The sequence below is a fragment of the Streptomyces sp. NPDC051913 genome (assembly GCF_044593635.1).
In the GTDB taxonomy this organism is placed as follows: domain Bacteria; phylum Actinomycetota; class Actinomycetes; order Streptomycetales; family Streptomycetaceae; genus Streptomyces.
In genome coordinates this window covers 1-229,875 of sequence record NZ_JBIUCI010000002.1, presented here as the reverse complement: position 1 = coordinate 229,875, position 229,875 = coordinate 1, and the positions used below count along the sequence as shown (strand labels likewise).

Here is a 229,875-nt window from a genome sequence, read left to right as displayed (position 1 = left end):
GACGCCGACCTGGTACGGCTGCTCGCCGGCCCGGAAGGACGGCGGGGCGGCGTCGGCCGCGGCGCCCCAGGCGGGGTCGGGCGTGCCGGAGAGCGTGTAGGTGAGGCGACCGCCGTCCCGCACGAAGGAGGCGGGCAGCCAGGGCCGGTCACTCACCCGTCCGTCGACCCGCAGGGTACGGACGTACGGCGTGCCCGCGGCGGCTCCCTCCGCGCTGATGGAGATGTCGTCGCCGTCCGGCCGGCTGATCTCGACGCGCGGGAACAGCGGTGCGGCGAGGACGAGTTCGGCCCGGGAGGGAACCTGCGGATACATGCCGAGTGCGGCGAAGACGTACCAGGAGGACATCGCCCCGAGGTCGTCGTTGCCCGGGATGCCACCCGGCCGGGTCGACCACAGCTGCCGCATGGCGGCGCGGACGGTCTCCTGCGTCTTGTGGGGGGCGCCGGCGTAGTCGTACAGGTAGGGCACGTTGATCGACGGCTCGTTGTCCAGCTCGGACTTCTCGCCGCCGCTCCCGGTGAAGGCCCAACTGCCGTCATCCGTGTGGAAGAAGGAGTCGAGCCGGTCGAGCGCCTTGTCCTTCCCGCCCATCGCGGCGAAGAGCCCGGCCGGATTGTGCGGGACCATCCAGGTGTACTGCGCCGCCGTCCCCTCCACGAAGCCGTTGCCGGTGGCCGGGGTGAACCCGGTGACCCAACTCCCGTCGGCCTTGCGGTTGGCGATGTGTCCGCCGGTCGGGTCGGCGGCGATGTTGAAGTTGTTCTGCCACCACTGCGCGCGCCGGGCGAAGTCGGCGGCGATGCCGTTCTCCCCGGCAGCCGAGGCCAGCTGCGAGAGGGCGAAGTCGGCGCCGGACATCTCCAGCGTCTCGGCGGCACCGCCCCAGGCGTTGGAGACGGACGGCATGTAGTGATGCTTCAAGTACAGGTCCAGGGATGGCCGTTGACCGGCGGAGAGGACAGGACGCCCGGCGGCGGACAGATCCTTCGCGGTCGGTACGGTCGCCGCCCGGACGAGCGAGTTCAGCGCTCCGGGCAGATCGAAGTCCGTACCGCCGAAGGCGTGGATGCCGGCCAGGGCGACGGCGGAGGGGTCGCCGTTCATGACGTGCGTCCCACTGGCGCCGTGCAGCCAGCGGTCCCAGAGCCCGCCGTTCTGCTCGGCGAGTTCGTACAGCGACTGGGCGATGTCCGAGCCGGTGCGCGGCTGGAGGAGGGTGAGCAGCTGGATCTGGTCGCGGTAGACGTCCCAGCCGGAGAAGGTGCCGTACTGGGCCCGCCGACCGGTCCTGTGCACCTCGCCGTCCGGGCCGCGATACCTGCCGTCGGCGTCGCTGATGACGTTGGGGTGGAGGAGGGAGTGGTACAACGCCGTGTAGAAGGTGGTGCGTTCGGCGTGCGTGCCGCCGCCCACCCGGATGGCGGCGAGGTCGTCGCGCCAGGCACCGCGCGCCGCCTGACGCACCTCGTCGAAGGTGCGGTACGGCGGGTTCTCCGCCGCCAGGTTCGCCTCGGCGCCGGCCCGGCTGACGTACGAGATGCCGACCTTGACGTTCACCGGCCCGGCCCCCCGCGCGAACTCGACGTATCCCCCCGCCCCCTTGCCCGCGACGGGCCGCCCCCTGTCGGCGAAGCCACCGGTGCCGCCGCTCGCCCGCAGGGACCCGGGGTCGAGCCGGTCGTCCCGCCAGGTGCCGACAGCCTTGAAGGCGCGGTCGAAGCGAGCGGTGAAGTGCAGGGTGTAGTAGGCGCGTTGGCCTTCGGGATCGAGGTGGCCGCAGAAGTTGCCGGAGGTGACGGAGCCGGAGACGGTACGGGTGCCGGGATCGATCTCGACCGTCGAATCGGTGGAGCCGACCTCGGAGTTGGCGGTACGGATCAGCAACGAGGCGGGGCGGTCGGCCGGGTAGGTGAAGCGGGCCGCGCCGGTGCGGGCGGTGGCCGTGAGGTCGGCGGTGACGCCGGAGGCGAGGGCGACCTTGTAGTGGCCGGGCTCGGCGGTCTCGTCGGCGTGCCGGAAGTCGGCGGCGTACACCGTGTCCCCGGTGTCGCTCGCGGGCGAGGAGGTGACCTGCCCGGCGTACGGGAAGAACGGGATGTCGCCACTGCCGCCCGCGCACCCCGTCCCGGACATGTGGGTGAGGCTGAAGCCCCGGATGCGGGGGGCGTCGTAGTGGTAGCCGCCGGGGGCCGCCGCGCGGGTGGCGTCGCCCCGGGTGTTCTCGGGGCTCCAGGAGAGCATGCCGAACGGGGTGACCGCGCCGGGAAAGACATTGCCGCCGTTCCTGGTGCCGATCAGAGGGTCCACGTAGGGGGTGGGGTCGTCGACGAGATCGGGAGGTGCGAGGGGGACGGCGGGCGCGGGGGCGACACCGGCGAACGCCAGGGCCAGAGCGGCGGCGAGCATCAGGGACTTCACACGCGCCAGCCGTACCACGGGGTGTCCCGGGCGCCTGTCCGACGGCACCGAGGAGCCACTCGGACGGGTCAAGCCAACTCGGTTGACGTCGCGGTTCATTGACGGGGTAGGCTGAGGTTCAGACCACTCGACAACGTTGTCCGAACGACACGTCGTCGCCGTCTTCAGCCACTCCACACCCGGGCAGGGACTCCCCCTCACCTGCCCGGCTCGCGGACCCGGTGGGGGTGTCCACCGGGTCCGCACCGGAGTACTCGCCGGACCTCAACCCTGCTCGGCGACGACCTCGGCGACCACCCGCTCCGCCCGCTCCACCGGCACGCCGACGGCGATCAGGCTCGCGACCGCCGCCTGCCGCGCGTCCCCCGACCAGAAGCCGGCGTTGACGCCCTCCAGGAGGCCGAGGGTGTACGCCTCCATGGCGGCGCTGAGCGCGGGGGCCGGGAGCCGGTCGTGGAAGACCCCCGCTTGCTGACCGCGCTCCAGGATCGCCCGGGCCGCCGCACGGGCCGGCGCCAGCGCCTCGGCCACCCGCTCCTGCCCCAGGTCCTGTGTCGCCAGCGACAGCAGCAGCCGGTATCGGTCGCCCTCGGGCCACACCGCCAGCACGAACCCGGCGAAGGCCCGCTCCGGGCTCTCCGTCACGTCCGGCCACCGCTCGGACACGGCTCGCAGAGCCGCCGACGCCTCCGCCGCGAGGGCCTCAAGGAGCGCCGCCCGCCCCGGGAAATGCCCGTGCACCGTACGCCGGACGACCCCGGCCGCCTGCGCGATCTCCTCCAGGGTGGCGTCCGGGTTCTGCCCGAGGAGCTCACGCGCGGCGGCCAGGATCTTCGCCCGGTTGGACCGCGCGTTGCGGCGGATCGGCTCACGGGGCTCGGACTTGGACATGGCGGCGACCTCGACTGGCAGAACGGGGCAGGGACGTACGGTCATCCTCACACGGCCGGGGACGGGGCTACTGGAACAGGGGGCTCGGCGTCACCACCGGTCGGGCACGGTGGTGACGGCGGGCGGTGCGTTCCTGAGGACCGGTGCGACCGCGGGGCGCGGGCCTGCCGGACCTCGCCGGTGCGGGTCGTCTGTGCCAGGCCGCGCCCACGAGGCGGCAGCCGCACATCGATACGCCCCCGCGCCCCTCAGGCGTCGCAGCTCTCACATCACTCGCATTCCGTGCCGCCCTTCCTCGTCGGGTGGCGTCACCGCCGGCCGGCGGGCAACGGCGGCTCGGCGTGGCGTGGGTGGCTCCGGCCCTTCACACAGGTGCGCCACACCGGCACGTCACATCGACCCACCCTGCGATGCTTCGCGCCCGCGTGACGGTGGCTGTCCCGGGTCCGGGCGCGGCTCCTCGCGGCCGCCCGCCAGTCGGCGCCGCCACCACAGGTCGGCCTGCCACTGGCGCTCGGCGGCGAAGGGGTCGGGGAGGGTGCGGCGCAGATACGTGGCGTCCAAGTCGGCGATCACGCGAGCGAGTTCGGCGCGGGGACGGGGCGGCAGCCGGGACAGGGTCTCGTCCAGTACGTCGCGGGCGTGCCGGACGTCGTCGAAGGAGCAGCCACGGCACGAACACTCCGAGTCCTGCGGATAGCGGGGGCGTCGGCCCTCGGGGCGCAGGAACTGCCGATAGCGCCGCAGGGCCCGGTCGGTGGCGCCGGAGTAGACGTAGTAGTCGTCCGGGAGCCCTTCAACGCGGGCTATGGCCAGGCTGGTTCGGGCGGAGAGGCCGTGGACACGGGCCGGGGGAAGGTCCCATCGCGGTGCGCGTGGGGGTCGAGCGGCGCGCAGCGCGCCGGGGCGCCTACGCGGCATCGCCCTTTCGGGACGCGGCGAGGGAGGTGATGTGGGTCATGAACGTCATGCGCGCCATCATGTCATCGCCAACGGGCCCGGCGGGCGGCGTTTCGCCGTCCACCGGGCCCGCCCGCCCGTCAGCCGGGGTCAGCCGACCCGGCAGGGCAACGTGGTCGCCGTGTCACCGCCGGTGCCGGTCACGACGTACCCGAACGTCGCGCTCTGTCCTGGGCTCAAGGACCCGTTCCAGTCGGCGTTGTGGACCATCACGTCCTGACCGGTGTAGGTCGCGTTGCCGCTCCAGAGGCTGTCGACCTTCTGGCCGCTCGGGAGCGTCCAGTCGACCATCCAGCCGAGCATCGGGACGTCGCCGGAGTTGGTGACGGTCACCTCGGACTGGTAGCCGCCGGGCCAACTGCCGGTCGTCCTGCGGGTGGCGCTGCACGTGCCGGGGACCGGGTCGGTCGGGTTGCCCGGTTCGTGGATGCCCGTCACCTCGCCGTTGCCGCCGTCGAAGACGACGTCGGAGCAGGAGTAGAAGGTCTCCGCGCTGTCCGAGCGCTGCCAGACCATGTAAATGATGTGGCGGCCCGACTTGTTCGCCGGAAGCTGCCCGGTCCAGGAGTAGTTGGCCTCGACCGTGCCCGGGGTGCCGTTGAGCGGCGGGTGGTCGACGGAGAGGAAGGGCTGGTCCTCCATGTCGTTCCAGGTGAGGGTCTTGGTCGGGTCGAAGCCGTCCTTGGTGACGTAGACGTAGAACCAACCCGGGTGCGCGGCCCAGGCGTTGTAGGAGAAGTCGACGGTCTTGCCCGAGGTGAGGTGGGTCAACGGCCAGTCGCTGCGGGCGGCGTTGAAGCCGGTGAAGTTGGTGTTGCCGCCGCTGCACAGCTCGCCGTCCGGGACGAAGCCGCGGGTGCGGCCCGCGCCGTCCGAGCGGAGCACCGAGAACCAGTTGTAGAAGGGGGTGGTGCCGCTGACCGCCTGCGCGTTCTTGCAGGCCGGGTTGACCGGCTTGATCTCGCCGGTGTCGGTCAGAGCGTCCTGCCAGCACAGGAAGGTGCGGCTGGCGGGCTTCATCGGGGTGCCGTGGGCCTCCGCCGGTCCGCCGGTCGTCATGACCAGGGCGACGGCGGGGACGGTGGCGAGCAGGGAGACCAGGACGAGGAAGAGGGCTCTGGCCCGGGTGGGGAGCGCTAATCGGCGACCTGGGGACGCCGCTGATTTTGTCAGGATCATGACAGTCCAGTCCGTTCCTTGAGGTACGGGCCGTGCGGATGCGTGTGCGGATGAGCGGGGCGGGTGGCTCCCTTCGGGCAGGTTCCGGTCCACCCGCATGGGAGCGCTCCCACCCCGCCTGTGGCGGAAGGTAGCGCGAACGGGGGCAGGTGTAAACGGTTGGCGCGCGAGGGTTGGCCGTCCGTCAACGGCGGGTCATGGCCTCGCCGGTTCGAGTGGCGGTACCTTCGTACGTACGATCACGCCGCGTGTCGGCGTCCACACTGGCGTCCATGGGAGCAGTGATGACGACACCCCAGCGGGGACCGGCCACCGAGGAGACCTGGATGTTCCCGCCGGCCGACGGCTGGACCTTCGACCAGGTCAAAGCCTTGGAGCTGCCCTTCGACTGGGAACTCGTGGACGGACAGATCGTGGTTCGAGGACAGACCAAGTTTTGGCACAACCGTGTGCGCGACAGGCTGCTCAGGGCCCTTGAAGACGCATGCATCGAGCCGTACGACGCCGTGGCCGAGCAGTGCGTCATGGTCGACGACCAGAACACCAACAAGCCCGACGTGATCGTCTTCGACCCGAGGAAGCTGGGCGTGCTGGAACTCGAGTGCATTCCGGTGGAGAGACTCGCACTGGTCGTCGAGGTCGTGTCCCCCGGCTCTCGCCAGGACGACCGGGTCCGGAAACCCGCACTCTTCGCAGCGAACAAGGTCCCGTACTACTGGCGCGTAGAACTGGACCGAGACGGGAACCTCGCAGTGCACGAGTACTGGCTCAACGCGGACACACGCTCGTACTTCCCAGCGCCGTCACACCCCGTGCACCGCGCCAAGCTCGCCACCGAGTTGCCGTTCCCCGTCGAAATCGATCTCGACCCCATCATCAGCTTCCGATTTCAGCAGTAGCGCCTCACACGGGATACGCCCCCTGAAAGGCGAGCCGCTCCTCCGCCCCCTCCCCCACGTCCGTCAGCAGGTCGTCGAGGTCGAGGAACTCCTCCCACGCCGTCCGTCCGCTCGCCTCGGCCAGCGCGCCGACCACCAGGTCCTCCAGCTCCGCCACCCGCTTGTTCTTCCACGCCTTGTCGGCGAGGCTGACCAGCAGATCCTCGATGGTCACGTCCGGGGCGGTCCAGCTCGCGTGGGTGGCGGCGAAGCGGGCCAGGTGCGGGGCGACGCCGTGGGCCAGCAGCAGCTCCCGACCCGCTGCCTCGTGCGCCGAACCGGGACCGGACAACTCGGCGGTGTGCACGGTCTTGCCGATGTCGTGCGTGGCCGCGCCGAACAGCACGGCCTCACGATCCACTGGGAGTTGCGGATGCCGTCGCGCCAGCCACTCCACCAGCCCGTACGCCACCTCGTGCACCGCCCTCAGGTGCGCGGCCAGTCGGGGTGGCGCGTCGAGTACGCGCAGCAGCTCCGCCGCCCGGTCCGGCAGGGGGCGCAGAGGTGGGTCACCGGGGTCGTGCAGGGCGCGGTGGAGGACGTCGGGGGAGGTCACGCGGAAAGGGTACGGTGCGGGGCAGTGAACTGCGGCTCGGCGGCGACCGGTTGAGCCGGGGCGCCGAGCACGGCGGACCGGAGGCTGAGGCGGCCGGTCTCAACCGCCGCCCAACCCGCCCAGCCAACCCGCCCAGCCACGGTCCCCACCCACCCACAGCCGCCCCCTCAAACCCCCTGCCCAGCCCGCACCCCCTCCCCCCGGGGCACCGCCGGTGCCGGCTCCTCCTTCGCCAGCGGCAGTCGTACCGTGAACTCCGTGCGTCCCGGCGCGCTCTCGACGTCGATGCGGCCGCCATGCGCTGCCGTGATCGCCGCGGCGATGGCGAGGCCGAGGCCGGAGCCTCCTGACTTGGGGTTCGCGCGGGTGCGGGAGGCGTCGGCGCGGGTGAAGCGTTCGAAGACCGTCGGGAGGAGGGCGGGTGGGATGCCGGGGCCGTTGTCGTGGACGCGCACGAGGCAGTGGGCGGCCCCCGTCTCCACGATCGCGACGACCCTCGTGCCCGGGGGTGTGTGCACGCGTGCGTTGGCCAGCAGGTTGGCCACCACCTGGTGCAGGCGGGCCTCGTCGCCGGAGACCAACGGGGGCGCGTCGATACGGAGTTCGAGCTGCCAGTCATGGCTGTCCCCGGCGGCCCGCGCGTCCCAGACCGCCTCGGCGACCAGCGCGGCGACATCGACCTCGGCGGAGTGCAGCGGGCGGCCCTCGTCGAGACGGGCCAGCAGGAGCAGGTCCTCGACGAGGCCGGTCATGCGCGCCGACTCGGCGGAGACGCGGCGCCAGGCCGTGCCCGGTTCGATGCGGTCGGTGCCGCGGTTCATGAGTTCCGCGTAGCCCGCGATCGAGGCGAGAGGGGTGCGCAGCTCATGGCTGGCGTCGGAGAGGAAGCGGCGCATCCGTTCCTCCGTGCGCTGGCGTTCCGTGAGGGACGACTCCACGTGGTCGATCATCCGGTTCAGCGCGGCGCCGACCTGGCCCGCCTCGCTGTCGGGGTCGGTGTCGCGTTCGGGCACGCGAGTCAGCCCGCCCACCTCGCCGCTGCCGAGCGGGGCGCGGGAGACCTCGACGGCGGTGCCGGCGACCCGGCCGAGGGGCCGCAGCTGACGTCGGATGACGACCGCGCACACACAGCCGGCGGCGGTGAGCCCGACGCCCGCGATGGCCACCTCCGCGACGAGCAGGCCGCGGATCATCCGCTGTACGTCGTCCATCGGGATGCCGGCGAGGACCCGTACGCCGTCCTTGTCGACCGCGGTGATCCGGTACGTGCCGAGCCCGGGGATCGTGCGGGTGTGCATCGAACCGTCGGCCTCGATGCCCGCGAGGGCGGCGCGCTGGTCGGCGGTGAGCTGCTGGGTCGTGTACGCGCGGGCCACGACCGCGGCGCTGAGGATGTCGCCGTCGTCGTCGAGCCGGGCGGCCACCATGCCGGTCGGGTGGCCCTGTTCGTGCAGGAAGCCGAGGTCGTCGGCGAGTTGGGGCTGCAACGCGGCGCCGCCCAGGCAGCGTGCGACGGAGTTCTCGACACGGTCGTCCAAGTTGCCGTACAGATAGGCGCGTTGGACGAACGCGGTGGTCAGCGCCATGGCGGCGCAGACGGCGACCAGGGCGAGGGAGATGAACAGGAGCAGGCGCGAGCGCATCGAGCGCAGGCGCCGTCGGGCGGTCATCTGCCGTCCTCCGCCGGCCTGATGGCGTAGCCGAGACCGCGCACGGTGTGGATCATCGGCGCCCGGCCGCGGTCGATCTTGCGGCGGAGGCTGGAGATGTAGACCTCGACGAGGTTGCCGCCGCCGTCGAAGGAGGTGCTCCAGACATGGTCGATGATCTGCGCCTTGCTCAGTACCTGGCGCGGGTGGTCCATCATCAGGCTGAGCAGGTCGAACTCCTTGGCGGTGAGCTGGATGAGCCGGCCCGCGCGGTGCACCTCGCGGGTCTCCTCGGTCAGGACCAGGTCGCCGAGGACGCGTACGGATTCGTCGGGCCGCGCGTGTTCGGCGCCCGCCCGGCGCAGCAGCCCGCGCAGCCGCAGCACGACCTCCTCCAGGGAGAAGGGCTTGGTGACGTAGTCGTCGGCGCCGGCGCCCAGTCCGTCGAGCCGGTGCTCCAGGGCGTCGCGCGCGGTGAGCATGAGGACGGGCAGCTTCGGGTTCTCGTAGCGCAGCCGGCGCAGCACCTGGAGGCCGTCGAGGTCGGGCAGCATCCCGTCGAGGACGACGGCGTGCGGGGCGCAGCCGCGGGCGACCTTCAGCGCGCTCCGGCCGTCCAGCGCCGGGTAGGCCCGCCAGCCCGCCTCCTCGACGGCCACGGAGAGCACGTCGGTGAGCGCGGGCTCGTCGTCGACGATGAGCACGCGGACGCGGCCGTTTCGGTACCGAGCGCTGCCAGTCATGTCCCGATCGTGTCCCGGTCCACTGAGGGAATCCTGTGTTCCACCTGAGGATGGGTGATGACCTGGTGTTTTCAGGAGCGGGTACGGCGAAGGGCCGTGCCCCCGTCACCGGGAACACGGCCCTCACGAACCTCGCGCAAGCCCTGGGAACTAGCCGCGGATCAGGCTGCGCAGCACGTACTGCATGATGCCGCCGTTGCGGTAGTAGTCGGCCTCACCGGGGGTGTCGATGCGGACGACCGCGTCGAACTCGACGCCCGTGTCGGTGGTGACCTTGACCGTGCTCGGGGTGGTGCCGTTGTTCAGCTCGGTCACGCCGGTGATGGAGAAGGTCTCCTCGCCGGTCAGGCCGAGCGTGTCGGCGGACTGGCCGGCCGGGAACTGGAGCGGCAGGACGCCCATGCCAATGAGGTTCGAGCGGTGGATGCGCTCGTACGACTCGGTGATGACGGCCTTGACGCCGAGGAGCGCGGTGCCCTTGGCGGCCCAGTCGCGGGACGAGCCGGAGCCGTACTCCTTGCCGCCCAGGATGACCAGCGGGGTGCCGGCGGCCTGGTAGTTCTGCGAGGCGTCGTAGATGAACGACACCGGCGCGTCGGCCTGAGTGAAGTCGCGGGTGTAGCCGCCCTCGGTGCCCGGCGCGATCTGGTTGCGCAGGCGGATGTTGGCGAACGTACCGCGGATCATGACCTCGTGGTTGCCTCGGCGGGAGCCGTAGGAGTTGAAGTCACGACGCTCCACACCGTGCTCGGTGAGGTACTTGCCGGCCGGGGTGTCGGCCTTGATGGCACCGGCGGGCGAGATGTGGTCGGTGGTGACCGAGTCGCCGAGCTTGGCCAGGACGCGGGCGCCCGTGATGTCGGAGACCGGGGTGGTCTCCATCTTCATGCCCTCGAAGTACGGGGGCTTCCTGACGTACGTCGACTCGGCGTCCCACTCGAAGGTGTCGCCGGTCGGGATCGACAGGGCCTGCCACTGGGCGTCGCCCGCGAAGACGTCCTGGTAGGACTTGGAGAACATGTCCTCGCCGATGGCGTTGGCGACGACGTCGTTGACCTCGGCCTCCGAGGGCCAGATGTCGGCCAGGTAGACCGGCTTGCCGTCCTGGTCGACGCCGAGGGCGTCCTTGGTGATGTCCACCTTCATGGAGCCCGCGAGGGCGTACGCGACGACCAGCGGCGGGGAGGCCAGGTAGTTCATCTTGACGTCGGGGTTGATCCGGCCCTCGAAGTTCCGGTTGCCGGAGAGGACCGAGGTGACCGCGAGGTCGTGGTCGTTGACGGCCTTGGAGACCTCCTCCGGCAGCGGGCCGGAGTTGCCGATGCAGGTGGTGCAGCCGTAGCCGACGAGGTTGAAGCCGACCTTGTCCAGGTACGGCGTCAGACCGGCCTTGTCGAAGTAGTCGGTGACGACCTTCGAGCCCGGGGCGAGGGTGGTCTTGACCCAGGGCTTGCGGGTCAGGCCCTTCTCCACGGCCTTCTTCGCGACGAGCGCGGCGGCGACCATGACGTACGGGTTCGAGGTGTTGGTGCAGGAGGTGATGGCCGCGACCGTCACCGCGCCGTGGTCGATCTCGTACGTCGAACCGTCGGGGGCGGTCACGGTGACCGGGTTGGACGGGGCGCCGTTCGGGGCGACGGCCGGGGCGTCGGAGGCCGGGAAGGACTCCTGGCCGGCCTCGTCCACGCTGTCGACGTAGTTGCGCACGTCGACCTTGAACTGCTCGGCGGCGTTGGCGAGGACGATGCGGTCCTGCGGGCGCTTCGGGCCGGCGATGGACGGGACGACCGTGGAGAGGTCCAGCTCGAGCTTCTCGGAGAAGTCGGGCTCGGCGGCCGGGTCCAGCCAGAGGCCCTGCTCCTTGGCGTACGCCTCGACGAGCGCGACCTGCTCCGCGGAGCGGCCGGTGAGCTTGAGGTAGTTCAGGGTCTCGTCGTCGATCGGGAAGATCGCGGCGGTGGAACCGAACTCCGGCGACATGTTGCCGATGGTGGCGCGGTTGGCCAGCGAGGTGGCGGCGACGCCCTCGCCGTAGAACTCGACGAACTTGCCGACGACGCCGTGCTTGCGCAGCATCTCGGTGATGGTGAGGACGAGGTCCGTGGCGGTGGTGCCCGGGGTCAGCTCACCGGTCAGCTTGAAGCCGACGACGCGCGGGATGAGCATGGAGACGGGCTGGCCGAGCATCGCGGCCTCGGCCTCGATGCCGCCGACGCCCCAGCCGAGCACACCGAGGCCGTTGACCATGGTGGTGTGCGAGTCGGTGCCGACGAGGGTGTCGGGGTACGCCTGGCCGTTGCGGGTCATGACGGTGCGGGCCAGGTGCTCGATGTTGACCTGGTGGACGATACCGGTGCCCGGGGGGACGACCTTGAAGTCGTCGAAGGCGGTCTGGCCCCAGCGCAGGAACTGGTAGCGCTCCTTGTTGCGGCCGTACTCCAGGTCGACGTTCTGCTTGAAGGCGTCGTTGGTGCCGAACTTGTCGGCGATGACGGAGTGGTCGATGACCATCTCGGCCGGGGAGAGCGGGTTGACCTTGGCCGGGTCGCCGCCGAGGGCCTTGACGGCCTCACGCATGGTGGCGAGGTCGACGACACAGGGCACGCCGGTGAAGTCCTGCATGATCACACGGGCGGGCGTGAACTGGATCTCCTGGGACGGCTGGGCCTGGGAGTCCCAGTTGCCGAGGGCACGGATGTGGTCGGCGGTGATGTTCGCGCCGTCCTCGGTGCGCAGGAGGTTCTCCAGCAGCACCTTCAGGCTGTACGGAAGGCGAGCCGAGCCTTCCACCTTGTCCAGCCGGAAGATCTCGTACGACGCGTCGCCCACGTTCAGCGTGGCACGGGCGTCGAAGCTGTTCGCCGACACGACAGTCTCCTTCATTGATGTGCGCGTACTCACCACGATCCTGCCGCCACGGCAACTTGGCCGATCCGCTAAGGTAAGGCTAAGTTAGGTAACCCTTACCGTCGGAGTGACGATGCGGGCGGCTGCGGTGCGCCTGGGCAGATATCTCGATGTCGAGATAACTCTAGTACACGGGGGCTGGATGGTCATGCCCGGCCTCCGTTTGTGACGTCCCACACGACTGGACCACGCCGCGAACCCACCCTCACCGATATGCCATCAGTGCGCCATGTCGGGGTAACCGACAGACACGTTCCGCACCTTCGACACCCGACGGGAGACACAGATGCCGCTCACGTTCCGCAAGAGTTTCCGGATCCTTCCGGGCGTGCGGTTGAACATCAACCGGCGCTCCTGGTCCATCACCACCGGTGGCGGCAGCCACGGGCCGAAGCACACCCACAGCAGCACCGGACGTCGTACGACATCGGTTGATTTGCCTGGACCTTTCGGATGGCGCCGCACCCGTAACGCCAGGCGGCATTGACGCACCATCAGCACCATCACCCGAACAGCCCCCTCGGAAGGCGCCATCTCATATCTGAGATAGCCTCAACCCCATGGCAGACGATTACCTCGTACGCATCGGCAAGCTCATCCGTGACGCCCGGCAACACCGTGGCTGGACACAGTCGCAACTCGCAGAGGCTCTCGGCACCAGCCAGAGCGCTGTGAACCGCATCGAGCGCGGCAACCAGAACATCAGCCTTGAGATGATCGCTCGAATCGGTGAAGCCCTGGAGAGCGAGATCGTCTCTCTGGGCTACGCGGGCCCGATGCATCTGCGAGTCGTCGGCGGGCGCCGGCTCTCCGGCGCCATCGACGTCAAGACCAGCAAGAACGCGTGCGTGGCACTGCTGTGCGCCTCACTGCTCAACAAGGGGCGCACGGTGCTGCGCCGGGTCGCCCGCATCGAGGAGGTCTACCGCCTGCTGGAGGTGCTCAACTCCATCGGCGTACGCACCCGCTGGATCAACGAGGGCGTCGACCTGGAGATCGTGCCGCCGGCGGCGCTGGACATGGACGCGATCGACGCGGACGCGGCCCGCCGCACCCGGTCGATCATCATGTTCCTCGGCCCACTGCTGCACCGCATGGACGGCTTCAAACTGCCGTACGCCGGTGGCTGCGACCTCGGCACGCGGACCATCGAGCCGCACATGATCGCCCTGCGCCGCTTCGGCCTGGACATCGCGGCGACCGAGGGGCTCTACCACGCGCGGGTGGACCGCGCGATCTCCCCCGACCGCCCGATCGTGCTGACCGAGCGCGGCGACACGGTGACCGAGAACGCGCTGCTGGCCGCCGCGCGCCACGACGGCGTCACGGTCATCCGCAACGCGTCCTCCAACTACATGGTCCAGGACCTCTGCTTCTTCCTGGAGGCGCTCGGCGTCAAGGTGGAGGGCATCGGCACCACGACCCTCACCGTGCACGGCGTGCCGACCATCGACGTCGACGTCGACTACTCCCCCTCCGAGGACCCGGTCGAGGCGATGAGCCTGCTGGCCGCCGCGGTGGTCACGGAGTCGGAGCTGACGGTCCGCCGGGTGCCCATCGAGTTCCTGGAGATCGAGCTCGCGGTCCTGGAGGAGATGGGCCTCGACCACGACCGTACGCCGGAGTACTTCGCCGACAACGGCCGCACCCGCCTGGTGGACCTCACCGTCCGCCCGAGCAAGCTCGAAGCCCCGATCGACAAGATCCACCCGATGCCGTTCCCGGGCCTCAACATCGACAACGTCCCGTTCTTCGCGGCCATCGCGGCCTCCGCGCAGGGCCAGACGCTGATCCACGACTGGGTCTACGACAACCGCGCGATCTATCTGACGGACCTCAACCGCCTCGGCGGCCGCCTCCAACTCCTCGACCCCCACCGGGTGTTGGTCGAGGGCCCGACCCGCTGGCGCGCCGCCGAGATGATGTGCCCGCCGGCCCTACGCCCCGCGGTGGTCGTCCTGCTGGCGATGATGGCGGCGGAGGGCACGTCCGTGCTGCGCAACGTCTACGTCATCAACCGCGGCTACGAGGACCTCGCCGAGCGTCTCAACACGATCGGGGCGCAGATCGAGATCTTCCGGGACATCTGACCCCCACGGCTCGACTGTGGGGGACGGTGCCGGGAGCACCCCCGGCACCGTCCCCCACACCCACCACCACGAGCGCCCACCCGCCTCTTTCGCCGGACTTCAGCGCGTAGCGACCTCGTGCTCGGTCCGCTTCTCCGCCTCGGGTGTCGCCCGCGCGGGCAGCTTCGCGCCCTCGATGTCGACGTCCGGTGTGACGCGGTCCAGCCAGGCAGGCAGTCCCCAGGCGCGGCGGCCGAGCAGGGCCATGACCGCCGGTACGAGGGTCATGCGGACCACGAACGCGTCGACGAACACGCCGAAGGCCAGGGCGAAGCCGATGGACTTGATGATCGGGTCGTGGTTGAAGACGAACCCTCCGAAGACCGCGACCATGATGAGCGCGGCGGCGCTGACGACCCGCCCACTGCGGGCGAAGCCCTGGGTGACGGCCTCGGCGGCGTCGCCCGTGTGCTCGTGGTGTTCGCGCATCCGGCTGACGAGGAACACCTCGTAGTCCATGGCCAGTCCGAACAGGACGCCGATGAGCAGCACCGGAAGGAAGCTGGTCACCGGGCCCGCGGACGGGATGTCGAGGACGCCGCTCAGGTGGCCGTCCTGGAAGACCCAGACCGTGGCGCCGAGGGAAGCGGCGACGGACAGCAGGAAGCCGAGGGCCGCCTTGACCGGGACGAGCAGGGACCGGAAGGCGAGGGTGAGCAGGATCAGGGCGAGGATCACGATGATCGCGATGAACAGCGGCAGCGCGTCGGACAGTTTCCCGGCCACGTCGATCGCCGCGGCCGTCTGGCCGGCGATGTAGAGGGTGCCGCCCGCCTTCTCGACCGTGGTCGCGTTCTCCCGCAGCCGGTGCACGAGGTCGGTGGTGGCCTGGGCGTCGGGGCCGGTCCTGGGGACGACGGCGATGACGGCGAGGGTGGAGTCCGCGTTGGCCACCGGCGCGGCGGCGACGGCCACGCCTCGGTCGCCCGCGAGGGCGGTACGGAGCTGAGTCACGGTCGCCGTGCGGTCGGCGGCGGGCACGCGGTCGAGGTCGACCACGGCCGTGAGGGTGGCGTTGAAGCCGGGGCCGAAGCCGTCCGTCAGCAGGTCGTAGCTCTTGTGCTGGGTGCTGTCGACCGGCTGTGAGGCGTTGCTGGGCAGGCCGAGGCGCAGGTCGCGGGCCGGGAGGGCCAGCGCGAGCAGCCCGATGACACCGGCGAGGAGGACCAGCAGGGGCTTGCGGGTCACCGCACGCGCCCAGGCCAACCCCCAGGAGCCGGGGGCGCGTCGAGTCGTACGGCCGCCGCGGTCGCGTGGGCGCAGCCGCTCGCCGAAGAAGCCCAGGGCGGCCGGTACGAGGCTGACGGCGATCAGCACCGCGAGGGCCACGGTGGCCGCGGCGGCCAGGCCCATCACCGTCAGGAAGGGGATGCCGGTGACCGCGAGCGCGGCGAGCGCGATGATGACGGTCGCCCCGGCGAACACGACCGCGCTTCCGGCGGTGGCCACCGCGCGGGCGATCGAGTCCGCCACGTCCTGTTCGGGGTCGGCGAGTTGCTCGCGGTGGCGGGAGATGATGAAGAGGGCGTAGTCGATGCCCACGGCCAGCCCGATCATCAGGGCGAGCACGGTGGCGGTGGACGTCATCTCGACGTACCGGCTGACGAACTCGACGCCCAGGACGCCGATCGCCACCCCGACCAGGGCGGTGAGCAGCGGCAGTCCGGCGGCCACGAGGGAGCCGAGGGCGAGGGCCAGGACGGCGAAGGCGACGACCACGCCGACGATCTCGGCGGGTCCGCCGACCTCGGTCTTGGGTTCCATCGCTGAGCCGCCGAACTCGACCTCCAGACCGGCGTCGCGGGCCTGGTCCATCGCCTTCGACAGGGCGTCCTTGGCCTCCTGCGAGACATCGCTGGCCTGCTGTCCGAAGCGGACGTCCGCGTAGCCGATCCGCTGGTCCGCGGAGACGGTCCTGGCCTTCAGCGGGTCGGAGACATCCACGACGCCGGGGACTTGCGCGGCCTTCTTGAGGCTCGCCTCCAGGGCCGCCGAGGTCTTCGGCGCGCTGAGTTTCTCGCCCTCGGGCGCCGCGAGGACGACCCGCGCGACGCCGCCCGCCGCCTCCGGGAACTTCTCCTTGAGCAGGTCCTGCGCCTGCTGCGACTCGATCCCCGGCACCGAGAACTCGGTCGTCACCTTGCCGTGCAGTGTGATCCCGAGGCCGCCGACGACGGTGAGCAGCAGCAACCAGACCGCGACGACCCGGCCGCGTCGGCGCACGGCCCAGCGCGCCCAGTCGTACAGGCGTGACGCCATGTTCGTTCTCCCTCTCGCTCGCTTCACACCGCCTTCGTTACACCGTACGGCATTTTTACAGTGGACTGTAAAATCACCGTCGATGGTAAAGTACGGGTCATGATGAGCGAGGGTCTGCGGGAACGTTCCAAGGCGCGGCGCAGAGAAGCGATCCTCCGGGCGGCCTACGAACTGTTCGCCGACCACGGCTTCGAGGCGACGACGATCGCCGACATCGCGGCGGCGGCGGAGGTCTCCCCGCGTACCGTCACGCTCTACTTCCCGTCGAAGCTGGAGCTGGCGACCTCCCACGTCGACGCCGCCGCGGACCGGCTGGCGACCGCGTTGCGCGAACGGCCGGACGGGCGGACGACGGTGGACGCGCTGGAGGGGTGGCTGCGCGCGGAGGCCGCCGACCCCGACCCCCTCGAAGACCTCCACGACCGGATGCTCGACCTGAACCCGCAGCTCAGGGCCGTCACCAATCTCCGTCTCACCGAGGTCATCCAGGAGGGCGCCCGCATCCTCGCCGAGGAACGCGGCGACGACCCGGACGACTTCGGGCCCCGGATGGCGGCGGCAGCGGCGGCGGCCGTCGTCAGCGAGGTCTGCCACCACGCCGAGGAGGCCGAGATCGACCGCGCGATGGCCTTCCTGCGCGCGGGCCTCGCGACGCTGGACGCGGAGCCCGGACGCGGTTGACACAGCGAGCGGGGCCGACGCGGGCATCACGCGCACGCACGGCGGCTGCGACGGGCCGGCGAGGGGCAAGGCAACGGGGGACCGACACCATCGAGTCCACCGGCCGGCGCGTCCTACGGGCCCGCGATCCACGCGGCGACCTCATGGCCGAGGGACACCGCCTCGACACCCGGCGGCGGGTTCACGGCCCAGGGACACCACCTCGACACCCGACGGCAGCCGCGTGGACAACTCACCAGTACTGGCGAACGGCCGGTTGTTCTCGTCACCGAGGGTCTCCAGCCCCCTCCGGCGCCGGAGGGGGCTGCCCGTGCCGCTCCCTGGACGCCGTACCGCTCGCGGACGAGGAGTGCCCGCCCTTTACGCGCGCCGGGTAGCGACCCGCCCGCCCGCCGCGGATCGCGAGGTCGGCGCCGTCCCGGCTCAGGCCGTCGCCGCTGCCGCCGCCCTTCCCGCCTGGCGGCCCGAGAACAGGCAGCCGCCGAGGAAGGTGCCCTCCAGGGAGCGGTAGCCGTGGACTCCGCCGCCGCCGAATCCTGCGACCTCCCCGGCCGCGTACAGGCCCGGTATGGGGTTACCGGACCCGTGGTGGAGTACGCGGCCGGAGAGGTCTGTCTGGAGGCCGCCGAGGGTCTTGCGGGTGAGGATGTTGAGGCGTACGGCGATCAGCGGACCGGCGCCGGGATCAAGGATCTTGTGGATGGACGCCGTACGACTCAGCGTGTCGCCCGGGTAGTTGAGGGCGTTGCGGATGCCCATGACCTGGGCGTCCTTGGTGTACGGGTTGTCGATCTCACGGTCACGGGCCTCGATCTGCCGTTTGAGGCCGGCGAGGTCGATGAGCCCGTCGCCGGTCAACTCGTTCATTCCGGCGACGAGTTCCCCCAGGGAGTCGGCCACCACGAAATCGGCACCCTTCTCCTTGAACCGCTCGATCGGCTCCGGGGTCTGCCAGATGCGGGACAGCAGCATCCAGATGTTCTTCTCGGTCAGGTCGGGGTTCTGCTCCGAGCCCGACAGCGCGAACTCCTTGGCGATGATCTTCTGCGTGGTGACGAACCAGGAGTAGTCGTAGCCCGTGTCGCGGATCGACTTGAGGGTGTGGAGCGTGTCGTAGCCCGGGATGTCGGGGGCCGAGAAGCGCTTGCCGGTGGCGTCGAACCACATCGAGGACGGACCCGGCAGGATACGGATGCCGTGGTCCGGCCAGATCGGGTCGTAGTTCTGGAGACCCTCGGTGTAGTGCCACATGCGGTCGGGGTTGACGATCCGGCCGCCCGCCTGCTCGGTGATCGCCAGCATCCGTCCGTCGACATGCGCGGGGACACCGGTGATCATCGACTTGGGGGGTGTGCCGAGACGGGCCGGCCAATTGGCGCGTACGAGATCGTGGTTGGCGCCGATACCGCCCGAGGTGACGACCACGACCGGGGCGCGCAGCTCGAACTCGCCGACGACCGTGCGGGAGCTGGGCTTGCCGCGGGCGGCCCCGCTGGGCTCCAGGATCGCGCCGCGTACGCCGGTGACGGCGCCGCCGGTGGTCATCAACTCGTCCACGCGGTGCCGGAACCGGAAGGTGACCCTGCCGGCGTCGACCGCCGCGCGGACCTTCTTCTCGAAGGGTTCCACCACCGCCGGTCCGGTGCCCCAGGTGACATGGAAGCGGGGCACCGAGTTGCCGTGTCCGTCCGCGAGCCCGCCGCCGCGCTCGGCCCAGCCGACGATCGGGAACCACTGCATGCCGAGCCCGGCGAGCCAGGACCGCTTCTCGCCGGACGCGAAGTCCACATACGCCTCGGCCCACTTGTAGGCCCAGTGGTCAGGTCCGGAGGGGTCGTCGACGCCCCGGTCGAAGCCGGCCGTGCCGAGCCAGTCCTGCCAGGCCAGGTCGTGGGAGTCCTTGACGCCCATGAGCCGCTGCTCGGCGGAGTCGACGAAGAACAGCCCGCCGAACGACCAGAAGGCCTGCCCGCCGAGGCTCGCCTCCGGCTCCTGGTCGAGGAGCAGCACCTTGCGCCCCGCGGCGGCGAGTTCGGCGGTGGCGACCAGTCCGGCGAGCCCGTGCCCGACGACGATCGCGTCCGCGTCCTGCGCCTGGGCCGCGAAGGCGGGGAACGCCGCCTGGGCGAGGGCGGCGCCGGCGAGGACCCCGCCGGCGACGGTGAGGGCGCGGCGGCGGGTGAGGGTGACGGGGTCCGAGTTCTCCATCCGGGCGTTCCTCCAGTGTTACCGTCGGTAGCCCACTAGGTAAACAGCTCACCAAGACAGTGCGGTAGTCGCCGGACGCCAACACCGCCGCGGCTTCTTTGTGGCCCGGCCACACAGCCGGCCACACAGAGGGGGCCCATGACCGTCGTCCACGACCCCGAGCCCGTCGTCGAGATCCTGCGTGCCATGGCCGCCGACACCGACGTCCGCGGCGAACTCGTCCGCGCGGCCCGCAGCCGCTCCCCCGAACTGGCCCGGCTCTCCGAGGCCGAGACCCGCGCGCACGTCACCGCGCTCATCCGCGCGGCCGGCGCCTGGTTCGCCGCCCTCGACCAGGTGGAGGCCCTGCCCGACCAGGACTTCGCCGCCGCGCTGCTGCTCGGCGCCGACCGGGCCGCCCAGGGCGTTCCGATCACCGCCGTGCTGCGCGGCGTGCAGGCCGCACTCACCCGCGCCGTCGAGATCACCGTGGAGCGCTGCCGGTCGGCCGGCGTCCCCGACGGAGTCCTGCTGTCCGTGGTCCTGCGGATGCAGGAGTACGGCGACGCGGTCGAGCGGCATGTCGTCGGCGGTTACCGCGCCGCCGAGCAGCAGCCGCCGCGCGAGACCGGCGCTCTGCGCACCCGGCTCCTGGGCCGCCTCCTGCTCGACGGACTCGTACCGCCGGAGGGCGAGTTGACGCGGGCGGGGCTGCGCCCCGGCCCCGGCGGTCTGCGCCACTGCCTGGCCGCCGACCCGGCGGACCCGGCCGCGCTGCCCGCGCTGCGCGCGGCGACCGCGGTGGTCGAGGGACGGCTGGCCGGGCTGTGCCCGCGGCCGCCCGCGCCGGAGGAGATCGGCCCCGGCACGCTGGTGGTGCTCGCGCCGGCCGCTCCCCCGGCGGAACTGCGCGCCCTGTACCGGCTGTGCGTCAAGGCGTTGGACGTCGGGCGGCACCAGGGCCGGGAGGGGCTGTACGACCTCACGGACCTCGCCGCCGAGATCGCCCTGGCCGAACAGCCGCTCCTCGGTACGCTGGTGAGCCGACGCCTGCTGGCGGGCCTCGACCCGGCGGACGGCTTCCACCGGCAGCTCGCGGTGACCGCGCTGACGTATCTGGACAGCGGGCGCCGCCTGGACCAGACGGCGTCGGCCCTGTTCACCCACCCCAACACCGTCCGCTACCGGCTGGGCCGGCTCCAGCAGCTCACCGCCGGGGCGCTCACCGACCTGCCGCCGGTCGAGACGCTGCACTGGCGGTGGGCGCTCACCACCTGGCTGGAGGTCAGCCCTCGGGCGTCAACGTGACGTCCTGCTGCTGCGCCGCGTGGAACCGGGGCAGGGGCAGACCGCCGCCCCGCAGTTCCATGACGGTCGCCTCGACGTGCGCCGCGCCGGGCTCCAGCGCGCCGGTGTCGACCTTCCCGGTGTTCTCCCAGCGGTGCTCGGCGCCGTCGCACACGGCGCTGGTGCCGCCGATGCCGTGGCGGACGGACGGCGACTTCTGTCCCACGGAGGAACTCACGAAGACGGGGCCGCTGTTGCCGAGGCAGCGGTAGGTGCCGGAGAGGGTGACGGTGCCGTCCGCGGCGAGGGTGCCGGTCGGGTCGACGGTCACGGTCTCATAAGGGTCGGCGGTGGCGACGGGGGCTGCGGCCAGGAGGAGGAGCGTGGCGGCGGCGAGGGCGGGGCGGAGGAACATGACACGGTCTCCCGGGTGGGTGGAGTAGGGGACTCCACTGGTACCGGTCGGGCGCGTCGAGGAGCGTGATCGTCACTCCTTCGGTGGCGAGTCCGCAGCGGTCTTCTGGGATCGGTCCGGGTGTTGTCCGCGTGTTGTCACGGTTGGCGTCCGGCTGTTCCGATGCGTTCGCGGCGGGAGCATGGTCTGTCCATAGGGACGGCCCGTACGGCTCGTCCTCCCGATGTGGAGGTGCGTCATGTGTTCTCGTCAGCCTTCGTGCTCTGCCTCCGACGCCCACGTTGTCGCCGCGCATCCTGAGCAGGGGTGGAGCTTGCTGTGTGACGGGTCGATCGTGTTCGACGACTCGGGTGAGTTGTTGGCGGACGGGCGTGTTGTTGCGCCTCATCGGGTGGGGGTCGAGCTGGCTGTCGCGGCTTGAGGCCGGTGGGGGCTGGTCGCGCAGTTCCCCGCGCCCCTAAGGCATTACCGCGAAGCCGTCCAGTTCTACCAGCGCCTGCTTGTCCCAGAGTCGGACTACCTCCACCACCGCCATCGCTGGATAGTCCCTCCCCGCCAACGTCCGCCAAATGCGGCCCAGTTCGGGCGCCTTCTCCCGGTACTCGGCGACATCCGTGGCGTAGACCGTGACCCTGGCCAGGTCCGCCGGAGTGCCGCCCGCCGCTCGTAGGGCCGTCAGCAGGTTCGTCAGAGCCCTCTCGAACTGCTCGGGGAGCGTTTCCCCGACCACCTTCCCCTCCGCGTCGAGCGCCGTCTGGCCCGCCAGGAACACCACCCGCGACCCCGTCGCCACCACCGCGTGCGAGAAGCCGGTGGGTGGAGACAGCTCGGGCGGGTTGATGCGCTCGGTGCTCACCGGGACGCCTCCCTCTCCGCGTGGAAATCCCTGTACAACTCCTTCGCGATGATGCCCCGTTGCACCTCGCTGGCCCCCTCGTAGATCCGTGGCGCCCGCACCTCCCGGTACAGGTGCTCCAGCAGATGCCCGCGCCGCAGCGCCCGCGCGCCGTGGAGTTGGACGGCCTTGTCGACGACGTGCTGCGCGGTCTCGGTGGCGAGCAGCTTCGCCATCGCCGCGCGCTTGGGGACGTCCGGGGCGCCCTGGTCGTACGCCGTCGCCGCCGCGTACACCATGAGGCGGGCCGCGTCGGTGCGCAGGGCGAGTTCGGCGACCTCGTGGGCGACGGACTGGAGGTCCTTCAACTTGACGCCGAACGCGTCCCGTTGCGCCGTGTGGGCGAGCGTCGCGTCCAGGGCCGCCTGCGCCATGCCCACCGCGAACGCGCCGACGCTCGGCCGGAACAGGTTCAGCGTGCCCATCGCGACCCGGAAGCCCCGGTCCACCTCGCCGAGCACGTCGTCCGCGGTGACGGGTACGGCGTCGAAGGCCAGGGTGCCGATGGGGTGCGGGGAGAGCATGTCGAGGGCGGCGCCGGTGAGCCCGGGACGGTCGGCGGGGACGAGGAAGGCGGTCACACCGCGGGCGCCGGCCGCGCCGCCGGTCCGGGCGAAGACGGTGTAGAAGTCGGCCTCGGGGGCGTTGGAGATCCAGCACTTCTCACCCGTGAGCCGCCAGCCGTCGATGCCGTCCGGCTCAGCCCTCAGCGACAGCGCCGCCGCGTCCGACCCCGCCCCCGGCTCGCTCAGTGCGAACGCCGCCACCGCGCTTCCCTCGCTCACCCGTGGCAGCCAGCGGGCCCGCTGGGCCGGGGTGCCGTGCGCGTGGACCGGGTGGGCGCCGAGACCTTGCAGGGCGAGGGACGTCTCCGCCTCGGTGCAGGCGTAGGCGAGGGACTCCCGCATCAGGCACAGGTCGAGCGCGCCGGAGCGGAACAGGCGCTCCAGCAGACCGAGCCGGCCGAGTTCGGCGACCAGGGGCCGGTTGACGTGCCCCGGCTCGCCCTTCTCCGCGAGCGGACGCAGCCGTTCCGCCGCCATCGCACGCAGCTCCGCACACCAGGCGTTCTGTACCGGATCGAGCGAGAATGCGGGCATTGCCGGTCCCCTCTCTCCACTGGACCCCTCGACGATATCGCGTCCCATTGACTGTCGTCACCAACGCGATACGCTCCTTCAGCGAGCCCACCCACGACGCCCACAAGGCAGGCCACCAGGCAAGGGGGCACCCGCCATGAACGTCTCGGCGCACGTCGACACCTTCGCGCGCGACCATCTCCCGCCGCCCGACCAGTGGCCCGAGCTCCAGTTCGAACTCCCCGAGCTGCGGTACCCCGATCGGCTGAACTGCGCGGCCGAGCTGCTGACAGGCCCGCCCGACGACCGCCCGGTGTTCCACACCCCGTCCGGCGACACCTGGACGTACGGCACCCTGCGCGCCCGCGTCGACCGGCTCGCGCATCTCCTCACCGGCGACCTCGGCGTCGTACCCGGCAACCGTGTCCTTCTGCGGGGGCCCACCACCCCGTGGCTCGCGGCCTGCTGGCTGGCCGTGCTGAAGGCGGGGGCGGTGGCCGTGACCGTGCTGGCGCAGCAGCGGCCGCACGAGCTGGCCACGATGTGCGAGATCGCCCGGATCAGCCACGCCCTGTGCGACATCCGCGCCGTGGACGACCTCGCCAAGGCCGAGATACCGGGGCTGCGGATCACGACGTACGGCGGTGACGCCCCCGACGACCTGCTGAACCGTACGGCGCCGGACGCCCCGTACCCGGCCGTGGCGACCGCGGCCGACGACGTGGCGCTGATCGCCTTCACCTCCGGCACCACCGGGCGCCCCAAGGGGTGCATGCACTTCCACCGGGACGTGCTCGCCACAGCCGACACGTTCTCGCGGCATGTACTGCGGCCCGGCGCGGACGACGTCTTCGCCGGCAGTCCGCCGCTCGGGTTCACCTTCGGGCTCGGTGGGCTCGTGATCTTTCCGATGCGGGCCGGCGCCAGTGCCCTGCTCCTCGAACAGGCCGGACCCAAGCAGCTGCTGCCCGCGATCGCGGAGCACCGGGTCTCGGTGCTCTTCACCGCGCCGACGGCGTACCGCGCGATGCTCGACGAGCTGGCCGCGTACGACACCTCCTCGCTGCGCCGCTGTGTCTCCGCCGGTGAGAACCTGCCCGCCGCCACCTGGGAGGCGTGGCACGAGCGGACCGGGCTGCGGATCATCAACGGCATCGGCGCGACCGAGCTGCTGCACATCTTCGTCTCGGCCGCCGACGAGCGGATCCGGCCGGGGACGACCGGGGTGCCGGTGCCCGGCTGGCACGCGCGCGTGGTCGACGAGGAGGGCCGGGACCGCCCCGACGGGGAGCCGGGGCTGCTCGCCGTACGGGGGCCGGTCGGGTGCCGCTATCTCGCCGATCCGCGGCAGGGCGAGTACGTCCGCTTCGGCTGGAACATCACCGGTGACACCTACGTCCGCGAGAGCGACGGCTACTTCCGGTACGTCGCCCGCGCGGACGACATGATCATCTCGGCCGGGTACAACATCGCGGGCCCGGAGGTCGAGGACGCCCTGCTGCGGCACCCGGACGTGGTGGAGGCCGCGGTCGTGGGGCGGGCCGACGAGGCACGCGGACAGGTCGTGGTGGCGTACGCCGTCGTCAAGGAAGGTGCCGAGCGGGACACCGAGGCGCTGCGGGCGTTTCTGAAGTCGGAGCTGGCGCCGTACAAGTGTCCGCGCGAGATCGTCCTCCTGGACGCGCTGCCGCGCACGGCCACCGGCAAACTCCAGCGGTTCAGACTGCGTACCGAGGGTGACCAGCAGTGATACCGACGACCTAAGATGATCAACGTGTCCGACCAGCATGCACCACGGTCTCTCATCGTCACGCTCTACGGCGCCTACGGCCGCTTCGTGCCCGGCCCGGTACCGGTCGCCGAGCTGATCCGGCTGCTCGCCGCGGTCGGCGTGGACGCGCCCTCCGTCAGATCCTCCGTGTCCCGGCTCAAACGCCGCGGACTGCTCGTGCCGGCCCGTACCGCACAGGGCGCGGCCGGGTACGAACTCTCCCCCGACGCCCGTCAGTTGCTGGACGACGGCGACCGGCGCATCTACGCCGTCGCACCGCCCGAGGACGAGGGCTGGGTGCTCGCCGTGTTCTCCGTCCCGGAGTCGGAGCGGCAGAAGCGGCACGTACTGCGCTCGCGTCTTGCCGGGCTGGGGTTCGGGACCGCGGCACCGGGTGTGTGGCTCGCGCCCGCGCGGCTGTACGAGGAGGCCCGGCACACCCTGGAGCGGCTGCGCCTCGATGCGTACGTCGACCTCTTCCGCGGCGACCACCTCGGCTTCGCCGCCACCGCCGACGCGGTAGCCCGATGGTGGGACCTGGCGGCGATCGCCAAGGAGCACGACGCCTTCCTCGACCGGCACGCGCGCGTGCTGCACGCCTGGGAGGGCCGCGAGGACACCCCGCCCGAGGAGGCCTACCGGGACTACCTCCTCGCCCTGGACTCCTGGCGCCACCTGCCCTACACCGACCCCGGTCTGCCCGCCCGGCTGCTCCCCGAGGACTGGCCGGGCAGCCGCTCGGCGGAGGTGTTCCGGGGGCTGCACGCGCGACTGCGGGACGCGGGCGCCGCTTTCGTCGGCGTGTGAGTCGGATGAACCCGTGTGACCTCACGCACAACACAGGTAGCTAAGGGAACCCTCAGGTTCCTCTGTCCCTCTTCTCAAGTTTCTTACCTACCGTCCCTCGGGTCGTCTATAGGTAAGTGAAGAGGACTGTTGCGCATGACCACCACGGCAAGGGCCTGTCGTCCGGCTCGGGGAGCCACCGTCTGGCTCACGGGGCTGCCGAGCGCGGGCAAGACCACGATCGCCCGGCACCTCGGTGAGCGGCTGAAGGCCGAGGGACATCGCGTGGAGGTCCTCGACGGCGACGAGATACGCCGCTTCCTCTCCGCGGGCCTCGGCTTCTCCCGCGAGGACCGCAACACCAACGTGCAGCGCATCGGCCTGGTCTCCGAGGTCCTCGCCCGCAACGGAGTCCTGTCCGTGGTCCCCGTCATCGCCCCCTACGCCGACAGCCGCGAGGCGGTCCGCAAGCGGCACGAGGCGAGCGGTACGCCGTACATCGAGGTGCACGTCGCCACTCCGGTCGAGGTGTGCAGCGAGCGGGACGTGAAGGGCCTGTACGCGAAGCAGGCCGCGGGCGAGCTGTCGGGCCTGACGGGCATCGACGACCCGTACGAGACGCCGGTGGACGCGGCGCTGGTCCTGGAGACCCAGTCGCAGACCCCGAAGGAGTCGGCCGACGCGGTGTACGCCGTGCTGGCGGAGCGGGGGATCGTATGAGCGACTTCGCTCTCTCGCACCTGGACGCGCTGGAGTCCGAGGCCGTGCACATCTTCCGTGAGGTGGCGGGTGAGTTCGAGCGGCCGGTGATCCTGTTCTCCGGCGGCAAGGACTCCATCGTCATGCTGCACCTGGCGCTGAAGGCGTTCGCCCCGGCGGCGGTCCCCTTCTCACTGCTGCACGTGGACACCGGGCACAACTTCCCCGAGGTACTTGAGTACCGGGACCGTACGGTGGCTCAGCACGGGCTGCGGCTGCATGTCGCGTCCGTGCAGGACTACATCGACCGGGGGGTGCTCAAGGAGCGCCCGGACGGGACCCGTAACCCGCTCCAGACGCTGCCGCTGACGGAGAAGATCCAGGCGGAGAAGTTCGACGCGGTCTTCGGCGGTGGTCGCCGGGACGAGGAGAAGGCCCGCGCGAAAGAGCGGGTGTTCTCGCTGCGCGACGAGTTCTCGCAGTGGGACCCGCGCCGCCAGCGCCCCGAACTGTGGAACCTCTACAACGGACGGCACGCTCCCGGCGAGCACGTCCGCGTGTTCCCGCTCTCCAACTGGACCGAGCTGGACGTCTGGCAGTACATCGCCCGCGAGCGGATCGAGCTGCCGGAGATCTACTACGCGCACCAGCGTGAGGTCTTCCGGCGCGGCGGGATGTGGCTGACCGCCGGTGAGTGGGGCGGGCCCAAGGCCGACGAGACCGTCGAGAAACGGCAGGTCCGCTATCGCACGGTCGGCGACATGTCCTGCACCGGCGCGGTGGACTCCGACGCCGACACCATCGAGAAGGTGATCGCCGAGATCGCCGCGTCCCGGCTCACCGAGCGCGGCGCGACCCGCGCCGACGACAAGATGTCCGAGGCCGCGATGGAAGACCGCAAGCGCGAAGGGTATTTCTAGACATGACCGTCAACACGACCGTTGACACGCTTCGGTTCGCCACCGCCGGTTCCGTCGACGACGGCAAGTCCACCCTCGTCGGCCGGCTGCTGCACGACTCCAAGTCGGTCCTCACCGACCAACTGGAGGCCGTGGAACGCGCCTCCGCGTCGCGCGGCCAGGAAGGCCCCGACCTCGCGCTCCTCACGGACGGCCTGCGCGCCGAGCGCGAGCAGGGCATCACCATCGACGTGGCCTACCGCTACTTCGCCACCGCCAAGCGCCGGTTCATCCTCGCCGACACCCCCGGCCACGTGCAGTACACCCGCAACATGGTCACCGGCGCCTCCACCGCCGAACTGACGATCGTCCTGGTCGACGCCCGCAACGGCGTGGTCGAGCAGACCCTCCGCCACGCGGCCATCGCCGCACTGCTGCGCGTCCCGCACGTGGTCCTCGCCGTCAACAAGATGGACCTCGTCGGGTACGAGGAGAAGGAGTTCGAGCGGATCGTCGAGGACTTCGCCGGTCACGCCGCCGAGTTGGGGCTGCCCTCCTTCACGCCGATCCCCGTCTCCGCGCTCGTCGGCGACAACGTGGTGGACCGCTCGACGCACATGGACTGGTACGAGGGACCGGCGTTGCTGGAGTTCCTGGAGAACGTGCCGGTGGGCGTCGAGGCCGTGGACGCGCCCGCCCGCTTCCCTGTCCAGTACGTCATCCGGGACGGCGAAGTCCGCCACTACGCGGGCCAGTTGGCGTCGGGCGCGCTGCGCGTCGGCGACCGGGTGACCGTCCACCCGTCCGGCGAGACCTCCGAGATCACCGGCATCGACGTGCTCGGCGTCCCCACGGAGGTGGCTTACGCGCCGCAGTCCGTCGGGGTGCGCCTCGCCGATCAGCGGGACGTGTCGCGCGGCGACATGATCACGGCCGGGGTCGACGTCCCGGCGCTCACCCGGGACGTCCGGGCGGCGGTCTGCCATCTGGCCGACCGTCCGCTGCGGGTCGGCGACCGCGTCCTGGTCCGGCACACCACGCGGACGGTCAAGGCGATCGTCCAGGACCTGGGCGAGGCGGCCGAGTTGACCGCGAACGACCTCGGTCGCGTGGTGCTGCGCACGGCCGAGCCGCTGGCCCTGGACGACTACGCGGTCTCCCGGCGCACCGGCGCGTTCCTCCTGATCGACCCGGCGGACGGGGCGACGCTGACGGCCGGAATGGTCGAGCTTCCCTGATCCCTCTCTGTGAACGCCCTCAAGTCCCCAGCGTCAGGCGGGGCTTGGGGGCGTCCGTGCGTCCGGTCCGGGGCGGCCGACTGCCCGCCCGGTACGGGGCCGGCCAGGTGACGCCGGGTCCGTCGTAGCCCTGCTCGGCTGCGGCGTGCAGGGTCCAGTGCGGGTCGTAGAGGTGAGGGCGGGCGAGGGCGCACAGGTCGGTGCGCCCCGCCAGGATCAGGGAGTTGACGTCGTCCCAGGAGGAGATCGCGCCGACCGCGATCACCGGGATGCCGGTCTCGTGGCGGATCCGGTCCGCGAAGGGCGTCTGGTACGACCGCCCGAACTCCGGCCGCTCCTCGGCCACGACCTGCCCGGTCGACACGTCGATCGCGTCGGCGCCGTGCGCGGCGAAGGCGCGGGCGATCTCGACGGCTTCCTCGGCCGAGGTGCCACCGTCGGCCCAGTCGGTGGCGGAGATCCGGACGGTCATGGGCCGCTCGTCCGGCCAGACGCCCCGGATGGCGTCGAAGACCTCCAGGGGGAAGCGGAGCCGTTTCGCGAGCGTGCCGCCGTAGGCGTCGGTGCGGTGGTTGGTGAGCGGGGAGAGGAAGCCGGAGAGCAGATAGCCGTGCGCGCAGTGGAGTTCGAGGAGGTCGAAGCCGGCGCGGGCGGCCCGCCAGGCGGCCGCGGTGAACTGCTCGCGAATGTCGGTGAGTTGGGCGCGGGTGAGTTCGCGCGGGGTCTGGTTGGCGGGCGCGTACGGGAGCGCGGACGCGGCCACGAGGGGCCAGTTGCCGTCGGGCAGCGGCTCGTCCATGCCTTCCCACATCAGCTTGGTCGAGCCCTTGCGGCCGGAGTGGCCGAGCTGCACGCCGATCGCGGTGCCCGGCGTCCGTGCGTGCACGAAGTCGGTGATCCGCTTCCATGCCTCGGCCTGCTTGCCGTTGTAGAGGCCGGTGCAGCCGGGGGTGATCCTGCCCTCCTCGCTCACGCACACCATCTCGGTCATCACCAGCGCCGCACCGCCGAGCGCCCGCGCGCCCAGGTGGACGAGGTGGAAGTCGCCGGGGAGGCCGTCGGTGGCGGAGTACATGTCCATGGGCGACACCACGACCCGGTTGCGCAGGGTCAGTCCGCGCAGCCGGAACGGGGTGAACATCGGGGGCGTACCGGGTGGGCAGCCGAACTCGCGCTCCACCGCGCCGGTGAAGTGGGCGTCGCGCAGGCGCAGGTTGTCGTGGGTGACGCGGCGGCTGCGGGTGAGGAGGTTGAACGCGAACTGGTGCGGCGGCTGGTCGAGATAGCGGCCGAGGTTCTCGAACCACTCCAGGCTGGCGCGGGCGGCGCGCTGGGTGGAGGCGACGACGGGTTTGCGTTCGTCCTCGTACGCCTGGAGTGCCGTGGGCAAATCCGGTTGCTCCTCCAGGCAGGCGGCGAGGGCGAGGGCGTCCTCGACGGCGAGCTTGGTGCCGGAGCCGATGGAGAAGTGGGCGGTGTGGGCGGCGTCGCCGAGCAGGACGGTGTTGTCGTGGGACCAGTGTTCGTTGACGACCGTGCGGAAGGTGGTCCAGGCCGAGTTGTTGGAGCGCAGCGGCCTGCCGCCGAGGGCGTCCGTGAAGAACTTGGCGCAGCGGTCGAGGGACTCCTGGGCGTCGAGTTCCGCGAAACCGGCGGCCTGCCAGACGTCTTCGCGCATCTCGACGATCACGGTGGAGGCGTCGGGCGCGTACGGGTAGCCGTGCAGTTGCATCACGCCGTGTTCGGTCTCGGCGATCTCGAAACGGAAGGCGTCGAAGGCGAAGTCGGCGGCGAGCCAGATGTAGCGGCAGCGGTGGGTGGTGACGTGGGGACGGAACAGCTGCCTTCGGGACTCGCGGGTGGCGCTGTTGACTCCGTCGGCGGCGATGACGAGGTCGTGGGTGCCGGCGAGGTCGGGTGGGGCCTCGGTGCGGAAGCGGAGGTCCACGCCGAGGTCGCGGCAGCGGGTGTGGAGGATCTCCAGGAGGCGTTTGCGCCCTAGGGCGGCGAAACCGTGTCCTCCGGAGGTGTGGCGGGTTCCCCGGTGGACGATGTCGATGTCGTCCCAGCGGACGAAGTCCTGCTGGAGGGCGGCGTAGACCACGGGGTCGGCGTGTTCTATGCCGCCGAGGGTTTCGTCGGAGAGGACGACTCCGAAGCCGAAGGTGTTGTCGGGGGCGTTGCGTTCCCAGACGGTGACTTCGCGGGAGGGGTCCAGGCGTTTCAGCAACGCTGCCGCGTAGAGGCCGCCGGGGCCTCCGCCGATGATCGCCACATGTAGGGGGTGGCTTGTGTGGATGCGCGACTGCGGGCTCGTCGTGGCTGGTCGCGCCCGCGCGGCGGTAGCCGCAAATTCAACACAGCCCCGCGCCCCTGGGGGCGTCATGGTCACCGGCCTTGCCATTTCGGGGTCCGCTTCTCCTTGAAGGCCTGGTGGAACTCCGCGTAGTCCTCGCCGTTCATCAGCAGCGCCTGTGTCGACGCGTCCAGTTCCACCGACGCCGCCAGGGGCATGTCCAGCTCTGCTGTGAGCAGGGCCTTCGTCTGGGCGTGGGCCAGGGCGGGGCCGTCGGCCAGGCGGCGGGCCAGGGACTGGGCTGCCTCGTCCACCGCGCCCTCGTCCGCGAGTGCGCTGATCAGGCCGATGCGTTCGGCCTCCGGTGCGCGGACCGGCTCGCCCAGCATCAGCAGGCGGGTCGCGTGGCCCAGGCCGACCACCCGTGGGAGCAGGTAGGCCGCGCCCATGTCGCCGCCGGACAGGCCCACGCGGGTGAAGAGGAAGGCGAAGCGGGCCGTGGGGTCGGCCACCCGGAAGTCCGCGGCGAGAGCGAGGACCGCCCCCGCGCCGGCCGCCACTCCGTGCACCGCGGCGATCACCGGGAACGGGCACTCCCGTACCGCCCGCACGACCTGCCCCGTCATCCGGTTGAAGTCGAGGAGCTGGGCCGTGTCCATCGACAGGGTCGCGCCGATGATCTCGTCGACGTCGCCGCCGGAGCAGAAGCCGCGTCCCTCGCCGGCCAGGACCAGGGCCCGTACCGAGCGCTCCCGGGAGAGCTCGGCGAGGAGGTCGCGCAGGTCGGCGTAGGCGCCGAAGGTGAGCGCGTTGAGCTTGTCGGGGCGGGCGAGGGTGACGGTGGCGACGCCCGCGGTCAGCTCCACCCGCAGATGCTCCCAGTGGGCGGTTCGGGCGGCGGAGCCGGTGAAGGGACTCATGCGTGCGGCCTCCCCAGGTGAGGTGCGCTCTGTCCTTCGAAGTTATCACTCATCTTTGACCGTCGTCACGAGTGCGCGATAGCACGACTCCGGTCTGACCTGAACACGTCCCGTCCGTCACGAGTCGTCGACAGCGCCGTAACGGCGGGAGCAGCCGTGCGAGGCGGGGCGTTGTGAGGGGTAAGCCGCCCGGTAGCGGGGCCGAAGGTCCCGCACGGTGCCCGTCGGACGCCTCTGCCGGGTGGCGCCGTACCATTCATAAGGTTGAAAGCAGGACAGCCTGCTCATGAACGGAACCGCCTTGCAAGAACGCCCCCCAGCCTCCGCCTCCTGGCGCATCGCGCTGCCGCACTCCGCCGCTGCGGTGCCTGTGGCGCGTGCCCTGGTGCGGACGGCGCTCGCCGATCTGGAGCACGGGGCCGACTGTGACACCGCTGAGCTGCTGACGGCCGAGCTGGTCGCGAACGCCGTCGAGCACACCGCCGGGGACTCCCCGATAGAGCTGGTCGTCGAGCTGCTGCCGAGCTGCTGTCAGGTGGAGGTGCACGATCCGGACCCGGCGCCGCCGGGTGATCTGACCCGCCCGCACGGCGGGGAGCCCGACCCCTGGCAGGAGCACGGGCGTGGCCTGCTGCTGATCCGCGCGCTCAGCTCGTCCTGCGGGCACCGCCCCACCGAGTCCGGCAAGGCGGTGTGGTTCAGGCTGCCGGTGGTGCCGGCGCAGTGGCGTCCGGCGTGATCCGCCCGGCCTGACCGCGGGGACAGGGCCCGTTCAGGCCAGCGTCGCCACCAGGACCGCCTTGATGGTGTGCAGCCGGTTCTCCGCCTCGTCGAAGACGACCGAGTGCGCGGACTCGAAGACCTCGTCGGTCACCTCCAGCGAGTCCAGGCCATGGCTGTCGTAGATCTCCTGCCCGACCTTGGTGCCCAGGTCGTGGAAGGCCGGCAGACAGTGGAGGAACTTCACGTCCGGGTTGCCGGTGGCACGCAGCACGTCCATCGTCACGGCGTACGGCTTCAGCGCGGCGATCCGGTCGTCCCAGACCGCCTTGGGCTCACCCATGGAGACCCAGACGTCGGTGGCGACGAAGTCGGCGCCGCGCACACCCTCCTCGACGGACTCGGTGAGCATGATGGCGGCCCCGCTGTCCACGGCGAGCTGACGCGCCCGCTCCACGACGTCCTGGTCGGGCCAGTAGGACTTCGGGGCGACGATCCGGACGTCCATGCCGAGCAGGGCGCCGGTGATCAGGTAGGAGTTGCCCATGTTGAAGCGGGCGTCGCCCAGGTAGGCGAGGACGAACCCGTCGTTGACCAGGTCCTTGCTGCTGTGCTCGGTCATCGTCAGCACGTCGGCGAGCATCTGGGTGGGGTGCCAGTCGTCGGTGAGACCGTTGTAGACGGGGACACCGGCGTACGCGGCCAGCTCCTCGACCTTCTGCTGGCTGTCCCCGCGGTACTCGATGCCGTCGTACATCCGGCCGAGCACGCGCGCGGTGTCCCGTACGGACTCCTTGTGGCCGATCTGCGAGCCGGAGGGGTCGAGGTACGTCGTCGAGGCGCCCTGGTCGGCGGCGGCGACCTCGAACGCGCAGCGGGTGCGCGTCGAGGTCTTCTCGAAGATCAGCGCGATGTTCTTGCCCTGGAGGTACCGCGTCTCGGTCCCGGCCTTCTTGGCGGCCTTCAGCTCCGCGGCCAGCTCGACCAGCCCGAGGAACTCCTCCTCGGTGAAGTCGAGCTCCTTGAGGAAGTGACGCCCGGCGAGGGCAGTGGGGACGATCGCCATGGGGGCGCTCCAGAGATACGGGGGACACGAACTCCTGGAAGTCTATACGACGCCCAGCATTTATATACAGCCCTCTGTACGACTATACGGTCGGCTATACGGCCGACCGTTCGACCGGACAGCTCATACAGCGCGGCCCGCCCCTCCCCCGCCCCAGCTCGCTGCCCGGGATCTCGATGACCTCGATGCCCTGCTTGCGGAGGTGGGTGTTGGTGGTGGCGTTGCGTTCATAGGCGACCACGACGCCCGGTTCGACGGCCAGCACGTTGCAGCCGTCGTCCCACTGCTCCCGCTCGGCCGCGTGCACGTCCTGCGTGGCGGTCAGCACCCGGATCTCGTTCAGCCCGAGCGCGGCGGCGATCGCGCGGTGCATGTGCTCCGGCGGATGGTCGGTGACCTTCAACTCCTTGTCGCCGACGCCCGGTTCGATGGTGTACGAGCGGAGCATGCCGAGCCCGGCGTACTGGGTGAAGGTGTCGCCGTCGACCATGGTCATCACGGTGTCGAGATGCATGAAGGCACGCCGCTTGGGCATGTCGAGGGCCACGATCGTCTGCGCCGAGCCGGCCGCGAACAGCTTGTGCGCGAGCATCTCGACGGCCTGCGGGGTGGTGCGCTCGCTCATGCCGATGAGGACGGCACCGTTGCCGATGACCAGGACGTCCCCGCCCTCGATGGTGGACGGGTAGTCGGCCTGCCCCTCGCTCCAGATACGGAACGTCTCGTCGCGGAAGAGGGGGTGATGGCGGTAGATCGCCTCGAAGTGGACCGTCTCGCGCTGCCGGGCGGGCCAGCGCATGGCGTTGACGGAGACACCGTCATAGATCCAGGCGGAGGTGTCACGGGTGAAGAGGTGGTTGGGCAGGGGGGCGAGCAGGAAGTCGTCGAGGTCCATGACATGGAAGCGGACGGAGACCGGTTCCTCGTGCGCGTCGAGGAACTCCCGTTTCGTCATGCCGCCGACCAGAGCCTCGGCCAGCTCGGGCGCGGGGAGGGTCTCGAAGGCGGCGCGGAGATGGTCGGTGGCGAGGACGCCGTACTCCTTCTCGTCGAAGACCCGGTCCAGGACGAGAGTGCGGGCCGCCGGGATCGCCAGGGCCTCGGTGAGCAGGTCGCCGAACAGGTGGACGGTGACGCCCCGGTCGCGGAGCACGTCCGCGAACCCGTCATGCTCGGCGCGCGCCCGGCGCACCCAGAGCACGTCGTCGAAGAGGAGGGCGTCCTTGTTGCTGGGGGTGAGCCTTTTGAGCTCGAGATCCGGCCGGTGCAGGATGACGCGGCGCAGCCGCCCGGCCTCGGAGTCGACATGGAATCCCATGACTCCATCCTGACCACCGACGACCGTATTCACCCCCTGCTTGACCACTTCCCTTTCTCGTCCTCTTGACGATAAACGGGCCCCCGGTTTATCGTCGTCCGGACGACAAGGGGGCTCTCGTGGCCGACATCACCCGGCGCCTGGGCTGGCGCCATCTCCGTGGCGCACCGACCGCGCACATCCGGCACCACCGCGGCGGAAAGCTGCTGCACGACGGGCCCGGGCTGAGCTTCTGGTTCCGCGCGCTGACCGCCGCGCTCTCCGAGGTCCCGGTCGACGACCGCGAGTTGGCGATGACCTTCCATGCCCGGACGTCCGACTTCCAGGACGTGACGGTCCAGGCGACGGTCACCTACCGGATCAGCGACCCGGCCCTCGCCGCCGGCCGCCTGGACTTCTCGGTCGACCCGGACACGGGCGCGTGGCGCGGCACCCCGCTGGAACAGCTCGGCACCCTGCTCACCGAGACCGCTCAGCAGCACGCCCTTGACGTCCTCGCCCGTACGTCGCTGTCGGCGGCACTGGTGGACGGGGTGACGGCGGTACGGGAACGGGTCGCGGCGGGGCTCGCGGCGGAGCCGCGCCTGCCGGCCACCGGCATCGAGGTGGTCGCGGTGCGCGTGGTGGCCCTGCGCCCCGAGCCGGAGGTGGAGCGGGCCCTGCGCACCCCCGCCCGGGAGCAGATCCAGCAGGAGGCCGACCGGGCGACGTACGAACGGCGGGCGGTGGCGGTCGAGCGGGAGCGGACGATCGCCGAGAACGAACTGGCCAGCCAGATCGAACTCGCCCGGCGCGAGGAACAGTTGGTCGAACAGCGCGGCACGAACGCCCGCCGAGAGGCCGAGGAGCACGCGGCGGCCGACGCGGTACGGGCCGGGGCGGAGGCGGCCCGCTCGGTGAAGCTTGCGGAGGCCGAGGCTGCGCGGTCGGTGAAGCTGGGCGAGGCGGAAGCGGCGCGGTCGGTGAAGCTCGCGGAGGCCGAGGCGGCACGGTCGCTCAAGCTGGGCGAGGCGGAGGCCGCCCGGTCGCTCAAGCTGGCGGAGGCCGAGGCGGCGCGGTCGGTGCGGTTGGCTCGCGCCGAGGCCGAAGGTCTGCGTGAGGTGGGCGAGGCGCGGGCCCAGGCGCAGGCGGCGTGGCTGCGGGTGCACGCCGACGTCGACGTGGCGACCCTGCACGCCCTCACCGGCACCCGGCTGGCGGAGAACCTGCCGCAGATCGACAGCGTCACCATCTCGCCGGACGTCCTGACCGGTCTGCTCGCCCGGCTCGGCGCCCCGAGGGACCCGGCGTGAGCCTCGCGCCCCGGGTCGTGCTGGTCCACCGCACCACGGAGTACGAGGAGTTGGTGGCCCACCACGGCACCCACGGCCAGGCCGCGTTCTTCCTCTCCTCCCGCGGCCGGGACATCGGGGAACTGGCGGACCGCCACCGCCGGACCCGCGCCGCGCTGGCGGAGGTGACGGCGGCGATCCCGCTGACCTGGCGTCAGAGCCGGGTGGAGCGGCGGGACCTGGACCGCTTCCTGTTCGCGCCGGAGGACGTCGTGGTCGTGGTCGGCCAGGACGGGCTGGTCGCGAACGTCGCCAAGTACCTCGCCGGACAACCGGTGCTGGGCGTGGACACCGACCCCGGCCGCAACCCCGGGGTGCTGGTGCGGCACCGGCCGTCGGAGGCGGCCCGGCTGCTCCCGGTCGCGGACCGGGAGGTCGTCGAGCTGACGATGGTGGAGGCCGTGGCCGACGACACCGAGCGGCTGCTCGCCCTCAACGAGATCTACCTGGGCGCCGCCGGCCACCAGACCGCCCGCTACCGCCTGGGCCTCGACGGCGACGGGGGTGTCGCCGAGGCCCAGGCCTCCTCCGGCGTGCTGGTGGGCACGGGGACGGGCGCGACCGGCTGGCTGCGGTCGGTGTGGCGGGAGCGGGGCGCGGAGCTGCGGCTCCCGGGCCCCGCGGAGGAGCGCCTGCTGTGGTTCGTCCGCGAGGCATGGCCCTCGCCCGCCACCGGTACCTCCCTGGTGGCGGGCGAGTTGACGGCCTCCGCCCGGCTGCGGCTCACGGTCGAGTCCGAGCGGCTGATCGCGTTCGGGGACGGCATGGAGGCCGACGCGCTGGAGCTGACGTGGGGGCAGTCGGTACGGGTGGGGGTGTGCCGGGAACGGCTGCGGCTGGTGGGGTGACCGGGCCCCGAGGGCCCGGTCGCGTCACAGCCACGGGGCGGGCCCGGCGCCGCCCCGCCCGTCACAGCCGCGGGTCGACCGGCTCCGACTCCAGGGCCAGCACCCCGAACACCGCCTCGTGCACCCGCCACAGCGGCTCGCCCTCGGCCAGCCTGTCAAGGGCCTCCAGGCCGAGCGCGTACTCGCGGATCGCGAGCGAGCGCTTGTGGTTCAGGAAGCGTCCCCGCAGCCGGGCGAGGTTCTCCGGCCGGGTGTACTCCGGGCCGTAGATGATCCGCAGGTACTCCCGGCCCCGGCACTTGATGCCGGGCTGCACCAGCCGCCCCTCCTCGCTGCGCACCACGGCACCCAGCGGCTTGACGACCATGCCCTCGCCGCCGCGGCCGGTCATCTCCAGCCACCAGTCGACGCCCGCCCGGACCGACTCGGGGTCGGCCGTGTCGACGTACAGGCGTCGGGTGGTCTGGAGCAGACCCGTGCCGTCGTGCTCCACCAGCCGGTCCAGCAGGGCGAGCTGCTCGTCGTGCGGGAGGCCGGTGAGGCTGCGGCCCTGGACCGCGAGGATCTGGAACGGTGCCAGGCGGACGCCGTCCAGGCCGTCCGTGGTCCAGCAGTAGCGGCGGTACGCCTCCGTGAACGCGGCCGCGTCCGAGGCCCTCGCGCGCTGCCGGTCCAGCAGTTCGCCGACCTCGACGCCCCGGGCCGCAGCGCCCTCAAGGGCGGCGACCACACCCGGGAACACCGCCCCGGAGGCGGCGCCGACCGCGGCGTACTGCGAGCGCAGCAGCCCCGACGCCTTCAGCGACCACGGCATCAGCTCGGCGTCCAACAGAAGCCAGTCGGTGTCGAGTTCGGACCACAGACCGGCCTCGTCGACTGCCGCCCGCACCCGCCCGAGGATCTCCTCGGTCACCGACTCGTCGTCGAAGAACGGACGCCCGGTGCGGGTGTACAGCGAGCCCGTCGGGCCGTCCACGCCGAAGCGCTTGCGCGCCGCCTCCGCGTCCCGGCACACCAGCGCCACCGCCCGCGACCCCATGTGCTTCTCCTCGCACACGACCCGCGCGACGCCGTCCTCGGCGTACTGCCTGAACGCCTCGGCCGGGTGCTCCAGATAGCCGTCGAGGTGGCTGGTCGCCGTCGGGGCCATGGTCGGCGGGAGGTACGGAAGCAGCCGCGGGTCCACCGCGAACCGGCTCATGACCTCAAGCGCCGCCGCCCCGTTCTCCTCGCGGATCGCGACCCGCCCCTGGTGCCGGGTCTCGACGACCCGCCGTCCGTGCACGTCCGCCAGGTCCAGCGGCCGTCCGTCGTGCCCACCCGGCGCCTCCGACCTCAGCGGCTTGGTCGGCTCGTACCAGACCTTCTCCGCCGGTACGTCGACCAGCTCGCGCTCCGGCCAGCGCAGCGCGGTCAGCTTGCCGCCGAAGACGGCGCCGGTGTCCAGGCAGATGGTGTTGTTGAGCCAGCCGGCCTCCGGCACCGGGGTGTGGCCGTAGACGACCGCGGCCCGGCCCCGGTAGTCCTCCGCCCACGGGTAGCGCACCGGCAGCCCGAACTCGTCGGTCTCCCCGGTGGTGTCGCCGTACAGGGCGTGCGAACGCACCCGTCCCGACGTACGGCCGTGGTACTTCTCCGGCAGACCGGCGTGGCAGACCACCAGCCGGCCGCCGTCGAGGACGTAGTGGCTGACGAGGCCGTCGATGAACTCCCGTACCTCGGCACGGAACTCGTCCGACTCGCTCTCCATCTGGCCGATGGTCTCGGCGAGTCCGTGGGTGTGCTGGACGTTGCGGCCCTTCAGATAACGCCCGTACTTGTTCTCGTGGTTGCCGGGCACGCACAGGGCGTTGCCCGACTTCACCATCGACATCACCCGGCGCAGCACACCCGGGCTGTCCGGGCCGCGGTCGACGAGGTCGCCGACGAAGACCGCGGTGCGGCCCTGCGGGTGCACTCCGTCGGCGTAGCCCAACTTGCCGAGCAGCGACTCCAGTTCGCTCGCGCAGCCATGGATGTCGCCGACGATGTCGAAGGGGCCGGTGAGGTGGGTCAGGTCGTTGAACCGCTTCTCGGTGACGACGGTGGCGTGCTCGATGTCCTCGACGCCGCGCAGGACGTGCACCTTGCGGAAGCCCTCGCGCTCCAAGTGCCGCAGAGAGCGCCGGAGTTCGCGGATGTGTCGCTTGATGACCCGCACCGGCATGTCGGCCCGGTCGGTGCGGCCCGCGTTGCGCTCGGCGCACACCTCCTCCGGCACGTCCAGCACGATGGCGATGGGCAGCACGTCGTGCCGCTTGGCCAGGTCGATCAGCTGCTTGCGGGCGTCCGACTGCACGCTGGTGGCATCCACGACCGTACGGCGGCCGGCGGCGAGCCGCTTGCCGGCGATGTAGTGGAGCACGTCGAAGGCGTCCTTCGTCGCGCTCTGGTCGTTCTCGTCGTCGGAGACCAGGCCGCGGCAGAAGTCGGAGGAGATCACCTCGGTGGGCTTGAAGTGCCTGCGGGCGAAGGTCGACTTGCCGGAGCCGGACGCACCGACGAGGACGACGAGGGAGAGATCGGTGACGGGCAGGACCCGTCCCTGGGTCTGGGCCTCGGTCATGCGGCCTTCGCCTCCTTCTCCTTGCGTACGGTGAACGCAGCCATCTGGGTGGGCGGGCCCACCTCGGGGTCGTCCGGCCCGACCGGCACGAACTCCACCTCGTACCCGTGCCGTTCGGCCACCGCCGCGGCCCAGGCCCGGAACTCCTCCCGCGTCCACTCGAAGCGGTGGTCGCCGTGCCGGACATGGCCGGCCGGGAGGGACTCCCAGCGGACGTTGTACTCGACGTTCGGGGTCGTCACGAGGACGGTCTTCGGGCGCGCGGCGCCGAACACGGCGTACTCCAGGGCGGGCAGCCGCGGCAGGTCGAGGTGCTCGATGACCTCGCTGAGCACGGCGGCGTCGTAGCCCTTGAGCCGCTTGTCGGTGTAGGCCAGCGAACCCTGGACGAGCTGGACGCGCGAGGCCTGCCGCTCCCCCACGCGGTCCAGCTTCAGCCGCCGGGAGGCGATGGTGAGCGCGCGCACCGACACGTCGACTCCGACGATCTCGGTGAACCGCGGGTCCTTGAGCAGCGCCTGCACCAACTGCCCCTGTCCGCACCCGAGATCGAGCACCCGCGCGGCACCGGACGCCTGGAGCGCGGCGATGATCGCGTCCCGTCGCTGCACGGCGAGCGGCGTCGGCTTCGCCTCCTCCTCGGTCTCGGCCTCGACGGCGTTGTCGATCTCCTCGACCTCGCTGTCGTCGGCCTCGGCGAGGCGCACCAGTTCCAGCCGCTCCATGGCCTGGCGGGTCAGCGACCAGCGCCGCGAGAGGTAGCGGCTGGTGATGAGCTTCTGCTCCGGGTGCTCGGACAGCCAGCCCTCACCGGCGCGCAACAGCTTGTCGACCTCGTCCTCGGAGACCCAGTAGTGCTTGGCGTCGTCGAGGACGGGGAGAAGGACGTACAGATGCCGCAGCGCCTGCGCGAGGGTCAGCGTGCCGGACTCCAGTTCGAGCCGCACATACCGCGAGTCGCCCCACTCGGGGAACTGGGCGTCCAGCGCGACGGGTTCGACGGTGACCGTCCAGCCGAGCGGTTCGAAGAGCTGTCGTACGAGCCCCGGACCGCCTCTGGCCGGCAGCGCGGGTACCTCGACGCGCAGCGGCAGCGGCAGCGCGGCCCGCTCGGGACGGGCGTTGCACACACCGCGCATGGCGCTGGAGAAGACACCGCTGAGCGCCACGGCGAGCAGCGAAGAGGCCGCGTACGGACGGTCGTTGACGTACTGCGCGAGCGCGGCGTCGGGCGCGCCGCCGCGGCCCTTGCTCTTTCCCTTCCGGACCAGCGCCACCGCGTCGACCTCCAGCAGCAGGGCCGCCGTGCAGCGTTCGGGCCGCGCCTCGGGGTAGAGGACATGGGCCCTGCCGTAGGAGGTGGAGAACGCCTGCGCCTTCCCGGGATGCTTGTGGAGCAGGTAGCCGAGGTCGGTGGCGGGGCGTTCCGGGGTGCCGGTGGTGGTGATCGAAAGGAACACGGGCGTGCCTCAAGTAGGGTCTGAACTGCTGATATGCACACCGTACAGACCGGACATCGGCAGCACTCGGGAATTATTCGCCTGGAGGCCCCACGTGACGGACACCGGATCGGGCGCTCACCCCATCGACACGAGCAGGCCCCACTCGGCGCGTATGTACGACCACTTCCTCGGCGGCAAGGACAACTATCCCGTCGACGTGGCCGCGGCCGAGCAGGTGACCTCCCTCTTCCCCGCCGTCAGCGCGATGGCGCAGACCAACCGCGCGTTCATGCACCGCGCGTCCCGGCTGCTCGCCGAGCGGGGTGTGCGCCAGTTCCTCGACATCGGCACCGGCATCCCGACCCGCCCGAACCTCCACCAGATCGTCCAGGGGATCGCTCCCGAGGCCCGGGTGGTGTACGCGGACAACGACCCGATCGTCCTGCGGCACGCGGAGGCGCTGCTGCACAGCACGCCGGAGGGGCGGACGGCGTACGTCCAGGGCGATGTGAGGGAGCCTGGGAAGATCATCGCCGCCGCGCGGGAGACGCTGGACTTCACTCAGCCGATCGCGCTGTCGCTGGTGGCGCTGCTGCACCTGGTGGGGGACGAGGACACACCGGCGATGATCCTGCGCCGGCTGCTGCGCCCGCTGCCGCCGGGCAGTTACGTGACGCTCTCCCACGCGACCGGTGACTTCGATCCGGAGACCTGGGAGCGGGTGGTGGAGGTGTACCGCAAGGGCGGCACCGCGGCCCAGGTGCGCTCCCGCGCCGAGTTCTCCGCCTTCTTCACGGGCCTCGAACTGCTCGACCCCGGCGTGGTACTGGCCGCCGAGTGGCATCCCGAACTCGGGGAACGGCAGGGCGGTACGGAGATTCCGCTGTACGTGGGGACAGGCCGCAAGCCGTGACGCGGGACCGTCCGGTGGAGGGCCTGTTCCACCGGACGGTCCTGCGGCGGCTCAGCCCAGCTGCGACTGCACCTGCGAGGAGATGAGCTCCAGGTGCTCCAGGTCGTCGAGGTCCAGGAGCTGGAGGTAGAGGCGCTGCGAGCCGACCTCCTGGTACCGGCCGATCTTGTCGACGACCTCGCTCGGGGTGCCCGCCAGGCCGTTGGCCTTCAGCTCGGGCACCTCGCGGCCGATCGCGGCGGCGCGGCGGGCGACCTCCTGGTCGTCCTTGCCGACGCAGACGACGAGGGCGTTGGAGTAGACGAGGCTGTCGGCGCCGCGGCCCGCTTCCTCGACGGCGGCGCGGACGCGGCCGAACTGGCGCTCGCTGTCCTCGACGGAGGCGAACGGCATGTTGAACTCGTCGGCGTACTGCGCGGCGAGGCGGGGGGTGCGGGTCGGGCCGTGGCCGCCGACGAGGACCGGGATCCTGGCCTGGGCGGGCTTGGGCAGGGCCGGGGAGCCGGTCAGGTCGTAGTACGTACCGTGGAAGTCGAAGGTGTCGCCGAGCTTCGTCTCCCACAGGCCGGTGACGATGGCCAGCTGCTCCTCCAGGCGGCCGAACTTCTCCTTCGGGAACGGGATGCCGTACGCCTGGTGCTCCTCCTCGAACCAGCCCGCGCCGAGGCCGAGTTCGACCCGGCCGCCGGACATCTGGTCGACCTGCGCGACCTGGATGGCGAGAACGCCGGGGAGCCGGAAGGTGCCGGCGGTCATCAGGGTGCCGAGGCGGATGCGCTTGGTCTCGCGGGCGAGCCCGGCGAGGGTGATCCAGGCGTCGGTGGGCCCGGGAAGCCCGTCGCCGGACCCCATCTTCAGATAGTGGTCACTGCGGAAGAAGGCGTCGAAGCCGAGATCCTCGGTGGCCTTGGCAACGGTGAGAAGGGTGTCGTAGGTCGCCCCCTGCTGGGGCTCGGTGAAAATGCGAAGATCCATACCTCCATCCTGCACGCTCCGGCCCCGGTCAACCCCACTGGTCCCACCGGCCCCGCGCCGCCCCGGTCGGGTGAAAATCCGTCAACGCGGCACACGGGGGCTGCCCGGGCCAGTGACCCGGCGAAGGTGATGATCGTTGCTGGGGCGGAGCCGGACCGACCGGCGCCCGCGCCGGCCGGTCAGCGCCGGGCGTCAAGGTGTCGGCCTCCCGTGGGGGCCTGGGCCGAGGAGGCCGTCATGTCCGAAGAATCCGTCCCGCAGCAAGGTGGCGAAGCCGGCCGGCCGAAGGGCTTGTTGCAGCAGATGGAGGAGCTGATGGCGGCCCTCAACGCGGACCTCTCCGCCCTGGACGCCGACCTCCAGTCGGCGGGACGGGGGGCGGAGGAGACGGAGGCCAAGTAGCGCCGCGGCGGGGGCTGAGGGGCGTGATCGCGGGCGCAGGGAGCGCCCCCACGCACGGTTGATTCGAAAACACAGCGCCCTCACCGCCGCCCGGCTCCACCCCGCGTCGCCGCCCCGGGCCCAACGCCCCTCACCCCGCCTCCCGCTGCGGTATCGCCGGATCGCTCTCCGCCAGCTTGCGCAGCATGTCGCGGACGCGGTCCCTGGATTCGTCCGCCGCGTCGATGGCCTCCATGCACTGCCAGTACGTGCCCTCGTCGTCCGCCGAGCAGGCGAGGCCCACCAGGGCGATGCCCACCTCGCCGAGGAGGCCGCCCAGGTAGAGCAGGGCCTGGCGGGCGTCGCCGAGTTCGGTGAGCTGAGCGGCGCGCAGATCGGCGGTGTCGAGGTCGGGGCGGTCCAGGACCCCGCAGCCCCGGCCCGCCAGCTCCGTCAACCCCAGTGCCTCACCGCGCAGTTGGGGCGGTCCGTAGACCGCGAGTCTGCTTCCTATGGCCTGCGCCAGCGCTTGGGCCTGCCAGACCTCGGTCATGACCTGTGGCGCGTCTCCGCTCCCCGCGAGGGCACGCCTGCTCGTCACGATGAGCCGCACCGCGTCCATGGCTGCCCCGTCCACCCGAACTCCGTTGTCCACTACCCAGAGTGAAGGGCCACGGGACGAAAAGCCAGAGGAAGGCGGAAATCTGCGGACAACGAATCGATTTCAGACCGGATTTCGACTGCGGAGAGTGAAAACGGATCGTACGGCTCCCCGGAGTCGTACCGCTCCCCGCGGACAAGGGGGTGCTACGGCGCCGGAAACCTCCGCTCGTTCCGGTCGATCTTCGCGTCCAGCGCCGCCAGCGGGTCGATCCCCAACACCTCGCACAGCTGGAGCAGATACGCGAGCACATCGGCGACCTCGTCCGTGACCCGGTGCGCGGAGTCGGCGTCGTCCATGACCCGCGCCGACTCCTCCGGCGTCAACCACTGGAAGATCTCCACCAGTTCGGAGGCCTCCACGCTGAGCGCGGCGACCAGGTTCTTGGGCGTGTGGTACGGCTGCCAGTTCCGCGCCGCCGCGAACTCGGCCAGCCTGCGCTGAAGCCCCGCCACATCGAGATGCTCTGTCACGGCTCCAGGTGTACCACCGTGATCCCGTCCGTCCCCGCGGCCCAGGACGCGTCGGTGGTCGTACCCAGCAACCGGATGTGCCCCCGGTCGCACATCCGGGCCGCGAGCCGCAGCAGTTCGCCGCGCTGGCGCGGGTCCAGTCGGCGGTCGACGTCATCGGAGAGGACCGTCAGCGCCTGCATCGCCGCCGGCACCTCACCTGCGGGGTCGACCTCCAGCACCCCCGGCCCGGTGAACAGCACCAGGGCGAGCGCGATGTACCGCAACTCGCCGTCGCCCAGCCGCCCGAGCGCCGTCCGCGGACCGGCACCGCGGTCGAGCACCGCCCGGACCGTCCCGTCGCCGAGGGACTCGGCCAGCACGTCCGCCACCGGCCCCGCGCACCCGGCGCGCACGGCCGCGACGAACTGCGCGTGCCGTCGGCCGCATTCCGCGCGGGTCCGCCCCAGTACGTCGGCGAGGTTGTCGCAGCCGCCGAGCAGCCGCCCGGAGCCGACGGGAACGGGCAGCCGCATCCGGTCGGGGCACGGATCGCAGGCGAACACCGACCGCAGGGCGACCACCATCTGTTCGGCGGCGGCGAGCACCCGACGCTGTCCGTCGGTCTTGCCCGCCACGCGTAAGGGGAGCAGCGCGGTACCGAGCCGGTCGTCCGGCAGCGGAGCACGGGTCACCGGCGTGGCCCCGGCGGTGTGCCAGGCGGCCTGCACGGCGCGGCGCGCGGGGTCGCGCAGGGCGGTCTCCAGCAGGACCAGGCCGCCGGACGTCAGCCGCTCCCCCACGATCCGCAGGTCGGGCTCGGCCTGGACGGCGACGTCGAGCCGGACCGGACCCTCGGGCCCCTCGGCCGTGCAGCCGATCCGGAAGCCGCGCCGCCGCTGGGCGTCGGGCCGGGCCCGCTCCGGCACGCACGCGTGCGGGTCGACGAACACCTCCCCGAGCTCGGCGCCGCCCCCGAGCCGGGCCAGCGCCTCGTACGCCCGCAGCGCGCTCGTCTTGCCGCAGCCGCTGGGCCCGGAGAACAGAGTGAACGGCCCGAGCGGGAACGCCGCACCTCGGTGCGAGGCGAACGCGGACAGCCGCAGTTCGGTGAGGTGGGGGCGGAGAGAACGGTGATCGGCGGGGGCGGGAGGCGCCGAAGCTGCTTCCGCGGCCCGGGGCCGCCCTTGCGACGGCACCACGGGCTCGGCGGAGACCGCCGACGTCGACAACACTGAGGACACAGCCATATCCGGACCGTAGGACTCCGCCACCGGCCGAACCGTTCCTCCGGGACAGCCTTCCTACGATCGAGGGACCGCACGCCCCCTGGCGACCCCCGCACGCTCCCCGCTCACACCCCCGAAGCCCCCGCGGCCCCCTCCATCAACCCGCTCACCTCGGTCCCGGGCGGCGTCAGCAGGAACACATTGCGGTCGACCCGGTGCATCCCGCTGTTCAGTCCGAAGACCACGCCCGTGCTGAAGTCGAGGACCCGCTTGGCGACGTCTCCCTCCGCGCCGGTCAGATCCAGCAGCACCGGTATGCCCGCCATCAGCGTCTCGGCGACCTCGCGGGCGTCCCCGAACACATTGACGCGGAGGACGACGAACCGGCGCCTGCGCTCCGTGACCGCTTCCGGCATCGCCCGATGGCCCACCGAGGACGGCCAGGCGTCCCGGCCACGCAAGGGAACGACCTGGGCGAGCCCCTCCCACTGTTCATCGGTGACGTCGTGGCTGTTCACCGGCTCCCCCCGAAATCGCTCGCCTTCATTGCCTGCACCAGCCAATTCTTACGCCAAGTCACCCGTTCGGCCCAACAGCGACACGGACCGCCACCGTCACACCCCCTCACATCGGGCCACCGAGCGCTGTGTGGCCGACGTAACTCCTCATGATCAAGCCATGTGACATCGACGTAATGGGCGATTCGTACGCTCTCGACCATGAGCCGGCCGTCAGGAAAGAGCAGCGTGTGACCCCCACCACCCCCACGTCCCAGGTGCGCTCGGTCTGCTCCTACTGCGGAGTGGGCTGCGGGATCGTGCTGGACATCGGGAGGGGATCCGACGGCCGCCGTACCGTCCTGAGGGCCACCGGCGACAAGGCGCACCCGGCGAACGCGGGGCGGCTGTGCACCAAGGGCGCCACCACGGCCGAGATGCTCGCCGCGCCCGGCCGGCTGACCACCGCGCTGGTCAGGGACGACCGCGGCGAGGAGCCGGTGCCCGCGCCGATGGCGGACGCGGTCGCCGAGACGGCCCGCAGGCTGCGGCGGATCATCGACACGCACGGCCCGGACGCCGTCGCCTTCTATGTCTCCGGGCAGATGAGCCTGGAGGCCCAGTACCTGGCGAACAAGCTCGCCAAGGGGTTCGTCCGCACGAACCAGATCGAGTCGAACTCCCGGCTGTGCATGGCGAGCGCCGGGGCCGGTTACAAGACGTCGCTCGGCGCGGACGGGCCCCCGGGGTCGTACGACGACTTCGAAGGGGCCGATGTGTTCTTCGTCATCGGCTCGAACATGGCCGACTGCCACCCGATCCTCTTCCTGCGGATGATGGAGCGGGTCAAGGCGGGCGCCCGGCTGATCGTCGTCGATCCGAGGCGTACCGCGACGGCCGCCAAGGCCGACCTGTTCCTCCAGATCAAGCCGGGCACCGATCTCGCCCTCCTCAACGGCCTGCTCCACCTCCTCCTCGCGAACGGCCACACCGACCCCGACTTCATCGCGGCGCACACCGAGGGCTGGGAGGCGATGCCCGAGTTCCTCGCCGACTACACGCCGGCGGCCGTCGCGGAGCTCACGGGGCTGGCCGAGGAGGATCTGCGCACGGCGGCGCGGCTGATCGGCGAGGCCGGTGAGTGGATGAGCCTGTGGACCATGGGCCTCAACCAGTCCACGCACGGCACCTGGAACACCAATGCCCTGGTCAACCTGCACCTCGCGACCGGCGCCATCTGCCGCCCCGGCTCCGGCCCGTTCTCCCTCACCGGCCAGCCGAACGCCATGGGCGGCCGGGAGATGGGCTACATGGGCCCGGGCCTGCCCGGCCAGCGGTCGGTCCTGGTCGACGCCGAACGCGCGTTCGTCGAGGACCTCTGGGAGCTGCCTGCGGGCACCGTCCGCAAGGACGGCGTCGGCAAGGGCACGATCGAGATGTTCCAGAAGATGGCCGACGGCGAGATCAAGGCCTGCTGGATCATCTGCACCAACCCGGTCGCCTCGGTCGCCAACCGCCGTACCGTCATCGAGGGCCTGGAGGCCGCCGAGTTCGTCGTCGCGCAGGACGTGTTCAGCGACACGGAGACCAACGCCTACGCCGATGTCGTGCTGCCCGGCGCGATGTGGACCGAGGGCGAGGGCGTCTTCGTCAACAGCGAGCGCAACCTCACCCTCACCGCCCCCGTCGCCGACCCACCCGGCGAGGCGACGGCGGACTGGCGGATCATCGCGGCCGTCGCCCGCGCGATGGGGTACGAGAAGGGCTTCTCGTACGACAGCGCCGAGGACGTCTTCGAGGAGATCCGCCGCGCCTGGAACCCCGTCACGGGCTGGGACCTGCGCGGGGTGACGTACGAGCGGCTGCGCTCCACCCCCGTGCAGTGGCCGGCCGCCGCCGCGGACGGTCCCGCCCGCAATCCGATCCGGTACGTCGAGGGCGGCACCCTGCGCTTCCCGACGCCGACCGGCCGGGCCGTCTTCCACGCCCGGCCGCATCTGCCGCCCGCCGAGCTGCCGGACGACGACTTTCCCTTCGTGCTGAACACCGGGCGGGTGCAGCACCAGTGGCACACGCTCACCAAGACCGGGAAGGTCGCCAAGCTCAACAAGCTGAACCCAGGCCCGTTCGTGGAGCTGCACCCCGAGGACGCGCGGGCGCTCGGGATCGTCGACGGCGACGGGGTGGAGGTGGCCTCGCGGCGCGGCCGGGCGGTGCTGCCGGCGGTGGTCACCGACCGGGTCCGGCCGGGGTGTGTGTTCGCGCCGTTCCACTGGAACGACCTGTTCGGCGAGTATCTGAGCGTCAACGCGGTGACCAGCGACGCCGTCGACCCGATCTCCTTCCAGCCCGAGTTCAAGGTGTGCGCGGTCTCGCTGGCGAAGGTCCACGAGCCGACGGTCGCGGTTCCCGCGGAGGTCATCGTCCCGACCGCAGTCACCCCGGGCACCGACCCCTTCGGCCTCGCCCCCGCTCCGCCGCCCGTCCTCAGCGCGCAGGAGCGGCTCTACCTGACCGGCTTCCTCGCGGGCATCGACTCCGGCGCCCCGGGCGTCCCCGTGCTCCCGCCGAACGCGCCCTTCAGTCCGGAGCACGCGCTGTGGGTGAACGGCGTCCTCGCCGGCATGTACTCGCGTTCCGCCACGGTGTCTCAGCAGCGCCCCGGCCGCGAGATCGTCGTGCTGTGGGCCTCCCAGACCGGCAACGCGGAGGACTTCGCCGGCGCGGTCGCCGACCGGTTGTCCGAGAGCGGCCATCGAGCGAGCCTGCTCGGCATGGACGCCACCGCCCCCGGCGCCCTCCCCAAGGGCGCCGACCTGCTGCTGGTCACCAGCACCTTCGGCGACGGGGACGCCCCGGACAACGGCTCCGGCTTCTGGGAGCTGCTGGCCGCCGAGCAGGCCCCGCGCCTGGACGGGGTCCGGTACTCGGTGCTGGCGTTCGGCGACTCGTCGTACGACGACTTCTGCGGCCACGGCCGCCGCCTGGACGCCCGCCTCGACGAGCTGGGCGCGGTCCGGCTCGCCCCGCGCACGGACTGCGAACCGGACTACGAGCCGACCGCGGACGCCTGGCTGGACCAGGTGCTGTCCGCGCTGGGCGACACCGAGGCACCGCTACAGGCGCCGCCGAAGCCGAAGGCGCGCGCCCCCAAGCCCGCTGCCACCACCGCCCGGCTCGTCGGCAACCGGCTGCTGAGCCGGCCCGGCGCGGGCAAGGAGGTGCGGCGGTTCACCTTCGACACGAGCGGCACGCCCCTGACCTACGAGGCGGGCGACGCGCTCGGCGTCCGCCCGGTCAACTCGCCCTCCCTGGTGGAGGAATGGCTGGCGGCGACCGGCGTGGACGGCTCAACGGCCGTGTCCGTGGCGGGAGTCGACGAGGTGCCCTTCACCGAGGCCCTGCACCGCCACCTCGACATCACCCGCATCACCCCCGACTTCCTTCGTTTCGTCGCCGAACACACCCGCGACGACCGGGAGTTGCGACGACTGCTCCGTCCCGACAACAAGGACGGCCTGGCCAAGTGGAGTTGGGGGCGGCAGGCGGTCGACGTCCTCGCCGAGCACCCGGTCCGCGCGAGCGCGGCCGACTGGGCGACCGCCCTCAAGAAACTCCAACCCCGCCTGTACTCCATATCGTCGAGTCCGCTGGCCGACCCGCACCTGGTCTCGTTGACCGTCTCCGTGGTCCGGTACGAGAACCTGCACGGCAGGCCGCGCGGCGGGGTCTGCTCGCCGTTCCTCGCGGACGCGGACCCCGGCACCGAGGTGCCGGTGTTCGTGCAGTCCTCCCCGCACTTCCGCCCGCCCGCCGACGCGACCACCCCCATGGTCATGGTGGGTCCCGGCACCGGAGTCGCCCCGTTCGTGGGCTTCCTCCAGGAGCGGCGCGCACTCGGCCACCGGGCACCGAACTGGCTGTTCTTCGGCGAGCAGCACCGCGCCAGCGACTTCTACTACGAGGACGAGCTGACCGAACTCCTCACGGAGGGCACCCTCGCCCGCCTCGACACCGCCTTCTCCCGCGACCAGCGCCAGAAGGTCTACGTCCAGGACCGGATGCGCGAACACGGCCCCGAGCTGTGGCGCTGGCTCCAGGACGGCGCACATTTCTACGTCTGCGGCGACGCCTCCCGCATGGCGAAGGACGTGGACCGGGCGCTCAGGGACATCGCGGTCACGCACGGCGGTCTGAGCGAGGACGAGGCGGCGGCGTATGTGAAGCAGCTGGCGACGGCGAAGCGATATGTACGGGATGTGTACTGACCGTACTTTTTTACCGGTCTCACACCGGACTCTTCACCTCCGTCACCCACCCCGCTCACCGGGCCCGACTACGGTTTTGTGCCGTGCACTTGGCAGACATGACGCCGTTGGCACCCGGCCGGCGGACGCAGTCGGCGGTGTCCGCCGCCCCGGAACCCCCGGCCCAGGGGCCGCCCGCGCAGTGGCATCGCGTCCTGACCCTGCTGGCCGACGTCAGCCTCTTCATCGGCACCCGCGCGGTCTGGACCCAGGCGGCCTCGCACCGGGTGGCGGTGGCCGCGGTCATCTCCGTCTGTTACGCCTCGATCCTCGGGTGCGGCGTCCTGGCCCTGACGGTCCGCCGCCACCGCTCCCTGGCCCGCCTCGACCTGCTGATCCTGCTGACGGCCGTGACGCTGACGGTGTGCGCCTGGGCGCTGCTCCACCAGGGCGGCGACGAGGCCCAGCTGACGACACAGGCGGCCAAGGAGCTGGCCGCGGGCCATCCGATGTACGGCAGGCCATGGCCCTGGCTGTTCGGCCGGACGGTCGCCCTCACCCCCACGGTCACCGGCACCTACGACCTCACCTACGGCTATCCCCCGCTGGCCCCGCTCCTGACCGTGCCCTTCCTCGGGCTGGGCCACGGGGCCGCCCCGGCGACGGCGGTGAGCACGGCCGCACTGATCGTCGGCGCGGTACTGCTGTGGCGGATGCTGCCCGCCCCCTGGCGCCCGACGGCGACCATGGTCTTCCTGGGCTTCGGCATGCTGCCCCAGTACGCCCGGCTCGGCTACCCGGCGATCGTGGGCCTGGCCCTGCTGGTCCCCGTGGTCGTCGGCTGGCCGCGCATCGGAAAGGGCGGCCGACTGGGCGCGTCCGGCCTGGCCCGCGCCGCGTGTCTCGGCGCGGCCTGCGCCGCACAGCAACTCCCGTGGTTCCTGGCCCCGTTCCTGCTGGCCGGCCTCTACGCCGTACGCAGGGGCGAACTGGGGGCCCGCCCGGCGGCCCTGCTCCTGCTCCGCTTCACCGGGACCGCGGCCACCGTATGGCTCCTGCTCAACACGTACTTCGTCGTGAGCGAGCCGAAGGCCTGGCTGGAGGGCATCGCCCTGCCGCTCACCCAGGGGGCGGTGCTGCACGGCCAGGGCCTGGTGGACGTGTCCCTGTACCTCACGGACGGCAGCGACCGCCTCGACTGGTACTCCCACGCGAGCCTGCTGCTGGCGGCGGGCCTGTTCCTGGTCTTCGTGCTCTTCGTACGCCGGCTCGGCCCCGCGGCGACGGTCCTGCCCTGGTGCGCGTTCTTTCTGGCGACGCGCTCGCAGGACGGCTACTACCTGATGATGACGCCCCTGTGGCTGGCCGCGGCGGTCACGGCACCGGCGTCGGAGTTCGCGGGGGCGTGGCAGCCACGCCTGGGCACCCGTCGCATCCGTGTCGCCGCGGCCGCGCTGGCCCTCACCCCGGCCCTCCTGGCGGCCACCCTCGCCGCGACGGGTGAACCACCCCTCCACCTGACGATCACCGCGCTGCACCGCTCCCATCCGGTCAAGGCGTCCCGCCTCGCCCTCACGGTCACCAACACGTCCGGCACCCCGCTCACGCCCCACTTCATGCTGACCGCGGGCCAGGGCATGAGCCGGTACTGGCGGATCGTGCGCGGCCCGAAGTCCCTCCCGGCCCACACCACGGCGAGCTACGAACTCGGGCCGCCCGCCGAGTCGTACGGCGGGCGGTACGTCATCCCCAGGGCCGGCGCGCAGCTGCGTCTTCGGGTCTTCACGGCCGTACCGCAGACCCTGTCGACCACCTACGTCAGGCTGCCGTCCGGGTGAACCGGAGCGTCGCGGTGACCGTGGTCAGGCCGCGGATCATGCCCAGCTGGTTCCAGCCCATGCCGAAGTGCTCCCGGTCCACGGAGAACTCGGCGTCCAGGGTGACCGCGTCGGCGTCGGCGCCGACGAGCCGGGCGGTGAAGGACTGCGGGCGGCTGATGCCGCGCACGGTCAGCTGACCGATCACGTGCACCTTGTCGCCGTCCCGCAGCTCGGCGCTGCGCACCGCGAAGGTGATCTCGGGGTGGTTGTCGGCGTCGAAGAAGTCCGCCGACTTCAGGTGCGTGTCCCGCTTGGCGTTCTTGGTGTCCAGGGAGGCCACGTCCAGGGTCAGGGTGCCCACGGCCGACCCGTCGGTCCGTACCTCGCCCTGACCGTTGACGGCGCCGAAGGTGCCCTTCACGGTGACCAGGTTCCACATGGTCCTGTGCTTGATCCCGACGGTCGTGGCGGCGGTGTCGAGCTGCCAGGTCCCGGTTTCGACGGCGACGGTCATGGTTCTCACTCCTGCGAAGCTGTAGTCCAAATTTGGATGATGGGTTCACCGTAGCCGCTAATCCAAAATTGAACAACGGATACACTGGAACCCATGGCCGACCACTCCGCATGCCCCTCTTCCGCAGGTGACGGGCTGCTCCCCGCCGAACTGCACGCCTGGATGCTGATGCTGGCCGCGACCGGGGCCGTCGAGCAGGAGCTGCGCTCCGTGGTCAAGGAACGGCTGGACGTCTCTCACGACGAGTTCCTGATCCTGTGCCTGCTGGCCGGGCACCCCGGCGAGGCGCTGCGCATGACCCGGGTCGCCGAACTCCTGGGCCGCCCCAAGACCCGCCTCACCTACCAGATCGCCTGCCTCCAGCACGCGGGCCTGGTCACCCGCCAGTCCGTCTGCGGCGACAAACGAGGCGTCGAGGTGGCCCTCACCGAAAAGGCCAGAGGCCTCCTGAAGGACGCCTCCACCACCCTCGCCGAGACGGTCAAGGAGGGCCTGTCCCGCGTCATGGGCCCGGCCCAGTGCGAAGCGATGCGCGCGCTGATCCCGGAGACGACGACAGAACCGGTCACGCCGGAGGCGTAGAGACGCCTTCCGCGCCGAACCGCAGGGGCCGTAACCGACCGCCCCATCCTGGGTACCCGGCGTCCATGCCCACCCTGGAATCAGCTCTCCGTCACCGCGTGGACGGCGAGGTCCGCTTCGATGCCGGGTCCCGTGCCGCCTACTCCACCGATGCCTCCAACTTCCGGCAGACGCCGATCGGCGTGGTCGTGCCGCGTACCCCCGAGGCCGCGGCCGAGGCCGTGGCGGTCGCCCGGGAGTACGACGCCCCCGTCCTCTCCCGGGGCGGCGGCACCAGCCTCGCCGGTCAGTGCACCAACACCGCGGTGGTGATCGACTGGTCGAAGTACTGCGGCCGGCTCGAATCCGTGGATCCCGACGCCCGTACCTGCGTCGTCCAGCCCGGCATCGTCCTGGACGACCTCAACCGCCGACTCGCCCCCACGGGGCTGCGGTTCGGCCCGGAACCGGCCACCCACGCCAACTGCACGCTCGGCGGCATGATCGGCAACAACTCCTGCGGCGCCACCGCCCAGGCGTACGGCAAGGTCGTGGACAACATCGCCCGCCTGGAGGTGCTCCTCTACGACGGCACCCGGTTCTGGTGCGGGCCGACCAGCGACGAGGAGTACGCCACCATCGAGCGGCAGGGCGACCTGCGCGCCACCCTCTACCGGCACCTGCGCACCCTCCGTGACACCCACGCCGACGAGATCCGCCACCGCTTCCCGGACATCCCCCGCCGTGTCTCCGGCTACAACCTCGACTCTCTCCTGCCCGAGCACGGCTTCGACGTCGCCGGCCTGCTCGTCGGCAGCGAGTCGACCCTGGTGACCGTCCTGCGTGCCGAGCTGAGGCTGGTGCCGGTGGTGAAGGAACAGACGCTGGTCGTCCTCGGCTTCCCGGACATCGACACGGCCGCGGACGCCGTGCCGGCGATCCTGCCGTACGAGCCCATCGCACTCGAAGGCGTCGACTCACGGCTGATCCGGGACGAGCGGATCAAGCGTCTCAACCCCAAGGCGCGCGCCCAACTCCCCGACGGAAAAGCCTATTTGATGGTGCAGTTCGGCGGTGACACGGTCGATGAGTCCGACGAACACGCGCACCGGATGCTGGACGGGCTGCACGAGTCCGAGCACGACGCCACGGTCGCCTTCCTCGACGACCCGTCCCACGAGGCGGAGTTGTGGCAGGTCCGCGAGGCCGGCCTCGGCGCCACCGCGCACATCCCGGGCCGGCCCGACACCTTCGAGGGCTGGGAGGACTCGGCGGTGCCGCCTGAGCGGCTCGGCGACTATCTGCGCCGACTGCGGCACCTGTACGACGAGTTCGGGTATCTCAGCGACACCGGGCCCAGCCTGTACGGCCACTTCGGGCAGGGGTGCGTGCACACCCGGATCCCCTTCGACCTGTACTCGGCCGACGGGGTGGCCGCGTACCGGCGGTTCATGGAGCGGGCGGCCGATCTGGTCGTCGAGTTCGGCGGCTCGTTCTCCGGTGAGCACGGCGACGGGCAGAGCCGGGGCGAGCTGCTGCCGCGCATGTTCGGGGAGCGACTGGTCGCCGCGTTCGAGGAGTTGAAGGGCGCCTTCGACCCGCTCGACCGGATGAACCCCGGGAAGGTCGTGGCACCGTACCGCCTCGACGAGAACCTCAGGCTCGGCGCCGACTGGGCCCCGTACGCCCCGAAGGACCTGCATTTCCGGTTCCCGGACGACGGCGGCTCCTTCGCCCAGGCCGCCAACCGCTGTGTGGGCGTGGGCAAATGCCGTCAGCTGAACAGCGAGGGTTCGGTGATGTGCCCGTCGTACCAGGTCACGCGGGAGGAGGAGCACTCCACGCGGGGCCGGGCCCGGCTGCTGTTCGAGATGCTCGACGGTCATGGCGACAGCGCGATCCAGGACGGGTGGCGTTCGCGGGCGGTGCACGACGCGCTCGATCTGTGTCTGGCCTGCAAGGGCTGCAAGAGTGACTGTCCGGCCGACGTCGACATGGCGACGTACAAGGCGGAGTTCCTCTCCCATCACTACGAGGGCCGCTGGTGGCGCAGGCCACGCGCGCACCTCTCGATGGGGTGGCTGCCGCTGGTGGCGCAGGCCGTGGGCCGCTCCCGGCTCGGTCCGGCCGTCAACGCGCTCACCCACACCCCGGTCCTGTCGAAGGCGGCCGTGGCCGCCGCCGGGGTGGAGAACCGGGAGATCCCCCTGTTCGCCGGGGAGACGCTCCAGCAGTGGTTCGCCCGCCATGAGCCGTACGGCGACGGTGCGCGCGGGAGCGTCCTGCTGTGGCCCGACACCTTCACCAACCACTTCCATCCGCATGTCGGCCGGGCCGCCGTGGCCCTGCTGGAGCACGCGGGCTGGCGGGTGGAGCTGCCCACCGAGCCGCTGTGCTGCGGGCTGACCTGGATCTCCACCGGGCAACTCGGCGTCGCCGAGAGGGTGTTGGGCCGTACCGTACGACGTCTCGCGCCGCATGTGCGGGACGGCGGGCTGGTGGTCGCGCTGGAGCCGAGCTGTTCGGCGGTGTTCCGCTCCGACGCGGGCGACCTGTTCCCCGGCGACCGGGACGTACGGCGGCTGCGCGAGAAGACGGTGACGTTGGCGGAGCTGCTCACCGAGCACTCCCCCGGCTACGCGCCGCCGCAGGTCCCGGAGCGGTCCGCGCACGCCCTGGCCCAGGTGCACTGCCATCAGCACGCGGTCCTCGGCTGGGACGCCGACGCCGAGCTCCTGCACCGCGCCGGTGTCGACGCCGAGCGGCTGGACTCCGGCTGCTGCGGGCTGGCCGGAAACTTCGGCTTCGAGCCGGGCCACCTGGACGTCAGCGAGGCCTGCGCGGAGCGCGTCCTGCTGCCGAGGCTGCGGGGGGCCACCCCGGAGACGGTGATCCTCGCCGACGGTTTCAGCTGCCGCACCCAGATCGCCGAGTTCGACAGCGGCGGCCACGAGGCGGTGCACCTCGCGGAGCTGCTGGCGGTGGGGCTGCCGGACGGCAGCGCTCACGGCAGTGCGTACGGGGTGGCCCCGGGCGCCCGCCCCACGCCTCCGGGCCGCCGGGCCCAGGCGCTCGCGCTGGCGGGGAGCGGCGCGGCGGTGGCCGGTGCGGCGATCGGGGCGGCGCGGTTGCTGCGGCGGTGATCCCCCGCGCCCCTGTACCCCCAGGGGTTCTCTTCCGGTCAACGTGAGCGCCATCAAACTGGGAGCATTCCTTTTCTTGAACTATTCGTGTTTAGCGCGGTAGGTTGTCCGCATGACCGCACCCCGGACCCCGACCCCCGCCGATGAGCTGCGCGGTGCCGGCCTGCGGGTGACAGCCGCCCGGGTCGCCCTGCTGGAGACCGTCCGCGCCGGGGACCACCTCGGCGTCGAGATGATCGCCGAGGGTGTGCGCGACCGGGTCGGTCACATATCGCTTCAGGCCGTGTACGACGCCCTCCACGCGCTGACCACGGCCGGGCTGGTGCGCCGTATCGAGCCGCCGGGCAGCCCCGCTCGCTTCGAGGGTCGTGTCGGCGACAACCACCATCACCTGGTGTGCCGGTCGTGCGGTGTCGTCGTCGACGTCGACTGCGCGGTCGGTCATGCCCCCTGTCTGACCGCAGCGGACGACCGCGGCTTCACCGTCGACGAGGCCGAGGTCATCTACTGGGGCCTGTGCCCCGCCTGCTCGTCCACCAGCAGTTCCTGAGCTCTTGAGTTTTCCTGAGCTCCCAGTTCCTGAGCTCCAACGATCCGCCCCGTCCGGAAGGATTCCCCCATGTCCGAGAGCAACGCCGCCCCCGAGGGCAAGTGCCCCGTGGCGCACGACCGCGCCCTGCACCCCACCCAGGGCGGTGGCAACCGCCAGTGGTGGCCGGAGCGACTCAACCTGAAGATCCTGGCCAAGAACCCCGCCGTGGCGAACCCGCTCGGCGAGGAGTTCGACTACGCGGCGGCGTTCCAGGCCCTGGACCTGGCTGCCGTGAAACAGGACATCGCCGAGGTCCTGACGGACTCCAAGGACTGGTGGCCGGCCGACTTCGGTCACTACGGCCCCTTCATGATCCGGATGGCCTGGCACAGCGCGGGCACCTACCGCATCAGCGACGGCCGTGGCGGCGCCGGCGCCGGCCAGCAGCGCTTCGCCCCGCTGAACAGCTGGCCGGACAACGGCAACCTGGACAAGGCCCGCCGACTGCTGTGGCCGGTGAAGAAGAAGTACGGCCAGAGCCTGTCCTGGGCCGACCTGATGATCCTCGCCGGCAACGTGGCCCTGGAGTCCATGGGCTTCGAGACCTTCGGCTTCGGCGGCGGCCGCGAGGACGTCTGGGAGTCGGAGGAGGACGTCTACTGGGGTCCCGAGAAGGTCTGGCTCGACGACCAGCGCTACACGGGCGACCGCGAGCTGGAGAGCCCGCTCGGCGCCGTCCAGATGGGCCTCATCTACGTCAACCCCGAGGGCCCCAACGGCAACCCGGACCCGATCGCCGCGGCGCGCGACATCCGTGAGACCTTCCGCCGGATGGCGATGAACGACGAGGAGACCGTCGCCCTCATCGCCGGTGGCCACACCTTCGGCAAGACCCACGGCGCCGGCCCGGCCGACAACGTGGGCGCCGACCCCGAGGCCGCCCCGATCGAGGCGCAGGGCCTCGGCTGGGCCAGCACCTACGGCACCGGCAAGGGCGGCGACGCGATCACCTCCGGCCTGGAGGTCACCTGGACCGCCACGCCGACCCAGTGGAGCAACGGGTTCTTCAAGAACCTCTTCGAGTACGAGTACGAGCTGTCGGCGAGCCCGGCCGGCGCCCACCAGTGGGTCGCCAAGAACGCCGAGGCGATCATCCCCGACGCCCACGACGCGTCGAAGAAGAAGCTCCCGACGATGCTCACCACCGACCTGTCGCTGCGCTTCGACCCGGTCTACGAGCAGATCTCGCGTCGCTTCTACGAGAACCCCGACCAGTTCGCGGACGCCTTCGCCCGCGCCTGGTTCAAGCTGACCCACCGTGACATGGGCCCGAAGTCGCTGTACCTCGGCTCCGAGGTCCCGGCGGAGACCCTGCTGTGGCAGGACCCGCTGCCGGAGGCCGAGGGCGAGGCCATCGACGCCGCCGACGTCGCGGCGCTCAAGGCCAAGCTGCTCGAGTCCGGTCTGTCGGTCGCGCAGCTGGTGTCCACCGCGTGGGCGTCGGCCTCGACGTACCGCAACAGCGACAAGCGCGGCGGTGCCAACGGCGCCCGTATCCGCCTCCAGCCGCAGGCCGGCTGGGAGGTCAACGAGCCCGACGAGCTGGCCCAGGTGCTGCGCGTCCTCGAAGGGATCCAGGCCGGGTTCAACACCGGCGCCAAGAAGGTCTCGATCGCCGACCTGATCGTCCTCGGCGGTGCCGCCGGTGTCGAGAAGGCCGCCAAGGACGCCGGTCACGACATCGAGGTGCCCTTCACCCCGGGTCGCGTGGACGCCACGGACGAGCACACGGACGCGGAGTCCTTCGCCGCGCTCGAGCCCACCGCCGACGGCTTCCGCAACTACCTCGGCAAGGGCAACCGGCTGCCGGCCGAGTTCCTGCTGCTGGACAGGGCGAACCTGCTGGGCCTGAGCGCTCCCGAGCTGACCGTCCTCGTCGGCGGTCTGCGCGTCCTGGGCGCCAACCACCAGAAGACCGCGCACGGCGTCCTCACGAAGACCCCGGGCAAGCTGACGAACGACTTCTTCGTCAACCTGCTCGACCTGGGCCAGACCTGGACCGCCGTCTCCGAGGACCAGACGGTCTTCGAGTCCCGCGACGACGCCACCGGCGAGGTCAAGTGGACCGGCACCCGTGCCGACCTGGTCTTCGGCTCGAACTCCGAGCTGCGGGCGCTGGCCGAGGTGTACGCGGCCGACGACGCGAAGGAGAAGTTCGTGAAGGACTTCGTCGCGGCGTGGGTCAAGGTCTCGAACGCGGACCGCTTCGACCTGGTCTGATGACCTGATCGCTTGACGTGGGGCGGCCCTGAGGGGTCGCCCCACAGCCATACCCGGGCCGAATTACCTATGTTGACATAGGTATCTCGACATACTTATCCTCGCCTCATGCGCCAGGACATCGACCGCGTGGCCGCAGGCCTCGCGGCATGCCTGCCCGCTCTCCACCGCGCCCTGGACCGCCAGGTCGGCCAGGACTTCCCGCACCCCAAGCCGCCCGAGGCCCAGCTGGCCCTGCTGCGCCATGTCGAGGCGCACGAGGGCGTGACCGTACGCGAGACCGCGGACGCCCTGCTGATGAAGCCGAACAACGTGAGCGCGCTCGTCACGCAGATGACCGAGCTGGGGCTTCTGGAGCGCCGTCAGGACCCCGCCGACAAGCGGGTCGCGCACCTCCATCTCACGCCGACCTCCCGGCAGCGCCTCACCGAGGTCAACCAGCTCAAGGGCGCCCATCTCGCGCGCGCCCTGCGTGCCCTCACCGACGGCGAACTGGACGCCCTCGGCTCGGCGTTGGGCGCACTCGAGTCGCTCAGCGGACGTCTCCACACCCACGCCCGCTGATCACTCACGCCCTCACGAAGGACAGGCACAGCCATGCCCTCCGCCACCCTGACCACCCCTGCGGACCCCACCGCGACACCCCGCGGCCCGCGTGCCAACCCCTGGCTGACCCTCATAGCCGTCGCCTTCGGCCTCTTCATGGTCGGCCTGGACGGCTCGGTCGTCTCGATCGCCAACCCGGAGATCGGCCGGGACCTTAACGCCTCCACCGCCGACCTCCAGTGGGTCACCAACTCCTATCTGCTGGCGCTTGCCGCCGCACTGATCCTCGGCGGCAAGCTCGGTGACCGCTTCGGCCGCCGCACCTTCTATCTGATCGGTGTCGCGGGCTTCACCGCCGCGTCCGTCGCCATCGGCCTGTCCGGCTCGATCACCGGCGTCATCGTCTTCCGCGCGTTCCAGGGCTTCTTCGGCGCGCTGCTGATGCCGAACACCCTGGGCATGCTGCGCGCGGTGTTCCCGCCGAGGAAGTTCGGGATGGCGGTCGGCATCTGGGCGATGGTCTCCTCGGTGTCGACGGCCCTCGGCCCCATAGTCGGCGGCCTGTTGGTGCAGCACGTCGACTGGGAGTCGGTCTTCTACATCAACGCGCCGATCGGGGTCGTGGCGATCGTCTTCAGCGCGGCGGTCCTGCCGCAGAGCCGCAACACGGCCGCCGCGGACGAGAAGTTCGACCTCGCCGGCGTCGTTCTCCTCGCCGTCGGCCTGCTCTCCGTCGTGTTCGGCGTCGTCAAGGGCGAGACGTGGGGCTGGACTTCGGGCGGCACCCTGGGCGCCATCGCGGCGGGCGTGCTGATCCTGGTGCTCTTCGGCCGGTACGAGACCCGGGTGACCTCCCCGCTCCTGCCGATGCGGCTGTTCCGCAACCCGGCGCTGACGATCGGCGCGGTCATCACCGCACTGAACTTCTTCGTGCTGCTCGGCGTGATCTTCTTCGTCATGCTCTACCTCCAGAACGTGCGCGGCTTCTCCCCCGTCGAGGCCGGTGTCCGCACCCTGCCGCTGAGCCTGGCCTCGGTCGTGGCCTCCCCGCTGGGCGCCGCGCTCACGGACCGCTTCGGCCCGCGCCTGACGATGCCGCTCGGCATGGCGCTCCAGGCCATCGCCTGCTTCACCATGCTGAGTTGGAGCGCGGACTCCTCGTACACCACCATGTGGCCGCCGTTCATCGCCCTCGGCCTGGGCGTCGGCATGGTGATGGCGTCCTCCTCCGACGCGATCGTCGGCAACGCACCCGTGAAGGACGGTGGAGTGGCGGGCGGTCTACAGGCGACCGCCCTCCAGATCGGCGGCGCGCTCGGTACGTCCGTGCTGGTCTCCCTCATCACGAGCCGCGTCGGCGCCACCCTCACCGATGAGTTGACCTCCGCCGGCGTCCCCACGGGCACGGCGGCCGGTCTGGCCGAGGCGAAGGACGCGGTGGCCATGGGTGCCGCGCCCGTCTCCGCGGAGATGCCGGCGCGGCTGAAGTCGGCGGTCGCCGAGGGCAGCCACCAGGCCTTCATGAACGGCGTACACACGTCGGTGCTGGTCGCGGGCGCGCTGTGCGTGCTGGGTGCGGTGGTGGCGGCGACGGGCGTACGGCGGGCGCCGGGACGCTAGACCAGGGTGCGCACCGGGCTTCCGTCCAGGAACGCGGCGATGTCCTCCACCGCCTCCCGGTAATACGTGCGGTAGTTGTGCTCGGTGACATAGCCGAGGTGCGGGGTGGCCAGCACGTTCGGCAGGGTGCGCAGGGGGTCGTCGGCGGGCAGGGGCTCGGTGTCGAAGACGTCGAGACCGGCGCCGGCGATCCAGCCCTCACGCAGGGCACGCAGTAGCGCCGCCCGGTCGACGATCGCGGAGCGGGAGGTGTTGACCAGGAAGGCGTGCGGGCGCATGGCACGCAGTTCCGGCTCGCCGAGGAGGCCGCGGGTGCGGTCGGACAGGACGAGGTGGACCGAGACGAAGTCGCTGCGGCGTAGCAAGTCCTCCTTGCTGTGGGCGAGTTGGACCCCCTCCGCCGTGGCCCGCTCGGCCGTGAGGTGCCGGCTCCATGCCAGGACCTCCATGCCGAAGGCGTCGGCGACACGGGCGACCCGGGTGCCGATCTTGCCGAGTCCGAGCAGCCCCAGGGTCCGCCCGGCGAGATCCTGCCCGACCGTCGACTGCCACGGCCCGCCTTCCCGCATCCCCCGGCTCTCCACGGTGATCCGCCGGGCGAGACCGAGCAGCAGCGCCCAGGTCAGCTCGACGGGCGGGGTCGAGCTGCTCGCCGTACCGCACACGGTCACCCCCTGGGCCGCCGCCGCGCCGAGGTCGATGGAGGCGTTGCGCATCCCGGTGGTCACCAGCAGCCGCAACCGGGGCAGCCGGCTCAACAGGTCGGCGTCGAAGGGGGTACGCTCCCGCATCGCGACGACGATCTCGCAGTCGGCGAGCTCGGCGGCCAACTTGTCCCGATCGGCGAGGTGTTCACGGAGCGAGCGGACCTCGACCCGGCCGTCGAGGCCACTCCAGTCCGCCAGGCCGAGGGCGGCGCCCTGGTAGTCGTCCAGCACAGCGCAGTAAACGGTCATACGGACATTCTGCCGCCCCCCGACCGGCCCGCGTCCGCACCGGCCACCCCACTCACTGCCGCATCCCGCCCATCTCCGCGGCGAAGAGCACGGGATCGCTGTCGTATCCCCGGACCATCCCGTGGAAGCGCCACGCCCCGGACGCGTCCCGGGTGAACTCCGCGACGGTCGCGGCCGTGGCCTCGGCGACGCCCGCGAAGTCGTCGGACAGCAGCGGCCGGTATCCGTCGAGGACGACCACGCCGGCGTTGAATATCTCGCCGAACGGACGAGGCCCGGTGTCCTGGTGGATGGCCACCCCGACCACCACCCGCCCGTAGGCGGGCGACACCCGGTCGAACTCCAGCACCATGGCCTCGACGAACCCGTACCCCATGCCGGTCTCGCTGTGCCGGGTCATGTTGATCGTGCCGTCCGGCGACCGGCTCTCGTAGTGCACGACATACACCGGCCGCCCGTACGGGTCGTCGACCGAGTAGGTCGCGGCGATGATGTCGAGATGCCGAGGCGGCTCCCCGTACGGGCTCGGATCCCATCGAAGCTTCACCTCGACCTTGCCCAGCCCGTCCCCGACCCCACTCACGCCGCCACTCCCCCTCACACCGGGGCGAGACGCCCCCGCACCGTGAAGTATGCGTCGTGGCCAGGACTTTGATGCCCCGCCAACGGTCCCACGGTTGGTCAAGATTTCTCCGGACCGGTGCGCGCCGTTCCTCATCCACCCCTGTGTCAGCGGGACTCGGCCAGCTCCAGCGCCACGTCCACGATCATGTCCTCCTGGCCGCCGACGAGCCCGCGCCTGCCGACCTCCACGAGGATGGTGCGCACATCGAGGCCATGGCGCTCGGCCGCCGTCTCCGCATGGCGCAGGAAGGAGCCGTAGACCCCGGCGTAACCGAGGGTGAGGCTCTCGCGGTCGACGCGCACCGGGCGGTCCTGGAGCGGTCGTACGAGATCGTCGGCGGCGTCCTGGAGCGCGAACAGGTCGCAGCCGTGGGCCCATCCGTTGAGGTCGGCCACGGCGACGAACGCCTCCAGCGGGGTGTTGCCGGCGCCGGCGCCCTGCCCCGCCAGCGAGGCGTCGACCCGGGTGACGCCCTCCTCCACCGCGGTCATCGAGTTGGCGACCGAGAGGGAGAGGTTCTCGTGGGCGTGGACGCCGATCTCGGTCGCCGGGTCGAGGACGTCCCGGTAGGCGCGGACGCGGTCGCGGACGCCGTCCATCGTCAGCCGGCCGCCGGAGTCGGTGACATAGACGCAGTGCGCGCCGTACGACTCCATCAGCCCGGCCTGTCCGGCGAGCGTCACGGCGTCGGTCATGTGGCTCATCATCAGGAAGCCGGACACGTCCATGCCCAGCTCACGGGCGGTGGCGATGTGCTGCGCGGAGACGTCGGCCTCGGTGCAGTGGGTGGCCACCCGCACCGACCGGACCCCGAGCGCGTACGCCCTCCTGAGGTCCTCGACGGTGCCGATGCCGGGCAGCAGCAGCGTGGTGAGACGGGCGTTCTCGACATGGGCGGCGGCGGTCTCGATCCACTCCCGGTCGGTGTGGCTGCCGGGACCGTAGGTGAGGGAGCCGCCGGCGAGGCCGTCGCCGTGGGAGACCTCGATGGCGTCTACACCGGCGGCGTCCAGCGCGGCCACGATCCGGCCGAGCCGCTCCGGTGCGAGGCGATGGCGGATGGCGTGCATGCCGTCCCGCAGGGTGACGTCCTGGATGAAGAGCCTGTCGACGACGGTCATGCGCCCGCTCCCTGGAGTTCGCTGCCGCGGGCGGCCATGGCCTCGGCCATGCGCAGGGCCGCGCTGGTCATGATGTCGAGGTTGCCGGCGTAGGCCGGGAGGTAGTGGGCGGCGCCCTCGACCTCCAGGAAGACGGACACCTGGTGGGTGACCCGCTGAGGGGTGAGGGTGTGCACGGGCTGGTCGACGGGGACCGGGGCGATCTGCACCCGCCGCTTGAGCCGGTAGCCGGGCACGTACGCCGCCACCCGCTCGACCATGGCGGCGACGGAGGCACGGATCGCCTCGCGCGTCCCCTCCTCCGGCGCGTCCACCAGGGCGAGCACGGTGTCCCGCATGATCAGTGGCGGCTCGGCCGGGTTGAGCACGATGACGGCCTTGCCGCGCCCGGCGCCGCCGACGCTCTCGATGGCGTGGCTCGTCGTCTCGGTGAACTCGTCGATGTTGGCGCGGGTACCGGGGCCCGCGCTCTTCGACGCGATGGACGCGACGATCTCCGCGTACGGCACCGGCGCCACCCGGGAGATCGCGGCGACGACCGGGATCGTGGCCTGACCGCCGCAGGTGACCATGTTGACGTTGTCCGCGGCGACATGATCGGCGAGGTTGACCGCGGGGACCACCATCGGGCCGATCGCGGCCGGCGTCAGATCGACGAGCTGCTTGCCGTACGGGGCGAGGGCGGCGGCGTTGGCGACATGGGCCTTGGCGGAGGTGGCGTCGAAGACGATCCGGATGCCCTCGAAGCCGTCCATGCGGACCAGCCCCTCGACGCCCTCGGCCGTGACCGGGACACCGAGCCGGCGGGCACGGGCGAGCCCGTCGGAGGCGGGGTCGATGCCGACCATCGCGCCCACCTCCAGGGTGTCGGACAGCCGCAGCACCTTGATCATCAGGTCGGTGCCGATGTTGCCGGAGCCGATGATGGCGACCTTGGTCCTCATACGGGGGTTCCTTCGTCGGCGGAGGCGGAGAAGCGGACGGACACCGGTCCGAGGCCACTGATCTCGGCGGCGAACACGTCACCGGGCCCGGCGACGACCATCGGCCCGAGGGCGCCGGAGAGCACCACCTGGCCCGCCCGCAACGGGTCGCCGACCTCCCGCGCGGTGCGCGCCAGCCAGGCGAGCGCGATCAGCGGGTCACCGAGGCAGGCCGCCCCGTCCCCGCGGGAGACGGTCGCGCCGCCCCGGGCGAGCGTCATCACGGCGCTCACCGGTTCGAACTCGGAGAGGGGCTTCATCGCCGCCCCGAGGACGTACAGGCCGCTGGAGCCGTTGTCGGCGACGGTGTCACCGAAGGTGATGTCCCAGCCGGCGACACGGCTGTCGACGATCTCCAGGGCGGGCAGGGCGTAGGCCACGGCACCGCGGACCTGATCCGCGTCCAGGGGCCCCTCGGCGAGGTCCGCGCCGAGCACGAACGCGATCTCGGCCTCCACCTTCGGCTGGAGGAGCCGCCCGCTCGGCACGAGGCCGCCGTCGGCGACCCGCATGTCGTCGAAGAGGACACCGAAGTCGGGCTGGTCCACACCGAGTTGGGCCTGGACGGCGGGCGAGGTGAGGCCGATCTTGCGTCCCGTGACGCGGGCGCCGGTCGTCAGACGGTGGGCGGTGAGCAGTTTTTGAACGGCGTACGCGGCCTTCACGTCGTCGCTGCCGATCAGGTCGCGCACCGGGGAACAGGGCACATGGTCGGCGGCGGCCGCGAGCAGGCGCCGGGCCGCCGCTGCCACGGCGTCGTCGTCGCCACGGGGGTCTTGGTTCATGCCTTCAGCTTGCGGAGCCCGGGCACGCGACGCCCAGCAAAAAGTTCCGCGAGCCGGAACTCGGAGAGTGACGTCTCAGTGCCGCAGCATTTCCTCGCGTCGCCCGAGAGTCGCGGTGATGCCGGCCGCCGCCGCCCGGACGCTGTTGGCGTGCCGGGCGGGCTGGAAGCGGTGCACGGGGCCGGTCACACTGATCGCGCCCAGGATCTCGTCCGCCGGTCCGAAGATCCCGGACGCGACGCAGACGATGCCGACCGCCGACTCCTCGTACTCGAAGGCGACGCCCTTCGCCACGACGTCGGAGAGCTGGCGGGTGAGGACGTCGACGTGGGTGAGGGTCCTGGGGGCCCGGCGTTCCAGCGGTCCGCGCAGCACCGACTCACGGACGTCGGCGGGCGCGTGGGCGAGGAGGACCTTGCCGAGGGCGGTGGAGTGCAGCGGCATGCGCCCACCGAGCCGGCTGGGCGAATCGGCCTGCTGATGCCCACCCATCTTCGCCACGTAGACCACCTCGACGCCCTCCCGGATGCCGAGGTGGACCAGTTCGTGCGTGCGCTCGTACAGGTCCTCCAGGAACGGGGTCGCCACCTCCAGCAGGCCGCGCTCGACGGAGGCGCGCATCCCCAGTTCGAAGACGAGGCTGGACAGCCGGTAACGGCCCTCCACCCGGTCGAGCAGCCGCCCGGCCACCAGATCGCCGAGCGTGCGGTGCAAAGTGGCCTTGGCCAGCCCGGTACGCCGCTGCAACTCGGCGAACCCGAGCGTGGTGTCCTCGACGGTGAACGCCTGCAACACGGCGAGCGCCTTGCTCAGCACACCACTCGGCGCACCCTCACCCACACCAGCCGCCCTTCACCACCGCCCGGATCAGGAGCCCTTCGCCACCGGCTCCAGAACCGCCACGCACTCCACATGATGGGTCATCGGAAACAGGTCGAACACCCGAAGCGACCGCACCCGGTACCCCCCGTCCCGGAAGTACCCCAGATCCCGGGCGAGCGCCGCCGGATCGCAGGCCACGTACGCGATCCTCCGTGCCCCCAGCCCGGCAAGATGCTCCACCGTCTTGCGCCCGGCCCCCGCCCGCGGCGGATCCAGGACGATCAGGTCGACCTCCGTGATCCCGGTGCGCGGCAGGACCGACTCCACCTTGCCCTGCTCGATGCGGACGCGGTCGAAGTCGGCGAGGTTGTGCCGGGCGTCCTCGACGGCCCGCTTGCCGGACTCGATGCCGAGGACCGCGCCCTTGTCGCCGAGCCGGTCGGCGAGCGCGCCCGCGAAGAGGCCGACCCCGCAGTACAGGTCGAGCGCCATCTCGCCCTTGCGCGGCAGCAGCCCCTGCATGACCGCCTTCACCAGGGTGTCGGCCGCCATCGGGTGGACCTGCCAGAAGCCGCCGCTGCCCACGCGGTGCGTGCGCCCGTCGGCCCGCTCGCGCACGAACGCGCGGCCGTGGACGCGGTGGATGCCGCCGTCCTTCTCGTCGACGCGCATGACGGAGACGGGCTTGTCGAGCTCGACGAGGGGGAGGCGGGCGCCCGGGCGGGGTTCCAGGATGACCATGCGGTCCTGCGACCCCGTCGCCGCGATCGCGTCCACCGACGCCATCCCGGACCAGTCCCGCGCTTCGATGCCCAGCTCGCTGACGCCCGGCGCCGCGATCATGCAGTGGTCGATCGGCTCGACCTCGTGCGAGCGGTGCCGGCGCAGACCGGCGTTGCCGTCCGCGTCCACCGCGTACTGCACGCGCGTCCGCCACGCGGGCACCTCACCGGCCGGCAGCTTGTCGCCCTCGGCCGGCATCACCGTGCCGTCCCAGCCGACGTCCTCCGGCGTGAGCCCGGCGAGGCGCTGCAACTGCTCGGCGACGACCTCGCCCTTGAGCCGCCGCTGCGCACCCGGCTTGGCGTGCTGCCAGTCGCAGCCGCCGCAGCGGCCGGGACCGGCGAAGGGGCAGGGGGCATCGATACGGTCCTTGGACGCGTCCAGGATCTCCACGGCGTCCGCCCGCAGGAACCGCGCCCCCTCCTCGCCCTCGGTCACCCGTGCCACGACCCGCTCGCCGGGCAGCGCGTGCCGGACGAACAGGACCTGGCCGTCGGCGGTCCGGGCGATGCAGTGCCCGCCATGGGCCACCGGGCCGACCTCGACCTCGAAGTCCACCCCCACCAGCGATTTCTTCGGTTCTGCCTGCATGGCGGGGTGACTCCACAACGTCGTCAAGGGAAAAGGGAAAGGGGCATGGACGGGGGCCGGACAGCGTCCGGGAAAACTCCCGGCCCGGACAACAGCCCACCAGTCTACGGCTGCGAGGACGTCTCCTTCGCCCGCTCGTGCGCCGGCCCACGCCGCACCGCACCCGGCGCGTTCCACTCCTGCCGCTTGCGGGCCCGGTTCTTCGCGGCCTCGGAGGACTGGAGCTGGTAGGGCACCGAGGTCACCATGACGCCCGCGGTGAACAGCAGCCGGCCCTTCAGCCGCAGCGCGCTCTGGTTGTGCAGCAGGTGCTCGTACCAGTGGCCGACCACGTACTCGGGGATGATCACGGACACCGCGTCGCGCGGCGACTCCTTGCGCAGGCTCTTCACGTACTCGATGACCGGCCGGGTGATCTCGCGGTACGGAGAGTCGAGGACCTTCAGCGGTACGTCGATCCCGCGCCGCTCCCACTCCTCGCGCAGCGCCTTGGTCTCGGCCGGGTCGACGTTGACGCTGAGCGCCTCCAGGGTGTCCGAGCGCAGCAGCTTGGCGTACGCCAGCGCCCTGAGCGTCGGCCGGTGGATCTTGGAGATCAGCACCACGGAATGCACCCGGGACGGGCGGACGCTGTCGTCGCTCGGTCCCTCGGGAGCCGCGATCTCGTCGGCGACGCGGTCGTAGTGCTTACGGATGGCGGACATCGTCGCGTAGAAGATCACCATGCCGAGCAGCGCGACCCAGGCGCCGTGCGTGAACTTGGTGACGAGGACGACCACCAGCACCAGGCCGGTGAAGAAGGCGCCGAAGGCGTTGATCGCCCGCGAGCGGACCATGTGGCGGCGCTTGGCCTCGTCCTTCTCGGCCGCCAGATGGCGGTTCCAGTGCCGGACCATGCCGGTCTGGCTGAGCGTGAAGGACACGAACACGCCGACGATGTAGAGCTGGATCAGGCGGGTGGAGTCGGCGCCGTAGATCCAGACCAGCAGGCCGGCCGCGCCCGCCAGGAGCACGATGCCGTTGGAGAAGGCGAGGCGGTCGCCGCGCGTGTGCAACTGGCGCGGGAGGTAGCGGTCCTGGGCGAGGATCGAGCCGAGCAGCGGGAAGCCGTTGTACGCCGTGTTCGCGGCGAGGAACAGCACCAGCGCGGTCGCCGCGGCCAGCACGATGAACAGGAAGCTGCCCTTGCCGAAGACGGCCTCCGCGACCTGTGAGATCACCGGGTTCTGGACGTAGCCGGAGCCGATCGCGACCCCGTCCTTCAGCAGGTCCTCGGCCGGGTTCTCGGCCATGCGGACCTTGGTCGTCATGGCGAGCGCGATGATGCCGCAGAACATCGTCACGGCCAGCAGGCCCATCGCCGCGAGCGTGGTCGCCGCGTTCTTGGACTTCGGCTTGCGAAACGCCGGAACACCGTTGGAGATCGCCTCGACACCGGTCAGCGCGGCACAGCCGGAGGAGAACGCCCGCAGCAGCAGGAAGACCAGGGCGAAACCGGCCAGTCCCTGGTGCTCCGCCTTGATCTCATAGCCGGCCGTCGGCGCCCGCATGGTCTCGTCGAGGACCAGCCCGCGGAACGCGCCCCACGCGATCATGATGAAGACGCCCGCGACGAAGACGTACGTCGGGATCGCGAACAGCGAGCCGGACTCCTTCACCCCGCGCAGGTTCATCAGCGTGAGCAGCACGATCACCGCGATCGCGCAGAGCACCTTGTGCTCGACCACGAACGGCACGGCGGAGCCGAGGTTCTCGATGCCGGAGGCGATGGACACGGCGACGGTGAGGACGTAGTCGACGAGCAGGGCGCTGGCGACCGTGAGCCCGGCCTTCGGGCCGAGGTTGGTGTTGGCCACCTCGTAGTCGCCGCCGCCGCTCGGATACGCGTGCACGTTCTGCCGGTAGGAGGCGACCACGGTGAACATCAGCACGACGACCGCGACGGCGATCCAGGGGCTGAAGTGGTACGCCGACACGCCCGCGATGGACAGGACCAGCAGCACCTCGCCGGGCGCGTACGCCACGGAGGAGAGGGGGTCGGAGGCGAACACGGGGAGGGCGATGCGCTTCGGCAGGAGCGTTTCCCCGAGCCGGTCACTGCGCAGTGCGCGCCCGATCAGGATCCGTTTGGGCACGTCGGTCAGTTTGGACACAACAGAGAAGCCTAAGCGTTCGAACGGGTGCGCAACCACCCGCCACCCCACATCGGCCCCGATCTGCCCTCCGAGTGAAATCGGCCAACCGCCCGGCAACGGATTCCGCAGCCGTTCGCGTCCTCATGCCTATATGACAAGACCCCCCGCCCGCACCGCCCCCGGAGGTCCCATGCATGCCAGCGCAGAGCTGATCGGCGCCGCCGCCGCGCTTCTCGGCCTCGGAATCCTGACTCTTGTGAGCCTGCGCAGCATCAGCCGCCGCTGATCGCCCCGGGCCCTGCACAGGGGTGCCCCGCACGGACCGCGCGTGTGTAGCTTGGTGGCCGGTCTGAGACCCTGTTAAGGCCAAGTCAACGACTCTTGACACTTGTCATTCGGAAGGACGGTCGTGCACATCGTCATCATGGGCTGCGGGCGAGTGGGTTCCGCTCTCGCCCAGACCCTGGAGCAACAGGGGCACACGGTCGCCGTGATCGACCAGGACCCCACCGCCTTCCGTCGACTGGGCTCGGGATTCGGCGGCCGCCGGGTCACCGGCGTCGGCTTCGACCAGGACACCCTGCGCGAGGCCGGCATCGAGGAGGCGGGCGCGTTCGCCGCCGTCTCCAGCGGCGACAACTCGAACATCATCGCCGCCCGGGTGGCCCGCGAGATGTTCGGCATCGAGAACGTCGCGGCCCGTATCTACGACCCGCGCCGCGCCGAGGTCTACCAGCGCCTGGGCATCCCGACGGTCGCCACGGTCCGCTGGACCGCCGACCAGATGCTCCGCCGGCTGCTCCCCTCGGGCGCCGAGCCGCTGTGGCGCGACCCCACCGGGGGCGTCCAGCTCGCCGAGGTGCACGCCTCCGCCGCCTGGGTCGGCCACAAGATCAGCCGGCTTCAGGAGGAGACGGGCGTGCGCGTGGCGTTCCTGACCCGCCTCGGTGAGGCGATCCTGCCCAGCTCGCAGACGGTGCTTCAGGAGGGCGACCTGGTGCACGTGATGATGCGCACCGACGAGGTCGACAAGGTCGAGGCGTCCTTCGCCAAGGGTCCCGAAGAGGAGGGCGGTCACTGATGAGGGTCGCCATTGCCGGTGCCGGCGCGGTCGGCCGCTCGATCGCGGGCGAACTGCTGGAGAACGGCCACGAGGTCCTTCTCATCGACAAGGCGCCGACCGCCATCTCGGTCGAGCGCGTGCCCCAGGCGGAGTGGCTGCTGGCCGACGCCTGTGAGATCACGTCCCTGGACGAGGCGGCGCTCCAGCGCTGCAACGTCGTGATCGCCGCGACCGGCGACGACAAGGTGAACCTGGTCGTCTCGCTCCTGGCCAAGACGGAGTACGGCGTCCCGCGCGTCGTGGCCCGGGTGAACAACCCGAAGAACGAGTGGATCTTCAACGAGTCCTGGGGCGTGGACGTCGCCGTCTCGACGCCCCGTCTGATGTCTGCCCTGGTCGAGGAGGCGGTCTCGGTCGGTGACCTGGTCCGTCTGCTCCGCTTCAGCCACGGCGACGCGAACCTGGTCGAGCTGACCCTGCCGGAGGAGTCGGCCCTGGCCGGCACGCAGGTGGGCGACGTGGAGTGGCCGGAGGACACCTCCCTGGTCACGATCATCCGCGGCACCCGCGTCCTGACTCCGACCCGCGAGGACTCCCTGGAGGCGGGCGACGAACTCCTGTTCGTGGCCGCGCAGGCCCGCGAGGAACAGCTGGAGGACCTGCTGTCGGTGCGTCGCGAGGACGCGTCCTAGACGGTACGACGACGAAGGGGCGCCCTGAGAGTTCAGGGCGCCCCTTCGTCGTCGTACCGAGAACTAGGCCTCGCGCCGGTGTCGTGCCCCGGTCGACTCGCCGCGCTCGGCGGCCAGGGCGGCCTTCCGCTCCTCCTCCGCCTTCTCGGCGGCTTCCATCTCCGCGAAGACGTCGATCGGCGCCGGTGCCTTCGCCAGGAAGACCCACGTCAGCCATACGGCGAGCAGGAAGGGCGGGATCTTCAGCGCGACCAGCACCCAGCCCAGCTGAGCCGTGTTGGCCCACCAGTACAGCGGGAAGAGGATCGCGCACTTGGCCAGCAGGATCGCGCCCCAGGCGTAACTCGCCTTGGCGTACGCCTTCTTGCGGCCGGGGTTGCGGGTGCGCCAGGAGAGGTTCTCCTTGAACACCGGCCCGAGGATGAGGCCGATCAGCGGGACGCCGCACAGCGTCGTGATGATGTAGGCGAGCCCCAGCCCGAGCGTGTACAGCATGCCCGGCAGATAGAAGTCCTTCGCGTTGCCGGTCATCATCGCGAAGACCACACCGAAGGCCACGCCGAAGACACCGCTGAAGGCGTGCTTGACGGTGTCCCGCTTCACCAGCCGGACCACGACCAGGACCAGCGACACCGCGAGCGCGGCGATCGCGGACATGTGCAGGTCCTTGTTGATCGTGTAGATCGTGACGAAGAGCAGGCCGGGCAGCACCGTCTCGACCATGCCCCGCAGGCCTCCGAAGGCCTCGAACAGCGCGGCCTCGGTCACCGCCCGGGCGTCGTGCTGATCGGTCTCTTCGGTCGGCTTGTCGAGCGACGTCACCGGCTACTCCCTACCGAGGGGTCTCAGTTCGTACTTCGGGTTGAACAGCACCCGGCGGCCCCGGCTCATCGAGATCCGGCCCGATGCGATCAGCTTGCGCCCCGGCTCGATCCCCACGATGGAGCGCCGGCCGAGCCACACCACGTCCAGCGCGGCGGAGCCGTCGAACAGCTCGGCCTCCAGCGCCGGGACACCGGCTCTGGGACGCAGCGTGACCGTGCGCAAGGTACCAGTAACCGTCACGATCTGTCGGTCGTGGCAGTCGCCGATACGGACACAGCCTGCGGTCTCGGCATCCTCCCGCAGCTCCTCCGACTCCAGGTCCTCCTGGGACGAGGAAAGCCGGTCGAGCATGCGCCGGAACCGGCCCACCGGCTTCTCGGAACGCGGAACAGCACTCATATGTGAAGCGTACCGGGGTGCGCTGACACCTTCGTACCCGCGGTGCTAGCCCTCGAACCGGTAGCCCATACCGGGCTCGGTGACGAAGTGCTTGGGGTGCGAGGGGTCCGCCTCCAGCTTCCGCCGCAGTTGCGCCATGTAGACCCGCAGATAGTTGGTCTCCGTCCCGTACGACGGCCCCCACACCTCCTGGAGCAGCTGCTTCTGGCTGACCAGACGGCCGGTGTTGCGCACCAGCACCTCCAGCAGATGCCACTCCGTGGGGGTCAGGCGTACGTCCTTGCCGCCCCGGTTGACCTTCTTCGCGGCGAGGTCGACGGTGAACTCCGCGGTCTCCACGGTCGTCACGTCGCTCTCTCCGGGGCCGACCGGCTCCGCCCGGCGCACGGCGGCCCGCAACCGGGCCAGCAGCTCGTCCATGCCGAAGGGCTTGGTGACGTAGTCGTCGGCGCCCGCGTCCAGGGCCTCGACCTTCTCGTCGGAGGAGTGCCGGGCGGACAGCACCAGGATCGGTACCCGGGTCCAGCCGCGCAGTCCGCGGATCACCTCGACGCCGTCCATGTCGGGCAGGCCCAGGTCGAGGACGACCACGTCGGGGTGGCGGGCGGCGGCGAGCCGGAGGGCGGTGGCACCGTCGTGGGCCGCGTCGACCTCGTACTTGCGGGCCCTGAGGTTGATCACGAGGGCGCGCACGATCTGCGGCTCGTCCTCGATCACGAGCACCCGGGTCATGTGGTCCGCCTTTCGGGTTGTACGGCCATGAGGGGTTCACGGCCCGGCTCCGCCGCCCTGAGCGTCAGCACCATCGTGAGGCCGCCGCCCGGCGTGTCCTCGGCGTCGAGGGTGCCGCCCATGGCCTCGGCGAAGCCGCGGGCGACGGCGAGCCCGAGTCCGACACCCGCCCCGCGCGGGGCGTCGCCGTAGCGCTGGAAGGGCGCGAAGATGCGCTCCTTGGCCTCGTCGGGGACGCCGGGGCCCCGGTCGACCACCCGGACCTCGACCCGGTCGGCGAGGGCGCTGGCGGACACCAGCACCGGCTCGTCCCGCCGGCTGTACTTGACGGCGTTCTCCACCAGGTTGGCCACCGACCGCTCCAGCAGCCCGGCGTCCACGGCGACCATGGGCAGCGTCTCCGGGATGTCCAGCTCCACGCTGTCCTCGGGCACCCCGCCGAGCGCCATCGGCACCACCTCGTCGAGGTCGATCTCCCGGATCAGCGGCGTGACCGTGCCGGTCTGGAGCCTGGACATGTCCAGCAGGTTGCCCACCAGGTGATCGAGCCGGTCGGCGCCCTCCTCGATGCCCTCCAGCAGCTCGGCCCGGTCCTCCTCGGACCACGCCACGTCGTCGGAGCGCAGAGACGACACCGCGGCCTTGATCCCGGCCAGCGGGGTGCGCAGATCGTGGCTCACGGCGGCCAGCAGGGCGGTGCGGATCCGGTTGCCCTCGGCCAGGGTGCGGGCCTGGTCGGCCTCCTCCCGCAGGCGCCGCCGGTCCAGGGCGACCGCGGCCTGCGCGGCGAACGCGGCGAGCACCCGACGGTCCTCGGCGGGCAGCACCCGGCCGGTCAGGGCCAGGGCCATGTGGTCGCCGACCGGCATGTCGACGTCGGCGTCCTCCGGCCGTTCCACGGGCCGGCCGAGTCCGGCGCGGCCCGCGCAGGTCCATGGCTCGACGTCGCTCGCCCGTTCGAGCAGGGCCGCCGACTCCATGCCGAAGGTCTCACGGACCCGCTCCAGGAGTTCCTCCAGGCCGGTCTCGCCGCGCAGCACGTTCCCGGCGAGGAAGGACAGGATCTCCGACTCGGCCCGCAGCCGGGCCGCCTGATGGGTGCGCCGGGCGGCCAGGTCGACGACCGAGGCCACCGAGACACCGACCCCGACGAAGATCACGATGGCGACGATGTTCTTCGGGTCGGCGATGGTCCAGTGGTGCAGGGGCGGTGTGTAGAAGTAGTTCAGGAGCAGGGAGCCGACCGCGGCCGAGGCCAGCGCGGGCAGCAGTCCGCCGAGCAGCGCGGCGGCCACCGTCAGCGTCAGGAACAGCAGCATGTCGTTGGCGAGGCCGAGGTGGACGGTGTTGAGCAGCACGGCCAGAACGGCGGGGCCGGCCACGCCGACCGCCCAGCCCCAGATGATCCGCGCTCTCCCGAGCCGTGCGCCGCGGGCGACCGGCAGTCCGCGTCCCTTGGCGACCTCGTCGTGGGTGACGATGTGGACGTCGAGGTCGGGACCGGACTCCCGGGCGACCGTCGCGCCGACGCCGGGTCCGAAGACGTACTGCCAGGTCTTGCGGCGCGAGGAGCCGAGCACGACCTGGGTGGCGTTGACGCCCCGGGCGAAGTCGAGCAGCGCGGCGGGTATGTCGTCGCCGATCACGTGGTGGAAGGTGCCGCCGAGATCCTCCACGAGGGTCCGCTGGACCGCGAGTTCCTTGGGCGAGGCCGAGGTCAGGCCGTCGCTGCGGGCTATGTAGACGGCGAGCACCTCGCCGCCCGCGCCCTTCTCGGCGAGCCGCGCGGCCCGGCGGATCAGGGTCCGCCCCTCGGGTCCGCCGGTCAGCCCGACGACGATCCGCTCGCGCGAGCCCCAGATCTTCGAGACCCGGTGGTCGCTGCGGTACTGCTTCAGATACTCGTCGACCCGGTCCGCCACCCACAGCAGCGCGAGTTCCCGCAGGGCCGTGAGGTTGCCGGGCCGGAAGTAGTTGGAGAGCGCCGCGTCGACCTTGTCCGGCCGGTAGATGTTGCCGTGCGCCATCCGGCGGCGCAGCGCCTGGGGCGACATGTCGACCAGCTCGATCTGGTCGGCCCGCCGGACCACCTCGTCGGGCACGGTCTCCCGCTGCCGCACGCCGGTGATGGACTCCACGACGTCGCCGAGGGACTCCAGGTGCTGGATGTTGACCGTCGACACGACGTCGATCCCGGCCGCGAGCAGCTCCTCCACGTCCTGCCAGCGTTTGGCGTTGCGGGAGCCCGGGATGTTGGTGTGGGCGAGTTCGTCCACCAGGGCGACGGCGGGGGCGCGCCGCAGCACCGCGTCGACGTCCATCTCCTGGAAGACGGTTCCGCGGTACTCCAGGTCCCGGCCGGCGATCCGCTCCAGGCCGTGGAGCATCACCTCGGTACGCGCCCGGCCGTGGTGCTCGACGTGGGCCACGACGCAGTCGGTACCGCGCTCGACGCGCCGGTGCGCCTCGGAGAGCATCGCGTACGTCTTGCCGACGCCCGGTGCCGCACCGAGGTAGATCCGAAGCCTGCCGCGTCCCATGGGTCCCATTGTCTTCCGGTCACTGCTGCCTACGCAGCGTCGACCTTACGGCCGTGCAGGGTGGCGAACGGGGTCCGGAGCCCCTGGGAGGCCGGTCCTTGACGCAACCCTGACGGCACGCGCGGCACCCGAGGACCCGCTCAGCCCTGGACTATCTCCCCGTCGCCCAGTTCCAGGACCCGGTCGGCCAGGTCCAGCAGGGTCGCGTCGTGCGTGGCGACGAGGGCGGTGACGTTCTCGCTGCGCACGACGGCGCGCAGCAGTTCCATCACGGCGTGCCCGGTCTCCGCGTCGAGCTGGCCCGTGGGCTCGTCGGCGATGAGCAGCGAGGGGCTGTTGGCGAGGGCGCGGGCGATGGCGACCCGCTGCTGCTGGCCGCCGGAGAGCTCGGTCGGCCGCTGGGCGGCGTGGTCGGCGAGGCCGACGAGGGACAGCAGCAGCTCGACGCGCTCCTCACGCGCGCGTGCGTCGGCCCGGCGCAGTCGCAGGGGGACGCCGACGTTCTCGGCGGCGGTGAGGATCGGGATGAGCCCGAAGGACTGGAAGACGAATCCGACGTGATCCCGGCGCAGGGCGAGCAGCCCGTCCTCGTCCAGTGCGGCGAGGTCGCGCCCGCCGACCTCGACCCGCCCCTGGTCCGGTGCGTCGAGCCCGCCGACGATGTTGAGGAGCGTGGTCTTCCCGGATCCCGAGCGCCCCTTGAGGGCGACGAGCTCCCCGCGCGGCACCTCCAGGGAGACGCCGCGCAGGGCGTGGACGACGCCGGCGCCTCGACCGTAGGACTTGTGGACGTTCTCGACCCGGACCATGGTCTCGGTGACCACCTGGCTCATGTGCCCTCCCCCGTGCGGACCGGGCGCCAGTATCCCCACCGGGCGCCCGGCTGTTCAACGGTCGGTCAGCTCGGATTGTCCCCGTGGGTGAGGGTCTCCCAGGCCACGAAGAGGTTGTTGGAGCCGGCCGGGCGGTTCCGCTCGGTCAGGGTCTGGGTGTTGGTCATGGCGATGCCGAGGCGGTTGTGCAGGGCGTTGTAGCCGACCTCCGTGACGGGCCCGAGCCCGAGCTTCAGCGAGCCGCCGCACAGCCAGCTGGGCACGGCGGTCCCCAGCTCGTACTTCGCCTGGAAGCCGAGCGCCTGCCGCAGCCGCTCGCCCACGTCGGTGCCGTACAGGTCCTGCCCCTGGACACGGCTGGTCTCGGCGATGTGCGCGATGGCCGAGATGCCGTAGCCGGTGTGCGTGAGGTCGCGGCAGGTCTCCTGGGTGAGGCCGGTGACGAAGGTGGACTGTCCCTGCCAGTACGCGACGATCTTCGCCGTGGTGTCGAGGTTCTGGCTCGGCACGGTCTTCGGCACGGAGCCGTCGGAGGCGAGGTACACATAGGCGGCCGTGCGCGTGCGGAACTTCGCCATGGCCTTGTCGTACGACGCCTTGTCCTCCAGGAAGACGGAGATGCCGACGGCGGCCTCCATCATCGACAACTCCCAGTTGCCGTTGGAGTTGGAGCCGTTGATGATCTCGGGGAGGTAGACGTTACGGAGCATGGTCGCGAAGCGCCCGGAGTTGGCCCAGCCACCGGTGTACGTGTACTTGATGATCTCGGCGGCCTTGGGCCAGGAGGAGCCGGCCCAGCCGGTCTGGAGGGGCGCGTTGCTGTTGGTGTGGTCCGTGAGGGTCGCGGACCAGGCGTCCATCAGCTGAATGGCCTTCTTGGCGTACCGGTCGTCGCGGGTGATGTACCAGGCGAGGGCGTCGGTGTACGCGGCGATCGCGTCCTCGCGCTCGTCGGTGCAGCCGTAGTTGGGGTTGGAGTAGGAGCCGCATTCGACGACCGCGCGGGGCTTGGGCGTGCGGTTCAGATCGGCGTACTTGCTCGCCAGCATCTGATCGAAGGCGCCTTTCCAGGGCTGGGCGCCGGCGTTGACCTTGGTGCGGGCGAAGTCCAACTGGCCCTGGGAGACGGTGACTCCGGGGTGGACGAAGGTGGCGGGGGCGGCCGGGGCGGCGGTGGGCCAGGCCAGAGCGCCGGCGACGAGGGCGGCCACGGTCGTGAGGAGAGCGGTTCTGCGCATACGTGGGGGGCCTTCCGTTCTCGTATATGAACGTAAAGCGCCTTTGTGAACAGACGCGTTGGGCCGAGACGGTAGGTACAGACCAATGCGCCGTCAAGAGTCCGCGCAGGACCTCGTGCATGACAAAGGGCCGTACCCCGCGACGGGGTACGGCCCTTGACGCCTACTTGCCTACCGGACCTCGGTGATCTCCGGGCCGCGCTGGAGCTGGCCCATGCCGCCGGAGAACCGGGAGCCCTCCTGGTCCTGCTGCTGGACACCCTCGGGGACCATCTGCGCGTCGTTCGGCAGTTTGAGGACGATCGGGTCGCGGGGCGCCATGGGGCCCTCGCCGCGGACCACGACCGTGTCCCGGAAGATCTGCTCCAGCAGACCGGCCGCCTGCGGCTGCACCGCGCCCTGCCCCGAGATCACACCGCGCAGGAACCAGCGCGGACCGTCCACCCCGACGAACCGCACGACCTGGAAACCGCCCGTGCCGTCCGGCAGCTGCACCGGCACCTGGGCCCGCAGCTCCCAGCCCAGCGGACCCTCGACCTCGTCGACGATGCCGCCCTGCTGGGTGATGCCGGTCGCGATCTCCTCGCGCACCTCACCCCAGATGCCCTCACGCTTGGGAGCGGCGAAGGCCTGCAGCTGGACCGCGCTGTCGCGCAGCACCACGGTCGCCGCGACGATCGCGTCACCCGCGACCTCGACCCGCAGCTCCATGCCGTCGACGCCGGGCACGAAGATGCCACCCAGGTCCACCCGGCCCTCGCCCGGTTCGCTCACCTCGGAGTCGTCCCAGGGCCCGTCGGGCCGCGGCTCGGGCTCGAGCCTCACCCGCTCGCGCTCGCCGTCTTCGTCGTCCGCCTCAGTGTCGACACTGTCGACGACCTGCTCGGCCTCGCCGGCCGCGCCCTCGGCGGCATCCTTCTTCTTGCGACGTCCGAACACGTCACTGTCCTTCCCGGTCGGATACGACCGATGCGTATCGATTCCCACCCGTTGCGCCGCCGACGGCGGCCTGACCGCTTGTGCTGTTCGTACCGGCCACCGCGGCATGGCCTCCGGTGGACCCGAAGCCCCCTTCGGCCCGCACCGAGTCGGGCAGCTCCGCGACCTCCTGGAAGCTGACCCGCTCGACCTGCTGGACGACCAGTTGGGCGATCCGGTCGAAGCGCTCGAACCGCACCGCCTCGCGCGGGTCGAGATTCACCACGATCACCTTGATCTCCCCACGGTACCCGGCATCAACCGTCCCCGGGGCATTCACGAGAGCGACACCGCAGCGGGCGGCGAGACCGGATCGGGGGTGCACGAAGGCCGCGTACCCCTCCGGCAGCGCGACAGACACCCCGGTGGGCAGCACGACCCGCTCGCCCGGTCGCAGTTCACAGCTCTCGGTGGTGCGCAGATCGGCTCCCGCGTCACCGGGGTGCGCGTACGACGGAAGCGGTACGTCGGGGTCGACGCGCCGGATCAGCACGCTCACGGGCTCACGGGTCACGGGTTCACCTCGAAGGCACGGGCACGCCGGACCTGGTCCGGGTCGTCCATGGCGGCCCGGATCTCCTCGGGGCGGCCGTTGTCGATGAAGTGGTCGACCTTCACCTCGACGAAGAGCGCGTCCGCGCGGACGGCGACGGGCCCCTCGGGGCCGCCGATCCGGCCGGTCGCGGTCGAGTAGATCTTGCGCCCGGCGACGGCCGTGACACGGGCCTCCAGATACAGCACCGTGCCCACGGGAACGGGCCGCGCGAAGTCGGTCTCCAGGCGTCCCGTCACCGCGATCGTGCGCAGGAGCCAGTTCAGGGAGCCGAGCGTCTCGTCGAGGGCGGTCGCCAGCACACCGCCATGCGCGAGTCCGGGAGCGCCCTGGTGGGCGGGGCGCACGGTGAACTCGGCGGTGACCGAGACGCCTTCGCCCGCGCGGGCCGCCAGATGCAGGCCGTGGGCCTGGCCGTCACCGCAGCCGAAGCACTCGCCGTAGTGCGCGCCGAGGAGCTCGCCGGGCGCGGGCGCGTCGGGATGACGCACCGGCGGCGCGGCGTCGGCCGGAGGCTGAAGAGCTGCGGAAGTACCACTCACAGCCGCAGACCTTACCCGCGCGTCGGCCGTGTTCTCACACCGTGCCAAGCTTGGATTCATGCAGCTCTCCGCGACCCCGTACGAAGAACGTCTCACCGCCCCCCGTTCCTGGTGGCTGATCTCGTTCCTGGTGGGGGTCTCCTTCGCCCTCATCCTGCTGCCGTTCGGCACCCTGCCGCTGCTCGGCGGCCTGGTCGGCGGCACCGCCGCGGCCGCGGTCGTCGCCAGCTCCTACGGCTCGCAGCGCATCCGGATCGTGGGCGACTCCCTGATCGCCGGAGAGGCGAAGATCCCGGTCACGGCGCTGGGCGAGACGGAGATCCTGGATGCCGAGGAGGCGCGCGCCTGGCGCACGTACAAGGCCGACACCCGCGCCTTCCTGCTGCTGCGCGCCTACATCCCCACCGCGCTGCGCGTGATGGTCACCGACCCCGAGGACCCGACGCCGTACCTGTATCTGTCGACGCGCGAGCCGGAGCGGCTGGCGGAGGCGATCCGGCAGGCGCGCGAAGCCGCGTAGAACATTCGCGCCAGTGGTCACCCGGCGGCCCGGCCACGGGTACTTCCGGGACTCTCACGGAACTCTTACCGGCCGCGTCGGCCCTCGCCGTGCCCGCGCCCGAGTTCCTTCGCGACGTCCCCCACCGTCAGGGGATCCGCCGGCGCCTCCAGCGGCGGAAGCTCGGGGAGCGCGTCCCAGGGCACCTGGATCCTCCGCAGGTCCGCGCGGATACGGGTCGCGAGCTTTCTGGTGTCCCTGCGGTTCATGACCGCGCCCACGGCGGCGCCGACCATGAACGGCATCAGGTTCGGCAGGTCGCGGACCATGCGCTTCATGATCTGCTGCCGCAACTGGTTCTTCATCGGGCCGCTGAGTGCGGAGTTGATCGTCGACGGCTTGGTCACGTCGATGCCGCGCTCACCCGACCAGGAGTTCAGGTACGCCGTGCTGCGGTCCTTGAGGCCGCCAGGCGGTCGCACACCGTAGACCTCGTGGAGCTCGGCGATCAGCTTGAGTTCGATCGCCGCGACCCCGGTGATCTCGGCGGCCAGCTCCGTGGGCATCGCGGGTGGCACAGGGAGCATCGCCGCCGCTCCGACACCCGCGCCGACCGTCGCGGTGGCCGCCGCGGCGCCCGCCACGAGCTTGTCGGCGAGCTGCTCGGGCCCGAGGCCCGGGAACTGCCTGCGCAGCGCCTGGAGGTCGCGTACGGGGATTCTGGGGGCGTTGTCGATGATCCGGTCGGCGAGGTACGCCAGGCCCGCCCTGGCCCGGCTGCCGCCCTTGCGGACGCCTTCCCCGACCTTTTCCCGGATCACCGCGACCCGTCGCTTGGCGACGGGCGCGGGGTACCGCTCCGCGGGGGCCGGGAGGTCAGCCCGGCCGGCCGCGGGTTCGAGCGAGGCCGATCCCGTACCGGAGATTCCTGTGTCGGAAGCTCCCGTACCGGATGAGCCCCGCTCGTCGTCACGCGCGCCGTGAGGGCCGTCGGACGGCCCTTGGTCCGCTCCCGGCAGGTGGGGGCGGCGCTTCCAGGGAGGGGTCGAGCCAGTCACGGCCGACCCGTCCTCAGTCGCAGTCGCGGCAGATCGGCTGACCGTTCTTCTCGCGGGCCAGCTGGCTGCGGTGGTGCACCAGGAAGCAGCTCATGCAGGTGAACTCGTCCTGCTGCTTGGGCAGCACCCGGACGGCCAACTCCTCGTTCGAGAGGTCCGCGCCGGGCAGTTCCAGGCCTTCGGCGGCCTCGAACTCGTCGACGTCCACTGCGGACGTCGACTTGTCGTTCCGCCTGGCCTTCAGCTCTTCAAGGCTGTCCGAGTCGACGTCGTCGTCGGTCTTGCGTGGGGTGTCGTAATCCGTTGCCATGTCGCTCTCCCCCTCTGGGTGTCTGCGGTGTCTCCAGCGCACGTAACGCGTGAGAGGCCGGACTTGTGCCCGACCCGAGGCGGAGATTTTGCCTCACATCAAGGTCTGTTACTCAATCGACACCCAACCGGACCCCTCATGAGTGATCGGCTGGGATGGCGATGGGGACCGTACACGGTCCGAATGCCGCACTTCAAAGGCGTCTCACCGTGTACTTCCCGTGATCAAGGCCCCCGAAAACCCGGACTTTCCCGGCTTTCCGACTGCCTTCTTGATCACTGTCAGTAGATGGCCGGAAATTCGCCCTTGTGATCGATCACACACGGGGCGGCTCGACGAGTGCCCAGAAAATTCCGCGCAAAGCGAACATCCCCGTGTGTCGGCGACATGGTCTCAGATCGGAAGGGTGACCCGCATCACGAGGCCTCCCCCCTCGCGCGGCTGTGCGTAGATGTGCCCGCCGTGCGCCCGGGCGACCGAGCGGACGATGGACAGGCCGAGCCCGACGCCCTTGTCGCTGCCGGTCCGGTCGGCCCCTCTCAGCCGCTTGAACGGCTCGAAGAGATTGTCGATCTCGTACGCGGGCACGACCGGCCCCGTGTTCGACACGACCAGCAGCGCCTGGCCGTGCTGGACCTCGGTGGTGACCTCGACCCAGCCGCCCTCCGGCACGTTGTACCGCACGGCGTTCTGCACCAGGTTCAGCGCGATCCGCTCCAGCAGTACGCCGTTGCCCTGGACGACCGCGGGCTTCTGCTCCCCGCGGATCGTCACGCCCTTGGCCTCGGCCTCCGCGTGCACCTGGTCGACGGCCTGCTCGGCGACCTCGGCGAGGTCCACGGGCTTGCGCTCGACGATCTGGTTGTCGCTGCGGGCGAGCAGCAGCAGTCCCTCCACGAGCTGCTCACTGCGTTCGTTGGTGGCCAGGAGGGTCTTGCCCAGCTGCTGGAGCTCCACGGGCGCGCCGGGGTCCGAGAGATGAACCTCCAGCAGCGTGCGATTGATCGCCAGCGGGGTTCTCAGTTCGTGCGAGGCGTTGCCGACGAAGCGCTGCTGGGCCGTGAAGGCCCGCTGGAGGCGCTCCAGCATGTCGTCGAAGGTGTCGGCCAGCTCCTTCAGCTCGTCGTCCGGGCCGTCCAGCTCGATCCGTCGCGACAGGTCCGAGCCCGCCACCGCGCGGGCGGTCCGGGTGATCCGGCCCAGCGGGGACAGCACACGGCCGGCCATGGCGTAGCCGAAGGCGAAGGCGATGATCGCGAGGCCGAGGAGGGCGAGGAGGGAGCGGCTGAGGAGGTTGTCGAGGGCGTGCTGACGTTGTTCGTTGACGCACTCGTTGAGGGCGTGATTGAGGTCGGCGGCGGGCAGCTGGGTCGAGGTGATGTTGCAGCTCTCGCTGGACACCGTGCCGGTGACGACCTTGAAGGGCAGGTCGCTCCCGACGTTCAGCGCGTTCGCCGCCAGCAGGTAGATGATCGACAGCAGCAGGATGCCGGCGATCAGGAACATCCCGCCGTAGAGCAGGGTCAGCCTTATCCGGATGGTGGGACGCAGCCAGGGGAACGGAAGCTCCGGCCTGCGGGGATCCCAGGTGGGTTTCGGGGGCGCCTCGGGCGGCGCGGGAGTGGCGGCCACGATGCGTCTCAGATCCGGTAGCCGGAACCGGGGACGGTGACGATGACGGGCGGCTCGCCCAGCTTGCGGCGCAGGGTCATGACGGTCACGCGCACGACGTTGGTGAACGGGTCCGTGTTCTCGTCCCAGGCCTTCTCCAGGAGCTGCTCCGCGGAGACGACCGCGCCCTCGGAGCGCATCAGCACCTCCAGGACGGCGAACTCCTTGGGCGCGAGCTGGACTTCCTTGCCGTCGCGGAAGACCTCGCGGCGGTTCGGGTCGAGCTTGATGCCGGCGCGCTCCAGGACGGGCGGCAGCGGCATGCTGGTGCGCCGGCCGAGGGCACGCACGCGTGCGGTGAGCTCACTGAAGGCGAAGGGCTTGGGCAGATAGTCGTCGGCGCCGATCTCCAGGCCCTCGACCCGGTCGCTGACGTCGCCGGACGCGGTGAGCATCAGCACGCGCGTGGGCATGCCGAGCTCGACGATCTTGCGGCAGACGTCGTCCCCGTGGACGAGGGGGAGGTCGCGGTCGAGGACGACCACGTCGTAGTCGTTGACGCCGATGCGCTCCAGGGCGGCCGCACCGTCGTACACGACGTCGACGGCCATGGCCTCCCGGCGCAGTCCGGTGGCCACCGCATCGGCGAGCAGCTGCTCGTCCTCGACGACGAGTACGCGCACGTCGCTTGTCCTTCCTGTGTCCACCCGTGTCCACTCGCGTAGCGCTTCTCGGGCACACGGGCAGGGGTGTCGGTGAGAGTGTTGACCTCCATCCTGCCCTTTTCGGCCATAAGTCGGCTGTAAGGCGGGTGAGCACCGTCTGAACGACAGGTATGAAGCCCGGGAATGCGAGATTTTCTCGTTCGGTTGAGGTTTCCGTGGAGGGGAGCGGGGGGAGGACGGCTTTACACCCCGCGATCACGCTCTGCATGTGCCGCAGCACCATGCGGTACACCGCAATCCGCTTTCCGCAGAGTGGGCGTGGGTGTCCGGCGCCGTCGCCGCCCAGCAGGGCAGCGCTGGGCATCTGCAGGAGACGTGATCGCCCCTTCCGAACGGCACACCCCCGTGCCACCGACCCACGACCCAGGACGAGGGGGCGCAGCATGGACGCATTCACCGCAGGACTTCTGCAGCGCATAAGGACGACCGAGTCCGACCTGACGCGGGCTCGCGACGAGGGCGACGACTTCCTCGTCGAGGTGGAACAGGCCGAGCTCGACGACCTGCGCCGCCTGGCCTTCGAGCACGGTGTGGAGGTCAGCGCGTAGCGTCTGATCGATACATCAGTACGACGGCGGGGCCCCGGTGAATCCAGCACCGGGGCCCTTGTCGTGCGTGGCGTCGCAGGACGTCAGTCGTGCCAGGCGCCGAAGTCCTCCAGGAGGCGCTGGAGGGGCTCGAAGACGCCCGGGGTGGCAGCGATCGCCAGATGGTGTGCGGGGCGCTCTCCGGGGCGTCCACCGGTCAGGGCGCCCGCTTCCCGGGCGATGAGGTCGCCCGCGGCCAGGTCCCAGGGGTGAAGGCCACGTTCGTAGTAGCCGTCCAGGCGTCCTGCCGCCACGTCGCAGAGGTCCACCGCGGCCGACCCGCTGCGGCGGATGTCGCGGAGGAGCGGGATCAGGCGGTGGGCCACCTCGGCCTGGTGGGTGCGGACCTCCAGGACGTAGTTGAAGCCCGTCGAGACCAGGGCCTGGTCGAGAGGCGGAGCGGGACGGCAGTTGAGCGCGCGGTCGCCGGACCAGGTGGGGCCCGTCGCCCACGCGCCCTCGCCCCGCACCGCGTGGTACGTCTCGCCCCGCATGGGGGCGGCCACCACGCCGACGACCGTCTCCCCGTCCTGCTCGGCGGCGATGGAGACCGCCCAAGTGGGGAGCCCGTAGAGGTAGTTGACCGTGCCGTCGAGGGGGTCGATCACCCATCGGACGCCGGTCATGCCCTCGTTGGACGCGCCCTCCTCGCCCAGGAAACCGTCGTCCGGGCGGTGCGCGGAGATCAGGTCCGTGATCAGCTTCTCCGCCGCGATGTCCATCTCGGTGACCACGTCGATGGGGCTCGACTTGGTCCTGGCGACCTCCAGGTCGGCCGGGCGGCCGTCCCGGAGGAGTTCGCCGGCGCGGCGGGCCGCCTCCTGGGCGAGCTTGAGCAGTTCGGTGTGGAAGGGGTCGGTCACCGGGGTCCTCACGCGTAGGGGCTGTCGGCGCCCGCGGCGGCCGGGCGGGGGGCTCTGGCGGGGCAGCAGCCCACCGGGCAGAGGTTGTGGCTCGCGCCGAGCGCGCCCAGCGCGCACGGGGTGACCTCCTGGCCGCGTTCCGTCGCCGCCCGCTCCAGGACCAGGTCCCGGACGGCCGCCGCGAAGCGCGGGTCGGCGCCGACGGTGGCCGAGCGCCGCATCGGCAGCCCCAGCTCCTCCGCCTTCGCCCTGGCCTCCGTGTCGAGGTCGTAGAGGACCTCCATGTGGTCGGAGACGAAGCCGATGGGGGCGATCACGACGGCCGGGACGCCGGCCTCGTGGCGCTCCTCCAGGTGGTCGCAGATGTCGGGCTCCAGCCACGGGATGTGCGGGGCTCCGGAGCGGGACTGGTAGACGAGCTGCCAGGGGTGGTCGATGCCCGTGCGGTCCCGGACCGCTTCGGCGATCAGCCGCGCGACCTCCAGGTGCTGTTTCACGTACGCACCACCCTCGCCGTGCTCCTCCACCGGGCCCGAGGTGTCCGCCGAGGCGTCCGGGACGGAGTGGGTCGAGAAGGCGAGGTGAGCGCCGTCGCGGACCTCGTCGGGGAGGTCGGCGAGTGAGGCGAGCACGCCCTCGATCATGGGCTCCAGGAAGCCCTCGTGGTTGTAGTAGTGGCGGAGTTTGTCGACCTTCGGCAGCTCCACGCCCTCGGCCTCCAGGGCCGCGAGGGAGTCCGCGAGGTTCTCGCGGTACTGACGGCAGCCCGAGTACGACGCGTAGGCGCTGGTGGCGAGGACCAGGACGCGGCGGCGGCCGTCGGCGACCATCTCGCGCAGGGTGTCCGTCAGGTACGGGGCCCAGTTGCGGTTGCCCCAGTAGATCGGCAGGTCCAGGCCGTGCTCGGCGAAGTCCTTGCGCAGGGCGTCGAGCAGGGCGCGGTTCTGGTCGTTGATGGGGCTGACGCCGCCGAACAGGAAGTAGTGCTGCCCGACTTCCTTGAGACGTTCCGTGGGGATGCCTCGCCCACGCGTCACGTTCTCCAGGAACGGGACCACGTCGTCCGGGCCCTCGGGGCCGCCGAACGAGAGCAGGAGCAGGGCGTCGTAGGGGGTGGCATCGCGCGCGTCTGGCATGGATCGATCCTGTCATCCGGTACTGACAGCCGGGAAACGGTGGGGTGGCGAACGGGGTTCCCGGGCCGTCCGGGCGGGTGCGTTAGGGTCGCCTTACTCGTAAGCTGTATCAGCTGCGTTCGCGCCTTACTGGGCCGTTGACCGCCGACTTCGCTGAGCCGCTTCACTTCCCTTGACCGGAGACCCCCGTGCCGAGCCCGTACCGCGCCCTGTTCGCCGCCCCCGGCTCCAAGGGCTTCTCCGCCGCGGGGTTCCTCGGCCGGATGCCGCTGTCGATGATGGGCATCGGCGTGGTGACCATGGTGTCCCAGCTGACGGGGCGCTACGGCCTCGCCGGGGCGCTGTCGGCCACCATGGCGCTGGCCGCGGCGGTGGCGGGGCCGCAGGTGTCGCGGCTGGTCGACCAGTACGGGCAGCGGCGGGTGCTGCGTCCGGCGACGCTCATCGCGCTCGTCGCCGCGGCCGGGCTGCTGTTCGCGGCGCACTACAGGTGGGCCGACTGGACGCTGTACGTGTTCAGCGCCGGCATCGGCTGTGTGCCGAGCATCGGCGCGATGATCCGCGCGCGGTGGGCCGCCCTCTACCGCGACACCCCGCAGTTGCACACGGCGTACTCCTTCGAGTCGGTCGTCGACGAGGTGTGCTTCATCTTCGGGCCGATCATCTCCATCGGGCTGTCCACGGCCTGGTTCCCCGAGGCCGGACCGCTGCTGGCCGCCTGCTTCCTCGCGGTCGGTGTCTTCTGGCTGACCTCGCAGCGGGCCACCGAGCCCGCGCCGCACCCGCGCGAGCACGACGGGCACGGTGGCAGCGCCCTGCGCTCCCCCGGCCTCCAGGTGCTGGTGGCCACCTTCGTGGCGACCGGGGCGATCTTCGGGGCAGTGGACGTGGTCACCGTGGCGTTCGCCGACGAACAGGGCCACAAGGGGGCCGCGAGCGTGGTGCTCGCCCTGTACGCGGCGGGATCGTGCGTGGCGGGCCTGGTGTTCGGTCTGCTGCGCTTCAAGGGAGCCCCGGAACCTCGCTGGCTGCTGGGCATATGCGCGATGGCCGTGAGTATGATCCCCCTCCTACTGGTCGGAAACTTGCCGTTTCTGGCCGTGGCGCTGTTCGTGGCGGGACTGTCCATCGCACCGACGATGATCACGACGATGTCCCTCATCGAGCAGCACGTACCACGCGCGCAACTGACCGAGGGCATGACCTGGATCAGCACAGGGCTCGCGGTCGGGGTCGCGCTCGGCTCCTCCGTGGCCGGCTGGGTCATCGACGCGGCCGGGGCGCAGGCCGGGTACGGGGTTCCGGCGGTGTCCGGAGCCGTCGCGGTCGCGGTCGGTTTCCTGGGGTATCGCCGGCTCAAGCGGCCGGTTCCGCGTCGGGGAGGCACCGTTGAGCACCACAGTGAGCGGGAAGAACGGCACGTGGCGTAACTGGGGCGGCAATGTCGCCGCCCGTCCCGCGCGGGAGGTCACTCCGGCCTCCGTGGAGGAGCTGGCGGACGCCGTCCGGAAGGCCGCCGAGGACGGGCTGAAGGTCAAGCCCGTCGGCACCGGGCACTCCTTCACCTCCATTGCGGCGACCGACGGTGTCTTGATCCGCCCTCAACTGTTGAGCGGCATACGCGACATCGACCGGGACGACATGACCGTCACGGTCGGGGCGGGCACGCAGCTCAAGAGGCTCAACCTGGCGCTCGCGCGCGAGGGGCTCTCGCTGCGGAACATGGGCGACATCATGGAGCAGACCGTCTCCGGCGCCATCAGCACCGGTACGCACGGCACCGGGCGGGAGTCGGGCTCGATCGCCGCCCAGATCAAGGGGCTTGAGCTGGTCACCGCCGACGGGACGGTGCTCACCTGTTCCGAGAAGGAGAACCCCGAGGTCTTCGCGGCGGCCCGGATCGGGCTGGGCGCGCTCGGCATCGTCACCGCCATCACGTTCGCGGTGGAGCCGGTCTTCCTGCTCACCGCGCGCGAGGAACCGATGCCGTTCGACCGGGTGCTCGCCGACTTCGACGAGCTGTGGGCCGAGAACGAGCACTTCGAGTTCTACTGGTTCCCGCACACCGGCAACACCAACACCAAGCGCAACAACCGCAGCGCGGGCCCGGAGAAGCCGGTGCCGCAGCTCCAGGGCTGGATCGAGGACGAGTTCCTCTCCAACGGCGTCTTCCAGGTGGCCCAGTGGGTCGGCCGCGCGGCGCCCGGCACGATCCCCACGATCGCCCGGATATCCAGCAAGGCCCTGTCCGCGCGGACCTACACCGACGTCCCGTACAAGGTCTTCACATCGCCGCGCCGGGTGCGGTTCGTGGAGATGGAGTACGCCGTGCCGCGCGAGGCGGCGGTGACGGTGCTGCGTGAACTGCGCACCATGGTCGACCGCTCCGGGATGAAGGTCAGCTTCCCCGTGGAGGTCCGCACCGCGCCCGCAGACGACATCACGCTGTCCACGGCGTCGGGGCGCGACAGCGCCTACATCGCCGTCCACATGGTCAAGGGCACGCCGTACCAGGCGTACTTCACCGCCGCGGAGCGCATCTTCACCGCGCACGAGGGGCGGCCGCACTGGGGCAAGGTGCACACGCGCGACGCCGAGTACTTCTCCGGGGTGTACCCGCGCTTCGGCGAGTTCACCGCGCTGCGGGATCGACTTGATCCTGATCGCCGGTTCCAGAACGACTACTTGCGGCGGGTGCTGGGGGCGTAGTCGCTTGGTTCCGTTTCTGGTGATTCCGTGAAATACGCCACGTTCAAGATCCCCAAATTCCTTGCCAGGAACGGCCAAGTCCCATCCCCCGCAGGAAGTTGGGCGGCGCGCCAATCCACGCACGTGGTCCGAATGGAGTACTGTTGCGAGCCCTGGGTCCGGTCTCCCGCCTGGGCGTCCGTGGCCTTCAAGGACCGCCGGGAGGGGGCTGGTTGCACAGGGTGACGGAGTTGGTCACTTAGCGTTGCGAATAGGTAACCGTGCCATAACGGCGACTCAGGGCCCGTGCCCGACACGCCGGGCAACTCGGCAAGGTTGTGGCAGGCTGCACCCGGGCAGGCCACACTCGACTAGCGGAAGCAGCGACGCACGTGACGTCGGCAGGCACCACCCGGGAGGTCCCCATGCCCGAACTGCGTGTCGTGGCCGTCTCGAATGACGGCACACGGCTGGTGCTGAAGGCTGCGGACAGCACGGAGTACACGCTTCCGATTGACGAGCGTCTGCGCGCCGCCGTACGCGGCGACCGTCCCCGCCTCGGCCAGATCGAGATCGAGGTGGAGAGTCATCTCCGCCCCCGCGACATTCAGGCACGTATACGCGCCGGCGCGACGGCCGAAGAGGTCGCGCAGATGGCCGGCATCCCCGTCGACCGGGTCCGTCGCTTCGAGGGCCCCGTGCTCGCGGAGCGCGCCTTCATGGCCGAGCGGGCCCGCAAGACGCCCGTCCGCCGGCCCGGCGAGAACGCCGGACCGCAGCTCGGCGAGGCCGTCCAGGAGCGACTGCTGCTGCGTGGCGCCGACAAGGACACCGTCCAGTGGGACTCCTGGCGCCGCGACGACGGCACCTGGGAGGTCTTGCTGGTCTACCTGGTCGCGGGCGAACCGCACTCGGCGAGCTGGACGTACGACCCGCCCCGGCGGCTCGTCCAGGCCGTCGACGACGAGGCGCGCTCGCTGATCGGTGAGTCCGACGACCTCGCGGCCTCGCCGGAGCCCAGCTTTCCCTTCGTACCGCGCATCGCCCGGCTGCCCCGCGACCGGCCGCTGGACCGTTCCCTCGACCGGGAGCGTCTTGGCCTGCCCGCGCCGGCGCCCGAGCCGGTCGAGGAGGAGAGCGCGAGCGAACGCGACTCGCTGACAAGCCTGTTGGAGGCCGTGCCCAGCTTCCGGGGCGACCTCGTGGTCCCGGAGCGCCCGTCCGAGACACCCGCCCCGGAGGAGGAGCCCGCCGACGAACCCGCGGCGGAGGAACCCCCGGCGCCCGCCGCCTCGGCCGGTTCCGCCTACGCGGACGTCCTCATGCCCCGCTCGGTCGGCGCCCACCGCGACCGTCTCGTCGGCGCCACCGACCGTCAGGCCGAGGCGGACGGCGTCCGCCCGGGCCGCCGGGCGGCGGTCCCGAGCTGGGACGAGATCGTGTTCGGGACCCGACGGAAGAAACAGGACTAGTCGGTCGTACGACGTCCATGAGGGCCCGCGCCGGGTGGCGCGGGCCCTCATGCCGCTGTGACCGGCTACTGCGGGTCCGGCCCCACGGCGACCGGCCGCGACGGGTCCGAGGACCACTCCGACCAGGACCCCACGTACAGCGCCGCGGGGATGCCCGCGACCGCCAGCGCCAGCACCTCGTGCGCGCCGGAGACGCCGGAACCGCAGTACACGCCGACGGGAGAGTCGTCCGAGACGCCGAGGGCCTTGAAGCGGGCGTGCAGCTCCTCGGCGGGCAGGAAGCGTCCGTCCCCCGCGACGTTCTCGTTGGTGGGCGCGGACACAGCGCCCGGGATGTGCCCGCCGACCCGGTCGATCGGCTCCACCTCACCCCGGTACCTCTCCCCCGCGCGGGCGTCGAACAGCACTCCGGAGCGGGCCAGAGCCGCGGCCGCGTCGGCGTCGAGGAGTTCCGTCGCGCGGGGCGCCGGCACGAAGTCGCCCTCCGCCGGGGTCGGCGCGGACGTCTCCAGCGGCCCCTCCCAGGACGGCAACCCGCCGTCGAGGACCCGCACGTCCGGGTGACCCGTCCAGCGCAGCATCCACCACGCGCGGGCGGCCGCCCAGCCCTGTCCGCCGTCGTAGACGATCACCGGCGTCCCGGCCGAGACGCCCGCCCGGCGCATCGCGGCGCCGAAGTCGGCGACGTCGGGCAGCGGGTGCCGGCCGCCCGCGCCGGGGGCCGCGGCGAGCTCCCGGTCCAGGTCAACGAAGACCGCGCCCGGAATGTGTCCGGCCGCGTACGCGGCGTGACCGTCGAAGGGCGGCTCCCCGGCCGCCTTGGCCATGCTCAGCTGCCAGCGGACGTCGAGGACGACTGGCGGGTTCTGACCGGCCAGGTCGCTCGCGAGTTCGGATGCGGAGATGATGGCGTTCATGGCCACCATCCTCGCGTACGGGGTGGCCGCATCGTCCATGTCCGGCTACTCTGCTCCGCCGGGCAGGCCCGATCACGAGGCGTACGGGATCGGGCACATGCTGTACAGCCGATCGACATCCGTCAGCAATCGCGCAGCAACGGGCGAGGAACCGCACGCCGGGCATTCTGCGGGAAGGGTACGGAGCAGCGGCGCGCCCGGGCGCGCGGCACCACGGGTGGTGCGAGCATCGGCACGGGGTTCCGGAGCACGGCGGCGACACGGCCGCCGCAAGGGGTCGAGGAGAGAGTGACGATGACCGAGGCACATGGGTCGGCCGGCCCGAACGGCACGCCCTGCTGGGTGAGTCTGATGGTGCACGGGCTGACCACGACCCAGGAGTTCTACGGCGAGCTGTTCGGTTGGGAATTCCAACCCGGCCCGCAGCAGCTGGGCCCGTACGTGCGCGCCCTGTTGGACGGCCAGGAAGTCGCCGGCATCGGCCAGCTACCGCCCGACCGCCATCTCCCCGTCGCCTGGACGCCGTACCTCGCCTCGGACGACGTGGACCTGACGGCGGAGACGGTGCGCCTGTGCGGCGGCACCGTGGGCGTGGGGCCGCTGGACGCGGGAGACGCCGGGCGCCTGGCGATCGGCTCCGACCCCTCCGGTGCGGTGTTCGGCGTGTGGCAGGCGGGAGCGCACCGCGGCACGGGCATCGCGGGTGTGGCGGGCACCCCGGCCTGGCACGAGCTGCTGACCTTCGAGACGGCGAGCGTCGCCAAGTTCTACGAGACGGTCTTCGGCTACGACGAGGAGCCGGTCGTCTCCGCCGACTTCGACTACGTCACCCTCCGCCTCGCCGATCGCCCGGTCGCCGGGATCCACGGCGTCGGCAACTCCCTCCCCCGCGACCGGGGCCCCCACTGGATGACGTACTTCCAAGTGGCCGACGCGGACGCGACCCTGCACCACCTCACCACCCTGGGCGGCCACGTCCTCAAACGTCCCCATGACACCCCCCACGGCCGCATCGCCACGGTCTCCGACCCGGAGGGGGCACGTTTCTCGCTGGTGGAGGCGGCGCGGTGAGGCCGCTCAGACCGAGTTGACCGGCAGCACGTCCGGGGACAGCGCCGCCGCTCTCGCCGTCGCCGCGGTCATACGGCGGCGGTGGTGACGGCGGCACAGGACCTCGTACCCGATGGCTTCCGCCTGGTTGACGTCGCCCACCACGACCTGAGCGCCTTCCACCACCATCTCGCCTCCTATGGTGCGGGCGTTGTGGGTGGCTCGGGCGCCGCACCAGCAGAGTGCCTCGACCTGGAGGACCTCCACGCGGTCGGCGAGCTCCACGAGGCGTTGGGAGCCCGGGAAGAGCTTGGAGCGGAAGTCCGTGGTGATGCCGAAGGCGTAGACGTCCAGGCCCAGGTCGTCGACCACGCGGGCGAGTTGGTCGATCTGTCCCGGCGCCAGGAACTGGGCCTCGTCGGCGATGACGTAGTCCGCGCGGCCGCCCTGGGAGAGGTGGTCGACGAGGTAGGCGTACAGGTCCTGGCCGTCCTCGACCTCCACCGCGTCCGTGACGAGACCGAGGCGGGAGGAGAGCTTGCCCTCGCCCGCGCGGTCGTCCCGCGTGAAGATCATGCCCTGCAGGCCGCGGGCCGAGCGGTTGTGCTCGATCTGGAGAGCCAGGGTCGACTTCCCGCAGTCCATCGTTCCGGAGAAGAACACCAGCTCGGGCATGGGAAGTCGAGGACCTTTCGGCAGGGAGGGCGCTACGGGGGTGAGGAGGGCTTCAGGAGCGTACTTCGAGCAGCGGGACGAACTGCTCGGCAGGGGTCATCGAACCGTGGTTGCCGACCATCGCCGACTCCTTCGGCTCCCGCTCGGACGCGATGATCAGGACGTCGTCCCGCGCGGCCGCGACCACGTCACCGAGGCGCGCGTACACGCGCTCGTCGATGTGCGGGCCGAACCAGCCCGCCGCGATCGCCTCGTCGCGCGAGGCCACCCAGAACTGCTCGCCGAGCACCTCGCGCCAGCAGGTCAGAACGTCGTTGGCGGCGCCCGGGACGGCGTAGACATGGCGGGCGCGACCCTCGCCACCGAGCAGGGCGACCCCGGCCCGCAGCTCCCAGTCCTCGTCGAAGTCGATGCGGTGCTGCTCGTCGAACGGGATGTCGACCATGCCGTGGTCGGCGGTGACGTAGAGCGCGCTGTTCGGCGGGAGTTGTTCCGCCAGCCGCTGGACCAGGCGGTCCACGTGCATGAGCTGGCCGCGCCAGGTGTCGGAGTCCACGCCGAAGCGGTGGCCCGCGCCGTCGAGTTCGGCGTAGTACGTGTAGACCAGCGCGCGGTCGGCGGCGGCCAGCTGCCCGGCCGCGAGGTCCATACGGTCCTCGCCGGACAGGCGGCCCAGGAACGTGCCGCCGCTCAACGCCACCTTGGTCAGCGGGGTGTTCTCGAACGTGGGCGACGACACCTGGGCGGCGTGCACCCCCGCGTCGTGGGCCAGCTGGAAGATCGTGGGGTACGGCTGCCACGCGCGCGGCTGGGTCCACGGCTGCCAGCGCAGCTGGTTCATCAGCTCACCGGTGTCCGGATTGCGCACGGTGTAGCCGGGCAGCCCGTGCGCGCCCGGCGGCAGTCCTGTGCCGACGGAGGCGAGGGAGGTCGCGGTCGTCGCCGGGTAGCCGGCGGTGAGCGGGCGGCCGGTGCCGCCGCGGGAGCTGTCGAGGAGTGCGGTCATGAAGGGCGCGTCCTCGGGGTGCGCCCGCAGCTGCTCCCAGCCGAGGCCGTCGATCAGGAACACGCAGTTCCGGTCGGCGGGGGCCAGTTCCGTGATCGTCGCGGTCGTCCCGGGCACGCCCATGCCCGCGGCCAGCGTGGGCAGGAGGTCGGCGAGGGAGCCGCTGCCGTACTGCGGCAGGGGCGCGGAGTCCACGGCGAGCGGTTCCGGGTGCGGGTCCCAGGCGGTGGGCTGTGCCATCAGCGGGTGATGTCCGCGGTCGCCTCGGAGAGGGACTGCGCGAAGGCGAGGGCCTGGCGCACCGTCTCCGGGCCGTCCCCGGCCTCGCTGACGCGCAGGCTGAGGTCGTCCGCCGTCGAGTTGCCCGTGTAGCCGTGGTCCGCCTCGCAGTTGGGGTCGCCGCAGGCGGCGGGCTCCAGGTCGATGCGGGAGACGGCGCCCCAGCCGATGGTCAGGACGACCTCGCGGGGCAGGGTGCCCGGCTGGTACTGCTCCGGGTTGGCGACGACGCGGCTGAGCACGACCGACGAGATCCGGCCGAGCTTGACCGACTCGGTGGAGGTGGTCGCGTACGGCGTCGGGGACGTGGTGTCGGCGGCCTGCTCGTCGGTGTGGCTGACGATGAAGCGGTGCTCGGTGAGGACGAGCACGGTCACGTGCCGCCGCACCTCGTTCTGGTCGAACGTCGTCTCCTGGTGGACCAGGTACGACCGGATGGGCTCGCCGCCCACGGCGGCCTCCACCGCCTCGGCCACGAGGGCCGGGTAGTAGCCGCTGCGCTCGATCGCCGCGCGCAGCCCCTGGGTCGTCGTACTGGTCTTGGCCATGACGTCCATCCTACGGGGGTGCACTGACTGCGAGGCACCGCTCACGAAGGTCTCAGTAGGCCGGCAGCGTCCGTGGGCCCAGGTCGTCGCGGGCGGGCGGCGGCGCCAGCCGGACGGACGCGCCGAGCACGCTCAGGCCGTGCGGGGCGACGACGACCGGTTCCAGGGTGACCGCGACGACCTCGGGGTGGTCGTCGACGAGGCGGGACACCCGCAGCAGCAGTTCCTCCAGGGCGGCCGTGTCGACCGGCGCCGAGCCGCGCCAGCCGAACAGGAGCGGTGCCGTCCGGATGGACCGGACCAGGGTGGCGGCCTCACGGTCGGTGACCGGGATCAGCCGGTGCGCGGTGTCGCCGAGCAGCTGCGAGGCGGCTCCGGCGAGCCCGAAGGAGAGCACGGCGCCGGCCGCCGGGTCGATGACGGCCCGTACGACGGTGTCCACGCCGCGCGGGGCCATCCCCTGCACGACCGGGCGCAGCTCCTCGGGCGCGCCGAACAGCTCGGTCAACTCGGTGTACGCGCGCCGCAGTTGTTCCTCGTCGGCGAGGTCGAGCCGGACGCCGCCCAGGTCAGCGCGGTGGCGCAGGTGGGGGGCGGTGGCCTTGAGGGCGACGGGGTAGCCGAGGGTGCGCGCGGCGGCGGCCGCGTCGTCGGGGGTGGGGGCGGCGAGGGCTCGGTGGACGGGGATGCCGTACTTGCCGAGGAGGTCGCAGGTCTCGTCGGCGCCGAGCGTGAGGCCCTGTCCGCGCGCGAGGAGGCCGTCGATGAGCCGGGCGGCGCCCTTCTCGTCGATGGCGGCGTCGATGGACTCCGGGACCTTGCCGGGGTCGGCCGCCTCGCGCCGCCACTGGGCGTACTTCACTGCTTCGCCGAGGGCGCGGACCGCGCGTTCGGCGGCGGGGTAGGCGGGGATGAGGCGGGGGCCGGCCTTGGAAGTCTCCTCGGGGTCCTTGGCGGCGAGGCGGTCCAGGGCACGGAAGGGGTGGGACGCGCTCGGTGTCGCGGCCTGCGGTGCCGTGCTGGTCGCGGCGGAGAGAGCCTCGGCCAGCCCGCCCAGCTCCACGTGGACGACGAGGACGGGCTTGCCGGGCACCCGCTCGGCCGCCGAGCGCAGCGCCTCCGCGAGCGCGGCGTCGCCGGCGGCGCCCTCCCCGACCGCCGGTATCGCGGTCACCACGACCGCGTCGCACGTGTCGTCCGCCAACGCGCGCGAGAGCGCGGCGTGGAAGTCCTTCGCCGAGGCGGCCGTCGTCAGGTCCAGCGGGGGCAGCGGCCTGAGCCCCTCGGAGAGGCAGGCGTCGTAGGTGAGCAGTCCGAGCGACTCGGAGTTGCCGAGGATCGCCACGCGCGGGCCGCGCGGCAGGGGCTGACGGGCGAGGAGCAGGCCGGTGTCGACCAGCTCGGTGATGGTGTTCACGCGGATGACGCCGGCCTGCCGCAGCAGCGCGGACACGGTGGCGTGCGGCAGCCGCGTGGCCCGTACGGCGTGCCCTTGAGGGGCGGAACCGGCGCCCTGGACCACGACCAGCGGCTTCGCCGCCGCGGTACGGCGGGCGAGGCGGGTGAACTTGCGGGGGTTGCCGATGGACTCCAGGTACATGAGGACGACGTCGGTGTCCGGGTCGTCGTACCAGTACTGGAGGACGTCGTTGCCGGACACGTCGGCGCGGTTGCCCGAGGAGACGAACGTGGAGACGCCGGTGACCCCGGTGACGCCGCCGCCGCGTCGGTGCAGTCGGGACAGCAGGGCGATGCCGATGGCGCCGGACTGGGCGAACAGCCCGATGCGGCCGGGCCGTGGGGTCTCGTTGGCGAGGGAGGCGTTGAGCCGGACGTCCGGGTTGGTGTTGATGACGCCGAAGGCGTTGGGGCCGATGATCCGCATGCCGTACGCGCGCGCGTGCCGGACGAGTTCGCGCTGGCGCTCGCGTCCCTCGGGGCCGCTCTCGGCGTATCCGGCGGAGATCACGACGAGGCCCTGCACTCCGTGTTCGCCGCACTCGGTGACGACCTCGGGGACGTGCTCGGCGGGCACGGCGACGACCGCGAGGTCGACGGGGCCCTCGATGTCGCGCACCGAGCGGTGCGCGGGGATCCCGTCGAGCTCCTTGTCGGTGAAGGCCTTGTTCACGGCGTACAGGCGGCCGGTGAAACCGGCCTCGCGGATGTTGTCGAGGATGCTGCGGCCCACCCCGCCGGGGGTGCGGCCGACGCCGACGACGGCGACCGAGCCGGGCTTGAGCAGCCGCTCCACGGACCGGCCCTCCGCTCGCTGTTCGCGTGCGTACTGCACGGCCATCGAGCGGTCGGTGGGTTCGAGGTCGAACTCCAGGCGCACGACGCCGTCCTCGAAGCTGCGCTTCTGGGTGTACCCGGCGTCCATGAACACCTTGATCATCTTGGTGTTGGCGGGCAGCACCTCGGCGGCGAAGCGGCGGATGCCGCGCTCGCGGGCGACGGCGCCGATGTGTTCGAGGAGGGCGGAGGCGACACCGCGTCCCTGGTGGGCGTCCTGGACCAGGAAGGCGACCTCGGCCTCGTCGGAGGGCGCGGTCGCGGGCATTCCGTCGGCGCCGATGCGGTCGTAGCGTACGGTGGCGATGAACTCGCCTCCGACTGTGGCGGCGAGTCCCACCCGGTCCACAAAGTCGTGGTGCGTGAAGCGGTGGACGTCCTTTGCGGACAGGCGCGGGTAGGGCGCGAAGAAGCGGTAGTACTTCGACTCGTCCGAGACCTGCTCGTAGAAGCTGACCAGGCGCTCGGCGTCATCAACGGTGATGGGGCGGATGCGCGCGGTGCCGCCGTCGCGCAGCACCACGTCGGCCTCCCAGTGGGAGGGGTACTCGTGCCGGTCCGACGAGGTCTGCATGGGCCCCAGAGTACGGCTCGCGTACGACAACGGCGCGAGGCAGTCTGTGGAGAGCGCGACAGGATCGCAAGAGGACGGAAGCCGGACCGAGGCCGCGGTCCGACGACTCACCCCGGAGGGGACGAAGGTCCGCTCCGGAGACACTTCACGTGTGGGAAACTGGTCTAGACAACCCTGAACACCGAAGGGCAGCATCACATGGCTGAGCGCCGCGTCAACGTCGGCTGGGCCGAGGGCCTCCACGCCCGCCCCGCTTCCATCTTCGTCCGGGCCACCACGGCCTCCGGTATCCCCGTGACGATCGCCAAGGCCGACGGCAACCCCGTCAACGCGGCCTCCATGCTGGCGGTCCTGGGCCTGGGCGCCCAGGGCGGCGAGGAGATCGTCCTCGCCTCGGACGCCGAGGGCGCGGACGCCGCCCTCGACCGTCTGGCGAAGCTGGTCTCCGAGGGGCTCGAGGAGCTTCCCGAGACCGTCTGATTTATCGGGGCCGGTTGAATCACGGCACCACTGAAGGGCTCGTCCGAGTTTATCGGGCGAGCCCTTTCCAATTCCCTCGCACGGGCAGCAGAAATTCTCCCCCGCGAATTACTTCCCTCTTTGTATACGGCTCTCGTGTTAATGCCGCAGGCTCGTCATGTTTACGGGAGGTTGCGAGTTCCTCACACGGTCGGCCCGATCTCCCGCGGCGCGGAATCGGAGCCGGTGCGCGGCGGTCGAGCGCTCGGTGTGCAGCGCGGTGACCGTACGCGCGCGTTCCCCGTCGCCGCGCGCCACGGCGTCGACGATCGCGCCGTGCTCGGCCCAGGACTCGGCGGGGTTGGCGGGCGCCTCGACGGTGTACATCCAGGAGATCTTGTGGCGCAGCTGGGTCAGCATCGAGGTCAGCGCGGGGCTGCCGGAGGCCTGCGCGAGCGTCTCGTGGAACCAGCCGCCCAGGGAGCGCAGATCCTCGCTGTTGCCCCGCCTGGCCCGCTCCTGCCCCAGCCTGACCAGGCCGCGCAGGACCTTGAGGTGTGCCTCGGTGCGGCGCTGGGCGGCCCGGGAGGCGCCCAGCGGCTCCAGGAGCATCCGCATCTCCAGCAGGTCGGCGGCCTCCTGCTCGGTCGGTTCGGCGACGCACGCGCCCGCGTGCCGCCGCGTCACCACGAAGCCCTCGGCCTCCAGCGTGCGCAGGGCCTCCCGGACGGGGACACGGGAGACGCCGTAGCGGCGGGCGAGGAGTTCCTCGGTGAGGCGGCTGCCGCGCTCGTGGACACCGGAGACGATGTCGTCCCTGATCGCGGTGCATACCGAGTGCGCCGGAATACGCATGACCGACCTCCGTCTTAATCCCCGTGAAACGTCGATGATTGACGTGTGTTCAGTGACTCTATTGCAAAGAACGGGAATTTCCGATGGCGGACCGGAATCCATGGATATTTTTTGGACAGCCGGGTACCGAAAACGGCGAAACCCCGGCTCGGGTGAGCCGGGGTTCCGGGAGATCCTGCGATCCGTCGTCAGACGTTCACACCGGGCGTCAGACGTTCACACCGTGCGAGCGCAGGTAGGCGACGGGGTCGATGTCCGAGCCGTACTCGGCGGTCGTCCTGGCCTCGAAGTGCAGGTGCGGGCCGGTGACGTTGCCGGTCGCGCCGGACAGGCCGATCTGCTGGCCCGGGGTGACCGTCTGGCCGACCGAGACCCCGATGGACGACAGATGGCCGTACTGGGTGTACGTGCCGTCGTTCATCTTGATCACGATGTTGTTGCCGTACGAGCCGCCCCAGCCGGCCTCGACGACGGTGCCCGAGCCGACCGCGTGGACGGAGGTGCCGCTGGCGGCGTGGAAGTCGACCCCGGTGTGGCTGCCGGAGGACCAGACGGCGCCGCCGGCCTTGTAGCCGGTGGAGATGTACGAGCCCGAGATCGGGGCGACGAAGGAGTTGAGGCGCTTGCGCTCGGCGGCGGCGCGGGCGGCGCGCTCCTTGGCCTCGCGCTCCTTCTTGGCCTTGGCGGCGGCCTTCTTGCGGGCCAGCTCCTCGGCCTTCTTCTGCGCGGCCTCCTCGGCGGCCTGTTCCTGGGCCTCGGCCTGGGCGTCGATCTGGTCGGCGACCGAGTCGCCGATGGTGACGACCGGGATGAGGCCGGTCTGCTCGGCCGCGGGCTCCGCGGCGAGGGCCGGGGCGGCGAGGGTGCCGATGACGCCGGTGGTGGTGAGCGCCGCGATCCCGGCCGCGCGGGCGGTGGAGCGCTTCATCCGGCTCGGGGCACGATGCTTCCCGGTGGGGCGCGTGAACGCCATGTAGTGGCTGGTCCTTTCCTTCCCTCTCGCCTACCGGGTTAGCTGACGGGTTCGGAGCAGGAAGGTCTCCTACGGACCCCCTCGCTGACGCGCGGGCGTCCGATTCACCCCAGGGACTGCATGGGTCCCCGGCTCCCCTGGCTCGCGCCGTACGGGGACTCGGCGATGGCTGTCCGGTGCCGCGGGCGCGGCGCACTGCGTGACGAACAGCCCGGACGACGCTAAGGGGGGCCACTTTCAATCCCCAAACAGATCAGGCAGTTTGTAGCGCATCCCACAGGGCAAACAGGCAACCAGCCTGCAATTCATTCATTATTCGGACATTAAGGGGCCCTGGTGACGCTTCCGTCACCAGAGCCCCTTCACGCGCGTGTGCTTCTACTCGGCCGACACCACGGTCACTTCACCGATGCCGAGAGCCTCCACGGGCTCCTTGATGGCCGCCGCGTCGCCGACCAGGATCGTCACCAGACGGTCCACCGGGAAGGCGTTGACGGCCGCCGCGGTGGCCTCGACCGTGCCGGTCGCGGCGAGCTGCCGGTACAGCGTGGCCTGGTAGTCGTCGGGCAGATGCTGCTCGACCTGGTCGGCCAGCGTGCTCGCCACGGCCGCCGCGGTCTCGTACTTGAGCGGTGCCACACCGACGAGGTTCTGCACGGCGACGTCGCGCTCGGCGTCGGTGAGTCCCTCCGCGGCGAGGGTGCGCAGCACCGTCCACAGGTCGTCGAGGGCGGGGCCGGTGTTCGGGGTGTCGACGGAACCGCTGATGGCCAGCATCGCGGCACCGGTGCCGTCCGGGGCGGACCTGAGGACCTGCCCGAACGAACGCACGCCGTAGGTGTAGCCCTTCTCCTCGCGCAGGACGCGGTCCAGGCGGGAGGTGAGGGTGCCGCCGAGGCAGTAGGTGCCGAGCACCTGCGCGGGCCACACGCGGTCGTGCCGGTCGGCGCCGATACGGCCGATCAGCAGCTGCGTCTGGACGGCGCCGGGGCGGTCCACGATGACGACCCGGCCGGTGTCGTCGGCGGTGATGGCCGGCACCGGGCGCGGCTCGGCCGCGGAGCCGGTCCACGAGCCGAGGGTGTCGCCGAGCAGCGCGTCCAGGTCGAGGTCGGTGAGATCGCCGACGACCACGACAGTGCCGGTGGCCGGGCGGACGTGCTTCTCGTAGAAGGCGCGTACCGCCGCCGAGTCGATGTTCTGGACGGTCTCCTCGGTGCCCTGGCGGGGGCGGGACATGCGCAGGTCCGCCGGGAACAGGGTCCGGGAGAGCTCCTTGGCTGCCCGGCGCGAGGGGTTGGCCAGCTCGTGCGGGATCTCGTCCAGGCGGTTGGTGACCAGGCGCTCGACCTCGTCGTCCGCGAACGCGGGCGCCCTGAGGGCGTCGGCGAGCAGCCCGAGCGCCTTGGGCAGCCGGGAGACCGGGACTTCGAGGCTCAGCCGGACGCCGGGGTGGTCGGCGTGCGCGTCGAGGGTGGCGCCGCAGCGCTCCAGCTCGGCGGCGAACTCCTCGGCGGAGTGCTTGTCGGTGCCCTCGGAGAAGGCACGCGCCATGATCGTGGCGACGCCGTCCAGGCCCGCCGGTTCGGCGTCCAGGGGGGCGTCGAGGAGGACCTCGACGGCGACGACCTGCTGGCCGGGGCGGTGGCAGCGCAGCACGGTGAGGCCGTTGTGGAGCGTCCCGCGCGTGGGGGCCGGGAACGCCCAGGGCTTGGCCTCGCCCGCCTGGGGCTGGGGGTGGAACTCCATCGTGGCGAGCTCGGTCACTTGGCCGCCTCCTCGTTCTTGTCGCCGGCCTCGACGGTGGCCTCGGCCTCGGGGTCCTCGGGCGGGTCCGCGTCCTCGGCGGTCTCCCCGGAGACGGGTTCGTAGACGAGCACCGCGCGGTTGTCGGGGCGCAGGCGGGCCTTGGCGACCTCCTGGACCTCCGCCGCGGTCACCTCCAGGACGCGGTTGACCGCGGTGAGGGCGAGCTGCGGGTCGCCGAACAGGACCGCGTAGCGGCACAGTTCGTCGGCGCGGCCCGCGACGGTGCCGAGGCGGTCCAGCCACTCGCGCTCCAACTGGGCCTGGGCGCGCTCCATTTCCTCCTCCGTGGGGCCCTCCGCGGCGAACCGCGCGAGCTCCTCGTCGATGGCCGTCTCGATGACCGGCACCTCGACGTCACCGGACGTCTTCACGTCCAGCCAGCCCAGGGAGGGCGCTCCGGCCAGCCGCAGCAGACCGAATCCGGCGGCGACGGCCGTACGGTCGCGGCGGACGAGCCGGTTGTAGAGGCGGGAGGACTCGCCGCCGCCGAGGACGGTGAGGGCCAGGTCGGCCGCGTCGGCCTCGCGCGTGCCGTCGTGCGGCAGGCGGTAGGCGGCCATCAACGCGCGCGCGGGGACCTCCTCCTCGACGACCTCGCGCAGCTGCTCGCCGATGACCTCGGGCAGCGAGCCGTCGCGCGGAGCGGGCTTGCCGTCGTGGGACGCGATGGAGCCGAAGTACCTCTCGACCCAGGCGAGCGTCTGCTCGGGGTCGATGTCGCCGACGATCGACAGCACCGCGTTGTTGGGCGCGTAGTACGTCCGGAAGAACGCGCGGGCGTCCTCCAGGGTGGCCGCGTCCAGGTCGGCCATGGAGCCGATCGGGGTGTGGTGGTAGGGGTGGCCCTCGGGGTAGGCGAGGGCGGTGAGCTTCTCGAACGCCGTGCCGTAGGGGACGTTGTCGTAGCGCTGGCGGCGCTCGTTCTTCACGACGTCGCGCTGGTTCTCCATCGACTCGTCGTCGAGGGCGGCGAGCAGGGAGCCCATGCGGTCGGCCTCCAGCCAGAGCGCGAGCTCCAGCTGGTGGGCGGGCATGGTCTCGAAGTAGTTGGTGCGCTCGAAGCTGGTGGTGCCGTTGAGCGAGCCGCCGGCGCCCTGGACGAGCTCGAAGTGACCGTTGCCCTTGACCTGGCCCGAGCCCTGGAACATCAGATGCTCGAAGAGGTGAGCCAGACCGGTACGTCCCTTGACCTCGTGGCGCGAGCCGACGTCGTACCAGAGGCACACCGCCGCGACCGGGGTCAGGTGGTCCTCGGAGAGCACCACGCGCAGCCCGTTGGCCAGGCGGTGCTCGGTCGCTGTCAGGCCCCCGGTGCCTGCCTGGTCTGTGGCCGTGTGACCCATGGGCATGTACGTCCCTTCGATCGCGGTGCGGTTGCCGTAACCGCGTTTTCCTGCCGGTCCTGCCACTGTATGCAAGCGTGTGGACCCCCGGTGAAGTTCCCGGTGGTCGTACGCCGACAGCGAGATCCCGTAGCCTGCGGACGGGCCGCCGTGCGGCGCGGGTGAACTTCCGGCGGGAGAGCTGACGTCGGGTCGTCGTCCGCGTTGTCAGTGCCGGGGTCCACAATGGTCCGCGTCAGATCCCGTTCACGCTTGAGCAAGAGTGAGCCGAAGGGGCGCGAGCGACCCATAGGCGAGCGACCAGAAAAGAGGAGCCGGCAGCGATGGCCCGCCGCAGCACGAAGACCCCGCCGCCCGACGACTCGTACGAGGAGAAGATCCTCGACATCGACGTCGTCGACGAGATGCAGGGCTCCTTCCTCGAGTACGCGTACTCGGTCATCTACTCCCGAGCCCTGCCGGACGCCCGCGACGGCCTCAAGCCGGTGCACCGGCGCATCGTCTACCAGATGAACGAGATGGGGCTGCGTCCCGACCGCGGCTATGTGAAGTGCGCGCGCGTGGTCGGCGAAGTGATGGGTAAGTTGCACCCGCACGGCGACTCGTCGATCTACGACGCCCTGGTGCGCATGGCCCAGCCCTTCTCGATGCGCGTGCCGCTGGTCGACGGCCACGGCAACTTCGGCTCGCTGGGCAACGACGACCCGCCGGCCGCCATGCGGTACACCGAGTGCCGGCAGGCGCAGGCGACGAGCCTGATGACCGAGTCGATCGACGAGGACACGGTCGACTTCGCGCCGAACTACGACGGCCAGGAGCAGGAGCCGGTGGCCCTGCCCGCCGCGTTCCCGAACCTGCTGGTGAACGGCTCATCGGGCATCGCGGTCGGCATGGCCACCAACATGCCGCCGCACAACCTCTCCGAGGTCATCGCCGCCGCCCGCCATCTGATCCGCTATCCCAACGCGGATCTGGACACCCTGATGAAGTACGTGCCGGGCCCCGACCTGCCCACGGGCGGCCGGATCGTCGGCCTGGCCGGCATCCGGGACGCGTACGAGACGGGCCGCGGCACCTTCAAGATCCGCGCCACGGTGTCGGTGGAGACGGTGACGGCCCGCCGCAAGGGCCTGGTCATCACCGAGCTGCCCTTCGCGGTCGGCCCGGAGAAGGTCATCGCCAAGATCAAGGACATGGTCGGCTCGAAGAAGATCCAGGGCATCGCCGACGTCAAGGACCTCACCGACCGTGCGCACGGCCTGCGTCTGGTCATCGAGATCAAGAACGGCTTCGTGCCCGAGGCGGTCCTGGAGCAGCTCTACAAGCTGACGCCGATGGAGGAGTCCTTCGGCATCAACAACGTCGCGCTGGTCGACGGCCAGCCCCTGACGCTGGGGCTGAAGGAGCTCCTGGAGGTCTACCTCGACCACCGCTTCGAGGTCGTCCGCCGCCGCAGCGAGTTCCGCCGCACCAAGCGACGCGACCGACTGCACCTGGTCGAGGGCCTGCTGACGGCCCTGATCGACATCGACGAGGTCATCCGCCTCATCCGGCAGAGCGAGAACTCGGCACAGGCGAAGCAGCGCCTGATGGAGCGCTTCTCCCTGTCGGAGATCCAGACCCAGTACATCCTGGACACCCCCCTCCGCCGTCTCACCAAGTTCGACCGCATCGAACTGGAGACGGAGAAGGAGCGGCTCAACACGGAGATCGAGCAGCTGACCGCGATCCTCGACTCGGACGCGGAGCTGCGCAAGCTGGTCTCCACCGAACTCGCCGCGGTGGCCAAGCAGTTCGGCACCGACCGGCGTACGGTCCTGCTGGAGTCGGCGGGCGCCCCCACAGCCGCCGTGCCGCTCCAGGTGGCCGACGACCCGTGCCGGGTGCTGCTGTCCTCGACGGGCCTGCTGGCGCGTACGGCCAACGGCGAGCCGTTCCCGGCCGACGCCGACGGCAAGCGCGTCAAGCACGACGTGATCGTCTCGGCGGTCCCGGCGACCGCGCGCGGTGAGATCGGCGCGGTGACCTCGGAAGGCCGCCTGCTGCGGATCAACGTCGTCGACCTGCCGCAACTGCCCGAGACGGCCTCCGCTCCGAACCTCTCCGGCGGAGCCCCCCTGACGGAGTTCGTCTCCCTGACCGACGGCGAGACGGTGGTCTGCCTGATCACCCTCGACGAGTCGTCGCCGGGCCTGGCGCTCGGCACGGAGCAGGGCGTCGTGAAGCGTGTCGTCCCCGACTACCCCTCGAACAAGGAGGAGTTGGAGGTCATCACGCTCAAGGACGGCGACCGGATCGTCGGCGCGGTCGAGCTGCGCACCGGCGACGAGGACCTGGTCTTCGTCACCGACGACGCGCAGCTGCTGCGCTACCAGGCCGCGCAGGTCCGCCCCCAGGGCCGCCCCGCCGGCGGCATGGCGGGCATCAAGCTCACGGACGGCGCGAAGGTCATCTCCTTCACGGCGGTGGACCCGGCGGTGGACGCGGTGGTCTTCACGGTCGCGGGCTCGCGCGGCACGCTGGACGACTCCGTCCAGACGACGGCCAAGCTGACCCCGTTCGACCAGTACCCGCGCAAGGGCCGCGCCACCGGTGGCGTCCGCTGCCAGCGCTTCCTGAAGGGCGAGGACTGCCTGTCCTTCGCCTGGGCGGGCGCCGTACCGGCGAAGGCGGCCCAGAAGAACGGCACCCCGGCCGACCTCCCGGAGATCGACCCGCGCCGCGACGGTTCGGGCGTGTCGCTGGCGAAGACGGTGTCGGTGGTGGCGGGGCCGGTCTAAGCCTCTTCGAGGAGCTCGGGGATTTCGTCCCCCGGGCCCTGTACGTAACGCAGGACGCCCCACATACCGTGCTCGTCGGCGGTGTGCGGGGCGTCTGTCCTGCACGCCTCCAGTTCCTTGCCGAGCGCGGGGGTGTCGAGGCCGGAACCGATGAGGACGAGCTGGGTGAGGCGCCGGCCGTCGGCGGGCCAGGGCTCGGGATAGAACCGCAGGAACCGCCCGACGGCGTGCACGGCATACCGGTTGTGGACGTCGTACGGCCCGAAGTCGACGTACCCCTTGATCCGGTACAGCCCCGCGGACCGCCCGTCGAGGAACTGCATCAGCCGGCGCGGGTCGAGCGGCGCTTCGGAGACGAAGGAGAGGCTGTCGTAGCCGGTGTGCAGATGCCCGGGGTGGTCCTCGGTGCCCTCGGTGTCGTGCCCGCGGTGGAGGTCGTCGAACGACAGCTGCCCGACGCGCTCCTCGCCGGGCCGGCAGTCGAAAAGGAACTCGGGGTCGATACGGCCGTAGGTGGCGGGGGCGACGGCGGCACGCTCGGTCAGCTCGCGGACCAGCCCAACGACACGGTCCCCGTCGGCGGCGCGGTCGAGCTTGTTGACGACGACGAGGTCGGCGAGGGCGAGATGCCGGTCGATCTCGGGGTGCTTCGCACGCGTGTCGTCGAACTCGGCGGCGTCGACGACTTCGACGAGCCCGCCGTAGACGATTCCAGGATGCTCGCTGGCGAGCACCATACGCACGAGTTCCTGCGGTTCGGCGAGCCCGCTGGCCTCGATGACGATGACGTCGATGCCGGTGTCGGGCCGGGCAAGCCGCTCCAGGTAGACATCCAGCTCGCCGGCGTCCACGGCACAGCACAGACAGCCGTTGCCGAGCGAGACGGTGGAGTCGCCGAGGGCGCCGGCGACGGCCATGGCGTCGATCTCGATGGCACCGAAGTCGTTGACGATCGCGCCGATGCGACTGCCGCCGCTGCGGTGGAGGAGGTGGTTGAGGAGGGTGGTCTTGCCGGAACCCAGGAATCCGGCGAGAACGACGACCGGGATCTGCCGCTGACCGGGGCTCGGCTGACGCAACGTACGACCTCTTTCACGCTGGTGCGCGCACCGGATCGCGGTTCCGGCGCACGTACGAGGTTTGAATGCCGGACCAGGATACGAGCCGGAAGAATCACCGCGAAGTGAACGATTGTTAGCAGCACTTGCGGGGCAGACGTTGGGCATGGCGCCGGTTCGTGCGACCCTCACTTCCCTCCGTGCGCCTCCTCTCCGCCTCCCCCGCCGATCAGAGCCGCTCGGCACCCTGGGAGACGGCAAGCGCCGCCCTCCGCTCGCCGGTCCCCAACAGTCGACCCGCAACCCGACGACCGGCGGACGGCCGCCTGACTCGGGGGTTGACATGGCCACACGGAACTATGGGATACGCGGGCTGATGATGGCTGGGCTCGGTGCGGCCGCCGGTGCCCTCGCGACGACGGCCGCACAGCACAACACCATCCAGGGGTTACGCATCCGCCTCGAGCACTTGGAGCAGGCAGCACACTCGCAACGCCAGACCAATTTCGCTCATCAGCAGCGCCTTCACTGGGAGTTGCTGAGCAAGGCCATGGACGACCCTGATCTCGCCGAGGTGCTGGACGCCTACAACGGGACCGTCCCACCTCGGAAACAGCGGCAGTTCCTCTTCGCCAACGCCCTCTACACCAACGCGCTCTGCTACTACCGGATGGGCAACCTGACCCGCGAGGAGTTCTTCGGACATGCGCGGAGCATGCTCCAGATCCCCGTCTTTCGTGAGTACTGGTACGCGACGCGACCGCATCGGGCGACGTTGATCGACTCGTCCGACGAGGCCAAGATCGGGCGCATGGTCGATGATCTTCTGGTGCAGTTGGAGGAGACGGACGCCGACGAGTGGTGGGTCATCGGGTACCCACCGAGCGAGTAGGGCTCCTCGGCCCGGCGCGAAATCCGGTCCGGGCGCCACCTTCCCCGGCACTTCACACGGTTGGGCGGTAACAAAGCAGTAAACGGTGGCGTTTCCCCAGAGGCCAACAAGGTTGACTACTGCGCATCTCTCGGAATGGGCCTATCCCTGCCACACCACCGTCCACGCTGCTGGTTGTCGAGGCTGTGACCCCACCCGGGCCGCATCACAACGCGCAGCATCAAATGCGCACCTGACTCGACACCAGAAGGAACGCCAGAACAGTGAGCCGGATCATCCGTCGGATCGGTACCCCACCCATCGCCAGGGGGAGCACCACCGGTGCCAATTGCCCTGACATCTTCGAACTCTCCGACGGAAGGTTCGCGGTCATCGGCACGGACATCACCGACGAACTCGAGGCAGAGCTTCCTGCCGACGCGTCCAGAGCCGACTACGAACGCATCGTCGTGGTCACCCGGGAGACTCTCATCCATGCCAAGGCTGACATCCCTGACGCATAGTCGGCCGGAGTAGTCCCCTCCCCCGGCGCATTCACCTGCTCCGTCCGCCTCCGCAGGTTTACCTTCGGCAGGCCCGGCGCCCTGCGGTTCCCTCCGCAGGGCGCCTCGGCGGGGCAGCACCCTGCAAGGTCCCACAAGGGGCCGGCATCCATGCGAACGATCATCGTTCCTCGAATCGGCACCTAGACCACGGAAGCCCTCGACCGCTGCCTATGCCGATGCCGATGCCGATGCCGGCGGAACGGCAGATTCGGCACCGACCGTCACGCCGAAGCCGGTCATCAGGTCACGCCGGCACCGCCACCGGCGCCCCCGGCCCCACATACCGCGCCACCGGCCGAATGATCTTCGAGTCCTCCGCCTGCTCCAGGATGTTGGCGCTCCACCCCACCACCCGCCCCGCAGCGAACGTCGGCGTGAACATCTCGCGGGGCAGGCCGCACAGTTCCATGACCACGCCCGCGTAGAACTCGACGTTGGTGTGGAGTTCACGGCCGGGCTTCAACTCGGCCAGGATCGCCTCGACTTGACGTTCGACCTCGACGGCGAAGGCGACGCGCGGGCCGCCGAAGCCTTCAGCGATCTCACGGAGCATGCGCGAGCGCGGGTCTTCCGTGCGGTAGATCGCGTGACCGAATCCCATGATCCGCTCCCCGGCGAGAACGCGTTCGCGAATCCACGGGTCGATACGGTCCGGCGTGCCGATGGCGTCGAGGGTGTCCAGCGCCCGGCTGGGCGCCCCACCGTGCAGGGGCCCCGACAGGGCTCCGACGGCGCCGACCAGGCAGGCGGCGACATCCGCACCCGTCGAGGTGATGACACGGGCCGTGAAGGTTGATGCATTGAATCCGTGGTCAACGGTTGAGATCAAGTATTGCTCGATCGCCCTCGCCTGACGCGGCTCCGGCTCCGAACCCGTCAGCATGTAGAGGTAGTTGGCCGCATACGACAGATCCTCGCGCGGCTCGACCGGCTCCAGCCCCCGACCCAACCGGTGCAGTGCCGTGAGCAGCGTCGGCACGGCCGCCGTCGCCACGATCGTGTCCTGGCGCCGCCGGTCCGCGTCGATGTCGTACACCGGCCGAAGGCCGTTCGCCGCTCCCAGCAGCGACAACGCCGTACGCATCCCTGCCAACGGGCCGGAGGCCGTGCCCGCCGACGCGATGGCCGGCAGCGCGGCGCGAACGCCCTCCGGCAACCGGCGCAACGCCGCGGTCTCGGCGGCGAAGGCGGCGCTGCGGGCGGCGTCCGGCAGCGTGCCGTGGACCAGGAGATGCCAGACGTCCTCGAAGCTGCGGGTCCGCGCGAGCTCGACGGCCGAGTACTGGCGGTAGTGGTAGAAGCCCTCGACCCCTCGGACGTCACCGATCTCGGTGTCGGTGACGACGACGCCCGCGAGTCCTCGCGGTACGTCGACAAGGGTGGCTGAGGTCCTGTTGACGGACATGTTTCCTCCCTGGACTTGATTCGACTGTCTATGATTGACTCAATCGCTGTCAATATTGATTGAATCAATATGTAGTCCATGCGGATACGGTGAGGCCCATGCGCGATCACGAACCCGCCCCCACCCCTCACGGCGACCGGCGGCTGAGCACCAAAGAGGCAGCCGAACTGCTGGGCGTGAAGCCCGAGACCGTGTACGCCTACGTGAGCCGCGGTCAGCTCAGCAGCCGACGCGTGCCCGGCGGCCGCGGCAGCACCTTCGACGCCCGAGAGGTGGAGACCCTCGCCGGCCGCAACAGGCGTGAGGGCGGCGGGAGTTCGGGCGCCGTCGGAGAACTGGCAGTACGGACCCGGATCACGCTCATCGACGCGGACAGGTACTACTTCCGTGGTGTGGACGCGACCGAGCTGGCCGCACGCCACTCCTACGAGGAGATCACGGAGTGGCTCTGGACCGGGCGGATGCGGCCCGGCACCACGTTCACCGCACCCGACGCCTCCGTCACCGTCGCCCGCCGCGCCGTCGACGCCCTGCCCGAACACGCCTCGCCCACCGACCGGTTGCGGGTCGCGGCCATCGCCGCCGCGGCCTCGGACCCGCTGCGCTTCGACCTGTCCGAGGACGCCGTCCTGGGCACCGCGCGGGTCCTCATCCCCACCCTCGTCGCCGCCCTGCCTCCGGTGCGGGCCGGCCACCGCGACGAGGGCTCGCTGGCACGGCGCCTGTGGGCGCGCCTCAGCGGGCGCGCCGCCGACGAGGCGTCCCTGCGCGTGCTGGACACCGCTCTGGGCCTGCTGGTCGACCACGACCTGGCCGCCTCCACACTCGCGGTGCGCGTGGCGGCCTCGGCCCGGGCACACGCCTACGCGGCCGTCTCCGCCGGCCTCGGCGTGCTGGAAGGCCCGCTGCACGGAGCAGCCAGCGGCCTCGCCCACAGGCTGCTGAACGACGTACTGGAACAGGGCGACGCAGGCCCCGTGATCGCGGACGAACTGCGCGCCGGACGCCGTATCCCCGGGCTCGGCCATCGCCTCTACCGCGGCGAGGACCCACGCGCACGTGCCCTGTTCGAGCTTCTGGAGGAGATCCCCCGGGCCGAACCCGCCCTCCTCGCGGCCCGCGACGTCGTGGCCACCACGGCCCGCCACACCCCGCTGCACGCCAACGTCGACCTGGCGCTCGCGGTCCTCACCTCCTCCGCCGGGATGCCCGCCACCGCCGGCGAGACGATCTTCGCCGTCGCCCGGACGGCGGGCTGGATCGCCCACGCCCTGGAGGAGTACGGGGAGCGCCCGCTGCGCATGCGGCCGAGCGGCTTCTACGTAGGCGCCAAGCCACCTCAGCCCCTCCCCGAGTAGCTCACCAGCGCGCCCGGAAGTCGCCATCGGGCAAGTCAGGTTAGGCTCACCTCTGTGAGTACGTGTTCAACCGTCTCCCGGGACCTCGACGAGCCCATCGCGGGCACCGCGGCCACCGCCAGGACCTGGCTGCTCCTGGAACAGCCCGGCCCCTGGGGCGCCCACGCGCTCACGTCGAGCCATCTGGACCCCGTGCTGGGCCGTGCCCTGGAGCGGGCGGCGAAGGGCACGGGCGTCCGCGTCGCGCTCATCCGCCGCCCCGGACGGCACGCGGACTGCGGGACCCCGTCCGCACGCCGCGTGTACGTGTCCCACACCGCCCCCGGAAACGTCTGGCTGCGCAGCGCCACGATCCGTGATCCGCGGCGCCTTCTCGACCTGGACCTCACCGCGCTCGGCTCCGGCGACCACCGCAGCTTCGACGCGGCACTGGACGGACGGGCCCACACCGGTGCCCCGCTCGCCCTTGTCTGCACCAACGGCAAGCGCGACCGCTGCTGCGCCCTTCTGGGGCGGCCGCTCGCGGCCGAGCTGTTCGCCTCCGGGGGCGAGGGCGTCTGGGAGGTCACCCATCTGGGTGGACATCGCTTCTCGCCGACGCTCCTCGTGCTGCCGTACGGCTACGCGTACGGCCGGGTCGGGGCACCCGCCGTCAAGGAGATCCTCCACGGCGTCCAGGACGGCCGGATCGTTCTGGAGGGATGTCGCGGGAGCTCGGCCTGGGAGCGACCCGGGCAGGCGGCCGAGCTGGCCGTGCGGGCGGCGGTGGACGAGTACGCGGCGGACGCCCTGGTCGTCGTGCGAACGGAGGGCGCTGCACCGCGGTGGGAGGTGACCGTCGCGCACGTGGACGGCCGTCACTGGCGGGTCGTGGTGGCCCAGGGCGCGTCTCTGCCGCCCCGCGCGGAGAGCTGCGGGACGTCGGTGCTCGGTTCGCCGGCGCGGATGGACGTGGTGGCGGTGCGGGAGTTGACGCCCCCTTCGGCCCTGGCGAGCTGAACAAGCCGAACAAGGTGGTCAAGGGGTTCATCCACTGATCAAGCAGGCCATCCGCTGATCAACTGGGTTGATCAAGAGATCCACGCCACACCCCTACGGCAGCCCGTACCCCTCCGCGTACCGTCATGGGTATGAGCCGCCCCACTCCCCCCGTACGACGCCTCCGCCTCGGGCTGCCGCGGCGGATGTTCTCGCAGGTGCTGCTGATGCAGCTCGCGATCGCCGCGGGAGTCACGGTGCTCGCGACCGGGCTGTTCCTCGCACCGCTCAGCAACCAGCTGGACGACCAGGCGATGCGCCGCGCCCTCGCCATCGCGCAGACGACCGCGCAGCAGCCGCAGATCGCGGAGGACCTGCAGACCACGCCCTACTCGGTCGACGGACCGGTGCAGAAGGAGGCCGAGCGGATCCGCAAGGCCACCCAGGCCGAGTACGTCGTGATCATGAACAACCAGGGCATCCGCTGGTCCCACACCGACCCGAAGGAGATCGGCGGAAAGGTCTCGACCGACCCCGCGCGGGCGCTCGCGGGCGAGGAGGTCATGGAGATCGACGAGGGCACCCTGGGGCGCTCGGCCCGCGGCAAGGTGCCCCTGCGCGACAGCGACGGGACCATCATCGGGGCGGTCTCGGTCGGCATCGCGTACGACAGCGTCCGGGCCAGGCTGATCCACGCCATCCCGGGACTGCTCGCCTACGCCGGCGGCGCCCTCGCCGTCGGCGCGCTGGCCGCCTGGCTGATCTCCCGGCGGGTCCAACGGCAGACCCGGGACCTTGCCTTCTCCGACATCTCGGCGCTGCTCGCGGAGCGCGAGGCGATGCTGCACGGCATCAGGGAGGGCGTCGTGGCCCTGGACCGGGCCGGCCGGGTCCGCCTCCTCAACGACGAGGCGCAGCGGCTGCTGGGCATCGGCGACGAGTCCGTGGGCCGCTCCCCCGACCAGGCGCTCGGCGAGGGCCGCACGGCCGACGTGCTGGCCGGGCGCGTCACCGGCACCGACCTGCTCACCGTCCGCGGCCAGCGGGTCCTGATCGCCAACCGCATGCCCACGGACGACGGCGGCGCCGTCGCGACCCTGCGCGACCGTACGGAGCTGGAGCAGCTGGGCCGCGAGCTCGACTCCACGCGCGGGCTGATCGACGCCCTGCGCGCCCAGGACCACGAGCACGCCAACCGCATGCACACACTGCTCGGACTGCTCGAACTGGAGATGTACGACGACGCCGTGGAGTTCGTCGGAGAGGTGGTCGGCGACCACCGTGCCACCGCGGAACAGGTCACCGAGAAGATCAAGGATCCGTTGCTCGCCGCCCTGCTGGTCGGCAAGGCGACCGTCGCCGCGGAGCGCGGGGTCGCACTGTGGATCTCGGACCGGACCAGGCTCCCCGACCGGCTGATCGACCCCCGGGGGATCGTCACGGTGGTCGGCAACCTGGTCGACAACGCGCTGGACGCCGTAGGAGGAAAGCCGCACGCGCGCGTGGAGGTCGAATTGCGCTCGGAGGGCCGTACCGCCGTCCTCAGGGTGCGGGACACAGGGCCTGGCATTCCGGCGGAGCATCGCGACCTGGTCTTCACCGAGGGGTGGTCCACGAAGCAGCCGCCCGCGCACGGAAAGCGCGGCATCGGTCTCTCGCTGGTCCGCCGGCTGGCCGAACGGCAAGGTGGCAGCGCCGCGGTGACCGAGGCCGACGGAGGGGGCGCGGAGTTCACCGTCGTCCTGCCCGAGGCGCTGACCGGTGACGACCTGGAGCCGGCGCTGACCGTTCCCGCCGCCCCCGAGGAGGAGTCGTGATGATCGAGGTGCTGGTCGTGGACGACGACACGCGGGTCGCGCGGGTCAACGCCGCCTACGTCGAGAAGGTGCCGGGCTTCCATGTGGCGGGCGAGGCCCACAGCGCGGCCGAGGCGCTGCGTCAGGTGGAGCTGCTGCCCCGCGTCGACCTGGTCCTCATGGACCATTACCTGCCCGACGAGACGGGTCTTTCGGTGGTCCAGGAGATGCGTCGCCGGGGTCACCAGACCGACGTGATCATGGTGACGGCCGCGCGGGACGTCACGACCGTGCAGGCCGCGATGCGGCACGGGGCGCTCCAGTACCTGGTCAAGCCGTTCGCCTTCGCGGGTCTGCGCGCCAAGCTGGAGGCGTACGCCGAGCTGCGCCGTACGCTCGACGGCGGCGGCGAGGCCGAACAGGCCGAGGTGGACCGTATCTTCGGCGCCCTGTCCGCGTCGTCGGAGCCGGATCTGCCCAAGGGGCACTCCCCCACGACCGCGGAGCTCGTACGGCAGTCCCTGATGAACGCGGAGGGGCCGCTGTCGGCCCAGGAGATCGCCGACCGGACGGGGGTGAGCCGGCAGACCGCCCAGCGCTATCTGAAGCTTCTGGAGCGCACCGGACGGGCCCGGCTCACGCTCAAGTACGGCGACGCGGGCCGCCCGGAACACCGTTACGTGTGGGCGACCCGCGCCTGAGGGCACGGCCCGTGGGGGCGGGGGAAGGAACCGTGCCCTCCCCCTATACGGATGCCGTCGTCACAGGCGTCAGTCCGTGACCTTGTCGACGAACTCGGTCGTGTACGTCTTGTCGAGGTCGACGTCGGCCTTCTGGACGGCAGGGTTGAACGCCTTGAGCACCTTCTCGACGGTCTCGGGGCCGTTCTTCGGCATCACGCCGTCGTCGGTGAACATCGGCAGGGTGCTTTCGATGGCTGCCGCGTAGAGGATCTTGTTGCCCTGGGAGTAGTCGGCGGGCATCTTCTCGGCGATCTCCAGGGCGCTGTGTGTGGACATCCACTTGAGCGTCTTGACGAATGCATTGACCATCTTCTGGACGGTGTCCTTGTGTCCATTCACCCAGTCCGTCTGCATGTACAGACTTGACGACGGATACGGACCGCCGAGCGCCGCCTGGGATCCCGCGGGCGTGCGCATGTCGAGGAGGACTTTGCCCGCCTTCTTGTCCAGGATCGTCGCGACGGTCGGGTCGGTCGTCATGCCCCCGTCGATCGCGCCCTGCTGGAGCGCGGAGATGAAGGTCGGTCCGGCGCCGACGGCGACCGGCGTGAACTCGCTGACCTTCACGCCGTTCTTGACGGCGAGGTACTTGGTGAGGAAGTCGGTCGACGAGCCGAGACCCGTGACGCCCAGCTTCTTCCCCTTGAAGTCCTTGGGTGAGGTGATGTCGTCCGCCTTCTTGGTGGACACGATCTCCACCTCACCGGGCGCGTGCGAGAACTGCACCACGGACTCGACGTGCTTGCCCTTCACCTGGAGGTCGAGCGTGTGGTCGTAGAAGCCGACGGCGCCCTGGACCTGACCGGAGACGAGCGCGGTCTCGGCCTGGACTCCGGCCGGTTCGCTCAGCAGCTCCACGTCGAGGCCCTCGGCGTCGAAGTAGCCGAGCCGCTGGGTGAGCATCGCGGGCAGGTAGATGACCTTGTCGAGGCCGCCGACCATGATCTTGACCTTCGTGCCCTTGCCGTCGCCCTTGCTGCCGGAGGAGGCGGTACTGGCCGCGTCGTTGGCGCAGGCGGTGAGCGAGGAGAGGGCGAGCAGGCCGGCGGCGGCCAGGGCGGAGTATCTGGCGGTCTTGCGCATGAGGGTTCACGTCCTTGTGAAGGGAAGCAGGCGGAGGGGAGCCGGGGAGGTCTCGGGTCAGCTGTCGGAACCCGACGGCTTCCAGCGGAAGATGCGGCGCTCGGCGAAGGTGAGCAGTCCTTCGGCGACGAGCGCGACGACGGCGAGGATGACCATCGCGGCGTACACACCGGCCGCGTTGAAGGTGCCCTGCGACTGCGCGACGAGCAGGCCGATCCCCTTCGTCGCGCCGATGTACTCGCCGACGATCGCGCCGATGAGAGCGAAGCCGAAGCTCACGTGGAGGCTGGTGAAGATCCACGAGGTCGCGGACGGGATGACCACCTGGAGCGTCACCCGGCGGTCGCTCGCCCCGAGGATGCGGGCGTTGGCGACCAGGTTGCGGTCGACCTCGCGGGCGCCCTGGAAGGCGTTGAAGAACACCGGGAAGAAGACGAGCACGACCGCGGACGCGACCTTGGAGGCAGGCCCGAGGCCGAACCAGATCACGAAGATGGGTGCGAGGACGATCCTGGGTATGGAGTTGAGCACCTTGATGTATGGACCAAGGACATCGGCGAGAAAGGTGATCCGCCCCAGAGCGATGCCGAACACCACACCGGCGGCCACGCCGAAGACCCAGCCGAGCAGCGCCTCGTGGAGCGTGGCCCAGATCTGTTCGCCCAACGACCCGAGCGCGGTCCCGTGCGTGACCCACGTCCAGATCTGGTCCCAGATCTTCGTGGGCATCGAGAAGTTGAACGGGTCGATGACCTCGGCACGGGCGAGGACCTCCCACAGTCCGAGCACCACCACTAGGAGCAGCGCCCGGGAGGCGGCGACAACGATCCGGCGTCGCCGGGCGGCACGCGCGCGTGAATGAGCGCGGTCCGGCGGTGTCTTGGCCGTGTCGACGACCGGTGTGCTGATGACCTCAGGCGACATGGGCGGCACCTCTCTGGCGCGTGATGCGGACCTCTTCGCCGAGGGACTCCCAGATCTCGCGGTAGATCTCGATGAACCGCGGTTCCAGACGCACCGACTCGACCTTGCGCGGGCGGGGCAGGTCGATGTCGAAGACGTGTTTGACGGTGGCCGGCCCGGCCGTCATCACGACGACCCGGTCGGCAAGGGCGATGGACTCCTCCAGGTCGTGGGTGACGAACACGACGGAGGCGCCGGAGCCCTCCCACAGCTCCAACAGTTCGTCCGACATCAGGGCCCGGGTCTGCACGTCGAGCGCCGAGAACGGCTCGTCCATCAGCAGGATCTCGGGGTCGTTGACGAAGGTCGCGGCGAGCGCCACGCGCTTGCGCTGTCCGCCGGACAGCTGGTGCGGATAGCGGTCCTCGAAGGCGGAGAGCCCGACCCGGGCCAGCCACTCACGCGCCTTCCGCTTCGCCTCCGCCTTCGGCACACCGCGAAAACGCGGGCCGGCCATGACATTGGACAGGACCGTGCGCCAGGGGAAGGTGGCGTCCTGCTGAAAGACGAACCCGACCTTGTCGCCCACGCCGCGAACCGGCTCCCCGGCGACCACGACCTCGCCCTCGGAGGGTTCTTCGAGGCCGCTGACCAGGGTCAGCGTGGTCGACTTACCGCAGCCGGTGGGCCCGACGACGGCCACGAACTCCCCACGCCGGACCGTGAGATCAAGTCCCCGGACCGCCGTGTGCAGGCCCCCTGACGGGGTCCTGAACGTCTTGCTCGCGCCCCGCAGCTCGATGACGGGGCTGGTGTCTGCGCTCATGGCCGGGGACGGTAGGCGCGACCTGGGCGACGGCAGCAGCCTTCTGAGCGCATGCCGTTCTTTTGCTTGCAACAGCCTGTTGTGCTCGTTTTGCGCGCGCTACAACAACGGAGCCGAAGCACGGGCACACCGCTCGCCCGGCCGCCACGGAGAGAGGCCCGATGATTGACGTCCTGGTCGTGGACGACGACTTCCGTGTCGCCGAGATCAACGCCAAGTACGTGGGAAAGGTTCCCGGTTTCCGGGTCGCCGCCCGCGCCCACACCGCCGCGCAGGCCCTGGCGACCGTCCAGCGCGGCACCATCGACCTGGTCCTGCTCGACCACTACCTGCCCGACCAGACGGGCCTCGATCTCATCCATCGGATGCGGGAGCAGGGCCACGGCACCGACGTCATCATGATCACGGCCGCCGGCGACGTCACGACCGTCCAGACCGCGATGCGCCTGGGCGCCCTGCACTACCTCGTCAAGCCGTTCACCTTCGCCGCCCTGCGCTCCCGCCTCGACTCCTACGCCGCCCTGCGCCGCACCGTCGACCGCGTCGGCGGCCGTGGCATCGCAGGCCAGGAACAGGTCGACCGCATCTTCGGCGCCCTGCGCACCACCCCGGCGCCGCCGTCACCGGGCCTGCCGAGCGGCCACTCGGAGCCGACGACCGACCTCATCTGCCGCGTCCTGCACCACGCCGACCACCCCCTGTCGGCCCACGAGGTCGCCGCCGAGACCGGCCTGAGCCGCTCCACCGCCCAGCGCTACCTCCGCCACCTGGAACAGGCCGGCCGCCTCCGCCTCTCCCTCAAGTACGGCGACACGGGCCGTCCCGAGCACCGCTACGCGTGGGTGGCGCCCTGACGGCAGGGCTGCGGCTGCGGCTCTGCCAGCCGTACGACAATGAAGGCTCCGTACGACGAAGAAGGCACTGCCGGCGAAGGCAGCATCCGGCATGGCAAGCGCCGTACGCCGGTGAGGGCGCCGCTTCCTACGCGGCCCCCGCCCCCGTCAGCGACCGCACCTCGGTCTCCGCGTGCTTGGCCTCGTCGGCCACCTCCGCCGAGGTGACCGTGCCGAGCCAGCCGGCGACGAAGCCCAACGGGATCGAGACGAGCCCCGGGTTCTGGAGCGGGAAGTACTGGAAGTCGACGCCCGGGAAGAGCGATTCGGGACTGCCCGACACCACGGGAGACAGCAGCACGAGCGCCATCGCCGGGATCAGCCCGCCGTACACCGCCCACACCGCGCCACGGGTCGTGAAGCCGCGCCAGAACAGCGAGTAGAGCAGCACCGGCAGATTGGCGGACGCGGCGACCGCGAAGGCGAGACCCACCAGGAAGGCCACGTTGAGATCCCGGGCCAGCAGGCCCAGGGCGATCGCGACCACGCCGATGCCCACGGCGGCGACACGTGCCACGGCGACCTCGCTGCGGGGCTTGCTGTTCCGGCGCCGCAGGGACGCGTACAGGTCGTGGGCCACGGACGCCGAGGAGGCCAGGGTGATGCCGGCGACCACGGCCAGGATGGTGGCGAAGGCTACGGCGGCGACGATCGCGAACAGAACCGTTCCGCCGGTCGAGTCGGCGCCGCCGCCCAGGTCCAGGGCCAGCAGCGGAACCGCCGTGTTCCCGGCCGCGTTGGATCCCCGCACCGCTTGCGGTCCCACGATCGCGGCCGCCCCGAAACCGAGGACGATCGTCATCAGATAGAAGCCGCCGATGAGCCCGATCGACCAGACCACGGAACGGCGCGCCGCCCGCGCCGTCGGCACGGTGTAGAAGCGCGACAGGATGTGCGGCAGTCCCGCGGTGCCCAGCACGAGTGCCAGCCCCAGGCTGATGAAGTCGAAGCGCGCGGTCCAGTCCCCGCCGTACTTCAACCCGGGCGCCAGGAACTTCTGACCGTGTCCACTGCGTTCGGCCGCGCTGAGCAGCAGTTGGTCGAAGTCGCCGTGAAAGCGCACCAGGACGAGCACGGTCAGGGTGATGGTCCCGCCGAGAAGCATGACCGCCTTCACGATCTGAATCCATGTGGTGGCCCGCATCCCTCCCAACGACACATAGATCACCATCAGCGCGCCGACCCCGATGACGGTCCAGGTCTGCGCCGCCTCACCGGTGCCCCCGAGCAGTAGCGCCACCAGGCTCCCGGCACCCACCATCTGCGCCACCAGATACAGAACGGACACGGTGACCGAGGAGGTTCCCGCCGCGATCCGCACCGGCCGCTCACTCATCCGCGCGGCCACCACGTCGGCCAGCGTGAACCGCCCGCAGTTGCGCACCAGTTCGGCGACGAGGAACAGCACCACCAGCCAAGCCACCAGGAAACCCACCGAGTACAGCATCCCGTCGTACCCGAAGAGCGCGATGAGCCCGGAGATCCCGAGGAACGACGCCGCCGACATGTAGTCGCCCGCGATGGCAAAACCATTCTCCATCGGCGAGAACAACCGCCCGCCCGCGTAGAACTCCTCCGCGGAGCCATGACGGTTGCGGCTCACCCACGTCGTGATCGCCAGAGTGACCGCGACGAATGCGCTGAACAGCAGCAACGCCAGCGTCTGATGATCGCCCGTCACGACGCACCACCCCGGATCCCGCGCGTCAGCTCCTGGGTGTCCCAGCGCAGCTCCAACGCCGCCCGATCCCTACGCAGTCGCGCATGCCGGGCATACGCCCAGGTCAGCAGGAAGGTGGTGAGGAACTGGCCCAGCCCCGCGACCATCGCCACGTTCACCGCGCCCGCCACCGGCCGGGCCATCAGCCCCGGCGCGGTCGTCGCGGTCACGACGTACCCCACGTACCAGCCGAAGAACCCGATGAACGCCGGCACCACAAACCGTCGGTACCGACTGCGCACCTCCTGGAACGCCGCGCTGCGCTGTACCTGGAGGTACACCTCCGCGGCCGCGTCCTCACGCCGCGTTCGCCCGGTCTCGGCGACGGACAGCGGCACCGCCGCGCCGGCGTCGTTCAACTCCCCCCAGCCGGACGCGAGTGCGTCGTACCAGGGGTCGTCGTACCTCACGGCTGCGGGCGCCTCGGAGAAAGCCGGGTCGAACCCGTTGTGGCTCTCGGTCGCACTTTCGGGATCACCCCCGCCGCCGCGGGGACGACCGTTGCTTGACTGCATGCCCAAGGATGGACAGAACGGGAAGATCCCCGACTCTTCTTCTCCTCACGCTTCACCCCATCAGGTGATTCAACCCGCGGGAGGCCGCACAAGTCCCTTCGCATAGGCGTAACGCACCGCCTGCGCCCGGTCCTTGAGCCCGGTCTTGGAGAACATGTTGTTGATGTGAGTCTTCACGGTCGCCGTGGAGACATGCAGCCTGCGGGCGATCTCCTGGTTGCTGAGGCCCTCGGCGATCAGCAGCAGCACCTCCGTCTCCCGTCCGGTGAGCCCGTCCGGCGGCTCCGCCGGCTCGGTCGTCCGGGGTTCCGGTTCCGACAGCCGCTCCAGGAGTCGCCGTTGGACGCTCGGTGACAAGCCAGCGTCCCCGGACAGCACACTGTGCACCGCCCGCACGATCTCGTCGCCGCCCGCGTCCTTGGTGAGATAGCCACGCGCTCCCGCCTTCAGGGCCGGGAACAGCGACTCGTCGTCCCCGAACGTCGTGAGCACCACCACCTGCGTCCCCGGATGCTCGGCGCGGATCCGCCGGGTCGCCTCCACTCCGTCGCAGCGAGGCATGCGCAGGTCCATCAACACCACGTCCGGTGCGAGTTCGGCGACGAGCCGCACCGCCTCGTCCCCGTCTCCGGCGGCTCCGACGACCTCGACCCCCGGCAACAGCCCGAGCAGCATCACGATGCCCTCCCGGACGACGGTCTGATCGTCCGCGACCACCACCCGAGCGACCTTGCCGCCGGCCTCCTCCGTCATACGGGCACCTTCAGCGTCACCGCGAATCCCTCCTCCTCCGGCCCTGCGTCCAGCGATCCGCCGAGCAGCTCGGCACGCTCCCGCATGCCCAGCAGACCGTACCCGCCTCCCTCGGCCGTGAGTTCGCCCGGCGAGCCTCCCGAGTCCCGTACATCCAGAATCACTTGATGCAGCCCGTAGTCCAGCCGGAGCCGCACCTTGGCGCCCGGCGCGTGCTTGCGGACGTTGGTCAGAGCCTCCTGCGCGACCCTTCGCACGGCCTGCGAAGCCTCGGCCGGCAGCGCTCTGCGCTCACCCGTAATGGTGACCTCGGCCCCCCCGGTGGTGCTCACGAGCTGGGCCAGGAAGTCCTCCAACGGGGTCAGCTCACCGCGCAGGGCCGAGAGTGCCTGTCGCGTCTCGGTGAGGCCGTCCCGCGCCATCCCCCGCGCCGCCACGACCCGTTCGAGGATCTGGTCGCGGTCCGCTCCCCTCTCGATCAGCAGCCGGGCGGCCTCCAGGTGCACGAGCTGCGCCGATAGGCTGTGGGCCAGCACGTCATGGATCTCCCGGGCGATACGAGCCCGCTCGGCGAGCGCCGCCGACTCCGCCTCGGCCGCCCGCGCGACCCGCTCCTGGGCGAGCAGCCGCTGGGCACCGCCCCGGGCCTCGGCGTCGAGGCGCAGCGTGTACCCGGCGAGGGCCAGCCCCAGACAGGTGACCACGGTCGTCAGCACATCGTCGTCGTTGAGGGCCCCGTAGGCACCGAGCGCCACTGCCGATACCGGCACGGCGGCGGTCAGGGGCAGCCGTTCCAGAGCGGCGACAGCGGACGCGCACCAGATGACGAGGGCCGGCACCGGCAGCCCGGATGCGTGGGCCACGATCGCGACGCCCTGGAGGAGACCCCACGACACCAGCGAGAGCCAGAGCCGGTGCTGAAGGGTGGCGCGGTAGAAGGCCCAGGCCAGCAAGGCGGCCAGGGCGAATCCCCCGGCACCTGCGGCGATTCTCCAGCCGTGGGCGGAGCTGCTTGTCAGGGCACCCCACAACAGCAGGGAGACGAGCAGCAGCCTCACCGCCCAGGCGAGCACGCGTCGGGGCCGTGAGATCCCCGCACGCCCGAGCGCCTCCCGGGACGGCCAGCGTGTCCAGGCGTTCTCCTTCACACACGCTCCTTCCAGGCACGCCGGGGCATGTCGTCACCGTACGCCGCGCCTCGGACGGGAGCCGTGCGGGAGGACGAGGACTGAGCGCGCCAGGCAAGGATTCCCGAGCGGACGAGCAGTGTGGCAGCCAGGGCGAGGAGCAGAGCGGACGAGTCCTGGTGGATGCCGAGCGCGGCGCCGAAGGCGTAGAGGCCGGCGCGCAGGGCTATGCCGATGAGCCAGACCAGCCCGCTCGCCTTGGTGCTCCTGCTCCACACGGCGCCGTCGGCCTCCGTCCAGATGCGTGAGGTCCAGGCCCAGGCCGCTCCGATGGCGAGACCGATGAGCAGCTCGGCCGTGAGCAGGGCGACCGACGCGGTGTGGTGGTGGGTGTCTATGAGGCCGGGTTCCCTCAGCGCGACGAAACCGAGCACGACCGGCAGCAGCCACCAGCGCCGTTCCGTGTCGATCCGCTGCGCGCGGAACTGGCGTGCGACCACCACGACGACAACGGCCGCGATCAGGAATCCGTCGACCAGCCCGGCCATCAGAGCCTCCGTGAGCGAAGAGGGACGCTGCCGACAGCGAGCGCTGCCGACGCCTTCGACGCTACGGAAGTTCGCTGGTCAGGGGATCGGAGCAGGGGTGGATCGTGGGTGGAGGCACCACCGCGGTCGGGCTCCACCCACGGGTGGAGAGCCTTGAGGCACGGCTGGTTCGAGCAGGCCTCGCGGTGGCGCAGTCCTCTGGGCGCGCCGAAGCGCTGGACTGGTGCGGGGCCCGGGACGTGGGCCCGGAATTGAGCCCAAGGTGAGAGGGGCCATTACCCGCCTCAGGTCCGAGACCGGCTCGGACCTGAGCCCAGCCCAGATCCAAGCCATGCCCAGGACCAACCCGAGCCCAGAACCCACCCGGGCCAAGAACCCACCCCATCCAAGCGCAGCGCTACGCGTCGATACGCGACCGATCCAACGTCGCGGCCGAGCTGGAGATGAACTCCTTGCGCGGCGCCACGTCGTTGCCCATCAGCAGGTCGAAGACCTGCTCGGCGGCCTCCAGGTCGGAGAGGTTCACCCGGCGGAGGGTGCGGTGGCGCGGGTCCATGGTCGTCTCCGCCAGCTGGTCGGCGTCCATCTCGCCGAGACCCTTGTAGCGCTGGATGGAGTCCTTGTACCGGACGCCCTTGCTCTGGAACTCCATGAGCTTGTCGCGCAGCTCACGGTCCGAGTACGTGTAGACGTACTTGTCCTGCCCCTTCTTGGGCTGGACCAGCTCGATGCGGTGCAACGGCGGCACCGCCGCGAAGACCCGCCCCGCCTCGATCATCGGCCGCATGTAGCGCTGGAACAGCGTCAGCAGCAGCGTCCGGATGTGGGAGCCGTCCACATCGGCATCGGTCATCATGATGATCTTGCCGTAGCGGGCCGCGTCGATGTCGAAGGTCCGGCCCGACCCCGCTCCTATGACCTGGATGATCGCGCCGCACTCGGCATTCTTCAGCATGTCGGTCACGGACGACTTCTGGACGTTGAGGATCTTGCCGCGGATCGGCAGCAGCGCCTGGAACTCGGAGTTCCGGGCCAGCTTCGCCGTACCGAGCGCGGAGTCTCCCTCGACGATGAACAACTCGCTGCGGTCGACGTCGTCACTGCGGCAGTCCGCCAGCTTGGCAGGCAGCGACGAGGACTCCAGGGCCGTCTTCCGGCGCTGCGCGTCCTTGTGCTGACGGGCCGCGATACGCGTCCGGGCGGCGGCGACGACCTTCTCCATGACGACCCGGGCCTGCGCCGCGGCGTCGCGCTTGGTGGAGGTCAGGAACGCCTTGAGCTCCTTGGAGATCACGGTGTTCACGATGCGCCGGGCCGCCGACGTACCGAGGACTTCCTTGGTCTGGCCCTCGAACTGCGGCTCGGCCAGGCGGACCGTCACGACCGCCGTGAGGCCTTCCAGGGCGTCGTCCTTGGCGATGTCGTCCTCGGCGACACGCAGCAGCTTCTTGGCGCGCAGCACCTCGAGCATGGTGCTGGTCACCGCGGTCTCGAAGCCCGCGACATGGGTGCCGCCCTTGGGCGTGGCGATGATGTTCACGAACGACTTCAGGGTCGTGTCGTATCCCGTGCCCCAGCGCAGCGCGACATCGACGTCGAGTTCCCGGGTGACCTGGGTCGGCGTCATCTGGCCGTGCTCGTCAAGGACGGGGACGGTCTCCCTGAACGTGCCCTGGCCGGAGAAGCGGAGGATGTCGCAGACCGGCTTGTCGGTCGCCAGGTACTCGCAGAACTCGCTGATACCGCCGTCGAAGCGGAAGGACTCCTCACCCTTGCTGCCACCCTCGCCGAGGCCGAACTCGTCGCGTACGACGATGGTGAGGCCCGGGACGAGGAACGCGGTCTGACGGGCGCGCTGGTGGAGGTGGTCCAGGGAGAGCTTGGCGTCCTTGAGGAAGATCTGCCGGTCGGCCCAGTACCGCACGCGTGTGCCGGTGCGGGTCTTGGGGATCTTCTTGGCCTTGCGCAGGCCACTCGTGGCGTCGAACTTCGCGTCCGGCCCGGCGCCGGCGAAAGCGCCGGGGACACCGCGCCGGAAGCTGACCGCGTGGGTGTGCCCACTGCGGTCGACCTCGACGTCCAGTCGCGCGGACAGGGCGTTCACCACGGAGGCGCCCACGCCGTGCAGACCGCCGGAGGCCGCATAGGAGCCGCCTCCGAACTTGCCGCCGGCGTGCAGCTTGGTCATGACGACCTCGACGCCGGACAGGCCGGTCTTGGGTTCGACGTCGACCGGGATGCCACGGCCGTTGTCCCTGACCTCCACCGACCCGTCGTCGTGGAGGATGACCTCGATGTGGTCGCAGTAGCCCCCGAGGGCCTCGTCCACGGAGTTGTCGATGATCTCCCACAGGCAGTGCATCAGGCCACGACTGTCGGTCGAGCCGATGTACATGCCCGGGCGCTTGCGCACGGCCTCGAGCCCCTCAAGGACGAGCAGGTGCCGCGCGGTGTAGTTGGAACCGTCCCGGTCTGCTCCTGCCAGCAGCGCTGTGGACGGCACGGACGTCTCGGCGGTCACGCGGTTCGCTCCTCGCTGAATTTCAGGTGTGGCCCTTGTGGGTAAGGGCGCGGCTTCGGCCGCCGCCAAGAGGGTACCGAGGCCTGGTAGAGCCGTTGTAACGCCACCCTCGTCTGAACTCACACTAGTCCAGAGTCGTATGCATGTTCGATCCCTCGTTGGAGTGAAGTACATATCACGTTCCCTTCGGGGCATGAACCATTTAGGCTCCGGGCACGTCCTCATGAACAACCGGCAACCCAGCCGGGAGGACAGACATCGACAGACAGCGCGAACCCGTAAGACACATAGACACGCAATACGGCACATTCGCCGCCAACCGGCAGCAGACGGCCGGCCTCGAAAGATTTTTTCGAGGAGAAGCCCCGAGCGGGAACGTTTTCGGGCTGGTTGGATGTTGACCCTGGTACGACAGCTCGTCGAGCTAGAGAAGAGGCGACGTGACTACTGTTCTGACCCCCGCGAGCCCGTTGACGGCCGCCGATCGCTGCGACCGCTGCGGCGCCCAGGCATACCTGCGCGTCGTCCTGCTCAGCGGCGGTGAACTGCTCTTCTGCGCCCACCACGGTCGCAAGTTCGAGCCGGAACTCAAGAAGATCGCCGCTGAGATACAGGACGAGACGGAGCGGCTGACGACCGTTCCTGCAACGGCTTCCGAAGACGAGCGCTGACACCTCGCATCCACTACGAGCCGGTATCGGCACAGGCCGACAGGCGGACGGCCGCCCCTGAAAGCAGGGGCGGCCGTCCGTGCTCATACCGACGATCGCCGCCGGAGTCTCCACAGGATCCGAGCGGCCATCGCTCTCAAAACCTCACAAGGCCCGACCCGTCCGCCCGCAGAAGCTCCGCAAGACAGGCGCTCTCAGGGCTCCGAACTTGCCATCGGGCCCAAGGCGCCCAAGGGAGCCGCGTGGGACCCGCTGGGCCCGTCGGGTAAGCGTTCACGGCCCTGTCAGGGCCCCGTGCTCGCTTCCCCGTCCCTGCTGACGCCCCAACCGAGCGTCCGTACGACGTCGGACACGCGCGTGTACACGCCAGGACTGCCCTGCAGCCCACAGCCGCTCCCCCAGGACACGAGACCGACGAGTCTGCCCTGCGCGACCAGCGGCCCCCCGCTGTCGCCCTGACAGGCGTCGCGACCGCCCTGCTCCTCCCCGGCGCACAGCATCGAGTCGGCGCGATAGGTGCCGTCCGCGTTCCCCGGGTAGGCCTGCTCGCAGAGGCCGTCGGAGAGGACGTGGACGCGCGCGGCCCGCAGGCTGTGCGCATAGTCGCCGCTGCCCGAGATATCGCCCCACCCGTACACCGTCGCGTCCGTGCCCGGCTCGTACGCCGCGTCGCCGTCGGCCGCCATCGTGATGACGGAGTCGCGCGGCAGCGGCTCTGCGAGACTGAGCACCGCGAAATCCCCGGCGTTGGTGGCGGGGTCGTAGCCCGGGTTCACCCACGTGGCACGTACGCGGATCTCCTGTCCCTGATCCGAGAGCAGATCCGTACGCCCCGTGATGGCCTTGAGGTCGCGCACCCGGTTCGGCGGGGCCCCCAGGACCTCCTCACCCACACAGTGGGCCGCGGTGAGCACAGTGGTCCGGCCGACGGCCACGCCGCCGCAGAACTGCCCCGCGCGCGTACCCCCGAACCGGTCACGACTGGACAGCGCCACGGTCCACGGGCCGTCAGAGATGTCGACGGGAAAACCGCCCACGACGATGCTGTCGGCGGCCACAGGGGCCGCTGACGCCAGCGGTATGGCACCCGCCACGGCCGCCAGGACCAGCGACCGGTTCAGCGCCCGGGAAAGGGGACGACGCATGCGCGTTCCTCACTCTGGGGTGGACTTGGAAAACCCAGAGTGATTCACCACGCCGCCGCGCGCACCCGCGCCCACGACGCCACGGCCGCCCCCGACCCGCGCCCGCCCAACACAAGGCCCAGCACGAGGGCCCAGCACGAAGGCCCGGCTTCCTCGCGGAAAACCGGGCCTTCGACGTCGTACGACCGCGTCCTAGTCGAGGTAGTCGCGCAGCACCTGCGAACGCGACGGGTGGCGCAGCTTCGACATGGTCTTGGACTCGATCTGGCGGATGCGCTCACGCGTCACGCCGTACACCTTGCCGATCTCGTCGAGGGTCTTCGGCTGACCGTCGGTGAGACCGAAGCGCATCGAGACGACGCCCGCCTCGCGCTCGGACAGGGTGTCGAGGACGGAGTGCAGCTGCTCCTGCAGGAGCGTGAAGCTGACCGCGTCGGCCGGGACGACGGCCTCGGAGTCCTCGATGAGGTCACCGAACTCGCTGTCGCCGTCCTCGCCCAGCGGGGTGTGCAGGGAGATGGGCTCGCGGCCGTACTTCTGGACCTCGATGACCTTCTCGGGGGTCATGTCGAGTTCCTTGGCCAGCTCCTCCGGGGTGGGCTCGCGGCCCAGGTCCTGGAGCATCTGACGCTGCACGCGCGCGAGCTTGTTGATGACCTCGACCATGTGCACCGGGATGCGGATGGTGCGGGCCTGGTCGGCCATGGCGCGGGTGATCGCCTGACGGATCCACCAGGTGGCGTACGTGGAGAACTTGTAGCCCTTGGTGTAGTCGAACTTCTCGACCGCGCGGATCAGACCGAGGTTGCCCTCCTGGATGAGGTCCAGGAAGAGCATGCCGCGACCGGTGTAGCGCTTGGCCAGGGAGACCACCAGACGGAGGTTGGCCTCCAGGAGGTGGTTCTTGGCGCGGCGGCCGTCCTCGGCGATGATCTCCAGCTCGCGCTTGAGCTTGGGGGCGAGCTTGTCGGCGTTGGCCAGCTTGTCCTCGGCGAACAGGCCGGCCTCGATGCGCTTGGCGAGCTCGACCTCCTGCTCGGCGTTGAGCAGCGGGACCTTGCCGATCTGCTTCAGGTAGTCCTTGACGGGGTCGGCGGTGGCACCGGCCACGGCCACCTGCTGGGCAGGCGCGTCGTCCTCGTCGTCGTCGGAGAGGACGAAGCCCTTGCTCTCGCCGCCCTCCTCTTCCTCTTCGCCGGGCTTGATGTCCTCGAGGACCTCGTCCTCGACGACCTCGGCGTCGTCCTTGCCGCCGGCGGTCTTCTTCGCCGCCGTCTTCTTGGCGACGGTCTTCTTCGCGACCGCCTTCTTGGCGGTCGTCGCCTTCTTGGCGGCGGCCTTCTTCGCGGGCGCCTCGTCCTCGGCGGAGGCTTCGGCAGCGGGCGCCGCGGGGGTGGCGGTGGCGGTGGCCTTCTTGGTGGTCACCGTCTTCGCAGCGACCGTCTTGGTGGCGGTGCGCTTGACCGGACTCTTCGCTGCGACGCTCTTTCGGGTGCGCTTGGGCTCCGCGGCACTGACCATCAGCGTCACACCCTCTTCCTCGAGGATCTGGTTGAGGCTGCGCAGTACGTTCTTCCACTGAGTGGCCGGAATCTGGTCAGCTTCGAAGGCCCGACGCACGTCGTCGCCGGCGATCTGCCCCTCAGCCTTTCCCCGCTCAATCAGAGCCATGACAGAGACGGACTCGGCGATCTCCGGCGGGAGCGTACGGGATGTGCTGGCCGACACGAACAACCTCTCGGAACGTTGGAAAACGGCTTCCGGCCCCGTCCGGGATGGACAGGAACCGACCACCGGCCGTGGAGATGGGCCGACGGTGCGGGCGGGGGGCCGGGAAGATGCACAGCGCCATACATGGCGTCCGTATTCCCTCCGCGGCTGTCACCTCTTAGGTCATCGCGTTGTTTCCACAAGCGTTACGCCCAATCTGCGTGGCCCGAGTCACACCCCGTAAGCGCTCAAAAAAGGTCAGACACGGACAGAAGAGGTCACCTATGGGCGCCAGGGGAAAGAAAACACCTTGCGAACCACCTCGCGAACCACCCTGCCCGCACCGTCGGACCCCGCAGGATTCCGAAGGATCCTGCGGGGTCCGACGGTGGGCGGCCCGTCGGCCGAACGGTACCCAGGAGGGGGAGGCACCCTCCGGCCGCGCCGCCCGCGGTGCGTGGTCAGTGCTCGCGCGGCGCCGGCACCACGCGCTCCACCTCCGGGTGGACGGTCAGCAGCTGGCGCATCGCCGCCTCGGCCGCCGTGCCGTCGCCGGCGGCGAGGGCGTCGGCGATCCTCCCGTGCTGCGCCAGCGAGGCCTCGTTCGGCCGGTCACATCCGGTGACCGGGCCGCCGGACACCTGGAGCGCGGCCGACACGATCCCCGAAAGGTGCTCCAGCATCCGGTTGCCCGCGAGCTGGATCAGCAGGGAGTGGAACTCGGCATCCGCGCGGGAGAACGTCAGCGCGTCACCCTGCGCCATGGCGTGCCCCATGATCTCCACCATGTCGGTGAGCCGCTGCTGCACCTCCTCGCGCCCATGACCGGCGGCGAGGCGCGCGGCGAGCGGCTCGATCGTCCAGCGCAGCTCGCTCAGCTCACGACGCTGGTCGTCGCGCTGCGGCCCGAAGGCGCGCCATTCGATGATGTCCGGGTCGAGGAGGTTCCAGTCGCTGACGGGGCGCACGCGCGTGCCGACGTTCGGCCGGGCGCTGACCAGGCCCTTGGCCTCCAGGACGCGGAGGGACTCGCGGACGACGGTGCGGGAGACCTCGAATCGCTGGCCGATCTCCTCGGGCACCAGGGGCCGGTCGGCGCCCAGGTCGCCGGAGACGATCATCTGGCCGAGTTGCTGGACGAGTTGGCCGTGCAGTCCGCGTCCACGGCTGCCCGCCGTGCGTCGGCCCACGCGGCCCAGCTCGGGTTCCGCGGTGTCCCAGGCGGAGGTCCCGAGGCGGTCTGCGGCGGGCGCATCCGCGTAGGGGTAGCGGTCGAGTTCGCCCGGGCCGGCGAGACCGGAGTCTGCGGAGCGGGCGGCGGTCATCATGGTGTGCGCAAGGGTACTCACGGATCCTTTGTCGGCGCCGTCCCCAACTCCCTTGAGGTCTTTGGTGAAAAGCACACGAAAGGGTGATCGCTCACCCCGTCGCAATTGACGCCTTATCGGAAAGAAATGGGCTTTCCGTGGGGAGTTGCGCGCAGAGCGGGACCGGGAGGTCGCAGACGGTCGTCATTGGACCCTGCTACGCAGGCTCGTGAGCAGATATGCGCAGAGCAGAGCCATCAACGACAACGCCAGCGCCCCACCCACCGGTTGGGCGATCACACGCGCCACGGCGGACAGATAGCGCTCTCCACCAAAGGGCCACTGCAAGAGAAACGTCTCGCGAAACCGCAGCGGAAACCCCGCGGCCGTCCGCACAGCCGGTCCTTCCAAGGCTTTTTGTACGAGGGGTACGACGACGACCGGTACGGCGACCACGGCGGCCAGCCCGGCCGTGGTGGACCGGAAGATGCCCGCGGCCAGCACGCCCGCCCAGGCACAGCCCACCACGAGCCCCATCCAACTCGCGCTCAGTGAAAGCCAGTCGGCGGGAACTCGCGCGAGCTCCCGTCCGTACACGAGATAGAGCACTTCGGCGTCGCAGCCCACCGTGAGGAACGCCAGCAGCAGCGCGGTGGCGGCGGAGACGACGAGCTTGGCCGTGAGCAGCCCCAGCCGCCGGGGCACGGTGCCGCGGTCCGCCGCCAGGGCGGGGTGGCGGAACTCGTCACCGAAGGCGAACGCCCCGAGCAGCCCCGCACCGAGCGCCGCGGGCGGCAGCGGCAGCTCCTGCGGCCATGCGGCCAACAGTCGGTGCTGCGGGGTGTGGCCGATACGGGCGAGCAGCAGGGCGGTGAGGGCGGACACGACGAGCACGGCGGCCGCGGTGAGGAACCCGGTGCCGACTCCCGCGGCACGGCGCAGCTCGTACCGGAGCGGGCGCAGGGGGCTGGGGGCGGGGCGGACCGAGATGGGGGGTGGGAGTTCGGAGGAGGCGTCGAGCGTGGCGACCGTCGAGGGACGGGGGCCCCGAGCGAAGGCCGACGTCGCGCCGGGCGTGGCGGGATGCGGGGCGTCCCGGGCGGGATGTGCGGCGTCTCGGGCGGGATGCGGTGACGGTGGGTCCGTCAGCGGTTGCGATCGTGGCCGCGACTCCGACTGCGGTACGTCGTCGGCTCGCTGAGTTGGGTTGGTGGCCGTCGGTTCAGGCGCGGTGCTGCTGGAGCCGTGGGGCATGTCGGTTTCGCCTGGTGGGGCGATGTCGGCCAGGGGTGCGCCGGTCTTCTCCGCTGTAGCCGCTTCCCTCAGCAGGGTGGTGGCGAGCGGGTCGGCTGACGGTGTGCCGCACTGCCCCGAGGCATCCGACTCACCGGGCAGGGTCGTCGTACCCGAGTCGGCGGATGCGTCGCCGCAGGTCATCGGGGTTTCGGCAGCGAGGCCATCGCGCCTCGGAGCCGTTCCCGCACCCGGTCCCATGTCGCCGATCTCGTCCGCGAGTTGGTGGACGAGGACGCCGTGGCGGAAGGCGGCCTCACCGACGTCGGCGCAGGTGCTGCCGTACACGGAGAGACGGTTGCCGCCCTCGCGGACGACCTCGACGGAACGGTGCCTGGTGCGTGCTTCCTTGGCGAGGAGGGCCGCGAGGCGGGCGGCGTGCGGGGTGCGGACGGCGACGCGGGGCCGCAGCCGGGTGCGGGCGAACTCATCGGCCTCCTGATCGGCGACGAGTCTGCCTTCGTCGAGTGTGACGACCCGGTCGGCGGTGCGGGCGGCCTCCTTGGGATCGGCGGTGGTGATCAGCACCGTGCCGCCCTGGCTCGCGTGGGCGCGCAGCAAGCCGTACAGCCAGCGGCTCTCGCGAGCGGAGAGTCCGTCGGCGGCGTCGTCCAGCACGAGCGTGTGCGGGTCGGACAGGAGGGCGCAGGCCAGGCCGAGGCGTCGGTCCATGCCGCGCGAGAGCGTGCCGAGGCGCTCCTCGCGCAGGCTGACGAGCCCGACGACCTCCAGGACCTCGTCGGCACGCCGCACCGGAACCCCCGCGGCGGCGCACAGCATGCGCAGATGCCCGCGGACGGTTCGGGACGGATGGCCCGGCACATCGCCGAGGAGCACGCCGACCTCGCGTGACGGGTGCGCGATCCGGTGCATTGGGCGGCCTCTGAAGTAGGTGACACCGCGGCCCTGTTGGAGTTCGAGCATGAGCCTGAGCGCCGTCGTCTTGCCCGCCCCCGGCGCGCCGAGCAGCGCGGTCACGCGGCCTGCCCGAGCTTCGAAGGAGACGTCGTCGACGGCGGGCGGAAGCTCCTTGCGGGGGTTGCTGGTCAGTCCGAAGGCCTGGATCACCCGAAGCAAGATAGCGCGCTATGTCCGCTTTTTCCGTCACCGCACGGCCCGCTCCGCAGGCGGTAGTCAGGCCTCTCGTACCGGTGTTCGCCGCCGGGCCGTCCCTGTCCGTATCGCCAGACACCCCAGCACTCGCCGCGGCGACGGAGGTTGGGGCGACCTCACACTTCGGGGCGCAGCATCGGCGGGTTGAGCAGAGTGGCGCCGCCGGCCCGGAAAAGCTGGGCGGGGCGGCCACCTTGGCGCGTGGTCGTCCCACCGGTGGGCACGAGGAAGCCCGGCGTACCGGTCACCTTGCGATGGAAATTACGCGGGTCCAGGGCCACCCCCCACACCGCTTCGTAGACCCGACGCAGCTCTCCCACGGTGAACTCGGTGGGGCAGAACGCCGTGGCCAGTGACGAGTACTCGATCTTGGAGCGGGCTCGCTCCACACCGTCGGACAGAATCTGCGCATGGTCGAAGGCGAGCGGAGCCACCGCTTCGCCGTCGCGCCCGTACCCGCCTTGCTGAAGCAGTTCCTCGACCGGCGCCCAGCGTGCGTTGCTGGCGTCACCGCCCGCCCGGGGTGCGGGCAGGTCGGGGGCGAGCGCGAGGTGCGCGACACTCACGACCCGCATGCGAGGGTCCCGCTTGGGGTCGCCATAGGTCGCGAGCTGCTCCAGGTGAGCGCCGTTGTCCTGCGCCGGGGCCGCCGGTTCATGGGCGCGCAGCCCGGTCTCCTCGGCGAGTTCACGGGCCGCCGCCTGCGACAGGTCCTCGTCGGCCCGTACGAAACCGCCGGGAAGCGCCCAGCGCCCCTGGAAGGGCGGTTCGCCCCTGCGCACCGCCAGCGCGCACAGAGCATGGCGGCGCACGGTCAGCACGACCAGATCCACGGTGACGGCGAAGGGCGGAAAGGCTGACGGGTCGTAGGGCATGCCGCGATCATAGTCGTCTGCCTGACGATAAACACTCCCTTCGTCGGCCGCATCGGTGGCTGATCCACTTCGGTCCGGTACCTGCCCACCACCCGCTCACGGCTTCGCGAGGCGACGCGTCGTGCGAGGTCACGTTCCCAGTTGCAGTCCGTCGGCCGCCTCCTCGACCATGGCCAGGCCGAGCCGGCCGACCCGCACGGAGAACGCGCCGCCCGCGATCCGCAGCCCGGTCAGCACGATCTCGCCCAGCGGCGCACTGCGCACGGGACGCAGTGTGACCGTCCCGGCGGGGGCGTCGGGACGGATCCCCGCGAGCGTGGTCAACAGCAGCACCCCGGCGGCCGCCGCGGTGGCCGCCGGTCGGCACGCCGCCGGGTGGGGGACGGGAGCGCTGCCGTCCGTGCGCTGCTCCCCCGCGAACATCTCGGGCAACCGGTGGCCGAACGTCTCGGCCGCCGCCAGGACGCCCCGGAGCAGTGACGTCGCCTCCTTCTCGTACCCGGCGGCGGCCAGGCCCGCGACGGCGACCGCCGTCTCCTGCGTTCTGACGGCGCCCCCACGGTGCCCGAAGGGGTTGTAGCCCACCTCCTTCGCGCCCAGCCCCCTCAGTCCCCAGCCCGAGTCCATGGCGGGGCCGCCGAGCAGCCGGGCGAGCTGTTCGGTCTGCACTTTGTCGAGCAGCCCGGGCGCCAGTTCGCCTGCGCCCAGCAGACCGGTGTCGAGGAGGTGGACGGTCGCCGCACCCAGGTGCGGGACAGGCCGGCCGTCCGGGGCCCGGGCCAGCACGGGTCGGCCGCCCCCCAGGTCGTCGATCCAGAAGTCCTCCCGGAAGGTGGCCCGCATTTGCTTGGCCCATTGCCTCAGCCCGGCGCCGCCCGGTCTGCCGCAGGTGTCGAGCAGGTCGGCGCCGAGCAAGGCCGCGCGATGGGCATGGGCCTGTGTCTCACAGCGAAGCGGGCCCCCGGGTTGCGGGTCGCACAGATAGGGAGCGTCGCCGGCTGTGGTCCGCAGCCAGGTCAGGCAGCGCTCGGCGGCGGGAAGGAGCTCCTCCGTTTCGGCGTCGGGCAGCCCCCAGCGACGGGCTTCGGCGAGCAGCACCGGGAAGAGCAGGGTGGCCTCCGTGCCGGTGCAACTCGGTGGCAGGTGGGGGCCCGCGTCGCGTCTGGGAGCGGGGATCATGCCGGACTGCGGTCCAGGGCCCTGGAGTTGGGTGCGGGCGAGGGTGCGCAGGGTGCCTGCGGCGAGGCGGGTGCCGAGGGACAGGGTCATGCGGGCCGCGGTGAGTGCGTCGACCGGGGCCAGACCGCAGCGCCAGGGCGCCCCGGCGGCCAGGTGGATGTCGGTGGGGTGGGCGGGGTCGCGCAGGAGCAGGGCCTGGAGGTCCTCGATGCTCGTCCGCAGCAGATGCTGCGCCCTGGGGTCGTCCCCCATCGCCCGGGCGGGAGCGAGAGGGCTCGTCGCGGCCCGGCCCACGGCCCGGACGGGTCCCGCACCGTCCGGTCGCACTCGCAGCTCCACGCTCGCGCTGCCGCCCGGCGGCAGGACGAACTCCCAGCGCAGCAGCCCTGCCGAGGCCAGCGCGTCGGCGGGTGGCGGGTCGGCCGTGACCGACACGTTCCCGGTAGGGGACGCCCAGCGCAGGCCGGAGTCGTGGACGCTCGCTGGCAGTTCCGGTGCCGGGCCACCGCCCGCGATGGCCCCCAGGTCTGCCAGATCGGTACCGAGAGCCACCTCGACCGGCAGCCTCAGTGGACGAACCGCCGCGCTGGACAAGGTGATCCGCTCCGTACCGTCCGCGTACCGGATGCGCTCGACGACCACGTCCGGGTCCGGACCCACATGCGGTGAGGTTCGGACGGTACCCAGGAACCGGACGCTGTCCGCCGCGGTCATCCGCGCCTGGATCGCGAGCGGTTCACGCCCTGCCACCCGGAGCAGGCAGCGGGAGAGCACACGCCGGCCGGACCGGTAGAACCCCTCCAGTCCTTGACCGGTCAGCTGCCCGTGTTCCGTGGAGATGGCGAGGCCGGGGAGGGCGAGACAGATCAAGGCGGTGTGGGTGGGTGGCAGGTCGGCGGAGCGGCGGGGCGGTGGGAGCCGGCCGGCCTGAGCAGGTGAGGCCGAGGGGCGGCCTGCCTTCCCGACGGCCTGCGGTGGTGTCGAGGCGTGAGGCCTGGGCCGGACTGTCGCCGACTGGCTCGAGAGACGTGACCGGTCTGCCGCTGTTACGGAGCGCGGCCCGTAGCCCTCGAACGCGTCCAGGTCCGGGTCCGGGCCCTCTGAGTTCAGCGGAACTTGACCTCTCGTCCGACTGAGACGTTCCGCAGGGTCGACCTCCCAGGAAGAGGAAGGGGGTGAGGGGGAGAGTCCGGGAGAGCCGCTCCGTTCGCCCGGGTCGTCGCGCCGTCCGGTGCCGTCGGTGAAAGGGGGCAGGTCAAGGCGTTGCTCCGAGGTCAAGGCGGCGGAGCGGTTGTCGTCGGCGGTGGAGTGCGGAGTCGGCTGATTCATGGGCGGCTTCTTCTGCGCTCGGTGCGCCTCGGGCGGGTACGACGTCGGCGGGACGGGACTCTGGACCGTGGCGGAACTGTGTACGGGGGCACGGCGGCACGCCCGTCCAGCCGCTGCGCCACTCAGGTGAACGGAGCAGGGCTCCCCTGGGTCACGCCTCTGGCCGCCCAAGCCGACCGGATGGCGGCGGGGCCGTGCCGATACGGCCCTATTGGCGCCACACCCGACCCATGCAAGACACCCGACCCAGGCAAGACACCCGCCCCGCCAAAGCATCCGCCCCGTCCAAGCCGTCCAAGCCGTCCAAGCCGTCCAAGCCGTCCAAGCCGTCCAAGCCGTCCAAGCCGTCCAAGCCGTCGAGTCGGCCATATCCGCCCTGGGCGCCGTCATGCGGTCCCCGTATCCCCCGCGTCCCCGGCTCGCGCACCACCCTCGCGAGCTCCCGGGCCGCTGCCCTCGACGCCCTTGCGCGTGCGCCCCGTCCGCACGGAGCCGGGACGTGTACCTCCCGCCACTGAAGCGCGAGCACGTGGCGCACTCGCCCCCGACCCGCGCCCCTCCCCCTTCCCGGAACGGGTGCCGCTCGCAGCCGCATCGCCGGACCGCGTCCGGCGTCGTCGGCCGGAACCCGTCGCCGCCGCCGGACACGGCACGGACTCGGCGGACTGGCCACGTCCCGCGGCCCCACCCCGCCTGGCGGACGCACCGAGCCCTGTGGAGTCGCAGGACCCCGCCACCCCGTCGGGCGTTACTGCGTCACCGCATCCCGCCGCCTCGGCGTCCGCGTCGCCTCCGAAACTTCCCGACCCCGGCCAATCCGTCTCCCCACCGGCCACAGAGTCGCCGGCTTCTGACGCTTCCGGCCGCCCCCTGTCGCCCCGTTCCGCCCGCAGGCAGCGGCGGATCGACTCCGGGTCCAGGCCCTCGTTGCAGGCCTGATGGAGCAGGCGCGCGAAGAGGTAGTCGGGGTCGGCGCCCAACGCCATGGCCAGGGCTTCCCTGGCCTCCAGCTGGTCGCCGGTCGACCAGGCGACCCAGCCGGCGAGGGTGAGCGGCGCCGCTGCATGTTCGCCGTACGGCCCGACGCAGCGCCGGGCCAGCGCGCGCCAGAGTCGGAGGGCCGGCCCTGCCACGTCTCCTTCCATCCACTCGGCCGCGCGGTCGCGGGTCGTCCGGTCCTGGAGGCCGAGGATCAGCGACGCCGCCTCGTCGTGCCCCAGCAGCTGATCGTCACGGAGATCCGCGGTGAGAATGCCGGAGACCGCTGGGGCCTGCGCGAAGCGCCGCATGACCACCTCGGCCAGCTCCAGGGTCTCGGCAGCCACACCACTGCGACCGGCCCCGTCGAGAATCCTCGGGACGATCGCCATGCCCGCCGTGTCCAGCGCGATCTCCTGGGCCAGTACGGCGGCGTTCTCCCAGGGCATCAGCCTGGCCCGCAACTCCTTCAGAGTGCCGCGCACTTGGAGACCGGCGTAGGTGGCGGCCGCCGCCAGCACCGAGGTGCCCGGCAGACCCATGGACTGCCCCTCGGGCGGACAGCACACCTCGCTCACACAGCAGTACGACCAGAAGCGACCGTCGGAGATGCACAGCGCCTCGATCACCGGGACGTCGCGGGAGCCGCACTCGATCCGCAGTTGCTGGGCAAGCGGTCGCAGCCGTTCCATCACCTGTCGGCCGGATTCGCCCGGCCCGGGTTCCTGGCAGAGGTAGGCGACCATCTGGTCCGGACGCGCTCCCCTGCGCTCGCTGCCGGTGACCAGCCCATGGGCCAACTGCCGTGCCACGGCGGACCAGTCGTCGGAGCTCGCGGGGATGCCGAGCCTGGCCCGGCCTCCGAACCGGCCTCGTCCGTCCTTGTCGCGGAGGGCGACCAGGACGATGCTGTCCTCCGGCCGGTAACCGAGCAGATAGGGCAGGGCGTCGGCCAGTTCGGCCGGGGTGCGCAGTGTCACCTGGTCGTCGCCGTGGCCGTCGTACGCGATGGAGCCGTCGCGTACCGCCTGTCCCGGATGCTCCTCCCCCGCGCCGACGGCCTCGCGTGCGCCGCTCCCTTTCGCCTCGCCGCTCCCTTTCGCCTCGTGGCCTCCCTCTGCCTGGCCGCTTCCCTGCGCCTGGCCGCTCTCCTGCGCCTCACCGCTGCCCTGCGCCTCGCCGCTGCCCTGCGCCTCACCGCTTTCGAAAGCCATGAGGCTTTCCTCAGCAGATGCTGCACTTTCGGCAGATCCAGAGCGTTCGGGGGATCCAGTCGTTTCGCTGTGATTCGTCATGCCCTGACGATCTCGCGCATCGCGAAATCCCGCTCCGGCCTGTGGATAACTCCGGCCGCGGACACGTCAATTCAGTTCCCGCCACGCGCCGCACCGCTCAGCCCGCCGCCGCAAGCACCAGCGGGAGCACCTGCTCGCTCCCCGCCCGCAGCAGCAGACGCGCAGCGACGGCCAGCGTCCAGCCGGAGTCGGTGTAGTCGTCCACGAGCAGGACAGGGCCGGGAGTGCGAGCCAGCGCTTCGGCGAGCTCGTCGGAGACTCCGAAGCTGCCGGACAGCGCCCTGAGCCGCTGGGCGGAGTTGCTGCGACGCGCCGCGTGCGCGCCGCCCGGGCCCGTGTACGTCAGGGTGCCCAGCAGCGGGAGCCGGCCAATGCCGGCGATGCCCTCGGCGAGGGAACCCACGAGCTGGGGACGGGCGAGGGACGGTACGGCGACGACGCCCACCGGCCGGGGCGCCGCATCCGGCGTGTTCGATGCCCAACCGCCCGGCGAGCGCGCCCAGTCGGCGAGGACCGACACCGCCGCCCGTAGCACGTCGTCGGGGACCGGACCGTCGGGAGCACCCTCGGCCAGCAGCGGACGCAGGCGGTTGCCCCAGCCGATGTCGGAGAGTCTCCCCAGCGCGCGCCCGGTGGAGCACTGCTCCTTGGTCGGGATACGGCCCTTGAGGTCGATACCCAGCGCGGGCATTCCCGTCGGCCACATCCGGCGTGGTTCGACCTCGACGCCCGGGCGGTCCAGTTCCTTCGTCGCTGCGGTCAGCGTCTCCGCCGAGACGGAGGTGTCGGCCCAGGGCCCCGCGCAGTTGTCGCAACGGCCGCACGGGGCCGCTCCCTCGTCGTCGAGCTGGCGGCGCAGGAACTCCATCCGGCATCCGGTCGTGCTCACGTAGTCGCGCATGGCCTGCTGCTCGGCCGCGCGCTGCCGTGCCACCCAGGCGTACCGCTCGGCGTCGTAGACCCATTCCTGGCCGGTGGCGATCCAGCCGCCCTTGACCCGCTTGACGGCCCCGTCCACGTCGAGGACCTTGAGCATGGTCTCCAGGCGGGTGCGCCTGAGGTCCACGACAGCCTCCAGGGCGGGCACGGAGAGCGGCCGGCCCGCGTCGGCCAGTGCCGCGAGGGTCTGGCGGACCTGAGCCTCGGGCGGGAAGGCGGTGTCCGCGAAGTAGCGCCAGATGGCCTCGTCCTCCTTGCCCGGCAGCAGCAGCACATCCGCGTGTGCCACGCCCCGTCCCGCGCGGCCGACCTGCTGGTAGTAGGCGATGGGCGAGGACGGTGAGCCGAGATGGATGACGAAGCCCAGGTCAGGCTTGTCGAAACCCATGCCGAGTGCCGAGGTCGCGACCAGTGCCTTGACCCGGTTCGCGAGCAGGTCGGTCTCGGCCTGGAGGCGGTCGGCGTTCTCTGTGCGCCCCGTGTAGGAGGCGACCTGGTGACCGCGCTGCCGCAGATGGGCGGTGGCCTCCTCTGCGGCGGCGACCGTCAGCGTGTAGATGATTCCGGAGCCCGGCAGCTCGTCCAGATGCTCGGCGAGCCAGGCGAGTCGGTGTGCGGCGTCAGGCAATTGGACGACGCCGAGGCGCAGGCTCTCGCGCTCCAGCGGGCCGCGCAGCACCAGCGCTTCTCCGGCGCCGGTGCCGAGCTGTTCGGCCACGTCCGCCGTGACCCGCGCGTTGGCGGTCGCGGTGGTCGCCAGGACCGGAACTCCGGGAGCGAGCTCGGTGAGCATCGCCCGCAGGCGTCGGTAGTCCGGTCGGAAGTCGTGCCCCCAGTCGGAGATGCAGTGCGCCTCGTCGACCACGAGCAGACCGGTCGTGGCCGCCAGCTTGGGCAGCAACTGGTCGCGGAAGTCGACGGAGTTGAGACGTTCGGGACTGACCAGGAGCACGTCGGTCTCTCCCCGCTCCACCTCCTCGTGGCTGGTGTCCCACTCCTCGGGGTTGGCCGAGTTGATGGTGCGCGCCCGAATGCCGGCCCGCGCCGCCGACTCGACCTGGTTGCGCATCAGCGCCAGGAGCGGCGAGACGATCACCGTCGGACCGGCTCCCCGTCGGCGCAGCAGCGCGGTGGCCACGAAGTACACCGCGGACTTGCCCCAGCCCGTGCGCTGCACGACCAGCGCGCGTCGGCGGTCCTCCACCAGCGCCGCCACCGCCTGCCACTGGTCCTCGCGCAATCGCGCGGAGCCCTCCGGGGCCCCGACCAGCTCGGCGAGAACGGCATCGGCTTCGGCGCGGAGCTCCAGGTTGTCCATGTCTCCATGCAACCCGATGGCACTGACAATCGGCCACTTCACACGGCGTGACACCAGGCATCCTGTCCGTCAGGCCCGCGCGCGTATCTGGCGTCGCACGGCTAAACAGCGGGTAGGGATATAAACCACACACCGCCATATACCGGTCGGTGGCCCCAATTGCTCGTTGCCGCATCCAAGTTCGACAGGAAGAATTGAACTCCGCTCCCCGCACGGCTCGTCCGTGGTCCGGTAGGGCTCTGCTGCGGTGTGCGCTCCCCCGAATCCGACCCCGCCCGCAGTGTGGGCGCGTAGCCGAAGGGAGGACCGTGACCTTCGGATTCGCTCCGTCCTCGGCGGCATCCACGTCGACGTCTGCCGACCTGTCCGCCGCATCCAACCCGCTGACCCGTCTGCTCGAACCCGCGGAGTGGGCCGCAGCCGGGATTCCCCTGCTGCGCAATCCCCGCGAGGTCGTCAGCGGACTGCACTCCCGGCACCGTCCGACGACCGCGACGGCGATCGTGGCCGTCCTCGATCCGGACGAACGGCTCAGCGCGAGCGCGTCGTTCACCCGCCGCCCGGCACCGGCCGACGGGTGGATGTTCCGCAACGCGCTGCTCTCGCAACTGCGCCGGGTCATCCCGCACGACCTGCGCCGCCGCACACCGGTACGCACGGCGGTGCTGCTGTACTGCCGTGACGGCGACGCGCGTTGGACGGAGGAGGACGGCGCGTGGATGTGGGGACTGCGCGACGCGTGCACGCTGCACGGACTGCGTTGCGGCGCCTACATCACGCTGACCCGTGACGGCTGGCAGGTCCTCGGCGAGGGTCGCGGCGGTCGCCGCCCCAACTCCACGTCGGCACCGGAACCCTTCGCCCTGTCCGAGGCACCGCCCCCGCTGCCCCGCACCGGCGGTGCTGCGTCAGAGGTACTGCGCCGCGCGGCGGCCCGCTGAGACTCCGGAGGGTGCCTCAAGGCGCCTTCCGGGACACCGGCCGGACCGAGCCGGGCCAACACTGCTGCCGAAGCCCCCGCGTCCGCCGTACGGCGAAGTCGTACGGCGTGGGCGACGGGGCGTGCGGTTCTACGACGTGAAAGTCGGGCGGCACGCAAGAGAACTCACGCTCGCCGAGCAGGCATCCGGCCACCGTGCTCACGGCGGGACTCCCCCGGCCCACGGCGGGACTACCCTGGCCCGCAGCCCATCACGGCAGCAGAGGGCGGGCCGGAGCACACCTGGGCGAGGGCACGCGCACGGACCGCCGCCAGCGTCCGCGCACGACAAACCCCCCACCGTGCTGGAGCCGCCGCGGCGGCTCCTTCGTCACCCCGGTGTCCCCCCGGACGTACCGGAACGGGCTCAGACGCCCGCGCCCAGCACCGCGTTGATCTGCTGCGGGTCGCCGCAGACGATCAGCAGGGCGCCGGCCCGGCTGTGAGCCAGGGGCAGAACGGTGGCGGCGACGGCGTCGGAACCGCCGTTGACGGCCACCACGACGACCGGGCGCGTGACGGCTCGGCCCGCGGCGTCGGCATGCACGTAGAAGACGTCGTCACCCGCGTCGTGCTGAGCCCAGTAGGAGGCTTCGCCGAAGGACAGCTCGTGGGTGGCCCACGGGTGCTGCTCGCCGGTGGTGACCACCAGCACGTCGCCAGGGGCACGGCCCGACTCCAGGAGCAGGTCCACGGCTTCCTCGGCGGCGTCGAGCGCGCCGTCGGCGGAGGCCGGGATCAGCTGGAGCTGCGGGGTCGCCGGAGCCGGGGCGGCGGCGCTGGGCGCCGGGCCCGAAGGTCCGGGCTTGGCGGCCACGTCGTGCGGTGCGCGCTGCACCGGAGGCGTGGGCCGCAGGGGGCCGGGGCGGCCGGGACGCGGGTGCGCCGCGGGCCTGGGGCCGGGTACGGGACGGGGGGTCGGCGCGGTGCGGCCAGTGGCCGAAGTGGCGCGGGGACCCTGGGCACTCTCGTGAATCTGAGGCTCCTCGGGAAGGAGAGGCATGAGCTGACTTTTATCAAACATTGGTGCGGCTCGCGTCGGCGGGTGGCACATAAGTGCGAGCGGAACGGTCAGAAGTCGAAGCCGAGCTGGCCCTCGATCTCCGGAACGCGTCCGTCCGCCCAGTTGCGGACCTTCTTGAGGTGCCGCCACTGGGGCAGCGCATCAAGATACGCCCACGACAGCCGGTGGTGCGGGGTGGGTCCCCGCTCCTCCAGCGCGGCCTTGTGCACGGGTGACGGATACCCGGCATTGGCCGCAAAACCGAAGTCTGCATGGTCGATGCCCAGTTCGGCCATCATTTTGTCGCGGTGGACCTTGGCGATCACCGAGGCAGCCGCGACCGCCACGCACGACTGGTCGCCCTTGATCACCGTACGGACCCTCCACGGCACGCCGAGATAGTCGTGCTTGCCGTCGAGGATCACCGCCTCGGGACGCACCGGCAAGGCCTCCAGAGCGCGGACCGCCGCCAGTCGCAGGGCGGCGGTCATGCCCAGTTCGTCGATCTCCTCCGGGGAGGCGTGCCCCAGGGCGTACGACGTCACCCACTTCCGGAGTTCCTCGTCCAGTACGGCGCGCCGTTTGACGGTGAGCAGCTTGGAGTCGGTGAGGCCTTCGGGGGGTCGGCGCAGTCCGGTGATCGCCGCGCAGACGGTGACGGGGCCGGCCCACGCACCGCGCCCCACCTCGTCGACACCGGCAATGACCTTCGCTCCGGTCGTGGCGCGGAGGGAGCGCTCGACGGTGTGTGCGGGTGGTTCGTACGGCATGGCGCCCTTAGCCTACGCCGCCTGGATCACCCGGCGACACCCCGGCTTCCCGAGTGGCGTCACGGCCGGGGCGAAGCCCTCTCAGTCGCCGCTCGGCCGCAGTAGGGGGACCATGAACTGGTCGATCATCTCCTGCAGCTCCTGATCGCTCCATTCGCTTCCGCTTATCTTGGAGCGGTACATCATCATGGCCGGCATGGCGTCGAAGACATAGCTGTTCGCGGCGTCGTCACGGACCTCTCCCCGCTCGATTCCACGGGTGATGACCTCGCCGAGCAGTCTGAGCGTCGGCTCGACAACCCCTCCGAAGATCACGCCATGAAAGCGCTCCACCTGTGCGTCATCGCATTCGTGAATCACTGCGCGAAGGGCGAAGCCCGGGCGGGAGTACATCGCGTCGCGCGCCTGCCGGCAGAGTGCGAGAAGGTCCTCGCGCAGCCCGCCCAGGTCGGGCGCCTCGTCGATCAGGGGCAGTCCCGCCTTGAGCGCGTCCGCGACGAGATCCTCCTTGGAGGGCCACCGCCGGTACACCGCGGCCTTGCCGGTCTGTGCGCCCGCGGCGACGCCCTCCATCGTGAGGCCCTTCCAGCCGACGGTACTGAGCTGGTCCAGTGCGGCGTCGAGGATCGCGCGTTCGAGCACGGCGCCGCGCCGACGGAGGGAGGACGCCTGAGCGGGGGCGGCCGTCCAGCGCGAGGTAACCATCTGAGTTTCTCCAGCGAGCAGGGGGAGCGGGGGGTTCGAGGCGAGCGGGAAGGCGCGCGGCGACATCGGGGGAACACGCCACACGACCACAATCTAAGTGAACGCTTGCGTTCACTATGGAGGACTCACTACCGTGGACGCGACAGTGAACGCGAGCGTTCACTAACGCACTTGTGGGGGACCCATAGTGACAACCTCTCAGTTGATCAAGGATCAGAAGCCAGGTGCGGCCCGCCGGGAGGGACGTCCCGGCCTCGCGCTCACCGTCATCGCGGCCTGCCAACTCATGGTGGTACTCGACGCGACAATTGTGAACATCGCGCTCCCGCACATTCAAGACGCTCTGAAGTTCAGCACCACCGACCTCACCTGGGTCGTCAGCAGTTACACGCTCACCTTCGGCGGACTGCTGCTCCTGGGCGGCCGCGCAGGTGACATCCTCGGTCGGCGGCGGGTGTTCACCGCCGGCATCCTGCTGTTCACCCTCGCCTCGCTGCTCGGCGGACTCGCCCAGGAACCCTGGCAGTTGCTCGCGGCGCGCGTCCTGCAGGGAGTGGGAGGCGCGATCGCGTCGCCCACCTCGCTGGCCCTCATCACCACCACCTTCCCCGAAGGCCCGGAGCGGAACCGGGCCTTCGGAGTCTTCGCCGCGGTCTCGGCGGGCGGCGGCGCCATCGGCCTGCTCGCGGGCGGCATGCTCACCGAATGGTTGGACTGGCGGTGGGTGCTCTTCGTCAACGTGCCGATCGGTGTCCTGATCGCCGTCCTCACCCCGTTGTACATCAGCGAGTCCGAACGGCACACCGGCCGCTTCGACATAGCGGGGGCGCTGACCTCGACGGCGGGCATGGCCTCCCTCGTCTACGGCTTCATCCGGGCGGCGGACGAGGGCTGGCGGGACAGTCTGACGATCGGGTCCTTCGCCGCCGCGGTCGTCCTGCTGTTGTCCTTCGCGTTCATCGAGAGCCGCGCGAAGGAGCCGATCACCCCGCTGAGGATGTTCGCCGACCGCAACCGCTCGGGCACGTACGTGATCATGCTGAGTCTGGCCGCCGCGATGTTCGGCATGTTCTTCTACATCGTGCTGTTCGTGCAGAACGTGCTGGACTACACCCCGATCGAGGCGGGCCTCGCCTTCCTGCCCGTGACGGTGGTGATCGCCCTCGGGGCGGGGCTGTCGCAGCGGTTCCTGCCGGTGCTCGGCCCCAAGCCCTTCATGCTCGCGGGCTCGGCTCTCGCAGTGCTCGGTCTGTTCTGGCAGACCCTGCTCAGCTCCGACAGTTCGTACGTCGGCGGCATCCTCGGTCCGATGCTGGTCTTCGGCTTCGGCATGGGCCTGAACTTCGTGACGCTGACGATCACCGCGGTCTCCGGTGTCGCCCAGCACGAGGCGGGCGCGGCGTCCGGACTGCTCAACGCCACGCAGCAGGTGGGCGGGTCGCTGGGCCTGTCCATCCTGACGACCGTGTTCGGCTCGGCCAGCAAGGACGAGGCGGAGAAGCAACTGCCGCAGTTCATGGCCGACGGCACGGCGGAACAGAAGGCCGAGTTCGCCAAGACCCATCAGTTGCCGGCGCCTTGGGGGCACGAGGTGCTCGCCCAGGGCATCTCCACCGGATTCGTCGCGGCGGCCTCGATGGCGGTACTCGCCCTGATCACCGCCTGGCTGGTCATCCGGGTCCGCAAGAGCGACCTGGAGGCGCTCGCGGGCACGGCGGGCCCCGGCCTCGGCTGACCGGAGCGGGCTCACGCAGAGCCGTGGATGGCCGGACGGGAACCTCGCCCCCGGGACGGACGGCGAGGACACCGGTCCGGTCATCCACGCTGCGAGGGCCGACAGACCCAGCAGAACCCACACCCCGTACATGGCACCCCCTCCGCCGCTTGTACGTCATCTGGCCGCACCTGTCGCGGTCCCCATGGATCACACAGCGGACACCACGACAACGCCTGGATGATTACGCAGAGTTCCCGTCCGACACGGAGAGTTTCACGTGCAGGAGGCGATCACGCAGCTGATCACCCAGCCGCCTGAGGCTGGGGACCGGAAGCCGCTGAGGCGCCGGTTCAGCCGACCGTCGTCAGCCACTCCGGAAGCGCCTCGGTCCGTCTCGCCCACTCCGCAGGAGGCGTGCCCGCCTTTCCGGAGGCGATGATGCCGCCCACGATGGCGCAGTTCGTGTCCACATCGCCGCCCACCTGAGCGGTCGACCAGAACGCCTCCTCGTAGTCACCGAGGGACCGGGCGGCCGACCAGATCGCGAACGGCACCGTGTCATGAGCCGTCGTACGCCGTCCGCAGCCCAGCACGGCCGCGACGGTGCTCGCGTCGCCGTAGTCGAGCATGTCCCTGGCCCTGCGCAGGCCCGCTCCGACGGCGCTCTTCGGGACGAGCGCGATGACACCGTCGAGGAGTTCCTCGGCGCTCGGCGGGCCGCCGGGAGCCGCGACCAGTGAGGCCGCAGCGGCGACCGCCATGGCCCCGACCACGGCCTCACGGTGCTGGTGTGTGGGGTAGGCGGAGATCTCCGCCTGATGCGTCGCCTGCTCCGGGTCGTCCGCGTACCAGGCACCTAGCGGGGCGATCCGCATCGCGGCGCCGTTGCCCCAGGACCCCTGTCCGTTGAACAGTCCGGCGGCGAGTTCGCGCCAGTCGCCGCCCTCGCGGACCAGCCGCAGCAGGCGGTTGACCGCAGGACCGTAGCCGCGGTCGAAGTCGTGATGGTGAGCGAAGGACTGGGCCAGCGCGTCCTGGTCGATGCGATGGTGGGCGGCCAGCACGGCCACCACGGAGCACGCCATCTCGGTGTCGTCCGTCCACTGCCAGGGCTCGGACGGCAGCTCGCGGCGCTTGAGCAGCGGGTAGTTCACCGGCACGAAGAACTGGGAACCGAGCGCGTCCCCCACCGCGAGTCCGCGCAGGCTGGACAGGGCGCGGTCCAGGCGCCCGTCGGGAGAGGAATCAGCGGTCATCGCTCTGCCACTCTATCCGGTGATCCCGTACGGTTCCGGATCTCGCCAGCGGTCGAAGGGCCGGTCAAGGGCGTACCGGCCGTCGTCACCGAGAACGAGCATCCGCATCTCCGCGTTCCCGGGATTCGACAGCGACTCGAATTCCGCGACGCTCCAGTGGAACCAGCGCATGCAGAACAGCCGCATGGCGAGCCCGTGAGTCACCAGCAGCACGTTGGGCGGGTGGTCGGGCGCCTCGAAACTGCGGAACAGGCTCTCCAGGAAGCCACCGACCCGGTCGTAGACATCGGCACCGGACTCACCCTGGGCGAAGCGGTAGAAGAAGTGGCCGTACGCGTCCCGGTAGGCCTTCTGCAGCCGTACGTCGTCGCGGTCCTGCCAGTTCCCCCAGTCCTGCTCGCGCAGCCGAGGCTCCTCGCGCACGCGTACCTGCTCGGGGTCGAGATGGAAGGCGCGGAAGGTCTCGTGGGTGCGGCGGTACGGCGACACGTAGACGCTGACGCGCTCGCGGCCGAAGACCTCGCGCAGCCGTTTGCCCGTCTCCTCCGCCTGCTGCCAGCCCTGCTCGGTCAGCGCCAGGGCGTGGTCCGGCTCGCGCTCGTACACGGTGTCATCAACATTGCCCGTTGACTCGCCGTGCCGGACAAGGACGATGCGCCGTGGTCGTGCCATGCCAAGACCCTAGATCGGGTGACGGCCCGTCGAGCACCCGTACGGCCTCCATACGGCGTAGGTCACACATTTTCTGCACCACAGGCCTCACGAACAGCACCTGTACGGATGTCAAACCGTCCAGGTCGGCTCGAGCTCCACGATGTCCCCCGTGAGTGCGGCCACGTCCGCCTCGATCTGGGCCCGCAGGGCGAGTCGCTCGACCCGTTCCGTGCGGTACTTGCCGTGCTCGGCGGCCGACTGCCACATCGACAGGACGAGGAACTCATGCCCCGGCGCCTCGCCGAACAGACCGCGGATCATGCCGGGCGAGCCGGCCATCGCCGGGTTCCAGACCTTCTCCTGCATCAGCGTGAAGTGCTCGGCACGTTCCTCGTGGACCCGGCAGTGCGCGACGCGCACCAGGTCGGCGTCGGTGAAGCGCGGCTCGAAGCCGGTCTTCACGTCGAAGCGATAGTCGAACAGCCTGACCTGCGCGTCCTTGAACGTGCCCGACTGCGCGGACGCCAGACGATCATGGGAACGGGCCATGAAGGAGTCGTAGAACGAACGGCTCTCCCAGAAGGAGAAGATGTGCGCCACTCCGGTCCGCCCCCGGCTCCAGCCTCCGCCCTGTCCCCGAAACCCCGGCTCACCGAGTAGCCCCGCCCACTTTCGCTGCCCCCGCTCGAAGCCGCGGCGGTCCACCACGGTGCAGCGAATCCACTTGACCAGCACCGCGCCATCGTAAGGCCACGCAGCGTGGCGTCGGTCACGCTCCGGCAGAGATCTCTTCCCCGGAGGACACCGCGCGCGTGGCAGGATGGACAACCGGCCCTGACCTCATGGCAGTTCGGGCCGTGGACCACGGGGAAGGGGAAGCCTGGTGAACGGCCTCAACAAGGGGATCCGCAAGGTCGAAGTCGCGCTGAAGTGGGATCCGAGTCCCGTGAACCAGGCGGCCACCGATCTCGACATCGTGGCCGCGCCCTACCTGGCCGGCGAACCCTACGGCGATCCCGCCTACGTCGTGCACTTCGACAGCCGCTCCCCCGACGGCACCATGTATCTCAACCGGGACAGCAAGGACGGCAAGGGCTTCGGCTGGGACGAGGTCATGACGCTGGAACTCGACCGGCTCGACAGCCGCTACGCGCGCGTGGTCGTCGGTATCGTCATCCAGCAGCGCTCCGAGGAGCGCACGTTCGTCGGCGTGGCCAATCCGGCGCTGCGCATACGCGAGGGCTACACGGTCCTGACCGAGGACGACTTCGGCAGCGTCCTCGGGTCCACGGCGGCGACCGTCGCGGAGTTCGTCCGGGACGACGACGGCACCTGGGAGTTCCGTCCCGGCATCCACGGCTTCGAGGACGACCCGGCGGAGTTCACCCGAGTCATGGGGACGGCGCACCGGTCCTGACCGCGCTCGGCGCACAAGGGCAAGCAAGAGGCGGTGGAGCCGGAACGGCCCCACCGCCTCACAGATCACTCAGACGCGCGGTCAGCTGCAACCGCTGGTCGAACCGCAACCCTCGCAGATGTAGCAGGAACCGGCCCGCTGCATCTTCGTACCGCAGGAGAAGCAGAGCGGGGCGTCGGCCTGGATGCCCAGCTGCATCTCCACCAGCTCGGCGCTGGTGTGGGCCTGCTTCGGAGCGGGCTTGGCCGCCTCGACCTCGGCCTTGGGGGTGACGACGGCCTTGAGCTCCTGGGCGCGCGGCGCCGACTGGGCCAGCCCCTCGACGTCGACCTCGTCCTCCGAAGGCTCGTACGAGCCGGTCTCCAGGTGGCGCTGACGCTCGTCCGCGGAGTGGATACCGAGCGCGGAACGCGTCTCGAAGGGCAGGAAGTCGAGCGCCAGACGACGGAAGATGTAGTCGACGATCGACTGCGCCATCCGGACATCGGGGTCGTCCGTCATGCCCGCCGGCTCGAAGCGCATGTTCGTGAACTTCGAGACGTACGTCTCCAGCGGCACGCCGTACTGGAGGCCGACCGAGACGGCGATGGAGAAGGCATCCATCATGCCCGCGAGGGTGGAGCCCTGCTTGGACATCTTCAGGAAGACCTCGCCGAGACCGTCGTCCGGGTAGGAGTTGGCGGTCATGTAGCCCTCGGCGCCGCCCACCGTGAAGGAGGTCGTGATACCGGGGCGGCCCTTGGGGAGGCGCTTGCGGACCGGACGGTACTCGACGACCTTCTCGACGGCCTTGCGGATCTCCGCCTCGGCCTTCTCGGTGACCTCGGTCTTCTCCTTCTCCTTGGTCTTGGCGGAGAGGGGCTGACCGACCTTGCAGTTGTCGCGGTAGATGGCGAGCGCCTTGACGCCCATCTTCCAGGCCTCGAAGTAGACCTCTTCGACGTCCTCGACGGTCGCCGTCTCCGGCAGGTTGACCGTCTTGGAGAGCGCGCCGGAGATCCAGGGCTGGATCGCGGCCATCATGCGGACGTGGCCCATCGCGGAGATGGAGCGCTCGCCCATGGCGCAGTCGAAGACCTCGTAGTGCTCGTGCTTGAGGCCGGGGGCGTCGACGACATTGCCGTTCTCGGCGATGTGGGCGACGATCGCCTCGATCTGCTCCTCCTGGTAGCCCAGGCGGCGCAGGGCCTGCGGGACGGTGCCGTTGACGATCTGCATCGAGCCGCCGCCGACCAGCTTCTTGAACTTGACCAGCGCGAGGTCGGGCTCAAGGCCGGTGGTGTCGCAGGACATCGCGAGACCGATGGTGCCGGTCGGGGCGATGACCGACGCCTGGGCGTTACGGAAACCGTTCTTCTCACCGAGACGCAGCACGTCCTGCCAGGCCTCCGTGGCGGCGGCCCAGATCGGCGTGTCCAGGTCGTCCATGCGGACGGCCTTGGTGTTCTCGTCCGCGTGCTGCTTCATGACCCGCAGGTGCGGCTGTGCGTTGCGGGCGTAGCCGTCGTACGCGCCGACGACCGAGGCGAGTTCGGCGGAACGCTTGTACGACGTGCCGGTCATCAGGGAGGTGATGGAGCCGGCGAGGGCGCGGCCGCCGTCCGAGTCGTACGCGTGGCCGGTCGCCATCAGCAGGGCGCCGAGGTTGGCGTAGCCGATGCCGAGCTGGCGGAACGCGCGCGTGTTCTCGCCGATCTTCTGCGTCGGGAAGTCCGCGAAGCAGATGGAGATGTCCATCGCGGTGATGACGAGCTCGACGACCTGGGCGAAGCGCTCGACCTCGAAGGACTGGCGGCCCTTGCCGTCGTCCTTGAGGAACTTCATCAGGTTCAGCGAGGCGAGGTTGCAGGACGTGTTGTCCAGGTGCATGTACTCGCTGCACGGGTTCGAGCCGTTGATACGGCCGGACTCCGGGCACGTGTGCCAGTGGTTGATGGTGTCGTCGTACTGGATGCCCGGGTCGGCGCACGCCCACGCGGCCTCGGCCATCTTGCGGAACAGGGACTTGGCGTCGACCTCTTCGATGACCTCACCGGTCATCCGCGCGCGGAGGCCGAACTTGCCACCCTGCTCGACGGCCTTCATGAACTCGTCGTTCACACGGACCGAGTTGTTGGCGTTCTGGTACTGGACGGACGTGATGTCGTCGCCGCCCAGGTCCATGTCGAAGCCCGCGTCACGCAGGGCGCGGATCTTCTCCTCTTCCTTCACCTTGGTCTCGATGAAGTCCTCGATGTCGGGGTGGTCGACGTCGAGGATGACCATCTTGGCCGCGCGGCGGGTGGCGCCACCGGACTTGATGGTGCCCGCGGAGGCGTCGGCGCCGCGCATGAAGGAGACGGGACCCGAGGCGTTGCCGCCGGAGGACAGCAGTTCCTTGGAGGAGCGGATCCGGGAGAGGTTCAGGCCGGCACCGGAGCCGCCCTTGAAGATCATGCCCTCTTCCTTGTACCAGTCGAGGATCGACTCCATGGAGTCGTCGACGGCCAGGATGAAGCAGGCGGACACCTGCTGCGGCTGGGGCGTACCGACGTTGAACCAGACGGGGCTGTTGAAGCTGAAGATCTGGTGCAGGAGGGCGTACGCCAGCTCGTGCTCGAAGATCTCGGCGTCGGCGGGCGAGGCGAAGTACTTGTAGTCCTCGCCGGCCTTCCGGTACGTCTTCACGATGCGGTCGATCAGCTGCCTGAGGCCGGTCTCGCGCTGCGGGGTGCCGACGGCACCCCGGAAGTACTTGCTGGTGACGATGTTGACCGCGTTCACCGACCAGAAGTCGGGGAACTCGACGCCACGCTGCTCGAAGTTGACCGAGCCGTCGCGCCAGTTGGTCATGACGACGTCACGACGCTCCCACTGGACCTCGTCGTACGGGTGCACGCCGGGGGTGGTGTGGATGCGCTCGATACGCAGTCCCTTGGTGGCCTTGGCACCCTTGGCTCGGGAACCTCGTGCCGGACCGCTCGCCGTCTCTGTCATGCCGCCTCCCTGTACGGGCGAAAACGCCCTGAAGTGCCCCGATGTTCCCGTGGCACGGTGTTCTGTCTGGTATTGCGGGCACCCACTCACTACCGCCCGCAACAGGTCCTCATCGCCGCCGTGCGGCCGCCCCGGTGTCTCCGACCGGGCCGGGCCGCGGATCAGTCGGCGGCACCCGCGGGCTCGGGGACCGATACGGTCTCTCCCGCCCCGCGGTCGTCTTCCTGGCTCCCCACGTCCGCGTCCACGTCGGGACGCCCCGTCGCCTCCCTCAGCTCCGCGATCGCGGCCTCGAAGTCGTCGAGCGAGTCGAACGCCCGGTAGACGGAGGCGAATCGCAGATAGGCGACCAGATCGAGCTCTTGCAACGGGCCGAGTATGGCCAGCCCCACGTCATGGGTGGTCAGCTCGGCGCTTCCGGTAGCTCGCACCGCCTCCTCGACCCGCTGGCCGAGCTGGGCGAGTGCGTCCTCGGTGACAGGCCGCCCCTGGCATGCCTTGCGCACACCGTTGATGACCTTGGTACGACTGAAAGGCTCGGTGACTCCGGATCGCTTGACCACCATGAGCGAACACGTCTCCACGGTCGTGAAACGACGGGAGCAGTCCGGACACTGGCGGCGCCTGCGGATCGACGTGCCGTCGTCGGTCGTACGACTGTCGACGACGCGGCTGTCGGGGTGCCTGCAGAAGGGGCAGTGCATGAACTCCCAACCCTCCTCACAGCAGACTCAATAGCCTCGCTGAGCCCCATGGGCCCCTCGAAGCAGCCCCAAGCATAGGCGATCGCAGAGGCTCCGAAGACCCGGGGGACCACAACTTCTGGGCTGCTGTAGCAATCCAAGCACTAGATGTAGGGATCGTCACCGGAAACACGCCGTACGCGCGTGTCGCGCCCGTATTGGCATGTGCCCCATGACAGCGCCGCCACGCGGGACATGGCCGTGCACAGGCGTACCGCTGCGACACATGCGGAGATACCGTGGTCGCCACACGGAGGGCGCGTGGGACTCCCGCGTAGATGGGGGCCGGATCCCGGTTGCCGGGACGCCGGATGGCAGACTGGGTCAACAGCCCGCAAGGTCGTCACCGGCGGTGAACAGTACAACAAAGGGCCCTTTTGTCCGCCAGGCGCCGCGTTAGCCATACACCCAGACACATGATCACGTCCGGTGAATCAGACTTTTTCACTCGAACGTGTGTTTGGCGCAACCTTTCGAAAGCAACTACCGTTGTCCAGCAGGGAGACCATCGAGAGGGGCCGACGTGACCACCACCGCAGACAGTGCCACCATCACTGCCCAGGACCGCTCCCAGGGCCGACTCGAGCCGGTGCATGCGATGAACGAAGCCGTGAATCCCGAGGGGCACAAGCGCTCCCTACCGGGCCGACCTCCAGGCATCCGGGCCGACAGCTCTGGGCTCACCGATCGGCAGCGCCGGGTGATCGAGGTCATCAGGGACTCCGTGCAGCGGCGCGGCTACCCGCCGTCCATGCGGGAGATCGGACAGGCGGTCGGCCTCTCCAGCACGTCCTCCGTCGCACACCAGCTCATGGCACTGGAGCGAAAGGGCTTCCTGCGCCGCGACCCGCACCGCCCGCGCGCGTACGAGGTACGCGGCTCCGACCAGGCCGCCTCAGTGCAGCCCACGGACACCGCGGGCAAGCCCGCCGCGTCGTACGTCCCGCTCGTCGGCCGTATCGCCGCCGGTGGCCCGATCCTCGCGGAGGAGTCCGTCGAGGACGTCTTCCCGCTCCCGCGCCAGCTCGTGGGCGACGGTGAGCTGTTCGTCCTCAAGGTGGTCGGTGACTCGATGATCGAGGCCGCGATCTGCGACGGCGACTGGGTCACGGTCCGCCGCCAGCCGGTCGCCGAGAACGGCGACATCGTCGCCGCCATGCTCGACGGCGAGGCCACCGTCAAGCGCTTCAAGCGCGAGGACGGCCATGTCTGGCTCCTCCCGCACAACGCCGCGTACGAGCCGATCCCGGGCGACGACGCGACGATCCTCGGCAAGGTGGTGGCGGTGCTGCGCCGCGTGTGACGGTGCGGCGGGCGGACCCACCGAGGTCCGCCCTCTGACCGGGCCCCGGGACCCCTGCGCCGGTTCCGGGGCCCAGTGCTGTCCGGGTGCTCGCGGGCGCCCTGGGCGTGGGGTGGGCTGGCCTGTGCAGGTCAGTCCACCCCGCACCCCACACCGTTCACTCCTCCGACTGCTTCGCCACCGTGTCGATCGCGGCCAGTGACTTGCGGACCTGGTTGCGGTCCGTCGTGAACCAGAAGTCCGGCAGGGACGCCTTCAGATAGCTCCCGTACCGCGCGGTCGCGAGCCGCTGATCGAGTACGGCCACCACACCACGGTCCCCCGACGCCCGTACAAGACGGCCGGCGCCCTGAGCCATGAGCAGCGCCGCGTGCGTGGCGGCGACTGCCATGAAGCCGTTGCCGCCGGCGTCCTCCACCGCCTTCTGGCGGGCGCTCATCAGCGGGTCGTCGGGGCGTGGGAACGGAATCTTGTCCATGACGACCAGCTGGCAGCTGGGGCCGGGGACATCCACGCCCTGCCAGAGCGAGAGCGTGCCGAAGAGGCACGTCTTCGGGTCGGCCGCGAAGTTCTTGATCAGCTCACCGAGAGTCTCCTCGCCCTGGAGGAGTATCGGGAACTCGGGGATACGGGAGCGCAGTTCCTCCGCGGCGAGCTGCGCGGCCCGCATCGAGGAGAACAGACCCAGAGTGCGGCCACCGGCTGCCTGGATCAGTTCGGTCAGCTCGTCCAGCATGTCCGCGCGGTCGCCGTCGCGCGCGGGCCGCGCGAGGTGCTTGGCGACATAGAGGATGCCCTGCTTCGGATAGTCGAAGGGCGAGCCGACGTCGACGCCCTTCCATTGCGGGATGTCATCGCCTTCGGTGCCCTCCGGGGCAAGGCCCAGGGATGCGCCGACTCCGTTGAAGTCACCGCCCAGCTTCAGGGTCGCCGAGGTCAGGACCACGGAACGGTCCGCGAAGAGCTTCTCCCGCAGCAGGCCCGACACGGACATGGGAGCCACCCGCAGGGACGCCCCGAAACGGTCATGGCGCTCGTACCAGACGACGTCCCACTCTGAGCCGTTGGTGATCCGCTCCGCCACGTCGTGCACGGTCTCCACCGAGGCCAGCGCCTGCTTGCGGACAGCGTCTTCGTCCTGGACGGACTTGTCGCGGGTGGCACCGATCGCGGAGATGACGGTCCGAGCCGCGTCGCGCAGGGCCATGAGGGCGTAGGCGAGATCCTCCGGGATCTCCTCCAGACGGCCCGGAAGGGCGAGCTCCATCAGCCGCTCGAAGCCCTCGGCGGCGGTCTGGAGCTGATCGGCGGCCTTCTCGTTGACGAGTTTCGCCGCCCGCCGCACCGCCCGGTTGACCTGTCCGGGCGTGAGCTCGCCGGTGGCGACTCCGGTGACCCGGGACACCAGTTCGTGCGCCTCGTCGACGATCAGCACCTCGTGCTGCGGGAGGACCGGGGCGCCTTCGATGGCGTCGATGGCGAGCAGCGCGTGGTTGGTGACGACGACCTCGGCGAGCTTGGCCCGCTCGCGGGCGTTCTCGGCGAAGCACTCGGCACCGTAGGCGCACTTCGTGGCCCCCAGGCACTCTCGCGAGGAGACCGACACCTGGGCCCAGGCCCGGTCGGAGACACCAGGGGTCAGATTGTCGCGGTCGCCGGTCTCCGTCTCGTCCGACCAGTCACGCAGTCGCAGCAGGTCCTGACCCAGCTTGCTGGTGGGGGCGGCCGCCTCGAACTGGTCGAAGAGGCCCTCCTCCTCGTCCTGGGGCACGCCTTCGTGCAGGCGGTGCAGACACAAGTAGTTCGATCTGCCCTTGAGCATTGCGAACTCCGGACGGCGGCGCAGCAGCGGATGCAACGAGTCCACCGTGCGCGGCAGGTCCCGCTCCACCAGCTGGCGCTGGAGGGCCAGGGTGGCGGTCGCGACGACGACTCTCTCCCCGTGCGCGAGCGCGGGCACGAGATAGCCGAGCGACTTTCCGGTGCCGGTGCCGGCCTGGACCAGCAGATGGGAGCCGTCGTCGATCGCCTCGGCGACGGCTTCGGCCATGGTCACCTGACCGGGGCGCTCCGTGCCGCCGACGGCAGTGACGGCAGCATGCAGGAGTTCGGGGAGTGAGGGCTTCGTCATAGCGCGACAACCCTACGGCCCAGCACTGACAAACGAGTGGTCACGGGGGAGACGAGGGGTTGGATCAAGACCCGACGGGTTCGGTACGGCGATCGGATGAGGTCGCTCAGGGGCGGCGGGGGTCGGGATCGGTCGGCAGCGGTCAACACCGGGCGACTGTGTCGGTGCATGCCTGGTTTCGGCGAAATCCACTCGGCTGGAAATGAGTGTGGCGGGAGTGGGAACCGGTTCGGCCCGAGCGGTGTACCAAAAGTGATGACGATGTGACGCGACGTGACAGGACATGAGGTGACACGACATGAGCCGCTGCGGCGTAGTCGGCGTGGGACGTGATGCGGCGCTGGATTGCCCGTGGAATGAGCTGACACGGCCTGGCATGGCATCGCGTCACATCAGAGTGCGCAGGGACCGGTCGCGGATCATGAGGGCCGCCCGTTTGTCCGGCAGATCGATCTCGGCGGAGAAGCGGAAACCGGCGCTCAGAAATGCGGAGACGGAAGGAGTGTTGCGAAGGTCGGGTTCGGCAATGACACGCGCGCAGGCCGGCCGCTTGTCGAGCGCGAGGTCGGCGACACTTCTGAGCAACGCGCTGCCGAGCCCTCGCCCACGGTCGGCGGCGGCGCCGATGAGGAGGTGGATTCCGGTGTCATGAGGTCGAGCGGGATAGTGGCGGGCCACGGGATCGAGGTCGGCCCGGTAGATCTCCCAGTAGCTCATCGGCACGCCGTCCAGCACTCCGAGACACGGCACGCATCGCCCGTCTCCGGCCAGCTGGGTCCGCACATGGTCCTCTGCCCGGTTCTGGGGCCCGTCCAGCTCCCAGTACTTCGCGACAGCGGGGTCGTTCATCCAGCCGCCGATGAGCGGAAGATCCTGCTCTGGCCGCACAGGTACGAGGTGGAACAGACCGACAGGTGTGGCCACCGGCCCCCATTCGGCGACTGAGTCCAGGAGGTCCTCGCGGGCGGAGCCGACCCCATCGGCCTGGAGTGGGTTGCCGACGCCGGCCTGAGTCCTGCTCGCTGCGTCGCTCTGCTGCGCAGCGGCGCCGAGGCTCTCGTTGGCGATGAGCGCGAGGAATTCGTCGGGCAGGCGGAGGTCAAGGGTGTCCTCACAGTCCGTGCCGGGCACCTCGGCAGGGACACGGGCGGTACAGCCATCGGCATCGGCATCGGTGGTAGTGGCGGCGTTGGCACTCGCGTCGGTGGGAGGCACGGCGACGCTCCTCTCAGAAGACGGGTCGGGGCATGTTCCTCGGGACTGAACGGACAGAAATGACAGAAATGACGAGACTGACCGGACTGAACGGACTGATGGGTACGGCCCGAGTGGCCAGGTGGCCGGTATGAGCAATCAGCTGCGAAGGGGGTTGGTGATGGTGGTGTAGACGGACTGGGTGTCGACGGGGCCGACGAGTTCATCGAGACCGTGCAGCCGGGTCAGCAGGTTGGCCTTGCAACGCAGGACGGGTGAGTCCAGCAGGCGGGCGGGCAGCGAGGTGCGCAGACGAGCGGGTCCGGAAGCGAGGTCGCTCAGGAAGCGTCGGAAGGCGGCCAGCAACAGCCGTTCGTCGGCGAGGCGTTGGGAACCGAAGGCACCGATGAGTCCGAGCACGTTGTTGATGGCGAGGTAGTACGCGAAGCGTTCGTCGGTGACCTCGTCGGAGACGAACGTGTCGCTGTGCTCGCCGATGCCGGGAAGGCGGGCGTCCAGGTCCGCACGCCGGGATTCACGGAAGTAGTAGCCCTGGTTGTCCCGGTAACGGCCGCCGACGGGCCAGCCGTCACCGTCCAGCAGGACCAGCGTGTTCTGCTGATGTGCCTCCAGGGCGATACCCGCCTCCGCGTCGAACCACAGCACCGGTCGGACGACCTGCTCCAGATAGCGCAGGAACCACTCGGCGGCTACGGCGCCCAGCGGACGACCGGTCCGGCCGGCCAAGCGGGTGACGACCTCGGCCAATCGAGACCGCATGGCCGACCGCATGGCCGACCGCGCGGCCGACTGGTCCTCAGTTGGGCCGCAGGCGCCGGTCGGCCGCGGGGAGGGCCTCGGCGCGACGAGTCCGGCGACGCAGGAAACGTCGTCCGCGGCGGTGAACGGGTTGTGCCGGATCATCACGTCGAGCCCTGGCACGGCCTTGCCGTCCGGCCCGTCGACGGCCAGCCAGGCCGGATCGCGGACGATGTCGAAGCCGGGGTGCGCCGCCCGCCACTGCTCGGCCAGTCCGCTGCGCAGCAGGCGGTGGACCTCGACACCGCGGTGGAGTTCTTTGCGGAGGTTCTGACGACGGGAGTTGGTGATGCGCAGGCCGAGCGACAGCTTGAGCATGGCAGGCGCGCCGGACCGGTGGACGGTGCGTACGGAGGAGGTGGGGTGCCAAGGGGCGCCGTGCGCTCCGAGGTCGCGGAGCAGGCCGACGTCGAAGAGAGCTGCGGTCGCGGGGTCGTGCCGGACCTCTCGCAACTGCCAAGGGTGCAAGGGCAGGGCCGTGTGCTCTTCGGGGAGCGGGAGGCCGGATCCGGCGAGGCGGGCGGTGAGTTGAGCCGCGGGAATGAGCCGCCCGCGCTCGGTCCAGGCCGAGTCGGTGGCGAGGAGGGAGGGAGCGACGGCGATCCAGTGCAGAGGGAAGGAGCCGTGCAACTCGGGTGAGTACAAACGCGCTTCGGCGTCGGTCAGACCCTCCCGGCTCTTCGGTGTGGGGTGCAGAGGATGGCCGAGCACAAGAGCCTGTTCGGCGCCGAGGAACAGGTCGGGCTCGTCCGAATGCCGTTCCCTGCGCTCACGGATGAAGGTGGCGGTGCGGCGTACGGTGTCGGCGACGCGGGCGACGAGGTCGGTTCCGTCTGTGGCGGGGGCCGAGGGCGAGGCTGTGGCGTCGGGATCCTCGGGCCCTTGGGGGGCGCTGTCCCCTGAGGGCTCTCTGGCCAGGAGTGCCGCGAGAGTGACGGCGTCGAGGGGCGGGGACGGTTCAGGGACGTCGGCCAGATACACGGGGCCGAAGCGGTGCCAGCCGGTCGGGGACCAGTAGTGGACGGCGGCCAGCAGCGCGGTGCCGCTGGCGGGGAGCGGGATGCGGAGGGTTTCGTGAACGGGGGCGAGGAGGCCGGCCTCGCGTACCCAGCAGCGGAGGAGGTTCTCGACGGCTGCGGACTCGGCGGCGATGTGCGCGTCGGGATGTTCCAGAGGGTCGACCGTGTCGCCGCGCAGCCAGGCGGCGTTCGGGCGGGGTGCCGAGGGACCCTGTTCCCTTTCCCTTTCCCACTCGCCGCCTCGATCCCGCCCTCGCCCCTGCTCCGGAACCCGCTCTAGCGAACGGCCACCGGATTCCCCCGTCGGTCCGGAACCCGGCACCGACTGTGACTGCCGGGGAGCTTCCGTCGTGCCGTGGGTTGATGACGGCGAGTGGCTGGGGGCGCCGGGGGTCGGGGTGGTGTTCAAGGCTGTTCCTTGTGAGCGGGTCAGGAAGGGGTGCGGAGAGGTACGTGAGTGCGGCGATCTGTGATGCGGGGTTCGGGTTCCTGGAGGTGGGGGTTCTTGAAAGGGCTGGTTCTTACGGCGGTAGGGATGCCATGCGGGACACGCGGCGCGAGGGTGGGCGCTGTGGTGCCTCCGTCCGCTGGGCTCAACCCGCGCGTGCGGCGTGGTCGCCGTGCCGTTGGGGGGCGGGCTCCACGCGGGCCGTCGGGCCCGGATGGGTCGGATGGTTCGGCTGATGCTCTTGGTCTGGCTGATGCTGTTGGTCTGGCTGATGCTGCTGAGGCCGTTCTCGGTCCGGTCCGCTCCGCTGCGATTGCTGTCTCTCGCCGCGCGCGGCGTGGTCGCGGGCTGCGATCTCCACCGCGTCGGCCAGACGGTCGAGCACCGCCTCCGCCTGCTCGTCGCTGATGGTCAGGGCCGGAAGGAGGCGGATGACGTTCGCCCGTGAGCCGCCGAGTTCGACGATCAGGCCGCGTCGCAGGCACTCCCGTTGGACAGCGCCGGCAAGTTCGGGCGCGGCGGCGGAAGGAGCTGCGGTCGGGGATGGTGCCTCGGCGAAACGGGCCGCTGTGACTACCCGGTCGGCGCCGGGCAGCGCCCAAGTGGCCGCGCCCTCTCCTCCTCCGCCACCTACACCGCCACTCGCACCCATCCCACCCTCGCCGCCACTCGCACCGATCCCACCCTCGACCTCCGGGTCCACCAGCTCCACCCCCAGCATCAGCCCTCGCCCCCGGATATCCCCGACGCAGTCGAACTGCCCTTGCAGGGAGCGGAGACGAGCGAGCATCCGGGCGCCCAGGACCGAGGCCCGTTCCGCGAGGCGGTGTCGGCGGACGTGGGCGAGGGTGGCCGTTCCCGCGGCCATGGCGAGTTGGTTGCCGCGGAACGCACCTGCGGGGGCGCCGGGTTCGGCGATGTCGAGGGTGTCCCCGTAGACCACGACGGAGAGCGGCAGACTGCCGCCGATGGCCTTGGACAGCACCATCACGTCGGGAGTGATCCCGCTGTGCTCCACGGCCCAGAAGGTGCCGGTGCGGCCCACTCCGGTCTCGGTCTCGTCGACGATGAGTGGGAGGGACCGGTCGGCAGAGAGCTGCCGCATGTGCCACAGCCAGGCATCCGGTGCCGGGACCACACCCCCCTCGCCCTGGACGACCTCGAGAATCACCCCGGCGACGTCGCCTTCACCCGGCTCGGTGAAGGCCGCGTGGGACAGCCCGTCGCAGGCATCCGCAAAGGCAAGCCCCCCGGCCCGCCCCGTCGCCTCCCGCACAAGCCCGAGCGCCGCTTCCACCGCATCCGTGTCGCCCGGGCCGCAGAACCGCACGCGTGCGTGGTCGGCCAGACCGGGCGGCAGGCCACGAAACAGCTCGGCGAGGAAAGCGTCCTCGACAGGGGTCGCGAGGCCCAGGGTATGAAGGGGGGCACCGGAGTCGAGGACCTCGCGGATCGCCTCCAGCACCACGGGGTGGTTGTGACCGAGGGCCAGAGTCCCGGCGCCGGAGAGGCAGTCCAGGTAGCGGCGCCCGTCCGCCCCTTCGACGGTCAGCCCACGGGCCCGCACGGGCACGATCGGCAGGGCACCCGCGTAGGTGCGGGCCGCTGTCGGCTCCCTTGTCGACTGGCGTCGTGGGTTCCCCTCGGACGCACATCCGCCGTACGAAGCCTCGGCCACGTCTGTCTGCCCTCCCGCTGTGGTCCGACGCCCCGGCCGAGCCGAACTCGCGCCAGGGGCACAGGGGACCGCACCCGGACAGCAGGCCCCCCACCGCTACCAACCCCGGACGCCGCACCGGGTTACGGGTTGCCTCAAGATCCTTGCCGTGACGGAACCGTTGCCGTTCCGTGGGAAGTCCCCCACAGCGAGCGCATAGTGTGTGATGCCGTTCCAACAGGCCGTGGGAACACCGGGATCAGCGCGGGATCGACGCGGGACAAACGCGGGATCAGGCGCGGGATCAGATGCAACCGGCGTGCGATCACGCCGCGTTCGACGTGGGCTCATGGCCACCGCACCTAGTTCGTTCACCTCAGGGGGAGTCAGATCATGCGATCCACAAGGCCGTCGTTCACCGCCCGCCGGGAAAGGGGCGCGCGCCGCAGAACCTCCCCCGTGCTGGCCGCCGTGGCCCTGGCGTCGGCGCTCGCGCTCACCGCCACCGCGTGCGATTCGGGCGACGACCAGGCCGGTGGCAGCGCCTCGGCCTCGGCTTCCTCGGACGGGAAGATCACGATCCCGGACGACATCAAGGACCGGCTCAAGGAGCACGGGATCGATGTCGACAAGTGGAAGGACGGCGCCTGGAAGGACTGGAGCAAGGACGACTGGCTGCGCGAGGCCCAGGACTTCGTCAACCCGATCATCGAGGGTCTGTGGGATCCGGACCGGATGCGGGACGCCGAGGACCCCGAGCAGGGCAAGGGGGTCGACGACAGTGACATCTCCGGGGACCAGGGCGTGACCGACCCGGAACCGGCGCCGGTGGACGCCAAGGCCGTGTCGGCTACGTACCACGACAGTGTTCCCGAAGCGGGCAAGGTGTTCTTCGACTCCCCCGAAGGCACGATGGTCTGCTCGGCGACGGTCGTGCAGGACCCGGCCCACCCCGGGAAGTCCAACATGGTGTGGACGGCGGGCCATTGTGTGCACGCGGGCAAGAAGGGCGGCTGGTACCGCAACATCGCGTTCGTGCCGTCGTACAACAACGACGCCCTGTCGACGGCGGAGTTGGAGAAGGCTTCCCGGGAGGAGGTCGCTCCGTACGGTGTCTGGTGGGGTGACTGGGCGCAGACCTCGGACCAGTGGATCGAGCAGGGCGGTGCGACGGGCGGTGACGGTGCCTCGTACGACTTCGCGGTCATTCATGTGACCCCGGAGAAGGGCGGGTCCGGCAAGTCCCTGGAGGAGATCGTCGGTTCGGCGCTGCCGGTGAACTTCAAGGCCCCGGCGGCGGCGAAGATCCAGAGCATGACGGCGACGGGCTATCCGGCGGCGGCGCCGTTCGACGGCGAGACGATGTACCAGTGCCAGGACAAGCCGGGGCGGCTGTCGCTCAACGCGTCGGACCCGACGATGTACCGCATCGGCTGCACGATGACGGGCGGTTCGTCGGGTGGTGGCTGGGTCGCGACCGGTTCCGACGGCAAGCCGGCGCTGGTGTCCAACACCTCCATCGGCCCGGTGACGGCCGGCTGGCTGGCCGGACCGCGCCTCGGTGACGTGGCCAAGGGTGTGTACGACTCGGTCAGCGAGAAGTTCGCCGGCCAGTGATGTGATCGGCGGCGGGGCGGGCCCAAGAAATCTTCACCGCCCCGCCGCCGTTCGCCCTCAACTGCACGGGCATAGTGGGGTGTCGCGCGCCCGAGGACCTCAGCAGCCCGCCCTCGCCATGACGCGCGCATGACACAGCAGTACCAGAACAGCTTCACGACGACAGTTCCAACGGGGGTCACCGCACCATGCGTTCCACACGTACGTCCAGTACGTCTTCCCAGCGGCGCCGCACCGCACTCGCCGCCACCGGCCTGGTCGCCGCCCTGGCGCTGACCGCGACGGCCTGCAACGGCTCGGACGAGGCCAGCGACAAGCCCGGGGCCACCACCTCCCAGGCGGCCGACAGCGGCAACGACAAGATCCAGATCCCGGCCGACATCGCCGACAAGCTCAAGAAGCACGGCATCGACGTCGACGACTGGAAGGACGGAGGCTGGAAGAACTGGGACAAGGACAAGTGGCTCAGTGAGGCCAAGGACTTCGTCAACCCGGTCATCGACGGTCTGTGGAAGCCGGAGCGGATGAAGTCCGCGAAGGAGGCCAACAAGACGTACTCGACGAAGGACGCGGCGGCCGACACGGGCGTTACCGACCCGGACCCGCTGCCCGTCGAGGCGTCCGCGGAGAAGACGCCGTACCACGAGAACGCGGCCCCGGTGGGCAAGATCTTCTTCGACACCCCCGAGGGTCATGCCGTCTGTTCGGGCACGGTCGTCAAGGACGCGAACCACCCGGGCAAGTCCAACCTGGTGTGGACAGCGGGTCACTGCGTGCACGCCGGCAGCGGCGGCGGCTGGTACCGCAACATCATGTTCGTCCCGGCCTACAACGACTACGGCAAGTCCGAGGCGCAGCTGACCAACTCCGACGCCACGCAGATCGCCCCGTACGGACAGTGGTGGGCGGACTGGGCCTCCACGTCGAACGAGTGGATCGCGGGCGGCTCGGAGACCGGCGGCGACGGTGCAGCGTACGACTACTCGGTGCTGCATGTGAAGCCGGAGTCCGGCGCCAAGTCGCTTGAGGAGACGGTCGGCGCCGCGCTGGACATCGACTTCTCCGCCCCGTCCGCGACCGAGGTCGCCAAGATGGGCGCCTGGGGCTACCCGCAGGCGGCGCCGTACAACGGGCTGAAGATGTTCAAGTGCATCGACCAGCCGGGCCGCCTCTCGCTCAGCACGACGCTGCCGACGATGTACCGCATCGGCTGCACCATGACCGGCGGTTCGTCCGGCGGCGGCTGGTTCCGCGTGGTGGACGGTGAGACCAAGCTGGTCTCGAACACGTCGATCGGCCCGGCCGACAACACCTGGCTGGCGGGCCCGCAGCTGGGCCGGACCGCCGAGGCGATCTACCAGAACATGAGCAAGACGTACGGCGGCAAGTAGCGCCGGTAAGCACGGGAAGGCCCGCCCCTCGCATCGAGGGGCGGGCCTTCCCGCGTACGTGGTTACGCCACCGGCGCCGGAACGTACGGCGCGAGATCCGCCGCCAGTTCCTCGTGCACCCGCACCTTGAGCAGGGTGCCCTCCGGGGTGTGCTCCTCGGAGATCACCTCGCCCTCGGAGTGGGCACGCGCGACCAGCTTGCCGAGCGTGTACGGCACGAGCGCCTCGACCTCGACCGAGGGCCGCGGCAGCTCGTTGTCGATGAGGGCGAGCAGTTCCTCGATGCCCTGGCCGGTACGGGCCGAGACCGCGATGGAGCGCTTCTCGATCCGCATCAGCCGCTGGAGCGTCAGCGGGTCCGCCGCGTCGGCCTTGTTGATCACGACGATCTCGGGCACGCGCGTGGCGCCCACGTCCGTGATCACCTCACGTACGGCGGCCAGCTGCTCCTCCGGGTTCGGGTGCGAGCCGTCCACCACGTGGAGGATCAGGTCGGACTCGCCGACCTCCTCCATGGTGGAGCGGAACGCCTCGACCAGGTGGTGCGGCAGATGCCGCACGAAGCCGACGGTGTCCGCCAGCGTGTACAGGCGCCCGCTGGGCGTCTCGGCCCGCCGGACGGTCGGGTCCAGGGTCGCGAACAGGGCGTTCTCGACCAGGACGCCGGCACCGGTCAGACGGTTGAGCAGCGAGGACTTTCCGGCGTTGGTGTAGCCCGCGATGGCGACGGACGGCACCTTGTTGCGCTTGCGCTCCTGGCGCTTGATCTCGCGGCCGGTCTTCATCTCCGCGATCTCCCGGCGCATCTTCGCCATCTTCTCGCGGATCCGACGCCGGTCCGTCTCGATCTTGGTCTCACCGGGACCACGGGTGGCGAGACCGCCGCCCTTGCCGCCGCCCATCTGACGGGACAGCGACTGACCCCAGCCGCGGAGCCTCGGCAGCATGTACTGCATCTGCGCGAGCGCGACCTGCGCCTTGCCCTCTCGGGACTTGGCGTGCTGGGCGAAGATGTCGAGGATCAGGGCCGTACGGTCGATGACCTTGACCTTGACGACGTCTTCGAGATGGATGAGCTGGCCGGGGCTGAGCTCACCGTCGCAGATGACAGTGTCAGCGCCCGTCTCTAGGACGATGTCCCGCAGTTCGGTGGCCTTGCCGGAGCCGATGTAGGTGGCCGCGTCGGGCTTGTCGCGGCGCTGGATGACGCCGTCGAGCACCAGTGCGCCCGCGGTCTCCGCGAGGGCGGCGAGCTCCGCGAGGGAGTTGTCCGCGTCCTGCGCGGTCCCCGTGGTCCAGACGCCGACGAGTACGACCCGCTCCAGGCGGAGCTGGCGGTACTCGACCTCGGTGACGTCCTCGAGTTCGGTGGAGAGGCCCGCCACGCGGCGCAGAGCCGCGCGCTCGGAGCGGTCGAACTGGTCGCCGTCCCGCTCTCCGTCGATCTCGTGGCTCCAGGCGACGTCCTCTTCCATCAGGGCATCGGCCCGAAGACCGTCGGGGTATGTGTGCGCGAAGCGCTGTGTGTCCTGGGAAGGGGATGAAGAGGAGGTCATTGGGTCCTTACGTCGTTGGGGATGCCGATTCGGCGGTGGTGACTGCGTCACCCTTCACAACGCACGAGTACCCCGGGAGATTCCCGTGTCCCGTGCCGCGCCGACCGGAAGATGGTCGCACGGGACGAGGCGTCTCGTCATCGCCTTATTTGCCCGGTGCGACGGACTTCCACTCGGGGTGCCCCGGCATCGGCGGGGTCTTCTCGCCGTACAGCCACTCCTGGAAGAAGCCGCCGAGGTCGCGTCCGGACAGTTGCGAGGCCAGGCGCACGAAATCCTCCGTCGTGGCCGTGCCGTCGGCATGCCGGCTCACCCAGACCCGTTCCAGACGCTCGAAGGTCTCGCGGCCGATCTCCTGGCGCAGGGCGTACAGGGCGAGCGCGGCGCCGTCGTAGACGTTCGGCCGGAAGATGCTGATCTTCTGGCCGGGGTCGGGAGCCTTGGGCGCGGCGGGCGGGCCGCCTGCCGCGCGCCACCGGTCGGAGGCGCCGTACGCCGCCTTCATCCGGGCCTCCATGGTCCTGCCGGCCTTCTCCTCGGCGTACAGGGCCTCGTACCAGGTGGCGTGCCCCTCGTTGAGCCAGAGGTCGGACCACGCGGCCGGGGCGACGCTGTCGCCGAACCACTGGTGGGCCAGCTCATGCACCATGATCGACTCGACGTACCACTTGGGGTACGCGGGCTCGGTGAAGAGCTCTCTCTCGAAGAGAGAGAGCGTCTGCGTCTCGAGTTCGAAGCCGGTGTCGGCGTCGGCCATGAGCAGGCCGTACGTCTCGAAGGGGTAGCGGCCGACCTTGCTCTCCATCCAGGCGATCTGGTCCGGGGTCTTCTCCAGCCACGGTTCGAGCGCCTCGCGATGCTTGGTGGGCACGACGTCGCGGACCGGCAGTCCGTGCGGGCCCGTGCGGTGCAGCACCGTGGAGCGGCCGATGGACACCTGGGCGAGTTCGGTGGCCATCGGGTGCTGGGTGCGGTACGTCCAGGTGGTCGCCCCGGCGGCCCGGTCCACGCCGGTCGGCAGGCCGTTGGCGACGGCGGTGTAGCCGTCGGGCGCGGTGACCCGGATGGTGAACATCGCCTTGTCGGAGGGGTGGTCGTTGCAGGGGAAGACCAGGTGGGCGGCGTCGGCCTGGTTGGCCATGGCGAGCCCGTCCGTGGTGCGCACCCAGCCGCCGTCGCGGTCGTCGGACGACACGGGGTCGCTGGTGTGCTTCACGGTGATCCGCATCCAGCTGCCGCGGGGCAGCTCGTCCTCGGGCGTGACCACCAGGTCCTCGTCGGCGCCGGCGAACGTGGCGGGCTTCCCGTCGACCTCCACCGACTCGACCTTGCCGTGCGCGAAGTCGAGGTTGATGCGGTCGAGGGAGGTGGTCGTCCAGGCGTCGATGGTCGTGACGGCCTGGAGCGGCTCGCTGTTGGAGCCGGGATAGGTGAAGGAGAGGTCGTACGACGCCACGTCGTATCCGGGGTTGCCGAGGTGCGGGAAGAGGCGGTCGCCGACCCCCAGCGGGGCGGCGGGGGCGCTCGCGGCGACGAGGCAGACGGCGGAGGCGAGCAGCGCGGCCGCCTTCAGCCGACGGGGTGTCCTGGCGTGGGGGGAGAGCAGCATGCACCACCGCTACCAGCGCGCGCGTGCCGTGCGGCGACGACTCGCACCCGGCCCACCCGAACGAGTAACGACCTGGTTGGATGCGGACGTGGACGCGCATGCGGAGTCGGGGGTGGAGAAGGGCGTCTGGAGCGACGCGGACTTCGAGCGGATGGGGTGGCACGACGTCAGGATCCACGGGCTCTTCGTGGAGCGAACGGACGCGGTGCTGCCCCGCCTGCTGTTCGACCTGGACTATGTCGTCCGCTGGGTCCGTCCCACCCCGCCGGAGACGCACTTCAGCTTCTGGGTGGCTCCCGCGACGCTCGTCTTCGAGGACGTCTGGGACCTCGAAGGGGATCTCGACTTCTCGGGTCTGTTCCTGGACCTGGAGATCGACGCGTTGCACCGGCTGCCGCCGAAGGACGACAGGCCCACGTGGAGCGAGGTGCCGCTCTGGCACATCGAGGGCCACGCGTTCGACCTCAGGTTCCGTGCCGACGGCTTCCGCCAGTTCATCCGGCAGCCGCCTCGGCATACGCGCCGCCTGGTCCTGGGGCACGCCGAGCGCGGTGGCGCCTCCTTCGCGGAGACGGCCTTCGTGTGACCCACCGGGCCCGCCCGGCGCATCGGGGCCTCAGGCGCTCGTCGTCTGCGCCCGGCCCACGTCGTACACCCCGGGAACGTTGCGCATGGCCCGCATGAGCGCGGGCAGCAGGGCCGCGTCCGGCAGCTCGACCGTGTAGCTGTGGCGGACCCGCTGCTGGCTTGGGGGTTCGACGGTCGCCGAGACGATCTCGGCGCCTTCGAGGGCCATGGCCTCGGTGAGGTCGGCGAGCAGATGGGGGCGGCCGAACGATTCGGCGAACAGCGTGACGCGGCACCCGGCGGTCTCGCCCCAGCCCACTCCGACCTCCGTGCGCCCCGCCTGCGTCATGCGCGCCACCGCCGCACACTCGATCCGGTGCACGGTGACCACTCCCCCGCGCACCGCGAAGCCGGTGATGTCATCGGGCGGTACGGGCGTACAGCAGCCCGCCAGCCGGACTGTCGCGCCCGGCTGGTCGACGAGGACCTCGGCGCCACCGGGGCGCAGGGCCGGACCGTCGGCGACCGGGGCCTCGGCCGCGCGCGGCGCGACCTCGCGCTCCGCGGTCTCGTCGGCCTCCAGCGACTCCTCGTGCGAGGGATGTGTCGCGATCCACCGCTGGATGGCGATCCGCGCGGCGGGTGTGTGCGCGTGCTCCAGCCACTCCCTGGAGGGCTCGGAGGCCGGGTCCTGTCCCATGAGGAGCTGGACGGTGTCGCCGTCCCGCAGAACGGTGCTCAGGGTCGCCAGCCTGCCGTTGACGCGGGCGCCGATGCACGCGTGCGCGTCCTCGCCGTACTGCGCGTACGCGGCGTCCACACAGGTCGCCCCGTCGGGCAGGCCCAGGGTGCCGCCGTCGGGGCGGAAGACGGTGATCTCGCGGTCCTGGGCGAGGTCCTCGCGCAGCGTCGACCAGAACGTGTCGGGGTCGGGCGCGGCCTCCTGCCAGTCGAGGAGCCGGGAGAGCCAGCCGGGGCGGGTCGGGTCCTCGCGCTCGCCGTCGACGGGCTCCTCCGAAGGAGGAGCGTAGGGATTACCGAGGGCGATGACGCCGGCCTCGGCGACCTTGTGCATCTGGTGGGTGCGGATGAGGACTTCGGCGACCTGGCCGTCGGGACGGGCGACGGCGGTGTGCAGCGACTGGTACAGGTTGAACTTCGGTACGGCGATGAAGTCCTTGAACTCCGAGACGACGGGCGTCAGACAGGTGTGGAGCTCGCCGAGCACGCCGTAACAGTCCGCGTCCTCGTTCACGAGCACCAGCAGCCGGCCGAAGTCCGCGCCGCGCAACTGGCCGCGTTTGCGGGCCACTCGGTGCACGGAGACGAAGTGCCGTGGCCGGATGACGACTTCGGCCGGGATGTCGGCGTCGCGCAGGACACCGCGCACCTCGTCGGCGATCTCGGCGAGGGGGTCGTCCGCGCGGGAGGCGTTGTCGACGATCAACTCCCGCGTGTGCTCGTACTCCTCGGGATGCAGGATCGCGAAGACCAGGTCTTCCAGTTCGGTCTTGAGCGCCTGCACACCGAGCCGTTCGGCGAGCGGGATGAGGACGTCGCGGGTGACCTTGGCGATGCGGGCCTGCTTCTCCGGGCGCATGACGCCGAGGGTGCGCATGTTGTGCAGCCGGTCGGCGAGTTTGATCGACATCACGCGGACGTCGCTGCCGGTGGCCTTCAGCATCTTGCGGAAGGTCTCCGGCTCGGCGGCGGCGCCGTAGTCGACCTTCTCCAACTTCGTGACGCCGTCGACGATGTAGCGCACCTCGGCGCCGAACTCCTCGCCGACCTGATCGAGCGTCACATCGGTGTCCTCGACGGTGTCGTGCAGCAGCGAGGCGGTCAAGGTCGTGGTCTCGGCGCCGAGTTCGGCGAGGATCAGGGTGACCGCGAGCGGGTGCGTGATGTACGGCTCGCCGCTCTTGCGCATCTGGCCGCGGTGCGAGGACTCGGCCAGCACCCAGGCACGGCGCAGGGGTTCGAGGTCGGCGTCGGGGTGGTGGGCGCGGTGGGCCTCGGCGACATGGCCGATGGCGTCGGGCAGCCGGTCGCGGGCGGCCGGGCCGAGCAGGGCGGCGCGGCCCAGACGGCGCAGATCGATCCGCGCCCGCCAGCGCGCCGCAGGTCCTGTTACCGGACCTGGGGTCACGGGGTTCGTGGCCTCCGCACTCATGCGCACCTCCGGCTGCATTGACCGGCGGACGGGGTGCCCCAGGGCGGACACGGCTCGGGGGATGGCATCGGTCCCCCGTCCGGGCCGGTGCTTGATGCTACCGAGCCCATCACGCGCGGCTGACCGCCTCTCGTCGAGCGTGAAACGGATCACCCATTCGAGCGACGGTTTTCAGGTTTACGGTTTCGCGCCACCCGACCTGCGGTTCTCCGTCGTTTTGTAGCACCGGGGCCGGGTGAGGCCGCGGATCCCAGCGTTCCAAGCCGTCGGAACCCGCGTTTCACTCGGTCAACGCGCTGCGGTTTCCAGCCATTCCCGATCGATCTCGCCCTCGGCGACGATCACGGCCGGACCGGTCATCTCGATCTCTCCGTCGGGCCGCTCGGTGATCACGAGGGTGCCGCCGGGCACGTCGACGGTGTACGTCGCCGGGGTTCCGGTCACGGCCGGGTCGACGCCGTCCCGGCGGGCGGTGGCCACGGCGACCGCGCACGCGCCCGTGCCGCACGAGCGGGTCTCGCCGGAACCGCGCTCGTGCACGCGCAGGGCCACGTGCCGCGGACCGCGGTCGACGACGAACTCCACGTTGACCCCGTCCGGGTAGGCGGCGGCGGGGCTGAAGGGCGGCGCGTCGTACAGGGTGCCCGCGTGGGCGAGGTCCTCCACGAAGGCGACGGCGTGCGGGTTGCCCATGTTCACGTTCCGCGCGGGCCAGCTGCGCTCGCCGACGCTCACCTCGACGTCTCCTTCGGGGAGACGGGCCCTGCCCATGCCGACGGTGACGTCACCGTCCTTGGCGAGGTGCACGGTCTTCACACCGCCGCGGGTGGCCACGGCCAGGTCGCCCTCGGTGACATGCCCCGCGTGCTGGAGGTAGCGGGCGAAGACGCGGACGCCGTTGCCGCACATCTCGGCGATCGAGCCGTCGCCGTTGCGGTAGTCCATGAACCACTCCGCCTCGCCCGCCATGCCCTTGGCCTCGGGGTGCGCGGCGGATCGCACGACGTGGAGCAGGCCGTCACCGCCGATGCCGGCCCGACGGTCGCACAGCGCGGCGACGGCGGCCGGGGGCAGGTCGATGACGTTCTCGGGGTCCGGGACGATCACGAAGTCGTTCTCCGTGCCGTGACCCTTGAGGAAGGCGATCCGCGTGCTCATTCCTCGATCGTACGGGGTGGGTACGACAGCAGGTCACCGGCGGCCGTACGGCCCCGCACGCGCGCGTACAGGTCAGCGCAGCCGCGCCACGCGGAGCACCGCCAGCGCGACCACCGCGGCCACGAGCACGACGTACAACAGCACCACACGCCAGTCCGCACGCCGACCGGAACCCCGCTGCGGCAGCCCCGGCCAGGTGTAACCGACCCGGCGGGCGGCCATCATGCCCCAGCCCGCCGCGCACGAGCAGATCAGCAGGCCCAGCATGGCGATCACGGCCCCGCTGTCGCCGAAGTCGAAGGCGAGCGGGAAGGCGAACATCAGGGAGCCGAGCGCGGCCAGCGACACGATGGGCGCGAGCTGCCAGATGCGCATCCGGCGCTGGGGACGCAGCTCGACCTCGACCTCGGGGCCGTCGGCGAACATCTCCTCGGGCTCGGGGCCGTCGGCGATCACACCGCCCTGCGTCTCGTCGGGCCCGTCGGGGCTCAGACGGTCGCCGTCCTGCTCCGGTTCACCGCCGTCTGCGGTGCGGGGCTCGGTGCTTCGTGCGGTGTCGCGAGGGCCGGCCTCCATCGCCACGCGCCCTCCCAACTCGGACTCCACTTGGTCGATCGAAGCTCGATGATGGCACGGCGCCGACGGGCCGGATGACGGCCTGAGCGTCCCGATGCCAGGACGTGATCAGGCTGTAACCGGTCGTTCGACCAACGCCAGTGCGAGCTTTGGAAGTTCTGTGAGATCCGCCGCAGCCCCACTGAGCCAGTGCACCCGCGGGTCGCGCCTGAACCATGAATCCTGACGGCGCGCGAAGCGCTTGGTGGCACGTACGGTCTCGGCCCGCGCCTCCTCCTGCGTGCACTCCCCGGAGAGCGCCGCGAGCACCTGCTGGTACCCGAGCGCGCGCGACGCCGTGCGCCCCTCGCGCAGGCCCTGCGCCTCCAGGGAGGCCACTTCGTCCACCAGTCCGGCGTCCCACATCCGGTCGACGCGGCGCGCGATGCGTTCGTCGAGTTCGGGGCGCGCCACGTCGACGCCGATCTGGACGGTGTCGTAGACCGAGTCGTGGCCGGGGAGGTTGGCGGTGAAGGGCCGGCCGGTGATCTCGATGACCTCCAGGGCGCGGACGATACGGCGGCCGTTGCTGGGCAGGATCGCCTGCGCTGCCTCGGGGTCGGCGGCGGCCAGACGGGCGTGCAGCGCGCCGGAGCCGCGGAGCGTGAGCTCCTCCTCCAGACGCGCCCTGACCTCGGGGTCGGTGCCGGGGAACTCGAGGTTGTCGACGGCGCCACGGACGTAGAGGCCGGAGCCGCCGACCAGGATCGGCCAGCGTCCGTCGGCGAGCAGGGCGTCGATCCGCTCGCGGGCGAGGCGCTGGTACTCCGCGACGGACGCCGTGACGGTCACGTCCCAGATGTCGAGAAGGTGGTGCGGAACGCCGCCGCGCTCCTCGGGCGTCAGTTTGGCGGTGCCGATGTCCATCCCTCGGTAGAGCTGCATGGAGTCGGCGTTGACGACCTCGCCGCCGAGACGCTGGGCCAAGAAGACGCCCAGATCGGACTTTCCGGCCGCGGTCGGTCCGACGACGGCGATGACTCGGGGGGCGGGGGGTGCGCTGCTCACCGCCCCAGTCTCGCAAACGTCGCGGTGTGGCCTCGAACGAGTTACGTGACGGCACGGGCCGGGGGTCGTTGCCTGTTGCGAGGTTTTCGCCGCCGGTTCGCGGAGGCGGCACCCCGGCCGACGCAAATGGGCGCACCGGGCAACGCGGGATTTCGCCCGCACGAGTACCGTATGGAGCGTATATGGGTGTTTTCGCACGACTTCTCCGGAGGTCGAAGGCTGCGGAGGAGACGTCAACCGTCGAGGCGGCGGCCGCCACACTGACGGCCGACCCCGAGACGGAAGAGGCGGCGGATACGGCGGCGGCGAAGGAGTCGGCCGAGGCACAGACCGAGGCCGGGGCCGGAACCGAGGAAGCGGCCGCGTCGACGGAGACAGCGACGGCCACGGAGCCCGGCGACGCCGGTTCCGCCGAGAGCGCCGACGGTGTCGACATTCCCAAGCAGCAGTCCGCCGAGCAGCAGTCCGCGGAAGAGGCGGCCGGCAGTGCGGCCGGCGAGAGCGCCCGCACGTAACTGCCCCCGCGCGGGAAGGTGAACGATGGGTCTCCTGGACAATTTGAAGGCCAAGCTCAACCCGGCCAAGGACAAGGTCTCCGGTCTGGCACAGCAGCACGGCGACAAGATCCAGCACGGTCTCGACAAGGCCGCGAAGGTCGTCGACGAGAAGACCAAGGGCAAGTACAGCGACAAGATCCAGACGGGCACGGGCAAGGCCAAGGGCGCCATGGACCGACTCGCGCACAAGGACGACGGCGGCACGGGCGGCCCGACCACGCCCCCGTCCTCACCACCGCCGGCTTCCTGAACGGCACATCGACGGACGGCCGTGGAGCAACCGCTCCCGGCCGTCCGCCGTTTCACGGGGGCGGCGCAGGGGCCGGTCCGGGCACGCGCGCGTCAGGACCAGGCCGCGACCACGTACCCCACGCCGTACGGCGCGTCCTCGTACAGCAGCTCCCCGCCGAGCCCCGCCCCCTCGGCCGCGCCCGCGAGGACCTGCCAGGGGGCCCGCCCCGACGCCTTGAGTTCGTACGCCAGGTCGCTGTCCAGCGCTTCCAGGGCCGCCACGTCCGCCGCGCCCAGCGCCCGCGCGACCTCCGCGTCGAAGGGTGCCGCCCGCTCGTCCAGGTAGCCGGGTGCCTTGAGGGTGCGGCAGGCGCTGGCGTCGCCCATCACCAGCAGCGCCACGCGCTCGTCCCGCGCGGCGATGCCCCTTCCGACTTCAATACACCGCTCGGCCGCGAGTGGTTCCCCCACACCGAGTCCCTCGATCGGGGCGTCCGACCACGCGGTCCTCGCCAGCAGCCACGCGGCCACGGCCAATGAGGTGGGCAGTGTGTGCTCAGCAGCGACACCGGTGTCCCGCCCCAGCCGTACGTCGACCTCCACGCCGAAGCCCCGGAACGAACCCCGCGCGCCCTCCGCGTGCATGCCCCGCCCGCTCTGCTCGGCGGGCCCGATCACCACGAGTCGGTCAGGCCGGGCGGCGGCGAGCACGCCGAGCGCGTCCGTGCAGGCGGCACGCGCGGCCTCCAGCTCAGGCGCGGCACCCGCGGCGACCTCGGGCACAAGGAGGGGCGGACAGGGGCAGACAGCGGCGGCGACAAGCATGATCGGCAGCGTAACGCCGTCCGGCACCGACGCGGCACTCCGCCGACGCCGTCCGACGCCGACATGTCACTCCGCCGACGCCACCCGACGCCGAACCCCGGCCCTCAGTGCGCCGCGCACCCACCCGTGGCCGCCGGCAGCGGCTCCGGTACGCCGATCTTCGGCAGGCCCAGCAGCACGCCCGCCGGCTTGGCCGCCTCGGCGGCGTTGCGCTTCTCCCAGGCGTCCCCCGCGCGCGTGCGGCGCACGTTCAGGACGTCGCCCTCGGCGAGGAGGTGGTGCGGGGCGGCGTAGGTGATCTCGACCGTCACGACGTCACCGGGGCGGACTTCCTCGTCCGGCTTGGTGAAGTGGACCAGGCGGTTGTCGGGGGCGCGGCCGGAGAGGCGGTGGGTGGTGCCGTCCTTGCGGCCCTCGCCCTCGGCGACCATCAGCTCCAGCGTGCGGCCGACCTGCTTCTTGTTCTCGTCCCAGGAGATCTCCTCCTGGAGGGCGACGAGACGCTCGTAGCGCGCCTGGACGACCTCCTTGGGGATCTGGCCCTCCATGGTCGCGGCCGGGGTTCCGGGGCGCTTGGAGTACTGGAAGGTGAAGGCGTTGGTGAAGCGCGCCTCGCGGACCGTGTGCATGGTCTGCTCGAAGTCCTCCTCGGTCTCGCCGGGGAAGCCCACGATGATGTCCGTCGAGATCGCGGCGTCCGGCATCGCGGCGCGCACCTTCTCGATGATCCCGAGGAAACGCTCCTGCCGGTACGAGCGGCGCATCGCCTTCAGGACCGTGTCCGAGCCGGACTGGAGCGGCATGTGCAGCTGCGGCATCACGTTCGGGGTTTCCGCCATCGCCGCGATCACGTCGTCCGTGAAGTCGCGCGGGTGCGGAGAGGTGAAGCGGACCCGCTCCAGGCCCTCGATCTTCCCGCAGGCCCGCAGCAGCTTGCTGAAGGCCTCGCGGTCGCCGATGTCGGAGCCGTACGCGTTGACGTTCTGGCCGAGCAGCGTGATCTCGGAGACGCCCTCGGACACCAGGGCCTCGATCTCGGCGAGGATGTCACCGGTGCGGCGGTCCTTCTCCTTGCCGCGCAGCGCCGGGACGATGCAGAAGGTGCAGGTGTTGTTGCAGCCGACGGAGATCGACACCCAGGCCGCGTACGCGCTCTCGCGCCGGGTCGGCAGGGTCGACGGGAACGCCTCCAGGCTCTCGGCGATCTCGACCTGTGCCTCCTCCTGCACGCGCGCGCGTTCCAGCAGGACCGGCAGCTTGCCGATGTTGTGCGTGCCGAAGACGACGTCCACCCAGGGCGCCTTCTTCACGATGGTGTCCTGGTCCTTCTGCGCCAGGCATCCACCGACCGCGATCTGCATGCCGGGCCGCGAGGTCTTCTTGGGCGCGAGGCGGCCGAGGTTGCCGTACAGCCGGTTGTCGGCGTTCTCGCGGACCGCGCAGGTGTTGAAGACCACCACGTCGGCGTCGCCGTCGGAGCCCTCGGGCGCGCGCACGTACCCGGCCTCCTCCAGCAGTCCGGACAATCGCTCGGAGTCGTGGACGTTCATCTGGCACCCGTAGGTACGGACTTCGTAGGTCTTGGGCACTGAGACGTCCACTGCCGGGCTCCGGTCGCTGCTGATGGTCATCCCTCAAGAGTAGGCGGTCCCGGGAACGCCTCGCGCAGCCCCGTAGGGGGCCGGGGAGCGGCCGGGGTGCGGCATCCGCGGGGCGAGATCACCATGAGGAGCAGGTGGTCCATGGAACCCGTGACCTCGCGCAGGGTGCTGCGCGTCCTCGCCTTCGCCGCGGCCGTGCTCTGCACGCTGATCGTCGCCGTGGCGGCCACCGCGCGCGCCACCATCGTGTCGGAGGGGTTCTACCGGTCGGTGCTGGACGAGGAGTCCGCGTACGACCGGCTCTACGACCAGGTCCTGGTCGATCCGCAGGCGGCGGCCGTGGCCCGGAACCTGCTGGCCGGGCTGCCGGTGCCGGAGGCCGTGGTGACCTCCAACATCAAGTTGGTGCTGCCTCCGGAGACGGTACGGGACCTCACGCACGAGCAGATCGGCAACGTCGTCGGGTACCTCCGCGGCGACCGGGACCCTCTCGATCTGTCCGTCGATCTGCGCCCGGTGCTGGACAACGTCAACGACCTGGCGCAGATCTACTTCGGCGATCTCGTCGCCTCCGCGCAGAACCGGGCCGAGCCGGACTTCGGCGCGTTCTCGGCGGACCTGTCGACGGCCCTGGAGGACGTCGTCGCCGGGCGCGCCCCCGCCTCGCTGCCCGCCCTCCCCCTCAGCGAGGAGCAGGCCGCCAGGGCCGCCGAGCAGGTCCTCGCCGCCCTGCCCGCGGAGCGGCGCGAGGCGTTGCGGGCGGACGTCGAAGTGGCTCTGGGCGACGGGGACATCGGCACCGTGCTCGCGACGGTGGCGCCCGCGCTGGTGTCCGAGCGCACCCACGCCTCGGTCGCCCGGCTGCGGACGCTCGCCGGGGGCGAGGACTGGAACCTCGACCGGTCCCTCGACCTCACGGGCCTGCACCGGATCCATCCCTACACGGCGGTCGGGCTCGGGATCGTGGAGGCCGTCGCCGCCGCGCTGCTCGTCGCCGCCCTGGTGGTGCTGTGGCTCACCGGGTCCCCCGCGCCCGGCCGCAGACCGATGCTGCTGGGCTGGGCGCTGGCCGCCGGTGGCCTGCTCACCGCGCTGTTCGTCGTTCTCGTCCGCCTCGTCGGCGGCGGCCGGCTCGTCGATCCGCCGGCGAGCTGGCCCCCCGGCCTCGCCCGCCTCGTCGACGACCTCCAGGACACGGCCCTCGACGACATCACGGTCGCCGCCCTGGGCAGCGCCCTGGTCCCGCTGGCGGCAGGGGCGCTGCTCGCCGGGTTCGGGTGGGCGGTGCAGGTACGGCCCCGGCTGCGGACGGCGACGGCGTACGTCCGTCCGCTGGCGACCGGCGCGAGCGCCCTCGCGCTCGCCGGTCTCGTGCTGGTGCCGCTCGCGGCGCCCTCCGCGCCCCGCCGGTGCGAGGGCAGCGTGCGGCTGTGCGACCGGCCGTACGACGAGGTGGCCTTTCTGACCTCGCACAACGCCATGTCGACCACCGTCGACCGGTTCATCGGCCCGCTCCAGGACCCGTCCATCACCACACAGCTGGACGACGGCGTGCGGGGCCTCCAGATAGACACCTACCGGTGGGAGCGGCCCGACGAGATCACCGCGCGGTTGAACGACTCCGACTTCTCGGCCGAGCAGCGGGCGCTGATCGCCAACGTCGTCAACCGGGTCAACCCGCCCCGGGAGGGGCTGTGGCTGTGTCATGCCGTGTGCCGGGCCGGGGCGATCGAACTGGTGCCGGAGCTGCGCGAGATCGGTGACTGGACGCGCGACCATCCGACCGAGGTGCTGACCCTGATCGTGCAGGACGCGATCTCGGGCGAGGACACCGCGGAGGCGTTCGCGCGGGCCGGGCTGACCGACCTCGTCCTCACACCGGACGAGGATCCGGCGGCGCCCTGGCCGACGCTGGGCGAGATGATCGACAGCGGCCGGCGGCTGGTCGTCTTCGCCGAGGAGGCCGACGGGCCGGCCGCGTGGTATCGCAACTTCTACCGCTACGGCATGGAGACGCCGTTCTCCTTCCAGCGCCCCGACCAGATGAGCTGTGTGCCCCATCGGGGCGGCACCGGCAAACGCCTGTTCCTGCTCAACCACTTCATCACCGCGGGCGGCGGCAGCCGGCTGGACGCGGGCGAGGTCAACGCCCGTGACTTCGTCCTCGACCGGGTCGAGAAGTGCGAGCGGGCGCGGGGCCGGCCGGTGAACTTCGTCGCCGTCGACTACACGACGATCGGCGACGCGCGCGGAGCCGTGGACGCGCTGAACGCCAACCGGTAGCGCCAGTCGACCCGTAGCGCCTTCCGACCGGTGGTGCGATCCATTAGGGCCCGCCGAAGTGGCCGGGCCGTCCGCTCGCCCGCAGGATGGGAACGAATCGTGACAACTGCCGCCGAGAGGACCTCATGTCACATCCCACGCAACGGCGTCGGACCGCGACCGCGATCGCCGGCGTCGTCCTGGCCGCGCTGAGCGCGGCGTCGCTCGTCTCGTGCAGTTCGGACAGCGACGACGGCTCCACGTCCAGCGCTTCAGCGGCCGACACGGCGTCGTTCTCCGGGTCCGCCCCGTCCGCTCTCGCCTCCGTCAAGGAGTCCGTCAAGGAGTCGGTCTCGGCAGCCGCCTCGTCGGCCTCCGCGCGCGCCTCCGCACGGGCGTCGGCCTGGCTGGCCTCGGTGGACGCGGAGACCGAGCGCGCCAACGAAGCGGCCAAGGACGCGCTGAAGGACGTCGACGGCAAGGGCAACGCCACCGCCGACGTCTCCCTCACCGGCAAGCCCCGCTCCGAAACCGCGGGCCTGCTCGCCCTGGTCGTGAACATCACCAACAGCACGGACAAGACCGCGTCCTACGCCGTCCAGGTCGACTTCCGCGACCCCGACGGCAAGGTCGTCCAGACCCGGTACGTCGGCGCGGAGGACCTCAAGCCGGGCGGCAAGGCCCAGCCGCTCGCGATCAGCACCGCGCCGGCCGAGCCCCAGCTGACCGCGGTGGTCGCGAAGGCGCAGCGCTACTGACGGGTGCTCACGGCTCGATCAGCCCCGCGCGGATCGCGTACCGGGTCAACTCCAGCCGGTCCCGCATGCCGAGCTTGGCCAGCAGGTTCGCGCGGTGCCGCTCGACCGTCTTCGTGCTGATGAACAGCAGCTCGCCGATCTCCTTCGAGGTGTGCCCCTCGGCGACGAGCTTGAGGATCTCCTCCTCGCGCTCGGTGACGGCCCGCGCGGGCAGTGCGTCACCCCGGTGCAGGCGGTCCAGATACGACCGTACAAGAGCGCGTTCCGCGCCCGGGTAGACGAACGGCTCGTCGCGTACGGCACTCCGGCAGGCCGCGACCAGGTCCCGGTCGGCGACGGACTTGAGCACATAACCGCTGGCCCCGGCCTTGAGCGCCTCGAAGAAGTACTGCTCGTTGTCGTACATGGTGAGGATCAGGATCCGCAGGTCGGGCAGTCTCCGCGACAGCTCCCGGGCCGCCTGGAGCCCGGTCATCCGGGGCATGGCGATGTCGAGGACGGCCAGGTCCACGTCACGCGCGCGTGCCAGCTCGACGGCCTCGGCCCCGTCCCCGGCCTCCGCCACGACCGTCAGATCCTCCTCGCTGTCGAGGATCAGCCGTACGCCTCGTCGTACGAGGGTGTGGTCGTCGGCGAGCAGTACACGAACGGGGGTCATCGGTTGCCCCGGACGAGCAGTCGCACATCCGTTCCCCCGCCTGGCGCTGCCGTCAGACTCAGCTCCGCCCCGATGAGCAGCGCCCGCTCCCGCATCCCCCGCAGCCCGGCCCCTTCGGTGGCGTCTCCCAGCCCCTTGCCGTTGTCGCGTACGAGGAGTTCGACACCGTCCGCGAGCGGCTGGAGCCGGAGCTCGGCGCGGTCGGCGGCGGAGTGCCGGGCGGTGTTGGTGAGGCCCTCCTGGGCCACCCGGTAGAGCACGAGTTCGGACTCCTCGGTCAGGGGCGGCAGTCCGCCGGGGACGTGGTGGCGCACCGTCAGACCATGCACGCTGAACTCTCCGGCGAGTGAGCGCAGGGCACTGGCGAGACCGAGTTCCTCCAGCACACCGGGGCGCAGGCGGCGGGCGATGCGGCGGATCTCGTCGAGGCCCGCGCGGGTGGCCTCCTGGGCCTGGGCGACCTCCTCGCGCAGCTCCTCCGGGGCCCGGTCGGCGACGCGTTTGAGCTGGAGAAGAACGGCGGTCAGGGTCTGGCCGACCTCGTCGTGCAGCTCGCGCGCGATGCGATGGCGTTCGCGCTCCTGCGCGGACAGGGCCCGGGCGGCTCCGGCGGCGCGCTCGGCCTCCAGCCGGTCGAGCATGGTGTTGTACGTCGTGATGAGCTCGGTCGCCTCCGCGGGGCCGGCGACGGTCGCGCGCGCCCCGGGTCGCAGCAGGTCGGCGGCGGCCATGGCACCGCCCAGCCGCTTCAGCGGGGCGAGGCCGATGCGCAGGACCAGCGCGTTGGCGGCGAGCAGCAGGGCGAGGCCGACGACCACGACGACCGCCTCGGCCGCGGTCACGGGGGTCGACACGGTGACCGGGCCCAGCAGCAGCGCGGCGGCCACGACCAGACCGGCGGCGTTGAGCGAGAAGATCCGCCAGAACAGCGACACGTTTCTGGTCCCGCCCCTCTCTCCCGATGTCCGCCATACCAGCTTCGGACCGTCTCCCCGCTCGCGTATATCCGTGACGCCACCCATGTCGCCACCGTACGGGGCGATGGCAGCATGCCAATCCGGTACACGCGATCACCGACCGTGAAGGGAAGAAACGTGTCTGCACCGCGCCTGAGGGCGACGCCGCTGCCGGGAATCGGGGTCCAGTACGACCTGGTGACCCGGGAACACCGCCATCTGTCCGTGGTGGCGCACCGCGACGGAGCCCGGACGGTGAGCGTGTACCGGGCCGACGACCCGGACTCCTGCGCCCAGTCGCTGCGGCTGACCGGCGCGGAGGCGGGCTCGCTGATCGACGCGCTCATGCCGTCCCACCACAGCGCGAGCCTGCTTTACACCACCGACCTGGGCCTGGTCGCCGAGCGCATCGAGGTCGCCGCCGCGTCGCACTGGAACGGGCGGCTGCTCGGCGAGACGCGGATGCGGACCGACACGGGCGCGTCGATCGTCGCCGTGCTGCGGCGGGCCGAGGCGATCCCGTCACCGGCGCCCGACTTCCGGCTCGTGGGCGGGGACACGGTCATCGTCGTCGGCACCCGCGAGGGCGTCGACGCCGCCGCGGCGATACTCGGGCGGGAGTGAGGCGACCGGTGCACTCCGCGGTCCTGTTGATCGAGTTCGGTTCCATCATCCTCGGCCTCGGCCTGCTCGGCCGGTTCGCCGCTCGTTTCCGCCTCTCCCCCATCCCGCTGTACCTCCTGGCCGGCCTGGCCTTCGGCGAGGGCGGGCTGCTGCCGCTCGGCGCGAGCGAGGAGTTCGTCGCGACCGGCGCCGAGATCGGCGTCATCCTGCTCCTGCTGATGCTCGGCCTGGAGTACTCGGCGGGCGACCTGGTCACGAACCTCAAGGCGCACTACCCGTCGGGGCTGGTCGACGCCGCCCTGAACGCCCTGCCGGGAGCGGCGGCCGCGCTGCTGCTGGGCTGGGGCCCGGTGGCCGCCGTGGTGCTGGCGGGCGTCACCTGGATCTCGTCGTCCGGCGTCATCGCGAAGGTCCTCGGCGACCTGGGACGCGTCGGCAATCGCGAAACCCCGGTGATCCTCAGCGTGCTGGTCCTCGAAGACCTGGCGATGGCGGTCTACCTGCCGATCGTCACCGCGCTGGTGGCGGGCGCCGGGCTGATGGCCGGAAGCCTGACGCTGGCCATCGCGCTGGGGGCGGCGGGCCTCGTGCTGTTCGTGGCGGTCCGCTACGGCCGGCTCATCTCGCGGTTCGTGTCGAGCGACGACCCCGAGAAGCTGCTCCTGGTGGTGCTGGGGCTGACGATCCTGGTGGCGGGCGTCGCCCAGCAGCTCCAGGTGTCGGCGGCCGTCGGTGCCTTCCTGGTCGGTATCGCGCTGTCCGGCGAGGTGGCCGAGGGCGCGCACACCCTGCTCAGCCCGCTGCGGGACCTGTTCGCCGCGGTCTTCTTCGTCTTCTTCGGCCTGCACACGGACCCGGCGAGCATTCCGCCGGTGTTGGTGCCGGCCCTGGCGCTGGCACTGGTCACGGCCGCGACGAAGATCGCCACCGGTTACTGGGCGGCCCGGCGGGCCGGCATCTCCGAGAAGGGCCGCTGGCGGACCGGCGGGGCACTGGTGGCCCGCGGCGAGTTCTCCATCGTCATCGCGGGCCTGGCGGTCACGGCAGGCATCGAACCGTCCCTGGGCCCGCTGGCCACGGCATACGTCCTCATCCTGGTCGTCCTCGGCCCCCTCACCGCCCGCTACACGGAACCGCTGGCGTCACGGTGGTCCGGTCGATTCCGCGCCCGCCGGGAGGAACCCGCGGTGCGGGAGCCGTCGGTCGTTGATTGAGGCGGCGTGCTAAGGGGCGGAGGCGCGAGGCCGGCTCCGAGAACGCCGGGCGGCGCGGGGCGGGCGGCCTGTTCCGCCGAGCGGGGCCGAGTGAGGCGGACGGGACAGCGGGTACAGGCGGGCGCGCGAGCCCAACGGCGCCGCCAAGGAAGCGGCCGAGGAGTCCGGACAACTGGCCTGGGCGACCGTAGGACAAGTCGGCGCGAGCGGTCGGCCCGGAGGCGGCCCCAGCGGCCGACCGAACGGCATCAGCAGCCCGGAAGCGGCCAGCCGTCGGGCCGAACGGGGTCAACCCTCAGAGGCAGCCGGGCAGCCACGTCCTGAGCGGGATCAGCGACCCGGAGGCGGGTCCTCCCGGGAACAACCCGTTGGACAGACCGGGGCCGGCCAAGTGGACAAGCTGGGGTGTCCGAGTCGGCGAGCATGGCCGCCGGTGGGCAGGCCGGGTCGGTCAGGCCACCTCCCCCGGCACCAGGTCACCGTCCCCCTCCGGCTCCCACCCCTGCCGCCGCAGCACCCCGGACACATCCGGCGCCTCGTAATGCTCCCCCTTGAGGACCTTGCCGTCGGCCCGGCGGGCCACGCGTCCGTCGGGCCCCAGCTTGGTCATGTTGGAGCGGTGGATCTCGGCGATGACCGCGTCGAGGTCGATGCCGTGCACCAGGGCGGTGCCGTACGCGACGTAGACGACGTCGGCGAGTTCGTGCGCCAGCCGGTCCAGGGGGCCCGCCACGGACACCTCCGCCACCTCAGCGGCCTCCTCGGCGAGCAGCTCACCCCGGTGGGCGGCCAGCTTCGGCGACACTGCGGTCGGCGTAGTGCGGGCGTCGAGCCCCATGGCGAGGTGGAACGCGCGGACGAGGTCGGCGGGCGAAGAACTCATGCGCCGACCCTAGCGGCCACCACTGACACCGCCCCACGCCCGCGTTGCTCGCCTCGCCCGCCGTGCCGACCTTGCTCGCGCCTCGCACCCCATGGCCTCCCGAGGTCCCACATCGACGACCGCCAACGCCACCCCACGCCTCCCGAAGTCCCACACCGGCGTCCGCTAAACGCCACCCCACGTCCCGAAGTCCCGCCCCGCCGTCCGTCGAACGCCACCCCACCGCTGCCGCTCATGGCCCCGCATGGCCTCGCGGCCACCCGCGAAAGCCCGCCTTCGCTGCCCCGCCACACCCCTGACTGCCATCCCCGCGAACCCCCACCACTGGCCCTCACATGGCCCCGCCACCGCCCGCGAAAGCCCCCACCACACCGCCCAGACATGACCTCCCGAAGTCCCACACCAGCGTCCGCCGAACACCACCCCACCGCTGCCCCCCACATAGCCCCGCGGCCACCCCGCGGCCACCCGCGAAAGCCCCACCCCGCCGCCCCGGCACGCCCCTCACCGCCATCCCCGCAAACCCCCACCGCTGCCCCTCACACCCCGCCCCACGCCCAAAACAGGCCCCCCACTGCCCCCTTCCCCCATGCCCCGCCTTTGCCGCGCCTCGCCCCCCTCCCGCCACCCCCTGTGACCCTCACCCTGGCCAGCACCGTGTCCGGCCTGGCAGGATCGCGCGCATGTCCAGCATGTTCCCCCGCATCAGCAGGAGCCGGGCGCTTCAGGGCGCGGCCGCCGGTTTCGTCGCCTTCGGGCTGCTGCTGTGGTGGCTGCTCCCGCTGGGCGAGGAGCCTCCGGGCGGCACCATCAGGTTCAGCACCGGCTCGCGCGGCGGGGTCTACGCGGAGTACGGCAACCAGCTCAGCGACGAGTTCGCCAAGGACATGCCCGACCTGAAGGTGGAGCTCCAGACCAGCGCCGGCTCCCAGGACAACGTCGCGCGCGTGGCGTCCGGCGAGGCCGACTTCGCCATCGCGGCGGCCGACGCGGTGGAGACGTACGCGCTCGACCACCCGACCGAGGCAGGCCGCCTGCGCGGTGTCGCGCGTCTGTACGACGACTATGTGCAGCTGATCGTCCCGCCGGGCTCTGACATCCGGTCGGTCGCCGACCTGAAAGGCAAGCGGGTGGCCGTAGGGCTGCCCAAGTCGGGGGTACGGCTGATCGCCGACCGGGTGCTGGAGGCGGCCGGTATCGACCCGGACAAGGACATCACAGCGCTGCCGTACGGCATCAACGACGCCTCGCGGCTCGGCCGTACGTTCGACGCCTTCTTCTGGTCCGGCGGGCTGCCGACCAGCGGCCTGAAGACGCTCGCCGAGAACGAGTCCTTCAAGTTCGTGCCGATCGACAGCAGCCTGATCACCAAGCTGCACACCCAGGGCGCGGCCATGCGCTACTACCGCCCCACCAACATCCCGGAGTCGACCTACGACGTCCAGGAGGGGTACTCGGTCCCGACGATCGCGGTCTCCAACCTGCTGATCACCCGCAAGGACCTGGACCCCCGGCTCACCGAGTGGCTGACCCGTACCGTCCTGCGCAGCCGGGACAAGATCGGCGCCGAGGTGCACTCGGCCCAGCTGGTCGACCTGCGCACGGCGATCTACACGTCCCCGCTCCAGCTCCACGAGGGCGCGCGGAGCTACTACCGCTCGGTCAAGCCGTAACCGATCCGACCCGACCCTCAGACGGCGCTGCGCGGCACCGTCACCGTCACCTTCAGGCCGTGCGGTTCGTGGTGCTCGTACGAGATCGCGCCCCCGCCCGCCGACAGCAGCGCGCGGGAGATGGACAGGCCGAGGCCTGAGCCCTTGATGTTCTGATGGCGGCCACTGCGCCAGAAACGGTCGCCGACGCGGGCGAGTTCCTCGTCCGTGAGACCGGGACCCAGGTCGGTGACCACCACGGTGGCCCTCCCGCCGTTGGTGGAGACCGTCACCTCGACGCACTCGTCCTCGGGCGTGAACTTCACGGCGTTGTCGATGACCGCGTCCAGCGCGCTGGACAGGGTGATCGGGTCGGCCCAGGCGGTGGTCGGCGGGCAGTCGCCGACCAGACGTACGCCCTTGGCCTCGGCGGTCGGCGCCCAGGCCGCGACCCGCTCGGCGGCCAGCGCGCCGATGTCCGTGATGCGCAGGTCCGCGTCGGTGTGCTCGGCCAGGGCGAGGTCGAGCAGGTCGTCCAGGACCTGCGCGAGGCGCTTGCCCTCCGTCTGGACCGAGGCGATCTCCTTGTTGCCCTCGGGGAGTTCGAACGCGAGCAGCTCGATGCGCAGCAGCAACGCGGCCAGTGGGTTGCGCAGTTGGTGGGAGGCGTCGGCGACGAAGGCGCGCTGCTGCTCCAGGACGTCCTCGACGTTGTCCGCCATCTCGTTGAACGAGTGGGCCAGGCGCCGGAGTTCCGGCGGCCCGCCGGCGGCGGCGACCCGGGACTTCAGGCTGCCGCTCGCGATCGCGTGCGTGGTGGCGTCCAGGACGCGTACGGGCCGCAGCACCCAGCCGGTGAGCCGCAGCGCGGCACCGACGGCCAGCAGCATCGCGGCCATCAGGCCCGCGCCGATCACCAGCCAGTTGTGCAGGATCCGCGACCGCATCTCCCCGGTCGGCGAGTCGGTCACGACGACCGCGACGACGTCACCGTCCCGGATGACCGGGGACGCGACGACGAGCCGGGTGCGCTCCCAGGGCCAGACCTGGTGCGGGTTCTGGCTGCGCCGGCTGAGCCGCGCCTCCTCGAACGCCTCGCGCACCTCGCCCGTCTCGGGGAGGAACCAGGTCGTCGGCGCGTTGGCCATGGGTACATCAGTGCGATAGAAGACGCCGACACGGATGTCGTAGACCTCGTAGTAGCTCTCGAGTTCGCTCTCCAGCGTGTCCTGGCGTTCGTCGTCGGGCCCGGTCACGTACTGGGCGAGGGCCGCGAAGTGCGCGGTGTCGTCGATCCGGTCGACGACCACTTTCTGCTGCTGGGCCGAGGCCATGCCGATGCCGAGCGGAATGCCGAGCGCCAGCAGCATGGCCGCCATCAGAACGATGAGCAGCGGGAGGAGTCGTGTGCGCACCCGGGCCCGCTACGAGGACGGGGCGACGAGTCGGTAGCCGACGCCGCGCACGGTCTCGATGAGGGCCGGCATGCGCAACTTGGCGCGCAGGGAGGCCACATGGACCTCCAGGGTGCGCCCGGTCCCCTCCCAACTGGTGCGCCACACCTCGCTGATGATCTGCTCCCGGCGGAAGACGACACCGGGGCGCTGGGCCAGCAGGGCGAGCAGGTCGAACTCCTTGCGGGTCAGCTGGACGACGGAACCGTCCACGCTGACCTGACGGGTCGGCAGTTCTATGTGGACCGATCCGAGGACCAGCGTGGTGTCGGCGCCGCCCGCGGTGTCCTCATGTGTGGTGCGGCGGCTGACGGCGTGGATCCGGGCCAGCAGTTCGCCGGTGTCGTACGGCTTCACCACGTAGTCGTCGGCCCCGAGGTTGAGGCCGTGGATGCGGGAGCGGACGTCGGAACGGGCGGTGACCATGATCACCGGGGTGCTGGTGCGTTTGCGGATCTTGCCGCAGACCTCGTAACCGTCCTGGTCGGGCAGCCCCAGGTCGAGCAGGACGACGCCGAAGCCGTCGCTTTCCGGGACGAGTGCCTGGAGAGCTTCCTCCCCGCTTCGGGCGTGCGTCACGTCGAACCCGTGGCGGGCCAGGACCGCGGACAGGGCGGCGGCGACGTGATTGTCGTCCTCGACGAGGAGCAGTCTCATCCGGCCCTCCTTCGCTTCATCAGCCGTACGATCGAGATGGGTAAAAAACGCGTGCACGCGCGCGCGTGCACGTTGCAGTCACGCTGATGGAAGAGGACGGCGTCAAGTGGGTTCCGGTTGCGGGCCGCTTCCGTTACCCGGCCGATATGCGGCCTGCTGACAACTGCTACGACACGTGTCCGATTGCTATCGGATCGTGATGCTCAGATTCCCCTCAAAGGTAATGACGCAGGTCGCGTGGGGTCACTACTGTCCTCCGAAACCGAGGAGGACGGAGCCCGAGAGCGATGACCGAAGTATCGGTGGCCAAGCAAGACGCGGCCGCAACCGGCGAACTGGTCGTCCTGAAGAGCGTCAACAAGCACTTCGGCGCGTTGCATGTTCTCCAGGACATCGATCTGACGATCGCCCGCGGTGAGGTCGTCGTCGTCATCGGACCCTCCGGGTCCGGCAAGTCGACGCTGTGCCGCACCATCAACCGTCTGGAGACGATCGACTCCGGCACCATCGCCATCGACGGCAAGCCCCTGCCCGCGGAGGGCAAGGAGCTGGCACGGCTGCGGGCCGACGTCGGGATGGTCTTCCAGTCCTTCAACCTCTTCGCGCACAAGACCGTGCTCGAGAACGTGATGCTCGGCCAGATCAAGGTCCGCAAGGCGGACAAGAAGGCCGCCGAGGAGAAGGCCCGGTCCCTGCTCGACCGGGTCGGTGTGGCCAGCCAGGCGGACAAGTACCCCGCGCAGCTCTCCGGCGGCCAGCAGCAGCGTGTCGCCATCGCCCGGGCGCTGGCCATGGACCCCAAGGTCATGCTCTTCGACGAGCCCACGTCGGCGCTCGACCCGGAGATGATCAACGAGGTCCTCGAGGTCATGCAGCAGCTCGCCCGGGACGGCATGACCATGATCGTCGTCACCCACGAGATGGGGTTCGCCCGTTCGGCGGCGAACCGGGTGGTCTTCATGGCGGACGGCCGCATCGTCGAGGAAGCTGTGCCCGACCAGTTCTTCAGCGCTCCGCGCAGCGACCGCGCCAAGGACTTCCTGTCCAAGATCCTGCACCACTGACAGCGACCACAGGCAGCGACCACAGGCAGCGGCCACTGTCACCACCGACAGCGCGTCAGACCCACGTCACCCGCCTCGACGGCCCGCATCTCTCTTCACACAAAGGATGTTCACCATGAAGCTCCGCAAGGTCACCGCGGCGGCCGCCGCTGCGCTCGTCCTCTCGCTGACCGCGACCGCCTGCGGCGGCGACGACAAGGACGACAGCGGCTCCGGCTCCGGCGGCGGTGACAAGATCAAGGTCGGCATCAAGTTCGACCAGCCCGGTCTCGGCCTCAAGCAGCCCGACGGCTCCTTCTCCGGCTTCGACGTGGACGTGGCGACGTACGTGGCCAAGCAGCTCGGCTACAACGCCGACCAGATCGAGTTCGTCGAGACCAAGAGCGCCGACCGTGAGAACGCGCTGGCCCGTGGCGACGTGAAGTTCATCGCCGCGACCTACTCGATCAACGACGAGCGCAAGCAGAAGGTCGACTTCGCCGGCCCGTACCTGCTCGCCCACCAGGACCTGCTGGTCAAGTCGGACTCGGACATCGCCAAGGGCACCGACCTCAACGGCAAGAACCTGTGTTCGGTGACCGGTTCGACCTCGGCGCAGAACGTCAAGAACGACATCGCGCCGAAGGCCAACCTCAAGGAGTACAGCGGCTACTCCGAGTGCATCGCGGCCCTCCAGAGCGGCACCGTCGACGCCGTCACCACCGACGACTCGATCCTCGCCGGTTTCGCCGCCCAGTCCCAGTACAAGGGCAAGTTCAAGCTGGCCGGCCTCAAGCTGAGCAACGAGAACTACGGCATCGGTGTCAAGAAGGGCGACACCGCGACCGTCGACAAGATCAACAAGGCCCTCGAGAAGATGGTCAGCGACGGCAGCTGGGACAAGGCCGTCAAGGACAACTTCGGCCCCGCGAACTACCAGAACGAGCCCGCCCCGAAGATCGGCGTCATCGTCAAGTAACAGCGCAACGGTCCCTGGGCGTGCCGCCGTCCTCCGCGATGTCGGCGGCGGCGCGCCCTGCCGTCCACGTACGCCACCCACCCGGAAGCGCGGGACATCGTGTTCGACTTTCTCTCCGACTATGACAACCCCACCCTGCTGGGCGCGTTCTGGATGACGGTGAAGCTCACGTTCTTCTCCGGCATCGGCTCCCTGGTCTGGGGCACCCTGCTGGCCGCGATGCGGGTCAGCCCGGTCCCGCTCATGCGGGGCTTCGGCACGGCCTACGTGAACATCGTCCGGAACATCCCCCTGACCGTCATCATCCTGTTCTGCTCGCTGGGTCTCGCGGACATCTTCCATGTGACGATGGGCGCCTCGGACTTCAAGGTCCAGGGCTTCCGGCTGGCGATCCTCGGCTTCACCGCCTACACCGCGGCCTTCGTCTGCGAGGCGCTGCGCTCCGGCATCAACACGGTGCCCATGGGCCAGGCCGAGGCGGCCCGCGCGATCGGCCTGAACTTCTCCCAGACCCTGCGGCTCATCGTGCTGCCACAGGCGTTCCGCGCGGTGATCGGCCCGCTGGCCAACGTGCTGATCGCGCTGACGAAGAACACCACCGTGGCCGCCGCGATCGGCGTCGCCGAGGCCGCGTACCTGATGAAGGAAATGATCGAGAACGAGGCTCAGACGCTGCTCATCGGCGCGGTCTTCGCCTTCGGTTTCGTGGTACTGACCCTGCCCACCGGCCTCATCCTCGGCTGGCTGAGCAAGCGACTGGCGGTGAAGCGATGAGCTCGGTCCTGTACGACACTCCGGGCCCCCGCGCCAAGCGGCGCAATGTGATCCTCTCGGTGGTCTTCGTCGTCCTGCTCCTGCTCCTGGCGTGGTGGGTCTGGTCGGCACTGGACGACAAGGGCCAGCTGGAATGGTCCTTGTGGAAGCCGTTCACCCAGTCGGAGACCTGGACGACCTACCTCCTGCCGGGCCTCGGCGAGACCCTCAAAGCGGCGGCGCTCGCCATGGTGATCGCCCTCCCGCTCGGCGCGGTCTTCGGCATCGCCCGCCTCTCCGACCACCGTTGGGTGCGGGGCGTGGCCGGCACGGTGGTCGAGTTCTTCCGCGCCATCCCGGTCCTGCTGCTGATGCTGTTCGCCAACGAGATCTACGCCCGCTCGACGGACGTCGGCACCGAGAACCGGCCGCTGTACGCGGTCGTCACCGGCCTCGTGCTGTACAACGCCGCGGTCCTCGCCGAGGTCGTCCGGGCCGGCATCCTCGCGCTGCCCAAGGGGCAGACGGAGGCGGCCCAGGCGGTCGGTCTGCGCAAGGGTCAGACGATGACGCTGATCCTGCTCCCGCAGGCCGTCACCGCGATGCTCCCGGCCATCGTCAGCCAGCTCGTCGTCATCGTGAAGGACACCGCCCTCGGCGGCGTCATGATCGGCTTCACCGAGCTGCTCAGCGAGCGCGCGACGCTGGCGGCGAACTACGCCAACGTCATCCAGAGCTTCGTCATCGTGGCGATCATCTACATCGTCGTGAACTTCATCCTGACCAGCTTCGCGAGCTGGCTGGAGAAGCGGCTGCGGCGGAGCAAGAAGAGCACGGGGGCGGTGCTCGGCGCGACCGACATGGAGGAGATGAACCCGGCGGCGGTCGGCGGCACCTTCGGCACGGGCGCCGGCGGCACCATCTGATGAGCAGTCAATTGACCTGAACGACTTGCTCGTACGACGCGGAGGCAGTGGCATGATCGCCACTGCCTCCGTCACTTGACGCAAGCACCGGCAATGGGTTGCATACGTTCTGTGATCGTGCACCCCGCTCCAACCCTCTGTTCACCCACGTCCCCCGGGACGCCGCCGCGGGCAGGGGGCGCCTCGCCGTGGACCCGGTGATCATCGTCGGAGCGGGGCCCGTCGGGCTCACGCTCGCCCTCGCGCTGGCCCGCCAGGACGTACCGTCCGTCGTCCTCGACGAGGGCCCCGGCAAGGACGAACCCCGCCCGGCGCGCACGGTCGTGCTGCGCGAGGACAGCGCCGCCCTGATGGAGCGGCTGACCGGCGTCGCGCTCGACGGGGCCGGCTGCCACTGGGCCGGATGGCGGTCGTTGCGCCGCAAGCAGGTGATGCGCGAGGTCTCCTTCGACGACGCCCCCCAGACGGCTCCGCTGCACATCGCCCAGCACGTCCTGACCGGCCTGCTCCGCGAGGCCGCAGCGCACGAATCGCTCGTCAAGATCGCCGTCGACAGCCGCCTCGACACCGTCGAGCAGGAGAAGTCCGGCGTCACCGCGCACACCCGCGGCCCCAAGGGCACATGGTGGCGCGGCAGTTACCTGGTCGGCTGCGACGGCCCACGCTCCACGGTCCGCAAACTCCAGGACATCCGCTTTCCCGGCCGTACGGCGGTGGAGCGCCACGCCGTCGCCGCGCTGCGCACGGAACTTCCGTGGGAGGGCGAGGCGTTGCTCCATCGGATGCCACCGTGGCGGATGTCCGGACCTTCGGCCGGGGAGGTGACCGGACGGCCGCTCCCGGACGGCGTCTGGCGCCTCGACTGGCTGCTCCCGCCGGGCAAGGACCTCGTCACACCCGAGCTGCTGCTGGCCCGGATCCGCGAGACCCTCGCCGGCTGGAGCGACGGCCCGACACCGTCGTACGACCTCCTCGACACCGGTGTGCACACCGTCCATCACCGTCTCGCGCGCCGCTGGCGGGTCGGCCGGGTGTTCCTCGCCGGGGACGCGGCGCATCTGCTCGGCGCGCTCGGTACGCAGGGGCTGGACGAGGGGCTCAGTGACGCCGACAACCTCGCCTGGAAGCTGGCCCTCACCTGGCACCACGGGCCGCACGAGGCGCTGCTCGACAGCTACCAGGCCGAGCGCCGTGGCGTGGTCGCCGCCCGGCTGCGCGCCGCCGACCAGGCCCTGCCGCTGGTGCGCGGCGGGGGCGGACTGCGCGCGTACGTGCCGGGCTCGGCCCGGGGTCACGACGCGCTGCTCGCCGACGGCCACCTGGGGCGCGGTGCGCTCGGTGCGCCGGGGGCGTACGCCGACTCGCCGCTGGCGCCCCGACACCTGGAGGCCGAGGTCGCGGTCGACACGGCTCCGGGGGCGCCGGTCGCCGATGTACGGGTAACGGCCGAGGACGGCTCGTTCGTACGACTCCGGGACCGGCTCGGTCGCGGGACGCTCCTCGTCGTCCTCATCGCGCCGGGCACGGGCGTGTGGGAGCGCAAGCACTGGGTGACCGCCGGGGTCATGCCGCGCCTGGCGGCCGCGGTGACCGCGTTGCCGCATCCCGCCGAGCTGCTGGTCGCGGAGAGTTACCCGGGCGCGGCGGCGCACAGCGTCCTGCTGGTACGTCCCGACGGCCACCTCGTGACCGCGCTGAGCGGAGTCCGTCCTGCCGACCTGTACGCGGCGGCGGAGGCGACGCTGGGCGGGCCGGCGAGGGCGGAGGCGGAGGCCGGTGCGGGAGCGGGGTCGCGCTGAGGCGAGCGGAGGCGCGGGCGGGGCGCGCTGATGAGGCGGTTGCGGCGTTCGCACTGGCGTGCGTTCCACATAGTGACGGTGAGTTGACCCTTGTGCACCGTCATGCTGTACTCCGCACCATGACCGACACCTGTGTGCGCCTGTGGCGGAGGGTCCATATGGACCTGGTCCGCTATGCGGGCTGCGTGTGTCGTCCGTCCTGCTGATTCGCATCCCTCTCCTCTCGCGCGTGCCGTGCCCGTGATGCCGTCGCGCGCGTTCCGCGAACGCTTTTCAGGACGGTGTCCGTGTCTGTCTCCCCCGCTCCCTCCACCCCCGCTTCGGCCTTTGCGGCGCCGACGCAGGCGGACCTTCTCGACTTCGTACGTCGTACCGCCGCCGACGCCGAGCTGATCGCCTCACTGCCGCTCGACCCCGAGGGCCGCACCTGGGTGCGCCTGGAGGGGCCCGGCGGGAGTGAGGCCTGGCTGATCGGCTGGCCGCCCGGCACGGGCACCGGCTGGCACGACCACGCCGAGTCCGTCGGCGCCTTCGTGGCGGCCTCCGGCGAGCTCAAGGAGAACTCGCTGGCCGCCCGCCTGCCGGCGGACGGCTGGAGGACCCTGGAACTCACCGAGGGCGTCGACCGGCAACGACGACTGCCGGCCGGCAAGGGGCGCTCCTTCGGACAGCACCACGTCCACGAGGTGCTCAACGAGTCCGCGGACGAGCACGCGATCTCGGTCCACGCCTACTACCCACCCCTGCCGCAGATCCGCCGCTACAGCCGGTCGGGGCAGGTCCTGCGCCTGGAGCACGTGGAGCGCCCGGAGGACTGGCAGTGAGCGGAGCAGACGAAGGGCGGAGCGTGCAGTCGGCCGAACAGCCCGTCGGTATCGACGAGTTGCTGGAGCGGGTGCGCGAGGGCTACGACCGGATCGAACCCCAGGAGGCGTACGACGCCGCCCAGCGCGGCGAGGCGCTGCTGGTGGACATCCGCTACGCCGCCCTGCGCGACCGGGACGGGGTGATCCCCGGCGCCCTCGTCGTCGAGCGCAACGAACTGGAGTGGCGCCTCGATCCGCGCGGCAGCCATCGCGCCCCCGAGGCCACGAGCCACGATCTGCGGGTCGTGGTGATCTGCAACGAGGGCTATGCCTCCAGCCTGGCGGCCGCGTCCCTGCACCAGTTGGGTCTGCGTCGGGCCACGGACCTGGTGGGCGGGTTCCAGGCGTGGCGGGCGTCGGGGTTGCCGGTGACGTCGGCGTAGCCGTGGCGGTGGTGTCGTCCAGGGTGTCCCGGTCAGGGGCGGGGGCTCAGTCGGCGTCGGTGGCTCAGGCGGCGTCGGGATCGGGGTCGCAGTAGAGCGGAGCCGTGTCGGCGGTGCCCTTGGTCACCAGGCGGACCCGGGTGGTGGCGACCTTGTCCACATCGCCCTCGCCACGGAGCAGCGCGAGGGCGTTGGTCACCGCCAACTCGCCGGTGTCGGCGGCCGAGTTGGCGACCGTCGCCGCGAAGCGTCCGTCCTTCAGCGCGGCCAGCCCCTCGTCGGTGCCGTTGACGGTCACGATCTTCACGGCCTTCGCGCCGGCCGCGTCGAAGGCCTCACGGACGGCGAAGGCCATCTCCTCACTGGCGACGAACGCGTAGTCGAGGTCGGGATGGGTCTCGATCATGCCCGCGGCGACCTTCCGCGCCTTGGCCGGGCTGAACATGCCGGGCTGGTTGGCCACCACCGTGGCGTTGGCCGGCAGGGCATCCTTGAAGCCGCCGACGAGCAGGTCGGAGGCCGCGCCCGGCGCACCGGCGACGACACCGACGTTCACCTTCTGCCCGGCGGCGTCCTTCTCGATCCAGCCCGCGTCGAGAGCGCCCACCTGCTTCAGGTCGACGACGACGGCCCCGAGGATGTCGGCGGTGTCGTCGGTGACGACCGAGGTGAGGAAGATGGGGACGCCGGCCTTCTTGGCCCTGGCGATGTCCTTCTGGAGGGCGTCGACGTCGACGGTCTGGACGATGAGCGCGTCCACATGTCTGGCGATCATGTCCTGGATGTTGGCCAGCTCGGTCGCTGCGTCCTGCCGGGACTCGGCCGTGTGGATCCGGGCACTGTTGTTGAGCGCCGTGTCCTCGACGGCCGCCTCGAGACACTGATGGAACCGGGTGGACCCTCCATTGACGAACCCCAGAGTGACGGGTCCGACGACCGCCGGTGCCGCATCCTCCGCCAGGAGCCCGCATCCACTCAGCACCAGGCAGCCGCAGCTCCCTAGGACCGACGCGACGAACGCTCTGTGGGAGCGGGCGGATCTGGACATGGCGGGGCCGCCTTTCAGGATGTGCTGTGCTGAGGCACGGTGCGGGGCAACGCGGCGGTCGAGCTGTCCGGGCGCGCCTCACCACTCGTCAGCGGTGAGCCGACGGACCGGTGGAGTCCACGGCCTCGGACGCCGAGCGACGGTGGCCGACGGTACCGGCGGACAAGGAAGGCTCACCCTTCACGGGACGCAAGGTAAGGGTGCGCCACCCGACATCCCCTCGCCGAAGTGGCGTGGACCTGCGCGTTTCAGGTCGTGTCCGCAAAGTCCCGCCTGCCGCCCGTCCCAAGCCAAAGCACACAGATCTCAGGCCCGCACCCCACGCAGCCCAGCCCGCCTCAGAACCCCTCCCCCTCGAAGAGCTCCGCCTCCTCGCCCTCCTCCTGGAGCGCCTGCCGCACCACCCTCAGCGCCATGCCCTCGGAGTAGCCCTTGCGGGCGAGCATCCCCGCGAGGCGGCGCAGGCGCTTGTCCCGGTCGAGGCCACGGGTGGAACGCAGCTTGCGGTCGACGAGCTCACGCGCGGTCGCCTCCTCCTGCTCGGAGTCGAGCTGGGAGACGGCCGCCTCGATGAGCGTGGAGTCCACGCCCTTGGTCCGCAGTTCCTGGGCCAGCGCGCGCCGGGCGAGCCCACGGCCGTGATGCCGGGACTCCACCCAGGCGTCGGCGAACGCGCTGTCGTTGATCAGCCCGACCTCCTCGAACCGCGACAGCACCTCCTCCGCCGCCTCGTCGGGGATCCCCTTCTTGCTCAGGGCGTCCGCGAGTTGCTTGCGTGTGCGCGGGGTCCCGGTGAGCAGGCGCAGACAGATCCCCCGTGCCCGCTCCACCGGGTCCCCTGAAGGCTCCCCCGTCTCGGCCCTCGACGAGGAGGGGACGCCTCCGTCCTCACCGGACGGCTCTCCTTGCGACTCGCCGTGCGGTTCCCCGAAGCCGCGCCGACGGCGCCCACGTCCCCCGCGTGAGCCACCTTCGCCGCGCGCTCGTCGGCCGCCTCGGCGCGAGCCACCGCCGCCCGAGTCCGCTCCGTGGTCGCTACCGCCCTCCGGCCACTCGCCCTCGGTCGGCGCGCCCTCGTACAGCGCGCCGTCGCCGGGCGCGCCGCCGCCGTACTCCCCGTCCATGCCGTACGACGGCGCCCTGTCGTATCCCCCGTGACTGCCCTGGGCCGCCTCGGCGCCACCGGCGCCCCTCCCCGGCTCGCGCGGAGCGTCCGGGTAGGCGTACTCGGCCCAGTCGGTTCGCCGAGTCACCGCATCAGCTCTTGGCTGCCGCGGCCTTGGTCTTGGCCGTCTTGGCCGCCGCCGGTGCGGGGACCGTCTTCGCGGCGTCGTCCGCGGGGGCGGTGACCGCGGCGTCCGCGCCCGGCTCGGCGGTCGGCTCCGGACGGACGCCGACGCCCAGCTTCTCCTTGATCTTCTTCTCGATCTCGTTGGCCAGGTCGGGGTTGTCCTTCAGGAAGTTGCGCGCGTTCTCCTTGCCCTGGCCGAGCTGGTCGCCCTCGTACGTGTACCAGGCGCCGGCCTTGCGCACGAAGCCGTGCTCCACGCCCATGTCGATCAGGCCGCCCTCGCGGCTGATGCCCTGGCCGTAGAGGATGTCGAACTCGGCCTGCTTGAAGGGCGGCGCGACCTTGTTCTTGACGACCTTGACGCGGGTGCGGTTGCCGACCGCGTCGGTACCGTCCTTCAGGGTCTCGATGCGGCGGATGTCCATGCGCACCGAGGCGTAGAACTTCAGCGCCCGGCCACCGGTCGTGGTCTCCGGGGAGCCGAACATCACGCCGATCTTCTCGCGGAGCTGGTTGATGAAGATCGCGGTGGTCTTGGACTGGTTGAGCGCGCTGGTGATCTTCCGCAGCGCCTGGCTCATCAGACGGGCCTGGAGACCGACGTGACTGTCGCCCATCTCGCCCTCGATCTCCGCGCGCGGGACGAGCGCGGCGACGGAGTCGATGACGATCAGGTCGAGAGCGCCGGAGCGGACCAGCATGTCCACGATCTCCAGAGCCTGCTCGCCGTTGTCCGGCTGGGACAGGATCAGGTTGTCGACGTCGACGCCGAGCTTGCGCGCGTACTCGGGGTCGAGGGCGTGCTCCGCGTCCACGAAGGCCACTTGGCCGCCGGCCCGCTGCGCGTTGGCCACGGCGTGCAGCGTCAGGGTCGTCTTGCCGGAGGACTCCGGTCCGTACACCTCCACCACACGGCCGCGCGGGATGCCGCCGACGCCGAGCGCGACGTCGAGTGCGGTCGACCCGGTGGGGATGACCTCGATGGGCTCGTTCGGCCGCTCGCCCATGCGCATGACTGCGCCCTTGCCGAATTGCCGTTCAATCTGTGCGAGCGCGGCGTCGAGCGCCTTCTCGCGGTCGGTTCCTGCCATGGGTTCCACCCGGTTTGCTTGAGTCGATCGCTTCACGTGAAAGACGCTAACGCCTGCCACTGACAATGGGCCCCGACGCCCGTCCGGCCTGTGGATAACTCGGGCACTTTCCTACCCAAACCATCCCGAAATACCCACCGCGAGCCCCTCTCGAGCCTTGCCGGAGCTCCCATAAGAATGGATGTTCGATTTTCGTGTCAAGCGCACCACGCGGCACTCCCGAGCCCGTGTCTCCCCTTCCCACGAAGACCTGCCACGGGCGCCTGACCACGTACCTCTAGGAACCGCCGGACCCGGACCCGGCCCCGGGCTCCTGCCCCTCGGGCTCCCGCTCCCCCGACCGCCGCCCCCAGAGATCACGCGCGCGCTTGAACAGCCCCTCCGACACCCGGCGCCGGTGCCCGTGCACCCGGGGGTCGTCCGTGACGTCGTACCGCTTCACGTACGCCCCCAGGAACGCCTGGAGCGTGGCGACCACCGGGATGGCGATCAGCGCGCCGACGGCCCCGAGGAGGGCGGTGCCGGCGATGACCGAGCCGAAGGCCACGGCCGGGTGGACGTCGACGGTCTTCGAGGTCAGCTTGGGCTGGAGCACATAGTTCTCGAACTGCTGGTAGACCACGACGAAGATCAGCACCCACAGCGCGTACCAGGGATCGACCGTGAACGCGATCAGCATGGGCAGAGCACCCGCGAGATACGTACCGATCGTCGGGATGAACTGGGAGACCAGGCCCACCCACACGGCGAGCACGGGCGCGTTGGGCACTTCCAGCGCCTGGAGCAGGATGTAGTGGGCGACGCCGGAGATCAGCGCCATCACACCGCGCGAGTACAGATAGCCGCCGGTCTTGTCGACCGCGATCTCCCAGGCGCGCAGCACCTCGGCCTGCTTGGCGGGCGGCAGGACGGAGCAGAGCGCACGGCGCAGTCGCGGGCCGTCCGCGGCGAAGTAGAACGAGAACAGAGTGATCGTCAGCAGCTGGAAGAGTCCCCCGATGACCTGGGCGGACAGGTCCAGGACACCGGTGGCGCTGTTCTGCACGTAGTTGCGCAGCCAGTCGGACTTGAGCAGCCCCTCCTGGACGTCGATGCGCTTCAGATCGGTGTGGAAGTGCGTGTTGATCCAGCTGATGACGGAGTCGATGTAGTCGGGGAAGTCCTCGACGATCTTGATGATCTGCCCCGCGAGCATCGACCCGAGCAGCGTGATGAACCCGGCGGACACGATCATCACGGCGAGGAAGACGAGGAAGGTGCCGACCCCTCGGCGTATCCCGCGCGAGGCCATCCAGCTCACCGCGGGCTCGATGGCCAGCGCCAGGAAGAACGCGATGAGGATGTTGATCAGCAACCCGGTGAGCTGGTGGAACGCCCATGTGCTCAGCTGGAAGGCGGCGTAGAGGCCGAGCGTGAGCACCACGGCACGCGGCAGCCAGCGCGGCATGCGCGCGTCCGTCCCGGCGCCGCCCTCGGCCGGAGGCCGGGCGGGCGGCGTCGTGCCGAACGGGGACGCGTGCTGGGGGAACTCGTCGGTCTCGTCAGTGGGTGCCACGGTGCAAGTTTCGCCTACGCCGCTGCCAATGCGCTGCCCCCCTGCGATCTTCGTGACCTGTCAACGCTTCTCTTGCGGAACGTTCATGACCCCGCACACCACGCGCCACACGTCCTTGGCGTCCCAGCCCGCGTCCAGGGCCTCGTACACCGTGCGCCCGCCGAGCTCCGTCATGACGTGGTCGCGCGCGAAGGTGTCGTCGTACCCGGGACCGAAATGGTCCGCCATCCGCTGCCAGAAGACCGTCAACCGCATGACCCCAGTATCCCGCCCCTGAGAGTGGGCCTCGGCCGGGACCGCTTGCCGACACCGCTTTCCGCCCTACGGTCTGACGCATGGCCGAAACAGGAGCTTCCCCACTCCCCCCGACGCCCCCGGCGCACTCCCCGCTCTTCCGCGCCGAGCACTTCGTCTGGCTCACCGCGCGCGTGCTGGAACAACGCCTCTTCGCCCACCACTTCCTGAACGGTGACGCCGACCCGGTGGAGACCGCACTCGACGCCTACCGCAACGAGGACGGCGGTTACGGCCACGCCCTGGAGCCCGATCTGCGTGGCCCGGTGAGCCAGCCCCTGCACACCGGGCACGCTCTCCGCGTCCTGGACGCCATCGGACGCTGCGGCGGCCAGCGGGTGGAGCGTGTGTGCCGCTATCTGACGTCGGTCTCCACCGCGGACGGCGCCCTGCCGGCGATCCATCCCAGTCAGCGCGGCTATCCCGCGGCGCCCTTCATCCCGATCGTGGACGACCCGCCCAGCGAACTCCTCGCCACCGGCCCCGTCGTCGGCCTGCTGCACCGCAACGAGGTGTGGCACGCCTGGCTGTTCCGCGCCACGGACTTCTGCTGGCACGCGGTCGAGTCCCTGCGGCAGTCCCATCCCTACGAGGTCCAGGCCGCCGTCGCCTTCCTGGACTCCGCTCCCGACCGCCCGCGCGCGGAGGCGGCCGCGGACCGGCTGGGCCGCCTGGTGCGCGAAACCCGCCTCGCGGTCCTGGACCCGGAGCACCTCGACACCCACCCGGTCGCTCCCGGCTACGCCCCCGGCGAGCACCACTTCCCGCACGACTACGCCAGGACGCCATACTCGCTCGCGCGCGCGTGGTTCACCGACGCGGAGATGGAACGCTCCCTGGACTTCCTGGCGGCGGCACAGCACGAGGACGGCGGCTGGCCGATCCGCTGGCGCCAGTGGGCACCCGGCACCTCCCTGGAGGCCCGCCCCATGGCGACGATCGAGGCTCTGCGCACCCTCAGGGCGTACGGCCGCTCGATCGGCTAGGGCCTGTCCGGCGGATCAGGTCGCAAGGAAGCGCGGCGCCCCGCGTCTGCGGCATGATCCGCCGGACAGGCCCTGGCGCTCACCCGCCCATGGCCCGCACGCCGGCCGTCACCGCCACGGCCGCCGCGACGACGAGCAGGAACGGCGCCCGCAGCACGAGCGCCACCGCAGCCGCGGCCACCCCCGCGAGCCTGGCGTCCAGCACCAGCTCATGCCCGTCGGCAAAGGTCTGCTGGGCCGTGAGGGCGGCCAGCAGGGCGACCGGCAGCAGCGCGGCCAGCCGCTTCACCAGCGGTCGCTCCAGAGCACCCGCGGGAACAAGCAGCCCGACAAGCTTGACGACGTAACAGCCCACGGCCGTGACGCCGATCGCGATCCAGACGTTCACCGATCCCCCTGCCGACCCTGCCGACGCCCCTCGGCCCACAACACCACGGGAGCCGCGAGAGCGGCCGCCAGCACCGGCACCCCGGCGGGCAGTACGGGCAGCAGCCCGAGCCCCAGCAGCACGGCGAGCGCGGCGACGGCGCGCTCGGTGCCGCTGTTCAGCATCGGCGCGAGCAACGCCAGGAAAACAGCGGGCCCGGCGGCATCAAGCCCCCAGGCATCGGTGTCGCCGATGGCCTCGGCCCCCAGCGCGCCCAGCAAGGTGGTGAGATTCCACAGCACATAAAGACTCAGCCCGGTGACCGCGAACCCGATCCGCACGCTCCGCCGCCCCTTCTGCGCCAAGGCGACAGCGGTCGTCTCATCGATGACCCACTGAGCGGCGAACGGCCGCACCGCGCGCGGAAGCGCCAGCAGCTGCGACAGCCGAAGCCCGTAGAAGGCGTTGCGCACACCGAGGAAAAACGCCCCCGCGGCCGCGGTCAGCGGATTCCCCCCGGCGGCCAGCGCCCCCACAAGGGCGAACTGCGAGGCCCCGGTGAAGACCAGAAGGCTGAGCGCACACGTCTGCAAGACCGTGAGCCCACTCCCCGCCGAGGTCACCCCGAAGGCGAACCCGGACAGTCCCACGGCCACCCCGACTCCGAGGGCATCCCGTACAACAGCGATGTCCGCCTTCCGCCTGTCACCGGCGGGTATGTCTACAAAAGCAGTCTGTTCTCCCACGCACCGGACGCTAGACGAGCCCCCGCCCGAACGTCTTGTACGTTCTTGCGCTCACGCTGATACGCCCCAGGCGGCACCCCGACGATCCGGGCGAAATGCCGATTCAGATGCGGCTGATCACTGAACCCCACGGCGACGGCGGCCTCCCCCGGCGACGTACCACCGTCCAGCAACAGCCGAGCCCGCCGCACGCGCGCGTCGGTGAGCCAGGCGTGCGGCGGCATCCCGTACACCTCCCGAAAGGCCCGCAACAGCGCGAACGACCCGACTCCGAGCTCCTGAGCCAAACCCTCCAGACTCGGCGGCTCCACCATCCGCTCCTCCAGCAGGGCACGCGCGCGAACAGCCACCCGAGCCCCCGCCGACCGCACCTCCCGCCGCGGCAGGACCCCGCCGTTGAGCCGCAGCAACCGGGTCACCACAACCCGCAGCAAGGTGTCGGCGGCCAGCGCATTGCCCTCATCAGCGGCCCGCAACACCTGATGCACGAGCCCGACGGCATACGGATCAGCAAAAACCGGATCGACGAACCCGGGCGTCCCCCGAATCGAAGTGGTCTCGGCAGCAATCCCCGCAACCACCTCGACCGACGGGTACACAGCCCCGTACCGCCACCCCTCCGGCACCGCCGCCCGCCCGGTGTGCGGCGTCTCCGGATTGACCAGCGCAAGCGCCCCGGCCCCCGCGTACCGATCAGCACCCCGATGGTGAAAGACCTCGACCCCGTCCGCGATGGCAGCGATCACGAAGCTCTCATGCGTGTGCCGCACAAAGTTCTTCCGCACATACCGCGCCCGCAACAGATCAACCCCAGGCAACTCGGCATACCGCCAATGCCGCGCCCGCTCACCCGAAGCTGCCATACGCCCATTCTCCGCCAACCCGCGGAGCCGCAGCACGCGACGATGGGACGCGCGCCCCCACGGCGGGGCACCCGCGTACGGCGGCAAGGGGCCGTGTCGGGGGGGTGTCCGCCCGCAGCGGTTGGCGCGTCAACACGGGCGCCCCTTTATAGATGACCGATTCCGCGCCGTTCCGAGGACGGACACCCCCCGGCGCGGCCCCGACCCCCAACGCACCCGCACGCGCACAACGCAAGCCCCCACCGGCCCCACGCAAACCCCAGCTCAGCAGCCGTTGTCAGTCCCCGGGTGCAGGATGGACGCATGGTCAGCTCCCACCGCCGAGCCCTGGACGGCTTCTCCCCCGCAACCCGCGGCTGGTTCACGGGCGCCTTCGACGCCCCCACCGCGGCCCAGGCAGGCGCATGGACCGCCATCAAAGAGGGCTCGGACGTCCTGGTCGTCGCCCCCACCGGCTCCGGCAAAACCCTCGCCGCTTTCCTCGCCGCCCTGGACGACCTGGCCTCCACACCCCCACCCGCCGACCCCAGGAAACGCTGCCGAGTCCTCTACGTCTCCCCGCTGAAGGCCCTGGCCGTGGACGTGGAACGCAACCTCCGCAGCCCCCTCACCGGCATCCGCCAGGAATCCGTACGCCTCGGCCTGCCCGAACCCGAGGTCAAGGTAGGCATCCGCTCCGGCGACACCCCACCGGCCGAGCGCCGCGCGCTGTCCACCCGCCCCCCGGACATCCTGATCACCACCCCGGAGTCCCTGTTCCTGATGCTGACGTCGGCGACCCGCGACGCGCTGACCGGCATCGAAACAGTGATCCTCGACGAGGTCCACGCGGTGGCCGGCACCAAGCGCGGCGCCCACCTCGCCCTCTCCCTGGAGCGCCTCGACGAGCTCCTCCCGAAGCCGGCCCGCCGCATCGGCCTCTCCGCGACCGTCCGCCCGGTCGACGAGATCGCCCGCTACCTCTCGCCCCGCCGCAAGGTGGAGATCGTCCAACCGAAGTCGGGCAAGGAGTTCGACCTCTCGGTGGTCGTCCCCGTGGAGGACCTGGGCGAACTGGGCGGCTCCCCCGTGGCGGACGGCACCGAGGGCGCGGAACGCCCCTCGATCTGGCCGCACGTCGAGGAGCGCATCACCGACCTCGTCCAGGCCCACCGCTCCACCATCGTCTTCGCCAACTCCCGCCGCCTCGCGGAGCGCCTCTGCAACCGCCTCAACGAGATCGCGTACGAACGCGCGACCGGCGAACCCCTGACAGAGCACCACGCGCCGGCCGAGCTGATGGGCGGCTCAGGAGCAGCCCAGGGTGCGCCCCCCGTCATCGCCCGCGCCCACCACGGCTCGGTCTCCAAGGAGCAGCGAGCCCTGGTCGAGGAGGACCTCAAGGCAGGCCGCCTCCCCGCGGTGGTCGCGACCTCCAGCCTCGAACTCGGCATCGACATGGGCGCGGTGGACCTGGTGGTCCAGGTCGAGTCACCCCCCTCCGTGGCCTCCGGACTGCAACGCGTGGGCCGCGCGGGCCACCAGGTCGGCGCGGTCTCCACCGGCGTGGTCTTCCCGAAGTACCGCGGCGACCTGGTCCAGGCGGCAGTCGTCACCGAACGGATGCGCACGGGCTCCATCGAGTCCCTGAAGGTCCCCGCCAACCCGCTGGACGTCCTGGCCCAGCAGCTGGTCGCGATGACCGCCCTGGACACCTGGCAGCTCGACGACCTCCTCGCCACGGTCCGCCGAGCGGCCCCCTTCGCCTCCCTCCCGGAGTCCGCCTTCACGGCGGTCCTCGACATGCTGGCGGGCCGCTACCCCTCCGACGCCTTCGCGGAACTGCGCCCCCGCGTCGTCTGGGACCGGGTCGCCGGCACCATCACCGGCCGCCCCGGCGCCCAGCGCCTCGCGGTCACCTCCGGCGGCACGATCCCGGACCGCGGCCTCTTCGGCGTCTTCCTCGCCGGCGCCGACCCCAAGAAGGGCGGTGGCAGGGTCGGCGAGCTGGACGAGGAGATGGTCTACGAGTCGCGCGTGGGTGACGTCTTCACGCTCGGCACCAGCTCCTGGCGGATCGAGGACATCACCCGCGACCGTGTCCTGGTCTCCCCGGCCCCCGGCGTCCCGGGCCGGCTGCCGTTCTGGAAGGGCGACCAGCTGGGCCGCCCGCTCGAACTCGGCCGCGCGGTGGGCGCGTTCCTCCGGGAAGTCGGGTCGATGCCCAAGGAGAAGTCCCGCCCACGCCTGCTCGCGGCGGGCCTGGACACCTGGGCGGCCGACAACGTCCTCACCTACCTCGACGAGCAGCGTGAGGCCTGCGGCCACATCCCGGACGACCGCACGATCGTCGTGGAGCGCTTCCGCGACGAGCTCGGTGACTGGCGCGTCGTCGTCCATTCCCCCTTCGGCGCCCAGGTGCACGCTCCCTGGGCCCTCGCCCTGGGCGCCAAGCTCTCCGAGCGCTACGGCATGGACGCCCAGGTGATGCACGCGGACGACGGCATCGTCCTGCGCCTGCCCGACGCCGACCTGATGGGCCTGGACCTGCTGGACCAGGAACCAGTGAAGCTCGGCACGGAGTACGACGCCGACCAGGCCCCGGTGGGCGCGGCGGACGTGGTCTTCGACAAGGGCGAGGTCGACCAGATCGTCACCGACCAGGTCGGCGGCTCGGCGCTGTTCGCCTCCCGGTTCCGCGAGTGCGCCGCCCGCGCCCTGCTGCTCCCCCGGCGCAACCCCGGCAAGCGCACCCCGCTGTGGCAGCAACGCCAGCGCGCCTCGCAACTCCTGGAGGTGGCCAGCGAGTACGGCTCGTTCCCGATCGTCCTGGAAGCGGTCCGCGAGTGCCTCCAGGACGTCTTCGACGTCCCCGGCCTCGTCGAGCTGATGGGCGACCTGGAGTCCCGCAAGGTCCGCCTCGTCGAGGTCACCACCCCCGAGCCCTCCCCCTTCGCCCGCTCTCTCCTCTTCGGATACGTCGCCCAGTTCCTGTACGAGGGAGACTCCCCGCTCGCCGAGCGCCGTGCCGCGGCCCTGTCCCTCGACTCCCGGCTGCTGGCGGAGCTGCTCGGCCAGGCGGAGCTGCGCGAGCTGCTCGACGCCGAGGTCCTGACGGAGCTGGAGCGGGAGCTGCAGTGGCTCACCGAGGACCGCCGGGTGAAGGACGCGGAAGGCGTGGCGGACCTCCTCCGCCTCCTCGGCCCGCTCACGGAAGCGGAGTTGGCGGAACGCGGCGCGGAACCGCAGTGGGCGCAGGACCTCGCCAAAGCCCGCCGCGCCATCCGGGTCCGCGTCTCCGGCACCGACCACTGGGCGGCGATCGAGGATGCCGGCCGACTGCGCGACGCACTGGGCACCGCCCTGCCCGTCGGCGTCCCTGAGGCCTTCACCGAGCCGGTCAAGGACCCGCTGGGCGACCTCCTCGCGCGCTACGCCCGCACCCACGGCCCGTTCACCTCGGCGACCGCGGCGGCCCGCTTCGGCCTGGGCGTGGCGGTCACGGAAGGCGCGTTGCAGCGCCTCGCCGCGAACGGCCGTGTCGTACAAGGGGAGTTCCACCCGGCGGGCATCGGCCAGGAGTGGTGCGACGCGGCCGTCCTCCGCCGCCTGCGCCGCCGCTCCCTGGCCGCGCTGCGCCATGAGCTCGAACCGGTGCCGCCGCCCGCGCTCGCGCAGTTCCTGCCCCAGTGGCAGCACATCGGCAAGGGGCACGGCCTGCGTGGCATCGACGGTCTGGTGCGTGCCGTGGAGCAGTTGCAGGGCGCGTCGGTCCCCGCCTCCGCTCTGGAGAAGCTGGTCCTGCCGTCCCGCGTGGCGAACTACACCCCGGCGATGCTCGACGAACTCACCTCCGCCGGTGAGGTGGTGTGGGCCGGAGCGGGCTCCCTGCCCGGCAAGGACGGCTGGGTCTCCCTCTATCTCGCGGACGCGGCCCCCCTCCTCCTGCCGCCCCCGCACCCCCTGGAGCTGACGGCGCTGCACGAGTCCGTCCTCACCGCCCTCTCCGGCGGCTACGGCCTGTTCTTCCGCCAGATCGCCGACCAGGTCCGCGCGACCACCCACCCCGACGCCACCGACCCCCACCTCGCCGACGCCCTCTGGGACCTGGCCTGGTCCGGCCGCCTCACCAACGACACCCTCACGCCCATGCGCTCCCTGCTGGGCTCGGGCCGCACGGCCGGTTCCACGGCCCACCGCGCCAAGCGGACGATCCCCCGCGGCCGTTACGGCTCCCTGACCGCCGCCGCCCGCCCGGCGTCCCGCACCGGCCCGCCCACCGTCGCCGGCCGCTGGTCCCTGCTGCCCGACCGTGAGCCCGACGCCACCCTGCGCGCCCACGCCCTCGCCCGCACCCTGCTCGACCGGCACGGCGTGGTGACCCGGGGCGCGGTCGCCGCGGAGGGCGTCGAGGGCGGCTTCTCGGCGACGTACCGCATCCTGTCCGCCTTCGAGGAGACCGGCCAGGCCCGTCGCGGCTATGTGGTGGAGGGCCTCGGCGCCGCCCAGTTCGCGATGGACGGCGCCGTGGACCGCCTCCGCGCGGCGGCGAACGCCCGCGAACGCGGCCAGGCCCACGCCACCGCCCCGGCGACCGACGACTTCACCACACACGGCGACTTCAGCACCACGGACCCCGGCACCGACTTCTGGCAGACCAGCGGCGACCAGGCCCCCCTGGGCCTCGACGACACCTACGACCCGCTGCCCCCGCCCCAGGCCCCCACCTCACGCGACCACTACGTCTCCCCCCGAGACCACCGCGCGCCCGCCCCTCACCGCCGCGACCGCTCCTCCCCCGACACCCGAGCCGTCGTCCTGGCGGCCGCCGACCCGGCGAACGCCTACGGCGCCGCCCTCCCGTGGCCCGAGCCCCCGACCGGCGCCGGCCACAAGGCTGGCCGCAAAGCGGGCTCCCTGGTGGTCCTGGTCGATGGCGAGCTGACGCTCTACATGGAGCGAGGCGGCAAGACCCTCCTGGCCTGGCCCGAGGACCCGGACGCCAAACCCACCGACGACCCCCGCCTCCAGGCAGCAGCCGACGCCCTGGCGGCAGCCGCCCGAGCCGGCTCCCTGGGCACGGTCACCGTGGAACGCGTCAACGGCACCTCAGCCCTGACCTCCCCCTTCGGCACCCTCCTGGAGGGGGCAGGCTTCATCGCCACCCCCCGGGGCCTACGGCTCAGGGCCTGACCCGCCCCATCACAGCAGCGCCCCACCCACCGGCTCCTCCCGTGCCACCCTTGACCCATGCCCGAAGGAGACACCGTCTGGCAGACAGCGACCCGCCTCCACGACGCCCTCGCCGGCCAGACACTCACCCGCAGCGACCTCCGCGTCCCCAGGTTCGCGACAGCGGACCTCACCGGCCGCACCGTGCTGGACGTCACCCCGCGCGGCAAGCACCTCCTGACCCGCATCGAGGGCGGCCTGACCCTCCACTCGCACCTCAAGATGGACGGGTCCTGGAAGGTGTACGCCAACGGCCGGCGCTGGACCGGCGGGCCCACCCACCAGATCCGCGCGATCCTCGGCAACGCCGACAGGACAGCCGTCGGCTACCGCCTGCCCATCCTGGAGCTGCTCCGCACCAGCGACGAGGAACGAGTCGTAGGCCACCTCGGCCCCGACCTCCTGGGCCCGGACTGGGACGCCGACCGCGCGCTCACCAACCTCCTGAGCGACCCCGCCCGCCCTCTCGGCGAGGCCCTCCTCGACCAGCGCAACCTCGCCGGAATCGGCAATGTCTACAAGAGCGAGCTCTGCTTCCTCCTCGGCGTGACCCCCTGGCTCCCCGTCGGCGCGCTCCCCGCCGACCGCGCCGCCAAGCTCCCCGCGCTGGCGAAGAAGCTCCTGGAGGCCAACCGCGACCGCCCGGTCCGCACCACCACGGGCCGCCACGGCCCGGACCTCTTCGTGTACGGCCGCGCCCGCATCCCCTGCCTGCGCTGCCACACCCCCGTCCGGCTGGCCAATCAGGGCGACGGCTCCCGCGAACGCCCCACCTACTGGTGCCCCACGTGCCAGACGGGACCTGTTCCCGCGACCGCCCCGCACCCCGGAGCCCCACACCGTACGACCAATTGACGCTCCGTCAGAAACCCTCGTACCGTCCTCTCATGACCGTGAGCGCGTACGACCTGACCGGACGCACCGCCTTCGTCACCGGTGCCGCCGGCGGTATCGGCCGCGCCACCGCGGTCCTCCTCGCCGAAGCGGGCGCCACCGTGCACTGCGCCGACCGCGACCCACAGGGCCTGCACGAAACGGCGACCCTCATCAAGGACGCGGGCGGCACCTCCCGCACCCATCACCTCGATGTGACGGACCGGAATCAACTCCGCGAGGCCATCGCCTCCTGCGAGCACCTGGACGTGCTGGCCGCGATCGCCGGGATCATGCACAGCAGCCCCGTCCTGGAGACGGCGGACGAGGATCTCGACCGCGTCCTGAACGTCAACTTCAAGGGAGTCCTGTACGCCTGCCAGGAGGCGGCCCGCCTGATGATCGCCCGGCAGACCCGGGGCAGCATCGTCACCATGGCCTCGGGCGCCGTCGACACCGGAGGCCCCGGCCTGCTGGCCTACGGCGCGGCCAAGGCGGCCGTCGTCCAGCTGACGAAGACCCTGGCGGCCGAGGTCGGCCGGCACGGCATCCGGGTCAACGCCGTCGCCCCGGGCTGGATCCGCACGCCGATGACCGACCGCCACGGCGAGGCCCAGGAACGGACCGAGGCGCTGATGGCCCGCATGTCACCGCTCGGCCGGGTGGGCCGGTCCCACGAGGTGGCCCATGCCGTGCTGTACCTGGCCTCGGACGCCGCGTCCTTCACGACGGGCCAGATCCTGCGTCCGAACGGCGGAGTGGCGATGCCGTGGTGACGGCGCTCGTGGCGGCCTGCGCCGCCGCGCCCCGCCAGGCCGACCGCCACCGCCCCGCGGCGAGCGCCCCGGGCGCCCGCGCCCGCGACACACAGTGCACCGGCAGCAGGCTCAGCCCCCAGCCCCCGGCGGCGACGGCACCCTCCAGCACCCCCGCGTCGGAGGACAGCGCCAGTCGCAGCACAGCCCACCACCACAGCGCGCCCAGCGTGAGGGCCGTCCCCCACCGCACTATCGGAAGCCCCATGACCCCACCTCCAGCCCACAGCCCCCAAAGCCCTCAGGACTGCGGAATCCGACGCTAGGCCCCCGCGCCACCCACCGACAGGGCGCACCAACGGCACACCGAGGCACCGCTGGCCCCCGCGTCACCCGTTCTCGGCCTGGAACATCCAGTGGTGCTTCTCCAGATCCGCCGTGATCCCGATGAAGAGATCCTGGCTGACCGGGTCGGCGTCGCCGGTGGCCGCCACCCGCTCCCGCATCCGCCCGATCACCGCGCCCAGCGCGTCCACCAGTGTCCCCACCGCGTCCGCGTCCTTGACCCACCCCTCGGACACCGCGCCGATGCCGCTGCCCGCCGCCACGGTCGCCGCACGCCCGTCCGGCGGGACGCCCAACGCGGAGGCCCGCTCGGCGACGGTGTCGGAGTGGGTGCGCGCGATGTCCACCACCTCGTCGAGTTGCAGATGCACGGACCGGAACCGCGGCCCGACCACGTTCCAGTGGATCTGCTTCGCCACGAGGGCGAGGTCCACGAGATCGACGAGCGCCCCTTGCAGGGCCTCGGCCACGGTCTTCAGGTCCGCGTCGGACAACGGGCTCTTCACGACGTACATGCGCATGCTCCGATTCCTGTACACGGCTTCACGGCCCCGAGCCCCGCCCGTCCCACGATGCACGAAAGCCCCGGCCGACGCCTCTCCAGATGTTCCGGAGAGGCCCGGTCGGGGCTTCGCGCACTTCGCAGAGTGCTTTGCACTTCTCAGTGCATCGTCAGCTCGTCCTCGAGCGGAACCCGAGGGCGTACGCGCGTGACGCTCAGGCGGCGACGACGTCCACTGCCTCGGCGGGCGCCTTGATGGTCACCCGTTCCGGTGGCACACCGGTCACCGAGACGGAACCCAGCATCGGACGTACCGGCGTGGGTACGGTCTCGCTGGGGGTGGCCGCAGCGGACTGGGCCAGCTCGGCGAGGGCGAGCTCGTCGCTCACTTCCCGCATCAGTTCGGACATCCGTACGTCCAGCGCGTCGCAGATGGCGGAGAGCAGCTCGGAGGAAGCCTCCTTCTGCCCCCGCTCCACCTCGGAGAGATAGCCGAGTGAAACTCGGGCGGACGAGGAGACTTCGCGCAGAGTACGGCCCTGGCGTTGGCGCTGCCGACGCAGCACGTCACCCAGCAGGCGACGGAGCAGAATCATCGGTGGCTCCCTCCTCGGACCGCGTAGCCGCATCCTTCACGCCCCACCGTACCGCCTTGCGCCGCGGCCGTGCGGGGAGCGATGTCGTGTTCACTCAGGGCTGCAAACATCAAAACCCCCCGTTCCGTTCCGTATCCTGTGCCCGCTCATTCCCGGTCTGTTCGCCCGCAAGCTCCTGAAGGAGCAGTGCGAGTACGCTCCGTACACTCTCCATACGAATTTCCGCACGGTCGCCGTTCAACCGCAGCGACGCGACTTTCCCGCCATCGGAGAGCTCCGAGGCCGGGCCGTCGACCGCCACATAGACCGTCCCGACGGGCTTTCCGTCCTGTTCCTCCGGTCCGGCGACTCCCGTGGTCGCGATGCCCCAGTCGGCACCGAGCGCCCTGCGGACGCCGGCCGCCATCTGGGCCGCGACCTGCGGGTCCACCGCGCCACGCGCCGTCAGCAGGGCGGCGTCGACACCGAGCACTTCGTGCTTCAGTTCGGTGGCGTAGGCCGTCACCGAACCGCGGAAGGCCTGCGAGGCCCCGGGAGCCGCTGTGATTTCCGCCGCGACCAACCCACCGGTGAGCGACTCGGCGACCGCGAGGGTCTCACCCTTCACCGTCAGTAGTCGCACCACTTCAGTGGCCGGGGAACTCACGCTTCCGTCTCCTCCAACGCCGCCTCGCGCTCGGCGATTCCCTGCCGGCGCAGCACAATGGCTTGTCTCACATAGTCGAGGCCGGTCGCCACGGTGAGGACGACCGCCACAGCCATCACCCAGAACCTCGCGGTGGCCAGCCACCCCGTCAGCGCCAGGATGTACATCCCGACCGCGATGCCCTGGGCGAGGGTCTTGAGCTTGCCGCCGCGGCTCGCCGGGATGACGCCGTACCGGATGACGATGAAACGCAGCAGCGTGATCCCGAGTTCCCGACCGAGAATGACCGCGGTCACCCACCACGGCAGATCACCGAGGGCGGACAGACAGATCAGCGCCGCCCCCATGATCGCCTTGTCGGCGATGGGGTCGGCGATCTTCCCGAAGTCGGTGACGAGGTTGTAGGTGCGCGCCAGATGGCCGTCGAAGAGGTCGGTGATCATGGCGATCGAGAAGGCGGCCCAGGCGAACGAGCGCCACGCGGGGTCGTGTCCGCCGTCGGCCAGCATCAGTGCGACGAATCCCGGCACGAGCAGCAGCCGGATCATCGTCAGGATGTTGGCGATGTTCCAGAGGCTGGCCTGGTCGACGGCCGCGGCCGCGATCTTCCCGCCGCGCGCGGCCTTGCCGGAGTTGTCGACACCGGAGGCACCCATCTGGGCAGCGCCCGCCTTGGCGGCGCCGCCCGCAGCGGATGCCGGTGCTCCGGTCATCTGCCCGCCTCCTCACTACACGCGAGCGAGTCCGTCACCGGCTCGGCCACCAGATCGACACCCTCGGTACCGACCACCTTCGCCTCGACGATACGGCCGACGCTCAGGTCCTCGCCGCTCGTGAGCAGCACCTGGCCGTCCGTCTCCGGCGCCTGGTGCGCACCGCGCCCGTACACGCCCTCGTCGTCCACGGACTCCACCAGCACGTGCACGGTCTCGCCCACGCGCTCCTCGGCCCGCTGCGACACCAGCTCCTCGGCGAGCCGGGAGACCCGCGCCAGCCGCTCGGCGACGACGTCCTCGTCCAGCTTGTTCTCGTAGGTGGCCGCCTCGGTGCCCTCCTCGTCGGAGTAGCCGAAGACACCGATGGCGTCCAGCCGCGCGCCGTTGAGGAAACGCTCCAGCTCGGCCAGATCGGCCTCGCTCTCACCGGGGAAGCCGACGATGAAGTTGGAGCGCACACCCGCCTGCGGGGCCTTGCTCCGGATGGTGTCGAGCAGCTCCAGGAAGCGGTCGGTGTCGCCGAAGCGGCGCATCGAGCGCAGCACGTCGGGCGCGGAGTGCTGGAAGGACAGGTCGAAGTAGGGCACGACCTTGGGCGTGGACGTCAGCACGTCGATGAGGCCGGGCCGCATCTCGGCCGGCTGGAGGTAGCTGACGCGCACCCGCTCGATGCCGTCGACCTCGGCGAGCTCGGGCAGCAGGGACTCCAGCAGCCGGATGTCGCCCAGGTCCTTGCCGTAGGAGGTGTTGTTCTCGGAGACCAGCATGATCTCCTTGACGCCCTGCTCGCCCAGCCAGCGCGCCTCGTTGAGCACGTCCGAGGGGCGCCGGGAGATGAACGAGCCGCGGAAGGACGGGATCGCGCAGAACGTGCAGCGCCGGTCGCAGCCGGAGGCGAGCTTCACCGAGGCGACCGGGGAGCCGTCCAGACGCCGGCGCAGGGGCGCGCGCGGGCCGGAGGACGGAGCGAGTCCCTCCGGGAGGTCCACGGGGCCGTGCCCGGGCAGGGCCACCTCGGCCGCCGACTCCTGGCGCTCGGCCGGGCTGATGGGCAGCAGCTTGCGCCGGTCGCGCGGGGTGTGCGAGGCGTGGATGCCGCCGTTCAGGATGGTCTGGAGGCGGTCGGAGATGTCGGCGTAGTCGTCGAAGCCGAGCACGCCGTCGGCCTCCGGGAGGGCCTCGGCGAGGTCCTTGCCGTACCGCTCGGCCATGCAGCCCACCGCCACGACGGCCTGGGTTCTGCCATGTCCCTTGAGGTCGTTGGCCTCCAGGAGGGCGTCGACGGAGTCCTTCTTGGCGGCGTCGACGAAGCCGCAGGTGTTGACGACGGCGACATCCGCGTCCGCGGCGTCCTCCACGAGGTCCCAGCCGTCCGCCTCCAAGCGGCCTGCGAGCTCCTCCGAGTCCACCTCGTTACGGGCGCAGCCAAGAGTGACGAGTGCGACGGTACGGCGTTCAGGCATGGGCTCAAGACTACTTTGTCCCACCGACAACGAACGTCGACGGGGTTGGTGAAGATCACCAACCCCGTCGAACACGCACCGAGCCTCAGCCGACCTGCGGGTCGCCCTTGGTGTACGTCAGGCGCTCCACGGCGCCGGGCGCCCAGTCGTCGTCGATCTTCTTGCCGTTCACATACAGCTGGATCGCCCCGGCGTCACCGAGGACGAGGTTGATCTTCTCGCTGTCCTGGAAGGTCTTCGACTCGCCCTGCTGGAGCAGGCCGTCGAACAGCAGCCGGCCGTTGTGGTCCTTGGCGGAGATCCAGCTCCTGCCGTCGGGTGCGCTGACCTTGACGGTCACCTTGTCCTGGGGAGCCGCCGCGATGGCGCTGTCGGACGGGTCCGGCTTCGGCGACTCGGGCTTCTCGCTCTTCGGAGTGGGCGTGGCGGACTTGCCGGCCGTGGGCGTCGAACCCTCGGCGACCTGTGCCTTTCCGCCGTCGTCGCCACCCTTGAACGCGGTGAACCCGACGAACCCGATCACCGCGACGATGGCGGCGACCATGGCCGCCGTCCAGTTGGGCCCGCGACGCTCGGGGCGGATGCGTTCCGCCTCGAACAGCGGGGCCGCCGGGGTCGGCGCCGGACGGCCGCCGTGATCGGCGTCGTACTGGGCGAGGAGGGGGGCCGAGTCGAGGCGTACGGCCTTGGCCAGGGTCCGGATGTGGCCTCGGGCGTAGACGTCACCGCCGCAGGGCGTGAAGTCGTCCGCTTCGATGGCATGCACGATGGCGATACGGACCCGGGTGGCGTTGCTGACGTCGTCGACGGTCAGCCCGGCCGCGATACGTGCCTGCTTAAGGGCACGGCCGACGGAGATTCGGGCTTCCTCGCGGTCGTCTTCGAACGGACGCTCGTCTTCAGGGGAGTTGCCGATGGACACGGGGGCGCCTTTCGAGCGTTTAAGCCACCTGTGCTGGAGGTTCAGTCTAGGGGGGGTGCGAAAGGGTGGGGCAACCGGGCGGTGGGACTTTGTACGCCATCGGTATGGCCGGACACGCCGATGGTGGGGCAGCAGCTTTTCGCTTCCCTCAACTTGACGTACGCCGAAGGGAAACGGTTGCTCAATGATCCCTTACGGGTGAGTCACGATCGAACACCCATCAGTGGCCCGCCCGTCCGCAAGGTGACCCTTGCGCCCCGTTTCCGGAGGTGACGTCCTCTTAAGCCTCCCCGCGGATCACCGCGAGCACGCCATCCAGCTCATCAGCCTTCACAAGAACGTCACGTGCCTTGGATCCCTCGCTCGGCCCGACGATCCCGCGCGACTCCATCAGGTCCATCAGACGCCCCGCCTTGGCGAACCCGACGCGCAGCTTGCGCTGGAGCATGGACGTCGAGCCGAACTGGGTGGAGACCACCAGCTCGGCCGCCTGGCACAGCAGGTCCAGGTCGTCGCCGATCTCCTCGTCGATCTCCTTCTTCTGCTTGGTGCCCACGGTGACGTCGTCCCGGAAGACCGGCGCCATCTGGTCCTTGCAGTGCTGGACGACGGCGGCGACCTCGTCCTCGGTGACGAAGGCGCCCTGCATACGGGTGGGCTTGTTCGCCCCCATCGGCAGGAACAGCCCGTCGCCCTTGCCGATCAGCTTCTCGGCGCCGGGCTGATCGAGGATGACCCGGGAGTCGGCCAGGGACGAGGTGGCGAAGGCGAGCCGTGAGGGCACGTTCGCCTTGATCAGACCCGTGACGACGTCGACCGACGGCCGCTGCGTGGCGAGCACCAGGTGGATGCCGGCGGCGCGCGCGAGCTGCGTGATGCGCACGATCGAGTCCTCGACGTCACGCGGCGCGACCATCATCAGGTCCGCGAGCTCGTCGACGATCACCAGCAGGTACGGGTACGTCTTGAGCTCCCGCTCGCTGCCCTCGGGCGTCTTGAGCTTGCCGTCGCGGATCGCCTGGTTGAAGTCGTCGATGTGCCGGTACCCGAACGCCGCCAGGTCGTCGTACCGCAGGTCCATCTCCCGTACGACCCACTGGAGCGCCTCGGCGGCCCGCTTCGGGTTGGTGATGATCGGCGTGATCAGGTGCGGGATGCCCTCGTACGCCGTCAGCTCGACGCGCTTGGGGTCCACCAGGACCATCCGCACGTCCTCCGGGGTCGCGCGGACCATGATGGAAGTGATCAAGCAGTTAATGCACGACGACTTACCGGAACCGGTGGCTCCGGCGACGAGCACGTGCGGCATCTTCGCGAGGTTGGCCATCACATAGCCGCCCTCGACGTCCTTGCCGAGCGCCACCAGCATCGGGTGGTCGTCCTCGGCCGCGGCGGCCAGTCGCAGCACGTCACCGAGGTTGACCATCTCCCGGTCGGTGTTCGGGATCTCGATGCCGACCGCGGACTTGCCTGGGATCGGGGAGATGATCCGTACGTCGGGACTGGCGACGGCGTACGCGATGTTCTTGGTCAGCGCGGTGATCCGCTCCACCTTCACGGCGGGGCCGAGTTCGACCTCGTAGCGCGTGACCGTCGGCCCGCGCGTGAAGCCGGTGACGGCCGCGTCGACCTTGAACTCCATGAAGACGTTCTGGAGCGAGGCGACGACCGCGTCGTTGGCGGCGCTGCGCGTCTTGCCGGGTCCGCCGCGCTCCAGGAGGTCGAGCGAGGGCAGCGAGTAGGTGATGTCACCCGAGAGCTGGAGCTGCTCGGCGCGCGGTGGCAGGTCGTCGGGCGCCTCGGGCGCGGGCTTGGTGAGATCCGCGACCTCGACCTTCAGCTTCTCCTGCTTGGGCCGAGCGGCAGGCACCGGCGTAGAGGCCGGAGTCGAGGCCGGGACCGGAGTCGGAGTGGTCTCCTCCCGGTCCCCCACACTCACCCCCTGGGTGAGGTCGGCGACGATCGGCGACGGCGGCATCCCGTGAAGCACGGCTCCGTCGAGGGCGGCCGCGGCGGCCGCGGCGACGTCCACGGCGTCCATCTGCCGGTCCATGTCGGGCTGCGGCACAGCGGAGCGCCTCGGGCGCCCACGACGCCGCGAGAGAGCCTCCTGCTCGGCACCCTCGGGGTCGTACGCCACGGGCGTCTGGGCGCGCTTGCGCGCGCGTGGGGGCAGCGCCTCACGCCACTGTTCGTCGTAGCGCTCGTCGTCCGCGGAGAACTCGTCGAACTCGTCCGCTCCCGGATCGTGCAGCACCCCGAGCCGCACCCCGAGCTCCCGCAGCCGCCGCGGGATGGCGTTGACCGGCGTGGCCGTGACGACGAGCAGGCCGAAGACGGTGAGCAGCACGAGCAGCGGTACGGCGAGGACCTCGCCCATGGTGTACGTCAGCGGGGTCGCCGCACCCCAGCCGATGAGGCCGCCGGCGTCCCTTATGGCCTGCATGCCATCGCTGCGGGCGGGCGCGCCGCACGCGATGTGGACCTGCCCGAGCACACCGATGACGAGCGCGGACAGGCCGATGACGATCCGGCCGTTGGCCTCGGGCTTCTCGGGGTGCCGGATGAACCGCGCGGCGATCACCGCGAGCAGTATCGGCACGAGCAGGTCGAGGCGCCCGAAGGCGCCGGTCACGATGATCTCCACGAGGTCGCCCACCGGACCGCGCAGGTTCGACCAGGTGCCGGCCGCACAGATCAGCGCGAGGCCGAGCAGCAGCAGCGCGACACCGTCCTTGCGGTGCGCCGGGTCGAGGTTCTTCGCGCCGTTCCCTATGCCGCGGAACACCGCGCCCACGGCGTGCGCCAGGCCCAGCCAGACGGCGCGTACGAGCCTGTAGATGCCGCCGGTCGGGTTCGGCGCCGGCTTCGGAGGCGGCGCGGCCTTCTTCGCCACGGCCTTCTTGGCGGGCGCCTTCTTCGCCGGAGCCTTCTTCGCGGCGGCCTTCTTCGCCGGAGCCGCCGCCTTCTTCGCGGGCTGCTTCTTGGCAGCGGAGGGACGTGAGGCCATAGGTGTGAGGTTACCGGTGGAGACGAGAAGGGACACGCGTGCCCACTGCTTCACCCGTTCGTGTCGCCCTTGCGGGGACTGGAAACTGACGTGTGCTCACGCGCAACTGGGCCGCGCCGGGGCCTCAGTTCTGGGAGGGCACCGCCGACGTGGATCCGGCGCCCGGTTCGAGGGCGTCCAGCGCCCGCCGCAAACCGGTGAGTTTGCGTTCGAGATGCGCTGCCGTGGCGACCGCCGCCGCGTCCGCCGACTCGTCGTCGAGCTGCTTGGACAGCGCCTCGGCCTGCTCCTCGACCGCCGCCAGCCGCGCCGACAACTCGGCGAGCAGCCCGGCCGGCTCCTTCGCCTCGCCGGCCGCCGGCGCCTTGCCGCCCGTACCGCCCTCCAACTGGAGCCGCAGCAGCGCCGCCTGCTCCCGCAGCTGGCAGTTCTTCATGTAGAGCTCGACGAACACCGAGACCTTCGCGCGCAGCACCCACGGGTCGAACGGCTTGGAGATGTAGTCGACCGCGCCGGCCGCGTACCCACGGAACGTGTGATGGGGGCCGTGGTTGATCGCGGTGAGGAAGATGATCGGGATGTCCCGGGTGCGCTCCCGCCGCTTGATGTGCGCGGCGGTCTCGAAGCCGTCCATGCCCGGCATCTGGACGTCCAGCAGAATGACCGCGAAATCGTCAGTGAGCAGCGCTTTGAGCGCTTCCTCCCCGCTCGATGCCCGCACCAGTGTCTGATCGAGCGCGGAGAGGATGGCCTCCAGCGCCAGCAGATTCTCCGGCCGGTCATCGACCAGGAGGATCTTGGCCTTCTGCACCATGGCCCGCCCTCCTCGCCCCGGATGTGCACCGGGCGCCGCCCCTGGGGACGACTCCCTTTCGCCGCCCAACCTTGTGCCGGTCATGGTAGCCGCACCCCGCCCGTCGCCACACCCTGTCACCGCGATGTCACTGTGCACGTAGCAGAAACGCAAGCGGAGACCAGAAGGTTCCCCGAATCCCGTACTTCTACACGGCTTCGAGCACACTGAGTCAGCAACTCCGCGTGAACACAGAAGGTTCCCCAGCATCCACGCGAAGCCCGCCCCGTCCGGTCACGCGACCCTCACGCCGTCCCGTCACGCAACCCTCACGATTCCCGCACCGGTCCCCCGCCAAAGGGCCCGCCCGCTGCCCGCACGGGTCCCGTCACGCGCCCCGCATCCACTGCTCCATGACCGTGAGCAGATGATCGGGGTCGACCGGCTTGGTGACGTAGTCGGAGGCGCCCGACTCGATCGCCTTCTCCCGGTCGCCCTTCATCGCCTTCGCGGTCAGCGCGATGATCGGCAGGCCCGCGAACTGCGGCATCCTGCGGATCGCCGTCGTCGTCGCGTACCCGTCCATCTCCGGCATCATGATGTCCATCAGCACGACCGTCACGTCGTCGTGCTGCTCCAGGACCTCGATGCCCTCGCGGCCGTTCTCGGCGTACAGCACCGACAGCCCGTGCTGCTCCAGGACGCTGGTCAGCGCGAAGACGTTACGGATGTCGTCGTCGACGATGAGCACCTTCTCGCCGCCGAACCGGATACCGGGCCGCGCCTCCGTGACCGGGTTCTGCTCCGTCGCCGACCACCGCTCCTGAGGCGGCTGTTCGGCCTCCGGCAGGGCACGGCGGCGGCGCCGGAACAGGGCCGCGGCACCGTTCTGCGTCTCCTGGTACGACCTCACCTCGGCCGGTGTCACCACCTCCACCTCGGACAGCCCGTTGCTCTCCGAGGCCAGCAGCTCACCGGCCTCCAGGGCGGGCATGGGCTGCTGATAGCCCTGCGGCGGCAGTTCGCTCGGGTGCAGCGGCAAATACAGCGTGAACGTCGAGCCGCGTCCCGGCTCGCTCTGGGCGTGGATCTCACCGCCCAGCAGCTGGGCGATCTCCCGCGAGATGGACAGCCCGAGGCCCGTACCGCCGTACTTGCGGCTGGTCGTGCCGTCGGCCTGCTTGAACGCCTCGAAGATCACCCGCATCTTGCTGGCCGCGATCCCGATCCCGGTGTCGGTCACGGAGAACGCGATCAGATCGGCGTCCGGATCCCGCAGCGAACCGGTCTCCAGGAGCTGCTCGCGGATCTGCACCGGCACGTCCGCGTTGGCCGGCCGGATGACCAGCTCCACCGCTCCGGAGTCGGTGAACTTCACCGCGTTGGAGAGCAGGTTGCGCAGCACCTGGAGCAGCCGCTGCTCGTCGGTGTGCAGCGTGGCCGGCAGCTCCGGCGAGACCCGCACCGACAGGTCCAGGCCCTTCTCCGCGGTCAGCGGCCGGAAGGTGGCCTCCACGTAGTCGACGAGCTGGACGAGCGCGATGCGCGTCGGGGAGACGTCCATCTTGCCCGCCTCGACCTTCGACAGGTCGAGGATGTCGTTGATGAGCTGGAGCAGGTCGGAGCCGGCCCCGTGGATGGTCTCGGCGAACTCCACCTGCTTCGGGGTGAGGTTGGCGTCCGCGTTGTCGGCGAGCAGCTTGGCCAGGATCAGCAGCGAGTTGAGCGGCGTCCGCAGCTCGTGCGACATGTTGGCGAGGAACTCGCTCTTGTAACGCATCGACACGGCGAGTTGCTCGGCGCGCTCCTCCAGGACCTGCCGCGCCTCCTCGATCTCGGTGTTCTTGACCTCGATGTCGCGGTTCTGCTGGGCCAGCAGCTCGGCCTTCTCCTCCAGTTCGGCGTTGGAGGACTGGAGGGCCTTCTGCCGGTTCTCCAACTCCGCCGACCGCTCCCGAAGTTGCTCGGTCAGCTCCTGCGACTGCCGCAGCAGCACCTCGGTCTTCGTGTTGACGGAGATGGTGTTGACGCTGGTCGCGATCATCTCGGCGATCTGGTTGAGGAAGTCCTTCTGGATCTGCGTAAAGGGAGTGAAGGAGGCCAGCTCGATGACGCCGAGCACCTTGCCCTCGAACAGCACGGGAAGGACGATCACTTGCGCCGGAGGCGCCTCGCCGAGCCCGGAGGAGATCTTCAGATACCCGCTGGGCGCGTTCTCCACGAGGATCGTGCGCTTCTCCTGCGCGGCCGTCCCGATGAGCGCCTCACCCGGCCGGAACGAGGTCGGCATGGAGCCCATCGAGTAGCCGTACGACCCGAGCATGCGCAGTTCGTACGAGTCCTCCTGCTCGGCGCTGACGTCCTTGCCGTCGACGAGCGGCATCGCCAGGAAGAACGCGCCGTGCTGCGCGGAGACGACCGGCGTCAGCTCGCTCATGATCAGCGAGGCCACGTCCGCGAGGTCGCGGCGGCCCTGCATGAGCGCGGAGATACGGGCCAGGTTGCCCTTGAGCCAGTCCTGCTCCTTGTTGGCGATCGTGGTGTCGCGCAGGTTGGCGATCATCTTGTTGATGTAGTCCTGGAGTTCCTGGATCTCCCCGGACGCGTCCACGTCGATCTTCAGGTTCAGGTCACCGCGGGTCACCGCGGTCGCCACGCGCGCGATGGCACGCACCTGCCGGGTCAGGTTCCCGGCCATCTCGTTCACGGACTCGGTGAGGTCCCGCCAGGTGCCGTCCACGTCACGCACGCGTGCCTGGCCGCCGAGCTGGCCCTCGGTGCCCACCTCACGGGCGACTCGGGTGACCTCCTCGGCGAAGGAGGACAGCTGGTCGACCATCGTGTTGATGGTGGTCTTCAGCTCCAGGATCTCGCCGCGCGCGTCGATGTCGATCTTCTTCGTCAGGTCACCTTTGGCGATGGCCGTGGTCACCATGGCGATGTTCCGCACCTGACCGGTCAGGTTGGACGCCATCTGGTTCACCGACTCGGTGAGGTCCTTCCAGGTACCGGCCACACCCGGTACCCGCGCCTGTCCGCCGAGGATGCCGTCCGTGCCCACCTCGCGGGCCACCTTGGTGACCTGGTCGGCGAACGAACTCAGCGTCTTCACCATGGTGTTGAAGGTGTCGGCGAGCTGCGCGACCTCACCGCGCGCCTCGATCGTCACCGTCCGCGTCAGGTCGCCGTTGGCGACGGCGGACGCGACCTGGGAGATGTTCCGCACCTGCATGGTCAGGTTGTTGGCCATGAGGTTCACGTTGTCGCTGAGGTCCTTCCAGATGCCGACAACGCCCGGCACATGGGCCTGCCCGCCCAGGATGCCCTCGGTGCCCACCTCACGGGCCACCCGGGTCACCTGCTCGGCGAAGGACGACAGCTGGTCCACCATCGTGTTGACGGTGCTGACGAGTTCGAGGATCTCGCCCTTGGCGTCGACGGTGATCTTCTTCGACAGGTCGCCCTTGGCGACGGCGGTCGTGACCTCGGCGATGTTGCGCACCTGGATGGTCAGGTTGTTCGCCATGAAGTTCACGGACTGCGTGAGGTCCTTCCAGGTGCCGGAGACCCCCTGCACCTCGGCCTGACCACCGAGGATGCCCTCGGTACCCACCTCACGGGCCACTCGCGTGACCTCCTCGGCGAAGGACGACAGCTGGTCGACCATCGTGTTCAGGGTGTTCTTCAGCTCCAGGATCTCGCCACGCGCGTCGACGGTGATCTTCTGGGACAGGTCACCCCGGGCCACCGCGGTCGCGACCTGCGCGATGTTCCGCACCTGCCCGGTCAGGTTGGACGCCATGCCGTTCACCGAGTCGGTGAGGTCCCGCCACACACCCGCGACGCCGGGCACCTGCGCCTGCCCGCCCAGCCGACCCTCCGTACCCACTTCCCGCGCCACCCGGGTCACCTGGTCGGCGAAGGCGGAGAGCTGGTCGACCATCGTGTTGATGGTGTTCTTCAGCTCCAGGATCTCGCCGCGCGCGTCGACGTCGATCTTCTGGGACAGGTCACCGCGGGCCACCGCGGTCGTCACCTGGGCGATCTGCCGCACCTGCGAGGTGAGGTTGCCACCCATGAAGTTGACGGAGTCGGTGAGCTCCTTCCACGTACCGGAGACCCCCGGCACGACAGCCTGGCCGCCCAGACGCCCCTCGGTGCCCACGTCCCGGGCCATCCGCGTCACCTGGTCGGCGAAGGCCGACAGCTGGTCCACCATCGTGTTCACGGTGTTCTTCAGCTGAAGCATCTCGCCGGACACGTCGACGGTGACCTTCTGCGACAGGTCACCATTGGCCACCGCCGTCGTCACCTGGGCGATGTTCCTCACCTGTCCGGTGAGATTCCGGAACGCCGTGTTGACGGAGTCGGTGAGGTCCTTCCAGGTTCCGGCCGCGCCGGACACCTGCGCCTGCCCGCCCAGCTCACCCTCGACACCGACCTCGCGCGCCACGCGCGTGACCTCGGCACCGAACGCCGACAGCTGGTCCACCATCCCGTTGACGGTGTTCTTCAGCTCCAGCATCTCGCCGGCCACGTCCACGGTGACCTTCTGCGACAGGTCACCATTGGCCACCGCCGTCGTCACCTGCGCGATATCCCTCACCTGAATGGTCAGATTCCGGAACACCGTGTTGACGGAATCCGTGAGGTCCTTCCACGTACCCGCCGCTCCCGGCACGTTCGCCTGCCCACCGAGCTGGCCCTCGGCACCGACCTCGTTGGCCACGCGGGTGACCTCGTCCGCGAAGATCCGCAGGGTCTCGGTCATCTGGTTGATCGTGTCCGCGAGCTGAGCGACCTCGCCCCGCGCCGACACGGTCACCTTCCGCGACAGATCACCGCTGGCGACCGCGGTCGTCACCTCGGCGATCCCGCGCACCTGTGCCGTCAGATTGCCGGCCATCAGGTTCACCGAATCGGTGAGGTCCTTCCACACACCAGCCACACCGGGCACCTGCGCCTGCCCGCCGAGCTCACCCTCGACGCCCACCTCGCGCGCGACGCGAGTCACCTCGGAGGAGAAGGACGACAGCTGGTCCACCATCGTGTTGACGGTGTTCTTCAGTTCGAGCATCTCTCCGGCCACGTGAACCGTGACCTTCCGGGACAGATCACCCTTGGCCACCGCGGTCGTCACCAGCGCGATGTCCCGCACCTGGGCGGTCAGCCGGTACGCCATGGTGTTGACCGAGTCCGTGAGGTCCTTCCACGAACCCGACATCCCGCGCACCTTGGCCTGCCCGCCCAGCTTGCCCTCGGTGCCCACCTCGCTGGCCACGCGCGTGACCTCGTCGGTGAACGTGGAGAGCTGGTCGACCAGATTGTTGACAGTTCGTCCGACCTTCAGGAACTCGCCGCGCAGCGGATGCCCGCTCCCGTCCGGCGCCTGCGTCCGCAGCTCCATGCGCGGCGACAGATCACCCTCCGCGACCGCGGAGAGCACCCGGCCGACCTCCGAGACAGGCCGTACGAGATCGTCGACCAGGGCGTTGGAGGCGTCGATGGCGGTCAGCCACGAACCCTCACAGGCGCCGATCTCCAGCCGTTCCGTGAGCTTTCCCTCACGGCCGACCATCCGCCGGACCCGGGACAGCTCACCGGTCAGATGCAGATTCCGGTCGGCGACCTCGTTGTAAACCGCCGCGATCTCGGACATCACACCGTCGCCGGAGACGGTGAGCCGCTTGCGGAAATTCCCGTCCCGCATCGACACCAGAGCCGCCAGCAGTCGGTTCAGGGCAGCCGTGTCCACCGCGGTGGTACCACCGCGTGGTTTGCGCTGGTTGTTCAGGGACTGTCCGCCTTTCGCGCGCGTCTTAGTGCCCCGCGTCGCTGCGCCAGACTCCACTGTGTCCCTCCCGCAGGGGTCGACCGTTACTGCTGAGCTCCGGTACTACTGCTCGGCGTACCAGTTAATGCTGTGCCTCGGTGCCGGATATACCAGGCCGCATCACGGGCTGCTGCCCGCTGTGGACAGAAGACACCCGGCCTGCCCGGACCTTCACAAGAAGCTTGCCCAGTGTTTCACCCTGGCTGAACCCGGCCATAACAGTTCGGCAGCTTCGCACATCGTCCGCACACCCTCCGGACGGAAACACTGGTGACCGGCATCCGCATGGACGGGGAAGGTAAGTAACCTTGCATGCGGCTGTCCAGCCGCGCCGGTCCGTCCGGCCTGGGCGGTGGCACGAGCACGAGCGGGCATCGGAGGGGCGGCCGCACAACATGACCACCGGACTGATCCCCGGGGGACCTCCCCCGGACCGCCGGCCGACGGACGGCCTGCCGCAACAGCGGCACGAGCCGGTCGGCCACGGAGCCCTGCACGTCGACAACCGGACGAGGAGTTCAGTGATCACCGCTCGCGCGGCCGCCAGCTTCGAGCCCGTCGGGCGATCGGTCGCGAGCGCCCGCTCCTTCGTCCGCGACACACTCCAGGGCTGGGGCTTCGCCGACATCATCGACGACGCGGTGGTCCTCACCAGCGAACTGGTGACGAACGCCGTGGTGCACGCGGGCACCGCCGCGGACGTCCTGTGTCTCCGCAGCGACGACGGTGTACGGATCGAGGTCGCCGACCGCTATCCCGAACGCGAGATCCCCCTCCAGGGCCATCCCGCCACCATGGGCAGCCCCGACCGCGAGGGCGGCCGCGGCCTCCAGCTGTGCGCGGCCCTGGCCGGCCGCTGGGGCGTCGACTACACGCCCACGCACAAGCAGGTCTGGTTCCAGCTCGACCTCCCCGAACGCCCGGTGGGCACCCGCGCCGCCGGCCCGTCCCTCCCCGCGAACCTCCTGCCGCTGGCCGACGGCCGCGTCCGCGTAGCCGTCATCCAGATCGACCGTACGGCCGCCATCTCGGCCTGGAACGAGGACGCCGAGGAACTCTTCGGCTACCCGGCCGAACAGGTCACCGGCAAGCCCCTGACCGACCTCGCGGCCTGGCCGCACACCCCGGGCACCAGCACCGGCATCGCCGAGGCCCTCCAACTCTCGCGCTGGGAAGGCAGTTACGGCATCCGCGGCGCCAACGGCCGCGTCACGCCCGTGTACGCCTCCCATCTCCGCGTCCGCGACACCGGCGGCGAGCCCTCCACGGTCTGCCTGCTCGTCCGCGACCACGAACGCGCGGTCCTGCAGACCCCGTTGCGCATCCCGGCCTCCGACACCTCGTCCGGCTCCGACGGCCAGAGCACCGACCCCTTCGAGGTCTTCATCGGCTCCCCGGCCCCGGACGACCTCGACGGCCTCCTCCAACGCACGGTGGAACGCGCCCGCGACATGCTCGACGCCGACTCGGCGTTCCTGCTCCTCGCGACCGACGACGAGACCGAGCTGGAGGTCCGTGCCTCCACCGGCCTCCCGTCCGCCCGCCAGCGCTTCGCGCGCGTGCCCGTCGAAGCCGGCCCCGGCCGTTACGGCTCGGCCCGCATGCCGGCCGTCCACGACGACCTGTCGGCCGTCCCGGGCGCGGTACCCCTGCTGAGCGGCACGGGCATGCGCTCGGTCGTCACGGTCCCCCTGAAGGTCGAGGGCCGCCTCACCGGCTCCCTCGGTGTAGCCGCCGAGGCGCCCAGCAGATACTCGAACGAAGAGGCCCTGCGCCTCCAGTTCGCCGCCGATCGCATCGCGTTGGCGGTGGAATCGGCCCGCCTGGGCGAACTCGAGCGCCTGCGCCGTGGCTCCCTGAGCTTCCTGGTCGAGGCCTCCGACCTCCTGGCAGGCACCCTGGACCGCGACCAGACCCTGGCCCTGATGGCCCAGATGACGGTCCCGACCCTCGCCACCTGGTGCGCGGTCTACACGATCGCCGACCAGGCCTCGGAGCCGTACCTGTCGTACGTCCTCCACGAGGACGAGGAACTCATCGACGGCATCAAGTCGTTGCTCTCGAAGATCTCCCCGCCCGACCCGGTCCCCACCCCGGGCGCCCGCGTCTGGTCGGCCCCCGCCGAGGCCGCCCACCAGGCGGCCCTGCGCACCTCCATGCGCAGCCTGGGCCTGGGCGAGCCCATCGGCCGCATCAGCGCGGGCATCGGCCCGACCCTCGCCACCGCCTCCGCGGTGGGCGGCGAAACGGTGGTCCTCCCTCTGGTCGCCCGCAACCGCGTCATCGGCATGCTGACCCTGGGCAAGCCCACCGACGAACACTTCCGCCAGGAAATCCTGGAGCTGGCCGAGGACTTGAGCCGCCGCGCCGCCCTGGCCCTCGACAACGCCCGCCTCTACTCCGAGCGCACAGCCATCAGCCAGTCCCTCCAGCGCAGCCTCCTGCCCCCGGAGCAGCCCGCGATCGAGGGCATCGAGGTAGAGGTCATCTACCGCGCGGCCGGCGAGGGCAACGAGGTTGGCGGTGACTTCTACGACGTCTTCCCCATCCGCGACGGCGTCTACGGCTTCGCCATCGGCGACGTGTGCGGTACGGGCCCGCACGCGGCGGCGGTGACGGGCCTGGCCCGGCATGCCCTGCGCCTGCTCGCCAGGGAGGGCCTCAGCGGCCCGGCGGTCCTGGAGCGCCTCAACTCCGCGATCCTCGACGAGGGCGCCCGCAGCCGCTTCCTGACCCTCCTCTACGGCGAGATGCGCCCCCAGGACGACGGCAGCGCGGAAATGAAGGTCGTCTGCGCCGGCCACCCCCTCCCGCTCCGCCTCCGCCAGGACGGCACGGTCGAACCGGCCGCCGAACCCCAGCCTCTCCTGGGCGTCATCGAGGACCTGGAGCTGTACGAGCAGTCGGTCACCCTTGACCCCGGTGACGTCCTCCTCTGTGTCACGGACGGCGTCACCGAGCGCCGCGAGGGCACCCGCATGCTGGGCGACGACGGCCTCACCGACGTCCTCACGACCTGCACGGGCCTGACGGCGGGCGCGGTCGCGGCTCGCGTCATGCGCGCGGTGGAGCGCTTCGCCTCGGACGCTCCGTCGGACGACATGGCGATCCTGGCGATGCGCGTCCCCGGCCTGCACAACGACTGAGCACCCGGAGAAGACGGGGACATGCGAAAGGCCCCCGCCCATAAGGGCGGAGGCCTTTTCTGCTGGAGCCCCCTAACGGAATCGAACCGTTGACCTTCTCCTTACCATGGAGACGCTCTGCCGACTGAGCTAAGGGGGCCTGTCGCTTTTACGAGGTTTCCCTCGCGGCAACGAAATAGATCATACCCCGAACAGACCCGTGCTCCCAACCTCGCTCAGAAGGCGGCCTGAAGCAGCCCACCCAGCGCATTACAGGCACCCACGACCCGCTGCATGTCCCGCTTGGTAAGCGCCGCATCGACGGGCAAGGCCAACGTCTCGTCGGCTGCCAACTCGGTCTCCCGCAGGGCCACATACCGCCGGAACTCGGGCAGCCGGTGCACAGGCGTCTTCACCGGCACCCGGCACTCAACTCCCCGCCCCCGCAAGGCGCGAGCGAAGGCGTCCCGATCGGGCCGCCCATTGCCGGGCACTCGCACGACGTACTGCTGATAGGTGTGCCCGTCCCCACCATCAGGGGTCCACACCCCCTTCAACTTCCCGTCCAGATAGGCGGCGCGCTCCCGCCGCTGAGCGACCTCGTCGTACGGAGCCTCGGACTCTCCCTGCTCCAGCACGAGCAGCCCATGCCGCTGCCCCACACCGTGCAGCGCCGCGATATCGGCTCGCCTCCCGAACCGGTGCACCACAACGACAGCCGCCGTCCGAGGGGTTATGGCCGCCTCGACGGCGGTCACGTCGAGGCAGTACGTCAACGGATCTATGTCGGCGAACACCGGAAGCGCACCGGCCAGCACGACCGCCTCGGCCACTTCGACGTTCCCGAAGGCCGGTACGACGACCTCGTCACCGACTCCGACGCCGGCGGCCCTGAGCATTGCAGCAGTACCCATGCTCCGGATGCTGCTTGCGCAACGTGAACTTCAAGTGACGCAGAACAAAAAAGGGTTGGACCCCGAACCGAAGTTCAGGATCCAACCCTTTGAAGAATTGTTCGGCGGCGTCCTACTCTCCCACAGGGTCCCCCCTGCAGTACCATCGGCGCTGTAAGGCTTAGCTTCCGGGTTCGGAATGTAACCGGGCGTTTCCCTCACGCTATGACCACCGAAACACTATGAAACTGTCAGCCGCACCATACCGTGACCATGGCATGGGGCTGTTCGTGGTTTCAGAACCAACACAGTGGACGCGAGCAACTGAGGACAAGCCCTCGGCCTATTAGTACCGGTCACCTCCACCCATTACTG

189 protein-coding genes, 1 tRNA gene, 1 rRNA gene and 1 riboswitch (1 of these 192 only partly in view) are annotated in these 229,875 nt (G+C 70.7%); of the genes, 69 read left to right on the top strand and 122 right to left on the bottom strand.

Annotation, left to right across the window (positions count from 1 at the left end):
* From ACIHIX_RS06385 to ACIHIX_RS06370, 4 genes are all read right to left on the bottom strand, one after another.
* A protein-coding gene (locus ACIHIX_RS06385; protein WP_399951915.1) for a GH92 family glycosyl hydrolase crosses the window boundary here: on the bottom strand, positions 1 to 2,409 show its 5' portion. Its footprint begins 831 nt before the window's first position; only the first 2,409 of its 3,240 coding nucleotides appear in the window; the start codon lies at positions 2,407 to 2,409; the stop codon falls past the left edge of the window.
* A 276-nt stretch (positions 2,410 to 2,685) separates the two neighbouring features.
* Positions 2,686 to 3,312 carry a helix-turn-helix domain-containing protein gene (locus ACIHIX_RS06380; protein ID WP_399950563.1) on the bottom strand — a complete coding sequence of 209 codons (627 nt, stop codon included), beginning with the start codon at positions 3,310 to 3,312 and terminating at the stop codon, positions 2,686 to 2,688.
* Positions 3,313 to 3,702: 390 nt separating this feature from the next.
* Positions 3,703 to 4,233 carry a hypothetical protein gene (locus tag ACIHIX_RS06375; RefSeq protein ID WP_399950560.1) on the bottom strand — a complete coding sequence of 177 codons (531 nt, stop codon included), beginning with the start codon at positions 4,231 to 4,233 and terminating at the stop codon, positions 3,703 to 3,705.
* 129 nt (positions 4,234 to 4,362) lie between these two features.
* Positions 4,363 to 5,451 (bottom strand): lytic polysaccharide monooxygenase, encoded by a 1,089-nt coding sequence (locus tag ACIHIX_RS06370; protein ID WP_399950557.1) that lies wholly within the window; start codon positions 5,449 to 5,451, stop codon positions 4,363 to 4,365.
* Positions 5,452 to 5,777: 326 nt separating this feature from the next.
* On the opposite strand from ACIHIX_RS06370, the gene ACIHIX_RS06365 reads away from it, so the two are divergent.
* Positions 5,778 to 6,350, top strand: a complete 573-nt coding sequence (locus tag ACIHIX_RS06365) for a Uma2 family endonuclease (protein ID WP_399950554.1) — start codon at positions 5,778 to 5,780, stop codon at positions 6,348 to 6,350.
* Between the two features lie 4 nt (positions 6,351 to 6,354).
* On the opposite strand, the gene ACIHIX_RS06360 is transcribed toward ACIHIX_RS06365, so the two are convergent.
* The 4 genes from ACIHIX_RS06360 to acnA form a co-directional block, all read right to left on the bottom strand.
* Entirely contained in the window at positions 6,355 to 6,945 is a 591-nt protein-coding gene (locus tag ACIHIX_RS06360) for an HD domain-containing protein (RefSeq protein ID WP_399950551.1), read from the bottom strand.
* Between the two features lie 167 nt (positions 6,946 to 7,112).
* Complete coding sequence (locus tag ACIHIX_RS06355; protein WP_399950548.1) at positions 7,113 to 8,615, bottom strand: ATP-binding protein; 1,503 nt, start codon at positions 8,613 to 8,615, stop codon at positions 7,113 to 7,115.
* Complete coding sequence (locus ACIHIX_RS06350) at positions 8,612 to 9,337, bottom strand: response regulator transcription factor (protein WP_399950545.1); 726 nt, start codon at positions 9,335 to 9,337, stop codon at positions 8,612 to 8,614. Before ACIHIX_RS06350 ends, ACIHIX_RS06355 begins: the two co-directional genes overlap by 4 nt.
* 150 nt (positions 9,338 to 9,487) lie before the next feature.
* Positions 9,488 to 12,205 carry an aconitate hydratase AcnA gene (acnA, locus tag ACIHIX_RS06345; protein WP_399950542.1) on the bottom strand — a complete coding sequence of 906 codons (2,718 nt, stop codon included), beginning with the start codon at positions 12,203 to 12,205 and terminating at the stop codon, positions 9,488 to 9,490.
* Positions 12,206 to 12,530: 325 nt separating this feature from the next.
* On the opposite strand from acnA, the gene ACIHIX_RS06340 reads away from it, so the two are divergent.
* Positions 12,531 to 12,731 carry a DUF4236 domain-containing protein gene (locus ACIHIX_RS06340; protein ID WP_329333652.1) on the top strand — a complete coding sequence of 67 codons (201 nt, stop codon included), beginning with the start codon at positions 12,531 to 12,533 and terminating at the stop codon, positions 12,729 to 12,731.
* A gap of 73 nt (positions 12,732 to 12,804) precedes the next feature.
* The gene (locus ACIHIX_RS06335) at positions 12,805 to 14,334 is read left to right on the top strand and encodes a helix-turn-helix domain-containing protein (protein ID WP_399950538.1); all 1,530 of its coding nucleotides are present in this window, start codon (positions 12,805 to 12,807) and stop codon (positions 14,332 to 14,334) included.
* A gap of 99 nt (positions 14,335 to 14,433) precedes the next feature.
* On the opposite strand, the gene ACIHIX_RS06330 is transcribed toward ACIHIX_RS06335, so the two are convergent.
* Positions 14,434 to 16,632 carry an MMPL family transporter gene (locus ACIHIX_RS06330; protein WP_399950535.1) on the bottom strand — a complete coding sequence of 733 codons (2,199 nt, stop codon included), beginning with the start codon at positions 16,630 to 16,632 and terminating at the stop codon, positions 14,434 to 14,436.
* Positions 16,633 to 16,731: 99 nt separating this feature from the next.
* Here ACIHIX_RS06330 and ACIHIX_RS06325 point away from each other — a divergent pair, with 99 nt between their 5' ends.
* Positions 16,732 to 17,313 (top strand): TetR/AcrR family transcriptional regulator, encoded by a 582-nt coding sequence (locus ACIHIX_RS06325; RefSeq protein WP_399950533.1) that lies wholly within the window; start codon positions 16,732 to 16,734, stop codon positions 17,311 to 17,313.
* 423 nt (positions 17,314 to 17,736) lie between these two features.
* On the opposite strand, the gene ACIHIX_RS06320 is transcribed toward ACIHIX_RS06325, so the two are convergent.
* The gene (locus ACIHIX_RS06320) at positions 17,737 to 19,521 is read right to left on the bottom strand and encodes an FAD-binding dehydrogenase (protein WP_399950530.1); all 1,785 of its coding nucleotides are present in this window, start codon (positions 19,519 to 19,521) and stop codon (positions 17,737 to 17,739) included.
* Between the two features lie 138 nt (positions 19,522 to 19,659).
* On the opposite strand from ACIHIX_RS06320, the gene ACIHIX_RS06315 reads away from it, so the two are divergent.
* On the top strand, positions 19,660 to 20,808 hold the full coding sequence (locus ACIHIX_RS06315) for a PucR family transcriptional regulator (RefSeq protein WP_399950527.1): 1,149 nt from the start codon (positions 19,660 to 19,662) through the stop codon (positions 20,806 to 20,808).
* Here ACIHIX_RS06315 and ACIHIX_RS06310 read toward each other — a convergent pair.
* Positions 20,786 to 21,202, bottom strand: a complete 417-nt coding sequence (locus tag ACIHIX_RS06310; RefSeq protein ID WP_399950524.1) for a DUF6299 family protein — start codon at positions 21,200 to 21,202, stop codon at positions 20,786 to 20,788. The two genes, ACIHIX_RS06315 and ACIHIX_RS06310, sit on opposite strands and share 23 nt — an antisense overlap.
* A gap of 238 nt (positions 21,203 to 21,440) precedes the next feature.
* On the opposite strand from ACIHIX_RS06310, the gene ACIHIX_RS06305 reads away from it, so the two are divergent.
* Positions 21,441 to 21,623 (top strand): DUF5999 family protein, encoded by a 183-nt coding sequence (locus ACIHIX_RS06305; protein ID WP_399950521.1) that lies wholly within the window; start codon positions 21,441 to 21,443, stop codon positions 21,621 to 21,623.
* A 36-nt stretch (positions 21,624 to 21,659) separates the two neighbouring features.
* Here ACIHIX_RS06305 and ACIHIX_RS06300 read toward each other — a convergent pair whose 3' ends face one another.
* Positions 21,660 to 22,058: a RidA family protein gene (locus ACIHIX_RS06300; RefSeq protein WP_399950519.1), complete on the bottom strand. Its 399-nt coding sequence runs from the start codon at positions 22,056 to 22,058 to the stop codon at positions 21,660 to 21,662.
* Positions 22,055 to 23,197, bottom strand: a complete 1,143-nt coding sequence (locus ACIHIX_RS06295) for an acyl-CoA dehydrogenase family protein (RefSeq protein ID WP_399950516.1) — start codon at positions 23,195 to 23,197, stop codon at positions 22,055 to 22,057. The genes ACIHIX_RS06300 and ACIHIX_RS06295 overlap by 4 nt, the downstream gene beginning before the upstream one ends.
* Before the next feature lie 136 nt (positions 23,198 to 23,333).
* On the opposite strand from ACIHIX_RS06295, the gene ACIHIX_RS06290 reads away from it, so the two are divergent.
* The 5 genes from ACIHIX_RS06290 (at position 23,334) to ACIHIX_RS06270 (ending at position 28,569) form a co-directional block, all read left to right on the top strand.
* Positions 23,334 to 24,926 carry an AMP-binding protein gene (locus ACIHIX_RS06290; protein WP_399950513.1) on the top strand — a complete coding sequence of 531 codons (1,593 nt, stop codon included), beginning with the start codon at positions 23,334 to 23,336 and terminating at the stop codon, positions 24,924 to 24,926.
* Between the two features lie 15 nt (positions 24,927 to 24,941).
* A complete protein-coding gene (locus ACIHIX_RS06285) occupies positions 24,942 to 25,754 on the top strand; it encodes a PaaX family transcriptional regulator C-terminal domain-containing protein (RefSeq protein WP_399950510.1) in 813 nt (270 codons plus the stop codon).
* Between the two features lie 135 nt (positions 25,755 to 25,889).
* On the top strand, positions 25,890 to 26,453 hold the full coding sequence (cysC, locus tag ACIHIX_RS06280) for an adenylyl-sulfate kinase (protein WP_399950508.1): 564 nt from the start codon (positions 25,890 to 25,892) through the stop codon (positions 26,451 to 26,453).
* Positions 26,450 to 27,352, top strand: coding sequence for a sulfate adenylyltransferase subunit CysD (gene cysD, locus ACIHIX_RS06275; RefSeq protein ID WP_399950505.1), 903 nt, complete (start codon positions 26,450 to 26,452; stop codon positions 27,350 to 27,352). Before cysC ends, cysD begins: the two co-directional genes overlap by 4 nt.
* Before the next feature lie 2 nt (positions 27,353 to 27,354).
* Positions 27,355 to 28,569 carry a sulfate adenylyltransferase subunit 1 gene (locus ACIHIX_RS06270; RefSeq protein ID WP_399950502.1) on the top strand — a complete coding sequence of 405 codons (1,215 nt, stop codon included), beginning with the start codon at positions 27,355 to 27,357 and terminating at the stop codon, positions 28,567 to 28,569.
* Between the two features lie 19 nt (positions 28,570 to 28,588).
* Here ACIHIX_RS06270 and ACIHIX_RS06265 read toward each other — a convergent pair whose 3' ends face one another.
* Both ACIHIX_RS06265 and ACIHIX_RS06260 read right to left on the bottom strand, forming a co-directional pair.
* Positions 28,589 to 30,973 carry a bifunctional salicylyl-CoA 5-hydroxylase/oxidoreductase gene (locus ACIHIX_RS06265; RefSeq protein WP_399950499.1) on the bottom strand — a complete coding sequence of 795 codons (2,385 nt, stop codon included), beginning with the start codon at positions 30,971 to 30,973 and terminating at the stop codon, positions 28,589 to 28,591.
* Entirely contained in the window at positions 30,958 to 31,785 is an 828-nt protein-coding gene (locus ACIHIX_RS06260; protein WP_399950496.1) for an enoyl-CoA hydratase family protein, read from the bottom strand. Before ACIHIX_RS06260 ends, ACIHIX_RS06265 begins: the two co-directional genes overlap by 16 nt.
* A 286-nt stretch (positions 31,786 to 32,071) precedes the next feature.
* Between ACIHIX_RS06260 and ACIHIX_RS06255 the strand changes: the two genes are divergently transcribed.
* A complete protein-coding gene (locus ACIHIX_RS06255) occupies positions 32,072 to 32,524 on the top strand; it encodes an ATP-binding protein (protein WP_399950493.1) in 453 nt (150 codons plus the stop codon).
* Positions 32,525 to 32,557: 33 nt separating this feature from the next.
* Here the strand turns inward: ACIHIX_RS06255 and argF are convergent, their stop codons facing one another.
* Both argF and ACIHIX_RS06245 read right to left on the bottom strand, forming a co-directional pair.
* Entirely contained in the window at positions 32,558 to 33,571 is a 1,014-nt protein-coding gene (gene argF / locus ACIHIX_RS06250; RefSeq protein WP_399950490.1) for an ornithine carbamoyltransferase, read from the bottom strand.
* A gap of 94 nt (positions 33,572 to 33,665) precedes the next feature.
* Positions 33,666 to 34,889: an arginine deiminase gene (locus ACIHIX_RS06245; protein WP_399950487.1), complete on the bottom strand. Its 1,224-nt coding sequence runs from the start codon at positions 34,887 to 34,889 to the stop codon at positions 33,666 to 33,668.
* A 119-nt stretch (positions 34,890 to 35,008) separates the two neighbouring features.
* Here ACIHIX_RS06245 and ACIHIX_RS06240 point away from each other — a divergent pair, with 119 nt between their 5' ends.
* Together ACIHIX_RS06240 and ACIHIX_RS06235 are read left to right on the top strand one after the other, a co-directional pair.
* Positions 35,009 to 36,181 (top strand): SPFH domain-containing protein, encoded by a 1,173-nt coding sequence (locus ACIHIX_RS06240; RefSeq protein ID WP_399950484.1) that lies wholly within the window; start codon positions 35,009 to 35,011, stop codon positions 36,179 to 36,181.
* The gene (locus ACIHIX_RS06235) at positions 36,178 to 37,068 is read left to right on the top strand and encodes a hypothetical protein (protein WP_399950481.1); all 891 of its coding nucleotides are present in this window, start codon (positions 36,178 to 36,180) and stop codon (positions 37,066 to 37,068) included. The genes ACIHIX_RS06240 and ACIHIX_RS06235 overlap by 4 nt, the downstream gene beginning before the upstream one ends.
* Positions 37,069 to 37,129: 61 nt before the next feature.
* Here ACIHIX_RS06235 and ACIHIX_RS06230 read toward each other — a convergent pair whose 3' ends face one another.
* Positions 37,130 to 39,673, bottom strand: a complete 2,544-nt coding sequence (locus ACIHIX_RS06230) for a polynucleotide kinase-phosphatase (protein ID WP_399950479.1) — start codon at positions 39,671 to 39,673, stop codon at positions 37,130 to 37,132.
* A complete protein-coding gene (locus tag ACIHIX_RS06225; protein WP_399950476.1) occupies positions 39,670 to 41,133 on the bottom strand; it encodes a 3' terminal RNA ribose 2'-O-methyltransferase Hen1 in 1,464 nt (487 codons plus the stop codon). Before ACIHIX_RS06225 ends, ACIHIX_RS06230 begins: the two co-directional genes overlap by 4 nt.
* A gap of 94 nt (positions 41,134 to 41,227) precedes the next feature.
* Between ACIHIX_RS06225 and ACIHIX_RS06220 the strand changes: the two genes are divergently transcribed.
* The gene (locus tag ACIHIX_RS06220; protein WP_399950473.1) at positions 41,228 to 42,028 is read left to right on the top strand and encodes an SAM-dependent methyltransferase; all 801 of its coding nucleotides are present in this window, start codon (positions 41,228 to 41,230) and stop codon (positions 42,026 to 42,028) included.
* Between the two features lie 51 nt (positions 42,029 to 42,079).
* Here the strand turns inward: ACIHIX_RS06220 and ACIHIX_RS06215 are convergent, their stop codons facing one another.
* Entirely contained in the window at positions 42,080 to 43,003 is a 924-nt protein-coding gene (locus tag ACIHIX_RS06215) for an LLM class F420-dependent oxidoreductase (protein WP_399950470.1), read from the bottom strand.
* 237 nt (positions 43,004 to 43,240) lie between these two features.
* Here ACIHIX_RS06215 and ACIHIX_RS06210 point away from each other — a divergent pair, with 237 nt between their 5' ends.
* Positions 43,241 to 43,405, top strand: coding sequence for a hypothetical protein (locus tag ACIHIX_RS06210; RefSeq protein ID WP_165951269.1), 165 nt, complete (start codon positions 43,241 to 43,243; stop codon positions 43,403 to 43,405).
* A 130-nt stretch (positions 43,406 to 43,535) separates the two neighbouring features.
* On the opposite strand, the gene ACIHIX_RS06205 is transcribed toward ACIHIX_RS06210, so the two are convergent.
* From ACIHIX_RS06205 to ACIHIX_RS06190, 4 genes are all read right to left on the bottom strand, one after another.
* On the bottom strand, positions 43,536 to 44,006 hold the full coding sequence (locus ACIHIX_RS06205; protein ID WP_399951912.1) for a DUF6099 family protein: 471 nt from the start codon (positions 44,004 to 44,006) through the stop codon (positions 43,536 to 43,538).
* Between the two features lie 185 nt (positions 44,007 to 44,191).
* Positions 44,192 to 44,518 (bottom strand): nucleotide pyrophosphohydrolase, encoded by a 327-nt coding sequence (locus ACIHIX_RS06200; RefSeq protein ID WP_329333723.1) that lies wholly within the window; start codon positions 44,516 to 44,518, stop codon positions 44,192 to 44,194.
* A complete protein-coding gene (locus ACIHIX_RS06195) occupies positions 44,515 to 45,747 on the bottom strand; it encodes an ATP-binding protein (RefSeq protein WP_399950466.1) in 1,233 nt (410 codons plus the stop codon). The genes ACIHIX_RS06200 and ACIHIX_RS06195 overlap by 4 nt, the downstream gene beginning before the upstream one ends.
* Positions 45,748 to 45,851: 104 nt before the next feature.
* A complete protein-coding gene (locus ACIHIX_RS06190; protein ID WP_399950463.1) occupies positions 45,852 to 46,244 on the bottom strand; it encodes a cell division protein SepF in 393 nt (130 codons plus the stop codon).
* Positions 46,245 to 46,474: 230 nt separating this feature from the next.
* Here ACIHIX_RS06190 and ACIHIX_RS06185 point away from each other — a divergent pair, with 230 nt between their 5' ends.
* A complete protein-coding gene (locus ACIHIX_RS06185; protein WP_399950460.1) occupies positions 46,475 to 50,491 on the top strand; it encodes a molybdopterin-dependent oxidoreductase in 4,017 nt (1,338 codons plus the stop codon).
* Between the two features lie 98 nt (positions 50,492 to 50,589).
* Positions 50,590 to 52,308 (top strand): hypothetical protein, encoded by a 1,719-nt coding sequence (locus ACIHIX_RS06180; RefSeq protein WP_399951909.1) that lies wholly within the window; start codon positions 50,590 to 50,592, stop codon positions 52,306 to 52,308.
* Here the strand turns inward: ACIHIX_RS06180 and ACIHIX_RS06175 are convergent.
* On the bottom strand, positions 52,289 to 52,804 hold the full coding sequence (locus ACIHIX_RS06175) for a YceI family protein (RefSeq protein WP_399950457.1): 516 nt from the start codon (positions 52,802 to 52,804) through the stop codon (positions 52,289 to 52,291). The two genes, ACIHIX_RS06180 and ACIHIX_RS06175, sit on opposite strands and share 20 nt — an antisense overlap.
* Before the next feature lie 93 nt (positions 52,805 to 52,897).
* On the opposite strand from ACIHIX_RS06175, the gene ACIHIX_RS06170 reads away from it, so the two are divergent.
* The 6 genes from ACIHIX_RS06170 to ACIHIX_RS06145 all read left to right on the top strand — a co-directional run bounded on the left by ACIHIX_RS06170 (position 52,898) and on the right by ACIHIX_RS06145 (position 61,486).
* Entirely contained in the window at positions 52,898 to 53,386 is a 489-nt protein-coding gene (locus ACIHIX_RS06170) for a MarR family winged helix-turn-helix transcriptional regulator (protein ID WP_399950454.1), read from the top strand.
* 65 nt (positions 53,387 to 53,451) lie between these two features.
* A complete protein-coding gene (locus tag ACIHIX_RS06165; RefSeq protein ID WP_399950452.1) occupies positions 53,452 to 56,508 on the top strand; it encodes an FAD-binding and (Fe-S)-binding domain-containing protein in 3,057 nt (1,018 codons plus the stop codon).
* A gap of 112 nt (positions 56,509 to 56,620) precedes the next feature.
* Positions 56,621 to 57,058 (top strand): Fur family transcriptional regulator, encoded by a 438-nt coding sequence (locus tag ACIHIX_RS06160; RefSeq protein ID WP_329333732.1) that lies wholly within the window; start codon positions 56,621 to 56,623, stop codon positions 57,056 to 57,058.
* Positions 57,059 to 57,127: 69 nt separating this feature from the next.
* On the top strand, positions 57,128 to 59,320 hold the full coding sequence (gene katG, locus ACIHIX_RS06155) for a catalase/peroxidase HPI (RefSeq protein ID WP_399950449.1): 2,193 nt from the start codon (positions 57,128 to 57,130) through the stop codon (positions 59,318 to 59,320).
* A gap of 108 nt (positions 59,321 to 59,428) precedes the next feature.
* Complete coding sequence (locus ACIHIX_RS06150) at positions 59,429 to 59,884, top strand: MarR family winged helix-turn-helix transcriptional regulator (RefSeq protein ID WP_399950446.1); 456 nt, start codon at positions 59,429 to 59,431, stop codon at positions 59,882 to 59,884.
* 33 nt (positions 59,885 to 59,917) lie between these two features.
* Positions 59,918 to 61,486 carry a DHA2 family efflux MFS transporter permease subunit gene (locus tag ACIHIX_RS06145; RefSeq protein ID WP_399950443.1) on the top strand — a complete coding sequence of 523 codons (1,569 nt, stop codon included), beginning with the start codon at positions 59,918 to 59,920 and terminating at the stop codon, positions 61,484 to 61,486.
* On the opposite strand, the gene ACIHIX_RS06140 is transcribed toward ACIHIX_RS06145, so the two are convergent.
* The 8 genes from ACIHIX_RS06140 to ACIHIX_RS06105 form a co-directional block, all read right to left on the bottom strand.
* The gene (locus ACIHIX_RS06140; RefSeq protein ID WP_399950440.1) at positions 61,483 to 62,442 is read right to left on the bottom strand and encodes a D-2-hydroxyacid dehydrogenase family protein; all 960 of its coding nucleotides are present in this window, start codon (positions 62,440 to 62,442) and stop codon (positions 61,483 to 61,485) included. The genes ACIHIX_RS06145 and ACIHIX_RS06140 overlap by 4 nt on opposite strands.
* 52 nt (positions 62,443 to 62,494) lie before the next feature.
* On the bottom strand, positions 62,495 to 63,025 hold the full coding sequence (locus ACIHIX_RS06135; protein ID WP_399950438.1) for a TerD family protein: 531 nt from the start codon (positions 63,023 to 63,025) through the stop codon (positions 62,495 to 62,497).
* 146 nt (positions 63,026 to 63,171) lie between these two features.
* A complete protein-coding gene (dmpG, locus tag ACIHIX_RS06130) occupies positions 63,172 to 64,188 on the bottom strand; it encodes a 4-hydroxy-2-oxovalerate aldolase (protein ID WP_399950435.1) in 1,017 nt (338 codons plus the stop codon).
* A complete protein-coding gene (locus tag ACIHIX_RS06125) occupies positions 64,185 to 65,132 on the bottom strand; it encodes an acetaldehyde dehydrogenase (acetylating) (protein ID WP_399950432.1) in 948 nt (315 codons plus the stop codon). Before ACIHIX_RS06125 ends, dmpG begins: the two co-directional genes overlap by 4 nt.
* Positions 65,129 to 65,956 carry a 2-keto-4-pentenoate hydratase gene (locus tag ACIHIX_RS06120; RefSeq protein ID WP_399950429.1) on the bottom strand — a complete coding sequence of 276 codons (828 nt, stop codon included), beginning with the start codon at positions 65,954 to 65,956 and terminating at the stop codon, positions 65,129 to 65,131. Before ACIHIX_RS06120 ends, ACIHIX_RS06125 begins: the two co-directional genes overlap by 4 nt.
* A 75-nt stretch (positions 65,957 to 66,031) precedes the next feature.
* The gene (locus ACIHIX_RS06115; protein ID WP_399950426.1) at positions 66,032 to 66,772 is read right to left on the bottom strand and encodes an IclR family transcriptional regulator; all 741 of its coding nucleotides are present in this window, start codon (positions 66,770 to 66,772) and stop codon (positions 66,032 to 66,034) included.
* Between the two features lie 51 nt (positions 66,773 to 66,823).
* Positions 66,824 to 68,152 carry a class I SAM-dependent RNA methyltransferase gene (locus tag ACIHIX_RS06110; protein WP_399950424.1) on the bottom strand — a complete coding sequence of 443 codons (1,329 nt, stop codon included), beginning with the start codon at positions 68,150 to 68,152 and terminating at the stop codon, positions 66,824 to 66,826.
* Positions 68,153 to 68,256: 104 nt separating this feature from the next.
* Entirely contained in the window at positions 68,257 to 70,305 is a 2,049-nt protein-coding gene (locus ACIHIX_RS06105; protein ID WP_399950421.1) for an APC family permease, read from the bottom strand.
* 391 nt (positions 70,306 to 70,696) lie between these two features.
* Here ACIHIX_RS06105 and ACIHIX_RS06100 point away from each other — a divergent pair, with 391 nt between their 5' ends.
* Together ACIHIX_RS06100 and ACIHIX_RS06095 are read left to right on the top strand one after the other, a co-directional pair.
* Positions 70,697 to 71,368: a TrkA family potassium uptake protein gene (locus ACIHIX_RS06100; RefSeq protein ID WP_329333781.1), complete on the top strand. Its 672-nt coding sequence runs from the start codon at positions 70,697 to 70,699 to the stop codon at positions 71,366 to 71,368.
* On the top strand, positions 71,368 to 72,042 hold the full coding sequence (locus ACIHIX_RS06095; protein ID WP_329333783.1) for a TrkA family potassium uptake protein: 675 nt from the start codon (positions 71,368 to 71,370) through the stop codon (positions 72,040 to 72,042). Before ACIHIX_RS06100 ends, ACIHIX_RS06095 begins: the two co-directional genes overlap by 1 nt.
* A gap of 63 nt (positions 72,043 to 72,105) precedes the next feature.
* Here the strand turns inward: ACIHIX_RS06095 and ACIHIX_RS06090 are convergent, their stop codons facing one another.
* From ACIHIX_RS06090 to ACIHIX_RS06050, 9 genes are all read right to left on the bottom strand, one after another.
* Entirely contained in the window at positions 72,106 to 72,864 is a 759-nt protein-coding gene (locus ACIHIX_RS06090) for a DUF3159 domain-containing protein (protein ID WP_399950416.1), read from the bottom strand.
* A 3-nt stretch (positions 72,865 to 72,867) separates the two neighbouring features.
* Positions 72,868 to 73,266 (bottom strand): OB-fold nucleic acid binding domain-containing protein, encoded by a 399-nt coding sequence (locus tag ACIHIX_RS06085; RefSeq protein ID WP_399950414.1) that lies wholly within the window; start codon positions 73,264 to 73,266, stop codon positions 72,868 to 72,870.
* Positions 73,267 to 73,311: 45 nt separating this feature from the next.
* A complete protein-coding gene (locus ACIHIX_RS06080) occupies positions 73,312 to 73,998 on the bottom strand; it encodes a response regulator (protein ID WP_399950410.1) in 687 nt (228 codons plus the stop codon).
* Positions 73,995 to 76,538 (bottom strand): ATP-binding protein, encoded by a 2,544-nt coding sequence (locus ACIHIX_RS06075; RefSeq protein WP_399950405.1) that lies wholly within the window; start codon positions 76,536 to 76,538, stop codon positions 73,995 to 73,997. The genes ACIHIX_RS06080 and ACIHIX_RS06075 overlap by 4 nt, the downstream gene beginning before the upstream one ends.
* A gap of 140 nt (positions 76,539 to 76,678) precedes the next feature.
* Positions 76,679 to 77,371: an ABC transporter ATP-binding protein gene (locus ACIHIX_RS06070; RefSeq protein WP_399950402.1), complete on the bottom strand. Its 693-nt coding sequence runs from the start codon at positions 77,369 to 77,371 to the stop codon at positions 76,679 to 76,681.
* 65 nt (positions 77,372 to 77,436) lie between these two features.
* Entirely contained in the window at positions 77,437 to 78,609 is a 1,173-nt protein-coding gene (locus ACIHIX_RS06065) for an alginate lyase family protein (protein ID WP_399950399.1), read from the bottom strand.
* Between the two features lie 171 nt (positions 78,610 to 78,780).
* Entirely contained in the window at positions 78,781 to 79,548 is a 768-nt protein-coding gene (locus tag ACIHIX_RS06060; RefSeq protein WP_329333795.1) for a DUF3710 domain-containing protein, read from the bottom strand.
* A 1-nt stretch (position 79,549) separates the two neighbouring features.
* Positions 79,550 to 80,101: a dUTP diphosphatase gene (dut, locus tag ACIHIX_RS06055; protein ID WP_399950396.1), complete on the bottom strand. Its 552-nt coding sequence runs from the start codon at positions 80,099 to 80,101 to the stop codon at positions 79,550 to 79,552.
* Positions 80,098 to 80,682 carry a PaaI family thioesterase gene (locus ACIHIX_RS06050; protein WP_399950393.1) on the bottom strand — a complete coding sequence of 195 codons (585 nt, stop codon included), beginning with the start codon at positions 80,680 to 80,682 and terminating at the stop codon, positions 80,098 to 80,100. Before ACIHIX_RS06050 ends, dut begins: the two co-directional genes overlap by 4 nt.
* 58 nt (positions 80,683 to 80,740) lie before the next feature.
* Between ACIHIX_RS06050 and ACIHIX_RS06045 the strand changes: the two genes are divergently transcribed.
* A complete protein-coding gene (locus ACIHIX_RS06045; RefSeq protein WP_329333801.1) occupies positions 80,741 to 81,202 on the top strand; it encodes a DUF3093 domain-containing protein in 462 nt (153 codons plus the stop codon).
* Positions 81,203 to 81,267: 65 nt separating this feature from the next.
* Here the strand turns inward: ACIHIX_RS06045 and ACIHIX_RS06040 are convergent, their stop codons facing one another.
* The 4 genes from ACIHIX_RS06040 to ACIHIX_RS06025 form a co-directional block, all read right to left on the bottom strand.
* Entirely contained in the window at positions 81,268 to 82,239 is a 972-nt protein-coding gene (locus tag ACIHIX_RS06040) for a hypothetical protein (protein ID WP_399950390.1), read from the bottom strand.
* A 13-nt stretch (positions 82,240 to 82,252) separates the two neighbouring features.
* A complete protein-coding gene (locus tag ACIHIX_RS06035) occupies positions 82,253 to 82,549 on the bottom strand; it encodes a DUF4193 domain-containing protein (protein WP_005481602.1) in 297 nt (98 codons plus the stop codon).
* Positions 82,550 to 82,942: 393 nt separating this feature from the next.
* Positions 82,943 to 84,181, bottom strand: a complete 1,239-nt coding sequence (locus tag ACIHIX_RS06030; RefSeq protein ID WP_399950386.1) for a sensor histidine kinase — start codon at positions 84,179 to 84,181, stop codon at positions 82,943 to 82,945.
* Between the two features lie 8 nt (positions 84,182 to 84,189).
* Entirely contained in the window at positions 84,190 to 84,843 is a 654-nt protein-coding gene (locus ACIHIX_RS06025; RefSeq protein ID WP_046257092.1) for a response regulator transcription factor, read from the bottom strand.
* 425 nt (positions 84,844 to 85,268) lie between these two features.
* Here ACIHIX_RS06025 and ACIHIX_RS06020 point away from each other — a divergent pair, with 425 nt between their 5' ends.
* Positions 85,269 to 85,433, top strand: a complete 165-nt coding sequence (locus ACIHIX_RS06020) for a hypothetical protein (RefSeq protein ID WP_399950382.1) — start codon at positions 85,269 to 85,271, stop codon at positions 85,431 to 85,433.
* Positions 85,434 to 85,516: 83 nt separating this feature from the next.
* Here ACIHIX_RS06020 and ACIHIX_RS06015 read toward each other — a convergent pair whose 3' ends face one another.
* On the bottom strand, positions 85,517 to 86,335 hold the full coding sequence (locus ACIHIX_RS06015) for an inositol monophosphatase family protein (RefSeq protein ID WP_399950379.1): 819 nt from the start codon (positions 86,333 to 86,335) through the stop codon (positions 85,517 to 85,519).
* Between the two features lie 8 nt (positions 86,336 to 86,343).
* Positions 86,344 to 87,471 carry a ferrochelatase gene (locus ACIHIX_RS06010; protein ID WP_399950376.1) on the bottom strand — a complete coding sequence of 376 codons (1,128 nt, stop codon included), beginning with the start codon at positions 87,469 to 87,471 and terminating at the stop codon, positions 86,344 to 86,346.
* A gap of 188 nt (positions 87,472 to 87,659) precedes the next feature.
* On the opposite strand from ACIHIX_RS06010, the gene ACIHIX_RS06005 reads away from it, so the two are divergent.
* The 3 genes from ACIHIX_RS06005 (at position 87,660) to sepH (ending at position 91,631) form a co-directional block, all read left to right on the top strand.
* Complete coding sequence (locus ACIHIX_RS06005) at positions 87,660 to 88,901, top strand: MFS transporter (protein ID WP_399950373.1); 1,242 nt, start codon at positions 87,660 to 87,662, stop codon at positions 88,899 to 88,901.
* The gene (locus ACIHIX_RS06000) at positions 88,861 to 90,180 is read left to right on the top strand and encodes a D-arabinono-1,4-lactone oxidase (protein WP_399950370.1); all 1,320 of its coding nucleotides are present in this window, start codon (positions 88,861 to 88,863) and stop codon (positions 90,178 to 90,180) included. The genes ACIHIX_RS06005 and ACIHIX_RS06000 overlap by 41 nt, the downstream gene beginning before the upstream one ends.
* 404 nt (positions 90,181 to 90,584) lie before the next feature.
* Positions 90,585 to 91,631, top strand: a complete 1,047-nt coding sequence (gene sepH, locus ACIHIX_RS05995) for a septation protein SepH (protein ID WP_399950367.1) — start codon at positions 90,585 to 90,587, stop codon at positions 91,629 to 91,631.
* Between the two features lie 65 nt (positions 91,632 to 91,696).
* Here sepH and ACIHIX_RS05990 read toward each other — a convergent pair whose 3' ends face one another.
* Positions 91,697 to 92,548, bottom strand: a complete 852-nt coding sequence (locus ACIHIX_RS05990) for a sulfurtransferase (RefSeq protein WP_399951906.1) — start codon at positions 92,546 to 92,548, stop codon at positions 91,697 to 91,699.
* A 294-nt stretch (positions 92,549 to 92,842) separates the two neighbouring features.
* On the opposite strand from ACIHIX_RS05990, the gene ACIHIX_RS05985 reads away from it, so the two are divergent.
* A complete protein-coding gene (locus tag ACIHIX_RS05985; RefSeq protein ID WP_399950364.1) occupies positions 92,843 to 93,619 on the top strand; it encodes a VOC family protein in 777 nt (258 codons plus the stop codon).
* 6 nt (positions 93,620 to 93,625) lie between these two features.
* Here the strand turns inward: ACIHIX_RS05985 and ACIHIX_RS05980 are convergent, their stop codons facing one another.
* From ACIHIX_RS05980 to ACIHIX_RS05965, 4 genes are read right to left on the bottom strand one after another with little or no spacing between them, the layout of a single operon-like run.
* Entirely contained in the window at positions 93,626 to 94,273 is a 648-nt protein-coding gene (locus ACIHIX_RS05980) for a thymidine kinase (protein WP_329333822.1), read from the bottom strand.
* Positions 94,274 to 94,325: 52 nt separating this feature from the next.
* A complete protein-coding gene (locus ACIHIX_RS05975; protein WP_399950361.1) occupies positions 94,326 to 95,519 on the bottom strand; it encodes an alkaline phosphatase family protein in 1,194 nt (397 codons plus the stop codon).
* A complete protein-coding gene (locus tag ACIHIX_RS05970; RefSeq protein WP_399950358.1) occupies positions 95,519 to 96,106 on the bottom strand; it encodes a DUF5998 family protein in 588 nt (195 codons plus the stop codon). The genes ACIHIX_RS05975 and ACIHIX_RS05970 overlap by 1 nt, the downstream gene beginning before the upstream one ends.
* Before the next feature lie 52 nt (positions 96,107 to 96,158).
* Complete coding sequence (locus ACIHIX_RS05965) at positions 96,159 to 98,975, bottom strand: GNAT family N-acetyltransferase (RefSeq protein WP_399950355.1); 2,817 nt, start codon at positions 98,973 to 98,975, stop codon at positions 96,159 to 96,161.
* Positions 98,976 to 99,173: 198 nt separating this feature from the next.
* Here ACIHIX_RS05965 and ACIHIX_RS05960 point away from each other — a divergent pair, with 198 nt between their 5' ends.
* Positions 99,174 to 99,455 carry an HPr family phosphocarrier protein gene (locus tag ACIHIX_RS05960; RefSeq protein ID WP_059198592.1) on the top strand — a complete coding sequence of 94 codons (282 nt, stop codon included), beginning with the start codon at positions 99,174 to 99,176 and terminating at the stop codon, positions 99,453 to 99,455.
* A gap of 138 nt (positions 99,456 to 99,593) precedes the next feature.
* On the opposite strand, the gene ACIHIX_RS05955 is transcribed toward ACIHIX_RS05960, so the two are convergent.
* From ACIHIX_RS05955 to ACIHIX_RS05940, 4 genes are all read right to left on the bottom strand, one after another.
* The gene (locus tag ACIHIX_RS05955) at positions 99,594 to 100,289 is read right to left on the bottom strand and encodes a GntR family transcriptional regulator (protein ID WP_399950352.1); all 696 of its coding nucleotides are present in this window, start codon (positions 100,287 to 100,289) and stop codon (positions 99,594 to 99,596) included.
* A 208-nt stretch (positions 100,290 to 100,497) separates the two neighbouring features.
* Positions 100,498 to 101,262 carry a M23 family metallopeptidase gene (locus tag ACIHIX_RS05950; RefSeq protein ID WP_399950349.1) on the bottom strand — a complete coding sequence of 255 codons (765 nt, stop codon included), beginning with the start codon at positions 101,260 to 101,262 and terminating at the stop codon, positions 100,498 to 100,500.
* A 12-nt stretch (positions 101,263 to 101,274) separates the two neighbouring features.
* Positions 101,275 to 101,437, bottom strand: a riboswitch (cyclic di-AMP (ydaO/yuaA leader).
* 203 nt (positions 101,438 to 101,640) lie between these two features.
* Positions 101,641 to 103,029, bottom strand: coding sequence for a M16 family metallopeptidase (locus ACIHIX_RS05945; RefSeq protein ID WP_399950346.1), 1,389 nt, complete (start codon positions 103,027 to 103,029; stop codon positions 101,641 to 101,643).
* Entirely contained in the window at positions 103,026 to 104,420 is a 1,395-nt protein-coding gene (locus ACIHIX_RS05940) for a M16 family metallopeptidase (protein ID WP_399950343.1), read from the bottom strand. The genes ACIHIX_RS05945 and ACIHIX_RS05940 overlap by 4 nt, the downstream gene beginning before the upstream one ends.
* A gap of 317 nt (positions 104,421 to 104,737) precedes the next feature.
* Here ACIHIX_RS05940 and ACIHIX_RS05935 point away from each other — a divergent pair, with 317 nt between their 5' ends.
* Positions 104,738 to 107,194, top strand: a complete 2,457-nt coding sequence (locus ACIHIX_RS05935) for a DNA topoisomerase (ATP-hydrolyzing) subunit A (protein WP_399950340.1) — start codon at positions 104,738 to 104,740, stop codon at positions 107,192 to 107,194.
* Here ACIHIX_RS05935 and ACIHIX_RS05930 read toward each other — a convergent pair.
* On the bottom strand, positions 107,191 to 108,273 hold the full coding sequence (locus ACIHIX_RS05930) for a CobW family GTP-binding protein (protein ID WP_399950337.1): 1,083 nt from the start codon (positions 108,271 to 108,273) through the stop codon (positions 107,191 to 107,193). The two genes, ACIHIX_RS05935 and ACIHIX_RS05930, sit on opposite strands and share 4 nt — an antisense overlap.
* Before the next feature lie 322 nt (positions 108,274 to 108,595).
* Between ACIHIX_RS05930 and ACIHIX_RS05925 the strand changes: the two genes are divergently transcribed.
* The gene (locus tag ACIHIX_RS05925) at positions 108,596 to 109,144 is read left to right on the top strand and encodes a DUF6082 family protein (RefSeq protein ID WP_399950334.1); all 549 of its coding nucleotides are present in this window, start codon (positions 108,596 to 108,598) and stop codon (positions 109,142 to 109,144) included.
* 263 nt (positions 109,145 to 109,407) lie between these two features.
* A complete protein-coding gene (locus tag ACIHIX_RS05920) occupies positions 109,408 to 109,647 on the top strand; it encodes a hypothetical protein (protein WP_399950331.1) in 240 nt (79 codons plus the stop codon).
* A 286-nt stretch (positions 109,648 to 109,933) separates the two neighbouring features.
* Here ACIHIX_RS05920 and ACIHIX_RS05915 read toward each other — a convergent pair whose 3' ends face one another.
* Positions 109,934 to 111,094 carry a citrate synthase/methylcitrate synthase gene (locus ACIHIX_RS05915; RefSeq protein WP_399950328.1) on the bottom strand — a complete coding sequence of 387 codons (1,161 nt, stop codon included), beginning with the start codon at positions 111,092 to 111,094 and terminating at the stop codon, positions 109,934 to 109,936.
* Between the two features lie 98 nt (positions 111,095 to 111,192).
* On the opposite strand from ACIHIX_RS05915, the gene ACIHIX_RS05910 reads away from it, so the two are divergent.
* From ACIHIX_RS05910 to ACIHIX_RS05895, 4 genes are all read left to right on the top strand, one after another.
* Positions 111,193 to 112,452 (top strand): citrate synthase, encoded by a 1,260-nt coding sequence (locus ACIHIX_RS05910; protein ID WP_399950326.1) that lies wholly within the window; start codon positions 111,193 to 111,195, stop codon positions 112,450 to 112,452.
* Positions 112,453 to 112,506: 54 nt separating this feature from the next.
* Positions 112,507 to 113,451 (top strand): sucrase ferredoxin, encoded by a 945-nt coding sequence (locus ACIHIX_RS05905; RefSeq protein WP_399950323.1) that lies wholly within the window; start codon positions 112,507 to 112,509, stop codon positions 113,449 to 113,451.
* Positions 113,452 to 113,576: 125 nt separating this feature from the next.
* Positions 113,577 to 115,247 (top strand): ATP-binding protein, encoded by a 1,671-nt coding sequence (locus tag ACIHIX_RS05900; protein WP_399950321.1) that lies wholly within the window; start codon positions 113,577 to 113,579, stop codon positions 115,245 to 115,247.
* Positions 115,247 to 115,927, top strand: coding sequence for a response regulator (locus tag ACIHIX_RS05895; protein WP_399950318.1), 681 nt, complete (start codon positions 115,247 to 115,249; stop codon positions 115,925 to 115,927). Before ACIHIX_RS05900 ends, ACIHIX_RS05895 begins: the two co-directional genes overlap by 1 nt.
* A gap of 69 nt (positions 115,928 to 115,996) precedes the next feature.
* Here the strand turns inward: ACIHIX_RS05895 and ACIHIX_RS05890 are convergent, their stop codons facing one another.
* The 3 genes from ACIHIX_RS05890 to ACIHIX_RS05880 are packed head-to-tail and all read right to left on the bottom strand — an operon-like array spanning position 115,997 to position 118,781.
* Positions 115,997 to 117,052: an ABC transporter substrate-binding protein gene (locus ACIHIX_RS05890; protein WP_399950315.1), complete on the bottom strand. Its 1,056-nt coding sequence runs from the start codon at positions 117,050 to 117,052 to the stop codon at positions 115,997 to 115,999.
* Positions 117,053 to 117,109: 57 nt separating this feature from the next.
* The gene (locus ACIHIX_RS05885; RefSeq protein WP_399950313.1) at positions 117,110 to 117,976 is read right to left on the bottom strand and encodes an ABC transporter permease; all 867 of its coding nucleotides are present in this window, start codon (positions 117,974 to 117,976) and stop codon (positions 117,110 to 117,112) included.
* Positions 117,966 to 118,781, bottom strand: coding sequence for an ABC transporter ATP-binding protein (locus ACIHIX_RS05880; protein ID WP_399950310.1), 816 nt, complete (start codon positions 118,779 to 118,781; stop codon positions 117,966 to 117,968). Before ACIHIX_RS05880 ends, ACIHIX_RS05885 begins: the two co-directional genes overlap by 11 nt.
* Before the next feature lie 161 nt (positions 118,782 to 118,942).
* Here ACIHIX_RS05880 and ACIHIX_RS05875 point away from each other — a divergent pair, with 161 nt between their 5' ends.
* Positions 118,943 to 119,635 (top strand): response regulator, encoded by a 693-nt coding sequence (locus tag ACIHIX_RS05875; RefSeq protein ID WP_399950307.1) that lies wholly within the window; start codon positions 118,943 to 118,945, stop codon positions 119,633 to 119,635.
* 127 nt (positions 119,636 to 119,762) lie between these two features.
* On the opposite strand, the gene ACIHIX_RS05870 is transcribed toward ACIHIX_RS05875, so the two are convergent.
* The 6 genes from ACIHIX_RS05870 to ACIHIX_RS05845 all read right to left on the bottom strand — a co-directional run bounded on the left by ACIHIX_RS05870 (position 119,763) and on the right by ACIHIX_RS05845 (position 126,858).
* Positions 119,763 to 121,355, bottom strand: coding sequence for a cation acetate symporter (locus ACIHIX_RS05870; protein WP_399950304.1), 1,593 nt, complete (start codon positions 121,353 to 121,355; stop codon positions 119,763 to 119,765).
* Positions 121,352 to 121,909 (bottom strand): DUF485 domain-containing protein, encoded by a 558-nt coding sequence (locus ACIHIX_RS05865; protein WP_399950302.1) that lies wholly within the window; start codon positions 121,907 to 121,909, stop codon positions 121,352 to 121,354. Before ACIHIX_RS05865 ends, ACIHIX_RS05870 begins: the two co-directional genes overlap by 4 nt.
* Positions 121,910 to 121,978: 69 nt before the next feature.
* On the bottom strand, positions 121,979 to 122,662 hold the full coding sequence (locus tag ACIHIX_RS05860) for a response regulator (protein WP_399950299.1): 684 nt from the start codon (positions 122,660 to 122,662) through the stop codon (positions 121,979 to 121,981).
* Positions 122,659 to 123,810: a sensor histidine kinase gene (locus ACIHIX_RS05855; protein WP_399950296.1), complete on the bottom strand. Its 1,152-nt coding sequence runs from the start codon at positions 123,808 to 123,810 to the stop codon at positions 122,659 to 122,661. Before ACIHIX_RS05855 ends, ACIHIX_RS05860 begins: the two co-directional genes overlap by 4 nt.
* Entirely contained in the window at positions 123,807 to 124,337 is a 531-nt protein-coding gene (locus ACIHIX_RS05850) for a DUF1453 domain-containing protein (RefSeq protein WP_399950293.1), read from the bottom strand. Before ACIHIX_RS05850 ends, ACIHIX_RS05855 begins: the two co-directional genes overlap by 4 nt.
* Positions 124,338 to 124,734: 397 nt before the next feature.
* Complete coding sequence (locus ACIHIX_RS05845; protein WP_399950290.1) at positions 124,735 to 126,858, bottom strand: type IIA DNA topoisomerase subunit B; 2,124 nt, start codon at positions 126,856 to 126,858, stop codon at positions 124,735 to 124,737.
* 440 nt (positions 126,859 to 127,298) lie between these two features.
* Here ACIHIX_RS05845 and ACIHIX_RS05840 point away from each other — a divergent pair, with 440 nt between their 5' ends.
* Positions 127,299 to 127,529, top strand: coding sequence for a hypothetical protein (locus tag ACIHIX_RS05840; RefSeq protein ID WP_399950288.1), 231 nt, complete (start codon positions 127,299 to 127,301; stop codon positions 127,527 to 127,529).
* 284 nt (positions 127,530 to 127,813) lie between these two features.
* Here the strand turns inward: ACIHIX_RS05840 and ACIHIX_RS05835 are convergent, their stop codons facing one another.
* The 8 genes from ACIHIX_RS05835 to ACIHIX_RS05800 all read right to left on the bottom strand — a co-directional run bounded on the left by ACIHIX_RS05835 (position 127,814) and on the right by ACIHIX_RS05800 (position 142,010).
* Positions 127,814 to 128,674: a S1 family peptidase gene (locus ACIHIX_RS05835; protein ID WP_399950285.1), complete on the bottom strand. Its 861-nt coding sequence runs from the start codon at positions 128,672 to 128,674 to the stop codon at positions 127,814 to 127,816.
* 192 nt (positions 128,675 to 128,866) lie between these two features.
* Positions 128,867 to 130,402, bottom strand: coding sequence for an RNA polymerase sigma factor (locus tag ACIHIX_RS05830; RefSeq protein ID WP_399950282.1), 1,536 nt, complete (start codon positions 130,400 to 130,402; stop codon positions 128,867 to 128,869).
* 443 nt (positions 130,403 to 130,845) lie between these two features.
* Positions 130,846 to 131,733 carry a FadR/GntR family transcriptional regulator gene (locus ACIHIX_RS05825; protein WP_399950279.1) on the bottom strand — a complete coding sequence of 296 codons (888 nt, stop codon included), beginning with the start codon at positions 131,731 to 131,733 and terminating at the stop codon, positions 130,846 to 130,848.
* Between the two features lie 162 nt (positions 131,734 to 131,895).
* Complete coding sequence (locus ACIHIX_RS05820) at positions 131,896 to 134,052, bottom strand: ATP-binding cassette domain-containing protein (RefSeq protein ID WP_399950276.1); 2,157 nt, start codon at positions 134,050 to 134,052, stop codon at positions 131,896 to 131,898.
* Between the two features lie 161 nt (positions 134,053 to 134,213).
* The gene (locus ACIHIX_RS05815) at positions 134,214 to 134,972 is read right to left on the bottom strand and encodes an NUDIX domain-containing protein (protein WP_399950273.1); all 759 of its coding nucleotides are present in this window, start codon (positions 134,970 to 134,972) and stop codon (positions 134,214 to 134,216) included.
* A 129-nt stretch (positions 134,973 to 135,101) separates the two neighbouring features.
* Positions 135,102 to 137,018, bottom strand: coding sequence for a glycogen debranching N-terminal domain-containing protein (locus tag ACIHIX_RS05810; protein ID WP_399951903.1), 1,917 nt, complete (start codon positions 137,016 to 137,018; stop codon positions 135,102 to 135,104).
* An 848-nt stretch (positions 137,019 to 137,866) separates the two neighbouring features.
* Positions 137,867 to 139,672 (bottom strand): DUF4192 domain-containing protein, encoded by a 1,806-nt coding sequence (locus tag ACIHIX_RS05805; protein ID WP_399950271.1) that lies wholly within the window; start codon positions 139,670 to 139,672, stop codon positions 137,867 to 137,869.
* Positions 139,673 to 139,850: 178 nt separating this feature from the next.
* Positions 139,851 to 142,010: a RecQ family ATP-dependent DNA helicase gene (locus ACIHIX_RS05800; protein ID WP_399950268.1), complete on the bottom strand. Its 2,160-nt coding sequence runs from the start codon at positions 142,008 to 142,010 to the stop codon at positions 139,851 to 139,853.
* 308 nt (positions 142,011 to 142,318) lie between these two features.
* Between ACIHIX_RS05800 and ACIHIX_RS05795 the strand changes: the two genes are divergently transcribed.
* The gene (locus tag ACIHIX_RS05795; RefSeq protein ID WP_329333884.1) at positions 142,319 to 142,951 is read left to right on the top strand and encodes a hypothetical protein; all 633 of its coding nucleotides are present in this window, start codon (positions 142,319 to 142,321) and stop codon (positions 142,949 to 142,951) included.
* 405 nt (positions 142,952 to 143,356) lie between these two features.
* Here ACIHIX_RS05795 and ACIHIX_RS05790 read toward each other — a convergent pair whose 3' ends face one another.
* The 3 genes from ACIHIX_RS05790 to ACIHIX_RS05780 form a co-directional block, all read right to left on the bottom strand.
* Entirely contained in the window at positions 143,357 to 143,992 is a 636-nt protein-coding gene (locus ACIHIX_RS05790) for a hypothetical protein (RefSeq protein ID WP_399950265.1), read from the bottom strand.
* A gap of 68 nt (positions 143,993 to 144,060) precedes the next feature.
* Complete coding sequence (locus tag ACIHIX_RS05785; RefSeq protein ID WP_399950262.1) at positions 144,061 to 144,762, bottom strand: ribonuclease HII; 702 nt, start codon at positions 144,760 to 144,762, stop codon at positions 144,061 to 144,063.
* 81 nt (positions 144,763 to 144,843) lie between these two features.
* Positions 144,844 to 145,467 (bottom strand): TetR/AcrR family transcriptional regulator, encoded by a 624-nt coding sequence (locus tag ACIHIX_RS05780; RefSeq protein ID WP_399951900.1) that lies wholly within the window; start codon positions 145,465 to 145,467, stop codon positions 144,844 to 144,846.
* A 187-nt stretch (positions 145,468 to 145,654) separates the two neighbouring features.
* Here ACIHIX_RS05780 and ACIHIX_RS05775 point away from each other — a divergent pair, with 187 nt between their 5' ends.
* Positions 145,655 to 147,202, top strand: coding sequence for an MFS transporter (locus tag ACIHIX_RS05775; protein WP_399950260.1), 1,548 nt, complete (start codon positions 145,655 to 145,657; stop codon positions 147,200 to 147,202).
* Positions 147,203 to 147,534: 332 nt separating this feature from the next.
* Here the strand turns inward: ACIHIX_RS05775 and ACIHIX_RS05770 are convergent, their stop codons facing one another.
* The 3 genes from ACIHIX_RS05770 to ACIHIX_RS05760 form a co-directional block, all read right to left on the bottom strand.
* On the bottom strand, positions 147,535 to 148,440 hold the full coding sequence (locus tag ACIHIX_RS05770; RefSeq protein WP_399950257.1) for an ADP-ribosylglycohydrolase family protein: 906 nt from the start codon (positions 148,438 to 148,440) through the stop codon (positions 147,535 to 147,537).
* Positions 148,441 to 148,452: 12 nt separating this feature from the next.
* Entirely contained in the window at positions 148,453 to 149,112 is a 660-nt protein-coding gene (locus ACIHIX_RS05765) for a histidine phosphatase family protein (protein ID WP_329333896.1), read from the bottom strand.
* Positions 149,113 to 149,223: 111 nt separating this feature from the next.
* Entirely contained in the window at positions 149,224 to 149,829 is a 606-nt protein-coding gene (locus ACIHIX_RS05760) for a YdbC family protein (protein ID WP_399950254.1), read from the bottom strand.
* Positions 149,830 to 149,977: 148 nt separating this feature from the next.
* Here ACIHIX_RS05760 and ACIHIX_RS05755 point away from each other — a divergent pair, with 148 nt between their 5' ends.
* Positions 149,978 to 150,511 (top strand): TerD family protein, encoded by a 534-nt coding sequence (locus ACIHIX_RS05755; protein WP_399950251.1) that lies wholly within the window; start codon positions 149,978 to 149,980, stop codon positions 150,509 to 150,511.
* A gap of 81 nt (positions 150,512 to 150,592) precedes the next feature.
* On the opposite strand, the gene ACIHIX_RS05750 is transcribed toward ACIHIX_RS05755, so the two are convergent.
* Both ACIHIX_RS05750 and nrdR read right to left on the bottom strand, forming a co-directional pair.
* Positions 150,593 to 153,487, bottom strand: coding sequence for a vitamin B12-dependent ribonucleotide reductase (locus tag ACIHIX_RS05750; protein WP_399950248.1), 2,895 nt, complete (start codon positions 153,485 to 153,487; stop codon positions 150,593 to 150,595).
* A gap of 161 nt (positions 153,488 to 153,648) precedes the next feature.
* Positions 153,649 to 154,191 (bottom strand): transcriptional regulator NrdR, encoded by a 543-nt coding sequence (nrdR, locus tag ACIHIX_RS05745; RefSeq protein ID WP_399950245.1) that lies wholly within the window; start codon positions 154,189 to 154,191, stop codon positions 153,649 to 153,651.
* A gap of 562 nt (positions 154,192 to 154,753) precedes the next feature.
* Here nrdR and lexA point away from each other — a divergent pair.
* Entirely contained in the window at positions 154,754 to 155,533 is a 780-nt protein-coding gene (lexA, locus tag ACIHIX_RS05740) for a transcriptional repressor LexA (protein ID WP_059198553.1), read from the top strand.
* A gap of 157 nt (positions 155,534 to 155,690) precedes the next feature.
* On the opposite strand, the gene ACIHIX_RS05735 is transcribed toward lexA, so the two are convergent.
* The 4 genes from ACIHIX_RS05735 to ACIHIX_RS05720 all read right to left on the bottom strand — a co-directional run bounded on the left by ACIHIX_RS05735 (position 155,691) and on the right by ACIHIX_RS05720 (position 162,822).
* Positions 155,691 to 157,664, bottom strand: a complete 1,974-nt coding sequence (locus tag ACIHIX_RS05735; RefSeq protein WP_399950242.1) for an ATP-dependent DNA helicase — start codon at positions 157,662 to 157,664, stop codon at positions 155,691 to 155,693.
* Between the two features lie 387 nt (positions 157,665 to 158,051).
* Positions 158,052 to 158,879, bottom strand: a complete 828-nt coding sequence (locus tag ACIHIX_RS05730) for a GNAT family N-acetyltransferase (RefSeq protein WP_399950239.1) — start codon at positions 158,877 to 158,879, stop codon at positions 158,052 to 158,054.
* Positions 158,880 to 159,017: 138 nt separating this feature from the next.
* Positions 159,018 to 161,105, bottom strand: coding sequence for an IucA/IucC family protein (locus ACIHIX_RS05725; protein ID WP_399950236.1), 2,088 nt, complete (start codon positions 161,103 to 161,105; stop codon positions 159,018 to 159,020).
* A 184-nt stretch (positions 161,106 to 161,289) separates the two neighbouring features.
* Positions 161,290 to 162,822, bottom strand: a complete 1,533-nt coding sequence (locus ACIHIX_RS05720) for an aminotransferase class III-fold pyridoxal phosphate-dependent enzyme (RefSeq protein ID WP_399950235.1) — start codon at positions 162,820 to 162,822, stop codon at positions 161,290 to 161,292.
* Positions 162,823 to 163,194: 372 nt separating this feature from the next.
* On the opposite strand from ACIHIX_RS05720, the gene ACIHIX_RS05715 reads away from it, so the two are divergent.
* Both ACIHIX_RS05715 and ACIHIX_RS05710 read left to right on the top strand, forming a co-directional pair.
* Complete coding sequence (locus tag ACIHIX_RS05715) at positions 163,195 to 164,418, top strand: trypsin-like serine peptidase (RefSeq protein WP_399950233.1); 1,224 nt, start codon at positions 163,195 to 163,197, stop codon at positions 164,416 to 164,418.
* A gap of 188 nt (positions 164,419 to 164,606) precedes the next feature.
* On the top strand, positions 164,607 to 165,809 hold the full coding sequence (locus ACIHIX_RS05710) for a trypsin-like serine peptidase (protein WP_399950232.1): 1,203 nt from the start codon (positions 164,607 to 164,609) through the stop codon (positions 165,807 to 165,809).
* Between the two features lie 62 nt (positions 165,810 to 165,871).
* Here the strand turns inward: ACIHIX_RS05710 and hflX are convergent, their stop codons facing one another.
* Together hflX and ACIHIX_RS05700 are read right to left on the bottom strand one after the other, a co-directional pair.
* Complete coding sequence (gene hflX / locus ACIHIX_RS05705; RefSeq protein ID WP_399950230.1) at positions 165,872 to 167,365, bottom strand: GTPase HflX; 1,494 nt, start codon at positions 167,363 to 167,365, stop codon at positions 165,872 to 165,874.
* 145 nt (positions 167,366 to 167,510) lie between these two features.
* The gene (locus tag ACIHIX_RS05700) at positions 167,511 to 168,974 is read right to left on the bottom strand and encodes a M1 family metallopeptidase (RefSeq protein WP_399950228.1); all 1,464 of its coding nucleotides are present in this window, start codon (positions 168,972 to 168,974) and stop codon (positions 167,511 to 167,513) included.
* An 88-nt stretch (positions 168,975 to 169,062) separates the two neighbouring features.
* Between ACIHIX_RS05700 and ACIHIX_RS05695 the strand changes: the two genes are divergently transcribed.
* Positions 169,063 to 169,560 (top strand): hypothetical protein, encoded by a 498-nt coding sequence (locus ACIHIX_RS05695; RefSeq protein ID WP_399950226.1) that lies wholly within the window; start codon positions 169,063 to 169,065, stop codon positions 169,558 to 169,560.
* A gap of 30 nt (positions 169,561 to 169,590) precedes the next feature.
* On the opposite strand, the gene ACIHIX_RS05690 is transcribed toward ACIHIX_RS05695, so the two are convergent.
* The 4 genes from ACIHIX_RS05690 to miaA all read right to left on the bottom strand — a co-directional run bounded on the left by ACIHIX_RS05690 (position 169,591) and on the right by miaA (position 174,495).
* Complete coding sequence (locus ACIHIX_RS05690) at positions 169,591 to 171,714, bottom strand: RelA/SpoT family protein (protein ID WP_399950224.1); 2,124 nt, start codon at positions 171,712 to 171,714, stop codon at positions 169,591 to 169,593.
* Positions 171,715 to 172,002: 288 nt separating this feature from the next.
* Positions 172,003 to 172,872, bottom strand: coding sequence for a diaminopimelate epimerase (gene dapF, locus ACIHIX_RS05685; protein ID WP_399950222.1), 870 nt, complete (start codon positions 172,870 to 172,872; stop codon positions 172,003 to 172,005).
* 72 nt (positions 172,873 to 172,944) lie between these two features.
* Positions 172,945 to 173,448: a hypothetical protein gene (locus tag ACIHIX_RS05680; RefSeq protein ID WP_399951897.1), complete on the bottom strand. Its 504-nt coding sequence runs from the start codon at positions 173,446 to 173,448 to the stop codon at positions 172,945 to 172,947.
* A gap of 108 nt (positions 173,449 to 173,556) precedes the next feature.
* Positions 173,557 to 174,495 (bottom strand): tRNA (adenosine(37)-N6)-dimethylallyltransferase MiaA, encoded by a 939-nt coding sequence (gene miaA, locus ACIHIX_RS05675; protein WP_399950220.1) that lies wholly within the window; start codon positions 174,493 to 174,495, stop codon positions 173,557 to 173,559.
* Positions 174,496 to 174,677: 182 nt separating this feature from the next.
* Between miaA and ACIHIX_RS05670 the strand changes: the two genes are divergently transcribed.
* Positions 174,678 to 175,010, top strand: coding sequence for a hypothetical protein (locus tag ACIHIX_RS05670; RefSeq protein WP_399950217.1), 333 nt, complete (start codon positions 174,678 to 174,680; stop codon positions 175,008 to 175,010).
* A gap of 25 nt (positions 175,011 to 175,035) precedes the next feature.
* Complete coding sequence (locus tag ACIHIX_RS05665) at positions 175,036 to 175,302, top strand: antitoxin (RefSeq protein ID WP_399950214.1); 267 nt, start codon at positions 175,036 to 175,038, stop codon at positions 175,300 to 175,302.
* A 92-nt stretch (positions 175,303 to 175,394) separates the two neighbouring features.
* Here the strand turns inward: ACIHIX_RS05665 and ACIHIX_RS05660 are convergent, their stop codons facing one another.
* Complete coding sequence (locus tag ACIHIX_RS05660; protein ID WP_399950212.1) at positions 175,395 to 176,108, bottom strand: class III extradiol dioxygenase subunit B-like domain-containing protein; 714 nt, start codon at positions 176,106 to 176,108, stop codon at positions 175,395 to 175,397.
* 104 nt (positions 176,109 to 176,212) lie between these two features.
* Positions 176,213 to 177,739: a tRNA (N6-isopentenyl adenosine(37)-C2)-methylthiotransferase MiaB gene (gene miaB / locus ACIHIX_RS05655; RefSeq protein ID WP_399950209.1), complete on the bottom strand. Its 1,527-nt coding sequence runs from the start codon at positions 177,737 to 177,739 to the stop codon at positions 176,213 to 176,215.
* Between the two features lie 111 nt (positions 177,740 to 177,850).
* Here miaB and ACIHIX_RS05650 point away from each other — a divergent pair, with 111 nt between their 5' ends.
* A complete protein-coding gene (locus ACIHIX_RS05650) occupies positions 177,851 to 179,992 on the top strand; it encodes a hypothetical protein (RefSeq protein WP_399950206.1) in 2,142 nt (713 codons plus the stop codon).
* Positions 179,993 to 180,117: 125 nt separating this feature from the next.
* The gene (locus ACIHIX_RS05645; RefSeq protein ID WP_399950204.1) at positions 180,118 to 180,729 is read left to right on the top strand and encodes a hypothetical protein; all 612 of its coding nucleotides are present in this window, start codon (positions 180,118 to 180,120) and stop codon (positions 180,727 to 180,729) included.
* A 7-nt stretch (positions 180,730 to 180,736) separates the two neighbouring features.
* Here the strand turns inward: ACIHIX_RS05645 and ACIHIX_RS05640 are convergent, their stop codons facing one another.
* Both ACIHIX_RS05640 and ACIHIX_RS05635 read right to left on the bottom strand, forming a co-directional pair.
* Positions 180,737 to 181,387, bottom strand: coding sequence for a response regulator (locus ACIHIX_RS05640; protein ID WP_399950201.1), 651 nt, complete (start codon positions 181,385 to 181,387; stop codon positions 180,737 to 180,739).
* Positions 181,384 to 182,322 (bottom strand): sensor histidine kinase, encoded by a 939-nt coding sequence (locus ACIHIX_RS05635; RefSeq protein WP_399950198.1) that lies wholly within the window; start codon positions 182,320 to 182,322, stop codon positions 181,384 to 181,386. The genes ACIHIX_RS05640 and ACIHIX_RS05635 overlap by 4 nt, the downstream gene beginning before the upstream one ends.
* Positions 182,323 to 182,481: 159 nt before the next feature.
* Between ACIHIX_RS05635 and ACIHIX_RS05630 the strand changes: the two genes are divergently transcribed.
* Together ACIHIX_RS05630 and ACIHIX_RS05625 are read left to right on the top strand one after the other, a co-directional pair.
* Positions 182,482 to 182,967, top strand: a complete 486-nt coding sequence (locus tag ACIHIX_RS05630) for a cation:proton antiporter regulatory subunit (RefSeq protein ID WP_399950195.1) — start codon at positions 182,482 to 182,484, stop codon at positions 182,965 to 182,967.
* A gap of 8 nt (positions 182,968 to 182,975) precedes the next feature.
* A complete protein-coding gene (locus ACIHIX_RS05625; RefSeq protein ID WP_399950192.1) occupies positions 182,976 to 184,181 on the top strand; it encodes a cation:proton antiporter in 1,206 nt (401 codons plus the stop codon).
* Between the two features lie 451 nt (positions 184,182 to 184,632).
* On the opposite strand, the gene ACIHIX_RS05620 is transcribed toward ACIHIX_RS05625, so the two are convergent.
* Positions 184,633 to 185,064: a MazG nucleotide pyrophosphohydrolase domain-containing protein gene (locus ACIHIX_RS05620; protein ID WP_399950189.1), complete on the bottom strand. Its 432-nt coding sequence runs from the start codon at positions 185,062 to 185,064 to the stop codon at positions 184,633 to 184,635.
* Between the two features lie 683 nt (positions 185,065 to 185,747).
* Here ACIHIX_RS05620 and ACIHIX_RS05615 point away from each other — a divergent pair.
* A complete protein-coding gene (locus tag ACIHIX_RS05615) occupies positions 185,748 to 186,737 on the top strand; it encodes a TAXI family TRAP transporter solute-binding subunit (protein ID WP_399950186.1) in 990 nt (329 codons plus the stop codon).
* Positions 186,738 to 186,754: 17 nt separating this feature from the next.
* On the opposite strand, the gene ACIHIX_RS05610 is transcribed toward ACIHIX_RS05615, so the two are convergent.
* The gene (locus tag ACIHIX_RS05610) at positions 186,755 to 188,131 is read right to left on the bottom strand and encodes an ATP-binding protein (RefSeq protein WP_399950182.1); all 1,377 of its coding nucleotides are present in this window, start codon (positions 188,129 to 188,131) and stop codon (positions 186,755 to 186,757) included.
* 9 nt (positions 188,132 to 188,140) lie between these two features.
* Positions 188,141 to 188,827, bottom strand: a complete 687-nt coding sequence (locus ACIHIX_RS05605) for a response regulator transcription factor (protein ID WP_399950179.1) — start codon at positions 188,825 to 188,827, stop codon at positions 188,141 to 188,143.
* Positions 188,828 to 189,114: 287 nt separating this feature from the next.
* Between ACIHIX_RS05605 and ACIHIX_RS05600 the strand changes: the two genes are divergently transcribed.
* The 8 genes from ACIHIX_RS05600 to ACIHIX_RS05565 all read left to right on the top strand — a co-directional run bounded on the left by ACIHIX_RS05600 (position 189,115) and on the right by ACIHIX_RS05565 (position 195,576).
* Complete coding sequence (locus tag ACIHIX_RS05600) at positions 189,115 to 189,891, top strand: amino acid ABC transporter ATP-binding protein (protein WP_399950176.1); 777 nt, start codon at positions 189,115 to 189,117, stop codon at positions 189,889 to 189,891.
* 115 nt (positions 189,892 to 190,006) lie between these two features.
* The gene (locus ACIHIX_RS05595; protein WP_399950173.1) at positions 190,007 to 190,849 is read left to right on the top strand and encodes a glutamate ABC transporter substrate-binding protein; all 843 of its coding nucleotides are present in this window, start codon (positions 190,007 to 190,009) and stop codon (positions 190,847 to 190,849) included.
* Between the two features lie 99 nt (positions 190,850 to 190,948).
* On the top strand, positions 190,949 to 191,623 hold the full coding sequence (locus ACIHIX_RS05590; RefSeq protein WP_399950170.1) for an amino acid ABC transporter permease: 675 nt from the start codon (positions 190,949 to 190,951) through the stop codon (positions 191,621 to 191,623).
* On the top strand, positions 191,620 to 192,528 hold the full coding sequence (locus ACIHIX_RS05585; RefSeq protein WP_399950167.1) for an amino acid ABC transporter permease: 909 nt from the start codon (positions 191,620 to 191,622) through the stop codon (positions 192,526 to 192,528). The genes ACIHIX_RS05590 and ACIHIX_RS05585 overlap by 4 nt, the downstream gene beginning before the upstream one ends.
* 188 nt (positions 192,529 to 192,716) lie before the next feature.
* Entirely contained in the window at positions 192,717 to 194,327 is a 1,611-nt protein-coding gene (locus tag ACIHIX_RS05580) for an FAD-dependent monooxygenase (RefSeq protein WP_399950164.1), read from the top strand.
* Positions 194,328 to 194,446: 119 nt separating this feature from the next.
* Complete coding sequence (locus ACIHIX_RS05575; RefSeq protein WP_313960178.1) at positions 194,447 to 194,533, top strand: putative leader peptide; 87 nt, start codon at positions 194,447 to 194,449, stop codon at positions 194,531 to 194,533.
* Positions 194,534 to 194,614: 81 nt separating this feature from the next.
* The gene (locus tag ACIHIX_RS05570; RefSeq protein ID WP_399950161.1) at positions 194,615 to 195,151 is read left to right on the top strand and encodes a cysteine dioxygenase; all 537 of its coding nucleotides are present in this window, start codon (positions 194,615 to 194,617) and stop codon (positions 195,149 to 195,151) included.
* Entirely contained in the window at positions 195,148 to 195,576 is a 429-nt protein-coding gene (locus tag ACIHIX_RS05565) for a rhodanese-like domain-containing protein (RefSeq protein ID WP_399950159.1), read from the top strand. Before ACIHIX_RS05570 ends, ACIHIX_RS05565 begins: the two co-directional genes overlap by 4 nt.
* Before the next feature lie 64 nt (positions 195,577 to 195,640).
* Here the strand turns inward: ACIHIX_RS05565 and ACIHIX_RS05560 are convergent, their stop codons facing one another.
* The 5 genes from ACIHIX_RS05560 to ACIHIX_RS05540 form a co-directional block, all read right to left on the bottom strand.
* Positions 195,641 to 196,624, bottom strand: a complete 984-nt coding sequence (locus ACIHIX_RS05560) for a sugar ABC transporter substrate-binding protein (protein WP_399950156.1) — start codon at positions 196,622 to 196,624, stop codon at positions 195,641 to 195,643.
* Between the two features lie 338 nt (positions 196,625 to 196,962).
* Positions 196,963 to 197,877 (bottom strand): recombination regulator RecX, encoded by a 915-nt coding sequence (gene recX / locus ACIHIX_RS05555; protein WP_399950153.1) that lies wholly within the window; start codon positions 197,875 to 197,877, stop codon positions 196,963 to 196,965.
* 4 nt (positions 197,878 to 197,881) lie between these two features.
* Complete coding sequence (gene recA, locus ACIHIX_RS05550; protein WP_399950150.1) at positions 197,882 to 199,006, bottom strand: recombinase RecA; 1,125 nt, start codon at positions 199,004 to 199,006, stop codon at positions 197,882 to 197,884.
* Between the two features lie 277 nt (positions 199,007 to 199,283).
* Positions 199,284 to 200,561 (bottom strand): AI-2E family transporter, encoded by a 1,278-nt coding sequence (locus ACIHIX_RS05545; protein WP_399950147.1) that lies wholly within the window; start codon positions 200,559 to 200,561, stop codon positions 199,284 to 199,286.
* A gap of 60 nt (positions 200,562 to 200,621) precedes the next feature.
* On the bottom strand, positions 200,622 to 200,816 hold the full coding sequence (locus ACIHIX_RS05540; protein ID WP_329334003.1) for a DUF3046 domain-containing protein: 195 nt from the start codon (positions 200,814 to 200,816) through the stop codon (positions 200,622 to 200,624).
* Positions 200,817 to 200,896: 80 nt separating this feature from the next.
* Between ACIHIX_RS05540 and ACIHIX_RS05535 the strand changes: the two genes are divergently transcribed.
* A complete protein-coding gene (locus ACIHIX_RS05535; protein ID WP_399950144.1) occupies positions 200,897 to 201,841 on the top strand; it encodes a hypothetical protein in 945 nt (314 codons plus the stop codon).
* Between the two features lie 79 nt (positions 201,842 to 201,920).
* Here ACIHIX_RS05535 and ACIHIX_RS05530 read toward each other — a convergent pair whose 3' ends face one another.
* From ACIHIX_RS05530 to ACIHIX_RS05520, 3 genes are read right to left on the bottom strand one after another with little or no spacing between them, the layout of a single operon-like run.
* On the bottom strand, positions 201,921 to 202,229 hold the full coding sequence (locus ACIHIX_RS05530; RefSeq protein WP_399950141.1) for an AzlD domain-containing protein: 309 nt from the start codon (positions 202,227 to 202,229) through the stop codon (positions 201,921 to 201,923).
* Complete coding sequence (locus ACIHIX_RS05525; RefSeq protein ID WP_399950139.1) at positions 202,226 to 202,954, bottom strand: AzlC family ABC transporter permease; 729 nt, start codon at positions 202,952 to 202,954, stop codon at positions 202,226 to 202,228. Before ACIHIX_RS05525 ends, ACIHIX_RS05530 begins: the two co-directional genes overlap by 4 nt.
* Positions 202,930 to 203,817 carry an AraC family transcriptional regulator gene (locus tag ACIHIX_RS05520; RefSeq protein WP_399950136.1) on the bottom strand — a complete coding sequence of 296 codons (888 nt, stop codon included), beginning with the start codon at positions 203,815 to 203,817 and terminating at the stop codon, positions 202,930 to 202,932. The genes ACIHIX_RS05525 and ACIHIX_RS05520 overlap by 25 nt, the downstream gene beginning before the upstream one ends.
* A 303-nt stretch (positions 203,818 to 204,120) precedes the next feature.
* Here ACIHIX_RS05520 and ACIHIX_RS05515 point away from each other — a divergent pair, with 303 nt between their 5' ends.
* The 3 genes from ACIHIX_RS05515 to ACIHIX_RS05505 are packed head-to-tail and all read left to right on the top strand — an operon-like array spanning position 204,121 to position 210,677.
* Complete coding sequence (locus ACIHIX_RS05515) at positions 204,121 to 208,989, top strand: ATP-dependent helicase (protein WP_399950133.1); 4,869 nt, start codon at positions 204,121 to 204,123, stop codon at positions 208,987 to 208,989.
* Between the two features lie 57 nt (positions 208,990 to 209,046).
* A complete protein-coding gene (locus ACIHIX_RS05510) occupies positions 209,047 to 209,883 on the top strand; it encodes an Fpg/Nei family DNA glycosylase (protein WP_399950130.1) in 837 nt (278 codons plus the stop codon).
* 32 nt (positions 209,884 to 209,915) lie between these two features.
* Positions 209,916 to 210,677, top strand: a complete 762-nt coding sequence (locus ACIHIX_RS05505; RefSeq protein ID WP_399950127.1) for an SDR family NAD(P)-dependent oxidoreductase — start codon at positions 209,916 to 209,918, stop codon at positions 210,675 to 210,677.
* On the opposite strand, the gene ACIHIX_RS05500 is transcribed toward ACIHIX_RS05505, so the two are convergent.
* From ACIHIX_RS05500 to ACIHIX_RS05455, 10 genes are all read right to left on the bottom strand, one after another.
* Positions 210,625 to 210,924: a hypothetical protein gene (locus tag ACIHIX_RS05500; protein WP_399950124.1), complete on the bottom strand. Its 300-nt coding sequence runs from the start codon at positions 210,922 to 210,924 to the stop codon at positions 210,625 to 210,627. The two genes, ACIHIX_RS05505 and ACIHIX_RS05500, sit on opposite strands and share 53 nt — an antisense overlap.
* 121 nt (positions 210,925 to 211,045) lie before the next feature.
* A complete protein-coding gene (locus tag ACIHIX_RS05495) occupies positions 211,046 to 211,516 on the bottom strand; it encodes a Dps family protein (protein ID WP_059198656.1) in 471 nt (156 codons plus the stop codon).
* Between the two features lie 202 nt (positions 211,517 to 211,718).
* On the bottom strand, positions 211,719 to 212,099 hold the full coding sequence (locus tag ACIHIX_RS05490; protein WP_399950121.1) for a helix-turn-helix domain-containing protein: 381 nt from the start codon (positions 212,097 to 212,099) through the stop codon (positions 211,719 to 211,721).
* Between the two features lie 109 nt (positions 212,100 to 212,208).
* Positions 212,209 to 212,745 carry a CinA family protein gene (locus ACIHIX_RS05485; protein ID WP_399950118.1) on the bottom strand — a complete coding sequence of 179 codons (537 nt, stop codon included), beginning with the start codon at positions 212,743 to 212,745 and terminating at the stop codon, positions 212,209 to 212,211.
* On the bottom strand, positions 212,742 to 213,458 hold the full coding sequence (pgsA, locus tag ACIHIX_RS05480) for a CDP-diacylglycerol--glycerol-3-phosphate 3-phosphatidyltransferase (RefSeq protein WP_399950115.1): 717 nt from the start codon (positions 213,456 to 213,458) through the stop codon (positions 212,742 to 212,744). Before pgsA ends, ACIHIX_RS05485 begins: the two co-directional genes overlap by 4 nt.
* A complete protein-coding gene (gene rimO, locus ACIHIX_RS05475; RefSeq protein WP_399950112.1) occupies positions 213,455 to 214,924 on the bottom strand; it encodes a 30S ribosomal protein S12 methylthiotransferase RimO in 1,470 nt (489 codons plus the stop codon). The genes pgsA and rimO overlap by 4 nt, the downstream gene beginning before the upstream one ends.
* A gap of 85 nt (positions 214,925 to 215,009) precedes the next feature.
* Complete coding sequence (locus tag ACIHIX_RS05470) at positions 215,010 to 215,846, bottom strand: helix-turn-helix domain-containing protein (protein WP_399950109.1); 837 nt, start codon at positions 215,844 to 215,846, stop codon at positions 215,010 to 215,012.
* Positions 215,847 to 216,126: 280 nt separating this feature from the next.
* Positions 216,127 to 218,856 (bottom strand): DNA translocase FtsK, encoded by a 2,730-nt coding sequence (locus ACIHIX_RS05465; RefSeq protein ID WP_399950106.1) that lies wholly within the window; start codon positions 218,854 to 218,856, stop codon positions 216,127 to 216,129.
* A 124-nt stretch (positions 218,857 to 218,980) separates the two neighbouring features.
* Positions 218,981 to 219,670, bottom strand: coding sequence for a response regulator (locus ACIHIX_RS05460; RefSeq protein ID WP_329334027.1), 690 nt, complete (start codon positions 219,668 to 219,670; stop codon positions 218,981 to 218,983).
* A gap of 367 nt (positions 219,671 to 220,037) precedes the next feature.
* Complete coding sequence (locus tag ACIHIX_RS05455; protein WP_399950103.1) at positions 220,038 to 225,500, bottom strand: HAMP domain-containing protein; 5,463 nt, start codon at positions 225,498 to 225,500, stop codon at positions 220,038 to 220,040.
* Between the two features lie 377 nt (positions 225,501 to 225,877).
* Here ACIHIX_RS05455 and ACIHIX_RS05450 point away from each other — a divergent pair, with 377 nt between their 5' ends.
* Positions 225,878 to 228,628, top strand: a complete 2,751-nt coding sequence (locus tag ACIHIX_RS05450; RefSeq protein ID WP_399950100.1) for a SpoIIE family protein phosphatase — start codon at positions 225,878 to 225,880, stop codon at positions 228,626 to 228,628.
* 63 nt (positions 228,629 to 228,691) lie between these two features.
* Here ACIHIX_RS05450 and ACIHIX_RS05445 read toward each other — a convergent pair.
* The 3 genes from ACIHIX_RS05445 to rrf form a co-directional block, all read right to left on the bottom strand.
* Positions 228,692 to 228,767, bottom strand: a tRNA-Thr gene (locus ACIHIX_RS05445).
* 76 nt (positions 228,768 to 228,843) lie between these two features.
* On the bottom strand, positions 228,844 to 229,506 hold the full coding sequence (locus ACIHIX_RS05440; RefSeq protein ID WP_399951892.1) for a DegT/DnrJ/EryC1/StrS family aminotransferase: 663 nt from the start codon (positions 229,504 to 229,506) through the stop codon (positions 228,844 to 228,846).
* Between the two features lie 114 nt (positions 229,507 to 229,620).
* Positions 229,621 to 229,737, bottom strand: a 5S ribosomal RNA gene (gene rrf / locus ACIHIX_RS05435).
* Between the last annotated feature and the right edge of the window lie 138 nt (positions 229,738 to 229,875).

What these genes read in the sequence shown, in the direction of transcription:
- recA (WP_399950150.1), bottom strand. Translation starts at nt 199,006, where the DNA reads ATGGCAGGAACCGACCGCGAGAAGGCGCTCGACGCCGCGCTCGCACAG.
- ACIHIX_RS06205 (WP_399951912.1), bottom strand. Translation starts at nt 44,006, where the DNA reads ATGGACGCGGTGCGGCTCATCGTGACGAGCAGGCGTGCCCTCGCGGGG.
- ACIHIX_RS05700 (WP_399950228.1), bottom strand. Translation starts at nt 168,974, where the DNA reads ATGCTGCTCTCCCCCCACGCCAGGACACCCCGTCGGCTGAAGGCGGCC.
- rimO (WP_399950112.1), bottom strand. Translation starts at nt 214,924, where the DNA reads ATGCCTGAACGCCGTACCGTCGCACTCGTCACTCTTGGCTGCGCCCGT.
- ACIHIX_RS05670 (WP_399950217.1), top strand. Translation starts at nt 174,678, where the DNA reads ATGGGTGTTTTCGCACGACTTCTCCGGAGGTCGAAGGCTGCGGAGGAG.
- ACIHIX_RS05510 (WP_399950130.1), top strand. Translation starts at nt 209,047, where the DNA reads ATGCCCGAAGGAGACACCGTCTGGCAGACAGCGACCCGCCTCCACGAC.
- ACIHIX_RS05605 (WP_399950179.1), bottom strand. Translation starts at nt 188,827, where the DNA reads ATGAGACTGCTCCTCGTCGAGGACGACAATCACGTCGCCGCCGCCCTG.
- katG (WP_399950449.1), top strand. Translation starts at nt 57,128, where the DNA reads ATGTCCGAGAGCAACGCCGCCCCCGAGGGCAAGTGCCCCGTGGCGCAC.
- ACIHIX_RS05450 (WP_399950100.1), top strand. Translation starts at nt 225,878, where the DNA reads ATGACCACCGGACTGATCCCCGGGGGACCTCCCCCGGACCGCCGGCCG.
- ACIHIX_RS05965 (WP_399950355.1), bottom strand. Translation starts at nt 98,975, where the DNA reads ATGCAGACCTCGTCGGACCGGCACGAGTACCCCTCCCACTGGGAGGCC.
- ACIHIX_RS06095 (WP_329333783.1), top strand. Translation starts at nt 71,368, where the DNA reads ATGAGGGTCGCCATTGCCGGTGCCGGCGCGGTCGGCCGCTCGATCGCG.
- nrdR (WP_399950245.1), bottom strand. Translation starts at nt 154,191, where the DNA reads ATGCACTGCCCCTTCTGCAGGCACCCCGACAGCCGCGTCGTCGACAGT.
- ACIHIX_RS05880 (WP_399950310.1), bottom strand. Translation starts at nt 118,781, where the DNA reads ATGAGCGCAGACACCAGCCCCGTCATCGAGCTGCGGGGCGCGAGCAAG.
- ACIHIX_RS06170 (WP_399950454.1), top strand. Translation starts at nt 52,898, where the DNA reads ATGGCCGACCACTCCGCATGCCCCTCTTCCGCAGGTGACGGGCTGCTC.
- ACIHIX_RS05680 (WP_399951897.1), bottom strand. Translation starts at nt 173,448, where the DNA reads ATGGAGGCCGGCCCTCGCGACACCGCACGAAGCACCGAGCCCCGCACC.
- ACIHIX_RS06380 (WP_399950563.1), bottom strand. Translation starts at nt 3,312, where the DNA reads ATGTCCAAGTCCGAGCCCCGTGAGCCGATCCGCCGCAACGCGCGGTCC.
- ACIHIX_RS05535 (WP_399950144.1), top strand. Translation starts at nt 200,897, where the DNA reads ATGGCCGAAACAGGAGCTTCCCCACTCCCCCCGACGCCCCCGGCGCAC.
- ACIHIX_RS06340 (WP_329333652.1), top strand. Translation starts at nt 12,531, where the DNA reads ATGCCGCTCACGTTCCGCAAGAGTTTCCGGATCCTTCCGGGCGTGCGG.
- ACIHIX_RS05955 (WP_399950352.1), bottom strand. Translation starts at nt 100,289, where the DNA reads ATGCGTATTCCGGCGCACTCGGTATGCACCGCGATCAGGGACGACATC.
- ACIHIX_RS06290 (WP_399950513.1), top strand. Translation starts at nt 23,334, where the DNA reads ATGAACGTCTCGGCGCACGTCGACACCTTCGCGCGCGACCATCTCCCG.
- ACIHIX_RS05600 (WP_399950176.1), top strand. Translation starts at nt 189,115, where the DNA reads ATGACCGAAGTATCGGTGGCCAAGCAAGACGCGGCCGCAACCGGCGAA.
- ACIHIX_RS05665 (WP_399950214.1), top strand. Translation starts at nt 175,036, where the DNA reads ATGGGTCTCCTGGACAATTTGAAGGCCAAGCTCAACCCGGCCAAGGAC.
- ACIHIX_RS05835 (WP_399950285.1), bottom strand. Translation starts at nt 128,674, where the DNA reads ATGCGTCGTCCCCTTTCCCGGGCGCTGAACCGGTCGCTGGTCCTGGCG.
- ACIHIX_RS05765 (WP_329333896.1), bottom strand. Translation starts at nt 149,112, where the DNA reads ATGGCACGACCACGGCGCATCGTCCTTGTCCGGCACGGCGAGTCAACG.
- ACIHIX_RS05980 (WP_329333822.1), bottom strand. Translation starts at nt 94,273, where the DNA reads ATGCCCGAGCTGGTGTTCTTCTCCGGAACGATGGACTGCGGGAAGTCG.
- ACIHIX_RS06160 (WP_329333732.1), top strand. Translation starts at nt 56,621, where the DNA reads ATGACCGCACCCCGGACCCCGACCCCCGCCGATGAGCTGCGCGGTGCC.
- ACIHIX_RS05715 (WP_399950233.1), top strand. Translation starts at nt 163,195, where the DNA reads ATGCGATCCACAAGGCCGTCGTTCACCGCCCGCCGGGAAAGGGGCGCG.
- ACIHIX_RS05660 (WP_399950212.1), bottom strand. Translation starts at nt 176,108, where the DNA reads ATGCTTGTCGCCGCCGCTGTCTGCCCCTGTCCGCCCCTCCTTGTGCCC.
- ACIHIX_RS05505 (WP_399950127.1), top strand. Translation starts at nt 209,916, where the DNA reads ATGACCGTGAGCGCGTACGACCTGACCGGACGCACCGCCTTCGTCACC.
- ACIHIX_RS05780 (WP_399951900.1), bottom strand. Translation starts at nt 145,467, where the DNA reads ATGGTTACCTCGCGCTGGACGGCCGCCCCCGCTCAGGCGTCCTCCCTC.
- ACIHIX_RS06195 (WP_399950466.1), bottom strand. Translation starts at nt 45,747, where the DNA reads ATGGCTGTGTCCTCAGTGTTGTCGACGTCGGCGGTCTCCGCCGAGCCC.
- ACIHIX_RS05935 (WP_399950340.1), top strand. Translation starts at nt 104,738, where the DNA reads ATGGCCCGCCGCAGCACGAAGACCCCGCCGCCCGACGACTCGTACGAG.
- ACIHIX_RS06370 (WP_399950557.1), bottom strand. Translation starts at nt 5,451, where the DNA reads ATGATCCTGACAAAATCAGCGGCGTCCCCAGGTCGCCGATTAGCGCTC.
- ACIHIX_RS05915 (WP_399950328.1), bottom strand. Translation starts at nt 111,094, where the DNA reads ATGTCCGTCAACAGGACCTCAGCCACCCTTGTCGACGTACCGCGAGGA.
- ACIHIX_RS05970 (WP_399950358.1), bottom strand. Translation starts at nt 96,106, where the DNA reads ATGGCCAAGACCAGTACGACGACCCAGGGGCTGCGCGCGGCGATCGAG.
- ACIHIX_RS05900 (WP_399950321.1), top strand. Translation starts at nt 113,577, where the DNA reads ATGGGTATGAGCCGCCCCACTCCCCCCGTACGACGCCTCCGCCTCGGG.
- cysC (WP_399950508.1), top strand. Translation starts at nt 25,890, where the DNA reads ATGACCACCACGGCAAGGGCCTGTCGTCCGGCTCGGGGAGCCACCGTC.
- ACIHIX_RS06210 (WP_165951269.1), top strand. Translation starts at nt 43,241, where the DNA reads ATGTCCGAAGAATCCGTCCCGCAGCAAGGTGGCGAAGCCGGCCGGCCG.
- ACIHIX_RS05710 (WP_399950232.1), top strand. Translation starts at nt 164,607, where the DNA reads ATGCGTTCCACACGTACGTCCAGTACGTCTTCCCAGCGGCGCCGCACC.
- ACIHIX_RS05960 (WP_059198592.1), top strand. Translation starts at nt 99,174, where the DNA reads ATGGCTGAGCGCCGCGTCAACGTCGGCTGGGCCGAGGGCCTCCACGCC.
- ACIHIX_RS06085 (WP_399950414.1), bottom strand. Translation starts at nt 73,266, where the DNA reads ATGAGTGCTGTTCCGCGTTCCGAGAAGCCGGTGGGCCGGTTCCGGCGC.
- ACIHIX_RS05615 (WP_399950186.1), top strand. Translation starts at nt 185,748, where the DNA reads ATGTCCAGCATGTTCCCCCGCATCAGCAGGAGCCGGGCGCTTCAGGGC.
- argF (WP_399950490.1), bottom strand. Translation starts at nt 33,571, where the DNA reads ATGGCGATCGTCCCCACTGCCCTCGCCGGGCGTCACTTCCTCAAGGAG.
- ACIHIX_RS06035 (WP_005481602.1), bottom strand. Translation starts at nt 82,549, where the DNA reads ATGGCAACGGATTACGACACCCCACGCAAGACCGACGACGACGTCGAC.
- ACIHIX_RS06070 (WP_399950402.1), bottom strand. Translation starts at nt 77,371, where the DNA reads ATGAGCCAGGTGGTCACCGAGACCATGGTCCGGGTCGAGAACGTCCAC.
- ACIHIX_RS05860 (WP_399950299.1), bottom strand. Translation starts at nt 122,662, where the DNA reads ATGACGGAGGAGGCCGGCGGCAAGGTCGCTCGGGTGGTGGTCGCGGAC.
- ACIHIX_RS06365 (WP_399950554.1), top strand. Translation starts at nt 5,778, where the DNA reads ATGTTCCCGCCGGCCGACGGCTGGACCTTCGACCAGGTCAAAGCCTTG.
- ACIHIX_RS05640 (WP_399950201.1), bottom strand. Translation starts at nt 181,387, where the DNA reads ATGACCCCCGTTCGTGTACTGCTCGCCGACGACCACACCCTCGTACGA.
- ACIHIX_RS06180 (WP_399951909.1), top strand. Translation starts at nt 50,590, where the DNA reads ATGACGCCGTTGGCACCCGGCCGGCGGACGCAGTCGGCGGTGTCCGCC.
- ACIHIX_RS06175 (WP_399950457.1), bottom strand. Translation starts at nt 52,804, where the DNA reads ATGACCGTCGCCGTCGAAACCGGGACCTGGCAGCTCGACACCGCCGCC.
- ACIHIX_RS06215 (WP_399950470.1), bottom strand. Translation starts at nt 43,003, where the DNA reads ATGGATCTTCGCATTTTCACCGAGCCCCAGCAGGGGGCGACCTACGAC.
- ACIHIX_RS05850 (WP_399950293.1), bottom strand. Translation starts at nt 124,337, where the DNA reads ATGGCCGGGCTGGTCGACGGATTCCTGATCGCGGCCGTTGTCGTCGTG.
- ACIHIX_RS06165 (WP_399950452.1), top strand. Translation starts at nt 53,452, where the DNA reads ATGCCCACCCTGGAATCAGCTCTCCGTCACCGCGTGGACGGCGAGGTC.
- ACIHIX_RS05885 (WP_399950313.1), bottom strand. Translation starts at nt 117,976, where the DNA reads ATGTCGCCTGAGGTCATCAGCACACCGGTCGTCGACACGGCCAAGACA.
- ACIHIX_RS06265 (WP_399950499.1), bottom strand. Translation starts at nt 30,973, where the DNA reads ATGGCAAGGCCGGTGACCATGACGCCCCCAGGGGCGCGGGGCTGTGTT.
- ACIHIX_RS06315 (WP_399950527.1), top strand. Translation starts at nt 19,660, where the DNA reads ATGACCGTCGTCCACGACCCCGAGCCCGTCGTCGAGATCCTGCGTGCC.
- ACIHIX_RS05990 (WP_399951906.1), bottom strand. Translation starts at nt 92,548, where the DNA reads ATGAACGCCATCATCTCCGCATCCGAACTCGCGAGCGACCTGGCCGGT.
- miaB (WP_399950209.1), bottom strand. Translation starts at nt 177,739, where the DNA reads ATGACCATCAGCAGCGACCGGAGCCCGGCAGTGGACGTCTCAGTGCCC.
- ACIHIX_RS06285 (WP_399950510.1), top strand. Translation starts at nt 24,942, where the DNA reads ATGATCAACGTGTCCGACCAGCATGCACCACGGTCTCTCATCGTCACG.
- ACIHIX_RS06020 (WP_399950382.1), top strand. Translation starts at nt 85,269, where the DNA reads ATGGACGCATTCACCGCAGGACTTCTGCAGCGCATAAGGACGACCGAG.
- ACIHIX_RS06260 (WP_399950496.1), bottom strand. Translation starts at nt 31,785, where the DNA reads ATGAGTCCCTTCACCGGCTCCGCCGCCCGAACCGCCCACTGGGAGCAT.
- ACIHIX_RS05940 (WP_399950343.1), bottom strand. Translation starts at nt 104,420, where the DNA reads ATGCCCATGGGTCACACGGCCACAGACCAGGCAGGCACCGGGGGCCTG.
- ACIHIX_RS05585 (WP_399950167.1), top strand. Translation starts at nt 191,620, where the DNA reads ATGAGCTCGGTCCTGTACGACACTCCGGGCCCCCGCGCCAAGCGGCGC.
- ACIHIX_RS05465 (WP_399950106.1), bottom strand. Translation starts at nt 218,856, where the DNA reads ATGGCCTCACGTCCCTCCGCTGCCAAGAAGCAGCCCGCGAAGAAGGCG.
- ACIHIX_RS05595 (WP_399950173.1), top strand. Translation starts at nt 190,007, where the DNA reads ATGAAGCTCCGCAAGGTCACCGCGGCGGCCGCCGCTGCGCTCGTCCTC.
- ACIHIX_RS05890 (WP_399950315.1), bottom strand. Translation starts at nt 117,052, where the DNA reads ATGCGCAAGACCGCCAGATACTCCGCCCTGGCCGCCGCCGGCCTGCTC.
- ACIHIX_RS06145 (WP_399950443.1), top strand. Translation starts at nt 59,918, where the DNA reads ATGCCCTCCGCCACCCTGACCACCCCTGCGGACCCCACCGCGACACCC.
- ACIHIX_RS05815 (WP_399950273.1), bottom strand. Translation starts at nt 134,972, where the DNA reads ATGCCCTACGACCCGTCAGCCTTTCCGCCCTTCGCCGTCACCGTGGAT.
- ACIHIX_RS06270 (WP_399950502.1), top strand. Translation starts at nt 27,355, where the DNA reads ATGACCGTCAACACGACCGTTGACACGCTTCGGTTCGCCACCGCCGGT.
- ACIHIX_RS05800 (WP_399950268.1), bottom strand. Translation starts at nt 142,010, where the DNA reads ATGGACAACCTGGAGCTCCGCGCCGAAGCCGATGCCGTTCTCGCCGAG.
- ACIHIX_RS05460 (WP_329334027.1), bottom strand. Translation starts at nt 219,670, where the DNA reads ATGGTGCAGAAGGCCAAGATCCTCCTGGTCGATGACCGGCCGGAGAAT.
- ACIHIX_RS06295 (WP_399950516.1), bottom strand. Translation starts at nt 23,197, where the DNA reads ATGCCCGCATTCTCGCTCGATCCGGTACAGAACGCCTGGTGTGCGGAG.
- ACIHIX_RS05865 (WP_399950302.1), bottom strand. Translation starts at nt 121,909, where the DNA reads ATGCAGTCAAGCAACGGTCGTCCCCGCGGCGGCGGGGGTGATCCCGAA.
- ACIHIX_RS06045 (WP_329333801.1), top strand. Translation starts at nt 80,741, where the DNA reads ATGCAGCTCTCCGCGACCCCGTACGAAGAACGTCTCACCGCCCCCCGT.
- ACIHIX_RS06350 (WP_399950545.1), bottom strand. Translation starts at nt 9,337, where the DNA reads ATGACTGGCAGCGCTCGGTACCGAAACGGCCGCGTCCGCGTGCTCATC.
- ACIHIX_RS05520 (WP_399950136.1), bottom strand. Translation starts at nt 203,817, where the DNA reads ATGGCAGCTTCGGGTGAGCGGGCGCGGCATTGGCGGTATGCCGAGTTG.
- ACIHIX_RS06375 (WP_399950560.1), bottom strand. Translation starts at nt 4,233, where the DNA reads ATGCCGCGTAGGCGCCCCGGCGCGCTGCGCGCCGCTCGACCCCCACGC.
- ACIHIX_RS05490 (WP_399950121.1), bottom strand. Translation starts at nt 212,099, where the DNA reads ATGATTCTGCTCCGTCGCCTGCTGGGTGACGTGCTGCGTCGGCAGCGC.
- ACIHIX_RS05735 (WP_399950242.1), bottom strand. Translation starts at nt 157,664, where the DNA reads ATGACGAAGCCCTCACTCCCCGAACTCCTGCATGCTGCCGTCACTGCC.
- ACIHIX_RS05690 (WP_399950224.1), bottom strand. Translation starts at nt 171,714, where the DNA reads ATGAGTGCGGAGGCCACGAACCCCGTGACCCCAGGTCCGGTAACAGGA.
- ACIHIX_RS06335 (WP_399950538.1), top strand. Translation starts at nt 12,805, where the DNA reads ATGGCAGACGATTACCTCGTACGCATCGGCAAGCTCATCCGTGACGCC.
- ACIHIX_RS05540 (WP_329334003.1), bottom strand. Translation starts at nt 200,816, where the DNA reads ATGCGGTTGACGGTCTTCTGGCAGCGGATGGCGGACCATTTCGGTCCC.
- ACIHIX_RS05495 (WP_059198656.1), bottom strand. Translation starts at nt 211,516, where the DNA reads ATGTACGTCGTGAAGAGCCCGTTGTCCGACGCGGACCTGAAGACCGTG.
- ACIHIX_RS06075 (WP_399950405.1), bottom strand. Translation starts at nt 76,538, where the DNA reads ATGGGACGCGGCAGGCTTCGGATCTACCTCGGTGCGGCACCGGGCGTC.
- ACIHIX_RS06245 (WP_399950487.1), bottom strand. Translation starts at nt 34,889, where the DNA reads ATGGGATTCCATGTCGACTCCGAGGCCGGGCGGCTGCGCCGCGTCATC.
- ACIHIX_RS05645 (WP_399950204.1), top strand. Translation starts at nt 180,118, where the DNA reads ATGTCACATCCCACGCAACGGCGTCGGACCGCGACCGCGATCGCCGGC.
- ACIHIX_RS06325 (WP_399950533.1), top strand. Translation starts at nt 16,732, where the DNA reads ATGATGAGCGAGGGTCTGCGGGAACGTTCCAAGGCGCGGCGCAGAGAA.
- ACIHIX_RS05950 (WP_399950349.1), bottom strand. Translation starts at nt 101,262, where the DNA reads ATGGCGTTCACGCGCCCCACCGGGAAGCATCGTGCCCCGAGCCGGATG.
- ACIHIX_RS05650 (WP_399950206.1), top strand. Translation starts at nt 177,851, where the DNA reads ATGGAACCCGTGACCTCGCGCAGGGTGCTGCGCGTCCTCGCCTTCGCC.
- ACIHIX_RS05575 (WP_313960178.1), top strand. Translation starts at nt 194,447, where the DNA reads ATGACCGACACCTGTGTGCGCCTGTGGCGGAGGGTCCATATGGACCTG.
- ACIHIX_RS06150 (WP_399950446.1), top strand. Translation starts at nt 59,429, where the DNA reads ATGCGCCAGGACATCGACCGCGTGGCCGCAGGCCTCGCGGCATGCCTG.
- ACIHIX_RS06310 (WP_399950524.1), bottom strand. Translation starts at nt 21,202, where the DNA reads ATGTTCCTCCGCCCCGCCCTCGCCGCCGCCACGCTCCTCCTCCTGGCC.
- ACIHIX_RS05515 (WP_399950133.1), top strand. Translation starts at nt 204,121, where the DNA reads ATGGTCAGCTCCCACCGCCGAGCCCTGGACGGCTTCTCCCCCGCAACC.
- ACIHIX_RS05805 (WP_399950271.1), bottom strand. Translation starts at nt 139,672, where the DNA reads ATGGCTTTCGAAAGCGGTGAGGCGCAGGGCAGCGGCGAGGCGCAGGGC.
- ACIHIX_RS05560 (WP_399950156.1), bottom strand. Translation starts at nt 196,624, where the DNA reads ATGTCCAGATCCGCCCGCTCCCACAGAGCGTTCGTCGCGTCGGTCCTA.
- dmpG (WP_399950435.1), bottom strand. Translation starts at nt 64,188, where the DNA reads ATGACCGTCGTCGACAGGCTCTTCATCCAGGACGTCACCCTGCGGGAC.
- ACIHIX_RS05985 (WP_399950364.1), top strand. Translation starts at nt 92,843, where the DNA reads ATGACCGAGGCACATGGGTCGGCCGGCCCGAACGGCACGCCCTGCTGG.
- dapF (WP_399950222.1), bottom strand. Translation starts at nt 172,872, where the DNA reads ATGAGCACGCGGATCGCCTTCCTCAAGGGTCACGGCACGGAGAACGAC.
- ACIHIX_RS06305 (WP_399950521.1), top strand. Translation starts at nt 21,441, where the DNA reads ATGTGTTCTCGTCAGCCTTCGTGCTCTGCCTCCGACGCCCACGTTGTC.
- ACIHIX_RS06355 (WP_399950548.1), bottom strand. Translation starts at nt 8,615, where the DNA reads ATGACCGCCCGACGGCGCCTGCGCTCGATGCGCTCGCGCCTGCTCCTG.
- ACIHIX_RS05895 (WP_399950318.1), top strand. Translation starts at nt 115,247, where the DNA reads ATGATCGAGGTGCTGGTCGTGGACGACGACACGCGGGTCGCGCGGGTC.
- pgsA (WP_399950115.1), bottom strand. Translation starts at nt 213,458, where the DNA reads ATGACCGGAGCACCGGCATCCGCTGCGGGCGGCGCCGCCAAGGCGGGC.
- ACIHIX_RS05975 (WP_399950361.1), bottom strand. Translation starts at nt 95,519, where the DNA reads ATGGCACAGCCCACCGCCTGGGACCCGCACCCGGAACCGCTCGCCGTG.
- ACIHIX_RS05925 (WP_399950334.1), top strand. Translation starts at nt 108,596, where the DNA reads ATGGCCACACGGAACTATGGGATACGCGGGCTGATGATGGCTGGGCTC.
- ACIHIX_RS05750 (WP_399950248.1), bottom strand. Translation starts at nt 153,487, where the DNA reads ATGACAGAGACGGCGAGCGGTCCGGCACGAGGTTCCCGAGCCAAGGGT.
- ACIHIX_RS05500 (WP_399950124.1), bottom strand. Translation starts at nt 210,924, where the DNA reads ATGGGGCTTCCGATAGTGCGGTGGGGGACGGCCCTCACGCTGGGCGCG.
- ACIHIX_RS05620 (WP_399950189.1), bottom strand. Translation starts at nt 185,064, where the DNA reads ATGAGTTCTTCGCCCGCCGACCTCGTCCGCGCGTTCCACCTCGCCATG.
- ACIHIX_RS06230 (WP_399950479.1), bottom strand. Translation starts at nt 39,673, where the DNA reads ATGACCGAGGCCCAGACCCAGGGACGGGTCCTGCCCGTCACCGATCTC.
- ACIHIX_RS05440 (WP_399951892.1), bottom strand. Translation starts at nt 229,506, where the DNA reads ATGCTCAGGGCCGCCGGCGTCGGAGTCGGTGACGAGGTCGTCGTACCG.
- ACIHIX_RS05910 (WP_399950326.1), top strand. Translation starts at nt 111,193, where the DNA reads ATGCGCGATCACGAACCCGCCCCCACCCCTCACGGCGACCGGCGGCTG.
- ACIHIX_RS06080 (WP_399950410.1), bottom strand. Translation starts at nt 73,998, where the DNA reads ATGACCCGGGTGCTCGTGATCGAGGACGAGCCGCAGATCGTGCGCGCC.
- ACIHIX_RS05770 (WP_399950257.1), bottom strand. Translation starts at nt 148,440, where the DNA reads ATGACCGCTGATTCCTCTCCCGACGGGCGCCTGGACCGCGCCCTGTCC.
- ACIHIX_RS05875 (WP_399950307.1), top strand. Translation starts at nt 118,943, where the DNA reads ATGATTGACGTCCTGGTCGTGGACGACGACTTCCGTGTCGCCGAGATC.
- ACIHIX_RS05790 (WP_399950265.1), bottom strand. Translation starts at nt 143,992, where the DNA reads ATGCCTCTCCTTCCCGAGGAGCCTCAGATTCACGAGAGTGCCCAGGGT.
- ACIHIX_RS06110 (WP_399950424.1), bottom strand. Translation starts at nt 68,152, where the DNA reads ATGCAGGCAGAACCGAAGAAATCGCTGGTGGGGGTGGACTTCGAGGTC.
- ACIHIX_RS06120 (WP_399950429.1), bottom strand. Translation starts at nt 65,956, where the DNA reads ATGAACCAAGACCCCCGTGGCGACGACGACGCCGTGGCAGCGGCGGCC.
- ACIHIX_RS06320 (WP_399950530.1), bottom strand. Translation starts at nt 19,521, where the DNA reads ATGGAGAACTCGGACCCCGTCACCCTCACCCGCCGCCGCGCCCTCACC.
- ACIHIX_RS06330 (WP_399950535.1), bottom strand. Translation starts at nt 16,632, where the DNA reads ATGGCGTCACGCCTGTACGACTGGGCGCGCTGGGCCGTGCGCCGACGC.
- ACIHIX_RS06010 (WP_399950376.1), bottom strand. Translation starts at nt 87,471, where the DNA reads ATGCCAGACGCGCGCGATGCCACCCCCTACGACGCCCTGCTCCTGCTC.
- ACIHIX_RS06255 (WP_399950493.1), top strand. Translation starts at nt 32,072, where the DNA reads ATGAACGGAACCGCCTTGCAAGAACGCCCCCCAGCCTCCGCCTCCTGG.
- ACIHIX_RS06125 (WP_399950432.1), bottom strand. Translation starts at nt 65,132, where the DNA reads ATGAGGACCAAGGTCGCCATCATCGGCTCCGGCAACATCGGCACCGAC.
- ACIHIX_RS06065 (WP_399950399.1), bottom strand. Translation starts at nt 78,609, where the DNA reads ATGCGCAGAACCGCTCTCCTCACGACCGTGGCCGCCCTCGTCGCCGGC.
- ACIHIX_RS05785 (WP_399950262.1), bottom strand. Translation starts at nt 144,762, where the DNA reads ATGCCGTACGAACCACCCGCACACACCGTCGAGCGCTCCCTCCGCGCC.
- ACIHIX_RS06140 (WP_399950440.1), bottom strand. Translation starts at nt 62,442, where the DNA reads ATGACCGTTTACTGCGCTGTGCTGGACGACTACCAGGGCGCCGCCCTC.
- hflX (WP_399950230.1), bottom strand. Translation starts at nt 167,365, where the DNA reads ATGACCTCCTCTTCATCCCCTTCCCAGGACACACAGCGCTTCGCGCAC.
- cysD (WP_399950505.1), top strand. Translation starts at nt 26,450, where the DNA reads ATGAGCGACTTCGCTCTCTCGCACCTGGACGCGCTGGAGTCCGAGGCC.
- sepH (WP_399950367.1), top strand. Translation starts at nt 90,585, where the DNA reads ATGCCCGAACTGCGTGTCGTGGCCGTCTCGAATGACGGCACACGGCTG.